209 protein-coding genes, 4 tRNA genes, 5 pseudogenes and 1 riboswitch (1 of these 219 running past the window's edge) are annotated in these 224,564 nt (G+C 72.8%); of the genes and pseudogenes, 94 read left to right on the top strand and 124 right to left on the bottom strand.

Going from position 1 to position 224,564, the window contains the following annotated elements; translation table 11 throughout:
• Positions 1–353: the 5' end (the start) of a PspC domain-containing protein gene (locus CITRI_RS0103525; protein ID WP_010143224.1), read on the bottom strand. The gene continues 883 nt to the left of window position 1, outside the view; 353 of the gene's 1,236 nt are visible here — the first part of the coding sequence; it begins with the start codon at positions 351–353; the stop codon falls past the left edge of the window.
• Between the two features lie 115 nt (positions 354–468).
• Between CITRI_RS0103525 and CITRI_RS0103520 the strand changes: the two genes are divergently transcribed.
• Genes CITRI_RS0103520 through CITRI_RS0103500 form a run of 5 tightly spaced genes read left to right on the top strand, consistent with a single transcriptional unit; the run spans position 469 to position 4,287 of the window.
• On the top strand, positions 469–1,809 hold the full coding sequence (locus tag CITRI_RS0103520) for a PspC domain-containing protein (RefSeq protein ID WP_010143221.1): 1,341 nt from the start codon (positions 469–471) through the stop codon (positions 1,807–1,809).
• A gap of 5 nt (positions 1,810–1,814) precedes the next feature.
• Positions 1,815–2,186 carry a hypothetical protein gene (locus CITRI_RS0103515; protein ID WP_010143220.1) on the top strand — a complete coding sequence of 124 codons (372 nt, stop codon included), beginning with the start codon at positions 1,815–1,817 and terminating at the stop codon, positions 2,184–2,186.
• 2 nt (positions 2,187–2,188) lie between these two features.
• Positions 2,189–2,440, top strand: coding sequence for a PspC domain-containing protein (locus CITRI_RS0103510; protein WP_010143219.1), 252 nt, complete (start codon positions 2,189–2,191; stop codon positions 2,438–2,440).
• 47 nt (positions 2,441–2,487) lie between these two features.
• Positions 2,488–3,519 (top strand): 6-phosphofructokinase, encoded by a 1,032-nt coding sequence (locus CITRI_RS0103505; protein ID WP_010143218.1) that lies wholly within the window; start codon positions 2,488–2,490, stop codon positions 3,517–3,519.
• Positions 3,520–3,528: 9 nt separating this feature from the next.
• A complete protein-coding gene (locus CITRI_RS0103500) occupies positions 3,529–4,287 on the top strand; it encodes a GNAT family N-acetyltransferase (RefSeq protein ID WP_010143217.1) in 759 nt (252 codons plus the stop codon).
• Positions 4,288–4,320: 33 nt separating this feature from the next.
• Here the strand turns inward: CITRI_RS0103500 and CITRI_RS0103495 are convergent, their stop codons facing one another.
• The 4 genes from CITRI_RS0103495 to CITRI_RS0103475 all read right to left on the bottom strand — a co-directional run bounded on the left by CITRI_RS0103495 (position 4,321) and on the right by CITRI_RS0103475 (position 7,375).
• Positions 4,321–5,478, bottom strand: a complete 1,158-nt coding sequence (locus CITRI_RS0103495; RefSeq protein WP_010143216.1) for a folate-binding protein YgfZ — start codon at positions 5,476–5,478, stop codon at positions 4,321–4,323.
• The gene (locus CITRI_RS0103490; RefSeq protein WP_010143215.1) at positions 5,475–6,098 is read right to left on the bottom strand and encodes an FABP family protein; all 624 of its coding nucleotides are present in this window, start codon (positions 6,096–6,098) and stop codon (positions 5,475–5,477) included. The genes CITRI_RS0103495 and CITRI_RS0103490 overlap by 4 nt, the downstream gene beginning before the upstream one ends.
• Positions 6,099–6,230: 132 nt before the next feature.
• Entirely contained in the window at positions 6,231–6,587 is a 357-nt protein-coding gene (locus CITRI_RS0103480) for a hypothetical protein (RefSeq protein ID WP_010143214.1), read from the bottom strand.
• 20 nt (positions 6,588–6,607) lie between these two features.
• Positions 6,608–7,375, bottom strand: coding sequence for a hypothetical protein (locus CITRI_RS0103475; protein ID WP_010143213.1), 768 nt, complete (start codon positions 7,373–7,375; stop codon positions 6,608–6,610).
• A 98-nt stretch (positions 7,376–7,473) separates the two neighbouring features.
• Here CITRI_RS0103475 and CITRI_RS16155 point away from each other — a divergent pair.
• The 10 genes and pseudogenes from CITRI_RS16155 (at position 7,474) to asd (ending at position 15,355) form a co-directional block, all read left to right on the top strand.
• A pseudogene (locus CITRI_RS16155) lies at positions 7,474–8,174 on the top strand (DNA-binding response regulator).
• A gap of 9 nt (positions 8,175–8,183) precedes the next feature.
• Positions 8,184–9,161 carry a mycothiol synthase gene (gene mshD / locus CITRI_RS0103465; protein ID WP_010143210.1) on the top strand — a complete coding sequence of 326 codons (978 nt, stop codon included), beginning with the start codon at positions 8,184–8,186 and terminating at the stop codon, positions 9,159–9,161.
• A gap of 48 nt (positions 9,162–9,209) precedes the next feature.
• Positions 9,210–10,196: an NUDIX hydrolase gene (locus tag CITRI_RS0103460; protein ID WP_010143209.1), complete on the top strand. Its 987-nt coding sequence runs from the start codon at positions 9,210–9,212 to the stop codon at positions 10,194–10,196.
• A gap of 14 nt (positions 10,197–10,210) precedes the next feature.
• On the top strand, positions 10,211–10,552 hold the full coding sequence (locus CITRI_RS0103455) for a GNAT family N-acetyltransferase (protein ID WP_010143208.1): 342 nt from the start codon (positions 10,211–10,213) through the stop codon (positions 10,550–10,552).
• A gap of 44 nt (positions 10,553–10,596) precedes the next feature.
• Complete coding sequence (locus CITRI_RS0103450) at positions 10,597–12,207, top strand: hypothetical protein (protein ID WP_010143207.1); 1,611 nt, start codon at positions 10,597–10,599, stop codon at positions 12,205–12,207.
• Positions 12,204–12,593: a GntR family transcriptional regulator gene (locus tag CITRI_RS0103445; RefSeq protein ID WP_010143206.1), complete on the top strand. Its 390-nt coding sequence runs from the start codon at positions 12,204–12,206 to the stop codon at positions 12,591–12,593. The genes CITRI_RS0103450 and CITRI_RS0103445 overlap by 4 nt, the downstream gene beginning before the upstream one ends.
• Positions 12,590–13,393 carry a thymidylate synthase gene (locus tag CITRI_RS0103440; RefSeq protein WP_010143204.1) on the top strand — a complete coding sequence of 268 codons (804 nt, stop codon included), beginning with the start codon at positions 12,590–12,592 and terminating at the stop codon, positions 13,391–13,393. The genes CITRI_RS0103445 and CITRI_RS0103440 overlap by 4 nt, the downstream gene beginning before the upstream one ends.
• The gene (locus tag CITRI_RS0103435) at positions 13,383–13,946 is read left to right on the top strand and encodes a dihydrofolate reductase (RefSeq protein WP_010143202.1); all 564 of its coding nucleotides are present in this window, start codon (positions 13,383–13,385) and stop codon (positions 13,944–13,946) included. The genes CITRI_RS0103440 and CITRI_RS0103435 overlap by 11 nt, the downstream gene beginning before the upstream one ends.
• Positions 13,943–14,164 (top strand): NF038396 family protein, encoded by a 222-nt coding sequence (locus CITRI_RS0103430; protein ID WP_010143201.1) that lies wholly within the window; start codon positions 13,943–13,945, stop codon positions 14,162–14,164. Before CITRI_RS0103435 ends, CITRI_RS0103430 begins: the two co-directional genes overlap by 4 nt.
• Before the next feature lie 9 nt (positions 14,165–14,173).
• The gene (asd, locus tag CITRI_RS0103425) at positions 14,174–15,355 is read left to right on the top strand and encodes an aspartate-semialdehyde dehydrogenase (RefSeq protein WP_010143200.1); all 1,182 of its coding nucleotides are present in this window, start codon (positions 14,174–14,176) and stop codon (positions 15,353–15,355) included.
• Positions 15,356–15,456: 101 nt separating this feature from the next.
• On the opposite strand, the gene CITRI_RS0103420 is transcribed toward asd, so the two are convergent.
• From CITRI_RS0103420 to nirD, 7 genes are read right to left on the bottom strand one after another with little or no spacing between them, the layout of a single operon-like run.
• On the bottom strand, positions 15,457–16,497 hold the full coding sequence (locus tag CITRI_RS0103420; RefSeq protein WP_010143199.1) for an aldo/keto reductase: 1,041 nt from the start codon (positions 16,495–16,497) through the stop codon (positions 15,457–15,459).
• Positions 16,494–17,552: a UDP-N-acetylmuramate dehydrogenase gene (locus CITRI_RS0103415; protein ID WP_010143198.1), complete on the bottom strand. Its 1,059-nt coding sequence runs from the start codon at positions 17,550–17,552 to the stop codon at positions 16,494–16,496. Before CITRI_RS0103415 ends, CITRI_RS0103420 begins: the two co-directional genes overlap by 4 nt.
• Positions 17,549–17,965: a MaoC/PaaZ C-terminal domain-containing protein gene (locus tag CITRI_RS0103410; protein WP_010143197.1), complete on the bottom strand. Its 417-nt coding sequence runs from the start codon at positions 17,963–17,965 to the stop codon at positions 17,549–17,551. The genes CITRI_RS0103415 and CITRI_RS0103410 overlap by 4 nt, the downstream gene beginning before the upstream one ends.
• Positions 17,966–17,967: 2 nt before the next feature.
• The gene (locus tag CITRI_RS0103405) at positions 17,968–18,414 is read right to left on the bottom strand and encodes a MaoC family dehydratase N-terminal domain-containing protein (RefSeq protein ID WP_010143196.1); all 447 of its coding nucleotides are present in this window, start codon (positions 18,412–18,414) and stop codon (positions 17,968–17,970) included.
• 40 nt (positions 18,415–18,454) lie between these two features.
• Positions 18,455–18,676, bottom strand: coding sequence for a hypothetical protein (locus CITRI_RS16150; RefSeq protein WP_010143194.1), 222 nt, complete (start codon positions 18,674–18,676; stop codon positions 18,455–18,457).
• Positions 18,625–19,380 carry a sirohydrochlorin chelatase gene (locus CITRI_RS16145; protein WP_010143192.1) on the bottom strand — a complete coding sequence of 252 codons (756 nt, stop codon included), beginning with the start codon at positions 19,378–19,380 and terminating at the stop codon, positions 18,625–18,627. Before CITRI_RS16145 ends, CITRI_RS16150 begins: the two co-directional genes overlap by 52 nt.
• On the bottom strand, positions 19,377–19,775 hold the full coding sequence (gene nirD, locus CITRI_RS0103390; protein ID WP_010143191.1) for a nitrite reductase small subunit NirD: 399 nt from the start codon (positions 19,773–19,775) through the stop codon (positions 19,377–19,379). Before nirD ends, CITRI_RS16145 begins: the two co-directional genes overlap by 4 nt.
• A gap of 185 nt (positions 19,776–19,960) precedes the next feature.
• Here nirD and nirB point away from each other — a divergent pair, with 185 nt between their 5' ends.
• Genes nirB through CITRI_RS0103375 form a run of 3 tightly spaced genes read left to right on the top strand, consistent with a single transcriptional unit; the run spans position 19,961 to position 24,386 of the window.
• Positions 19,961–22,489, top strand: a complete 2,529-nt coding sequence (gene nirB, locus CITRI_RS0103385; protein WP_040385442.1) for a nitrite reductase large subunit NirB — start codon at positions 19,961–19,963, stop codon at positions 22,487–22,489.
• Positions 22,486–23,265, top strand: coding sequence for a uroporphyrinogen-III C-methyltransferase (cobA, locus tag CITRI_RS0103380; protein ID WP_010143189.1), 780 nt, complete (start codon positions 22,486–22,488; stop codon positions 23,263–23,265). The genes nirB and cobA overlap by 4 nt, the downstream gene beginning before the upstream one ends.
• Positions 23,262–24,386, top strand: a complete 1,125-nt coding sequence (locus CITRI_RS0103375; protein WP_010143188.1) for a uroporphyrinogen-III synthase — start codon at positions 23,262–23,264, stop codon at positions 24,384–24,386. Before cobA ends, CITRI_RS0103375 begins: the two co-directional genes overlap by 4 nt.
• Here CITRI_RS0103375 and CITRI_RS0103370 read toward each other — a convergent pair.
• The 6 genes from CITRI_RS0103370 to CITRI_RS16140 form a co-directional block, all read right to left on the bottom strand.
• On the bottom strand, positions 24,358–25,929 hold the full coding sequence (locus CITRI_RS0103370; RefSeq protein ID WP_029139012.1) for an FAD-dependent oxidoreductase: 1,572 nt from the start codon (positions 25,927–25,929) through the stop codon (positions 24,358–24,360). The two genes, CITRI_RS0103375 and CITRI_RS0103370, sit on opposite strands and share 29 nt — an antisense overlap.
• The gene (locus CITRI_RS0103365; RefSeq protein WP_029139011.1) at positions 25,922–28,111 is read right to left on the bottom strand and encodes a molybdopterin oxidoreductase family protein; all 2,190 of its coding nucleotides are present in this window, start codon (positions 28,109–28,111) and stop codon (positions 25,922–25,924) included. The genes CITRI_RS0103370 and CITRI_RS0103365 overlap by 8 nt, the downstream gene beginning before the upstream one ends.
• Positions 28,104–29,516, bottom strand: a complete 1,413-nt coding sequence (locus CITRI_RS0103360; protein ID WP_010143184.1) for an MFS transporter — start codon at positions 29,514–29,516, stop codon at positions 28,104–28,106. Before CITRI_RS0103360 ends, CITRI_RS0103365 begins: the two co-directional genes overlap by 8 nt.
• A 176-nt stretch (positions 29,517–29,692) precedes the next feature.
• Positions 29,693–29,766: transfer RNA gene (locus tag CITRI_RS0103355), tRNA-Met, on the bottom strand.
• 56 nt (positions 29,767–29,822) lie between these two features.
• A tRNA-Thr gene (locus CITRI_RS0103350) sits at positions 29,823–29,894 on the bottom strand.
• 70 nt (positions 29,895–29,964) lie between these two features.
• Positions 29,965–31,860 carry a DEAD/DEAH box helicase gene (locus CITRI_RS16140; protein WP_010143183.1) on the bottom strand — a complete coding sequence of 632 codons (1,896 nt, stop codon included), beginning with the start codon at positions 31,858–31,860 and terminating at the stop codon, positions 29,965–29,967.
• Positions 31,861–32,211: 351 nt separating this feature from the next.
• Between CITRI_RS16140 and CITRI_RS0103340 the strand changes: the two genes are divergently transcribed.
• A complete protein-coding gene (locus tag CITRI_RS0103340; RefSeq protein WP_010143182.1) occupies positions 32,212–32,775 on the top strand; it encodes a hypothetical protein in 564 nt (187 codons plus the stop codon).
• Here CITRI_RS0103340 and CITRI_RS0103335 read toward each other — a convergent pair.
• Positions 32,762–34,006 carry a cystathionine gamma-synthase gene (locus CITRI_RS0103335; RefSeq protein ID WP_010143181.1) on the bottom strand — a complete coding sequence of 415 codons (1,245 nt, stop codon included), beginning with the start codon at positions 34,004–34,006 and terminating at the stop codon, positions 32,762–32,764. The genes CITRI_RS0103340 and CITRI_RS0103335 overlap by 14 nt on opposite strands.
• Before the next feature lie 43 nt (positions 34,007–34,049).
• Positions 34,050–35,543, bottom strand: a complete 1,494-nt coding sequence (locus CITRI_RS0103330; RefSeq protein ID WP_010143180.1) for a pyridoxal-phosphate dependent enzyme — start codon at positions 35,541–35,543, stop codon at positions 34,050–34,052.
• A 94-nt stretch (positions 35,544–35,637) separates the two neighbouring features.
• Here CITRI_RS0103330 and CITRI_RS0103325 point away from each other — a divergent pair, with 94 nt between their 5' ends.
• On the top strand, positions 35,638–36,639 hold the full coding sequence (locus CITRI_RS0103325) for a DNA-3-methyladenine glycosylase (protein ID WP_010143179.1): 1,002 nt from the start codon (positions 35,638–35,640) through the stop codon (positions 36,637–36,639).
• Positions 36,640–36,642: 3 nt separating this feature from the next.
• On the opposite strand, the gene trxA is transcribed toward CITRI_RS0103325, so the two are convergent.
• Positions 36,643–37,014, bottom strand: a complete 372-nt coding sequence (gene trxA, locus CITRI_RS0103320; protein WP_010143178.1) for a thioredoxin — start codon at positions 37,012–37,014, stop codon at positions 36,643–36,645.
• Positions 37,015–37,220: 206 nt separating this feature from the next.
• Here trxA and CITRI_RS0103315 point away from each other — a divergent pair, with 206 nt between their 5' ends.
• Positions 37,221–37,670: a hypothetical protein gene (locus tag CITRI_RS0103315; RefSeq protein WP_010143177.1), complete on the top strand. Its 450-nt coding sequence runs from the start codon at positions 37,221–37,223 to the stop codon at positions 37,668–37,670.
• Positions 37,671–37,690: 20 nt separating this feature from the next.
• On the opposite strand, the gene CITRI_RS0103310 is transcribed toward CITRI_RS0103315, so the two are convergent.
• On the bottom strand, positions 37,691–38,857 hold the full coding sequence (locus CITRI_RS0103310) for an RtcB family protein (protein ID WP_010143176.1): 1,167 nt from the start codon (positions 38,855–38,857) through the stop codon (positions 37,691–37,693).
• An 80-nt stretch (positions 38,858–38,937) separates the two neighbouring features.
• Positions 38,938–39,022: transfer RNA gene (locus tag CITRI_RS0103305), tRNA-Tyr, on the bottom strand.
• Positions 39,023–39,154: 132 nt separating this feature from the next.
• Here CITRI_RS0103305 and CITRI_RS0103300 point away from each other — a divergent pair.
• Together CITRI_RS0103300 and CITRI_RS0103295 are read left to right on the top strand one after the other, a co-directional pair.
• Positions 39,155–39,643, top strand: coding sequence for a YajQ family cyclic di-GMP-binding protein (locus tag CITRI_RS0103300; protein ID WP_010143175.1), 489 nt, complete (start codon positions 39,155–39,157; stop codon positions 39,641–39,643).
• 8 nt (positions 39,644–39,651) lie between these two features.
• Entirely contained in the window at positions 39,652–40,134 is a 483-nt protein-coding gene (locus tag CITRI_RS0103295; protein ID WP_010143174.1) for a hypothetical protein, read from the top strand.
• 1 nt (position 40,135) lies between these two features.
• Here the strand turns inward: CITRI_RS0103295 and htpX are convergent, their stop codons facing one another.
• The 4 genes from htpX to CITRI_RS0103275 all read right to left on the bottom strand — a co-directional run bounded on the left by htpX (position 40,136) and on the right by CITRI_RS0103275 (position 43,293).
• The gene (htpX, locus tag CITRI_RS0103290; RefSeq protein ID WP_010143172.1) at positions 40,136–40,999 is read right to left on the bottom strand and encodes a zinc metalloprotease HtpX; all 864 of its coding nucleotides are present in this window, start codon (positions 40,997–40,999) and stop codon (positions 40,136–40,138) included.
• 91 nt (positions 41,000–41,090) lie between these two features.
• The gene (locus CITRI_RS0103285) at positions 41,091–42,479 is read right to left on the bottom strand and encodes an FAD-dependent oxidoreductase (RefSeq protein ID WP_010143171.1); all 1,389 of its coding nucleotides are present in this window, start codon (positions 42,477–42,479) and stop codon (positions 41,091–41,093) included.
• Positions 42,480–42,605: 126 nt separating this feature from the next.
• Positions 42,606–42,908, bottom strand: coding sequence for a hypothetical protein (locus tag CITRI_RS20390; protein WP_010143170.1), 303 nt, complete (start codon positions 42,906–42,908; stop codon positions 42,606–42,608).
• Positions 42,909–42,963: 55 nt separating this feature from the next.
• The gene (locus CITRI_RS0103275; RefSeq protein ID WP_010143169.1) at positions 42,964–43,293 is read right to left on the bottom strand and encodes a hypothetical protein; all 330 of its coding nucleotides are present in this window, start codon (positions 43,291–43,293) and stop codon (positions 42,964–42,966) included.
• Positions 43,294–43,486: 193 nt separating this feature from the next.
• Here CITRI_RS0103275 and CITRI_RS16135 point away from each other — a divergent pair, with 193 nt between their 5' ends.
• Genes CITRI_RS16135 through rarD form a run of 5 tightly spaced genes read left to right on the top strand, consistent with a single transcriptional unit; the run spans position 43,487 to position 51,182 of the window.
• Entirely contained in the window at positions 43,487–43,777 is a 291-nt protein-coding gene (locus CITRI_RS16135; RefSeq protein ID WP_010143168.1) for a hypothetical protein, read from the top strand.
• A 1-nt stretch (position 43,778) separates the two neighbouring features.
• Positions 43,779–45,137: a type VII secretion integral membrane protein EccD gene (eccD, locus tag CITRI_RS0103265; RefSeq protein ID WP_010143167.1), complete on the top strand. Its 1,359-nt coding sequence runs from the start codon at positions 43,779–43,781 to the stop codon at positions 45,135–45,137.
• Entirely contained in the window at positions 45,137–46,210 is a 1,074-nt protein-coding gene (locus tag CITRI_RS18300; protein WP_010143166.1) for a hypothetical protein, read from the top strand. Before eccD ends, CITRI_RS18300 begins: the two co-directional genes overlap by 1 nt.
• Complete coding sequence (locus CITRI_RS0103255; RefSeq protein ID WP_010143165.1) at positions 46,207–50,271, top strand: type VII secretion protein EccC; 4,065 nt, start codon at positions 46,207–46,209, stop codon at positions 50,269–50,271. Before CITRI_RS18300 ends, CITRI_RS0103255 begins: the two co-directional genes overlap by 4 nt.
• Positions 50,268–51,182 (top strand): EamA family transporter RarD, encoded by a 915-nt coding sequence (rarD, locus tag CITRI_RS0103250; protein WP_010143164.1) that lies wholly within the window; start codon positions 50,268–50,270, stop codon positions 51,180–51,182. The genes CITRI_RS0103255 and rarD overlap by 4 nt, the downstream gene beginning before the upstream one ends.
• A 28-nt stretch (positions 51,183–51,210) precedes the next feature.
• Here rarD and gabT read toward each other — a convergent pair whose 3' ends face one another.
• Positions 51,211–52,566, bottom strand: coding sequence for a 4-aminobutyrate--2-oxoglutarate transaminase (gabT, locus tag CITRI_RS0103245; RefSeq protein ID WP_010143163.1), 1,356 nt, complete (start codon positions 52,564–52,566; stop codon positions 51,211–51,213).
• A 103-nt stretch (positions 52,567–52,669) separates the two neighbouring features.
• Here gabT and CITRI_RS0103240 point away from each other — a divergent pair, with 103 nt between their 5' ends.
• Together CITRI_RS0103240 and CITRI_RS0103235 are read left to right on the top strand one after the other, a co-directional pair.
• A complete protein-coding gene (locus CITRI_RS0103240; protein ID WP_010143162.1) occupies positions 52,670–53,149 on the top strand; it encodes a hypothetical protein in 480 nt (159 codons plus the stop codon).
• Entirely contained in the window at positions 53,146–53,643 is a 498-nt protein-coding gene (locus CITRI_RS0103235; protein WP_010143161.1) for an HIT family protein, read from the top strand. Before CITRI_RS0103240 ends, CITRI_RS0103235 begins: the two co-directional genes overlap by 4 nt.
• On the opposite strand, the gene CITRI_RS0103230 is transcribed toward CITRI_RS0103235, so the two are convergent.
• Complete coding sequence (locus tag CITRI_RS0103230) at positions 53,619–54,689, bottom strand: polyprenyl synthetase family protein (protein ID WP_010143160.1); 1,071 nt, start codon at positions 54,687–54,689, stop codon at positions 53,619–53,621. The genes CITRI_RS0103235 and CITRI_RS0103230 overlap by 25 nt on opposite strands.
• A gap of 9 nt (positions 54,690–54,698) precedes the next feature.
• On the bottom strand, positions 54,699–56,018 hold the full coding sequence (locus tag CITRI_RS0103225; RefSeq protein WP_010143159.1) for a geranylgeranyl reductase family protein: 1,320 nt from the start codon (positions 56,016–56,018) through the stop codon (positions 54,699–54,701).
• 55 nt (positions 56,019–56,073) lie between these two features.
• On the opposite strand from CITRI_RS0103225, the gene CITRI_RS16125 reads away from it, so the two are divergent.
• On the top strand, positions 56,074–57,513 hold the full coding sequence (locus tag CITRI_RS16125; protein ID WP_010143157.1) for an isochorismate synthase MenF: 1,440 nt from the start codon (positions 56,074–56,076) through the stop codon (positions 57,511–57,513).
• Here the strand turns inward: CITRI_RS16125 and CITRI_RS16120 are convergent.
• A complete protein-coding gene (locus CITRI_RS16120) occupies positions 57,476–57,925 on the bottom strand; it encodes an Lrp/AsnC family transcriptional regulator (protein ID WP_010143156.1) in 450 nt (149 codons plus the stop codon). The genes CITRI_RS16125 and CITRI_RS16120 overlap by 38 nt on opposite strands.
• Before the next feature lie 86 nt (positions 57,926–58,011).
• Between CITRI_RS16120 and CITRI_RS0103210 the strand changes: the two genes are divergently transcribed.
• Entirely contained in the window at positions 58,012–59,238 is a 1,227-nt protein-coding gene (locus CITRI_RS0103210) for an FAD-binding oxidoreductase (protein ID WP_029139006.1), read from the top strand.
• Here the strand turns inward: CITRI_RS0103210 and menD are convergent.
• The 4 genes from menD to CITRI_RS0103190 form a co-directional block, all read right to left on the bottom strand.
• On the bottom strand, positions 59,235–61,142 hold the full coding sequence (gene menD / locus CITRI_RS0103205) for a 2-succinyl-5-enolpyruvyl-6-hydroxy-3-cyclohexene-1-carboxylate synthase (protein WP_010143154.1): 1,908 nt from the start codon (positions 61,140–61,142) through the stop codon (positions 59,235–59,237). The two genes, CITRI_RS0103210 and menD, sit on opposite strands and share 4 nt — an antisense overlap.
• Before the next feature lie 93 nt (positions 61,143–61,235).
• Positions 61,236–63,425, bottom strand: coding sequence for a PhoX family phosphatase (locus tag CITRI_RS16115; protein WP_010143153.1), 2,190 nt, complete (start codon positions 63,423–63,425; stop codon positions 61,236–61,238).
• Positions 63,426–63,561: 136 nt separating this feature from the next.
• On the bottom strand, positions 63,562–64,569 hold the full coding sequence (locus CITRI_RS0103195; protein ID WP_010143152.1) for an o-succinylbenzoate synthase: 1,008 nt from the start codon (positions 64,567–64,569) through the stop codon (positions 63,562–63,564).
• Positions 64,570–64,582: 13 nt separating this feature from the next.
• Positions 64,583–65,185 (bottom strand): hypothetical protein, encoded by a 603-nt coding sequence (locus tag CITRI_RS0103190; RefSeq protein ID WP_010143151.1) that lies wholly within the window; start codon positions 65,183–65,185, stop codon positions 64,583–64,585.
• A gap of 108 nt (positions 65,186–65,293) precedes the next feature.
• Here CITRI_RS0103190 and CITRI_RS16110 point away from each other — a divergent pair, with 108 nt between their 5' ends.
• Positions 65,294–66,217: a phosphatase PAP2 family protein gene (locus CITRI_RS16110; RefSeq protein ID WP_157998896.1), complete on the top strand. Its 924-nt coding sequence runs from the start codon at positions 65,294–65,296 to the stop codon at positions 66,215–66,217.
• 1 nt (position 66,218) lies between these two features.
• Here CITRI_RS16110 and CITRI_RS0103180 read toward each other — a convergent pair whose 3' ends face one another.
• Both CITRI_RS0103180 and CITRI_RS0103175 read right to left on the bottom strand, forming a co-directional pair.
• Complete coding sequence (locus CITRI_RS0103180) at positions 66,219–67,442, bottom strand: MFS transporter (protein ID WP_010143149.1); 1,224 nt, start codon at positions 67,440–67,442, stop codon at positions 66,219–66,221.
• Complete coding sequence (locus CITRI_RS0103175; protein ID WP_010143148.1) at positions 67,439–68,203, bottom strand: MBL fold metallo-hydrolase; 765 nt, start codon at positions 68,201–68,203, stop codon at positions 67,439–67,441. Before CITRI_RS0103175 ends, CITRI_RS0103180 begins: the two co-directional genes overlap by 4 nt.
• A gap of 52 nt (positions 68,204–68,255) precedes the next feature.
• Between CITRI_RS0103175 and CITRI_RS0103170 the strand changes: the two genes are divergently transcribed.
• From CITRI_RS0103170 to CITRI_RS0103160, 3 genes are all read left to right on the top strand, one after another.
• A complete protein-coding gene (locus tag CITRI_RS0103170) occupies positions 68,256–68,810 on the top strand; it encodes a TspO/MBR family protein (protein ID WP_010143147.1) in 555 nt (184 codons plus the stop codon).
• Positions 68,811–68,941: 131 nt separating this feature from the next.
• On the top strand, positions 68,942–70,348 hold the full coding sequence (locus tag CITRI_RS0103165) for an NCS2 family permease (protein ID WP_050813572.1): 1,407 nt from the start codon (positions 68,942–68,944) through the stop codon (positions 70,346–70,348).
• A gap of 33 nt (positions 70,349–70,381) precedes the next feature.
• Positions 70,382–72,622, top strand: a complete 2,241-nt coding sequence (locus tag CITRI_RS0103160) for a S9 family peptidase (RefSeq protein ID WP_010143145.1) — start codon at positions 70,382–70,384, stop codon at positions 72,620–72,622.
• Here CITRI_RS0103160 and CITRI_RS0103155 read toward each other — a convergent pair.
• A complete protein-coding gene (locus tag CITRI_RS0103155; RefSeq protein ID WP_010143144.1) occupies positions 72,591–73,529 on the bottom strand; it encodes a DMT family transporter in 939 nt (312 codons plus the stop codon). The genes CITRI_RS0103160 and CITRI_RS0103155 overlap by 32 nt on opposite strands.
• An 87-nt stretch (positions 73,530–73,616) precedes the next feature.
• Here CITRI_RS0103155 and CITRI_RS0103150 point away from each other — a divergent pair, with 87 nt between their 5' ends.
• The gene (locus CITRI_RS0103150) at positions 73,617–75,263 is read left to right on the top strand and encodes an alkaline phosphatase (RefSeq protein ID WP_010143142.1); all 1,647 of its coding nucleotides are present in this window, start codon (positions 73,617–73,619) and stop codon (positions 75,261–75,263) included.
• A 16-nt stretch (positions 75,264–75,279) separates the two neighbouring features.
• Here the strand turns inward: CITRI_RS0103150 and CITRI_RS0103145 are convergent, their stop codons facing one another.
• Positions 75,280–75,999, bottom strand: coding sequence for a tyrosine-protein phosphatase (locus tag CITRI_RS0103145; protein WP_010143141.1), 720 nt, complete (start codon positions 75,997–75,999; stop codon positions 75,280–75,282).
• A gap of 216 nt (positions 76,000–76,215) precedes the next feature.
• Between CITRI_RS0103145 and CITRI_RS0103140 the strand changes: the two genes are divergently transcribed.
• The 4 genes from CITRI_RS0103140 to CITRI_RS0103125 all read left to right on the top strand — a co-directional run bounded on the left by CITRI_RS0103140 (position 76,216) and on the right by CITRI_RS0103125 (position 81,019).
• Positions 76,216–77,790, top strand: a complete 1,575-nt coding sequence (locus CITRI_RS0103140; protein WP_010143140.1) for an MFS transporter — start codon at positions 76,216–76,218, stop codon at positions 77,788–77,790.
• Between the two features lie 84 nt (positions 77,791–77,874).
• Positions 77,875–78,837, top strand: coding sequence for a 1,4-dihydroxy-2-naphthoyl-CoA synthase (locus CITRI_RS0103135; protein WP_029139003.1), 963 nt, complete (start codon positions 77,875–77,877; stop codon positions 78,835–78,837).
• Positions 78,837–80,024: an AMP-binding protein gene (locus CITRI_RS0103130; RefSeq protein ID WP_010143138.1), complete on the top strand. Its 1,188-nt coding sequence runs from the start codon at positions 78,837–78,839 to the stop codon at positions 80,022–80,024. Before CITRI_RS0103135 ends, CITRI_RS0103130 begins: the two co-directional genes overlap by 1 nt.
• Before the next feature lie 125 nt (positions 80,025–80,149).
• On the top strand, positions 80,150–81,019 hold the full coding sequence (locus tag CITRI_RS0103125) for a 1,4-dihydroxy-2-naphthoate polyprenyltransferase (RefSeq protein ID WP_010143137.1): 870 nt from the start codon (positions 80,150–80,152) through the stop codon (positions 81,017–81,019).
• On the opposite strand, the gene CITRI_RS0103120 is transcribed toward CITRI_RS0103125, so the two are convergent.
• Positions 81,020–81,328, bottom strand: a complete 309-nt coding sequence (locus CITRI_RS0103120) for a DUF4229 domain-containing protein (protein WP_010143136.1) — start codon at positions 81,326–81,328, stop codon at positions 81,020–81,022.
• A 34-nt stretch (positions 81,329–81,362) separates the two neighbouring features.
• Between CITRI_RS0103120 and CITRI_RS0103115 the strand changes: the two genes are divergently transcribed.
• The 4 genes from CITRI_RS0103115 to CITRI_RS0103100 are packed head-to-tail and all read left to right on the top strand — an operon-like array spanning position 81,363 to position 84,772.
• Positions 81,363–81,767 (top strand): PLD nuclease N-terminal domain-containing protein, encoded by a 405-nt coding sequence (locus tag CITRI_RS0103115; RefSeq protein WP_010143135.1) that lies wholly within the window; start codon positions 81,363–81,365, stop codon positions 81,765–81,767.
• A gap of 54 nt (positions 81,768–81,821) precedes the next feature.
• Entirely contained in the window at positions 81,822–82,133 is a 312-nt protein-coding gene (locus CITRI_RS0103110; protein ID WP_010143134.1) for a hypothetical protein, read from the top strand.
• Positions 82,130–84,151 carry an alpha/beta hydrolase gene (locus CITRI_RS20470; RefSeq protein ID WP_010143133.1) on the top strand — a complete coding sequence of 674 codons (2,022 nt, stop codon included), beginning with the start codon at positions 82,130–82,132 and terminating at the stop codon, positions 84,149–84,151. Before CITRI_RS0103110 ends, CITRI_RS20470 begins: the two co-directional genes overlap by 4 nt.
• Complete coding sequence (locus CITRI_RS0103100; RefSeq protein WP_141565922.1) at positions 84,152–84,772, top strand: hypothetical protein; 621 nt, start codon at positions 84,152–84,154, stop codon at positions 84,770–84,772.
• A gap of 3 nt (positions 84,773–84,775) precedes the next feature.
• Here the strand turns inward: CITRI_RS0103100 and ccsB are convergent, their stop codons facing one another.
• From ccsB to CITRI_RS0103075, 5 genes are all read right to left on the bottom strand, one after another.
• Positions 84,776–85,834 carry a c-type cytochrome biogenesis protein CcsB gene (gene ccsB / locus CITRI_RS0103095; protein WP_010143130.1) on the bottom strand — a complete coding sequence of 353 codons (1,059 nt, stop codon included), beginning with the start codon at positions 85,832–85,834 and terminating at the stop codon, positions 84,776–84,778.
• A gap of 3 nt (positions 85,835–85,837) precedes the next feature.
• Positions 85,838–87,385, bottom strand: coding sequence for a cytochrome c biogenesis protein ResB (locus tag CITRI_RS16105; RefSeq protein WP_141565932.1), 1,548 nt, complete (start codon positions 87,383–87,385; stop codon positions 85,838–85,840).
• A gap of 110 nt (positions 87,386–87,495) precedes the next feature.
• Entirely contained in the window at positions 87,496–88,263 is a 768-nt protein-coding gene (locus tag CITRI_RS0103085) for a cytochrome c biogenesis CcdA family protein (protein WP_010143128.1), read from the bottom strand.
• Between the two features lie 8 nt (positions 88,264–88,271).
• Complete coding sequence (locus CITRI_RS0103080; RefSeq protein ID WP_040385437.1) at positions 88,272–88,910, bottom strand: TlpA disulfide reductase family protein; 639 nt, start codon at positions 88,908–88,910, stop codon at positions 88,272–88,274.
• Positions 88,911–89,007: 97 nt separating this feature from the next.
• Positions 89,008–89,676 (bottom strand): histidine phosphatase family protein, encoded by a 669-nt coding sequence (locus tag CITRI_RS0103075; RefSeq protein ID WP_010143126.1) that lies wholly within the window; start codon positions 89,674–89,676, stop codon positions 89,008–89,010.
• A gap of 112 nt (positions 89,677–89,788) precedes the next feature.
• On the opposite strand from CITRI_RS0103075, the gene CITRI_RS16100 reads away from it, so the two are divergent.
• A complete protein-coding gene (locus tag CITRI_RS16100) occupies positions 89,789–90,652 on the top strand; it encodes a hypothetical protein (protein WP_050813563.1) in 864 nt (287 codons plus the stop codon).
• Positions 90,653–90,849: 197 nt separating this feature from the next.
• Here CITRI_RS16100 and CITRI_RS19890 read toward each other — a convergent pair whose 3' ends face one another.
• On the bottom strand, positions 90,850–91,083 hold the full coding sequence (locus tag CITRI_RS19890; protein WP_202798424.1) for a hypothetical protein: 234 nt from the start codon (positions 91,081–91,083) through the stop codon (positions 90,850–90,852).
• Between CITRI_RS19890 and CITRI_RS20570 the strand changes: the two are divergent.
• Positions 91,052–92,134 (top strand): annotated as a pseudogene (locus CITRI_RS20570) (DUF222 domain-containing protein); the annotation flags it as partial. The gene CITRI_RS19890 and the pseudogene CITRI_RS20570 sit on opposite strands and share 32 nt — an antisense overlap.
• Positions 92,135–92,357: 223 nt before the next feature.
• On the opposite strand, the gene CITRI_RS0103055 reads toward CITRI_RS20570, so the two are convergent.
• From CITRI_RS0103055 to CITRI_RS0103040, 5 genes are all read right to left on the bottom strand, one after another.
• Positions 92,358–93,035, bottom strand: a complete 678-nt coding sequence (locus tag CITRI_RS0103055) for a redox-sensing transcriptional repressor Rex (protein ID WP_010143124.1) — start codon at positions 93,033–93,035, stop codon at positions 92,358–92,360.
• Entirely contained in the window at positions 93,032–93,286 is a 255-nt protein-coding gene (locus CITRI_RS0103050; RefSeq protein ID WP_040385435.1) for a glutaredoxin family protein, read from the bottom strand. The genes CITRI_RS0103055 and CITRI_RS0103050 overlap by 4 nt, the downstream gene beginning before the upstream one ends.
• 77 nt (positions 93,287–93,363) lie before the next feature.
• A complete protein-coding gene (locus tag CITRI_RS18810; protein WP_005504750.1) occupies positions 93,364–93,462 on the bottom strand; it encodes a 30S ribosomal protein bS22 in 99 nt (32 codons plus the stop codon).
• A 137-nt stretch (positions 93,463–93,599) separates the two neighbouring features.
• Entirely contained in the window at positions 93,600–93,791 is a 192-nt protein-coding gene (locus tag CITRI_RS0103045) for a helix-turn-helix domain-containing protein (RefSeq protein ID WP_050813571.1), read from the bottom strand.
• A gap of 165 nt (positions 93,792–93,956) precedes the next feature.
• Positions 93,957–95,186, bottom strand: a complete 1,230-nt coding sequence (locus CITRI_RS0103040) for an acetoin utilization protein AcuC (RefSeq protein ID WP_010143121.1) — start codon at positions 95,184–95,186, stop codon at positions 93,957–93,959.
• Between the two features lie 172 nt (positions 95,187–95,358).
• On the opposite strand from CITRI_RS0103040, the gene CITRI_RS0103035 reads away from it, so the two are divergent.
• Positions 95,359–96,783, top strand: a complete 1,425-nt coding sequence (locus CITRI_RS0103035; protein ID WP_192807886.1) for a TrkH family potassium uptake protein — start codon at positions 95,359–95,361, stop codon at positions 96,781–96,783.
• Complete coding sequence (locus CITRI_RS0103030) at positions 96,776–97,447, top strand: TrkA family potassium uptake protein (protein WP_010143119.1); 672 nt, start codon at positions 96,776–96,778, stop codon at positions 97,445–97,447. Before CITRI_RS0103035 ends, CITRI_RS0103030 begins: the two co-directional genes overlap by 8 nt.
• Here CITRI_RS0103030 and proC read toward each other — a convergent pair.
• The 7 genes from proC to CITRI_RS0102995 all read right to left on the bottom strand — a co-directional run bounded on the left by proC (position 97,444) and on the right by CITRI_RS0102995 (position 106,360).
• Positions 97,444–98,253, bottom strand: a complete 810-nt coding sequence (gene proC / locus CITRI_RS0103025; protein ID WP_040385522.1) for a pyrroline-5-carboxylate reductase — start codon at positions 98,251–98,253, stop codon at positions 97,444–97,446. The two genes, CITRI_RS0103030 and proC, sit on opposite strands and share 4 nt — an antisense overlap.
• 8 nt (positions 98,254–98,261) lie before the next feature.
• On the bottom strand, positions 98,262–99,125 hold the full coding sequence (locus CITRI_RS0103020) for a sugar phosphate isomerase/epimerase (protein ID WP_040385520.1): 864 nt from the start codon (positions 99,123–99,125) through the stop codon (positions 98,262–98,264).
• A 208-nt stretch (positions 99,126–99,333) separates the two neighbouring features.
• Positions 99,334–100,362 carry an exopolyphosphatase gene (locus tag CITRI_RS0103015; protein ID WP_010143116.1) on the bottom strand — a complete coding sequence of 343 codons (1,029 nt, stop codon included), beginning with the start codon at positions 100,360–100,362 and terminating at the stop codon, positions 99,334–99,336.
• Positions 100,363–100,364: 2 nt separating this feature from the next.
• Positions 100,365–103,112 (bottom strand): type I DNA topoisomerase, encoded by a 2,748-nt coding sequence (gene topA, locus CITRI_RS0103010; protein ID WP_010143115.1) that lies wholly within the window; start codon positions 103,110–103,112, stop codon positions 100,365–100,367.
• A gap of 75 nt (positions 103,113–103,187) precedes the next feature.
• Complete coding sequence (locus CITRI_RS0103005; protein WP_010143114.1) at positions 103,188–103,835, bottom strand: MarR family transcriptional regulator; 648 nt, start codon at positions 103,833–103,835, stop codon at positions 103,188–103,190.
• Between the two features lie 45 nt (positions 103,836–103,880).
• Entirely contained in the window at positions 103,881–105,458 is a 1,578-nt protein-coding gene (locus tag CITRI_RS0103000) for a methyltransferase (protein WP_010143113.1), read from the bottom strand.
• Between the two features lie 5 nt (positions 105,459–105,463).
• Positions 105,464–106,360, bottom strand: coding sequence for a rhodanese-related sulfurtransferase (locus tag CITRI_RS0102995; RefSeq protein WP_010143112.1), 897 nt, complete (start codon positions 106,358–106,360; stop codon positions 105,464–105,466).
• A gap of 136 nt (positions 106,361–106,496) precedes the next feature.
• Here CITRI_RS0102995 and CITRI_RS16095 point away from each other — a divergent pair, with 136 nt between their 5' ends.
• Positions 106,497–107,210 carry a GNAT family N-acetyltransferase gene (locus CITRI_RS16095; protein ID WP_010143111.1) on the top strand — a complete coding sequence of 238 codons (714 nt, stop codon included), beginning with the start codon at positions 106,497–106,499 and terminating at the stop codon, positions 107,208–107,210.
• An 83-nt stretch (positions 107,211–107,293) separates the two neighbouring features.
• Positions 107,294–109,657, top strand: coding sequence for a Zn-binding domain-containing protein (locus tag CITRI_RS0102985; protein ID WP_010143109.1), 2,364 nt, complete (start codon positions 107,294–107,296; stop codon positions 109,655–109,657).
• Between the two features lie 8 nt (positions 109,658–109,665).
• Here CITRI_RS0102985 and CITRI_RS20075 read toward each other — a convergent pair.
• From CITRI_RS20075 to CITRI_RS19285, 10 genes and pseudogenes are all read right to left on the bottom strand, one after another.
• Positions 109,666–109,890 (bottom strand): annotated as a pseudogene (locus CITRI_RS20075) (Rv3654c family TadE-like protein); the annotation flags it as partial.
• Between the two features lie 44 nt (positions 109,891–109,934).
• Positions 109,935–110,306 (bottom strand): TadE family type IV pilus minor pilin, encoded by a 372-nt coding sequence (locus CITRI_RS0102975; protein ID WP_050813570.1) that lies wholly within the window; start codon positions 110,304–110,306, stop codon positions 109,935–109,937.
• Between the two features lie 75 nt (positions 110,307–110,381).
• A complete protein-coding gene (locus tag CITRI_RS0102970; RefSeq protein ID WP_010143107.1) occupies positions 110,382–110,651 on the bottom strand; it encodes a DUF4244 domain-containing protein in 270 nt (89 codons plus the stop codon).
• A gap of 194 nt (positions 110,652–110,845) precedes the next feature.
• Positions 110,846–111,250 carry a type II secretion system F family protein gene (locus CITRI_RS19575; protein ID WP_010143106.1) on the bottom strand — a complete coding sequence of 135 codons (405 nt, stop codon included), beginning with the start codon at positions 111,248–111,250 and terminating at the stop codon, positions 110,846–110,848.
• Position 111,251: 1 nt separating this feature from the next.
• Entirely contained in the window at positions 111,252–111,863 is a 612-nt protein-coding gene (locus CITRI_RS19570) for a type II secretion system F family protein (RefSeq protein ID WP_010143105.1), read from the bottom strand.
• Positions 111,847–113,088, bottom strand: a complete 1,242-nt coding sequence (locus CITRI_RS16085; protein ID WP_141565921.1) for a TadA family conjugal transfer-associated ATPase — start codon at positions 113,086–113,088, stop codon at positions 111,847–111,849. The genes CITRI_RS19570 and CITRI_RS16085 overlap by 17 nt, the downstream gene beginning before the upstream one ends.
• A complete protein-coding gene (locus CITRI_RS18295) occupies positions 113,085–114,062 on the bottom strand; it encodes a hypothetical protein (RefSeq protein ID WP_141565920.1) in 978 nt (325 codons plus the stop codon). Before CITRI_RS18295 ends, CITRI_RS16085 begins: the two co-directional genes overlap by 4 nt.
• 102 nt (positions 114,063–114,164) lie before the next feature.
• Positions 114,165–114,947: a CoA pyrophosphatase gene (locus tag CITRI_RS16070; protein WP_010143102.1), complete on the bottom strand. Its 783-nt coding sequence runs from the start codon at positions 114,945–114,947 to the stop codon at positions 114,165–114,167.
• Positions 114,944–115,723 (bottom strand): endonuclease III, encoded by a 780-nt coding sequence (gene nth, locus CITRI_RS0102940; protein WP_010143101.1) that lies wholly within the window; start codon positions 115,721–115,723, stop codon positions 114,944–114,946. The genes CITRI_RS16070 and nth overlap by 4 nt, the downstream gene beginning before the upstream one ends.
• The gene (locus CITRI_RS19285; protein WP_010143100.1) at positions 115,720–116,766 is read right to left on the bottom strand and encodes a hypothetical protein; all 1,047 of its coding nucleotides are present in this window, start codon (positions 116,764–116,766) and stop codon (positions 115,720–115,722) included. Before CITRI_RS19285 ends, nth begins: the two co-directional genes overlap by 4 nt.
• 197 nt (positions 116,767–116,963) lie before the next feature.
• Here CITRI_RS19285 and CITRI_RS0102925 point away from each other — a divergent pair, with 197 nt between their 5' ends.
• Positions 116,964–119,000, top strand: coding sequence for an acetate--CoA ligase (locus tag CITRI_RS0102925; RefSeq protein WP_010143099.1), 2,037 nt, complete (start codon positions 116,964–116,966; stop codon positions 118,998–119,000).
• Positions 119,001–119,061: 61 nt separating this feature from the next.
• Here the strand turns inward: CITRI_RS0102925 and CITRI_RS18790 are convergent, their stop codons facing one another.
• From CITRI_RS18790 to CITRI_RS0102910, 3 genes are all read right to left on the bottom strand, one after another.
• Positions 119,062–119,202, bottom strand: a complete 141-nt coding sequence (locus tag CITRI_RS18790; protein ID WP_083843252.1) for a methionine/alanine import family NSS transporter small subunit — start codon at positions 119,200–119,202, stop codon at positions 119,062–119,064.
• Position 119,203: 1 nt separating this feature from the next.
• On the bottom strand, positions 119,204–120,847 hold the full coding sequence (locus CITRI_RS0102915; RefSeq protein ID WP_010143097.1) for a sodium-dependent transporter: 1,644 nt from the start codon (positions 120,845–120,847) through the stop codon (positions 119,204–119,206).
• Positions 120,848–121,018: 171 nt separating this feature from the next.
• Positions 121,019–122,209, bottom strand: coding sequence for a MarP family serine protease (locus CITRI_RS0102910; RefSeq protein ID WP_029138991.1), 1,191 nt, complete (start codon positions 122,207–122,209; stop codon positions 121,019–121,021).
• A 160-nt stretch (positions 122,210–122,369) separates the two neighbouring features.
• On the opposite strand from CITRI_RS0102910, the gene CITRI_RS0102905 reads away from it, so the two are divergent.
• Positions 122,370–123,047 carry a Crp/Fnr family transcriptional regulator gene (locus tag CITRI_RS0102905; protein ID WP_010143094.1) on the top strand — a complete coding sequence of 226 codons (678 nt, stop codon included), beginning with the start codon at positions 122,370–122,372 and terminating at the stop codon, positions 123,045–123,047.
• A gap of 4 nt (positions 123,048–123,051) precedes the next feature.
• On the opposite strand, the gene CITRI_RS0102900 is transcribed toward CITRI_RS0102905, so the two are convergent.
• The 3 genes from CITRI_RS0102900 to CITRI_RS19765 are packed head-to-tail and all read right to left on the bottom strand — an operon-like array spanning position 123,052 to position 124,653.
• Positions 123,052–124,011 carry a hypothetical protein gene (locus CITRI_RS0102900; protein ID WP_010143093.1) on the bottom strand — a complete coding sequence of 320 codons (960 nt, stop codon included), beginning with the start codon at positions 124,009–124,011 and terminating at the stop codon, positions 123,052–123,054.
• A gap of 19 nt (positions 124,012–124,030) precedes the next feature.
• Positions 124,031–124,504 (bottom strand): RidA family protein, encoded by a 474-nt coding sequence (locus CITRI_RS0102895; RefSeq protein ID WP_010143092.1) that lies wholly within the window; start codon positions 124,502–124,504, stop codon positions 124,031–124,033.
• Entirely contained in the window at positions 124,501–124,653 is a 153-nt protein-coding gene (locus CITRI_RS19765) for a hypothetical protein (RefSeq protein ID WP_010143091.1), read from the bottom strand. Before CITRI_RS19765 ends, CITRI_RS0102895 begins: the two co-directional genes overlap by 4 nt.
• Before the next feature lie 64 nt (positions 124,654–124,717).
• Between CITRI_RS19765 and CITRI_RS0102885 the strand changes: the two genes are divergently transcribed.
• The 4 genes from CITRI_RS0102885 to CITRI_RS0102870 all read left to right on the top strand — a co-directional run bounded on the left by CITRI_RS0102885 (position 124,718) and on the right by CITRI_RS0102870 (position 131,689).
• A complete protein-coding gene (locus tag CITRI_RS0102885; RefSeq protein ID WP_010143090.1) occupies positions 124,718–126,931 on the top strand; it encodes a transglycosylase domain-containing protein in 2,214 nt (737 codons plus the stop codon).
• Positions 126,932–126,942: 11 nt separating this feature from the next.
• A complete protein-coding gene (locus CITRI_RS0102880) occupies positions 126,943–127,878 on the top strand; it encodes a metallophosphoesterase (protein ID WP_010143089.1) in 936 nt (311 codons plus the stop codon).
• Between the two features lie 83 nt (positions 127,879–127,961).
• A complete protein-coding gene (locus CITRI_RS0102875) occupies positions 127,962–129,851 on the top strand; it encodes an ABC transporter transmembrane domain-containing protein (protein WP_010143088.1) in 1,890 nt (629 codons plus the stop codon).
• Positions 129,848–131,689, top strand: a complete 1,842-nt coding sequence (locus tag CITRI_RS0102870) for an ABC transporter ATP-binding protein (RefSeq protein ID WP_010143086.1) — start codon at positions 129,848–129,850, stop codon at positions 131,687–131,689. The genes CITRI_RS0102875 and CITRI_RS0102870 overlap by 4 nt, the downstream gene beginning before the upstream one ends.
• Positions 131,690–131,737: 48 nt before the next feature.
• On the opposite strand, the gene CITRI_RS0102865 is transcribed toward CITRI_RS0102870, so the two are convergent.
• Positions 131,738–132,514 (bottom strand): alpha/beta fold hydrolase, encoded by a 777-nt coding sequence (locus CITRI_RS0102865; RefSeq protein ID WP_010143085.1) that lies wholly within the window; start codon positions 132,512–132,514, stop codon positions 131,738–131,740.
• Between the two features lie 54 nt (positions 132,515–132,568).
• Between CITRI_RS0102865 and CITRI_RS19885 the strand changes: the two genes are divergently transcribed.
• Together CITRI_RS19885 and CITRI_RS19880 are read left to right on the top strand one after the other, a co-directional pair.
• Positions 132,569–133,306 carry a hypothetical protein gene (locus tag CITRI_RS19885; protein WP_010143084.1) on the top strand — a complete coding sequence of 246 codons (738 nt, stop codon included), beginning with the start codon at positions 132,569–132,571 and terminating at the stop codon, positions 133,304–133,306.
• Positions 133,228–133,878 carry a hypothetical protein gene (locus CITRI_RS19880; protein WP_010143083.1) on the top strand — a complete coding sequence of 217 codons (651 nt, stop codon included), beginning with the start codon at positions 133,228–133,230 and terminating at the stop codon, positions 133,876–133,878. The genes CITRI_RS19885 and CITRI_RS19880 overlap by 79 nt, the downstream gene beginning before the upstream one ends.
• On the opposite strand, the gene CITRI_RS0102855 is transcribed toward CITRI_RS19880, so the two are convergent.
• Complete coding sequence (locus CITRI_RS0102855) at positions 133,842–134,753, bottom strand: phosphoribosylaminoimidazolesuccinocarboxamide synthase (RefSeq protein ID WP_010143082.1); 912 nt, start codon at positions 134,751–134,753, stop codon at positions 133,842–133,844. The two genes, CITRI_RS19880 and CITRI_RS0102855, sit on opposite strands and share 37 nt — an antisense overlap.
• Positions 134,753–136,042 (bottom strand): phosphoribosylamine--glycine ligase, encoded by a 1,290-nt coding sequence (purD, locus tag CITRI_RS0102850; protein ID WP_029138987.1) that lies wholly within the window; start codon positions 136,040–136,042, stop codon positions 134,753–134,755. The genes CITRI_RS0102855 and purD overlap by 1 nt, the downstream gene beginning before the upstream one ends.
• Positions 136,043–136,078: 36 nt before the next feature.
• Between purD and CITRI_RS0102845 the strand changes: the two genes are divergently transcribed.
• The 6 genes from CITRI_RS0102845 to purM all read left to right on the top strand — a co-directional run bounded on the left by CITRI_RS0102845 (position 136,079) and on the right by purM (position 141,132).
• Entirely contained in the window at positions 136,079–136,351 is a 273-nt protein-coding gene (locus tag CITRI_RS0102845) for a hypothetical protein (RefSeq protein ID WP_010143080.1), read from the top strand.
• A 74-nt stretch (positions 136,352–136,425) separates the two neighbouring features.
• On the top strand, positions 136,426–137,478 hold the full coding sequence (locus CITRI_RS0102840) for an asparaginase (RefSeq protein ID WP_010143079.1): 1,053 nt from the start codon (positions 136,426–136,428) through the stop codon (positions 137,476–137,478).
• A gap of 4 nt (positions 137,479–137,482) precedes the next feature.
• A complete protein-coding gene (locus CITRI_RS0102835; RefSeq protein WP_010143078.1) occupies positions 137,483–137,869 on the top strand; it encodes a sterol carrier family protein in 387 nt (128 codons plus the stop codon).
• Positions 137,870–137,943: 74 nt separating this feature from the next.
• A complete protein-coding gene (locus tag CITRI_RS18280; protein ID WP_010143076.1) occupies positions 137,944–138,369 on the top strand; it encodes a hypothetical protein in 426 nt (141 codons plus the stop codon).
• Positions 138,359–139,936 (top strand): amidophosphoribosyltransferase, encoded by a 1,578-nt coding sequence (gene purF, locus CITRI_RS0102825; protein ID WP_010143074.1) that lies wholly within the window; start codon positions 138,359–138,361, stop codon positions 139,934–139,936. The genes CITRI_RS18280 and purF overlap by 11 nt, the downstream gene beginning before the upstream one ends.
• A complete protein-coding gene (gene purM, locus CITRI_RS0102820) occupies positions 139,933–141,132 on the top strand; it encodes a phosphoribosylformylglycinamidine cyclo-ligase (protein ID WP_010143072.1) in 1,200 nt (399 codons plus the stop codon). The genes purF and purM overlap by 4 nt, the downstream gene beginning before the upstream one ends.
• A 60-nt stretch (positions 141,133–141,192) precedes the next feature.
• On the opposite strand, the gene CITRI_RS0102815 is transcribed toward purM, so the two are convergent.
• The gene (locus CITRI_RS0102815) at positions 141,193–142,116 is read right to left on the bottom strand and encodes a Sir2 family NAD-dependent protein deacetylase (RefSeq protein WP_010143071.1); all 924 of its coding nucleotides are present in this window, start codon (positions 142,114–142,116) and stop codon (positions 141,193–141,195) included.
• A 77-nt stretch (positions 142,117–142,193) separates the two neighbouring features.
• Positions 142,194–142,403 carry a DUF3073 domain-containing protein gene (locus tag CITRI_RS0102810; RefSeq protein ID WP_029138985.1) on the bottom strand — a complete coding sequence of 70 codons (210 nt, stop codon included), beginning with the start codon at positions 142,401–142,403 and terminating at the stop codon, positions 142,194–142,196.
• A gap of 234 nt (positions 142,404–142,637) precedes the next feature.
• Between CITRI_RS0102810 and CITRI_RS0102805 the strand changes: the two genes are divergently transcribed.
• On the top strand, positions 142,638–143,282 hold the full coding sequence (locus tag CITRI_RS0102805; protein ID WP_010143069.1) for a hypothetical protein: 645 nt from the start codon (positions 142,638–142,640) through the stop codon (positions 143,280–143,282).
• Positions 143,283–143,285: 3 nt separating this feature from the next.
• On the opposite strand, the gene clpB is transcribed toward CITRI_RS0102805, so the two are convergent.
• Positions 143,286–145,889, bottom strand: coding sequence for an ATP-dependent chaperone ClpB (clpB, locus tag CITRI_RS0102800; RefSeq protein ID WP_010143068.1), 2,604 nt, complete (start codon positions 145,887–145,889; stop codon positions 143,286–143,288).
• A gap of 490 nt (positions 145,890–146,379) precedes the next feature.
• On the opposite strand from clpB, the gene CITRI_RS16055 reads away from it, so the two are divergent.
• From CITRI_RS16055 to CITRI_RS0102780, 4 genes are all read left to right on the top strand, one after another.
• Positions 146,380–146,955 (top strand): ABC transporter substrate-binding protein, encoded by a 576-nt coding sequence (locus CITRI_RS16055; protein WP_010143066.1) that lies wholly within the window; start codon positions 146,380–146,382, stop codon positions 146,953–146,955.
• Positions 146,956–147,074: 119 nt separating this feature from the next.
• A complete protein-coding gene (locus CITRI_RS0102790) occupies positions 147,075–147,839 on the top strand; it encodes an amino acid ABC transporter permease (protein ID WP_029138984.1) in 765 nt (254 codons plus the stop codon).
• Between the two features lie 43 nt (positions 147,840–147,882).
• A complete protein-coding gene (locus tag CITRI_RS0102785; RefSeq protein ID WP_010143062.1) occupies positions 147,883–148,677 on the top strand; it encodes an amino acid ABC transporter ATP-binding protein in 795 nt (264 codons plus the stop codon).
• Positions 148,678–148,704: 27 nt separating this feature from the next.
• Positions 148,705–149,844: a YihY/virulence factor BrkB family protein gene (locus CITRI_RS0102780; protein WP_010143061.1), complete on the top strand. Its 1,140-nt coding sequence runs from the start codon at positions 148,705–148,707 to the stop codon at positions 149,842–149,844.
• On the opposite strand, the gene CITRI_RS0102775 is transcribed toward CITRI_RS0102780, so the two are convergent.
• Positions 149,841–150,443, bottom strand: coding sequence for a DNA-binding response regulator (locus CITRI_RS0102775; protein ID WP_010143060.1), 603 nt, complete (start codon positions 150,441–150,443; stop codon positions 149,841–149,843). The two genes, CITRI_RS0102780 and CITRI_RS0102775, sit on opposite strands and share 4 nt — an antisense overlap.
• Complete coding sequence (locus CITRI_RS18275; RefSeq protein ID WP_010143059.1) at positions 150,440–151,777, bottom strand: sensor histidine kinase; 1,338 nt, start codon at positions 151,775–151,777, stop codon at positions 150,440–150,442. The genes CITRI_RS0102775 and CITRI_RS18275 overlap by 4 nt, the downstream gene beginning before the upstream one ends.
• Positions 151,778–151,922: 145 nt before the next feature.
• Here CITRI_RS18275 and CITRI_RS0102765 point away from each other — a divergent pair, with 145 nt between their 5' ends.
• Both CITRI_RS0102765 and CITRI_RS0102760 read left to right on the top strand, forming a co-directional pair.
• Entirely contained in the window at positions 151,923–152,417 is a 495-nt protein-coding gene (locus CITRI_RS0102765) for a small multi-drug export protein (protein ID WP_010143058.1), read from the top strand.
• 23 nt (positions 152,418–152,440) lie between these two features.
• Entirely contained in the window at positions 152,441–152,800 is a 360-nt protein-coding gene (locus tag CITRI_RS0102760; RefSeq protein ID WP_010143057.1) for a cupin, read from the top strand.
• A gap of 12 nt (positions 152,801–152,812) precedes the next feature.
• On the opposite strand, the gene CITRI_RS0102755 is transcribed toward CITRI_RS0102760, so the two are convergent.
• The gene (locus tag CITRI_RS0102755; RefSeq protein WP_010143056.1) at positions 152,813–153,514 is read right to left on the bottom strand and encodes a Crp/Fnr family transcriptional regulator; all 702 of its coding nucleotides are present in this window, start codon (positions 153,512–153,514) and stop codon (positions 152,813–152,815) included.
• Entirely contained in the window at positions 153,511–154,065 is a 555-nt protein-coding gene (locus CITRI_RS16045; RefSeq protein WP_010143054.1) for an SRPBCC family protein, read from the bottom strand. Before CITRI_RS16045 ends, CITRI_RS0102755 begins: the two co-directional genes overlap by 4 nt.
• 25 nt (positions 154,066–154,090) lie before the next feature.
• Here CITRI_RS16045 and CITRI_RS0102745 point away from each other — a divergent pair, with 25 nt between their 5' ends.
• A complete protein-coding gene (locus CITRI_RS0102745; RefSeq protein WP_237708970.1) occupies positions 154,091–154,741 on the top strand; it encodes a sugar O-acetyltransferase in 651 nt (216 codons plus the stop codon).
• A 1-nt stretch (position 154,742) separates the two neighbouring features.
• Here CITRI_RS0102745 and CITRI_RS0102740 read toward each other — a convergent pair whose 3' ends face one another.
• Positions 154,743–156,224 (bottom strand): glucose-6-phosphate dehydrogenase, encoded by a 1,482-nt coding sequence (locus tag CITRI_RS0102740; protein ID WP_141565916.1) that lies wholly within the window; start codon positions 156,222–156,224, stop codon positions 154,743–154,745.
• 153 nt (positions 156,225–156,377) lie between these two features.
• Positions 156,378–156,971, bottom strand: coding sequence for a hypothetical protein (locus CITRI_RS0102735; protein WP_010143051.1), 594 nt, complete (start codon positions 156,969–156,971; stop codon positions 156,378–156,380).
• 97 nt (positions 156,972–157,068) lie between these two features.
• Here CITRI_RS0102735 and CITRI_RS0102730 point away from each other — a divergent pair, with 97 nt between their 5' ends.
• Positions 157,069–157,677, top strand: coding sequence for a bifunctional 2-polyprenyl-6-hydroxyphenol methylase/3-demethylubiquinol 3-O-methyltransferase UbiG (locus CITRI_RS0102730; RefSeq protein WP_010143050.1), 609 nt, complete (start codon positions 157,069–157,071; stop codon positions 157,675–157,677).
• 10 nt (positions 157,678–157,687) lie between these two features.
• On the opposite strand, the gene CITRI_RS0102725 is transcribed toward CITRI_RS0102730, so the two are convergent.
• The 3 genes from CITRI_RS0102725 to CITRI_RS16040 form a co-directional block, all read right to left on the bottom strand.
• A complete protein-coding gene (locus tag CITRI_RS0102725) occupies positions 157,688–158,236 on the bottom strand; it encodes a VOC family protein (RefSeq protein WP_010143049.1) in 549 nt (182 codons plus the stop codon).
• A gap of 38 nt (positions 158,237–158,274) precedes the next feature.
• Positions 158,275–161,190 carry a cation-translocating P-type ATPase gene (locus tag CITRI_RS0102720; protein ID WP_010143048.1) on the bottom strand — a complete coding sequence of 972 codons (2,916 nt, stop codon included), beginning with the start codon at positions 161,188–161,190 and terminating at the stop codon, positions 158,275–158,277.
• A 90-nt stretch (positions 161,191–161,280) separates the two neighbouring features.
• Complete coding sequence (locus CITRI_RS16040; RefSeq protein ID WP_157998895.1) at positions 161,281–162,942, bottom strand: alpha/beta-hydrolase family protein; 1,662 nt, start codon at positions 162,940–162,942, stop codon at positions 161,281–161,283.
• Positions 162,943–163,043: 101 nt separating this feature from the next.
• Between CITRI_RS16040 and CITRI_RS0102710 the strand changes: the two genes are divergently transcribed.
• The gene (locus CITRI_RS0102710) at positions 163,044–163,835 is read left to right on the top strand and encodes a DedA family protein (RefSeq protein WP_010143046.1); all 792 of its coding nucleotides are present in this window, start codon (positions 163,044–163,046) and stop codon (positions 163,833–163,835) included.
• A 27-nt stretch (positions 163,836–163,862) separates the two neighbouring features.
• On the opposite strand, the gene CITRI_RS0102705 is transcribed toward CITRI_RS0102710, so the two are convergent.
• Entirely contained in the window at positions 163,863–164,303 is a 441-nt protein-coding gene (locus tag CITRI_RS0102705; protein WP_010143045.1) for a YccF domain-containing protein, read from the bottom strand.
• A 64-nt stretch (positions 164,304–164,367) separates the two neighbouring features.
• Here CITRI_RS0102705 and CITRI_RS0102700 point away from each other — a divergent pair, with 64 nt between their 5' ends.
• The 3 genes from CITRI_RS0102700 to CITRI_RS0102690 all read left to right on the top strand — a co-directional run bounded on the left by CITRI_RS0102700 (position 164,368) and on the right by CITRI_RS0102690 (position 169,606).
• Complete coding sequence (locus tag CITRI_RS0102700) at positions 164,368–166,455, top strand: penicillin-binding transpeptidase domain-containing protein (protein ID WP_010143044.1); 2,088 nt, start codon at positions 164,368–164,370, stop codon at positions 166,453–166,455.
• A 33-nt stretch (positions 166,456–166,488) separates the two neighbouring features.
• Entirely contained in the window at positions 166,489–167,433 is a 945-nt protein-coding gene (trmB, locus tag CITRI_RS0102695) for a tRNA (guanosine(46)-N7)-methyltransferase TrmB (protein ID WP_010143043.1), read from the top strand.
• Between the two features lie 154 nt (positions 167,434–167,587).
• Positions 167,588–169,606, top strand: coding sequence for a BCCT family transporter (locus tag CITRI_RS0102690; RefSeq protein ID WP_010143042.1), 2,019 nt, complete (start codon positions 167,588–167,590; stop codon positions 169,604–169,606).
• 28 nt (positions 169,607–169,634) lie between these two features.
• Here CITRI_RS0102690 and CITRI_RS0102685 read toward each other — a convergent pair whose 3' ends face one another.
• From CITRI_RS0102685 to dnaK, 5 genes and pseudogenes are all read right to left on the bottom strand, one after another.
• Positions 169,635–170,645, bottom strand: coding sequence for an alpha/beta hydrolase (locus tag CITRI_RS0102685; RefSeq protein WP_010143041.1), 1,011 nt, complete (start codon positions 170,643–170,645; stop codon positions 169,635–169,637).
• Positions 170,646–170,934: 289 nt separating this feature from the next.
• Positions 170,935–171,118 (bottom strand): annotated as a pseudogene (locus CITRI_RS20565) (MerR family transcriptional regulator); the annotation flags it as partial.
• A 56-nt stretch (positions 171,119–171,174) separates the two neighbouring features.
• Positions 171,175–172,191, bottom strand: a complete 1,017-nt coding sequence (locus CITRI_RS0102675; RefSeq protein ID WP_010143038.1) for a DnaJ C-terminal domain-containing protein — start codon at positions 172,189–172,191, stop codon at positions 171,175–171,177.
• A gap of 69 nt (positions 172,192–172,260) precedes the next feature.
• Complete coding sequence (locus tag CITRI_RS0102670) at positions 172,261–172,965, bottom strand: nucleotide exchange factor GrpE (RefSeq protein WP_010143037.1); 705 nt, start codon at positions 172,963–172,965, stop codon at positions 172,261–172,263.
• Between the two features lie 122 nt (positions 172,966–173,087).
• Positions 173,088–174,971 (bottom strand): molecular chaperone DnaK, encoded by a 1,884-nt coding sequence (gene dnaK / locus CITRI_RS0102665; RefSeq protein ID WP_010143036.1) that lies wholly within the window; start codon positions 174,969–174,971, stop codon positions 173,088–173,090.
• Between the two features lie 476 nt (positions 174,972–175,447).
• On the opposite strand from dnaK, the gene CITRI_RS0102660 reads away from it, so the two are divergent.
• Positions 175,448–176,017, top strand: coding sequence for a Dps family protein (locus CITRI_RS0102660; RefSeq protein WP_010143035.1), 570 nt, complete (start codon positions 175,448–175,450; stop codon positions 176,015–176,017).
• Positions 176,018–176,118: 101 nt separating this feature from the next.
• Here CITRI_RS0102660 and CITRI_RS16030 read toward each other — a convergent pair whose 3' ends face one another.
• Positions 176,119–178,599 (bottom strand): MMPL family transporter, encoded by a 2,481-nt coding sequence (locus CITRI_RS16030; RefSeq protein ID WP_083843238.1) that lies wholly within the window; start codon positions 178,597–178,599, stop codon positions 176,119–176,121.
• 126 nt (positions 178,600–178,725) lie between these two features.
• On the opposite strand from CITRI_RS16030, the gene CITRI_RS16025 reads away from it, so the two are divergent.
• The 3 genes and pseudogenes from CITRI_RS16025 to CITRI_RS0102635 all read left to right on the top strand — a co-directional run bounded on the left by CITRI_RS16025 (position 178,726) and on the right by CITRI_RS0102635 (position 183,076).
• Positions 178,726–179,223 carry a MarR family winged helix-turn-helix transcriptional regulator gene (locus CITRI_RS16025; RefSeq protein ID WP_010143033.1) on the top strand — a complete coding sequence of 166 codons (498 nt, stop codon included), beginning with the start codon at positions 178,726–178,728 and terminating at the stop codon, positions 179,221–179,223.
• A 793-nt stretch (positions 179,224–180,016) separates the two neighbouring features.
• Positions 180,017–181,599 (top strand): annotated as a pseudogene (locus tag CITRI_RS16020) (anthranilate synthase component I family protein).
• Positions 181,600–181,633: 34 nt separating this feature from the next.
• Positions 181,634–183,076: an FAD-dependent oxidoreductase gene (locus CITRI_RS0102635; protein ID WP_010143030.1), complete on the top strand. Its 1,443-nt coding sequence runs from the start codon at positions 181,634–181,636 to the stop codon at positions 183,074–183,076.
• Positions 183,077–183,099: 23 nt separating this feature from the next.
• Here CITRI_RS0102635 and cls read toward each other — a convergent pair whose 3' ends face one another.
• Entirely contained in the window at positions 183,100–184,599 is a 1,500-nt protein-coding gene (gene cls / locus CITRI_RS0102630; RefSeq protein ID WP_010143029.1) for a cardiolipin synthase, read from the bottom strand.
• A 9-nt stretch (positions 184,600–184,608) separates the two neighbouring features.
• Positions 184,609–185,211: a TetR/AcrR family transcriptional regulator gene (locus tag CITRI_RS16015; RefSeq protein ID WP_141565915.1), complete on the bottom strand. Its 603-nt coding sequence runs from the start codon at positions 185,209–185,211 to the stop codon at positions 184,609–184,611.
• A gap of 198 nt (positions 185,212–185,409) precedes the next feature.
• Between CITRI_RS16015 and CITRI_RS0102620 the strand changes: the two genes are divergently transcribed.
• Both CITRI_RS0102620 and CITRI_RS0102615 read left to right on the top strand, forming a co-directional pair.
• Positions 185,410–188,127 carry an MMPL family transporter gene (locus tag CITRI_RS0102620; protein ID WP_010143026.1) on the top strand — a complete coding sequence of 906 codons (2,718 nt, stop codon included), beginning with the start codon at positions 185,410–185,412 and terminating at the stop codon, positions 188,125–188,127.
• A 115-nt stretch (positions 188,128–188,242) separates the two neighbouring features.
• A complete protein-coding gene (locus CITRI_RS0102615; RefSeq protein ID WP_010143025.1) occupies positions 188,243–189,313 on the top strand; it encodes an aminotransferase class IV in 1,071 nt (356 codons plus the stop codon).
• A gap of 34 nt (positions 189,314–189,347) precedes the next feature.
• On the opposite strand, the gene CITRI_RS0102610 is transcribed toward CITRI_RS0102615, so the two are convergent.
• The 4 genes from CITRI_RS0102610 to CITRI_RS0102595 all read right to left on the bottom strand — a co-directional run bounded on the left by CITRI_RS0102610 (position 189,348) and on the right by CITRI_RS0102595 (position 194,276).
• On the bottom strand, positions 189,348–190,157 hold the full coding sequence (locus CITRI_RS0102610) for an energy-coupling factor transporter transmembrane protein EcfT (RefSeq protein ID WP_010143023.1): 810 nt from the start codon (positions 190,155–190,157) through the stop codon (positions 189,348–189,350).
• Positions 190,154–191,767 (bottom strand): ABC transporter ATP-binding protein, encoded by a 1,614-nt coding sequence (locus CITRI_RS0102605; RefSeq protein ID WP_010143022.1) that lies wholly within the window; start codon positions 191,765–191,767, stop codon positions 190,154–190,156. Before CITRI_RS0102605 ends, CITRI_RS0102610 begins: the two co-directional genes overlap by 4 nt.
• A complete protein-coding gene (locus tag CITRI_RS0102600) occupies positions 191,764–192,492 on the bottom strand; it encodes an ECF transporter S component (RefSeq protein ID WP_010143021.1) in 729 nt (242 codons plus the stop codon). Before CITRI_RS0102600 ends, CITRI_RS0102605 begins: the two co-directional genes overlap by 4 nt.
• Positions 192,493–192,585: 93 nt before the next feature.
• A riboswitch (TPP riboswitch) is annotated at positions 192,586–192,689 on the bottom strand.
• Between the two features lie 69 nt (positions 192,690–192,758).
• Complete coding sequence (locus CITRI_RS0102595; RefSeq protein ID WP_010143020.1) at positions 192,759–194,276, bottom strand: FAD-dependent oxidoreductase; 1,518 nt, start codon at positions 194,274–194,276, stop codon at positions 192,759–192,761.
• A gap of 166 nt (positions 194,277–194,442) precedes the next feature.
• On the opposite strand from CITRI_RS0102595, the gene CITRI_RS0102590 reads away from it, so the two are divergent.
• Entirely contained in the window at positions 194,443–195,816 is a 1,374-nt protein-coding gene (locus CITRI_RS0102590; protein ID WP_010143019.1) for an APC family permease, read from the top strand.
• A gap of 54 nt (positions 195,817–195,870) precedes the next feature.
• A complete protein-coding gene (locus tag CITRI_RS0102585; protein WP_010143018.1) occupies positions 195,871–196,446 on the top strand; it encodes a pyrimidine dimer DNA glycosylase/endonuclease V in 576 nt (191 codons plus the stop codon).
• Here CITRI_RS0102585 and CITRI_RS0102580 read toward each other — a convergent pair.
• From CITRI_RS0102580 to idi, 9 genes are read right to left on the bottom strand one after another with little or no spacing between them, the layout of a single operon-like run.
• Complete coding sequence (locus tag CITRI_RS0102580) at positions 196,421–197,173, bottom strand: glycosyltransferase family 2 protein (protein WP_010143017.1); 753 nt, start codon at positions 197,171–197,173, stop codon at positions 196,421–196,423. The genes CITRI_RS0102585 and CITRI_RS0102580 overlap by 26 nt on opposite strands.
• Positions 197,170–197,781: a hypothetical protein gene (locus tag CITRI_RS19280; RefSeq protein WP_010143016.1), complete on the bottom strand. Its 612-nt coding sequence runs from the start codon at positions 197,779–197,781 to the stop codon at positions 197,170–197,172. Before CITRI_RS19280 ends, CITRI_RS0102580 begins: the two co-directional genes overlap by 4 nt.
• Positions 197,774–198,652, bottom strand: coding sequence for a prenyltransferase (locus CITRI_RS0102570; RefSeq protein WP_010143014.1), 879 nt, complete (start codon positions 198,650–198,652; stop codon positions 197,774–197,776). The genes CITRI_RS19280 and CITRI_RS0102570 overlap by 8 nt, the downstream gene beginning before the upstream one ends.
• Positions 198,649–199,005, bottom strand: a complete 357-nt coding sequence (locus CITRI_RS0102565; RefSeq protein WP_010143012.1) for a lycopene cyclase domain-containing protein — start codon at positions 199,003–199,005, stop codon at positions 198,649–198,651. The genes CITRI_RS0102570 and CITRI_RS0102565 overlap by 4 nt, the downstream gene beginning before the upstream one ends.
• Entirely contained in the window at positions 199,002–199,376 is a 375-nt protein-coding gene (locus CITRI_RS16005; RefSeq protein WP_010143010.1) for a lycopene cyclase domain-containing protein, read from the bottom strand. Before CITRI_RS16005 ends, CITRI_RS0102565 begins: the two co-directional genes overlap by 4 nt.
• Entirely contained in the window at positions 199,367–201,052 is a 1,686-nt protein-coding gene (gene crtI / locus CITRI_RS0102555) for a phytoene desaturase family protein (protein ID WP_010143009.1), read from the bottom strand. The genes CITRI_RS16005 and crtI overlap by 10 nt, the downstream gene beginning before the upstream one ends.
• Entirely contained in the window at positions 201,049–201,897 is an 849-nt protein-coding gene (locus CITRI_RS19565) for a squalene/phytoene synthase family protein (RefSeq protein ID WP_010143008.1), read from the bottom strand. The genes crtI and CITRI_RS19565 overlap by 4 nt, the downstream gene beginning before the upstream one ends.
• On the bottom strand, positions 201,894–203,066 hold the full coding sequence (locus tag CITRI_RS16000; protein ID WP_010143007.1) for a polyprenyl synthetase family protein: 1,173 nt from the start codon (positions 203,064–203,066) through the stop codon (positions 201,894–201,896). Before CITRI_RS16000 ends, CITRI_RS19565 begins: the two co-directional genes overlap by 4 nt.
• Positions 203,063–203,629, bottom strand: coding sequence for an isopentenyl-diphosphate Delta-isomerase (gene idi / locus CITRI_RS0102540; RefSeq protein ID WP_010143006.1), 567 nt, complete (start codon positions 203,627–203,629; stop codon positions 203,063–203,065). The genes CITRI_RS16000 and idi overlap by 4 nt, the downstream gene beginning before the upstream one ends.
• Positions 203,630–203,751: 122 nt before the next feature.
• Here idi and CITRI_RS0102535 point away from each other — a divergent pair, with 122 nt between their 5' ends.
• Positions 203,752–204,312, top strand: a complete 561-nt coding sequence (locus CITRI_RS0102535; RefSeq protein ID WP_237708969.1) for a MarR family winged helix-turn-helix transcriptional regulator — start codon at positions 203,752–203,754, stop codon at positions 204,310–204,312.
• 37 nt (positions 204,313–204,349) lie between these two features.
• A complete protein-coding gene (locus tag CITRI_RS0102530) occupies positions 204,350–204,637 on the top strand; it encodes a DUF4235 domain-containing protein (protein WP_010143004.1) in 288 nt (95 codons plus the stop codon).
• Positions 204,638–204,747: 110 nt separating this feature from the next.
• Here the strand turns inward: CITRI_RS0102530 and mnhG are convergent, their stop codons facing one another.
• The 8 genes from mnhG to dcd all read right to left on the bottom strand — a co-directional run bounded on the left by mnhG (position 204,748) and on the right by dcd (position 214,150).
• The gene (gene mnhG, locus CITRI_RS15995) at positions 204,748–205,182 is read right to left on the bottom strand and encodes a monovalent cation/H(+) antiporter subunit G (RefSeq protein ID WP_010143002.1); all 435 of its coding nucleotides are present in this window, start codon (positions 205,180–205,182) and stop codon (positions 204,748–204,750) included.
• Entirely contained in the window at positions 205,175–205,462 is a 288-nt protein-coding gene (locus CITRI_RS0102520) for a monovalent cation/H+ antiporter complex subunit F (RefSeq protein ID WP_010143001.1), read from the bottom strand. Before CITRI_RS0102520 ends, mnhG begins: the two co-directional genes overlap by 8 nt.
• Positions 205,459–206,046, bottom strand: a complete 588-nt coding sequence (locus CITRI_RS0102515; protein ID WP_141565913.1) for a Na+/H+ antiporter subunit E — start codon at positions 206,044–206,046, stop codon at positions 205,459–205,461. Before CITRI_RS0102515 ends, CITRI_RS0102520 begins: the two co-directional genes overlap by 4 nt.
• Positions 206,047–206,048: 2 nt before the next feature.
• On the bottom strand, positions 206,049–207,878 hold the full coding sequence (locus tag CITRI_RS0102510; RefSeq protein ID WP_010142999.1) for a Na+/H+ antiporter subunit D: 1,830 nt from the start codon (positions 207,876–207,878) through the stop codon (positions 206,049–206,051).
• Positions 207,878–208,615, bottom strand: coding sequence for a Na(+)/H(+) antiporter subunit C (locus CITRI_RS20560; protein ID WP_010142998.1), 738 nt, complete (start codon positions 208,613–208,615; stop codon positions 207,878–207,880). The genes CITRI_RS0102510 and CITRI_RS20560 overlap by 1 nt, the downstream gene beginning before the upstream one ends.
• Positions 208,612–211,812: a Na+/H+ antiporter subunit A gene (locus tag CITRI_RS0102500; RefSeq protein WP_010142997.1), complete on the bottom strand. Its 3,201-nt coding sequence runs from the start codon at positions 211,810–211,812 to the stop codon at positions 208,612–208,614. The genes CITRI_RS20560 and CITRI_RS0102500 overlap by 4 nt, the downstream gene beginning before the upstream one ends.
• A gap of 204 nt (positions 211,813–212,016) precedes the next feature.
• Positions 212,017–213,384, bottom strand: coding sequence for an MFS transporter (locus CITRI_RS0102495; protein WP_010142996.1), 1,368 nt, complete (start codon positions 213,382–213,384; stop codon positions 212,017–212,019).
• 184 nt (positions 213,385–213,568) lie between these two features.
• Entirely contained in the window at positions 213,569–214,150 is a 582-nt protein-coding gene (gene dcd, locus CITRI_RS0102490) for a dCTP deaminase (protein ID WP_010142995.1), read from the bottom strand.
• Positions 214,151–214,209: 59 nt separating this feature from the next.
• Here dcd and CITRI_RS0102485 point away from each other — a divergent pair, with 59 nt between their 5' ends.
• From CITRI_RS0102485 to CITRI_RS0102470, 4 genes are all read left to right on the top strand, one after another.
• A complete protein-coding gene (locus tag CITRI_RS0102485) occupies positions 214,210–214,689 on the top strand; it encodes a cation:proton antiporter regulatory subunit (protein ID WP_010142994.1) in 480 nt (159 codons plus the stop codon).
• A 12-nt stretch (positions 214,690–214,701) separates the two neighbouring features.
• Entirely contained in the window at positions 214,702–216,003 is a 1,302-nt protein-coding gene (locus CITRI_RS0102480; RefSeq protein WP_010142993.1) for a cation:proton antiporter, read from the top strand.
• Positions 216,004–216,140: 137 nt separating this feature from the next.
• Positions 216,141–216,211 (top strand) — tRNA-Gly (locus tag CITRI_RS0102475).
• A 59-nt stretch (positions 216,212–216,270) separates the two neighbouring features.
• Entirely contained in the window at positions 216,271–217,278 is a 1,008-nt protein-coding gene (locus tag CITRI_RS0102470) for an AEC family transporter (protein WP_010142992.1), read from the top strand.
• 7 nt (positions 217,279–217,285) lie between these two features.
• Here CITRI_RS0102470 and CITRI_RS15985 read toward each other — a convergent pair whose 3' ends face one another.
• Positions 217,286–217,522 carry a hypothetical protein gene (locus tag CITRI_RS15985; RefSeq protein WP_010142991.1) on the bottom strand — a complete coding sequence of 79 codons (237 nt, stop codon included), beginning with the start codon at positions 217,520–217,522 and terminating at the stop codon, positions 217,286–217,288.
• 118 nt (positions 217,523–217,640) lie between these two features.
• On the opposite strand from CITRI_RS15985, the gene CITRI_RS0102460 reads away from it, so the two are divergent.
• Both CITRI_RS0102460 and CITRI_RS0102455 read left to right on the top strand, forming a co-directional pair.
• A complete protein-coding gene (locus tag CITRI_RS0102460; RefSeq protein WP_010142990.1) occupies positions 217,641–219,428 on the top strand; it encodes a helicase HerA-like domain-containing protein in 1,788 nt (595 codons plus the stop codon).
• 4 nt (positions 219,429–219,432) lie between these two features.
• On the top strand, positions 219,433–220,590 hold the full coding sequence (locus CITRI_RS0102455; protein WP_010142989.1) for a hypothetical protein: 1,158 nt from the start codon (positions 219,433–219,435) through the stop codon (positions 220,588–220,590).
• Positions 220,591–220,608: 18 nt separating this feature from the next.
• Here the strand turns inward: CITRI_RS0102455 and CITRI_RS0102450 are convergent, their stop codons facing one another.
• The 4 genes from CITRI_RS0102450 to CITRI_RS19560 all read right to left on the bottom strand — a co-directional run.
• Entirely contained in the window at positions 220,609–221,085 is a 477-nt protein-coding gene (locus tag CITRI_RS0102450) for a flavodoxin domain-containing protein (RefSeq protein WP_010142988.1), read from the bottom strand.
• Between the two features lie 43 nt (positions 221,086–221,128).
• Positions 221,129–223,255, bottom strand: coding sequence for an NHL domain-containing thioredoxin family protein (locus CITRI_RS0102445; RefSeq protein WP_010142987.1), 2,127 nt, complete (start codon positions 223,253–223,255; stop codon positions 221,129–221,131).
• Positions 223,256–223,339: 84 nt separating this feature from the next.
• Entirely contained in the window at positions 223,340–223,573 is a 234-nt protein-coding gene (locus CITRI_RS20555) for a DUF6480 family protein (RefSeq protein ID WP_029138978.1), read from the bottom strand.
• Positions 223,574–223,876: 303 nt separating this feature from the next.
• Positions 223,877–224,564, bottom strand: a 688-nt coding sequence (locus tag CITRI_RS19560; RefSeq protein ID WP_010142985.1) for a hypothetical protein, incomplete at its 5' end; no start/stop codon positions are given.

The following is a 224,564-nucleotide window of genomic DNA, read 5'->3' as shown; positions in this document are numbered from 1 at the left end:
ATCCGGATGCCGGCCCCCAGCTGCAGGGCCAGGACCGCGGCCACGCCCAGCAGCACGACCCCGAAGATCACCTGCCAGCCCTGGCCCAGGACGCCGCCCAGGCGGACGGGGGCCTCCCGGACCTGCTCCGCGGCGCCGCGGACCGGGTCACCGGCGGTGAGCACGGCCTCGTGCTCGTCCGGGACGAAGATCCACAGCCAGGCGTAGAAGACCACTCCGACCCCGCTGAGCAGGGTCAGGGCCACGACGCCGGCCCGCACCCACCCGGTGGGCAGGCCGAGGTACCGGGCCAGCCCGGTGCAGACGCCGGCGACGACCCGGCCCTCGGCCGGACGGGTGAGGACACTGTGCATGGCCTCCATCCTGCCCCAGTACGGGGTGTCCGCGGACCGTCCTCCGGGGGTTCTCCGGGTCGGATCAGGGGCTTTCCGGATACCGGGCCGGGGTTCGCACGGCGACGATGGAACCATGAACGAGAACCCCGCCTCCGGCTTCTACGCCTGGATCCACTCCCTGCGCACCGTCCGCAGTCCCCAGCGCTGGCTGGGCGGCGTGGTCGCCGGCATCGCCGACCGCATCGGCCTGGACCACACGCTGGCCCGGGCCCTGTTCGTGGTGCTGACCCTGCTGACCGCGGGGCTGACCGTGCTGGCCTACGGACTGGCGTGGATGGTCCTGCCGGAACCGGACGGGCGGATCCACGCCCGGGAGGCCGGCCAGGGACGGTGGACCTCCGGCATGACCGGGGGCCTGGTCCTGGGGATCCTCGGCGCGGTGGGCCTGTTCACCCCGCCCTACGGACCCGACGGCGGCTGGTGGGACGTCGGCGGGCTCCTCGGCCTGGCGGTGATCGGCCTGTTCGTCTGGCTCGTCGCCTCCCGGTCCGGCCCCCGCGCGCTGCCCCCGGGCCCCGCAGGCGCTGCGTCCGGGGCCCCGTCCGCGGCCGTGAACGAGCCCGTCTTCCTCGCCCCCTCCGACACGGGGTGGTACGCCAGCGGGCCCCGGCCCCCCTCACCCGGCCCCTCCTCCCCCACCTCCTCCCCCGCCGACCGCGCCCCCGAAGGACGTGACCCCATGACCGCTCCCTCTGCCCACTACCAGGCTCCCTACCCACCTCCGGCTCCGGCCGCGCCGCAACCGGCCACGGTCGACCGCACCCCACCGTCGCTGTCCGGCTCCACCCAGCTGCTGGTCATCGGGGTCGCCGTCCTGGCCGGGGCCGCCGTCGCCGCCCTGAAGTACCTCGGCGTCTTCACCGCCGGCTGGGGCGTGATCTGGGCCGCCAGCCTGGCCACGGCCCTGGGCGTGATGGCCGTCGGCCTCATCGTCGGGGCCATCCTCGGCCGCGGCGGTGGCGGGCTGACCGTCACCACGGCCCTCCTGGTCATCCCCGTCCTGCTGGCCACCGGCGGCACGTTCGTCCGCGGCGACTGGGACGGGGCGTGGGACTCCACGTGGGACGGCACCGTCCGGGGTGACAGCCGCACCGGGTACGACCTGAGCTTCGGCTCCGGCTTGATCGACCTGACCGGCGAGCCCGGCAGCATCGATCCGGGCGCAGACCCGGTCCGCCTGGACGTGTCCTTCTCCGAGGCCGAGCTGATCGTGCCGCACGACGTGGACGTCTACCTCACCGTGGACAACGCCTTCAGCTCCGTGAACTCGGAGCCCGCCGTGGCCGGCGATGGCCGCGTCCAGGTCGTGGACGCCCCCACCGACCGCCGACTGGAGATCGACGCCGACCTGGCCTTCTCCACGCTGACCGTCCGGGTGGATGATCCGACCACCACGCCCACCGAGCAGGAGTGAACACCATGACGACCCACGACCCGTACCCCCACGACCCCTACCCCCACGCCTCGCAGGCCCACGACCCGGAGGCCCAGGCCCTCGAGGACGAGATCACCCGCGGCACCCTCCACGACCGCCACCGGGACCACGAGTTCGACGGGACCTCCGGACGCGGCTCGACGGCCACCGTCGGGACCCGTACAGCACCCGAGGGCATCCGCACCGGCACCCTGGTGTGGGGCATCATCGCCCTGCTGGTGGCCCTGTGGTCCCTGTCCGCGACCGTGCTGGACTGGGACGTCGACCCTGCCCTGGTCCTGATCTGCCTCGCCGCGCTCGGCGGCCTGGTGCTCGTGGCCGGCGGCATCGCCGGCGCCACGCGGAAGGGGCGCTGACCGTGGACGCCTTCTACCGCGCCCTGCGCTCCATCCCCTACCGCCGCGGCCCGCGCCGCTGGGTCGCCGGCATCTGCGGGGGCCTGTCCGCGAAGTTCGGCTGGGACCCCACGCTGGTGCGGATCCTGGTCCTGCTGAGCTTCCTGCTGCCGTTCATCGGCGTCGGCACCTACCTGCTGGCGTGGCTCCTGCTGCCCTGGCAGGACGGGTCCATCCCGCTGGAGCGGGTCCTGCCCGGTCCCCACTCGCGATAGCCTTCGGTCAGGACCATCCGATCCAGCCTGTCGAAAGGACCTCCAGCATGCGCGTCGGCCTCCTGACCAGCGGCGGGGACTGCCCCGGCCTCAACGCGGTCATCCGCTCCGCCGTCCTGCACGGCATCAAGACCTACGACTACGAGCTCGTGGGCATCCGGGACGGCTGGCGCGGACTGATCGAGGGCGACGTGGAGGACCTGCCACGCCAGCGGGTCCGCGGCCTGGCCCGCACCGGCGGGACCATCCTGGGCACCTCCCGGACGCACCCCTACAACCACCCGCGCGGCGGCCCGGAGAACATCAAGGCCCAGATGGCCCGGCTGGGGCTGGACGCCGTGGTGGCGATCGGCGGCGAGGGGACCCTGGCCGGGGCGAAGCGGCTGTCCGACGACGGCATCCCGCTGGTCGGGGTGCCCAAGACCATCGACAACGACCTCAAGGCCACCGACTACACCTTCGGCTTCGACACCGCCGTCTCGATCGCCACCGACGCCATGGACCGGCTGCGCACCACCGGTGAGTCCCACCACCGGTGCATGGTGGCCGAGGTGATGGGCCGGCACGTGGGCTGGATCGCCCTGCACTCGGGCATGTCCGCCGGCGCGCACGCGATCCTGATCCCGGAGCAGCGCACCTCCATGGAGCAGGTGTGCGACTGGGTCCGCCAGGTGCACGAGCGGGGGCGTTCACCGCTCGTGGTCGTCGCCGAGGGCTTCGTCCCCGAGGGGCACGACGACCCGCTGGCCGAGGCCGGTGCGGACGCCTCCGGCCGGCCGCGACTGGGCGGGATCGGCGAGTGGGTGACGCACCGGATCGAGGACATGACCGGGATCGAGACCCGCAACACCGTGCTGGGCCACATCCAGCGCGGCGGTGCGCCCACCGGCTTCGACCGCGTGCTGGCCACCCGCTTCGGCATGGGGGCCATCGACCTCGTCGCCGACGGCGAGTACGGGAAGATGGTCGCCCTCGACGGCACCGAGGTCGTCCGGGTGGAGCTCGCCGCCGCCCTGGACGGGCTCAAGGAGGTCCCGCAGCACCGCTACGACGAGGCGAAGGTGCTGTTCGGGCGATAGCCTTCAAGGATGCCCGTCAACAGCCACACCCGCCAGATCATCGAGCTGGCCTGGTCCCGGATCCTGGGACTGCCCGACGGCTCGATCACCGAGGCCGCCGGGTCTCCCCCGGGCTCCCGGCGGATCGAGGTGGCCACGGACTCCGGCGCGCAGGACGGCGCGGACGAGCAGATCGCCACCTTCGTTCGCCTCTACCAGACCTCCGTGCTCTACGGTCCCCGCTGGCTGCTCGACGCCGCCCGGGACGTGGACGACGAGGTCCTGGCCCTGGAGTCCACGATGATCCGCCTCGGCGCCGGACACGCCGCCCGCTCCCTGGGCGAGTCGGCGCTCTACTACGCGGAGGACGTCCCGGAGATCGAGCGCTCCGGTTCCGTGGCCGTGTCCTACGAGGTGGCCGACGCCGCCACGCTCGAGGCGCTGTGCCCCGCGGACGACGTCACCGAGGTGGGGCTGTCCGGCCTGGACGCCACCTTCACCCTGGTTCCCGACGACGGCTCGGGCACCCCGACCGGCGACCCGGTCGCGGGGGCCGGGTACGAGGAATGGCAGGGGCTGATCGGCCACCTGGGCGTGCTGGTGCGCCCCGACGTGCGCCGGATGGGCCTGGGAGCCTACGCCGCGGCGATCGCCATGGAGGAGGCCTTCACCGAGGGGCTCGTGCCGCAGTGGCGGGCCGCGCTGGGCAACACCGCCTCGCAGCACCTGGCCGACACCCTCGGCTTCGAGCTGGCCGGGTCACAGACGACGGTGCTGTTCACCCAGTGACGGGACTGTTCACCCGGTGATGGGGCCGGCCGCCTACCGGGTGCCGCGGCGCACGAAGCCGGTGGCCCGGCCGACGGCCTTGCCGGCCTGGGGCGAGACGACGACCTCCTGGGCGGCCGCCGTGAAGGACCAGCCGTCCTCGGCGTTGCCCTCCCGCACGAGCAGCTCTGCCTCGGGGTCGGTGTTGCGCTTGAGGATGGCCAGCGCGATCGGGCCCATCTCGTGGTGCTGGGCGGCCGAGGTGAGCGTGCCCACGGACCGGGCGGTGCCGGCCTCGGCGGTCCCGGACTCCGGGCGCACGATCACGTCCGCACCGGGTTCCGGCAGGGTGTGGCCCGAGCCGTCGAGCTGCAGGAACGCCAGGCGGCGCGGCGGGTGGCCGAGGTTGTGGACCCGGGCGATCGTCTCCTGGCCCTTGTAGCAGCCCTTGTTCAGGTGCACCGCCGTGCGCACGAGGTCCACCTCGTGCGGGATGGTGCGGTCATCGGTGTCCACCCCGTGGCGGGGCCGCAGCGCCGCGATCCGCAACCCCTCGGCGGCGAGCACGCCGGCCAGGGTGAAGCCCTCGGGCAGGGCACCGAGCTCGGAGACGGGCACCAGGTACTCGGACCAGGACCAGTCGGCGGCCGGGTGCCGAGCCGGGTCGGGGTCGACGGTGTACGGGAAGCCGCCCTCGCCGATGGCCGGCCAGGGATCGCGCCACCGGACGACGTCGTCCCGCTCGTCCCACGCCGGCACGTCACCGGTGGTGCCGATCACCGCGATCTCGCCGGTCCGGTCCGCGATCTCCACGCGGGAGGCGAACTTCATCCTCGTCAGCCAGTCGGCCAGCCCAACGTTCTCGCCCGGTTCCACGGTGAGCCAGGTGGTGGCGCCGTCGTCCACGAGGTGGCAGTCGAACTCGATGCGGCCCTGGACGTCCAGGAACAGCGTCTCCGTGGAGGTCCCGGGCTCCACCCCCCGGTCCAGTCGCTGGCTGGTCAGCACGTGCAGCCAGCTCAGCCGCTCCGGGCCGGAGACCGTGACCACGCCGCGGTGGGACAGGTCCACCACCGCGGTGCCGGCGGCCAGGGCGCGCTGCTCGGCCACCGGCTGGCCGTAGTGCGCGGCCACCGGGGCGTCGGGACCGGTGCCGGCCACCGCTCCGTGGACGGCGTCCGGGCCGGACAGCAGGGGCGAGGTGTAGGTCATCGGGGCAGTCTTCCCTGGGTGCGGTCGGGCATCCGGTCGAGGATGGCCGAGGCGTGCGGGTGCTCCTCGCCGCCGGCCGTGGCGTCCCAGCGCCAGAACAGCTGGCCGTTGACGAGCCCGAGGATCCGCGAACCGCCCTCGTAGGGCCCGGCGGCGGAGCCGCGCAGCACGGAGTCCGTGCGCAACTGGACCTGGGGGCCCTTGATGACGCCGTAGTACAGCTCCGTCAGGGACCCGGGGTGGGTGATCTGCGCCGTGATGGGGAAGCTGTCGTCCTGGCGCCGGTACGTCTCGACGTCCTCGGCGGACCGCAGGGTCGGCACCACGTCGCCCGGGGACATCCCGGGTCCGGGATCACCGTCGCGGCGTTCCCGGTCGAGTGCCCAGAACCCCGACTCCACGGTCAGCGGGCGCAGCAGCGTGCCGTCCTCCTCGCAGAGCCACGACTCGGCGCGGTACTCCAGGAAGGGCAGCTGGTGGTCCGTGAAGTCGACCCGCTGGTAGAAGATCTCGCTGTCGCTGTCCCCGGCTCCCAGCCGGCCCTGTCCCTCCCAGGAGCCGATGAGCCAGGACAGCGGAGCGAGCTCCGGCGTCAGGTCGAAGGGCAGTTCAGTGGGCACGGGGAAGGATCAGCGCTGGCCCTTGTACAGGCCCGAGACCACGAGGACGGCGAACGCCGCCATGGCCAGGCCCGCGATGACGAGCAGGACGGTGAAGAAGACCTCAAGTGCAAGAATCGACATGCGGCCATCCTACTCCAGCCGGGTTCCCTCGGCGTCCCGGCCTGCAACGTGACGACCATGTCGGACCTTGTCCAGCCAGTCCGCCACGAACTCGTCGGCCGGGTAGGTGTCCAGGTCCCCCTGCAGGGCCTGCAGCACCTGGTCCCCGGACTCGGCGTCCGGCACGTCGATGCGCAGCATCTCCTCGCCGTCGTGCTTGCGGCGCACCACCACGGAGGCCCCGACCACCCCGGCCCCGTAGCCGCCGAGGACCTGGGTCAGCACCCCGCCGACGAAGCGGAAGACCCGCTCCACCGGGTCGTCGCCGCCCTCCTCGAGGTCCACCGAGTACAGCTCGTTCGCCATCGGTCCGGTCTCGTTCGTCATCACGTGCCTCCTTCCGCCGGTCAGCCCGGCATGATCCTGATCACAAAGTACGCGAGCAGCCCGGCCAGGGCCACGGGCGCCACTCCCAGCGCGACGGCGGCCCGGTTGCCCACGGGACGGCCCCGTCCGCCGTCCGGCGCGGTGCGCCCGGCGAGCACCGCGCCCAGCGCACCGAGCACGCCGGCCGTCACGGCCGCCGGCGGGTACAGCCCGGGCAGCACGAGCGCGAGCGCGAGGGGGGCGAGGCCGGCCAGCAGCACCGCGAGCACCGCGTCCCAGGGCCCGGACAGCCGGGCCATCCCGGCCAGGGCGGCGAGCGCGAGCGAGACGGCCAGGGAGAGGGTGAGCGCGCCGGCGTCGTGCCGGGCGACCGCGGTCCAGCCGGCGACGGCGCACACGACGACGACGCCGGCCACCGTCCCGGCGGTGGACTCCAGCCGCTGGGGGCGGCCGTGGCCGCGGAACAGCTGGACCAGGAAGGCGGCCACCGTGCCCAGGGCCAGGCAGATGGCGACCGGCTCGACCAGCGATCCGCCGAACGACCGGCGGGGGTCACCGGCCTCGGGGACCGGCCAGAGGGCCACGGCCCAGGTGGCGGCCAGCCCGGAGGCCAGCAGCACGACGGTCAGGGAGCGGCGGGCCGGGGCGCCGAGCAGTTGGGGCCAGCCGAGTGCCACGGCGGCCACCAGCACGGACCCGGTGACGGCCGCAGCCCATGGGCCCAGCGCGCCGACGCCCACGAGCAGGGCGGCGACCACGGCGGTGACCGCCAGCAGGGGATGCTTCACCCTTCCATCCTGCCATCGCCGCGCCCGCCCGCGCCGCTGCCTGCCCCGCGCTTCCCTATACTGACGTGCGAACCTGCTTCAGACGTCGAGGAGGCCAGATGGCCCGGTTGCTCCTGCTGAGCGGTTCGACCGCGCCGGTCCTGGAGGCCCTGGCGTTCCTCGACCACCGCGTCACGGTGGCTCCGCCGCGGGCCGAGTCGCTGCTGCGCTCCCCGGAGACCGACGTCGTGCTGGTGGACGCCCGCCGTGACCTGGCCGGGGCCCGCGGGCTGTGCCAGGTGATCCGCACGTCCTCCCCACCCTGCCGGTGGTGCCGATCCTGACCGAAGGCGGGCTGGCCGCCCTCTCTCCCGGGTGGGGCACGACCGACTTCCTGCTGGACACGGCCGGTCCCGCCGAGGTGTCGGCGCGGTTGCGGCTGTCCGTCGCCCGGGCCGCCGAGGACGCCGGGGCCACCGGCCCGGGTGCCGAGGCGCCCATCCGCGCCTCGGGCGTCAGCGTGGACGCGGCCAGTTACACCGCGAAGGTCCACGGCGAGCCGTTGAACCTCACGTTCAAGGAGTTCGAGCTCCTCAAGCACCTCGTCCAGCACCCGGGCCGGGTCTTCACCCGCGAGCAGCTGCTGCACGAGGTGTGGGGCTACGACTACTTCGGGGGTACCCGCACCGTGGACGTGCACGTGCGGCGGCTGCGGGCCAAGCTGGGCCCCGACCAGGAGCAGCTGATCGGCACCGTCCGCAATGTCGGTTACCGGTTCGTGCCCCGTGAGAGCGAGCCCGGTCAGGGCCCCAACGGCTAGTGTTGGGCCATGAACCGCACTGACCCGACCCCCGAAGCCCCCGAGGCCCCGGCACTGACCGTCAGTGCCGGCCGCCTGGATCCCCGAGCCCTGCACGACCTGCGTGCCCTGGCCGACGCGGCCGAGGCCGCGGACGGCAATCCCCCCTTCTCGGACCAGACCTGGGTGGAACTGCGTACCACCGATGACCCGGAGCGGGTCCGCACCGTGACGGCCTGGCTGGACCACGCCCCCGGGCGGGAGGGGGAACTGGCCGGTGCCGCCGTCGCGATCTCGGCCGACCAGGGCCCGGGGGTGCTGGAACTGGTGGTGCACCCGAACTGCCGCGGACAGGGGGTGGCCACCGCGATGGCCACCGAGCTCTCCGGCCTGCTGGACCGCGAACCGCTGCAGGCCTGGGCGCACGGCAACCACGCCGCCGCCGCCCGGCTGGCCGAGCAGTTCGGCTATACCCCGGTGCGCGAGCTGCTGCGCCTGCGCCTGACCCACCAGTCGGACGCCGACGGTGCGGCGTGGAACGAGGACCTCCCCGAGGGCGTGACCGTCCGGTCCTTCGTGCCCGGTGACGACGATGCCGCCTGGCTCGCGGCGAACGCCGCGGCCTTCGCCGACCACGCCGAACAGGGCTCGATGGACCAGACGGACCTCGACGCCCGGAAGGCCGAGGCCTGGTTCGACCCCGAGGGGTTCCTGCTCGCCGTGGACGCCGACGGGTCCCTGCTCGGCTATCACTGGACGAAGATCCACCCCGGCGCCGACGGGCACCCGCCGCTCGGGGAGGTCTACGTGATCGGCGTGGTCCCGGCCGCGCAGGGACGCGGCCTGGGGCGGTTGCTGACCGTGCTCGGCATCCGGTACCTGCAGCGTCAGGGCGTGGACGCGGTGATGCTGTACGTGGACGCGGACAACGCCTCGGCCGTGCAGCTGTACCGCAAGCTCGGCTTCACCCGCTGGGACACCGACGTGATGTACGCCCGGTCATCCTGACGTCGGCCGGCGGTCACCCGATGTACACCTCCCGGTAGGATCACGAGAATGCCCAGCACCGCTGCCCGCTCCACCGCCTCGTTCCACGATCCCGAGCCCACCGCGGAGATCCTGGCCGCGGGGGTGCTGCCGTGGCGGGTCAACGGCCGGGGCCTCGAGGTGCTGCTGATCCACCGGCCGGACTACGACGACTGGTCCTGGCCCAAGGGCAAGCTCGACGACGGCGAGACCCTGCCGGAGTGCGCCGTGCGCGAGGTGCGCGAGGAGATCGGCCTGGAGGTGGAGCTGGGCCTGCCGCTGCCGTCCACCCACTACACGGTCAACGGGGGCACGCCCAAGGAGGTCTGGTACTGGGCCGTCGAGGTCGCCCGCCAGAGCCCCGAGGTGGACGGCAAGGAGGTGGACCGCGTCGAGTGGGTGACCGCCGAGCAGGCCCTCGAGCAGCTCACCAACGCCTCCGACGTCGAGCCCCTCACGGTGCTGATCGCCGCGCACCGGGAGCGCACGCTGCGCACCGTCCCGTTCATCGTGCTGCGGCACGCGAAGGCCAAGCCCCGCTCCTCGTGGTCCCGCGCCGAGGGGGCCCGGCCGCTGGCTCCCACCGGCCAGCGCCAGGCGCTGGCCGTGCGCCGGCTGCTGGGCGTGTGGGCTCCCCGCAAGATCATCACCTCCCCGTGGCGGCGCTGCGTGGAGACGGTGACCCCGTACGTCAAGGACACCGGCCGGGGACTGAAGGAGAACGGCGCGTTCACCGAGAAGGCCGTGAAGTCCAAGCCCAAGCGGACCGGCAAGGAGGTCGACTCGCTGCTGGCCAAGGTGCGCGCGAGCGTGTTGTGCACGCACCGGCCCGTGCTGCCCGTGGTCCTGGACGCGCTCACCGGCCGGGCCGCCCGGGAGGGCCGGGACGCCGTGCTGGCCGCCCTGCCCCGCAAGGACCCCTACCTCAAGCCCGGCGGCATGATCGTGGCCCAGCGGGCCGTGGACGCCGGCGGGCGGATCGTCTCGCTGGAGGTCTACGACGTCTGGGACGACTGACGTAGGGTCATCCCATGAGCAGCCAGGACACCCCCAAGATCGTCCATGACGACCTGCGCGTCGTGCGCGACCCGGACCGGGGCCGGATCGAGTTGTGGCAGAGGGAACAGTTCATCGGCTTCCTCGGCTACACCGAGCAGACCGTTGACGACCAGACCGTGGTCGTCCTGCAGCACACGATCATCGACGAGGCCTTCGGCCGCCGCGGGTACGCCCGTGCCCTGGTGACGATCGTGCTGGAGCGGCTCAAGGCGGAGGGCTTCCTGATCGTGCCGGAGTGCAGCTACGTGCAGGACTACCTGCGGCGGTACCCGGAATACCAGCCGATGGTCTACGAGGGCCAGCTGCAGGACTGATTCCACCCTTCTCAATGTGTCAATGACCCGATACATTGACACATATGCTCGTCCTCCTGGCCCTGGGCCTGGCCGTCCCCTACCTCATCCTGCGCGGCACCGCATGGCGCCCCGGTGGCGGTGACCCCGTCCGGGCCGTCCGTGTCCACGCGATGATCACCGCACTGATCGCCCTGTTCGCCTCGGGCACGTCGGGGTACTACCGGTTGTCCCAGCCGGAGACGGGGGAACCGCTGCCGTGGGCCGAGGCCCTGGTCACCGTCTGCGGCCCCGTGGTCGGCCTGGCCCTGGTCTACGTGGTGGCGCAGTACACCTGGCCGCGCCAGACCGGTCCTGTCCGCACCGCCCGCCTGGCCGACCGCCGGACGACCCAGTACCTGCCCCGGGCACTGTGCCTGGTGGCGGGGATCGTCATGCTGCTGGCCGGGGCCGCCGTCGCGCTGGCGTGGACGACGCCCCAGGTGGAGGTGGCCCCGGGCAGCCGCGCCGGCGCGGTGTTCGCCCCCTGGCTGCTGGGAGCCCTGGGCCTGATCGTGCTCGGGTTCGCCGCGGTGCTCCGGGTGGTGGCCCGCCGGCCGCCCCTGGGCGGGCTGCATCCCCACGACGACCACCTGGTCCGGCAGATCACCGTCAACCGGGCACTGCGCACGGTCATCATGATGCTCTGGGGCGTCGCGAACGCCGCGGTCCAGGCCTGGGCCCAGGCCCACCGGGCCCTGGCCCTCGACGCCTTCGATCCGCTGTCGGAGGCCGCACCCCCGGTTCCCGCCCTGGTCGAGCTCGTGGAGTCGGCCGTCGGCATCACCGGCGCCGCCCTGTTGCTGGCCATGCTGCCCTGGCGCTCGCCCGCCCTGCGGCAGCTCGGTGAGCACACCGTCACGGAGCGTATGCCTGTCCCGCCCCGGCCGCCGGCGGACCGTCCCGGCACCGTGGGGGCCGCCGGACGGTTGCGGCGGGAGTCGATCACCCTGGCCTCGCTGGCCGGCGTCATCGCCGCCCTGGTCACCGCCGGCCCGATGCTCGGCGGCACGGTGACAGGGTTCCCCGCGTGGGCCGCCGTCCCGTTCGCGGCCGTCCTGATGAGTCTCGGCCTGTATGAGTTCGCGATCCGGCGCGGCCACTGCCCGTCGCCGCGGGTCTCCCCCTCCGTCTCGGGGACCGCGCCGCGCTGGGCATGGCGGGCCCTGGGGGCAGCCCTCGTCCTGGCCGCGGCCTGGTGCGTCCTCAGCCTGACCACGGCCGTGCCGCAGACGGGCCCGGCGACCGTTCTCGGCGCCAGCACCGGGGTGATGGCCCTCGGCAGCATCGTCCTGACGCGCCTGGCCCTGCGCCGGCCACCGCTGGGCCGGGCCGCCGCCGCGGACGACCAGGCCATCCGGTCCGCCGGCGCCGAACGGATCCTGGCCGTCGGGGCGGCAGGCATCACCGCGGCCACGGCGATGGCCTGCTTCGTCACCGTCCAGGTCTGGCACGGCTTCTTGAGCGACACCCAATTGGCGCTGGGGGTCAACGAGCTGCCCGACTCCCTGCTGACGGTCCGGCTGGTCGTGGTGTTCGCGCTGGCCGGCCTCGCGGTGGTCTTCCTCCTCGGCCCCGGCGCGTGGGCGACGAGCGCCGAGACCGCGGAACCCGTCCAGTTCCCGGTGCACCGATGAGTCCCGGGCCGACCCCACCGGAGATCAGCCTCGACCTGTCGTCCCCGGTCCCACCGTTCGAGCAGATCCGGTCCCGCGTGGCCGCCCTGATCGACGCCGGCACGCTCGCCCCGGGCGCCCGCCTGCCCTCGGTGCGGTCGCTGGCCGCGGACCTGGGCATCGCCGTCGGGACCGTGGCGCGCGCCTACCGGGAACTGGAGGGCACCGGTCACGTGCAGTCCCGACGGCGGCACGGCACCACGGTGGCCGGCTCGCCACCGGCACCCCCGGCGCCCAGCCAGGCCGAGCTCGACGGTGCCGCGGACCAGTTCATCGCCCGCGCCACCGCAGCCGGGCTCGGCCCGGATCAGGTACTGTCACTGGTTCGCCGTAGACTGGACCGGTGAGCATTCCCACCCCCTACGAGGACCTCCTGGCCGATGTCCTGGCTAACGGGACCGTCAAGGAGGACCGCACCGGCACGGGCACGTACAGCGTGTTCGGCCGCCAGATCCGCTACGACCTGTCCGAGTCCTTCCCGCTGATCACCACCAAGCGGGTGCACTTCCGGTCCGTGGCCCTGGAACTGCTGTGGTTCCTGCGCGGAGAGTCGAACGTGCGCTGGCTGCAGGAGCGCGGCGTGAGCATCTGGGACGAGTGGGCGGACGCGGACGGCGAGCTCGGGCCGGTCTACGGGGTGCAGTGGCGCTCCTGGCCGACCCCGGACGGCGGGCAGATCGACCAGATCGCCCGCGTCGTGGAGTCCCTGCGCACCCACCCGGACTCACGCCGGCACATCGTCACCGCGTGGAACCCGGCCGAGGTGGAGAGGATGGCCCTGCCGCCGTGCCACGCCCTGTTCCAGTTCTACGTGGCGGACGGCCGGCTCTCCTGCCAGCTGTACCAGCGCTCGGCCGACCTGTTCCTCGGCGTGCCCTTCAACATCGCCTCCTACGCGCTGCTGACTGTCATGATGGCCCGGCAGACGGGCCTGGAGCCCGGCGAGTTCGTCTGGACCGGTGGGGACTGCCACATCTACTCCAACCACGTGGACCAGGTGCGCGAGCAGCTGGCCCGCACCCCCTACCCGTACCCGCGGCTGCGCCTGAACCGGCAGCCGGAGGACATCTTCTCCTACGCGTACGAGGACTTCGAGCTGGTCGACTACCAGCACCACCCGACGATCAAGGCCCCCATTGCCGTCTGACGAACACCCCGGCCAGCACACCCCGTCCCGGATCGGCATGATCTGGGCCCAGACCCCCGACCGGGTGATCGGAGCCGACGGCGACATGCCGTGGCACGTGCCCGAGGACCTGAACCGCTTCAAGGAGCTCACCCACGGCCACCCCGTGATCATGGGCCGGAAGACCTGGGACTCCTTCCCCGCGAAGTACCGGCCGTTGCCGGGACGGACCAACATCGTGGTCTCCCGGCGCCAGGCCACCGCGAGCCGGATGCGGGACGCCGGCGCCGTCGTCGTGCCCGGCTTCCAGGAGGCCCTCGAGGCCGCGCACGAGGCCGACGGGCTGGACCTCATCTGGGTGATCGGCGGGGCCACGCTCTTCGAGCAGGCCCTGGACGTGGCCACCCTGGCCGAGATCACCCTGATCGACACCGATGCCGAGGGTGACACCTTCGCCCCCGAGCTGGACGCCCGGTGGACCCGGACCGCCGTGGACCCGGCCACCGGGGCGCACCGGTCCCGTACCGGGCCGGCCTACCGCTACGAACGATGGGAACGACAGGACCGACCATGAGCCTGCTGCTGAACAAGACCGCCCTGACGTTCATCGCCTTCGTCGCCTGCCCCGTGCTCGGCCTCGTCACCGCGGTGATGGGACTGATCATGATCCTCTCCGGCGACGTGATCCCCGGCGTCGTCTTCCTGGTGGTGCTCACCCAGGTGTTCGTCGTCGGCGGGATCTGGGCGACGAGGAAACGTAGCTCACTGCTGAAGGACGGGTCCGGCCAGTAGACTGCGGGCATGGTATCCCCCGAGTCGACCGAAACGGCCCCCTCTGTCCTGACCTCCGACACCGCCGGCACCCCCACCGTGGGGCTGATCGGCTGGCGCGGCATGGTCGGTTCCGTCCTCATGCAGCGCATGGAGGAGGAGGGTGACTTCGGCCGTGTCAACCCCGTGTTCTTCTCCACGTCCTCGGCCGGGCGCCCCGCGCCGGTGTACCAGGGCATGGACGGTGACGCCGGCGTCCTGCAGGACGCCTATGACATCGACCTGCTCGCCACGCTGCCCGTCATCCTGACCACCCAGGGCGGGGACTACACCTCCGAGGTCTACCCGAGGCTGCGGGCCGCCGGCTGGGACGGGATCTGGATCGACGCCGCCTCCACCCTGCGCATGCAGGACTCCTCCATCATCGTGCTGGACCCGGTCAACCGCGGCGTGATCGACGCCGGCCTGTCCAGCGGCATCAAGGAGTTCGTGGGCGGCAACTGCACCGTCTCCTGCATGCTCATGGGCCTGGGCGGGCTCTTCAAGGCCGGCCTCGTCGAGTGGGGCACCGCCATGACCTACCAGGCGGCCTCCGGAGGCGGCGCCCGCCACATGCGCGAGCTGCTGACCCAGTTCGGCACCCTGAACTCGGTGGTCTCCGAGGAACTGGCCGACCCGGCCTCGGCGATCCTGGAGATCGACCGCAAGATCCTGGCCGCCCAGCGCGACGGCACCCTGGAAGCCTCCCAGTTCGGCGTCCCGCTGGCCGGGTCCCTCATCCCGTGGATCGACAAGGACCTGGGCAACGGCATGTCCAAGGAGGAGTGGAAGGCCGGGGCCGAGACCAACAAGATCCTGGGGACCCAGACCCGGATCCCCTTCGACTCCCTCTGCGTGCGCATCGGCACCCTGCGCTCCCACTCCCAGGCCCTCACCCTGAAGCTGACCCAGGACGTGCCGCTCGAGGAGATCGAGCAGATCATCGCCGGTGACAACGAGTGGGTCTCCGTGGTGCCGAACACCAAGGACGCCTCCGTGGAACAGCTGACCCCGATCGCCGCCTCCGGGTCCATGGACATCCCCGTGGGCCGGTTGCGCAAGCTGGACATGGGCCCGGAGTACCTCTCCGCGTTCACCGTGGGCGACCAGCTGCTGTGGGGCGCCGCCGAGCCGGTGCGCCGCATGCTGATGATCGCCACCGGGAACCTCTAGGGGACGGCCCCCTCCCCCACCGACCGACGGCGGCGGGCACCCCCACGGGTGCCCGCCGCCGTCGTCGTCCCGGGCCGCAGCGGGCCTGAGCGGGGCCCGGACTAGATCGAGGAGGACACGTCCCAGAGATTGACGGTGGACTCCCGTCCGGCCACCCGGTCGATGCGGTCCAGTTCGGCGTCCGTGAAGACGGTGTTCGCCAGCGCGCCGAGGTTCTCGTCCAGCTGGGCCGTGGAGGAGGCCCCGAGCAGCACCGAGCTCACCCCGCCCTCGCGGAGCAGCCAGGCGATGGCCAGCTGGGCCAGGGTCTGGCCCCGCTCGGCGGCCAGACCGGCCAGGGCGCGCACCGTGGCCAGGTTCTCCTCGGTGACGTGCCCGGCCAGGGAACCGCGGCCGCCGCTGGGCACGGCACCGGCGTCGTCCAGGTACTTGTCCGTCAGCAGTCCCTGGGCGAGCGGGGTGAAGGCGATCGAGCCCATCCCCTCCTGGGCCAGGGTGTCCAGCAGCGCGTCCTCCACCCAGCGGTTCAGCAGCGAGTAGGCGGGCTGGTGGATGACCAGCGGGGTGCCGAGCTGCCGGGCGACGGCCGCGGCCTGGCGGGTGCGCTCCGCCGAGTACGAGGAGATGCCCACGTAGAGGGCCTTGCCCTGCCGCACGAGGGTGTCCAGGGCGCCGACGGTCTCCTCCACCGGGGTGTGCGGGTCCGCGCGGTGCGAGTAGAAGATGTCCACGTACTCCAGGCCCATGCGCTCCAGCGACTCCTCCGCCGAGGCGATGAGGTACTTGCGCGAGCCCAGGTTCCCGTACGGCCCGGGCCACATGTCCCAGCCGGCCTTGGACGAGACGATGATCTCGTGCCGGTACGGGGCGAGGTCGCGGCGCATCATCCGCCCGAAGTTCTCCTCCGCGGCGCCGTATGGGGGACCGTAGTTGTTCGCCAGGTCGAAGTGCGTGATGCCGTGGTCGAAGGCGTGGCGCAGGATCTGCCGCTGGACGTCGAAGGGCCGGTTGTCCCCGAAGTTCCACCACAGTCCAAGGCTGATCGGGGGCAGGTGCAGGCCGCTGGTGCCCACACGGCGGTACTCGGTGGCGGAGTACCGCTCCGCGGCCGCCGCGTAGGGACGGTGACTGTCCGGGATCACAGCGCGCACCCCACCAGCACCGGCTCGGGGTGCAGCCGCACGCCCCAGGACCGTTCGACACCGTCCCGCACCGTACGCGCGACCGCCAGCAGGTCCTCGGTGGAGGCCTCTCCCCGGTTCGTCACGGCCAGCGTGTGCTTGGTGGACAACGACGCGCGGCCCTGCGCCAGGTGCCGCTCCGCCTCGCCCAGTCCGTAGCCCTTGCCGAAGCCGGCGTGCTCGATCAGCCAGGCGGCCGAGAGCTTGACCTGGCCCTGCCCCGCGCCGAACGCCGGGGCGCTCTCCGGCAGCCGGGCCCGGACGGCGTCCGGGACCACGGGGTTGGTGAAGAACGACCCGGTGGACCAGGTGTCGTGGTCGGCCGGGTCCAGGACCATGCCCTTGCCGGCACGCAGGGACAGCACCTCGTTGCGCACGAGGGTCAGGGGCGCCGTCTCGCCCTCCTGCACACCCAGGGCCCGGGCCAGCTGGGCGTAGCGGACCGGGGCGGCGGTTCCCGTGCTCCGGAGCCTGAAGTCCACGGAGAGCACGATCCAGCGCGGTGTGGTCGCCTCCGGATCCTCCAGCAGGGACCTCTTGATCACCGAGTCCCGGTAGCCGAAGCCGAGGTCGGCGTTGGTGAGTTCGACGACCCGGCCGGCCTGCCGGTCCCAGGCGCGGATCGAGACCAGGGCCTGGGAGACGTCCGCCCCGTAGGCGCCCACGTTCTGCACGGGCGTGGCCCCGGCGGACCCGGGGATGCCGGAGAGCGCCTCGAGCCCGGACAGGCCGTGCTCCACGGTCCAGGCCACCGCCCTGTCCCAGTCCTGTCCGGCGGCCATCCGCACGGTGTCGGCCGAGCGCTGCTCGATGCCGGCGAACGCGAGCTGGACCACGGTGCCGGGGAAGCCGGCGTCGGCCATCAGGGTGTTGGACCCGCCGCCGAGCACGAGCAGCGGGGTCCCGGACTCGTCGGCCAGGCGGATCGCCGAGATGGCGGCGGCCTCGGAGGTGGCGGTGACCCAGTGGTCGGCGGGTCCGCCCACGCGGCTGGTGGTGTGGTCCGCCAGCCTCACTGCCGGTCCCACCGGACCACGGCCTGCGCCTTGGTCAGCACCCGCGCGCCGTCGTTGCCGGGGTCGGTGACGGTCAGGTCGATCCGGGCCGTGCCGGCCTCCGCGTCCACGGCCCCGACCTTGCCGGTGACCTCCAGGGTGGCCCCGCCGTCCTCGGGGACGGGGACCATCTGGGTGAAGCGCGTCTGGTAGTCGAGGATCCGGCCGGGGTCCCCGCACCAGTCGGTGACGAGCTGCACCGCCGCCCCCATGGTCAGCATGCCGTGGGCGATCACGCCGGGCAACTCCACGGAGCGGGCGGTCGACTCGGACCAGTGGATCGGGTTGAAGTCCCCGGAGGCACCGGCGTAGCGGACCAGGTCCGCGCGGTCGAGGCGGATGGTGGTCGAGCCGATCGAGTCGCCCTTCTGCATGCTCATTCCTCTCCGCGGACCAGCAGCGTGGACCGCACGGTGCTGACCGGCTCCCCGGCCGTGGTGGCGATGTCCGCGCGCGTGGTGACCATCGAGTGCCCGCCCAGGGACTTGACCGTCTCCACGGTGGCGGTGGCGACCAGCTCGTCCCCGGCCACGATCGGCCGCTGGTGGGTGAAGCGCTCGTCCGCGTGGACCACCCGGGAGAAGTCGATGCCGGAGTCCGGGTCCTGGACGACGGCCTGCTCGGCGCGCTGGGCCAGGACGACCGCGAAGGTGGGCGGGGCCACCAGGTCCGCGTGGCCGAGCGCGCGGGCCGCCTCGAGGTCGGAGTGGGCCGGGTGACCGGCCTTCACGGCCGCGGCGAACTCGCGGATCTTCTCCCGCCCCACGGCGTAGGGCTGGGTCGGCGGATAGCTCCGCCCCTGCAGGTCCGGGTTGACGCCCACGGTGCTCCTTCCTGGTCACGGTTCGCTGGCCGTGACCAGACTACCGTCCGTGGCGGCGGCGGGCGTCCCGGATCCGCAGGACCTGGGCGGCCAGGTGCGTGATGAGGCCGGCGCCGATCAACCCGATCGCGCCCCACTGCAGGGGCGTGAGGGTGAGGGCTCCCCCGAGGACGGAGAGCAGGATGCCGGACAGGATGAGCCCGGTGCCGGTCAGCAGCGTGATGCGGTAGGCCCTCGAGCCGTTCTCCCAGGGATTGAACACCCCTCCACGGTAGCGCGGTAGCGGCTGACCACGAGGTCCGCGAGCTCCACCGGCACCGGTCCCGACTCCCCGAGCAACGGGGCCGTGGTGGCCACCGCTCCGGCCGCGGTGGCCTCGGCGACCAGCCGGGACTGGAAGTATCCCGGCGCCAGCAGGTAGCTCAGCACCAGCACCGGCCGGGCAGGGTCCTGGCGGCAGGCGGTCCCGACGGCGGTGGCGACCCCCGGCCGCGCGGCCGAGAGGTAGGCGTCGGTCACCTCGGTGCCCAGCCGGGCGGCCACCCGCGCGGCGACGGCACGGCAGTCGGCGACCGCGCCGGCGTCGGTGGATCCGGCCGCGGCCAGCACCACCCGGTGGTGACCGCGCACGAACCCGGAGCCCAGCGCCCGCCGCGCCAGCACCTCCACCAGCCGCTCGTCCGGGCCCAGCGCGCCGGCCACCGGGAGCCCGCCGGCGGCCTCGCGCAGGTCCACCTTCACGTGGTACCCCGCGGAGAGCAGCACCGGTACGACGACGGCGGCCCGGCCCGGCGGAAGGGCCGCCACCACCTCCCCGACCGGCGGTGACTGCACGTCCACGTGGGTCAGCAGGACCTCCGCCGCGGTCCGCGTCCGCACGGCCCGGGCCAGCGCGGTGATCCGTTCCTGCCCGGTGGGGTCGGCCGTGCCGTGGGAGACGGCGATGAGGGCCGGCCGGTCCCTCACGCGGCGCGCACCTCGACGATCCGGTCACGGACCCGCACCGGGAAGGTGACGAGCCGCAGGGCCGGGTCGGTGAGGCACTGGCCCGTGGCGAGGTCGTACACCTGCTTGTGCAGGGGCGAGGTCAGGGTGGGCCGGCCCTGCCGGGAGCCGACGATCCCACGGGCCATGACGGGGGCGTTCGCGTACGGGTCCCAGTGCGAGACGGCGACGACCTCGTCGGAGGGCAGCCGCACGACGGCGAGCTGCTCCCCCGCCACGAGGGCGGCCTCGGCCCACAGCGGCTCGAGCCGGTCGAGGGGACACACCGGGTGCCAGGCGGCGGGCGGCTCGGATGCCGTGGCGGTGCCGGTGACGGCGTGCGGGGCGGACGCTGGGTGGGTCGCGGTGAGGGTCATGGATCCACCGTAGGAAACGCGTGTTTCCAGGGGGTCACCCGTGATGTTTCGCCCGTGCAACGGTGTCCTCTCCTCCGCGGCCGCCGCCTGGTGAGGGTGGCGTCACCCAGCCGTTACACCGGGGACACGGTGGGGAAACGGCCCCCTCATAGCGTGGTGATCCTTCGATGCGAGGGGATGGACCCATGACTGTGCGACCGATCCGACCGACGAACCGGACCGTGGCGGTGGTCGGTGGCGGCCCCGCCGCCCACCGGCTGGTGGAGGCCCTGCTGGCCCGCGGTGATGACCTGCGGGTGTCCCTGTTCACCGAGGAGCCGCGGGCCCCCTATGACCGCGTGGCCCTCTCCCGGCGCTTCCTGGATGCCACCGACGACCTGCCCCTGGGCTCCGGCTCCGGCCCCTGGGACGACCCGAGGGTGAGCCTGCGCACCGGATGCCGGGTCACCGCCATCGATCCCGCTGCGCGGTCGCTGACGACGGCGGACGGGAGCACCCTGGGCTGGGACGACCTGGTCCTGGCCACCGGCAGCGACGCCGCACGCCCGGCGATCCCCGGGGCCGGGGACCTGGAGGTCTACCGGACCATCGACGACGTCGACCGGTTGCGCGGCCGGGTGGCGGAGCTCGCCACCCGGCTGGGGCGCCCGCCGCAGACCGCCGTGATCGGCGGCGGCCTGCTGGGCCTGGAGGCCGCCGGCGGGCTGAGGGCCCTGGGCGCGGACGTCACCGTGGTCCATTCCCGCCCCTGGGTCATGAACGCGCAGCTGGACGAGTTCGGCGGCCGCACCCTCAACCGCCTGCTGCGCGACCAGGGGTACGTCCTGCGGCTCGGCGAGCGTCCCAGCGCACTGGAGGGTGGCTGGCTGCGCTTCCCCTCCGGCGAGGGCCTTCCGGTGGACCTGGTGGTCGCGGCCACGGGCATCACCGCCCGCGATGAGCTCGGTGCCGGCGTGCTGCAGATCGGTCCCCGCGGCGGGTTCGTCATCGACGAGACCTGTGCGACGTCGGCCCCGCATGTCTGGGCGATCGGCGAGGCCGCCAGCTTCGGGGGCGAGTGCATGGGCCTGGTGGCTCCGGCCAACACGATGGCCGAGGTGGTCGCCGACCGGCTGTGCGGCGGTTCCGGGACCTTCCCCGGTTTCGACACCGCCGCCAAGCTCAAGCTCGCCGGGCTGGACGTGGCCAGCTTCGGGGACGGCCTCGCCTCGGCCCGCGGCGCCCTGGAGGTCGTGTACGCCGATCCCACCGGCGGGGTCTACCAGAAGCTCGTCGTCTCCGAGGACGCGCGCACCCTGCTCGGCGGGGTCTTCGTGGGCGATGCGGGCCCCTACGCGGCGCTGCGCCCCATGCTCGGACGTGAGCTGCCCGGGGAGGCCGGGGCGTTCCTCTCCGCGGCCGGCAACGGCGCCCCGCCGGACCTGGCGCTGCCGGACGAGGCCCAGGTCTGCTCCTGCCGTGACGTCAGCGCCGGGGACCTGCGCCGGGCCGTGTGCGGTGGCTGTCCGGACCTCGCCGGGCTCAAGGCCTGCACCGGGGTGGGGACCCAGTGCGGCTCCTGCCTGCCGGCGGCCCAGAAGGTCATGGAGCGGCAACTGGTCGAGCTGGGGGTGGAGGTCTCCACCGCGCTGTGCGAGCACTTCGCCCTGTCCCGGTCCGGACTGTTCGAGGCCGTGCGGTCCACCCGGCTGACCACCTTCGGCGAGATCGTCACCCGCTTCGGCACGCCCGCGGACTCGGCCGTGAACCTCGGTTGCGACATCTGCAAGCCCGTGGCGGCCTCCGTGCTGGCCACCCTGCACGGCGAGTACATCCTCGACGGGGACCGCGGCGGACTGCAGGACACCAACGACCGTGCGCTGGCGAACCTGCAGAAGGACGGCACCTACTCGGTGGTCCCCCGCATCCCGGCCGGCGAGATCACCCCGGAGAAGCTCGCGGTGATCGCGGAGGTGGCCCGGGACTACGGGCTGTACACCAAGATCACCGGTGCTCAGCGGATCGACCTGTTCGGGGCGACCCTGGAGCAGCTGCCCCCGATCTGGCGGCGTCTCGTGGACGCCGGATTCGAGTCCGGCCAGGCCTACGGCAAGGCCCTGCGCAACGTGAAGTCCTGCGCGGGCTCCACGTGGTGCCGCTACGGGGTGCAGGACTCCGTGGCCATGGCCGTCCGGCTCGAGGAGCGCTACCGCGGGCTGCGCAGCCCCCACAAGATGAAGTTCGGCGTCTCCGGGTGCGCCCGGGAGTGCGCCGAGGCCCGCGGCAAGGACGTCGGCGTGATCGCCACCTCCGAGGGCTGGAACCTCTACGTGGGCGGCAACGGAGGAGCCACCCCGGCCCACGCGGTACTGCTCGCCAAGGACCTCGACGATGAGACGCTGCTGCGGTACATCGACCGGTACGTCGTCTACTACATCCGCACCGCCGAGCGCCTGCAGCGCACGGCCCGGTGGATGGAGGAGCTGCCCGGCGGGATCGACCACGTGCAGGACGTGGTGGTGCAGGACTCCCTCGGGATCGCCGCGGACCTGGAACGGGTGGTCGCCGACCACCTGCAGACCTACCGGGACGAGTGGGCCGCGACCCTCGAGGACCCCGAACGGTTACGCCGGTTCCGGACGTTCGTCAATGCCCCGGCCAGGTCGGCAGAGCCGGCCGGGGCGGACTCCGTGGTCCTGTCGGGACCGCGCATCCCCGTGCGGGGTGAACGGTGACCGGGGCGGTGCCGGCACCGGGCTCGGTCGCGCTCATCGGTGCCGGCCCCGGGGCGGGCGACCTGCTGACGGTGCGCGCGCTGCGCGTGCTGTCCCACGCCGACGTCGTGTACTTCGACCGGCTCGCCCCCACGGACGACCTGGCCGCGTGGGCGCCGCACGCCCACCTGGTCGACGTCGGCAAGCAGCCCGGGCACCACAGGGTCACCCAGGCGGAGATCAACCGGCTGATCGTGGCCTCGGCCCTGGCCGGGCTGCGCGTGGCCCGGCTCAAGGGCGGGGACCCGTTCGTCTTCGGCCGCGGCAGTGAGGAGGTGGCCGCCTGCGAGGAGGCCGGGGTCCCGGTGACCGTGGTCCCGGGCATCACCTCCGCGGTGGCGGCCCCGGCCGCGGCGGGGATCCCCGTGACCGCGCGCGGGCTGAGCAAGGCGTTCACCGTGATCTCCGGCCACGACCCGCTCTCCGAGCTGGAACTGTCCGGACTGGCGCGACTGGGCGGTACCGCCGTCGTCCTCATGGGCATGGCCACTCTCGGCCACACCGCCACCGGGCTGATGCGCCACGGCGTGGACCCCCGGATGCCGGTGGGGATCGTGGAGCGCGGGTGCACCGAGCGGCAGCGGGTCTGCGTCGCCCCGCTCGCGGAGATCCTCACCGCCTCCGCCGTCCAGGGCATGCGCTCCCCCGCGGTCCTCGTGATCGGGGAGGTCGTGCGGCTGGCGCCCGGGGCCGAGGAACGGTTGCGGGAGCTGGCCGGGGTGGCAGGGACCGCATGAGCGACCTGCCCCCGGCGCTGCCCCAGACCCTGGCCGGGTTCCGCATCGGCGTGACCTCGGACCGGCGCAGCGACGAGCTCATCTGCGCCTTCCAGCGCCGCGGCGCCGAGGTGATGCACGCCCCGGCGCTGCGCATCGCCCCCCTGACGGAGTCAGTCACCCTGCACCGGGACACGCGCCGGGTCATCGACGCCCTGCCGGACTACGCCGTCATCACCACGGCCTACGGGATGCGCCGCTGGACGGAGGCCGCCGACGCCTACGGGCTCGGCCCCGAGCTCCACCGCGCCCTGGAGGCCGCCTCGATCCTCGTCCGCGGGCCCAAGGCCCGCGGTGCCGTCCGGGCCGCCGGACTGGAGGACGTCGGCGCACCGGAGGACGAGCGCACGGCCTCGCTCGTGGACCTGCTGCTCACCCGGAACCTCCGGGGACGGACCGTGGCCTTCCAGCTGCACGGCATGCTCGACCACCAGCAGGTCTCCCGCCTCGAGAAGGCCGGGGCCCGGGTGCTGACCGTGATGCCGTACACGTGGGCGCGTCCGGCCCAGGACTCGGACCTGCTGCGGATGATCGACGCCGCCATCGACCGCCAGCTCGACGTGCTCACCTTCACGGCCGCCCCCGCGGTCGAGGCCTTCCTCGCCGTCGCCCAGCAGTACGGGCGCCTGGAGCCCCTCCTGGAGGCGCTGCGCGCGGACGTGGCGACGGCCGTCGTCGGGACCGTGACCGCCGGGCCGCTGCACGAGGCCGGGCTGCGTCCGCTGGTCCCCTCCCGCTGGCGCCTGGGGGCCATGATCCGGCTGGTGTGCGAACACCTGGAACACCAGGGGGTCCTCCGCGTGGACACCCGCGTGGGCCCCCTGGAGATCCGCGGTGACCAGGTGCACTTCACCGAGCGGCCGGCCGGCCCCGTGCGGCTTCCGCCCGGCCCGCTCGCGCTGCTGCGCGAACTCGCGGACGCGCGGGGCGCCGTGCTGACCCGCGCCCACCTCGTCGCGACCCTGCGCCAGTGCGAGTCCGAGCACGCCCTGGAGATGCTCGTCTGGCGCCTGCGCCGGCAGCTGCCGGTCGCGGGCGTCGTCAGCACCGTCGTCAAACGAGGCTATCGGCTGGCGGTCTAGCCAGCATCTCCTCGATCCGCCCGCGGCAGGTCCCGCAACCGGTCCCGGCCCCGCAGCGGTTCCCGACCTCGTCCACGGTCGTGCAGCCGGCCACGGCGTCGCCGACCTGGCCGGCGGTGGCGCCCGAGCACCGGCAGAGCACGTCCTCCGGTCCCAGGGCGCGGTCCCCCGCGGCGTGTTCCAGGGCCAGCAGCGCGGACCGGTCCGCCGCGGGCAGGACACCGGTCAGGGCATGACGGGACAGCTCCGCCGCGGACCGGGGCAGTCCGATCGCCACGAACCCGAGCATCCGCTCCCCGTCGGTGACGATGCGCAGGTACTGCCCGGCCCCCGGGTCCGCCCACGTGGAGACGCTCGGCCCGTCCGGGTCCCAGGGGTCCGCGTCCGGGTCCCCGGCGCAGGCCACGGACAACGAGTGCGACTTCACGACGAGCGGATCCAGCCGGTGTGGGGACGCCTCGGGGCCGTGCACCGGCCGTCCGGCGGCATCGAGCTCGACGGCGGCCGGGCAGCCCAGGTCCTCGCGCAGGGCGAGGGCGGTGGCCCGGGCCTGGTCCCAGCCGGGGCCGATGAGCCCGCTCGGCCGGGCACCCGACGGCGCGGCGCAGTCACCGATGGCGAAGACGGCCGGGTCGTCGGGGCACCGCCCGTCACCGTCCACGACCACCCCGCCGCGGGGCAGGGTGCGCAGTCCGGCGTCGGCGGCGAGCCGGTCCCGGGCCCGGACGCCCGTGCAGGCCACGAGCAGCGCCGCGGGGATCCGCCGCCCCTGGGTGGTGCGGAGGCCCACGAGGTGGGGGACGCCGTCCGCGGCGGTGGCCCGGTCCTCGGCGCGGGCGCTGACCTCGAGCTCCTGGACCCCGCAGTCCGGCCGGACCTGCACCCCGGCCCCGGTGAGCTGGCGCAACAGCAGGCGGCCGGCATCGGGGTCCAATTGGCGCCCCAGGGGCAGGTGTCCGCGGTGCAGCAGGGTGACGGGGGCGCCCACCTCGGCGAGCGCCAGGGCCGCCTCCACGCCCAGGACCCCGCCACCGAGCACCACGACGGGCCTGCCGGCGCGCACGGCGCGGACCAGCTGCTCGGCCTCGGACATCTCGCGCAGCGCCATGACGCCGACCGGCCGCCGACCCGCCGAGGCCGCGACCGAGATGCCCCGGCCCACGGCGCCGGACACCGGGAAGTCCGGGATGACCGCCTCGGCGCCCGTGGCCAGGACCAGGCGGTCGTAGGCGAGCGTGGCCGCGGCCCGGTCGCCCCGGCCGAGGCGCACCGTCCGCCGGGCGCGGTCGAGGCCCGTCACGGTGGTCCCGGTCCGGATCTCGACGCCGATCGCCGCGAGCTCTCCCGGGTCCAGCATGGACAGGTCTCCGCCCCGGATGCGCCCGCTGGCCACGTCCCCCAGGCGGATCCGCTGGTAGGCCGGGACCGGTTCTGCCCCCAGGACGGTCATGCGCACGGCGCCGGACTCCAGTGCCGGGCGCAGTTCCTGGACCAGCCGGGCCGCCACGGGCCCGCACCCCACGACCACCACGTGACTACTCATGGCATGACCCCTCAGCGGGCTGGCGGACCGGGTGGAGGGTCACCGGGGTGTTCTTGAACTCCGGCATCTGGCTGTGCGGGTCCAGCAGTCCGGCCGTCAGCCGGTTGGCCGTGCCCTGACCGGTGAAGTGGAAGGGGACGAACACGGTGTCCGTGCGCAGGCCGGCGTCGAGCACCACGCGGGCCCGGAGGGTCCCGGCGGCACTGCGCAGCTCGGCCGGGGCGCCGTCCTCGAGGGCCAGCCGGCCGGCCGTGGCCGGGTGCACGCTGACGGTTGCCTCGGGGTGGACGGCCAGCAGGGCCGGTACCCGCCGGGTCTGGGTGCCGGACTGGTAGTGCTCCATGAGCCGTCCGGTGGTGAGCGTCAGTCCCTGGGCGGAGGCCGGTTGCGGCGCACGGACGTGGATCGCCCCGAGACGGGCCCTGCCGTCGGCATGGCCGAAGCGCTCGGTGAATACCCGGGGCGTTCCGACCACCGGTTCCCCGCTGACGGTCACCTCCTGGGGGCCGGTGCCGGTGAGGGGTTCGGTGAGGGGCCAGTACGGGGCCACCTCGCCGATCCGTTCCCACGCCAGCGCCGAGTAGTCGGCCCGACTCCCGGCCGTCGCGCGGCGGATCTCGGCGTAGGCCTCGGCGGGTTCGTCGGGCAGCGGGACCTCACTGCCGAGGCGGCGGGCGATCTCGGCCAGGATCCAGAGCTCCGAACGGGCCCCGGGCGGACCATCGACGGCCTTGCGGCGGCGCAGGACCCGGCCCTCGAGGTTGGTCATGGTCCCGTCCTCCTCGGCCCACTGGAGGACCGGCAGGACCACGTCGGCCAGCCCGGCGGTCTCGGAGAGGAAGAAGTCGCAGACCACGAGCAGCTCCAGCGCCCGCAGGCCGGCCTCCACGCGAGTGGCGTCCGGGGCGGAGACGACGACGTTGGCACCGTGCACGAGCAGCCCCCGGACGCCCCGGGGCGTTCCGAGGGTGTGCAGCAGCTGGGTCGCCGGCAGGCCGGGACCGGGCAGCGACGCGGCGGTGGTCCCCCACTGACGTGCCACGGCCTCGCGGTCGGCCGGGTCCGTGATGGACCGCAGGCCGGGCAGCTGGTCCGCCTTCTGGCCCATCTCCCGGCCCCCCTGGCCGTTGCCCTGGCCGGTGAGGGTGCCGTAACCGCCACCTCGCGTCCCCGGCAGGCCGAGGAGCAGCGCCAGGCTGATGGCCGCGCGCGCGGTGTCCGTTCCGTCGCGGTGCTGCTCCACGCCCCGCCCGGTGAGGATGAAGACCGGATCCCCGCCGGCCCTGGCGGCCCGGGCCGCGGCGGCCAGGTGCCGCGCCAGCCACCGGATGCGCCCGGCCGACACCCCGGTCACCGTCTGGGCGCGCTCCGGCCACCAGTCCCCCACGGACCGGCGGAAGGCGGCCAGTCCCGTGGTCCGGTGATGGAGGTAGTCTCCGTCCTCCAGGCCCTCGGCGAGGATCACGTGGGCCACCGACAGCAGCAGGGGCAGGTCACCGCCCGGGGCCGGGGCGATGTGGTGCCCGCAGCCCTCCGCCGTCAGCTGCGCGGTGCTGGAGCGTCGCGGGTCCACGACGATCAGCCCGCCCCGGTCGCGGGCACTCTCCAGGTGCTGGACGAACGGCGGCATGGTGTCCGCCACGTTGGAGCCCAGCAGCAGCACGGTGCAGGCGTCGTCCAGGTCGGTCAGGGGGAAGGGCAGTCCGCGGTCGAGCCCCAGGACCTCGGTGGAGGCCTTGGCGGCGGAGGCCATGCAGAACCGGCCGTTGTAGTCGATCCGCGAGGTGCGCAGGGCGGTCCGGGCGAACTTGCCCAGGGTGTAGGCCTTCTCGTTCGTCAGCGAGCCGGACCCGAAGACCCCGACGGCATCCGGGCCGTGGGTGCCCTGCATCGCGGCGATGCGGGTGGCCACCCGGCCGAGGGCCTCGTCCCAGGAGGCCTCCCGGAGGGGGCCACCCTTGGTGTCCCGGAGCAGCGGGGTGCTCAGGCGGTCGGGGCGGTCCCCCAGCAGCGCGGCGGCGGTGGCCCCCTTGCGGCAGAGCCGGCCGCGGTTGGTGGGGAACTCCGCACCCGCCACCGCCACGGACGGAGCCCCGGGACCGGCCTCCTCGACCGTGAGGGTCATCGAGCACTGCAGGGCGCAGTAGGGGCAGTGCGTGGTGGTCCGGACCGGTTCAGACATGGGCTCGGGCCAGCATCGAGCCGGGGCGGCGGTAGACGAGGTAGGTGAAGGCCGCCAGGACGAGGTAGGCGGCCGCGAGGGCCCAGAAGGCGGCGTCGAAGGACCCGTGGGCGCTGTGGGAGGCCCGCAGGGCCTGGGGGATCATGAATCCGCCGAAGCCCCCGACGGCACCGATCAGGCCCAGGGCCGCGGAGGACTTGCGCTCATGACCGACCGGGTCGTCCGCCCGGACGGTCAGGCGGAAGACGAGTGGGATCATCCGGTAGCTGGAGCCGTTGGCGATCCCCGTGAGGGTGAACAGGGCCAGGAACAGTCCGAGGTAGAGCCAGAAGTTCTGCCAGGGCAGCGTGAGCACCACGCCGGCGGTGACCGCGGCCATCGCGAGGAAGCAGGCCAGGGTGACGGTGGCCCCGCCCCGCCGATCGGCCAGCCTGCCGCCGAAGGGGCGGGCGAGCGAGCCCACGAGGGGACCGAGGAACGCCATCGAGATCACCGCGCCCCACAACTCGAGGCCCGAGAAGGCCGGGAACATGATCGAGATCAGGGTGGGGAAGACCGAGCCGAATCCCATGAACGAGCCGAAGGTGCCGATGTAGATCAGGGCGATCAGCCACAGGTGCGGTTCCCGCAACGCCGAGAGGGAGCCCTTGAGGTCGTTGCGGGCGTGGGACAGGTTGTGCATGTAGCGGTGCGCGCCCCAGGCGGCGATCAGGATCAGCGGGATCCAGACCAGACCGGCCATCGGCAGGGCGGGGCCGAAGGTACCGATGGCGAGCACGGTCACGGCGAGCGGGACCGCGAACTGCGCGACGGCCACGCCGATGTTGCCGCCGGCCGCGTTGAGGCCCAGGGCCGCCCCCTTCTCCTGGGCCGGGAAGAAGAAGGTGATGTTGGCCATCGAGCTGGCGAAGTTGCCTCCGCCGAAACCGGCCGTGGCGGCGACGGCGAACAGGACCCAGACCGGCGTGTCCGGGCTCGACAGCGCGACGGCCAGCGCGACCGTGGGGACCAGCAGCAACAGGGCGGAGATGACCGTCCAGTTGCGCCCGCCGAACAGGGCCACCGTGAAGCTGTACGGCACCCGCAGCACGGCGCCGACGAGCGGTGGCAGGGACACGAGCCAGAACTGCTGTGAGGTGCTCAGGTCGAAGCCGGCGGCCGGCAGGAACACGACCGTGACGGACCACAGTTGCCAGACGGCGAAACCGAGGAACTCGCAGAACACGGACCAGTACAGGTTCTGCCGGGCGGCGGGCCGCCCGGGACCGTTCCAGAACCGCGGCTCCTCCGGCTGCCAGTTGGACACCCAGCGGCCGGGACCCACGACGAGCCGGTCCGTGGGCGGTGCTCCCGGGACGGCCTCGGGGGCGGGGGCGGTGAAGGTGCGGTCCTCGGTCAGGGCCATGGCGGGTTCCTCTCGGCTCGCGGTTGACCGCCACGTTGCCAGGAGGGTGTTTCCGCGGGCGTCGCGGAATGGTTTCGGGGAGGGAAAACGTGTCTCACCGGTCCCCGGCCGGTCTGTGAGATGACCGGCCCCACGAAAAAGGACCCGGACCCCACCGGGGTCCAGGTCCTCGTCCGTAGCGGCGGGGGGACTCGATCCCCCGACCTCACGATTATGAGTCGTGCGCTCTAACCAGCTGAGCTACGCCGCCATGAAATGAGAGCGCCCGTGCCGCGGATACATACTGCGCACGGGCTCTCATTCCAGAGCCCCGACCGGGAATCGATCCCGGGACCTCCATCTTACCAAGATGGCGCTCTACCACTGAGCTATCGGGGCAACGACGTGAAACTCTACCAGCGATTTCCGCGGATGCGAAATCGGGGTGGAGTGCCACGTCCGTCACCGGTCAGTACCGGTCGCGCGAGGGCTTGTCGAAGGACTTCCGACCGCCCTTGAAGCCACCCTTGAAACCGCCCTTGTGCCCGCCCTTGTGGGCACCGCCGGAGCGGAACGGCTTGCCCTCGCGCTCGGAGCGCGTGGGGCGGCCGGTGTCCAGCTGCAGGCCGATGGGGCGGCCGTTGATGGTGGTGTTGCCCAGGGCGTCCCACTGCTGGCCCGTCAGGTTCTCCGGCAGTTCCACGAGGGAGTGGTTCGAACGGATGTCGATGTGCCCGATCTGGCTCGAGCGCAGCCCGGCCTCGTTGGCGAGGGCACCCACGATGTTGCCCGGCTGCACCCGGTCCTGGCGGCCCAGGGCGATCCGGTACGTGGCGTTGCCCTCCGCGGGGCCGCGCTGCGGGCCACGGGAGCCCCGGCCGTCCCGCGCGCCGCGGTCATTGCCGTCGAAGTCCCGGTCGCGGCGGGCCATCTTCGCCGGCGGCAGGTCCGGCTCCTCGGCCAGCAGCGGCCGCCCGCCCTGGGCCATCTTCGCCAGGGCCGCGGCGACGTCCTCGGGGGCCACGTCGTTCTCCTCCACGTAGGAGTCCACCAGGTCCCGGAAGACCTCCAGCTCGCCCTCGGCCAGGGTCTGGGTGATCTGGGAGCTGAACTTGTCCAGGCGGGAGGAGTTCACGTCCGCCACCGACGGCATGGGCATCTGCTCCACGGTCTGGCGCGTGGCCTTCTCGATGGAACGCAGCAGGTACTTCTCCCGCGGTGTCATGAACAGCACGGCGTCCCCGGAGCGGCCGGCGCGGCCGGTGCGGCCGATGCGGTGGACGTAGGACTCCGTGTCGTGCGGGATGTCGTAGTTGATGACGTGGCTGATGCGCTCCACGTCGAGGCCGCGGGCCGCGACGTCGGTGGCCACCAGGATGTCGATGCGGCCGGCGCGCAGGTTCTCCACGGTCTTCTCGCGCTGGTTCTGCGCCACGTCACCGGAGATGGCGGCGGCGCGGAAGCCACGGGCGTTGAGCTTGGTGGTGAGCTCCTCGGTGGCGTTACGGGTCCGCACGAAGGCGATCACGCCGTCGTGCTCCTCGGTCTCGAGGATGCGGGTCATGGCCTCCAGCTTCCACTGGTGGGTGACCTGGAGGAAGCGCTGGCGGATGTTGCCGGCGGTGGTGTTCTTCGCGGCGACGGTGACCTCGACCGGGTCGTTGAGGTACTTGCCGGAGATGCGCTGGATGGCGCGCGGCATGGTGGCCGAGAACAGGGCGGTCTGCTTCTGGTCCGGGGTGGCGGACAGGATCTGGTCCACCTCCTCGGCGAAGCCCATGCGCAGCATCTCGTCCGCCTCGTCCAGCACCATGTACTGCAGGTCGGACAGGTCCAGGGACCCCTTCTGGAGGTGGTCGATCACGCGCCCCGGGGTGCCCACGACGACCTGGGCGCCGCGGCGGAGCCCGGACAGCTGCGGCCCGTAGGGCGCACCGCCGTAGACGGGCAGCACGGTGACGCCCTTGATGTGCTTGGCGTAGGTGGTGAAGGCCTCGGCGACCTGCAGGGCCAGTTCGCGGGTCGGGGCCAGCACGAGGATCTGCGGGGTGTTCGCGGGGCCGTTGACGTCGGCGAGCTCGGCGAGCCGGGACAGCGCCGGGACGGCGAAGGCGGCGGTCTTGCCGGTACCGGTCTGGGCCAGCCCGACGACGTCGCGGCCCTCCAGCAGCAGCGGGATGGTCTCGGCCTGGATCGGCGAGGGCGTCTCGTAGCCGAGGTCCTCGATGGCGGCCAGGACCCGGCTGTCGATGCCGAGGGTGGAGAAGGCCGGGCCCGCCGGGGTCTCGGTCAGGGCGTCGGTCTCGGTCGGGGTGTCGGTCTCGGCCTGGGCCTGGGCGTGGTCATTCTGGGCGTGTTCGGACACGGGTGTTCCTTTTCAGGGTCGGGTGTGCGGCCGGTTGGGCGCCGCAACGCAACGGATTGCTTCTCTCCGGTGCTCCCCGAGGCGCGGTCCAACATCACGCCCGTTCCATACTCACCTGGCGGTCCGCGCCCGGCCGGTTCCGTCAGGGGATGGTCACCGCACGGGCGGGCCACGACCTCGACGGAGGAACGGCTGGGGTGTGAAGGACCGGCCGCCCGCTGCTCCGACACGGTGTCGGGAGGGGCCACACAACTCGACGCCCTTCGCGAGGGCGTACACAGGGGTTCTGACCGGAATGGTGGATCCAGTCTAACGCATCCCGGGCCCCGGCCCTGCCGTTAGGCTCGAGACGTGCCTCACGAGAACCCCGACCACCGCTTCGCCCGCGCCGCCGGCAAGGCCACGCGCTCGTTCCTCGACGGACAGCGTCAGGACGCCGAGCGGGCCCGCGCCGCCCGTCAGGAGCGGGCGGAGGCCGAGGCCCGGCTCGAGCGCGAGGAGCGGCGACGTCGCCAGGCGCGCGCCGACGTCGGGGGCTCCGTGCTGCTGCGGACCGCCCGCTGGTGGTGGGGTGTGGTGACGGTGCTGTTCCTCCTGCTGGCCACCGCGTTCCTGGTGGCCGGCCTCACGGGACGCACCGACGCCGTCCCGGAGGCACCGCTCGACGGTGCGGCCGGCCAGTACGTCCTGGCCGGCCTCACCGGCGTGCTCACCGTGGCCACCGGGATCGGCGCCGTCCAGCTGATGCGCTGCCGGCGCAGCGCGGCCGGCCTGCTGACCGGGGTCGCGGTGATCGTGGGCATCCCCCTGGTCCTGCGCGGGAACCCCGCCCTGATCGCCATCGCCGCGGTCCTGCTGGCGGGGGCCGCCCTGCTGTGGCTGCCCCCGGTGCGCCGCCGGCTCAGAGCGAGCTGATCGCCCGGTCCAGGTCGTCGATCAGGTCGGCCACGTCCTCGATGCCCACGGACAGGCGCACCAGGTTGTCCGGCACGGCCAGCTCGGTGCCGGCCACGGAGGCGTGGGTCATCTCGGCCGGGTAGTTCATCAGCGACTCGATGCCGCCCAGGGACTCGGCGAGCTGGAACAGCCGTGTGGACTCGGCCACCTTCTTCGCGGCCGCGGCCCCGCCCGTGAACTGCACGGAGACCATGCCGCCGAAGCCGCGCATCTGCCGCGCGGCCAGCTCGTGGCCGGGGTGGTCCGGCAGCCCCGGGTAGAGGACGCGCTCCACGCCGGGACGGTCCTGCAGCCAGGTGGCGATCGTGGAGGCGTTGGCCACGTGCCGGTCCATCCGCACGCCCAGGGTCTTGAGCCCGCGGGTGGTCAGGTAGGCGTCCAGGGGGCCGTTGACCGCACCGGCGGCGAACTGCTGGAACTGGACCTTGTCCGCGATCTCCGGGTCGTTGACCACCACGGCGCCGCCGATCACGTCCGAGTGCCCGCCGATGTACTTCGTGGTGGAGTGCACCACGACGTCAGCGCCCAGCTCGAGCGGAAGCTGGAGGTAGGGCGTGGCGAAGGTGTTGTCCACCACGAGCAGCGCGCCACCGGAGTGGGCGACGTCCGCGAGGGCGGCGATGTCGGAGACCTTCATCAGCGGGTTGGAGGGGGTCTCCAGCCACAGGATGGAGGCCTTCGAGGCGGCCATGGCCTGCTCGACGGCGTTCACGTCACCCATGTCCACCACCGTGTGGCCGATGCCCCACGGGCCCAGGATCCTGTCGATGAGGCGGTAGGTGCCGCCGTAGACGTCGTTGCCCATGACGATGTGGGCCCCGGGGGCGGCCACCGCGTGGATCAGCGCGTTCTCGGCGGCCAGCCCCGAGCCGAAGGTGAAGGCCCGCGCCGCGCCGTCCACGCCACCCTCGAGCGCGGCGAGCTGCTCCTGCAGGGCGTCACGGGTGGGGTTGGTGCCGCGGCCGTAGTCATAGCCCCGGCGCAGGGTGCCGATGGACTCGGGGGCGTAGGTGGTGGAGAGGTGCACCGGCGGCACGACCGCGCCGGTGATCGGCTCGAAGGCCTGGCCGGCGTGGATCGCGCGGGTGTTGAAGCCGGACGTGGGGTGGAGGGTGTAGTCGTAGTCCTCCGCCCCGGCGGGCCGGTCGGTCTGGACGTTCTCGGCGGGCTCGGCAGCACGTTCGGTCATGACGGATCCTTTCAGCGGGACAACGGGAGAGCGGGAGATCAGGTCAGCGGGCCACGCGGGCCAGCAGGTCATGCAGGGTGACGATGCCGGTCACCACGCCGTGATGGGTGGCCATCAGGGCGGGGGCGGTGCGCAGTGCCTCGCGGGCCTGGGCCAGGGTCGCGTGGACGTTGACCTTCGGCAGGGCCGGGCCGGCGTGGTCGAGGACCGCGTCCGTCGGACGGGCCCGGCCGGAGGCCAGCAGGTCGGTCAGCGCCCCCACGTCCACCGCGCCGAGCACCTCGCCCACGCGCAGGTCGTCGCGCGGGGCGCTGACCACCGGCAGGGCGTCCACGCCGAAGCGGTTCATGGTGAAGATCGCGTCGGCCAGGGTGGCGTCCTTCGGGGCCGTCACGACGTCCGGCAGGGAACCGGGCAGCACCGAGGACTTCGCGGCGAGCAGGTCCTTCACGGTGCCCTCCCAGTGGCCTGCGGGGGCACCGCCCGCGGCACCCGGTGCGGTGGCGGCGGCACCGACGTCGGGCACTCCCCCGGGCACCCCGCCGGCCGGCAGCACGGACTCGACCGGCGCCGTCTCGAAGCCCTGCTCGTCCATCCAGCCGTCGTTGAAGATCTTGCCCAGGTAGCCGCGGCCGGAGTCCGGCAGGATGATCACCATGACGTCGTCCTCGCCGAGGTCCCGGGCAGCCTGCAGCCCGGCCACGACGGCCATCCCGGAGGACCCGCCCACGAGCAGCCCCTCCTCGGCCGCCAGGCGGCGGGTCATCTCGAAGGAGGCGGCGTCGTCCACCGCGATCACCTCGTCCGGCACGGACGGGTCGTAGTTCCCGGGCATCATGTCCTCGCCGACGCCTTCCACGAAGTACGGGCGACCGGTGCCGCCGGAGTAGATGGAACCGTCCGGGTCCGCGACGACCACCTTGACCGGGCCCGACGCGCGGCCGGCCGAGACCTCCTTGAGGTACCGGCCGGTGCCGGTGACGGTCCCGCCGGTGCCGGCGCCGATGACGACGTGGGTCAGGCGCCCGGCGGTGTCCCGCCAGATCTCCGGGCCGGTCGTCTGGTAGTGGGACTGCGGGGCGGAGGGGTTGAAGAACTGGTTCGGCTGGTAGGCGCCCGGGATGTCCCGCTCGAGGCGGTTGGCCACGCCGTAGTAGGACTCCTCGGACTCCGGGGCCACGGAGGTCTTGGTCACGACGACCTCGGCGCCGTAGGCGCGCAGCACGTCCCGCTTCTCCTGGCCGACCTTGTCCGGGGTGACGAAGACGGAGTGGTAGCCCTTGAGCTGGGCCACCAGCGCCAGGCCGACGCCGGTGTTGCCGGAGGTCGGCTCGACCACGGTGCCGCCGGCGGCCAGCTTCCCCTCGGCCTCGGCGTTCTCGATCATCGCCAGGGCGATGCGGTCCTTCACCGATCCGCCCGGGTTGAGGTACTCGGGCTTGACCAGCACGGTGGCGCTGATGCCCTCGGTGACCCGGTTGAGCTTCACCAGCGGGGTGTTGCCGATGAGCCCGAGAACGTTCTCGGCATAGTGCATCTGCTCTGTCATGGGCTCCACGCTACCGCCGGGCCGGTCCGGGGCGGCAATAGCGTGAATCCGCGTGACCGCCGGCGTGCGGGAGAATGGAGGGATGCACACGACCACCCCCTCCGGCACCCTGCCGGCCCCGGATGCGGGGGTGGTCCTGGAGCCGGGGATCCCGGTGGACGTGCGGCTGACGCTGGGGGTGCTGCAGCGCGGTCACGCCGATCCCACGGTGCAGTCCCGCCCCGAGGGCGTCTGGCTGTGCTTCCGCCAGCCCGGTGCCGGGGATCCCGTCACGCTGCTGGTCCGCCCGGCGCCGTCCCCGCTGGTGCCCGGCCGGATCCCGGTGCTGGCCTGGGGGCCGGGCGCCCAGGCGGCGGTGGCCGCCGCGCCGGCCCTGCTGGGGCTCGACGACGACTGGTCCGGTTTCGACGCGCTGCTCGCCTCGGGTGCCTCGGGGCTGCCGCCGGCGGTGGTGCGGGCCCGGCGCGCGCATCCGGGGCTGCGACTACCGGCGACGGGCCGGGTGGTGGACCAGTTGCTGATGGTGGTGCTGGAACAGAAGGTCACGCACGACCAGGCGCGCTCGGGCTGGCGCTGGCTGGTGCGCGGCTACGGCGAGAGGCCCCCGGCGCCGGCGCCGGAGGGGATGCTGCTGGCGCCCACGGCGGCGGCGGTGCGCCGGGTGCCGAGCTGGGGCTGGCACGCCGGCTGGGTCCAGCCGGCGCAGTCGCGGGCGATGCTGCGGGTGGCAGAGCGGGCCTCCGCGCTGGACCGGCTCGGGGCCGACCCGCTGGGAGCCGATGACGACCCGGCGTCCGTGGTGGGGCGGCTGTGCACCGTGCCGGGGATCGGGCCGTGGACCGCGGCCGAGACGGTCCAGCGCACCCACGGGGCGCCGGACACGGTGGCGGTGGGGGACTTCCACCTGGCCCACCACGTGGGCGAGGCCCTCACGGGCCGTCGCACGGACGATGCCGGGATGCTGCGGCTGCTGGCCCCCTATGCCGGGCACCGCCAGCGCGTGGTCCGGCTGATCGGCCTGTCCGGCTACCGGTTCAGCCGCTTCGGGCCGCGGCTGACGCCGGCGGACCACCGCCGGCGGTGAGCGCTACTGCTGCTGGCCCTGCTGTTCGGCGACCTGCTTGTGCACCTCGTCCATGTCCAGGCCCTTGACGGCGGAGACGAGTTCCTCGAGCTGGGTGGCGTTGATCGCCCCGGGCTGGGCGTAGACCAGAACCTTGTCCCGGAAGGCCATCAGGGTGGGGATGGAGGTGATGTTCGCGGCGGCGGCCAGGTTGCGCTCGGCCTCGGTGTCCACCTTGGCGAAGACGACGTCCCCGTGCCGTGCGGAGACCTGCTCGTAGACGGGAGCGAACTGCTTGCAGGGGCCGCACCAGTCGGCCCAGAAGTCCACCAGGACGATGTCGTTCTCGGTGAGGGTCGTCTCGAAGTCGGCTTCGGTGATCTCGGTGGTTGCCATCCCCCCACCCTAACCGTGCGGTGCCCGGGTGGCTCCGCGGTATCCCCAGGTTGCCAGTGAATGCACAGGCGCGTTCCTCCACAGGGGACCGCCTCCCGCCGGTCCCCCACGGTCGAGCGGACGCCCCCGGCAGGCTGCGGGCGCCCGTTCCTAGCGTGGTTCTCACCGGCCCCGGCGATCGGGACCACGACCCCCTGGAGGACGAGATGACGATGACACCGATCCCCCCGAGTCATGGCAAGCGCGGCCCGGCGGGCGCCGGGCCGTTGCTGCCCGGGCGCCGCTCGACGGTGATGGTGGTGGTGGAGCGCCCGGATCCGGAGGAGGCGTTGCGGGAGTCGATGGACTGGGTCGAGGCGTTCGGGCGGGACTGCGGCCTGGTGCTGGACCCGGAGGCCACGGAGCTCTACGGGGTGGCGAAGGCCTCCGACCTCAAGGACAACCTCAGGCCGCCCCGTGACGGGGCGATCGCCGGGTACCTGGACTTCATCTGCGTGGACGGCGCCTGGCTGCATCCCGGGGACTGCCCGGCGGCCCCGCCGGACTCCAACGGCGCCCCGGCGTGGGCGTGGGCGTACTACCAGGCCGTGATGGGGCTCGACGACGACGCCTTCTGCACGATCTGGGACGTCACGCCCCTGCCCATGGCCGCGTGAGGTGCGCGCCGTCGTCCGGCTCAGTCTCCCTTGACGTTGACGATCTGGCGCAGGGTGTGCCGGACGGAGACCAGGTCCGCGGAGTCGGCCATGACCTGGTCGATCGGCTTGTAGGCGGCCGGGATCTCGTCCAGGAACGCCTCCGTGTCCCGGTACTCGATGCCGGCCATCGCCTCGCGCAACTGGGCGAGGGTGAAGGTCCGGCGGGCGGCCCTGCGGGAGTAGGAGCGTCCGGCCCCGTGCGGGGAGGAGTTCAGCGAGAGCGCGTTGCCCTTGCCGGCCACCACGTAGGAGGCGGTGCCCATGGACCCGGGGATCAGCCCCGGCTCCCCCGCCGTGGCCCGGATGGCACCCTTGCGCGAGACCCAGACCTGCCGGCCGAGGTGATGCTCGGACTCGGTGAAGTTGTGGTGGCAGTTGATCCGCTCCCGCTCCTGCACCGGGGCCCTCATCCAGTCCGAGACCTGGCGCAGGACGCGGTCCATCATCTCCTCGCGGTTGAGCAGGGCGAAGTGCTGGGCCCAGCGCAGCTCGCGGATGTACCGGTCGAACTCCTCGGTGCCCTCGTCCAGGTAGGCCAGGTCCGGGTGCGGCAGGCTGACCCCCGAGCGGCGCGCCCGGGCCGTGGCCACCTGGATGTGGTGCTGGGCGATCCGGTTGCCCACCCCGCGGGAGCCGGAGTGCAGGAACGTCCAGACCCGGTCCTGCTCGTCCACGCAGATCTCGATGAAGTGGTTGCCCGAGCCCAGTGATCCCAGTTGCAGTTCCCAGTTCCCGGCGTAGGCGGCCGGGTCGAAGCCGGCCGCCGCGGCGGCGTCGGCCAGCTCGGCCAGTCGCGGGGCCGCCGTCGGGCTGATCGTCTTGTTGTAGTGGCCGGCGCTCAGGGGCACGGCCCGCTCGATGGCACACCGCACCGCGGCGCGATCCTGCGGGAGCTCGGACGCGGAGAACTGGGTGCGCACGGCGATCATGCCGCAGCCGATGTCCACGCCCACGGCGGCCGGGATGATGGTCCCCAGCGTGGGGATGACCGAGCCCACCGTGGCACCCTTGCCCAGGTGGGCGTCGGGCATCAGGGCCACGTGGGGGTGGATGAACGGCAACCGGGAGGTGGCGACGGCCTGCTCGCGGGTCTGCTCGTCCAGCAGGGAGGCCCAGCTGACGAGCCGGCCGGTGATGTGCTCCATGGTCACCATGGTGCCGTGCGGGCCCGGGAAGGCCGAAGGCCCCGGGACCGTGATGGTCCCGGGGCCTTCGCACCGTTCACTGGTGGCAGATGAGGGATTCGAACCCCCGTAGGCAATGCCAGCTGATTTACAGTCAGCCCCCTTTGGCCGCTCGGGTAATCTGCCGCGGGCCCTCCCCCCGGACGCATCCGTGGAGCAGGCGAGAACTCACTTTACCGGAGCCCTGCCCTGATTCTGAAATCCGTGACGGGTAGGCTGGCCACGACACCGGAAACCACCCACCACGGAAGAGGAGACATGGCCAGCGATTCGACGTTCGACGTGGTCAGCAAGGTCGACAAGCAGGAGGTCAGCAACGCGCTGAACCAGGCCCAGAAGGAGATCGCGCAGCGGTACGACTTCAAGGGCGTCGGCGCGGAGCTCGACTTCAGCGGGGAGTCCATCCTGATGAAGGCGAACTCCGAGGAGCGCGTCAAGGCGGTCCTGGACGTGTTCCAGTCCAAGCTCGTCAAGCGCAACATCTCCCTGAAGTCCCTGGACGCCGGCGAGCCCTACGCCTCCGGCAAGGAGTATCGCCTGGAGGCCTCCATCAAGGAGGGCATCGACCAGCCCACCGCGAAGAAGATCACCAAGCTGATCCGCGACGAGGGACCGAAGTCGGTCAAGGCCACCATCCAGGGTGACGAGCTGAGGGTCTCCTCCAAGTCACGGGACGACCTGCAGTCGACCATCGCCCTGCTCAAGGACTTCGAGGACGCCGACCTGCAGTTCATCAACTTCCGCTAGGAGACGCCGTGCTCTACCTGATCACCCCGGACAGCACCGTCTACACCGCCGACATCGAGCTCGGCCTCGCCCTGGCCGACGAGAAGGCCGGCCGACGCCGCCTGGCCGACCTGGACTGGCGGCCGGACCCGGGCACGGTGGAACCGGCACGGCTGCTGGCCCTGGCCCTGCGGCACGGCATCGACGCCCGCCGGGGCCTGGTGGTGCACGGCGGGTTCGTGGAGCAGGCGCTGGAACCGGTCCGGCTCAGGGCCGTGCAGCAGAACCACCGGCTGGTGACCCAGCAGCTGGAGTCGATCGCGGACGAGCCCCGGTTCGAGGACCGGGCCTGGTTCCGGCACGAGCGGGCGGTGGCGGAGGACGCCCGGCAGGCCGCCAACGGCGCCCTGCGCGAGGCCGAGAAGAGGGCGGAGGAGCTGGCCGCGGACCCCGTGCAGGACCACCTGGTCCGGGCCTGGCAGCGCGCCGGAGGACTGGCCCCGGCAGAGTGACTCAGCCGAGTTGGCGGGCCATGCCCTCCAGCCGCCGGACGCGGTCGCCCATCGGGGGGTGCGTGGAGAACAGCTTCCTCACGTCCCGGAACGGGTTGGCGATCATCAGGTGCGCGGTCGTCTCGAGCCGGGGCTCCTGCGGCAACGGCGCGGCCTGGATCCCGTGCTCCAGCTTGTACAGGGCCGAGGCCAGTGCCAGCGGGTCACCGGTCAGCTTCGACCCGTCCTCGTCGGCGTCATACTCCCGGGTCCGCGAGATGGACATCTGGATCAGCGACGCCGCGATCGGGGCGAGCAGTGACAGGGCGATCAGGGCCAGCGGGTTGACGTTGCGGTTGTCCCGGCCGGCCCCGAAGAACATCAGGAACTGCGCCACCGAGGTGATGACGCCGGCCATGGCCGCGGCCACGGAGGACGTCAGGATGTCCCGGTTGTACACGTGCATCAGCTCGTGTCCGAGCACCCCGCGCAGTTCCCGGGCGTTGAGCATCCGCAGGATCCCCTCGGTACAGCACACCGCGGCGTGCTGCGGGTTCCGTCCGGTCGCGAAGGCGTTCGGGGACGGCGTGGGCGCCACGTAGAGCCGCGGCATCGGCTGGCCGGCCCGGTCGGAGAGCTCGCGGACGATCCGGTACATCTCCGGCTGCTCGGCCTCGGTGACCGGGTAGGCGTGCATGGACCGGATGGCGATCTTGTCGCTGTTCCAGTAGCTGTAGGCGGTCGAGGCCACGCCGATCAGGGCGAAGACCCAGATCCACGCCGCCCGTCCGGTGCCGGCGGCGATCGCGCCGCCGATGGCCAGCAGCACGACGAACATGCCCGCGAACAGCAGGGTCGTCTTCAGTCCGTTGTTGTGGCGGTGCACGCCCACGTCCTCTCGTGTCTCGTGTCCGCTACAACGCAGCCCGGCCCTCGCGGATTCCCCGCGGGGGCCGGGCTGCGGAGGCCGGCGGCGATCACTGCGCGCGGCTGATGCCCACCATCTCCTCGCGCGCGACGACCTTGACGCGTTCGCGCTCGACCGGGCCGGTCTCGGTGGCCGCGGCGCCCAGGGAGAGCTCGTGGGCGTCCAGCTTCAGCCAGCCCTCCCACGTGGTGTACTGGACCCCGCGCTCGGTGAGCAGGTCCAGGATCGACTGCTCGTCCGGGACCTCGGCGGTCCACAGCTCGGGCTGGTCCTCCAGCAGGCAGCCGATCGTCTCCAGGGCATCGCCCTTGGTGTGGCCGATCAGGCCCACGGGGCCGCGCTTGATCCAGCCCGAGGTGTAGACACCGGGCACCGGGGTGCCGTCCTCGTCCAGGACGCGGCCGGCGTCGTTGGGGATGACGCCCCGGCGCTCGTCGAAGGCGAGCCCGGGCACCGGGGACCCGTGGTAGCCGACGGCGCGGTAGACGGCCTGGACCGGGTAGTCGGTGTACTCCCCCGTGCCCTTCACGTTGCCGGTGCCGTCCAGCTCCATGCGCTCCATGCGCAGCCCGGTGACCGCACCGTCCTCGCCGAGGACCTCCACCGGCTGCTGCAGGAAGTGCAGGTGCAGCCGGCGCGAGGCCCCGGTGTCCTGTTCCTCCACCAGCCAGTTGGTCAGCGTGCCGACCATGGTCTTGACCTGGTTGTTGGAGGCGGCCGCCTCCTCGGAGGCGGCGTCGAACTCGAAGTCCTCCGGGTAGAGCACGATGTCCACGTCCTTCGAGTGCGCCAGCTCGCGCAGCTCCAGCGGGGTGAACTTCACCTGGGCGGGGCCGCGGCGGCCGAAGACGTGCACGTCCGTCACCGGGGAGGCCTTCAGGCCGGCGTACACGTTCTCCGGGATCTCGGTCACCAGCAGGTCATCGGCGTGCTTGGACAGCATCCGCGCCACGTCCAGGGCCACGTTGCCGTTGCCGATCACCGCGACCTCCCTGGCGGTCAGCGGCCACTCGCGGTCCACGTCCGGGTGGCCGTCGTACCAGGACACGAAGTCGGCGGCGCCGAAGGAGCCCTCGAGCCCGATGCCCGGGATGTCCAGGTCGGCATCCCGGATGGCACCGGTGGAGAAGACGACCGCGTCGTAGTGGCGGCGCAGGTCCTCCAGGGTCAGGTCGGTGCCGAAGTCCACGTCCCCCAGGAAGCGGATGTCACCACGGTCCATCACCTTGTGCAGGGCCTTGACGATGCCCTTGATCCGCGGGTGGTCCGGGGCCACGCCGTAGCGGATCAGCCCGTACGGGGCGGGGTAGCGGTCGAACAGGTCGATGCTGAGCTCGAAGTCCCGTTCGGCCTTGGTCAGCAGGTCTGCCGTATACACGCCAGCCGGCCCGGCTCCGACGATCGCGAGGCGAAGGGTGCGGTCGGGGGCAGAGGTCACGAAGTGTCCTTCCGTAAGACGAGAGAGCAGACAGCACTCCAGTCTATCCTCCGGGCGACGACGAGGGGCGGTGACGTGCACCTCCGTGGTGCAGGTCACCGACCCTGGGGGGTGAGAACCGGTGGATCAGGCGCGCATGCCGGCGATGGCGCCGGAGGCACGGGAGTGCGCGGTGGCCGCGGTGTCGTCGTTCTTCTCCATCAGTTCACGGGCCTGCACGACCAGGGCCCGCACGGCGTCGGCGGCCTCGAGCCACTTCTGCTCGACCATGTCGTAGTCGGCGTCGTTGTCCGTGGCCTGGTAGTTGGAGGCGACGTAGTTCTTCTGGGACTCGCGGTCACCGATGATGCCCTCGATGCGGCCGGTGATGGCGGCGACCTCGGCCTCGTAGGAGGCGGCTGCGCCGGAGTCGTAGGAGATGGTGCTCATGGGTCATGGTCCTTTCGGGGGTCGGGTGGGAGGGACGAGGGGTGAGCCGGGCGGCTCAGCGGCCCATCGGGAAGTCGACCGGCTGGGCCTCGGCGTCCGAGGTCATCGTCTCCTCCTGGTCGACGTAGGACTTGTACATCTCGCCCTGGCCGACGTTGATCAGGCCCAGGGCCTCGTACAGCTTCTTCTCGCAGGCGTCGACCTCGACCATGAAGTTGTTGTAGGCCACGGCGCCGGAGCCCTTGAAGGTGTGCTTGAGCTGCTCCACGGCGTTCTCGAGGTTCACGACCTCGGCGAGCAGCTGCTCCCCGGAGTCCCCGGAGTCCTGCATGGACTTGTGGAAGACGTCGATGTCCGTCATCTCGAGCTTCATCAGCTGGTTCATCCCCTTGGGTGTCATAGGCCCGGTGGCCCCGTGGCGTGTGGTCCCATCCTCCGAGCCCGGCGCGGGCAGAGTCAACCGGCCCGGATGGGGAGAACTACCCATGTCCGGCCGGTATGGGGTGTCTGCCCGGGGCCGCCGGGACTGGAATGATAGGCAGGGTCGGTGACGGGACACGAGAGGGGGATCGCAGCCCATGGCGATGGACTTCGACGCGCAGCTGATCGAATCGGTGGAGGTGCGCCGGAACCGGTTGACGGCCGCCTTCCTCTTCGGCGCCAACCCCACCGAGCGGCGCTGGCGTGAACGGACCCGGGTCCTCGTCTACGGCGTGGTCACCGCCGCCCTGGCCTGCGCCCTGTGCGTGGCGATCTCCTTCGTGGTCATGGTCATCACCAACTGGCAGGACGAACGCGCCGAGCGCGAGCAGCGCCAGAGCCAGTCCCTGAACGCCGCCCCCTCCTCCCCGTTGCCCGGAAGGTCCTGACGTGCCCCACCCCTACACGCGCATCTCCCTGTCCGGCGAGCGCCGCAACGCGGACCTGCTGCTGCCCTCGGACACCCCCGTCGGGGCGCTGATGCCGCAGATCCTCGACGTCCTGGACGACCGGCCCCGGGAGTCCCTCGGCGCGAAGGTGCTGGTGCGCTCCGACGGGGGCACCGTGCCCGCCGTGCAGACCTTCGCGGAGGCCGGGGTGCTCGACGGCGAGCGCCTCGCGCTGGTCTCGCAGACCGAGGCCCCGCCGGCCCCGATCATCTACGACCTCAACGACACCGTCTCCGACGCCACCGACGCGGTGCCCGGACGCTGGTCGGACACCTACCGGTCCCTCGTCTGCGGGGTGCTCGCCGCTCTCGGTGCCTGGCTGGCCGTCGTCGGGCTGCTGGACCGCCTCCTGGCCGAGGACGCCTGGACCGGGTGGGCCTGCTTCGGCGTGGCCGCCGTGCTGCTCGTCACCGGCGCGTCCCTCGCCGCCCCGGGACGGATGCGGGCGGTCGCCGGGACCCTGGCCGGCACCGGGGCGCTGTTCGCGGCCACCGGGCTCGTGCGCCTGGGACTGGACGCCCCGTGGTTGGCGGTGGGGCTGGGGGCGCTGGCCGCGCTCGTGCTCGGGTTCCTCGGGTTCGTGGTCCGCCGGCCCCTGGCCATGTTCATCGCCGCCGCCGTGACCGGGGGGCTCACCCTGACCTGGGCGGCGGCCCCCGCGGTCGCCGCGTGGGCCATCGGCGGCAGGGACGCGGAGGTGACCGTCGGCGCGGCGGGCATCGCCGGGGTCGTCACGCTGCTGGTGCTGGGCCTGCTGCCGACGATCGCCCTGGGCGCCTCCGGGCTGGCCGGGCTGGACGACGGCCAGGCCGCCGGCCGGCCGGTGCTGCGCACGGACGCCCGGCGGGCCATCGACTCGGCCCACGGCGGGTTGATCGCCAGCGCCATCGCGTGCGCGGTGTCCCTGGCACTGGCCGTGTGGCTGGTGGGCACCGACACCCGCATGCACGCCTTCTCGTTGCCACTGCTGGCGTTCCTGACCCTGGCCGTCGGGCTGCGGGCGCGGTCCTTCCCGCTGGCGGCCCAGCGCATCCCGCTGTACCTGGCCGCCGCGACCGGGGCGCTGGCCCTGGTCCGGTTGGCCGTCGACTTCCTGCCCGAGGCCGATGCCGTGTTCCTGGTGGTCCTGCTCGGCCTCGCCCTGCTGACCGGTTCCGGTCTCTCGGTGACCCTCCCGGAACACGCGCAGGCCCGGGTGCGCCGCACCGGGGACACCCTCGAGGGCCTGGCCCTGTTCGCCGTCATCCCGCTGCTCATCGGCTACTTCGGGATCTACGCCTCACTGTTGGAGACCTTCTGATGACCCGCCTGACCGATCCCTGGACCGACGCCGGCCCCCTGCCGGACCGCCCCCTCCCCGGTTCCGCAGACGCCCGGTGGTCCACCCCGGCGGACCTGCGGTCCGAGGTGGCCCGCGGCCAGGACGACCCGCTGGCCGGCTTCGAGCCGGTCGCCGACCGGGCGGCCCGGCAGTACGCCCGCCGGCCCGCCCTGTCCCTGTGGGCCCGCTCGGCCCGCGCGCTGGGCGCCCTGTTCCGGCACGACCCCACGCCGGAGCGGATGGCCGCCCACGCCCGGGCGATCCAGGCCCCGGTCACCACCGGACGCCGGATCGCGGTGGTGTCCCTGCGCGGCGGCGCCGGCAAGACCACCGTGAGCGCCATGATGGCCCGGACCTTCGCGGCGCTGCGCCCCGAGCCGGTGGCCGCCGTGGACCTGGATCCCGCCCTGGGCTCCCTCGGGCTGCGCCTGGGCAGCACGACCCTGTCCGTGCCCGCCCCCGGCGCGGACCAGCTCGCGGCCGAGCTGTCCGCGATGCCCTCGGCCACCCTCGAGGAGGTGAGCTCCCGGATGGCGGTGTCCGGGGAGGACCTGTTCCACACCGGGCCCCGGGTGGCTGGCCGCCCACTGGGTGACGCGGCGACCACCGCACTGTTCTCCGGCCTCTCCCGGTACTTCCCCGTCACCGTGCTGGACTGCCCCACCGGGCCGCAGTCCCCGGACGCGGCCGCCGCGCTGGCCCGCAGCCACGCCGCCGTGTTCGTCACGCCGGCCACCCCCGCGGGCATCGACGAGGCCGCCGGGTACCTGCGGCACTGGCGGGAGGATTCGTTCCTGTCCTCGGTGCCGGTGGCTGCCGCCGTCGTCGCCACCGACGCGGCCGGGGTCCTGGACCCGCTCGCCCAGGCCGCGGCCCTGAGCCGCGTGGGCGTGCTGTCCGTGGCCCTGCGCCACGACCGGCACCTGGCCACCGGGGTGGGGGTGTCCCTGCCGCTGACGCGTCCGGAGAACCGGATGGCCGTGGCCGAGCTGTCCGGCCGTGTCCTGAGCCTGGCGAACGGGGCCGGTCCGGCGCGGGGAGGACACCGGTGAGCCAGAAGCTCGTCCACCGCCCGGCGCGGACGTCCGCGCCGGCACGCCGGTTCCGGCCGTTCTCGATCGAGGGCCCGCAGCCGGTGGACCCCGCGGCCGCCGAGGCCGGGGGCGGCAGCATCATGACGATCCTGCCGATGCTCGCCGCCGGTGGTTCGATGATGGTGATGATGACGTTCCGGCAGAGCCCCTTCGCCGCGGTGGGTGCCATCGCCATGATGGTCTCGGTGGTGGTGGGCGTGGCCATGTTCGTCTCCACCCGGGGCAAGGCCACCCGGCAGCGCACCCTCCTGCGGGACACCTACACCCGGTACCTGGAGCGCACCCGCGCGAGGCTGCGGGACGAGGAGATCGAGGCGCAGCAGGCCGCCCGCGCCGCCAGCCCGCCACCGGCCGCCCTGTTCGACATCGTCCGGGACCCGGCCCGGCTCTGGGAGCGGCGCCGCTACCACGAGGACTTCCTGCGCTGCCGCATCGGTTCGGGGCGCCTGCCCACCCGGGACATCGGCGTGAACCTGCTGGAGACCGCCACGGCCATCCAGGACGAGTTCATGGTGCGCGAGGCCGAGGTGCTCCAGCGCCGCTTCGAGGCCGCCCCGCACATGCCGGTCACCGTGCCGCTGGACTCCGCTGGGAACATCTCCGTGGTGGGCCCGCGCGAGTTCGTCCTGCAGGTGACCCGGTCCCTGCTGACCGGTGCCGCGGCCCTGCAGTCCCCGGAGGACCTGCGGATCGCGGTCATCACGCCGCGCGACCGGCGCCCGGACTGGGACTGGCTGGAACTGCTCCCCCACCTGGACGACACCTCCGCCCAGCACTTCACCGGCGCGGTCAAGCTCATCGCCCCGGACGCGGGCTCCCTGATGGAACTGCTCGACGCCGACCTGCAGTACCGCTCCAAGGCCGCCGGGGAGAACACCCGGTTCGGCACCGAGCTCACCTCCGGACCGCCCACCCTGTCCCGGCTCGTGGTGGTGGTGGACGGCTACGGCGCGGACGCCCAGGACCTGGACTTCGGCGACTCCCACTTCAGCCTCCAGGCCCGGGGCATCACCGCCCTGCACCTGTGCGCCGACCGGTTGCAGGAACCCTCCGAGGTCTCCCTGCGCCTCACCGACCAGGGCCCGCGCCCGGACGGCCGGACCGGTTTCCTGCTGGAGGACCGGACCCGGGACCAGGGCAGCCCCGAGCGCACCGAGGGCGGGCTGGACCCGCTGGACGAGCACACCGCGGCCGGGATCGTCTCCGAGCTGGCGCCCCTGCGGCTCTCCCTGGACTCGCTCGAGCACACCGGGGCGGAGACCGCCGCCTCACGGTCCTTCCTGCAGATGCTGGAGCTGTCCCCGCAGCTGGACCGGGCCGACGTCGAGCGGCTGTGGCAGCCGCGCCCCCACGCGGACTTCCTGCGCGTGCCCCTGGGACCGGACGAGAAGGGCAAGCCGGTGCTGCTGGACCTGAAGGAGGCCGCGCAACTGGGCATGGGCCCGCACGGGCTCTGCGTGGGCGCCACCGGCTCCGGCAAGTCCGAGATGCTGCGCTCGCTGGTCTTCGGCCTGCTGGCCACCCACTCCCCCGAGGTGCTGGCCATGGTGCTGGTCGACTTCAAGGGCGGGGCCACCTTCGCCCCGTTCGAGGGTGCCCCGCAGGTCACCGGCATCATCACGAACCTCTCGGACGACCTGACCCTGATCGAGCGCGTCTACGCCTCCCTGAACGGGGAGATCCTGCGCCGGCAGGAGGTGCTGAGGTCCGCGGGGAACATCGCCAACATCACCGACTACCAGATCCACCGCGAGGAGCAACTGGCCTCGGGCCGGCAGGACAGGCCGCTGCCGCCGCTGCCCCACCTGGTCGTCATCATCGATGAGTTCGGCGAACTGCTCACGGCCCGCCCGGACTTCATCGACCTGTTCCTGTCCATCGGGCGCATCGGCCGGTCGATCGGCGTGCACCTTCTGCTGAGCTCCCAGCGCATCGAGGCCGGCAAGCTGCGCGGGCTGGAGACCTACCTGTCCTACCGGATCGGGTTGCGCACCCTCTCGGAGTCCGAGTCCCGCACGGTGCTGGACACCCCGGACGCCTTCCACCTGCCCCCGCTGCCCGGGTACGGCTACCTCAAGGTGGACACCACCGTGTACTCCCGGTTCAAGGCCGGCTACGTCTCCGGCCCGATGGAGGACGAGGTGTTCGAGGACGAGGCCGAGGTCCCCGACCCGGCGGACGAGGTCCCGCCCGTGCTGCGGGCCCCGGACTACGCCCTCGTGCTCGAGGAGGCCCGCACCGCCGCGGGGACCGGTGGGACCGCCCCGGCGGGGCCCGTGACGAAGGACGGCCCGGCCCGCCGCACCACCGGACCCACGGTGATGTCCACCATGATGGACACGCTGCGCACCTTCCCCCGTTCGGTGCAGCCGATCTGGCTTCCGCCGCTGCCGCCGGCCATCACCCTGGAACAGGCCGTGGGCGAGCCGAGGAACACCGGTGACGGGCTGCGGCTGCCTGCCGGCGGTGACCTCACCGTGCCCATCGGCCTGCTCGACGACCCCGCCCGCCAGTGGCAGGGGTTGTGGGAGATCGACTTCACCGCCGGCTCCGGCAACCTGCTGGTCCACGGCGGCCCGCAGTCCGGCAAGTCGACCACGCTGCGCACCCTGGTCGGCTCGCTGGCGCTGACCCACTCCCCGCGGCAGGTGGGCATCTACTGCATCGACCTGCTCGGGGCCGGGATGCTGCCCCTGCAGCAGCTGCCGCACGTGGGCGGGGTGGCCATCCGCACCAACCGGGAGGTCATCACCCGCACGGTGGACGAGGTGGCGGGCATGCTCGCCCACCGTGAGCGCATCTTCGAGCAGTACGCCATCGACTCGCTGCCGACCATGCGCAGGATGCACGCCGAGGGCCGCCTGCCCGAGCTGCCCAGCGCGGACATCTTCCTGGTGGTCGACGGCCACGGCCAGTTCGCCGAGGAGTTCGAGGAGCTCGTGCCCAAGGTCACCGCGATCATGACCCGCGGCGGCGGCTACGGCATCCACGTGGTCACCACGGTGAGCCGGAACAACGAGGTCCGCTCCACCCACCAGTCCTTCTTCACGCACCGGCTGGAACTGCGCCTGACCGATGCCGGCGAGTCCACGATCGACCGCAGGCTGGCGGACAACGTCAATCCGGAGGCCCCCGGGCGCGCCCTGACCCCGGCCGGGCTGCAGGCCCACGTGGCCCTGCCGCGGATCGACGGCCGGGCCGAAGCCGGTTCCGTCACCGACGGGCTCAGGGAGCTGGTCGGCCAGGTCGGGTCCTTCACCACCGGATCGGCCATGAAGGTCCGGGTGCTGCCGGGCGTCGTCGAGGCCGCGACCTGCCCCACGCCCGAACGGCAGGGCCTGCTCCCGCTGGGACTGCGCGAACTGGACCTGGGCACCGAGTGCCTCGACCTGGAGCACAAGGACCGCAACCTCATCGTCATGGGCGACGAGGAGACGGGCAAGACGAACCTGCTGCGCAACGTCATCCGCCGCTTCACCGCCACCCACACCGACGAGGAGCTGTTCTTCGTGGTCTGGGACCCGCGGCGGGTGCTCGGCGACGAGGTCCCCGAGGACTACCTGGGCGGTTACGCCACCAACGCGGCCGTGGGCGCCCAGCTGACCAACGCCGTGCTGCAGGAGATCAAGAAGCGCCAGGACCCCGGCCAGGACCAGTCGGTCCCCCAGCGCCGCGCCCGCATGGTCGCCCTGATCGACGACTACGACATCCTCACCGTCGGCGGGGGCCAGTCCCCGCTGGCACCGCTGGTCCCGTTCATCCCGATGGCCGCCGACCTGCGGATGAACTACGTGCTGACCCGGCGCGTGCGCGGGTCCTCCCGCGGCATGTACGAGACTTTCTTCTCCACCCTGCGGGACAACGGGACCTCCGCGCTGATCCTGTCCGGGGACAAGACCGAGGGCAGCCTGATCAACGGCGTCAAGGCGCGCAGGCTGCCCCCGGGGCGCGGCCAGCTGCTCGTCACGGGCAAGCCCGTCATGACGGTCCAGACCTTCCTCGACAGCGCCTCGCGGTGACCGCGACCACGGCCCAGCGTCCCGTCACCCCGGGCGGACTGGCCTACGGGGCGGGGGCCTACCTGTTCTGGGGCGGGCTGCCGCTGTACGTGGCCGCCACGGCCCCGGCCACCGCGCTGGAAGTGGTCCTGGTCCGCATCGGCTTCACCCTGGTCACCTGCGCCGTGCTGCTGTTCGCCCTGCGTCGCTGGCACGAGGTCGGCCGGCTCCTGGGCAGCCCGGGCCGCCTGGGAGCCACCACCCTCGCCTCGGTGCTCATCGGCGCGAACTGGGCCATCTACACCTACGCGGTGGTCTCCGGGCAGACCCTGGAGGCGGCGATGGGCTACTTCATCCTGCCTCTCGTCTCCGTCCTGGCCGGCGTCGTGATGTTCGGCGAACGGCTGCGCCCGGCCCAGTGGGTGTCCGTGGGCCTGTCCGTGGCCGCGGTAGCGGTCATGGTGGTCGGTCACGGGTCCTTCCCCTGGCTCGCGGTGGGCCTGGCCCTGAGCTTCGGCGGCTACGGGATCGCCAAGAACCGACTCGGGGTCTCCGTGAACCCGGTGTCCTCGCTCGCCGCCGAGACCGTGGTCCTGGTCCCGGTGATGGCGGCCGGTGTCTGGTGGCTGTCCGCATCGGGCCGGCTCACCCTGCTCTCCGAAGGTGCCGGTCATTTCTGGATCCTGGCCGCCTCCGGACTGGTCACGGCCATCCCGCTGATCCTCTTCGGTGCCGCCGCCGGGCGCCTGCCGCTGTCCGTGATGGGCATGCTTCAATACCTGACCCCGGTGATCCAGTTCCTCGTGGCGCTCCTGGTCTTCGGTGAGGAGATGACCGCCGGCCGGTGGGCCGGGTTCATCCTCGTCTGGTGTGCCCTGCTGGTCCTCAGCTGGGACTCGCTGCGGGCCGCACGGCGGCAGCCGCGGGGGTGATCCCGGGCCCGGACAGCCCGGGCGGGGATCACCCCGCGGCGTCGCGGACGACCGCCTCGACCACGTCCATCGCCTCGAGCAGCAGGTCCTCGCCGATCACCAGCGGCGGCAGCAGCCGGACGACGTTGCCGTAGGTCCCGGCGCTGAGGATCACCACGCCCTGGGACCGGCAGCCGGCGATGATCCCCTGCACGATCTCCGCGTCCGGCTCGCGGGTGCCGGGCCGCACGAACTCCAGGGCGAGCATGGCGCCGCGGCCGCGGACGTCCCCGATGACGCCCGTCTGGGCGGCCAGGGCCTCCAGGCGGGGACGGACGATCTGCTCGATCCGCCGGGCCCGGCCGCTCAGGTCCTCCTGGCGCATGGTGGCGATCGCGCCGAGGGCGGCCGCGCAGGCCACCGGGTTGCCGCCGTAGGTGCCGCCCAGGCCACCGCCGTGGACGGCGTCCAGCAGTTCGGCCCGGCCCACCACGCCGGCCAGCGGCAGGCCTCCGGCCATGCCCTTGGCCACGGTGATGAGGTCCGGGACGATCCCCTCGTGCTCCGCGGCGAACCACGCCCCGGTGCGGCAGAACCCCGTCTGGACCTCGTCGGCGATCAACACGATGCCCTGTTCGCGGGCGTACTCGGCCAGTCGCGGCAGGAAACCGGGGGCCGGGACGATGAACCCGCCCTCGCCCTGGACCGGTTCGATGACGATCGCCGCGATGTTCCGGCCGCCGACCTGGCTCTGCATCATCCGGATCGCGCGCTCCGCGGCCTCGCGGCCGGTGGTCTGCGGATTCTCCTCGCGGAACGGATAGCTCATCGGGGCCCGGTAGACCTCCGGGGCGAAGGGGCCGAACGTCGTCCCGTCCCCGCCCTTGTAGGGTGTGTTCTTGGCGGTGAGGGCCATCGTGAGGTTGGTCCGGCCGTGGTAGCCGTGGTCGAAGGCCACGACGGCGGAGCGGCCGGTGGCGATGCGGGCGATCTTGACGGCGTTCTCCACGGCCTCCGCACCCGAGTTGAACAGCACGGCCTTCTTGGCGTGGTCCCCCGGGCTCAACTCGACCAGGGCCTCGCAGACGGCCACGTACCCCTCGTAGGGCGAGACCATGAAGCAGGTGTGGGTGAAGTGCCCGACCTGCTCCCGCACGCCCTCGACCACGGCGGGGGCCGAGGCGCCGACGCTCGTCACGGCGATGCCGGACCCGAGGTCGATGAACGCGTTGCCGTCCACGTCCACGAGGATCCCGCCGTCGGCGTCCTGGACGTAGAACGGCTGTCCGGAGGACACCCCGGCGGCCACCACCCGCTCGCGACGGGCGGCCAGGGCCGCGGAGCGCGGGCCCGGCAGGTCGGTGGTCAGGGTGCGCTGCTGGTCCAGGCGGTACTCGATGGTCATGACGACGAGCGTAGTGGCGCCTCCCACGGCAGAGATAGGGCGGGGCTCCACGGCATCCCGGCCCGGGACCGGCCGATCGGGGCCGGAGCCTAGACTGAGGACCATGTCTGCCGAACCCCTCTTCCTCGCCCGCTTCAAGGACCTCGTCCCCGCCCACCTGGACACCCCGTGGTCACCCGAGGACGGCCTGGAGGCCGGTGAACTGGACGCCCTGCTGTCCGCCTCGCCCGCCGGGCAGGCCGCGCAGGCCGCCGGCGGCACCTTCCGCGTCCCGCTGGCGCTCTACGAGTTCCACCAGGCCCTGGGCAACTGCCCGGACCTGCTGGAGACGGGGCACTTCTTCTGGGACGCCGACGAACTGGACGTGCGGGACGGGTACCTGATGTTCCTGGAGGATGCCGAGGAGAGCACCGTCTGGGGGCTGCCGGTCGCGGACGTCTCCCTGCCGGACCCGCTGGTCTGGCGCCGCACCACCGGGGCGGACGAGGAGCACGGCGAGTGGAGCTGCGAGGGCGGCACCTTCAGCGAGTTCACCCTGGACCTGCTGGAGTGGACCTTCGAGGAGGAGGGCGAGGACGCGTGATCCCGTCCCACGCCCCCGAAGGGTATGTCTGCCCGTTCTGCGGCCTGGTCAACGGCGACGTGTCCGACCCGGACAACCGCTGCGAGCTCGAGGACCTCGTCTACCAGGACGAGGACGTGATCGTGTTCATCGCCGTGGACGGCTTCGGACCGTACGAGGGGCACGCGATGATCTCCCCGGCCCGGCACTACGAGACGCTCTACGAGCTCCCGGACCACGTGCTGCAGAGGATCGCGCTGATGGCCCGCCACGTCGCCCTGGCCATGAAGCGGGCCTGGGGGCCGGAGGGCATCTCCACCCGCCAGCACAACGAGCCGGCCGGGAACCAGCACGTGTGGCACTACCACCTGCACGTGTTCCCGCGCTGGAGTGACGACATGCTCTACCGCCAGATGCGGCACGCCGTCGAGCCGGAGGTCCGGGCCCTGAAGGCCCGGGAGCTCGCCATCACCCTGGAGGACGTCCTGGCTCAGGCGTCGCGGCGGACCACGTAGTCGGCGAAGGCCTCGAGGGCGTCCTTGACGGGCGAGTCCGGCAGGGGGGCCAGGGCGGCACGGGCGTCGTCGGCCCAGCCGCGGGTGATCTCCCACGCGGACTCGATCACCGGGTGCGCGGACACGGCGGCGACGGCGGCGACCAGCTGGTCGTCCGTGTCCAGCGGCCCGTCCACCAGCTCCAGTGCGGACCGGGCCGCGGCGTCCCCGCGGGCGGCCTCCTGGCGCAGCAGCAGCACCGGCAGGGTGGGCACCCGCTCCTTGAGGTCGGTGCCGGGGACCTTGCCCGAGGTGTCCGAGGCGCTGGTCAGGTCGATCACGTCGTCGGCCAGCTGGAAGGCCATGCCGACCTTCTCGCCGTAGTCCTCCAGCGTGTCCACGGTGGCCTCGTCGGCGCCGCCGAAGAAGGCGCCCAGGCGGCCGGCCGCGGCGATGAGCGACCCGGTCTTGCCGGAGATCACGCGGAGGTAGTGCTCGAGGGGGTCCTGGTCCTGTTGCGGGCCCACGGTCTCCCACAGCTGGCCCATCACGAGCCGCTCGAAGGTGCGGGCCTGGATGGCCACGGCCTCGGGCCCGAGCGAGGCCATCAGCTGCGAGGCGCGGGCGAAGATCAGGTCCCCGGCCAGGATGGCCACGGAGTTGCCCCACAGCTCGTGGGCGGCCGGTGCCCCGCGGCGCACGGGCGCCTCGTCCATGACGTCGTCGTGGTACAGGGTGGCCAGGTGCGTCAGTTCCATCACGACGGCGGCCGAGCGGACCGCCGCGGACACCTCGCCGACCTGCCCGGTGCCGACGCCGGGGTCGCCCAGCAGGGAGGACAGGACGGTCAGCAGGGGACGGACGCGCTTGCCACCGGCCTCCAGCAGGTGGCGGCTGGTCAGGTCGGCCAGCTGGTCGGCGTTCGCCACGGCCTCGGCGAGCTCCTGCTCGACCCGGTCCAGGGCGGTCGCCACCGTGGCCAGCAGCTCGCCGTTCTCGGCCAGGCGCTCGAAGCCGGGTGGCAGCGCGAGGCTGCCCACGGAGACGTCGGGTTCAGGAGAGGTCACCGGGACAGCCTATCCAACCTTCACCTCGCGGGAGGCATCGGGCCCCAGCGTGGTGGCCGCCGGGACCGCGGACTCCAGCAGCCGCACCAGCCGGTCCACCGGCGCGGTGCCGTCCGCGTCCACCAGGTTCGCCATCACCTGCACCACCCGGCGCAGCATCGCCGGTGTCCGCATGCCCGCGGCCAGGGCGGCCCTGAGCACGGCGGGGTGGCCGATGAGCCGGGCGAACGAGGACCCCAGGGCGAAGTGCCCGCCCCACGTCTCGTGGGTGAGCAGCGGGTACCGGGCGAGCTCGGCCTCCCGGCCGGCCGGCCTGGCGCGCCGCAGGGCGCTCACCGTGACGTCCGCGGCCAGCCGCGCGGCCTCCATGGCGAAGGAGATGCCCTCCCCGTTGAAGGGGGAGACCATGCCGGCCGAGTCCCCCACCAGCAGCATCCCGGGCACGTGCTGCGGGGTGCGGTTGAAGCCCATCGGCAGGGCCGCGCCCAGGATCCTCGACTCACGGGTCTGTTCGCTCAGCCCCCACGTCTCGGTCAGGGCCCCGCTCCAGTCCTTGAGGATGGCGCGGTAGTCGAGCTTGCCGAACTGCGGGGAGGTGTCCAGGATGCCGAGCCCCACGTTGACGGTGCCGTCCCCCAGGGGGAACAGCCAGCCGTAACCGGGCAGCAGGTTGCCGTCCGCGTCCGGGAGCTGCAGCCAGGACTCCATCCACTCGTCGTCGTGGCGCGGGGAGGAGTAGTAGGCGCGCACGGCCACGCCCATGGGCCGGTCGTCCCGCTTGGACAGCCCGGCCGAGACGGCGGTTCGGGTCGAGTTGCCGTCCGCGGCGATCACCACGTCGGCGTGGAAGTCGCGGGACTCGCCGGTCTTCCGGCCCCGTCCGTCCAGCAGGTCGGCGCGCAGCCCGGTCACGGTGCCGGCCCCGTCCCGCAGCACCGAGCTCACCGAGTGGCGCTCCAGGATGGTGGCGCCTGCGGCGCGCGCGTGGGCGGCGAGCAGTTCGTCGAAGTCGTTGCGGGTGCGCACCAGGGCGTAGTCCGGCCAGGTGTCGGTCTGGGGCCAGGGCACCTCCACGGCGCGGCCCCCGGCCACCAGCCGCAGGCCCCGGATGTGCTGCCAGCCGTCCTCGGGGGCGTGGGCGAGGCCCATCAGGTTCATCTCGCGCACCGCCTGCGGCGTCAGCCCGTCCCCGCAGACCTTCTCCCGCGGGTAGGCGGTCTTCTCCAGGACGATGACCTCGACGCCGGCCCTCGCCAGGTGCCAGGCCGCCGTCGCCCCGGCCGGGCCGCCCCCGGCGATCAGTACCCGGGTTCTCGTTGCAGATTCCACCCGGCCATTCTCCCAGACCGCCCGGCCCCTGCCGGGCCGGTAGGCTTGACGGGTCATGAACACCCCCGGTATTGGGGCGCCCGCACCGCGACTGGCGTCCGTCACCTCCGCCCGCCCCGTCCCCGGGGGCGCGGCCCTGGCGGACCTGCTGGTCTCCGGCGACGAGTGCGCCTGGATCCGCTTCGGGGAGGGGATGGTCGGACTCGGCACCGCCGCCCGGTTCACCACCACCGGGCCCGGCCGCTTCGACGCCGCCCGGCGCTGGTGGATGGCCGCCACGGCCGCGGAGGCCGCGGACACGTCCCGGACCTCCCTGCCCGACGCCGGCCTGCCCCGCCGTGCCCCCCTCGCCTTCGCCGCGTTCGCCTTCGCCGACGACAGCCCCGTCGACTCGGTCCTCGTGGTCCCCGAGTTCGTCGTCGGGTCCACGGGAGGCCGGACCAGGCTGTCCTGGCAGGTGGACCTCAACTCCCCCGAGTACGCGGCGCGTGCGGCCGCCGGCTGGCGCCCCGACGCCCGGGAGGCCGAGGAGCGGCTGGCCGCCCTGCTCGCGGTCCCGGTCCTCCCCCGGCCGGCCGGCGCCGCCCTCGAGCTCACCGAGGGCGTCATCTCCGCGGACGGGTACCGCGAGGCCGTCGCCCGCGGGGTGCGGGAGATCGAGGCGGGGGCGCTGACGAAGCTCGTCCTGGCCCGGGACGCCGTGGTCACCGGCGCCGTCGACGTCCCGCAGGTGCTGCGCACCCTGACGGAGCAGTACCGGGACTGCTGGACCTACGCGGTGGGCGGGCTCATCGGGTCCACGCCGGAGATGCTCGTCAAGGTGGACGGCGACACGGCCCGGGCCCGCGTGCTGGCCGGCACCCTGGACCGCGACGGCGCGCCGTCCGGCGCGGACGGCGCCGACCACGCCCGCCAGCACCTCGTCGAGGACCGCAAGCAGCGTCACGAGCACCGCCTGGCCGTCGACTCCCTGACGGAACGGCTGCGGCCCTTCACCACGGCGCTCGAGGCCCCGGAGGTGCCGTTCGTCCTGGAACTGCCCAACGTGTGGCACCTCGCCACGGACGTCACGGCCCGGCTGGTGGGTGCCGACGGCGCACGGCGCACCGGGCCCGGTGCCCTGGCGCTGACCGAGGTGCTGCACCCCACCGCGGCCGTGTGCGGCACCCCGCGGGACACCGCCGCCGCGCTCATCCACCGGCTCGAGGCCGAGGACCACGGCCTGGACCGGGGCCTCTACGCCGGCCCCGTGGGCTGGCTGGACGGCAACGGCAACGGCGAGTTCGGCATCGCGCTGCGGGGGGCGGTCGTCGAGGACGAGCACACGGTGCGCCTCTACGCCGGCTGCGGGATCGTGGCCGCCTCGGACCCGGCGGCCGAGCTGGCCGAGACCGGCGCGAAGATGCGGCCCATGCTCCAGGCCCTGGGCCTGCGCGCCGGGGCCGTCCCGTCCGAGCTCAGTCCGCCAGCCGGCCCGGGGCGTGCTCGAAGATGACCGAGGTGTTCGTGGCCGCCACCTCCTCGCGCACGCTCAGGGTCTCGGACACCAGCGCGCGCAGGGCGGCGGCGTCCTTCACGGCCACGTGCAGCAGGAAGTCCCGGTCCCCGGAGACGAAGTACACGCGCTGCGTGGCCGGCAACCGCTCCAGGTAGTCCTGGAACCGCTTGAGCCCGGCCCGGGCGTGGGAGTGCAGGCGGATCGAGATCAGCGCCTCGAGCCCCAGGCCCAGCACCACCGGGTCCACGGTGGCGTGGAAGCCCGAGATGGCGCCGGAGGCCACGAGTGCCCGGACCCGCTTGTGGCAGGTCGACTCCGCGATCCCCACCCGCGTGGCCAGCTCGCTGAAGGGCATCCGCCCGCTGCGCTGCAGGACCCGCAGCAGGGCCAGGTCGATCTCGTCGGGCACGGTGGAATCCTTCGATTTCTGGGCGGAACGCGAGGATTCCGCCGTTGTCACCCCCAGACTAGGTGAGATCTGTCACGCTGGTCTGCATGAACACTGCACTCGTCATCGGCGCTGGAATCGTGGGCCTCAGCACGGCCTGGCATCTGCAGGAACGGGGCGTGGACGTCACGGTCCTGGACCGGGAGGGCGTGGCCGCCGGGTCCTCGTGGGGCAATGCCGGCTGGCTCTCCCCCGGCAAGACCATCCCCCTCGCCGAGCCGGGGCTGTGGACCTACGGCCCCACCGCGCTGCTGGACCCGGACGCCGCCCTGCACGTCCCGGCCCGCTGGGACCCGGCGACGTGGTCCTTCTTCGCCCGGTTCATGGCCCACGCCAGCCACCGGACCTGGGACCGGACCATGGCGGCCCTGACCCCGATCGACCGGATGGCCCTGGAGGCCTTCGACGAGCTGACCGGCTCGGGGGTGGACTCGTGGACGCGCGAGGGGCCGTTCATCGTCGGGTTCACCGAGGAGCGCCACGCCACCGGCTTCCTGCGCGAGGTGGAGGGCGTCGTCCGGCACGGGCAGGACGTGCCGCTCGAGCGGGTGGAGCACCCCCGCGAGCTGGCCCCCCAGCTCTCCGACGCGGTCGGCGTGGTCTACCGCATGGACGGCCAGCGGTTCATCGAGCCCGGGCCCTTCGTCCAGGCCCTGGCCGACTCCGTGGTGGCCCGGGGCGGGACCCTGCGCACCGACGCCGAGGTCACCTCGATCACGACCGGCGGGGCCCATCCGGGCGTCGTGCTCTCCACGGGCGAGGCGCTGGGCGCGGACGCGGTGGTCGTGGCCACCGGCGCCTGGCTGCCGAGGCTGGTGCGTGACCTCGGCGTGAAGGTGCGCGTCCAGGCCGGCCGCGGCTACTCGTTCACGGTGGCCACCGAGCAGCCGGCGCGGCACTCCGTGTACCTGCCGTTCCAGCGCATCGCCTGCACCCCGTACCAGGGGCGGTTCCGGATCGCCGGCACCATGGAATTCCGCGGGCCCGACGAGCCGCTGCAGCCCCGCCGGATCCAGGCGATCGTCAACCAGGCCCGGAACCTGATGACCGGGGTGGACCTGGACCACCGCCAGGACGAGTGGGTCGGCTCGCGCCCGGTGACCCCGGACGGACTGCCGATCGTGGGCGCCACCCGCGCCCCCGGCGTGTTCGTGGCCGGCGGTCACGGCATGTGGGGCGTCGTGCTGGGCCCGGCCACCGGCAAGCTGCTCGCCCAGCAGATCCTCACCGGCCGGACCGACCCGGCGATCGCCCCGTTCGACCCGCTGCGCTAGAAGCTGTCCCGCACCGCCTGCTCCACGAGCCGGCGCACCTCCGGCCGGGCGGCCCGGTCCGACCGCAACTCCAGCACGCGGCGTCCCCGGACCGGGTTGCCCAGGCCGAGGGCGGCGATCAGGTCCCGCTCGCTGGTGACCGGCGCCCACGCCACGCCGTAGGCCGCGCACAGCTCCCGCACGTCCACCGCGTGGGGCGTGCCGAAGAACCGTTCCACCACCGGGCCCATGCCCGGGCGCCCGGCCACCTCCCCGTGCTCCAGGCCGGCGAAGATCGCCCCGCCGCCATCGTTGACCACCACGATGTCCAGGTCCGGTTCGGCCTCCCCGGGCCCGATCAGCAGCCCGCCCGCATCGTGCAGCAGCGTCAGGTCCCCGCACAGCAGCACGGTGCGCCGGCCGGTGGCCAGGGCGATGCCGCTGGCGGTGGAGACCGTGCCGTCGATCCCGGACAGCCCGCGGTTGGCGTAGACCACCGAGGCCGGTGCCGTGGGCGGTCGCCAGGACAGGTTCACGTCCCGGATCACGGACGAGGACCCCAGCACCAGGGGGCCGGCCACCGTGGTGGCCACCAGCTGGCCGGTGCGCAGCGCTCCCGGGTGGCCGACGTCGTCGTGCCGGGTGGCCAGCGCGTCGTCCAGCGCGGACTGGGCGCGGTGGCCGGCCCGCTGCCAGTCCGTCAGCCAGCCGGTGGGGCCCCGGCCGGCCACGACGGCCAGCTCCTCGAGGTCCTCCACCGGGCGCTCGCGCCGGCTGCCCGGCACGAACCAGGCCACCGGCTCGGGCTGGTGGAACGCCGTGTGCAGGTCCTCCCTGCCCAGCAGGGCGGTGACCTGGCGGGTCAGGGTGGGCCGGCCGAACAGGATGACCTGCTCGATGCGCCCGGCCAGCGGGTGCGAGTCCTCGCCCAGCCCCCCGGCGGACCCGATCAGCAAGGGGTAGGCGCCGATCGCGTTGGGGCCGAACCGGGCGTTGGACCCCGGCTCGGCGAACAGCGGCAGCCCGAGCGCCGAGGCGAACGCGGCGGGCAGCGGTCCGGAGCCGTGCCCGGCCACCACCACGGTGCGGGCCTCGTGCAGCCGGGAGACCTCCAGGTCCAGTTGCTCGCTCAGGTCCACGGGGCTGATGACCAGGTCCCCGTCCGGTCCGGTGAGCAGTTCCTCGCCGGCGCCGGCGTCCCAGCCGGGCTCGGGAACGTCCGAGGCGTCCGGCACCAGCGGGTCCCGGAGGCGCAGGTTCAGGTGCACGGGGCCCGGGGCGGACTCGCGGACGGCCACCCCGGGGACCCCGCCGAAGCCCTCCACGTCCTCGGTGTCGAAGCCGTTGGCCGCCAGCAGCGCGCGCGAGACCGTGCTGGCCAGGTGCTCGCGGTGCTCCCGCAGTGCGGCGGCCACCGGGTCCGCGTCCGGACCGGAGACCTGGGCGGCCTCCGCGGCCAGCCAGGCGGGGATCTCGTCGGACCCCTCGGGCACCGGCACGTCCCCGGAGAGCGTCTCGGAGAAGCGCACGTGCAGGGGAAAGATCCCGTCCTGGGCCGTGGTCTGGTTGGCCCCGGTGCCCTGCAGCTCCACCGGGCGGTCCGCGGTCAGCGCGATGAGCTGCACGCCCGCGTGGTCGGCCTCCATCAGGGCCGGCAGCAGGTTGCCCACCGCGGTCCCCGACGTGGTCACGACGCCGACCGGCCGGCCCGAGGCCAGCGACAGTCCCAGTGCGGTGAAGGCGGCCACGCGTTCGTCGATGCGCACGTGCAGGCGCACCCGGCCGGCCTTCTCGGCCTCGGCCAGGGCGTAGACCAGGGGTGCGGAGCGGGAGCCGGGGGCGATGACGGCCTCGCGCAGACCGCCGTCGAGCAGTGCCTCGGTGACCGTGCGGGCGACCTGCAGGGAGTCCAGGGAGGGGTCCATGGGCACATCCTACGGACCGCGCCTGATCAGTGGGTTAACGGCGGACGGTGCACGGAGGACTCCGTGCACCGTCCGGGTTCTGCTCAGTACAGGTCAGCGGCCGTGACCGTGGCCCCGGCCTTCGTTCCAGCCGTGGCTGCGCTTGTGGTCCTCGGCCCAGCGGCCCTTGCCGCGGTTCTTCGCGTCGCGGCGCCCGCGGCCCTTGTCCTTGTCCCGGCCACCACCGTTGTTGCCGGAGACGGAGAAGACCTGCACCACGGACGGGCGCGGCACGGCGACCAGGTCGCCGGCGAGTCCGCCGCCGGGGACGAAGTCCGGGAAGTAAGAGGTGTGCTCGCCCCAGTCACCGCCCTCGCCGGGGTGCTGCACGGCCACGAACACCGAGTTGTCGCGGTCGTGGATGACCGGGCCGCAGGTCTCGGCGTCGGCCGGCACGGCCAGGAACTGCTCGACGCGGCCGCGGTTGCGGCCCTCGAGGGTGACCTTGTGCAGGGCGTCGGAGTAGCCGATCTTGCCGGGCTGGCCATCGGTGGAGATCCAGAGGTTGCCCTCGGAGTCGAAGGCCAGGTTGTCCGGGCAGGAGATCGGGGAGACCTTGTCGGCCGGGAACCCGGAGAAGTACACCGAGTCGGAGACCGCCGGGTCGCCGGCGAGCAGCAGGATGTTCCAGGAGAACCGCTCGGCGGCGTGGTCGCCGCGGCGCTCGGTCATCTCGATGACGTGGCCGTCGCGGTTGCCGCCGTCGGCCTTGGCCACCGGGTTGGCCTCGTCGACCTCCTCCACGGTCCGGCCGGAGTTGTTCGTCAGGGCCATGTAGACCTTGCCGGTGACCGGGTTGGTCTCCACGTCCTCCGGTCGGTCCATCTTGGTGGCGCCGACGGTGTCCGCGGCCAGGCGGGTGTTGACCAGGACCTCCTCCACGGTGAAGCCGTCGACCAGGGAACGGTCGTTCTTCACCAGCGGGATCCAGCGGCCCGAGCCGTCGAAGGCACCGTCCGAGGGCAGCTCGCCGCTGCCGTCGATCTCCGACTCAGGGGAGTCGCCGTCAAAACGGGCCACGTACAGGGTGCCCTCGGACAGCAGCGTCATGTTGTGGCGCTTGTCCCCCTTGCGGTACTTCTTCCGCGAGACGAACTTGTACAGGTAGTCGTCGGCCTGGTCGTCGCCGGAGTAGACGACGGCGTGGCCGTCCTTGGAGATGACCGTGGTGCCGGCCTCGTGCTTGAAGCGGCCCAGTGCCGTGTGCTTGACCGGGGTGGAGGTGGGGTCCTCCGGGTCGACCTCCACGATCCAACCGAAGCGGTTGGCCTCGTTCGCGTAGCCCTCGTTGTTCAGGTTGAAGCGGGCGTGGACGGTCTCCCACTTGCGCTCCGTCGGGCCCGGCTTGATGCCGATGCGGCGCTCCTCGTCGGCACCGGTGCCGACGAAGTACTGGTCGATGTTCTCCTCGCCGGAGAGCACGGTGCCCCACGGGGTGGTGCCGCCGGCGCAGTTGTTCAGGGTGCCCAGCACGGTGGTGCCCTCGGGGTCTTCCACGGTCTTGAGCAGGTCCGAGCCGGCGGCCGGGCCGTCCACGGTGAAGGGGGTGAAGCCGGTGATGCGGCGGTTGCGGCGGCCACCGCGGACGTACTCCCAGGGCTCGCCCTTGCCGTCGCGCTTCAGGTCCACGATGGACAGGCCGTGCGCGGCGATGCCGGCGTCGACGACGTCCTCGTGGTTCGAGGCGCGGTACTCCGGGGAGAACATGATGTTCTCGTTGGTGTACTCGTGGTTGTTCACCAGGTAGCCGCGGCGGTCGTTGCCGCCGTCGGAGATGACGTTGAGGTAGTCGCAGTTGTAGCCGAACTGCATCGACTGGGTCTGCCCGGTCTGGCGGTTGAGGTCGAACTCCGGGGAGTCGTCGAACAGCGGGTCGCCCCAGCGGATGATGGGCTCCCAGTCGTAGCCGCGCGGGACGGTCATGTCGTCCACGGTGCGCGGGACCGGGTCGATGGCGTCGAAGCGCAGCTTGCCGCCGCCCTTCGGGTGGCGGCCGTTGTCCGCGGCGGCCTCGGGAGCGCCAGCCACGGTGGTGGCGCCGACGACGACGGCGGCAGCCAGCCCGCCGCCGAGGCCCAGGGCGGCGCGGCGGGAGATCGCGGCGTTGGCGATGTCCCGGAAGTGGGGGTTGCCCGAGGTGTTCGGCACGGGGTGCGAGCAGGCGCTGCCGCACTTGAGCTCGCAGGTGATGGGGAGGCGGTTGCCACGGGTGTGGCCGGCCATGGGCAGCTGGCGCTTCAGCAAGGAGATCTCCTCAAGATGGTGGATGAGCGCTTCCACCCTTCACCCCGAAGGATGCGTTCCGGGCGCGAAACGGTTACGTCCCGGTGAACACTGCGTGAGCGGCATGTCGGTCACGTCGATGGGACCGCAAAGGCCCCTAACCTGCCAGGACGTCGTAGGCGGCGCGCAGGCGTGAGCCCCACCATCGCTGCCGGTCCTCGCCGGCGCGCAGTGCCCCCCGGGCCACCGGGACGGGGGCCGGGCCGGGACGGAGCCGGCCGGCGTCGGGGACCCAGGGCGGGTCCGCGACGTCCTGGGCGAACAGCGCCACGGTGCCCAGCCCGCAGGCGTGGGGCAGTCGCGGCAGGCTGGCGGCGAGCGCCACCCCGGCGGCGATCCCCACCGAGGTGTCCAGCGCCGAGGACACGACGGCATCCAGCCCGGCGGCCTCCACGATCCCGAGTGCGCGGCGCACCCCGCCCAGCGGCTGGACCTTGACCACGACCAGGTCCGCGGCCCCGGCCCGGGCGACGGCCACGGGGTCGGTCTCCTTGCGGACGGACTCGTCGGCGGCCAGCCGTACCTCGATCCCGGCGCGGTCGAGGGCCTCGCGCAGCCGGGCGAGGCCCTCGATGCCCGCCACCGGCTGTTCGGCGTACTCGAGCCCGTACCCGGCCAGCCGGCCGAGTGCCACCAGGGCGGTGGCGTGGTCCCAGCCCTGGTTGGCGTCGATGCGCAGGGCGGCCTCCGGCAGCAGGCGGCGCACCTCGGCCACCCGGGCCACGTCGTCGTCGACGTCCTGGCCCGCTTCGGCCACCTTCACCTTGACGGCCGGGACCGCGCCGAAGGACTCCAGGACGCGCCCGACGTCCGCCGGCCGGACCGCCGGGACGGTCGCGTTGACGGGGACGGTCTCCCGCACGGGGGCCGGCCAGCCGTGCCAGCCGGCCTCGATCGCCGCGGCGAGCCAGCGGGCGGACTCCCCCGCGTCGTACTCGCGGAACGGGGAGAACTCGGCCCAGCCGGCCGGCCCGTGCAGCAGCATCGCCTCGCGCACGGTGGTACCGCGGAAGCGGGTGTGCAGGGGCTGGGCGACGACGACGGCGCCGTCCAGCAGTTCGTCGACACCGGGCAGCGACAGCCCGGCCAGCAGGGGCGGGATCATGCCCCCAGCCTATTCAGCGTGCGTGGTGGTACCCGAACTTGCGGGCGACGGCCACGGCGCGGGCGTGGTCACCCAGGACGGTCTCCAGCGCCTGGACCACGGCGGCGGTGGTCTCCGGCCGCAGGGTCCAGTCCTCGGTGAACGGGTCGTCCCACCGGGCCCAGGCGCTGCCGGTGGCGGCCAGGGCCAGCGCCATCTGCTCGAGGGAGTCGAAGGTCGGCTCCGGGTCGTCCAGCCGGTCCTCCCAGCCGTCGTCCCCGGGCGCGGTGAGGACCTGGCCGGTGTTCGCGTCGAGGATGAACGGGTCGGCGCCCTGCTTGGCCACCACCGTCCACTCCTCGTTCCAGTCCACGAGCCGGGCCGCGGTGCTCCGGTTCCAGCGGTATCCGGCCTGCTCGTCCCAGAGCCGTTCGAGCGGGAAGAACAGGAAGGGCAGCCCGGCGGTGTCGATCTCGATCCACTCGGGTCCCACCTCGCGGTAGAACCGGGCCAGTTGCGGGGCCAGGGGTGTCTCCCCCGCCCACTCGATGGGTTCCTGGCGGCTGACGGGACCGAAGAGGGCGAGTGCCTGGCGTGCCGCGGCATGCTCGGGAGTGGTCCCCGCGATGTTGGACATGGGGCCGAGGATAGACCGCCCGTCCGTCGCCCGCGTGACGGTCCGGCGACGAATGGTCAACGGACCGGTGACGGGATCCTCCCAGCCGGCTGGACCACAATGGAGCCCATGCCCCCTGCCGTTCCCGACACGCTGCCCGTCCGGTCCGCCCGTCGGCCGGCCCGTGACCCCTGGGCCTGGCTGCTGGTGCTGGCCGGCTGCATCGCGCTGCTCCTGGTGGTCTTCACCTCGTTCGTGGGCACCTCCACCGGCCAGCTGGCGGAGTACATGGCCCTGGAGGCCGCCACCCACCGGCTCGCCTCGCTGCACGGCTCGGTGACCGTGGTGCTGGTCCGGTTGCCGCAGATCGTCGGGGTGGTCGGGGTTGCCGTGTTCGTGGTGCTCACGGTCTGGCGCCGGCGCTGGTTCGCCTCGCTGGTGGCGGCGGCGGGGTTCGCCGGGGCCAACCTCACCACCCAGGTGCTCAAGAACGTGCTGTTCGTCCGGCCGGTGCTGGACAACGGGGTGCCCTACTACACGGGCAACTCGTTGCCCTCGGGGCACACCACCTTCGCCGCGGCCGCGGCCCTGGCAGTGTTCCTCGTGGTGGCCCCGCGGTGGCGTCCGGCGACGGCCGCGATCGGTGCGCTGTTCGCCACCGCGGTGGGGGCGGGCACGTTCATCGAGGCCTGGCACCGTCCGGCGGACATGGCGGCGGCCTACCTGGTCGCCGCCGCCTGGGCGCTGGCGGCCGGCTGGGTCATCCTGCGCACGGGACCCGGGTGGAACACGGTGGGCCGGCCCAGCGCCCGTCATCCGCGGCCGGCCGGCCACCCCGGCTGGGACGTGGCCCTCTGGCTCGGCGGCCTGCTGGCCACGGCCGGGGCCTGGCTGGCCTTCCAGGCCGCAGGGGGCGTGGCCGCCCTGACCCCGGTTCCGGACTGGCACTCCGGCTGGCACTTCCTGGCCGGGCTGCTGCTCTCCGTGGGCCCGGGGCTGCTGGTCTTCGGGTTCCTCTCGACCTTCTTCCGCTGGCAGGCCGGGCGCCGCTGAGTCAGGCCACCGGCCCGGGCCCGCGTGGCAGGGCCCGGGCGAACACCACCGCCCCGGCGCCGGCGATCACCGCGATCACCCAGATCCCGGTGGCGAGCCCCGCCAGGGCCGTGACCGCGGAGAGGATGGCCGGCCCCGCCAGGATGCCGGCGTCCGCCTGCAGCCGCCACAGGGCCAGGAATTGGGGCCTGGCCTGCCGCGGGGAGTAGTCGGCGCCCAGGGTCATGACGATCCCGGAACCGAAGCCGTTGCCCAGCCCCACCACCAGCGCCACCGCGGTGAACCACCCCGGCGCGCCCGTGAGCGGGATCAGGGCCATGCCCAGGCCCAACCCGCTCAGGCAGGACACCGCCACGATGCGCCGGCCGCGGCGGTCCATGAGCAGCCCCGAGGGGTAGAACATCAGCAGGTCCGCCAGACCGGTGATCCCGTAGATGACGGACGCCGCGGCGGGCGATAACCCCAGGTGGGTGGCCCACAGGGGGATGACGGCGGAACGGCAGGCCCGGGTGGCGGACAGGCAGATCACGGCCACGCCCACGGTGGTCAGCACCCGGCGGTGCTCCCGGGCCAGCGAGCGGAGGGTGGGCCGGGCCCGCGGAACCGGAGGGGTCCCCGCGCGCACCGGGCCCGGCACGGGCAGCTCCCGGATGGCGAAGCTGCCCGCCGCGGCCAGGGCCATGGTCAGCGCACCGGCCGCGAACGCCCCGTGCAGGCCGAGGAGGGCCTGCAGCCCCGCGCCCAGGAACGGCCCGAGGAACAGGCCGATGCGGATGGTGCCACCGAGGGTGGACATCGCCCGCGCCCGGTGGCTGACCGGGACGGCGACCGCCAGGTAGGACTGCCGGGCCAGGTTGAACCCCGCTCCGGCCATGCCCACGACGAACAGCCCGGCGAAGAACAGGGCGAGCCCGGCGGCGTCGGGCACGGACAGCCAACCGGCGACGGCGGCCCAGGCCACCAGCGCGCCCACCGCACCGGTCCAGGCGGAGACGATGATGGTCCTGCGCTCCCCCGCCCGGGAGGCCAGGTGCGCGGCGGGCGCGTTGGCCAGCAGCGAGCCGATCCCGACGAGGGTGACGGAGGCCGCGGCCACGGCCACCGAGGCCCCGAACGCGGTCGCCGCGGGGGCCATGGCCGGGGTGATGGCGCCGACGCCCACGGAGTAGACGGCCGAGGGCGCGTAGACCTGGAACGCCGCGGCGAGCGGGTGGGGCCTGGTCATGACAACCGCCGGGCCAGGTGCCCCGTCTGCTCCGCGCCGTACACCGCACCGTCCCCGCCGACGGCCCGCTCCATGGCGTGCAGCATGTCCCGGACGTGGTCCATCCCCACGACGGCGCCGTGCCCGGGGACGACGACCCGGTAGCGGTCCGCCAGCGCGAGGATCCGGGCCAGGGCGGTCAGCCAGTCCCGGGGCCAGGCGTCCTCGAAGGCCGGGTCGGCGCCCTCCTCGACGAGGTCCCCGGCGAACAGGACCTCACCGGCCCCGACCAGCAGGTCGCCGTCGGTATGGCCGCGGCCCACGTGGAACAGCGTGGCGCCGATACCGCCGAGGTCGAGCGTCCGCGGTGCGTCCCCCACGGTGTGCGTGGGCGGCAGTATCCGCGCGTGGGGTCCCTCACCGGCGGCGAAGGCCGGTTCGAGGGCACGCACCTCGACCCGCTGGTCCTCGCCGTGCTCGCGCAGCGCGGCCGCGGCGTGCTCGTGGCCCCAGACCTGTTCCGCGCCGGCGGCCCCCGAGTCCGCCAGGTAGGCGTTGCCGAACACGTGGTCGAAGTGGGCGTGGGTGTTCACCGCCACCAGGGGCAGGGCGGTCAGCTCGCGCACCCGGTCCAGCAGCCAGGCGGCCTGGACCGGCCCGGCGCCGGTGTCCACCAGCAGGGCCCGGTCCGTCCCGACGACGAGGCCCACGTTGGCCTGCCAGCCCGGCAGGGCCAGGGCGTGGGCGTGCGCGGAGAGCTGGACCCACCCCGTGCCTGGCATCGGGCCAGACTACCCCTGCCCGGACGGGGCCCGGCGTGACATAGTCGGGACCATGGCACGCACGAACGCCTCCACGACCCTCTTCGGGGTGAGCCCCGGGCAGGCCGAACGCCGGCGCCGGGCCCGGCGCCGGCGGACCGCAGTACGGGTGGGCGCCGCGGTGGGCGCCTGCGCCGTCGTCGGGTCACTGCTGACCGACCCGACGAGCCGCTGGTACCGGTCCCTCCGGAAGCCGTCCTGGCAACCGCCACCGGCAGCCTTCCCCCTCGTGTGGACGGCGCTGTACGCAGACATCGCCTGGGTGAGCTCGCGGACGATCTCCGCGGCCCAGGAGGACGGCCGGTCCGCGGAGGCCCGGTCCTACGCCCGGGCCCTGGGCGTGAACCTGGCGCTCAACGCCGCGTGGTCCGGCCTGTTCTTCCGCGCACGGCAGCCGGCGCTGTCCGCCGTGGGCGCCGGGGCCCTGGCCCTGAGCGCGGCGGACCTGGCCCGCCGCGCCGGACGGTCCCGCGCCCTGCGGGGCTGGGCCCTGGTCCCGTACGTGGCCTGGACCACACTGGCCACTGCACTGTGCGTTGAGATCGCGCGGCTGAACCCCCAGAAGTAGGCGGCGCGGCGCCCGCCGCCGCTAACATGGCCCCCATGCCCAGGCCCGATACCGCAGCACCGACATCCGATCCCAGGACCCTGAACACCGTGGACGCGGCCCATCCACGCAACGGGTTCGACCGGTTCTTCATGATCTCCCGGCGCGGTTCCTCCGTCGCCCAGGAGATCCGCGGCGGGCTGGCGACCTTCCTGGCGATGAGCTACATCATCGTGCTCAACCCGCTCGTGCTCTCCGGGGCGGACGCGAACGGGGACACCCTGGGCATCGGCCGGGTGGCCGCCGTGACGGCGCTCGTGGCCGGCGTCGCGACGATCGTCATGGGCGTGTGGGCCCGGCATCCCTTCGCCCTGGCCGCCGGGCTCGGCGTCAACGCGCTCGTGGCCATCACCGTCGCCACGACCCAGGGACTGACCTGGCCGGCCGTGATGGGACTCGTGGTGATCGCGGGACTGGTCATGGCCGTGCTGGTGGCCACCGGCTTCCGGCAGGCGGTGTTCAACGCCGTGCCGGACGCCCTGAAGACGGGGATCGTGGTGGGCATCGGCCTGTTCATCGCCATGATCGGCTTCGTCAACGCCGGGTTCGTCCGCCGCGTGCCGGACGCCGCCGGCACCACCGTCCCGGTCGGGCTGGGCACCGGCGGTGACCTGGAGGGCTGGCCGGTGCTCGTGTTCATCGTCGGGCTGCTGGTCACCTCCGTGCTCGTGATCCGCAAGACCCGCGGGGCCATCCTCATCGGGATCGTGGTGGCCACCGTGCTGGCGAACATCCTCGAGGCGGTGTTCCACATCGGCCCCTCGGTGGACGCCGAGGGCAACGTCAACCCGACCGGCTGGTCCCTGGTGGCCCCGTCCTTCCCGGACTGGAGCGCCCCGGACGTGTCCCTCGTGGGACAGGCGGACCTGTTCGCGGCCTTCAGCCAGGTCGGCCCCCTGATGGCCCTGCTGCTGGTGTTCGTCATCCTGCTGTCCGTGTTCTTCGACGCCATGGGCACGTCCGTGGGCCTGGCCCGCGAGGCCGGCAACGTCACCCGGGACGGTCAGATCCCGCACCTGAACCGGGTCCTGATGGTGGACGCCCTGGCCGTCTCGGCCGGCGGCGGCGCCTCCGGCTCTGCCAACCAGATCTTCGTGGAGTCCGGCACCGGCATCGGCGAGGGCGCGCGCACCGGCCTGGCCTCCGTGGTGACCGGCGTGCTGTTCCTGCTGGCCATGTTCCTGACCCCGCTGATCCACCTGGTGCCCTTCGAGGCGGTCGCCCCGGCCCTCGTGGTGGTCGGCTTCATGATGGCCACGCAGGTGCTGCACATCGACTGGACCGACCTGGGTGCCGCCTTCCCGGCGTTCCTGACCTTCATCCTCATGCCGTTCACGTATTCGATCGCCAACGGCATCGGCGCCGGCATGATCGCCTACGCGGTGATCCGCACCGCGCAGGGCCGGGCCCGCGAGGTGCACCCGCTGCTGTGGGTGGTGGCGGCGGCCTTCGTCCTCTACTTCGGCATGGGTGTCTTCCGGGGTCTGCTGGGGCTGTGATCCACGCCCCCGGCGTGCGGTTGAATGGTGGCCATGAGTTCTTCGGACACCACCACCTCGGCCCCCACCTCGCACCCGCCGGTCGCCGAGCGGCGCCCCGTGCCGCGCGAGCACCACGGCCAGGCCTTCACGGACGACTACGACTGGCTGCGGGACAAGGAGTCCCCCCAGGTCATCGCGCACCTGGAGGCGGAGAACGCCTACACGGCGGCGGTCACTGAGGACCAGGAGCCGCTGCGCACGGCCATCTTCGGCGAGATCAAGGCCCACACGGTGGAGACGGACCTGTCCGTCCCGGCCCGCAAGGACGACTGGTGGTACTTCTCCCGCACCGAGGAGGGCAAGCAGTACGGCGTGCAGTGCCGCGTGCGGGCACGGGACACCGGTGACGCCGCCTCGGACTGGACCCCGCCGGTCATCGAGCCGGGCGTCGCGGTCGAGGGCGAGCAGGTCATCCTGGACGGCAACGCCGAGGCCGAGGGCAAGCCCTTCTTCTCCCTCGGCGGGCTGGCCGTGTCCCGGGACGGGAACCTGATGGCCTACGCCGTGGACCATGCCGGCGACGAGCGCTTCACCCTGCGCGTCCGTGACCTGCGCACCGGCGAGGACCTGCCCGACGAGATCCCCAACGTGTCCTACGGGGTGGTCTTCGACCGCACCGGCACGCGCGTGTTCTACACCGTCCCGGACGAGTCCTGGCGTCCCTACCGCATCCTCGCCCACACCCTCGGCACGCCGAACGAGCAGGACCAGCTGCTGTTCCAGGAGGACGACCCGGGGATGTGGTCCGGTTTCGGGCTCTCCGCCGACCGCACCGAGCTGATCGTGTCCATCGGCAACTCCGAGCTCGCCGAGACCCGGGCCCTGGACCTGCCCGAGGGCGCCGGGGAGCCGCTGGGCGGGCTGCGCGTGCTCGTGGACCGCTCCCTCGGCCTGCTGCACGGCGTGGACCCCGTCACCCTGGACGGCCGGCGGCACTACGTGATCGTCCATGACAAGGACCTGGCCACGGGGGCCGACGCCCCGAACAACATGGTCTCCCTGGCCGCCCGTGAGACGGTGACGGATCCGCGGTCCTGGCGCACCGTCGTGGAGCACTCGGCCACCACCAAGGTGGACGGCGCCGCCGTCACCGCCACGCACCTGGCCCTGAGCGTGCGCCGCCAGACGACCCCGCGCACCCTCGTGATGCCGCTGGCCGGCCTGGGCACGGACCGGCAGGGCCGGCCCGTGGAACCGGACTTCGGCGAGGAACTGTACTCGTGCGAGCTGGCCGGGGCCCCCTACGAGTCGCCCTACCTGCGGTTGTCCTACACCTCCTGGGTGACCCCCTCCCAGGTGCTGGACTGGGAGGTGGGCGCCGGCGAGGCCGGCACCCTGCACCTGCGCCGCCAGGTCGAGGTGCCGGGCTACGACCCCGAGCAGTACCTCGTGGAGCGCTGGTGGGCGCCGGCGGAGTCCACGGACCGGCGGGTCACGATCCCGCTGACGGTCATCCGGCGCAAGGACACCGAGTGGGACGGCTCCAACCCCTGCGTCGTCTACGGCTACGGCAGCTACGAGGTCTCGATGGACCCGGGGCTGTCCGTGGCGCGGTTGTCCCTGCTGGACCGCGGCGTGGTCTACGTGGTGGCGCACGTGCGCGGTGGGGGCGAGCTGGGCCGGGCCTGGTACGACCACGGCAAGAAACTGCACAAGAAGAACACCTTCACCGACTTCGTGGACGCCACCCGGTTCGTGGCGCAGTCCGGCTGGGTGGACCCGGACCGGATCGCCTGCATGGGCGGCTCGGCGGGCGGGCTGCTGATGGGCGCGGTGCTGAACCTGGCCCCCGAGCTGTACCGGGCGTGCGTGGCGCAGGTGCCGTTCGTGGACGCGCTGACCTCCATCCTGGACCCGGACCTGCCGTTGTCCGCCCTGGAGTGGGAGGAGTGGGGCAACCCGATCACCGACCCGGAGGTGTACCGGTACATGGCCGAGTACACCCCGTACGAGAACGTGCGGGCGGTGGACTATCCCGCGGTCGCGGCCGTGACCTCGCTGAACGACACCCGGGTGCTGTACGTGGAGCCGGCCAAGTGGGTCCAGCTGCTGCGCCGCACGGTCACCTCGGACCAGTCCACGCCGCTGGCCGCGGGGGGCTCGCCGATCGTGCTGAAGACGGAGATGGACGGCGGCCACGGGGGCGCCTCGGGACGCTACCGGGCCTGGGAGGACCGGGCCTGGGACTACGCCTTCCTGCTCACCGCCCTCGGCGCGACCCAGCGGGTGTGAGCCGTCTCGCGGTCAGCGTCACCCCGGCGCTGGCCGCGACGACCAGCACGACCGCCAGGGTGCGCAGCAGCCCGGACTCCTGGCCCAGCAGCAGCCACCCGAACAGGGCCGCGAAGGCCGGTTCCAGGCTCAGCAGGATGCTGAACACCGCCGGTGGCAACCGGCGCAGCGCGTTGAGCTCCAGCGAGTAGGGCACCACCGAGGACAGCAGCGCGACCAGGAGCCCCAGCCCCAGCAGCGCCGGGTCCGCGAACGCGCCGGCTGCCCCCGGCACGCCCAGCGGCGCGACGACGGCGGTGGCCACCACGAGCGCCACGGCCAGTCCCCCGCTGCCCGGCACGAGCGCACCCACCCGCTTGCTGGTGAGGATGTAGGCCATCCAGAACGCCCCGGCGACCAGGGCGAAGAACACGCCGACCGGGTCCAGCGCCGAGTCCCCGGAGGCGCTGTCCAGCGCGAGCAGGGCCATGCCCGCCAGGGCCACGGCCACCCAGAGCCCGTCCACCCAGCGCCGGGCGAGGAGGGCGGCCAGCACCAGCGGTCCCAGGAACTCGATGGACACCGCGACCCCCAGCGGGATCCGGTCGATCGCGGCGTAGAAGACCCCGTTCATCGCGCCCATGGAGATCCCGAACAGGACCACCGCCGTCCACTGCGAGCGCGTCCACGCGCGGACCCGCGGCCGCACCAGGCCCAGCAGCACCACCGCGGCCAGGCCCAGCCGCAGCGTGGTGACGCCCCAGGGACCCAGGACCGGGAACAACTGCACCGCCACGGCCGCACCGAACTGCAGCGAGACACAGGCCCCGATGACCAGCACGACCCCGGTGGCCAGTGCGCGGGGCTGGACGCCGACCGCTCGGGGCGTGGGTGCGATGATCGGCAGCGGGTTGGTCGAGGGGGTCACGTCCCCATTGTCCCCGGCCTCCTGGTGGCCCGCCGGAGTTCATCCGCAGGCCACCGGGGTTTCACGGCGCGCGGCTTCACTGTGTGCATGGACACGCACCCCACGCCGGACCGCCGCACCCTGCTCAAGGGAGCCGCCGCGGCCGCCCTCGCCAGCACCCTGCCCGCCGCGCTCGGCACCGGACCGGCGGCCGCGTCCCCGGTGGTGTCCGCACGTCGTCCCGCGGCCCGCCTGACCCTGCCCTCCGGGATCCAGACCGGTGACGTCACGTCCCACTCCGCCGTCCTGTGGTCCCGCTCCTCGGGTGAGGGCCGCCTCCAGGCGGTCCTGCACGCGCTCGACGCCGACGGCGACCGCGTGCGGTCCCGGGGCCGGCGTCGTGGTCATGGAGCGGGCCGGGACGGTGAACCGATCCGCCTGCGCGGCCCGTGGGCCACCGCGGACACCGACTTCACCGCGCGCATCCAGGCCCGCGGCCTGCCGTCCGGCACCGCGTTCGACCTGGAACTGTCCTTCGAGGACGCGCACGGCCGCCGCAGCGAGCTCGGCACCGGCCGGTTCAGCACCGCACCGGGACACCGGTCGGACGGCGCGCAGAGCTTCGTCTGGACGGCCGACACCGCCGGCCAGGGCTACGGCATCAACCCCGACGTCGGGGGCATGTTCGGCTACGAGACGATGCGCTCGTTCAACCCCGACTTCTTCCTGCACGCCGGTGACACCGTCTACGCGGACGGTCCCATCGCCGAGACCATGACCGAGCCCGACGGGACGCTCTGGCGCAACGTGGTCACAGACGAGGTGGCCAAGGTGGCCGAGACCCTGCGGGAGTTCCGCGGCCGCCACAGCTACAACCTGATGGACGCCAACGTGCGGGCCATGTACGCGCAGGTGCCGGTCATCGCCACGTGGGACGACCACGAGACCACCAACAACTGGTGGGCCGGCGAGGTGCTGACCGATGAGCGCTACACGGTCCGGGACGTCGACACCCTCGCCGCGCGCGGTCGCCGCGCCTGGCAGGAGTACCAGCCGATCGCCGATCGCCGGGCGATGTCCCGCGGCAGCGGCCTCGAGCCGGCCCGCATCTACCGCAGGATAGAGCGCGGTCCCCAGCTGGACGTGTTCGTCCTGGACATGCGCACGCACAAGGGCGAGAACACCGACGGCATGGAACCGCACGCGACCGCCCTCCTCGGCGAGGAGCAGCTCGAGTGGCTGCTGCGCGGGCTCAGGACCTCGAAGGCCACGTGGAAGGTCATCCTGGCGGACCTGCCGCTGGGCATCATCGTCCCGGACGGGAAGGGCCAGGAGTCCATCTCCAACGCCGACCACGGCAGACCGCTGGGCCGCGAACTCGAACTGGCCCGGCTGCTGTCCGGCATCAAGCGTCAGGGCAGCCGCAACGTCGTGTTCCTGACCGGGGACGTGCACTACTGCGCCGCCCACCACTACTCACCCGAACGGGCCCGGTTCACGGACTTCCATCCGTTCTGGGAGTTCGTGGCCGGTCCCATCAACGCCGGGTCCTTCGGACCGAACGAGATGGACCACACCTTCGGTCCCCACGTGGACTTCCAGAAGGCCGGCCCGGCGATGGGATCACCCCGCGACGGCGCGGGGCAGTTCTTCGGGCGCGTGCAGGTGGCCCCGGGGGGCGAGGAGTTCACGGTCGAGCTGATCGACGCGAACGGCCAGGTGCAGTACACCCGGACGCTGACCCCGGAGCGCTGAGCGCCGGCGCCCCGGGTCAGGCGGGCCGGTCGGCGGTGGGGCCCAGCTTGCGCAGGACCGCCTGCAGTTCGTCCTCGCCCAGGCCGTGCCGCCGGAGCAGCGCCGCCACCGATCCCTCGTCCGGCAGGGAGTCCGCGAACTCCTCCAGGGCCTGCAGCCGACCGCTGAGGAACTCCTCCAGTTCCTCACCGGCCATATGCCGCTCGTGGGGGTGGGGCACGGGGCTGATGCGGTGCCAGTCGTTGATGCCCCGGGCGCCGGCGTCGTACTGCGGCAGGACCAGATCACGCCGACCGGCCAGCATCAGCAGCAGGGTGACCACGAGCCCGGTCCGGTCCCGGCCCGCCGAGCAGTGCAGCACCACCGCCCCCGGTGCCGCCGCGATCGCGCCGAACACCCGGGCCAGCCGGTCCGGGAAGTAGCGCAGGGTGGACGGGTAGTACCGCGGGTGGTTCGGGTAGGGCGCACCGGCGGCGAGCGCCGGTTCCATGTACTCCGCCACGTCCTGGTCCTCCACCGGGCAGTGCACGACGTCGATCCCGGCCCGAGCGGCATCGCCCACCGCGGGGTCGGTGGGCCGGCGGGCGCGTTCGGGCTCGTTGCGCAGGTCGATCACCGTGGTGACGCCGTCCTGGCGCAGGTGCCGCCAGCCGTCCTCGGTCAGCCATTCCTGGCGCCCCATCCGGTAGATGAGCCCCAGCACGTGGTGCGCGTTGACCGCTCCGTCCCAGTCCATGACACCACTGTGCACCGTCCAGCCCGATTTGTCCGACTCCCCCGGCCCCCGTTAGGGTCAACCGTCTACCTCCCAGGTGGGCGGCCGATGCACGATCCCGGCCGCCGTCCTCCCCGGCCCCGACCCTGCGCCCCCGGCTGCCCCGTGCGCCAGGCCTACCGCCTGGTCGGCCCTGGAACACCCCTGACGGGGTGAATCGCACAGGAAGCGGCACTCGTGTCCAGCTCTGCACCACAGTCCTCCGTCCGCAATCGCTTCTCCAGGCCGAGCCGTCCACCCCGGAAGAAGACCCCCGCGGCGGCCATCCGCAAGGCCACCGCGGCCTCCGCGCTCGGCAACGCCACCGAGTGGTACGACTACGGCGTCTACGCGGTGGCCACGGCCTACATCACCCAGCACTTCTTCCCCGGCGAGGGCGGCATGCTGCTGACGCTGGCCACCTTCGCGATCTCCTTCCTGGTGCGGCCGCTGGGCGGACTGGTCTGGGGACCCCTCGGCGACCGGATCGGGCGCAAGGGCATCCTGGCGCTGACCATCCTGCTGATGTCCGGTGCCACGTTCATGATCGGCGTGCTGCCGACCTTCGACCAGGTCGGCTGGCTGGCCCCGGTGCTGCTGATCGTGCTGCGCATGGTCCAGGGCTTCTCCACCGGCGGCGAGTACGGGGGCGCGGCCACCTACATGTCCGAGTACGCCCCGGACCGCCGCCGCGGTTTCCTGGGCTCCTTCCTGGAGTTCGGCACCCTGGGCGGTTTCGCCCTGGGCACGGCCGTCATGCTGCTCCTGGAACTGCTGCTGTCCCCCGAGCAGATGAGCTCCTGGGGCTGGCGACTGCCGTTCCTGCTGGCCGCCCCGATGGGCCTGATCGGGTTCTACCTGCGCTCCAAGCTGGACGACACCCCGGTGTACGAGGAGATGAACGACGACGCACCGGCCGCCGCCGAGTCGGTCGACACCCCCTCGCTGCCGCAGCTGTTCCGCACCCACTGGAAGCCGATGCTGGTGATGACCGGGCTGGTCATCTCGGTGAACGTGGTCAACTACACGCTGCTGTCCTACATGCCCACCTACCTGGAGCAGCAGATCGGCCTGCCCGCCTCGGCCGGTCTCGCCATCATCCTCATCGGCGAGGTCGCCATGATGGCGCTGATGCCGTGGTCCGGCGGCCTCTCGGACAAGTTCGGCCGCAAGCCGTCCTGGTACTTCTCCCTGGGCGGGATCATCCTGCTGGCCATCCCCATGTTCATGCTCATGGGCATGGACTTCGGGCTGGCGCTCGTCGGCTTCGCCGTGCTGGGCCTGCTGTACATCCCGCAGCTGTCCACGATCACCGCCACCTTCCCGGCGATGTTCCCCACCCAGGCGCGGTTCTCCGGCTTCGCGATCACCTACAACATCGCCACCTCGATCTTCGGGGGCACCGCCGCGCTGGTGAACGAGTGGGCCATCGGGGTGACGGGGGACGTCAAGTTCCCGGCCTACTACATGATGGCCGCCTGCGCGGTGGGCCTGGTCAGCGTGTGGTTCATGCGGGAGACCGCGGGGGCCTCCCTGCGCGGTTCGGAGATCCCCGGCGCCGTCGGCTCGGCCGTGGTCCCCGGCTCCCCCGCCGAGACCGCGCTGGAGCAGGGCCGGCAGCCCGAGCAGCGGACCATGGCGGAGCACGAGATGCTCGCCGCGGCCGCAGAGGCCCGGGAGGCGGCCGCCAGCGGCAAGGGCGGCGTGGCCCTCCACCACGACGACCACCACGAGCACGACGACGACGTGCCGGCGGGCGCCCCGGCCCGCTGACACCGAGCCCTGTGCCCCTGGCCCGGCGGATCCCCAGGATCCGCCGGGTCAGTGCTCTCGGTGGGGCTGGCTAGACTCGGCCGGGTGAGCACTGCAGAACACACAGACCTCCCGGCCCGCGTCTCCGACGTCTTCGACCCCACCCGCTGGCGCGTGGTCGAGGGATTCGACTTCGAGGACATCACCTACCACCGGCAGGTCGAGCGCGACGCCTCGGGTGCCGTGGTGAGGGACCTGGGCACCGTGCGGATCGCCTTCGACCGCCCGGAGGTGCGCAACGCCTTCCGCCCCGGCACCGTGGACGAGCTCTACCGCGCCCTGGACCACGCCCGGATGACCCCGGACGTCGGCTGCATCCTGCTCACCGGCAACGGCCCCTCCGCCAAGGACGGCGGGCACTCCTTCTGCTCCGGCGGGGACCAGCGCATCCGCGGGCGGGACGGCTACCGCTACGCCGAGGGCGCCTCCGCCGAAACGATCGACCCCGCGCGCGCCGGCCGGCTGCACATCCTCGAGGTCCAGCGGCTGATGCGCACCACGCCCAAGCCGGTCATCGCCGTCGTGAACGGCTGGGCCGCCGGCGGCGGGCACTCGCTGCACGTGGTCGCGGACCTCACGATCGCCTCGCGCCAGCACGGCAGGTTCAAGCAGACCGATGCCACCGTCGGCTCCTTCGACGCCGGCTACGGCTCCGCGCTGCTGGCCCGGCAGATCGGCCAGAAGAACGCCCGCGCCATCTTCTTCCTGGCCCGCGAGTACTCGGCCGAGGACATGGTGCAGATGGGCGCCGTCAACGAGGCCGTCGACCACGAACGCCTCGAGGAGGTGGCCCTGGAGTACGCCGCGGACATCAACCGCCAGTCCCCGCAGGCCATCCGGATGCTGAAGTTCGCCTTCAACCTCGCCGACGACGGGCTCTCCGGCCAGCAGGTCTTCGCCGGCGAGGCGACCCGCCTGGCCTACATGACGGACGAGGCCGTGGAGGGACGGGACGCGTTCCTGCAGAAGCGCGATCCCGACTGGTCGTCCTTCCCGTACTACTTCTGATGCTGTTGACCGACGCCCGGCTCGCGGACGCCCGGCGCGCGCTGGCCGCCGCGCTGGACGGGTCCGGGCCACCGGTCGAGTTCACCGCGGACGGGCGGGCGCTCCCCCGCCCCGAGGCCACCGAACCGTCACGCGGGGGCCGTGCCGACGTCGTCGCGGTGGTCCGGACCTCCGGGTCCACCGGAGCCCCCAAGCAGACCCTGCTCACCCGGCAGGCCCTGGCCGCCTCCGCCGCCGCCACCGCCGCGCGCATCGGCGGCGAGGGGCAGTGGCTGCTGGCCGTGGGGCTGCAGTTCGTGGCCGGCCTGGCCGTGCTCTCCCGGTCCCTGCAGGCCGGTACCACGCCCGTGCCCACCGCCCCCGGTCCGTTCACCGCCCGCGGTTTCGCCGAGGCCGTGGACCGGCTCGAACGCGGCACCGGCTTCCGCGCGGTCTCCCTGGTCCCCACCCAGCTCGCCCGCCTGCTCTCCCCCGAGGCCGGCCCCGACCGGCTGGCGCTCGATGCGCTGCGCACCTTCGATGCCGTGCTGGTCGGCGGCGCCCGGGTGCCCGACGCCGTGCGTTCCGCCGCCGCGGACGCACGCATTCGGCTGCACCTGACCTACGGGATGAGCGAGACCTGCGGCGGCTGCGTCTACGACGGCGTACCGCTCGAGGGCGTCACCGCCGAGGTCGTCCCGGGCGCCGAGGGCCAGACGCCCCGGTTGCGGCTCTCCGGGCCCATGGTCGCCGCCGGCTACCTCGACGACCCCGGCCGTACGGCTGAGCATTTCGGCACGGGCACGGCCAGCGACCCGGCCGGGCGCTGGTACCTCACCGAGGACACCGGCACCGTCCAGGGCGCACCCGGCCACCAGCGCCTCACCGTCACCGGCCGCGTGGACGACGTCGTCATCACCGGTGGGGTGAAGGTCTCCGCCGCCCGGGTCCAGGGGGTGCTGGAGTCCCTGCCCGGCGTCCGCGCCGCCTTCGTGGGCGGGATTCCCGACGACGAGTGGGGCCAGCGCCTCTGCGCGGCCGTCGCGACGGATGCGTCCTGGGACGAGTCCGCCGCCCGCGACGCGGTGCGGCAGGCCCTGGGCCCGGCCGCGGCGCCGAAGGACTGGCTGGTGCTGGACACGCTGCCCCTGCTGCCCAACGGCAAGACCGACCGGCAGTCCCTCCTGGAGCGCTTCCGGACGTCGTGAAGCCCGGGGAGCCGCGCTGGTCACCGACCTCCCGCGGGCATCCGCCGCCTGTCACGCATCCCGCGCGGCCGCGAGGTGGGAGAATAGGCCGCTGGACTCACCGCCCCGATGGAAGGACCCAACCTATGGCCACCGCCGCCCAGTGGATCGAGGGCGCGCGACTGCGCACCCTGCCGATGGCGATCGCCCCGGTCATGATCGGCTCCGCCGCGGCGGCCGAGCCCGGGGGGTTCCACCTCGGCCGGGCCGCGCTGGCCCTCGTCGTGGCCCTGGCCCTGCAGGTCGGCGTGAACTACGCCAACGACTACTCGGACGGCATCCGCGGCACCGACGACGTCCGCGTGGGTCCGCTGCGCCTGACCGGCTCGGGGGCCGCACCGGCCGCCACGGTCAAGGCCGCCGCCTTCGCCTGCTTCGGGGTGGCCTGCCTCGCCGGCCTGGCGCTCGTGGCGTGGGCGGGCACCTGGTGGATGATCGCCGTCGGGGTGCTGGCCGTGGCCGCCGCCTGGTACTACACGGGCGGTAGGAAGCCCTACGGATACCTCGGCCTGGGCGAGGTGTTCGTGTTCATCTTCTTCGGGCTGGTGGCCGTGCTGGGCACCACCTACACGCAGGCGCTCGAGCTCTCCGGTCCGGCCTGGGCCGGCGCCGTGGGCTGCGGACTGCTCTCCACCGCCCTGCTGATGGCCAACAACGTCCGGGACATCCCCACGGACCGCGAGACCGGCAAGATGACGCTGGCGGTCCGCCTGGGCGACACCGCGGCGCGCTGGTCCTACGTGGTGATGGTGGCGGTGGCCGTGCTCCTGCCGCTGCTGTTCACGGGCGAGCACCCGTGGCTGTGGCTGGTCCTGCTGGCCGGCGCGGTGGCCGTGCGTCCCTCGCTGACCATGCTGCACGCCACCGAGCGGCGGGACCTGATCCCGGTGCTGAAGCTCACCGGCATCCTGGGCCTGGTCTACGCCGTGCTGTTCAGCGTGGGACTGCTGCTGTGATCAGCGCTGGTCGTCCCGCGGCTGCTCCGGGTCGAAGTACCGGCCCTCGGTGTAGGCGTCCTCGACGTCCATGTCCGCCTGCTCGGTCCTGCCCCGGTCCGCCCGGCCGCGGCTGCGTCCCGTCCACGCGTTCGCCACGTCCTGGGACGCGCCGGTGCGCAGGTCGTTGAAGAACAGGTAGCCGGCGGCCAGGGCGATGACGGCCGCGGCGATGGTGGAGAACACCCAGCCGAGGTTGAGCAGCATGCAGGCACCCCAGACCACGAAGAAGATGGCCAGGCGGATCAGAGCATACTTGAGCAGACGCACCCCGGTAGTCTACCGGGGTCCGTAGAATGGATGCATGCCCCGCTTCCTGATCCCCCTCGGCATCGTCGCAGTCGGCGTCATCATCTACGCGTTCATCGAGTGCCTGATGACCCCGAAGCACCAGGTGCGGGCTTTTTCGAAGACCGCCTGGGTGCTGATCATCATCCTCGTCCCGCTGATCGGCGCGTTGCTGTGGCTGTTCCTCGGCCGGGCCCGGTCCCGTCGCAACGGCGGCGCCCCGGGCGGCCGTCCCGCCGTGCCGCGCCGGCCCTCCTCCCCCGACGACGACGCGGCCTTCCTGCGCCAGCTCGACGTCCAGCGCCAGCAGCAGGCCCGCAAGGCCGAGCTGGACCGCCGCGAGGCGGAGCTCAGGGCCCGGGAACAGCAGGCCGACGGGCACGCGGAACAACCCGAGGACGGCGGGCCCGCCTCGTCCTGAGATGGGGAGTCCTCCCCATCGCCGCCCCGTGCCGACCCGTGGCACGCTGACCGCGTGGCACATGAGATCAGACCCGGGATCGTCCATTCCTCGCTCGTCCGCGTCGCCGGGGACGGGCAGGTCCTGGACACTGCGGCCCTGGCGGCCCGATCGGCCGGGGACGCGCTGAAGGACGCCTTCGGCACCGCCGCGGACGCGGCAGCGGCGTTCGCAGGGTTCTGGTCCGCCCGGTCCGGCACGGGTGAGCGGATCTCTGCACTGGTGCTGCACCAGGCCTCCTGCGTGGCCGAGGCCGCGGATGCCTTCATCGACGCCGACGGCGTGATGACCGACGATGCCCGTTCGGCGATGGGGTCACTGCAGTGAGCCTGCCTGCCCTGAGCCCCGTCCCTGACATCCAGGCCGACTGGAGCACGCTCGCGGACTCCGCGGTGGACCTGAGGACCGAGTCGAGGAAGGTCCGTGACGCGCTGCTGGACGCGAAGTCCTCGTGGACCGGGCTGCGCACCGGCTACCGGCACGACGGGACCTCGGAGCGGGTCTGGGCCGGCCTGGACTCCCTCGAGCAGCCCGCCGAGGACTGGGCGATCGCCCTGTCCTCCGCCGGGAACGCGATCGACGACTTCGTGACCACCGGCGAACCCCTGCAACGCCGGTGCGAGGTCCTGGAGGACGAGCGCGTCCGGCTCGCCGGTGACCGGCCCAGTGCCCTCGCCTCGGATGACGAGGCCGAGATCGGCCGGGCCCGCAGGGACATCATCACGTTCAATGGGCAGGTGGCGGACCTGACGAGGGACTGGGACTCAGCCCAGGACACCCTCGTCTCCGCGCTCGGGGCCATCAGCGGTGGCACCACGGAGGGCCTGGCGATCGTCAGCGCACCCCGCGCCGTGGACACCGGGGCCCTCGACTGGGCCGCGATGACCAGTGAGCTGGACACGAGGTTCGGCGAACTCGATCCCAGGACCGTCTGGCGGGACCTGAAGGGCCTGTCCGGGGAGGAATTGCGGGACTGGCTCGAGGCCAACCCGGAGGCGGCCCGGGCGCTGGCGGAGAACGAACTCCCTGAGCACCCGGTCCGCGGCTCTGCCGAGGAGATCATGGCCGATGCCATCGCCGCGTCCTTCACCGGGGGTCACCAGACCGAGGGCGGCGTCACCGGGATCCGTCAGGCCTGGCTGGACCTGGCGGACCACGAGCGGGAACGGTTGGTGCTGCTCTTCCCGGGGGTGATCGGCAACCTCAACGGCGTCCCCCTGGCCACCCGCGGCAGGACCAACCTGGTCACGGTGGCCGGCCTCCGGGAGCAAACGGCCCAGAGGCTGGACGGGCTCGGCCAGAGGCCGTCCCTGCAGGACTACCTGGACGAGGTCAACACCGGCTCGGACTCCGAGGTCCAGGGCGCCGTGCGCGACTGGCAGGCCTCCCTCAATGCCTGGCAGGCCGAGCATGACCGCCTGTCCACGGTCCAGTCCGGACTGGACCAGGCGTGGTTCGCCGACGAACGGGACCAGTTCCCGGGCGACCACGGCACCACGCCGGGATACGCCACCGTCTTCGTGTCCACCGAGGGCAACGGCCAGATCGCCACCATGCGCGGCACGCCCTCGGCGTCCACGGAGGTGATGGCCACCTTCATCCCGGGGACGAACACCACCATCGCCAGCGTGGACGGGTACAACCGGGACCTGAACGCCATGGACGGTGACGAGGCGGACACCGTCTCCGTCTACTGGCAGGGCACGGACCTGCCCCAGCGGCTCATCCGCGACAACGCGACGGCCCACTACAACGAGCAGGGCGCCCCCTTGCTGGCCGCCCACGACCACGCCGTGGACCTGGAGATCCCGGGCGGGGCCCGGACCACCTACATCGGGCACAGCGCCGGCGGATCGCTCATGGGCACGGGCGAGCGAGAGGGCCTGGACTCCACGAACATCGTCTACGTGGCCCCCGCCGGCAACGGCCACGAGGTCTCCTCGCCCACCGACACGCGGAACCCGCACGCGCACCGCTACCTGGTCCAGACGAACGACGACCCGATCTCGTGGGCCCAGGCCTTCGGCGGAGGAGCCCAGTCCGGCTCGTTCTGGGAGGGCTCGAACCCGGTCCACCAGATGGGATCCGTCCGGCTGGCGACGGGGTTCACGGCCCGGGGCGAACTGGTCTCCGGCCACACCGACTACTTCCACCCGGACTCCGTCTCCGCCCTGAACATCGAAGGCGTGGTGCTCGGCACCGAGGTCATGCCCTACGTCGAACCGGAGGTCCACGTCATCCCGGGGTCCCCGTATCCTGTCTTCGAGTACCCCCTGGAGCCGGAGGGCCAGCCGTATCCGTTCACAGGACTTGACAGGGTGCCCGTGGACGAGGTGGAAGGCTAGATGACACGAGGAACCCGCGGACCGACGATGGCGCTCGCCGCCCTGGCCGCCGTGACACTGGGAGGATGCATGAACCCGCAGGGCACTGACGAGGCGGACAACCCGTCCCGGTCCGCAGCCCACGGTGAACTGATCGAGGCCGAGCTGCCCGCCGCTGTCCGGCGGGCCGGCTGGGACCACATCGGCAGCCTCATGGAGACGAGCTGCACCAGCGACCCGGACCCGGAGACGGCGTCCCGCCGGACCATGTGGGAGGGCGGAGCGCGCGAGCTGGACGTGAGCGAGGACTCCGCCCGGCATATCGCGGAGCAGGTCAGGGACTATGCGGAGTCGCACGGCTGGACCGCCGCGGACGACTCCGACCCGGCCGGCCACCGCCTCTACGGGGCCACCAAGGACGAGGTCGCGCTCCAGGTCACGTTCCGCGAGACCGGGACGCGGACCGCCCTGTCCATCGTGATGAGCTCGCCGTGCCTGGACATGCCCGCCGGGCACACCATGGCCCGCTCCGAACTGGACCCCATGTACGGCTCCCCTGATCCGATGTACCCGAACGACGACCGCTCGAAGTTCACCAACGGCACCCCGAAGCCACTGCCCTCGCCCTCGCCCTCGGAGTGAGGCCTACTCCGGGATGCCGGCGTAGGAGTGCAGGCCGGGGAAGTAGGTGTTGACGATGGTGAAGTTGAACACCAGGGCGGCGAAGCCGATGATCGACAGCCACGCGGCGCGTTCCCCGGTCCAGCCGCGGGTGGCCCGGGCGTGCAGGTAGCCGGCGTAGATCACCCAGATCACGAAGGTCCAGACCTCCTTGGTGTCCCAGCCCCAGTACCGGCCCCAGGCCTGCTCGGCCCAGATGGCCCCGGCGATCAGGGTGAAGGTCCACATCACGAAGCCCACCGCGTTGATCCGGTAGGACCAGTTCTCCAGGCTCAGCGCCGAGGGCACCAGGCGCAGGAACGCCGGCCGCGCCGGGCCCCCGGTGCGGATCCGGGCCTCGCGGCGGTGCTGGAGCAGCTGCAGCACGCTCATCGAGAAGGTCAGGGTGAACAGGGCCGAGGCCAGCACGGCGATCGAGACGTGGATGACGATCCACGGGGACTGCAGGGCCGGTTGCAGGTGCGCCAGCGGGGTGGGGAAGCCGATCGTGGCCGCGCACATCATGATCACCACGAGCCCGGCGACGAAGGTGCCCAGGAAGCGGATGTCCTTGCGGATCAGGAACAGCAGGTAGACCGCGGCCACCAGCAGGGCCCCGGTGGTGCAGAACTCGTACATGTTGCCCCACGGCACCCGGTGCGCGGCCAGCCCGCGGGCGATGACCGCGAAGGCGTGCAGCGCGACGCCGATGACCATCAGCGCCACCGCGACGTTGGCCACCGGGCGCCGGGTGGTGCCCAGGTAGTCCATGTCCTCGTCCACCAGCTCCGGCCCGGACCCCGCGCCCGCGGTGTCCACCACCGGGCCCGGCCCATGAGAGGTGGTCCCGGCGCCGGCGCCGACCAGCTGGGCCTGGGGCTCGAGGGCGGTGTCCGCGGCCAGTTCGGCCTCGAGGGCCCGGATGGTCTTGGAGGAGTTCGCCATGTCCAGGGCGAACAGGATGAAGGCGGCGGCGTAGACGAGCGCGGCGATCAGCATGAACAGATCGCTGTAACTGGCCAGCTGCAGGTTGATGGGCTGCATCGATTACTCCGGTCGGTTCTGGGGGTCCTCGGGTGCGACCACGGGCCACATCCGTTCGAATTGGCGGCGCAGCGCGAGGTTCTCCTCGCGCAGGCCGAAGTCCTCGCCGCGGGCCAGCAGCCCGTACTCCACCATGGTGGACCCGTCGGGGCCGGTGGTGCCACGGACCCAGGCGCGGCGGCGGCGCACGAACAGGCTCACGATCAGGGCCACGAGGGCGAGGACCGCGAAGAAGCCGACGCCCCACTTGCCCGGGTCGTGGTGGATGTCCAGGCCCACGTAGCGCTTCACGCCGTCGAAGCTGATGGAGCCCTTGCCCTCGGGCAGGTCGTAGGACTCGCCCGGGGTCAGCGTGATGCCGCCGGCGTCCACGCTCCGGGAGTTCAGCTCGGTGAGGTCGTCCGTGTCCAGCACGTAGACGTTCTGCGGCACGCCCTCGTCCAGGCCGAGGTCCCCGTAGTACGAGTTCAGGTTCAGCTCGGGCTTGTACAGGTCCGGGTCGATCGAGACCGCCACCCCGTCCTCGCCCGTGTACGCGGTGGGCAGGAAGAAGCCGACGAATCCGAGCTGCTCGGGTTGCGCGTCGGGGGCCTTGATCACCAGCAGGGAGGTGTAGACCTGGTCCTGGACCTGCGCCACCACCGGCCCCTGGTAGGCGACGTCCCCGTTGCCGTCCCGCACGGTGATCTCCGGGGCGTAGCCGTTGCCGACCAGGTAGACGCGGGTGTTGTGGATGTCCAGGGGGTGGTTGACCTTCAGGACCTGCTCCTGGGGCTCCCCGTCGGTACCGTCCTGGACCTCCATCACCGCGGTGAAGTCCAGCGGCTGGCCGTAGTGCGTCTGCGACTCGCGGTCGAAGACGGCGTCGAAGCTCTTCAGCGACATCGAGAACGGCACCAGCCGGTCCTCGGAGAACGCGCTGCCCGGGGTGAACGAGTCGTAGGCGACCAGCGTGTTGGCGAAACCCTCCCCCTCGACGAGGATCTTCTGCCCGCTGTAGCTCAGCAGCGAGCCGACGGCCATGAATGCCAGCACCCCGATCAGTGACAGGTGGAAGACGATGTTGCCGATCTCCCGCACGTAGCCGCGCTCGGCGCCCACGGAGGCGCCGCCGTCGGGCTCCTCGCGCACCTCCACGCGGTAGCCGCGCTTGCGCAGGTACGTCGCCGCCTGGTCCACGGCCGCGGCCGGGGACGGGCCCGCCGGCTCCAGCTTCACGGTGCCGTACTCGGGCAGCCGGGAGAGTCGGCGCGGGGTGCGCGGCGGGGCCGAGCGGAGCGCCTTGGCGTGCTTGACGGCGCGCGGGAACACGCAGCCGATGAGCGAGACGAACAGCAGCAGGTAGATCGCCGAGAACCAGACCGAGGAGTAGACGTCGAACATCTGGAACCGGTCCAGCCACTCCCCCAGCACCGGGTTCTGCTCGAGGTAGTCCTGGACGATCTCGGGACCGGCCGGTCGCTGCGGGAACAGGGAACCGGGCACCGCGGCGACCGCGAGGATCAGCAGCAGCATCAGCGCGGTGCGCATCGAGGTCAGCTGGGTCCACATGAACCGCAGCGTGCCGGTGAAGCCCAGCGAGGGCAGCTCGACCTCGGGCTTCTGGGGGGTGTCCTCGCGGGTCCGTTCGTCCCGGACGACCCTCACGTTGTCCTGCTGGCTCAAATCGGCAGCCTCACTTCGTTGGCGAACCAGGTCTGCAGCTGCACGACCCAGTCATTCCACAGCCCGCTCACCATGAGTGCGCCGAGCACGATCAGCAGTCCCCCGCCGATGCGCATCACGGTCACGCGATGGGTGCGGAAGAACGCGAGCGCACCCATGCCGCGGCGCAGCCCGAGGGCGATCAGCAGGAACGGCACCCCCAGGCCCAGGCAGTACACGAACGCCAGGAAGGCGCCCTTGCCGGGGTTGGTGGACCCGGCGGTGGACATCGCCAGCACGGCGGCCATGGTCGGGCCGATGCAGGGTGCCCAGCCCAGGCCGAACGTCATCCCGAGCACGGGCGCGCCCCACAGCCCCGCCTTCGGCTGGGCGTGGATGCGGCGGTCCTGCTGAAAGACGGCGAGCCCGCCCATGAACACCACGCCGAGGACCATCACGACGACGCCCAGCACCCGGGTGAGCCACTCACCGTCCCCCTGGAGCCAGATGGTGACCTGGGAGAACACGATGCCCACCAGGACGAAGACGACCGAGAACCCGAGCACGAACAGCCCGATCCCGGCCAGCATCCGCCCCCGCCGCTGGTCCTGCAGGTCGGCGCCGGTCAGGCCGGTGACGTACCCGAGGTACCCGGGGACCAGGGGCAGGACGCAGGGTGAGAGGAAGGAGACGAGCCCGGCCAGCAGGGCGACGGGCACGGCCAGCAGCAGCGAGCCGTCCATGACGATCTCGGCGAAGGGGTTGACGGTGGCGGCCTGCAGCATGGAAGGGATCAGGCCTGCTCGTCCACCACGGTGGTGATCAGGCTCTTGAGCGTGGAGGGCTCGGCCACGCCGAGGATCCGGGAGGAGACCCGGCCCTGGCGGTCCAGCACGATCGTCGTCGGCACGGCCTGCGGGGGGACGTAGTCCGTCATCGCCAGCAGCACCTGACCGCCGCGGTCCTCCAGGGAGGGGTAGGTGATCCCGAAGTTGCGCTCGAACGCCTCCGCGGTGCCGGCGGTGTCCCGCACGTTGACGCCCACGAACCGCACGCCGGCGGGCTCGAACTGCTCGTGCAGGGCCTGCAGGTCCGGGGCCTCGATGCGGCACGGGGCGCAGGCGGCGTACCAGAAGTTCAGCACGGCCGGTTGCCCGACCAGGTCGGCCGCGTCGACGGTCTCCCCCGAGAAGAGGGTGGAGGTGAACCGCACGGGCTCGCCACGTTCCGCGGCGGCGATCTCCAGCACGGATCCGTCCCCGGCGATGTAGTTCTTGCCGTCCGCGTTGCCGGCCTGCGCGGCCAGCGGGTCATCCGCGCCGGAGCAGGCCGCCAGCACCGGCAGGGCTGCGAGACCGGCCAGTCCGGCCAGCACGTTCCGTCGGCTCAGTGCGGGTCCGCGGGAATCACGGGGCTGGGGCAGGACTGTCATGGGTGCTCAGGGAACTTCCATCGGGGGCGGGGGCGTCCCATGGATTCTACCGGTCGTAGTAGAAGCTGGTGGAATCCTGTGAGCTGGCCGACGCCGGTCAGGCGCCGGGCAGGTTGCTGGCCTGGGAGAGCAGGGCCGCGTTCGGTTCCCGGTACTCGACGCGCGGGACGGGCTGACCGGCGTCGAAGTGCAGTGAGGTGACCGAGGTCAGGGTGCATTCGCGCTGGCGGGGATCGTGCCACAGCGGCCTGCCCTCGACCGAGAGCCGGGTGACCCAGATCGGCAGCTGGTGGGAGACGATGATCGCCTCGGCACCGGGGCCGTCCTGTTCCACGGCACGGTCCCGCAGGTCCTGGATCGCCGCGGCCATCCGCGCCACCTGGGCCCGGTAGGGCTCACCCCAGGACGGACGCAAGGGGTTGACCAGCAGCGGCCAGTAGCGCGGGTTCCGCAACCGGCTGCCCACGCCCGAGAGCCCCTCGAACCGGTTGGTGGCCTCCAGGACCCGGTCGTCGGTGTCGATGTCCAGGCCCAGGGCCGCACCGATCGGGGCGGCGGTCTCCTGGGCCCGCTGCAGCGGCGAGGCGACGAGCACCGCCGGGGCGCGGCCGGTGTGCTCGGCCTGCTGCGTGAACCAGTCGGCCACGTCGGAGGCCATGCGCCGGCCGAGCTCGGAGAGGCCGTAGCCCGGGATCCGTCCGTAGAGGACCCGGTCCGGGTTGTGGACTTCTCCGTGGCGGACGAGGTGGACGGTCGCGACTGGCATGCGTCCAGTCTGGCAGACGCCGGCGGCCCGTCCGGCCAGCCGACCCCCAGCCAGTGGCAGTACCGTTGGGGTCAGACTCCCGCGACCGCGCCCCGCCCAGGAAGGCACCCCCATGACCGAGCAGAACCGCCCCGACCAGCCCGATTCCGGACAGCCGCAGCAGGGCCAGCCCCACCCGGGTCAGCCGCAGCCGGGACAGCCGCTCGAGGATGCCGCCGGCCAGCCGCGCTACGGGGTGCGGTTGACCCCGGAGCAACTGGCCCAGCACCAGGCCCAGCAGCCGTCACCGAGTGCTCAGCCGGGCCAGCCCGATCAGCCGGGCCAGCCGGGGCACCCGGCGCCCGCCTACGGCCAGCCGGGCCAGTCCCCGTACGGCCAGTCCCCGTACGGCCAGCCGGGCCAGCAGGGGGCCTCCCCCTACGGCCAGCCGGGCCAGTCCCCGTACGGCCAGTCCCCGTACGGCCAGCCGGGCCAGCCCGCCTACCCCCAGCAGCCCTACGGCTACCCGGTCCAGGGACACCAGCCGATGGCTCCGGTCCAGCGGCCGAAGGAGATCGACCGCTCGTACTGGCTGATCCTCGCGGCCGGCCTCGCCTTCCTCGTCATCGAGCTGTTCGCGGCGTTCTCGCCGTCCATGGGCCTGACGCCCGAGATGATCGAGGAGCTCGAGTCCCAGTTCCGGGCCGCCGGCATGACGGTGGACGTCAACGAGCTCATGGACTCCGTGCGCGTGATGGCGATCGTGTTCACGGTGCTCATCGCGGGCCTGTACTGGCTGATCGCCGCGGGCATCCGCAAGGGGTCCAACGTCGCCCGGATCTTCGGCACCATCTTCGCCGCGATGTCGTTGCTGTCGGCCTTCGGCCTGGGCATCGTCTACGTGGCGCTCGGCGTGGCGGGCATCGTGTTCGCCTACCTGCGCCCCTCGAACGAGTACTTCCGCGGCAAGGCCTGGGAGAAGGCCCTGCGCCGCTGACACCAGCGCTCCCGGCGACGGTGCCGTCCGGCCCCAGCGCGAAGCTCGCAAGGGGCGGTCCGCAGACGATGAGTGTGGGCCCCATGGCCGTGTTGGCCCCGAACTCCACACGCGACCCGTGGAACCGGCTCATCCCCGGTCCTGACGTGGGCGCTTATCGTGTCCTCGAGATTCCCTACATTAGTACACATGTTCGATCACAGCGGTGCGAATGACGGGACGCCACGGACCGGCGACCCGCCCAGCGGCCCGACCAGTGACCGGAGGGTCGCCGTGGTGGGGTCCCCGGAGTGGGCGGCGGACCTGGCGGCCTGCGGGGCGCCGCTGGGCACCGTGGTCGCCGGTCCGGTCACCCCGGCCCCGGTACCGGACTCGGCCCGGGACCTGCTCGCGGTGCGGATGACCGTGGCGCTGATGGTCCCGGCTGACACCGAGGCAGAGGCCGTGGACCGCATCCGTGTGCTGGAGCAGCTCAAGGCCGCCTGCGCGGCCGCCCAGGCGCGTGAGGCGGCCGCCCTTCACACCCTGCGCCGCACCGCCGAGGCCGCCCGCGGGGTGCCGGCCGAGCGGCAGGGACGAGGCCTGGGCGGGGAGTTGGGCCTGGCCCGCGGTGAGTCCCCGCACCGCGGCTCTCGACAACTGGCCCTGGCGCGCGCCTTGTCCGAGGACCTGCCGCACACCTTGACGGCGTTGTCCGAGGGATCGATCTCGGAGGAACGGGCCGGGGTGGTGCACCGGGAGACCGCCTGGCTGCCCACGAGCACCGCCCGGCGCCGGGTGGACACCGCCCTGGTCGACTGGCTGCCCGTGCTCGGCACCCAGCAGTTGGCGATGGCGGCCCGGGAGCTGGCCGTGGAACAGGACCCGGCAGCCGCCGCGGAGCATTTCGACACCGCGGTGGCCGAACGCCGGGTCACCGTCCGGGCGGCGGATCACGGGATGGCCACCCTCACCGCAACCCTGCCGCTGGCCCAGGCCGCAGCCTGCCACCGTGCCCTGACCGAGTCCGCCACCCGCCTCGTGGCCCTCGGCGAGGCCGAGGGACGCACCCCGGCCCAGGTTCTGGCCGACACCCTGGTCGAACGCCTCACCGGCCAGGCCACCGCCAGTGCCACCCCGGTCGAGGTGCACCTGGTGATGACCGACCGGGCCTTGCTCGGCGGCGAGGAGACACCGGCCCGCGTCCCCGGGTACGGCTCCCTGCCCGCCCCGGTGGCCCGGCGGATCGTCGTCGACACCGACGCGGACGTGTTCCTGCGCCGGCTCTACACCGCACCGGAGTCGGGCCAACTGGTGGCCATGGATTCCCGAAGACGCACTTTCCCGGCCCTGCTGCGCCGCATGATCGTGCTGCGCGACGAGCTGTGCCGCACCCCGTACTGCAACGCCCGGATCAAGCACCTCGACCATGCCACCGCGCACGCCGCCGGCGGCCAGACGAGCTGGGACAACGCTTCCGGGCTCTGTGCACGCTGCAACTACGCCAAGGAGAACCCCGGCTGGACCCACAGCGCCGGCCCCGGCCAACTCACGGTCACCACCCCCACCGGTCACCGCTACCGACACGCCACACCGCCGCTCGTCCACGCCGGTCAGTCACCGCCCCGTCCCCGCGCGGCCGGTTCCCCGGCTTCACCCCACTGCACTTCACGACCCGGCAGATCACCGCCCTGCTCGACGCCACCTGAAACCGGTGCGAACGGGTCTAGTCGGCATGGAGTGCCGCCTGGTGGAACGCCAGGATCTGCAACTCGGTGGACAGGTCCACGGCCCGGACGGACACGCCCTGCGGGACGGTCAACTCGACCGGGGCGAAGTTCAGCACCCCCTGGATCCCGGCAGCGACCAGGCGGTCCGCCAGGGACTGGGCGGCACTCGCGGGCACCGCCAGGATCGCCAGCCGGGCCCGGGTCTCGGACACCACGTCCTCGAGGTCGTCCATCGAGCGGACCACGCTGGGACCGCGGGCCTGGCCGATCACCCGGGGATCGGCGTCGAGCACGGCACAGATGCGCAGTCCCCGCTCGCCGAAGCCGTCATACCCGGCCAGCGCCGAACCGAGGTGGCCGGCGCCGACGAGGACGACGGGCTGGTCCTCGGCCAATCCGAGGACCTGGCTGATCGCCCGCTGGAGGGCCCCCACCGGGTAACCGACCCCCGGGCGCCCCAGGTGTCCGAGCCCGGCCAGGTCCCGCCGGACCAGCGGCGAACCCACGCCGGTCCGCTCGGCCAGCACGACGGAGGACACCCGGGTGGCCCCCTCGGCGGCCAGGGCGGCCAGGGCACGGAGGTAGACGGGCAACCGTCCCACGGTCCGCCGGGACAGCGAGGGTCCCGCGGTGCGTGTCTCGGGACCGGACCCGGTGGGAGGACCCCCCGTCACGGGCGGTCCGCCCCCAGCAGACGTTCGAGGCGGACCGGGTCGATGCGCCAGAAGTCGCGCTGGACACCGTCCACCATCAGGACCGGGATCTCCTCGGCGTGGCGCGCGGCCAGGTCCGGGCGCCCGGCGATGTCCACCTCCCGCCAGGGAACGCCCAGCCGGCGGCAGACCTCCTCGACCACGGCGACGGCGTCGGCGCACAGGTGGCAACCGTCCTTGACCAGCAGGACCACATCAGGAGAACTCTTCACCCCGTCATCGTAGGCAGACGCAACGGGGCCGTCCTGCCTTGCGGCGGGACGGCCCCGGAAACGAGCGGAGACTCAGCTCACTTCTTGTTGCGGCGCTGGTGACGGGTCTTGCGAAGCAGCTTGCGGTGCTTCTTCTTGGACATACGCTTACGGCGCTTCTTGATCACAGAACCCATAGGGAAACCTCTTGCTTGGTTGGTGAACCGCCAGCAGACGACTGCTGACGATCCGGCGTCATAGGTCAAAACGTTCCCTAACACCTTACCCTGACACGGGCTCGGGGAACGAACCGGGTACGTGGGGGCGGCGGCGATCAGCCGCGGTGGTCCTCCGTGCCCGTGACACGGACCTCCGTGGTCCCGGTCTGGAGGATCTCCTCCACGGCGGCCTGGGGCACCCGGTAGGAGCGCCCGAAGCGGACGGCGGGGAGTTCACCGGCGTGGATCATGCGGTAGACGGTCATACGAGACACCCGCATCATCTCCGCCACCTCCGTGACGGTCATGAAGCGCGCTTCGGCGAAGGTACCGGCATCACCCACGGCGTGTTCCTCTTTTCCACTGGTGTCGACCGACGCCCGCCCCCCGGACGGGACATCCTCGGGCGTCCTGTCGAATACTCGCCACACTCTAGTCACGGCGTGCACAGGATCAGAGTGTTCATCGACGGGTCAGTCGAACCAGGGATCCAGTCCGTGGAACGGGAAGACCGCCTTGCGGGTCGCCATGATCGTCTGGTCGATCGCGTCCGAGGGGTCGTAACCGACCTCCCAGGAGCGCCACCACACGTCCACGCCGTCCGACATCAGGTGCGGGATCCCGCCCTGGTCCCGGGGCTGGGAGAGCTCCAGCCCCGCGGCCCGGGCCGCGTACCGACGCCACGCCTCGGGGATCTCCGCGTCCGTGCGCACCGGCCGGCCGGTCGCCACCGCCAGCAGGTGGCTCCAGGTCCTGGGCACCACGGAGAACGGGTTGTACCCCCCGCCGCCGGTGGCCAGCCACCGGTCGTGGGCGAAGTCGGCGGCCCAGTCCGCGGCGTCCAGGGCGAGCTGGCGCTGGCCCTCCACGGACATCGTCAGGTTCGTCAGGGGATCCTCACGGTGACCGTCACACCCGTGCTGGGTCACCAGGGCGTCCGGGGCGAACACCCGCAGCAGTTGGGGCACCACCGCGTGCACGGCGCGCAGGAACCCGGAGTCCCCGGTCCCGGGGGGCACGGCCACGTTCACGGCGGTGCCCTGCGCGTTCGGGCCGCCGACGTCGTTGGCGAAGCCGGTGCCCGGGAACAGGGAGATCCCCGTCTCGTGCACGGAGATCGTCAGCACCCGCGGGTCGTGCCAGAACATCGACTCCACGCCGTCCCCGTGGTGGGCGTCCAGGTCCACGTAGGCCACCCGCTCGGCGCCCAGGTCCAGCAACCGCTGGATGGCCGCCGCGCAGTCGTTGTAGACGCAGAATCCGCTGGCCTGTCCACGCGCCGCATGGTGCAGGCCGCCGGCGATGTTGACCGCGTGCCTCACCTCGCCGGCCCAGATCGCCTCGGCCGCGGCCACGGAGCCGCCGAGGATGCGGGCTGCCGCCTCGTGCATGTGAGGGAAGACCGGGTTGTCATCGCTGCCCAGCCCCACGTCCCGCCGGTGCTCCACCTCGCCCGAGCTCACGGAGCGCACCGCGCGGACGTACTCGGGATCGTGGACGGAGGCCAGGAGCTCGTCGGAGGCCACCTCGGGACGGATGATCCGCAGGCCCTCGCGGTCCATCAGCCCCAGCGCCTCGGCCAGCCGGTGCGTCAGGTCCAGGCGGACCGGCGCCATCGGGTGGGCCCTGCTGAACTCATACTTCAGCAGCGCCTCGTCCCAGACGACGGCGGCGGGAACGCGATCAGGGGATGTGCTGGTCATCACTGACAGACTAGGCCTCCCGGCCCGGGAAACGCTCGTCATGACGTTCACCCCGCCTTCCGGTGACATCCGCGACCGATGGAGGATGATGGTGGACGTGACCCGGCAGATACCCGTTCCCAGGCCTCGGCGCCGTGCCGCGGGACGGATCCCGACGCCGTCGTCCGGCCCCATGGTCCGTCCCGCCTCCGTGCCCCGCGGCCCGCTGGCCCCCGTGGACGTCCCCGCCGGGCTGCGCGGTGCCGCGACGCGGTTGCGCAGGCTGGTCTCCACCGTCGCCGGCGCCTCGCCCGCGCGCGCCGCGCTGTCGGCGTTCGCCCTCGTCACCGTGCTGTTCACGGCGCTGCTCTCGCTGCCGGCCGCCACCCAGAGCGGACGGGTCACCCCGTTCCACGACGCGCTGTTCGTGGCCACCTCGGCGGTCTCGGTGACGGGACTGACCACCGTCAACACCGCCGAGCACTGGAGCCTGCTCGGCCAGGCCATCATCCTCATCGCCATCCAGGTCGGCGGCCTGGGCATCCTGTCCATGGCGGCACTGCTCTCCCTGGCGGTGTCCAAGCGGCTGGGCGTGCGCTCCAAGCTCATCACCCAGGAGGGCATGACCACCGGCCGGATCGGCGAGGTCGGTTCGCTGCTGCGGGTGGTCGTGCTGACCTCCCTGACGCTCGAGGGCCTCCTGGCCCTCGTGCTGGTCCCGCGCTTCATGATGCACACCGGCTCGTTGTGGGAAGGCCTGTGGAACGGCGTCTTCTACGCCGTGTCCTCGTTCAACAACGCCGGTTTCGTGCTGCACGTGGACGGCCTGGAGTCCTTCGTGGGCGACCCGTGGATCATCTGGACCATCATGGTCGGGGTCTTCGCCGGGGCCCTGGGCTTCCCGGTGGTCATGGTCCTGATGCAGCAGCGGTGGCACTACTCCCGATGGAACCTGCACACCAAGCTCACCGTCAACACCACCCTGGCCCTGCTGGTGGGCGGGGCCGTGCTGATCGGGATCTTCGAGTGGAACAACGCCCAGACCCTGGGCCAGTTCGGGCCGGCCGGCCGCGTCCAGTACGCCCTGTTCACCTCCGTCATGCCCCGGTCCGGCGGCTTCTCGGTGTTCGACATGAACGCCCAGTCCCCCGAGACGCTGCTGCTGACCGATGCGCTGATGTTCGCCGGCGGCGGCTCGGCGTCCACCGCCGGCGGCATCAAGGTCACCACCCTGGCGGTCATGTTCCTGGCGATCGTGGCCGAGGCCCGTGGCGACCGGGAGGTGACGGCCCACGGCCGGACCATCGCCCCCGAGTCCCTGCGCGTGGCCATCGCCGTGCTGGCCCTGGGCGCCACCCTCGTGCTCGCCAGCACCATGGCCCTCGTGGCGATCAGCAACGAGTCGCTGCAGCGGCCCCTGTTCGAGGCGCTGTCCGCGTTCGGCACGTGCGGCCTGACCACCGGCCTCAGCGAGGAGCTGCCGCCCTCGGGCAAGTACGTGCTGACGGCGCTGATGTTCTCCGGCCGCGTTGGTACGATCACCTTCGCGTCCGCGCTGGCCCTGCGCCAGCGGCGCAACCTGTTCCGGTATCCCGAGGAAAGGCCGATCATTGGCTGAGAACCGTCCGGACCCCCATGCTCCGGTGCTGCTGATCGGCCTGGGCCGCTTCGGCGCGGCCGTGGGCGAGCAGCTCGTGGCCCAGGGACGCGAGGTGATGGCGATCGAGCGCGACCCCGCCCTCGTGCAGAAGTGGGCCGGGTCCCTGACCCACGTGGTCGAGGCCGACGCCACGGACATCGAGACCCTGCGCCAGCTCGGCGCCCAGGAGTTCGCCACGGCCGTGGTGGGCGTGGGCACCTCGATCGAGTCCTCCGTGCTGATCACCGTCAACCTCGTGGACCTGGGCGTGGACCACATCTGGGTCAAGGCCATCACCCCGGCCCACGGCAAGATCCTGCGCCGGATCGGCGCCCACCACGTGATCTTCCCCGAGCACGACGCCGGCGTGCGCGCCGCCCACCTGGTCGGGGGACGGATGCTGGACTTCATCGAGTTCGACGACGACTTCGCGATCGTCAAGATGTACCCGCCCACCGAGGCCGTGGGCTTCACCCTGGCCGAGTCCAACATCCGCGCCAAGTACGGGGTGACGATCGTGGGCGTGAAGACCCCGGGCGAGGACTTCACCTATGCCCAGCCGGACACCAAAGTCGGCCCCCGGGACACCCTGATCGTCTCCGGCCACACCGACCTGCTGGAGCGGTTCGCGGCCCGGCCCTAGTTCTCCTGGCTGATCTGCCGTCCGCGCTCCGCGGAGGCGCGCATGCCGTCCGCGATCAGCCGGGCCAGTCCGGAGTCCAGGAACGACTCGATGGCCGCCTCGGTGGTGCCGTTCGGGCTGGTCACGGCCCGCCGCAGCGCGGCCGGGTCCACGTCCGGATCGGCCAGCATCCGCCCGGCGCCGGCCACGGTGGAGCGGGCCAGCTCCTTCGCCAGTGGCTCGTCCAGGCCCAGTTCCACGCCCCCGGCTGCCATCAGCTCGGCGAGCAGGAACGCGTAGGCCGGTCCGGAGCCGGAGACGGCGGCCACCGCGTCGATCTGGTCCTCGGCCACCCGGTGGACGGACCCGGAGCCGGCGAACAGCCGTTCGGCCATCTCCAGGTGCTCCTCCGTCGCGGTCCGGCCGCCGGCCAGCCCGACGGCCCCCATCCCCACGGTCAGCGGCGTGTTCGGCATCGTGCGCACCACCGGCTGGCCCCCGGGCAGGTTCTCCTCCATCGCCGCGGTGGTGATCCCCGCGGCCACGGAGACCACCACGGTCTCCGGTGCCAGCGCGGTCGAGATCTCCCGGCACAGGGCCCGGATGTACCTGGGCTTCACGCCCAGCACCACGACGTCGGCCCCCGAGGCGGCGTTGCGGTTCGCCTCGGGGTCCCGTTCGGTGCAGCTCACGGCGATCCCGTGGCGCTCCTCCGCGGCCCGCGCGCTGTCCTCCGAGTGGACGGTGGCGCAGACGCCGGCCGGGTCCGTCCCGGCGGCCAGCATGCCGGCCAGGATGGCCCCGTTCATGTTGCCGAGTCCGAGCATCGCGATCTTCACTGGGCACTCCTTGCGGCCGCGCGCTCGATGCCGACGGCCAGGTGGTTGCGGGCGTATTCGAGGCAGTAGCCGAGCATCTCCTCGCGCTGGCCGGCGTACTTGGCCTTGCGGGTGCCGACCTCCACGCAGATGGCGCCGTCCCAGCCGGTCTCGCCGAGGAACTCGAGGGCGGCGGCCACCGGCTGGTCGCCGTCACCGGGCAGCAGGTGCTCGTCCTTGCCGTTGGCGGTGCCGTCGGTGAGGTGGACGTGGCGCAGCCGCTCCCCCAGGACCTGGAAGGCCTCGAGGGAGTCCTCCTGGGCGATCGCCGCGTGGGAGAAGTCCCACGTGACGTGCTCGTAGGCCTGCGAGACGGGGTCCCAGTGCGGCAGGTACATCTTGGCCTCGCGGGCGCCGGCGCGCCACGGGTACATGTTCTCCACGCAGATCTTCACGCCGGTGGCGTCCATGATCTCCTCGATCCCGGCCGCGAAGCCGGAGGCGTAGTTGCCCTGCCAGCGGAACGGCGGGTGCGCCACCACGATCTCGGCCCCGACCTCCCGGGCCAGGTCCGCGCTCTTGGCCAGCTTGTTCCACGCCGAGCCCCACACCTGCTGGGTGAACAGCAGCGTGGGGGCGTGGATCGAGTGGATCGGCATCCGGTGCTTCTGGGCCAGCCGGTTCAGCAGCAGCCCGTCCTGGGACCACGAGTTGTGGGTGACCATGACCTCCACGCCGTCGTAGCCGAGGTCCTCGGCCGTGGCGAAGACGTCCTGGGTGCCCAGCGGGAACACGGAGGACGAGGACAGTGTGACGGGGATGTCCCGCGGCACCTGGGGCCCGACGTCGGGCGGGCCGGGCGGCTGGCGCGTGGACTCCAGGGCGGCGGCCAGCCGGCCGGGACCGAGGGCGGGCCGGGCGGCTCCGCCCAGCGTGGCGGTGGCGCCCTCACGCACCCGGGCCGGGCGGGATTCGCGTTCGGCGACGGCCCCGCCCCAGGGACCGGTGTGCCGCTCGGCGTCGGACTCCCGCTCGGCGGCCGCGGCCTCGGCGGCCTGCTCCGCGCGTGCGGCGATCTCTTCAGCGCTCTCAGTCAACGGTCACCCCCACGGAGAAGCCCGGCAGCATCGGGTCCGGGTTGAGCCGGACGTTGCCGACGCCCCGGACCGCCTCCTGGCCCAGGATGCCCTCCTGGACCAAGGCATCCAGCCTACGCATGATCAGTCCCTCGCGCAGTGCCCACGGGCAGATCTCCAGCATCGGGACGCCGAACCGCTCCATGGCCGCCTCCGCGGCCAGCCCGCCCGCGAGCATCTGGGCCGCCCGGACCTCGGAGACCCCGGGCAGCCCGGCACGCTCCTTGGCGCTCATGGCCCCCATCCGGTGCACCCACAGCTTGAGGTCCTCGATCCGCAGGTGCCGCTTGACGAAGACCCCGGCCGCGAGCGGTGCCGCGCCGGTGATCCGGGCCAGGGAGCGGAAGGTCTTGGACGTACCGGTCACCAGCACCGGGGCCGTCATGGGCGGGAACCCGGCGGCGGTCTCGTCCATGGTGGAGCGGATGTGCTTGCGCAGCTTCTTGATGGACTTCGGGGTCGGCGGGTCCGCGGGCAGCCAGTCCCGGGTCAGCCGGCCGGCGCCGAGCGGGATGGACACCGCGTGGCTGGGCAGCTCGTCCGTGCCGTAGGCGATCTCGAACGACCCGCCGCCGATGTCGAAGTTCAGGATGGACCCCACGTCCCAGCCCTGCCAGCGGCGGACCGCGAAGTAGGTCATGGCCGCCTCCTGGTCCCCCGAGAGCTCGGTCAGGTGCACGGAGGTCTCCCGGGTCACCCGGTCCAGGACCTCGGCACCGTTGGCGGACTCGCGGATGGCCGAGGTGCAGAAGGCGATCATGTCCTCGGCACCGTTGGCCACCGCGAACTTGACCGCCTCCTGGATGAAGGTGACCAGGGCGTCCTGGCCGGAGGTCTCGATCCGCCCCTGCTCGTCCTGGTGCTGCAGCAGGGACAGTGAGCGCTTGTGGTCCGCGTAGGCGGACGGGCGCGCGCCCGGGTGGGCGTCCACCAGCAGCAGGTGGACGGTGTTCGAGCCGATGTCCAGCACACCCAGGCGCATGGCTACTTCTTCGCCGCGCTCTTTGACCGCGCCGCCGGCTTGCGCGCCGGCTTCTTCGCCGGGCCCTTGGCCCGCTTGTCCGCCAGCAGTTCGTAGGCCTGCTGGGCGGTCAGCGACTCCGGGTCCATTGACCGCGGCACGGTGATGTTGGTCTCACCGTCCGTCACGTAGGGTCCGAAGCGGCCCTCCTTGACGACCACCTTCTTCCCCGAGACGGGGTCCTCGCCGAACTCCGCCAGCGGCGGCTTGGCCGCCCCGCGGCCGCGCTGCTTGGGCTGGGCGTAGATGTCCAGCGCCTGCTGGAGCGTGATGGTGAAGATCTGGTCCTCGGACTCCAGCGAGCGGGAGTCCGTGCCCTTCTTCAGGTAGGGCCCGAAGCGCCCGTTCTGCACGGTGATCTCGGTGCCCTCGGCGTCCTGGCCCACCACGCGCGGCAGGCTCATCAGCTTCAGGGCGTCCTCGAGGGTGATCGTCTCCAGGGACATGGACTTGAACAGCGAGCCGGTGCGCGGCTTGACCTTGGCCGGCTTCTTCTTCGGCTTCGGCTTGCCGTTCTTGTAGTACTCGGTGGGCTGGGCCTCCATCCAGGCCGCTAGCTGCTCCTCGGTCATCTCCTCGATGACCTCGGTGACGTACGGGCCGTAGCGGCCGTCCTTGGCCACGATCGTCCGCCCGCTCTCCGGGTCCACCCCGAGCACGCGCTCCGAGGGCCCCGCGGTGGCGAAGAGCTCCTCGGCCTTGGCCGGGGTCAGCTCGTCCGGGGCCAGGTCCTCGGGGACGTTGGCGCGCTCCGGGTCGGTGCCCTCGGGGGCGTCCGCCGGCAGGTCCTTCTCCAGGTAGGGGCCGAACTTGCCCACCCGCAGGGTGATGCCCTCGGCCACGGGGATGGAGTTCACGGCCCGGGCGTCGATGTCGCCCAGGTTGTCCACCACGGCCTTGAGCCCCTCGGTGCCGGACTCGGCACCGAAGTAGAAGGCCTGCAGCCAGGCCTCCCGCTGGAGCTCGCCGGCGGCGATCCGGTCCAGGTCGTCCTCCATCCGGGCGGTGAAGTCGTAGTCGACGTACCGGCCGAAGTGCTCCTCGAGCAGGCGGATGACGCTGAAGGCCGTCCAGGACGGGACCAGGGCGTTGCCGCGCTTGGTCACGTAACCGCGGTCCATGATCGTCGAGATGGTCGGCGCGTAGGTGGACGGCCGGCCGATCTCGCGCTTCTCCAGCTCGGCGACGATGGACGCCTCGGTGTACCGCGGCGGCGGGCTCGTCTCGTGGCCGGAGGCGATGACGTCCCGGCCCGTGAGGGACTGGCCGGCGGCCAGGTCCGGCAGGCGCTTGTCCTTGCCCTCCGGCTTCTCCGACTCGGTGTCCCGGCCCTCCTCATAGGCGGCCAGGAAGCCGGGGAAGGTGATGACCGTGCCCGAGGCCGTGAACCCGGCGACCTCGCCACCGGTGGCGGTCCCGGAGAGCTTCACGGTGGCCGTGTAGCCCTTGGCGTCGGCCATCTGGGAGGCGATGGTGCGCTTCCAGATCAGCTCGTAGAGGCGGAACTCGTCCCCGCGCAGCGCGCCGGAGACCTGCCCGGGGGTGCGGAAGGAGTCGCCGGCGGGGCGGATGGCCTCGTGGGCCTCCTGCGCCGAGTCGTTCTTCGCCTTGTACACGCGCTTGGCCTGCGGGATGGACTCCGGGCCGTAGAGCTCGGTGGCCTGCCGGCGGGCGGCGGTGATCGCCTCGTCGGAGAGCATCACCGAGTCCGTACGCATGTAGGTGATGTAACCGTTCTCGTACAGCCGCTGCGCCACCTGCATGGTGACCCGCGAGGAGAACCGCAGCTTGCGCGAGGCCTCCTGCTGCAACGTGGAGGTGGTGAACGGGGCCGCCGGGCGGCGGGTGTAGGGCTTGTCCTCCACCGAGTCCACGGTGAACGCCGCGCCCTGCAGGCCCTCGGCCAGGGCGGTCGCGGTGGCCTCGGTCAGCGTGGCGACCTTGCCCTCGGCGGAGTCCTTGAGCACCCCGCGGTCCGTGAAGTCCCGGCCGCTGGCGATCCGCCGGCCGTCCACGGTGGCCAGCCGGGCGGTGAAGGACTCCCCCGCGCCGGAACCCTCCTGCGCGGTGAACGTGCCGTCCAGGTCCCAGTACGAGGCCGGCACGAACGCCATGCGCTCGCGCTCGCGCTCGACGACGAGCCGGGTGGCCACGGACTGCACGCGACCGGCCGACAGGCCACGGGCCACCTTGCGCCACAGCACCGGGGAGATCTCGTAGCCGAAGAGCCGGTCCAGGATGCGGCGCGTCTCCTGGGCGTCCACGAGATCGGCGTCGATCTCGCGGATGTTCTCCAGGCCGCGGGCGATGCCCTCCTTGGTGATCTCCGTGAAGGTCATCCGGTAGACGGGGACCTTGGGCTTGAGCTCCTGCAGCAGGTGCCACGCGATGGCCTCGCCCTCGCGGTCGGCGTCCGTGGCGAGGTAGAGGGCGGAGGCGTCCTTGAGCTCGCGCTTGAGCTCGGTGACCCGCTTCTTCTTGTCCGGGTACACCACGTAGTAGGGCTCGAAGCCGTTGGTGGTGTCCACGGCGAACTTGCCGTACGGACCCTTCTTCATGTCCGCCGGCAGGTCCGAGGGCTGCGGGAGGTCCCGGATGTGACCGGCCGAGGCATCCACCACCCATCCCTCGCCCAGGTACTTGGCGATGGACTTGCTCTTGGCGGGGGACTCCACGATGACGAGTTTGGTCCCGTCGACCTTCTCTGACACTCAGGCTCCTTCTCGGTCGCCGGGCGGACCGCCCGGTGCCCCTCTAATGTAACGGCACCGGCGACCGGTGCCGGATCAGGCCGTGTCGGCGGGGCCGGGCGCCGCGTCGGCGAGGACGGAGACCAGGTAGTAGACGCGCTCGGCGTCCACCGAGCGCTCCGAGGCGGGATTGAGCTCCTCGAACTCGTCGATCAGGGCCGCCAGGCGGGACTGGAACTCCGCCCGCTGCTGCGAGTCGACGAAGATCATCCCGGTGGACAGCACCGGCGGACGGCGGACCTCGGCGGACCGTTCGGCCTCCTTGTCCTCCGCCTCGCGGCGGGCGACCTCCTTCATGATCCGGTCGCGGAAGGTGTTGAGCTGGACGTCGATGAACGCCAGCTTGGAGGTCGGGGTGTGGTTCAGCGAGTCCACCAGCAGGGAGTACCCGGCGGCCTTCCACCGCCGCTCCCGGCCGTCCCCCTCCGAGGGCGAGCGCTCGACGAAGCCGTATTTCTCCAGGGCACGCAGGTGGTAGCTCATGGCCGAGGGCGAGAGACCGCAGCGGGAGGCCAGCTCGGTGGCCGTGCGGGTGGACTGGGACGCGTACAGCTCCTCGAGCGCCTCCAGCCGGGCCTCGTGGGCCAGCGCCCGGATGGCCTGCGGGTCGGAGATGACGACGGGCCGGCGCCCGCCCTGGTCCGACTCGCTCCCGGGGGCCGGAGCGGTCTCAAGTTCGGTCATGGACAGACATTCTAGGCAGGTGTTTCACATTTCGCGTGAGGTGCTTCACACTGCCTCGAGGAATCCCTCCAGGAGCAGGTGCCGCACGGCCTCCGTCAGGGCTCCCTCGGCCTCCGCGTCCAGTTCCAGCAGCCCCGCGACGGCCCCGGTCAGCTGGCCGACGGTGAACTCGCCGTCCGCCGCCGAGAGGAACCCGGCGGTGGCGGTGTCCAGGTGGGCCACCCGACGGAACCCACCGCCCTGACGGGCCAGGATGACCTCGGGGTGCTCGGCGCCGAACCGCTGGTGCCTCTCCTCCGTGACGTCCGCCGGGACCCGCACGTGCAGGGCGGGCAGGGACTGTCCCTCCACGAGGTCCCACCGCTCCACCGCCGCGCCCCAGGCCGGACCCAGGGGCTGCTGCAGCTCGCCCTGGAGGTCCTCGACCCGGACCCGCCCGGCCCGCCGGGCCTCCGGGCGGCGCAGCCACAGGTAGCCGAACCCGACGGCGGCCACGCCCCGGGCGTCGAAGTCCTCCAGGTAACGCCGGTAGCCGGCCGCGTAGCCGGCCGGGTCGTACTGCTCGGAGGAGTCCTGCAGCCACGTCTCGGCGTAGCGGGCCGGATCGGCCACGTCGCGCTGGATGAGCCAGGCGTCGGTGCCGGCCGGGATCCAGTCGCGCAGCCGGGCGTCCCAGCCGCCGTCCGCGGCGTGGAGTTCCCAGTTGCCCAGCAATTGCGCCGTCCCGCCCGGTTCGAGGTGCCCCGGCAGCCGGCGCACGAGGTCGGCGAGCAGCCGGTCTCCCTCCCGGCCGCCGTCGCGGTAGGTGTTGATGCCGTCCGCGTCGCCCGCCGTGCGCGGCGTGATGACGAACGGCGGGTTGGAGACCACCAGGTCGAACCGCTCCCCGGCCACCGGGTCGAGCAGGTCCCCGGCCCGGAGGGTGACCCGCCCGCCCGGGGCGAAGGGGTCCTCGTCCGGGTCCAGGCCCAGCGCCTCGGCGTTGAGCACCAGGTTGAAGGCGGTGAAGTCCAGGGCGCGCCCGGACAGGTCCGTGGCCGTGACGTGCCCGGCGTGCGCGAGCAGGTGCAGGGTCTGGATGCCGCAGCCGACCCCGAGGTCCAGGGCCCGGGCGACCGGCCGGCGGATGACGTTCCCGGCCAGGGTCAACGAGGCCCGGCCGATGCCCAGGACGTGCCAGGGCGGCAGCACGCCGCGGCTCTGCAGCGCGGTCCGGTCGCTGGCGATCCACGCCTCGCCGAGGTCATCCGCGGAGTAGGGCGACAGGTCCACGACGGGGTGGAAGTGCTCCTCGTCGATCCGGCCGAGGTTCAGTCCCGCCGCCCCGCCGGCCCCCAGCGAGGGCAGCGCGGCATCCAGCGCCCCGACCGGCACCGCGTCGCCGAGCATCCAGCAGGACACGACGGCGGCGAGCGCGCGCTGGGAGGCGGGGGCGCCGTCGTCGTGCAGCACCTGGGCCACGCGCCGTCGGGCCGGCTCGGCCTGCTCGCGGTCCAGCGCGGCCCCGGCCGTCTCCCCGAGTAGGTCCCCGACCGCGTCCGTGGTGTAGGGCAGGGCGCGCAGGCCGGCCGCGAGGCGGGTGATCGCGTCCCGGTCCCGGCCGGGCGGCGGGGGTTCGTGCATCTGGCTCATGCGTCCATTGTGCATACCGCGCAGACCCGGTCCGGGGTGGCCTCGGCACAACCGTCGCAGACGGTGTCCAGCGTCTTGCAGGAGGCATCGGCGCAATTGCGCAGTTCGGCGGTCGGCGTCCCGCACACGCTGCAGCGGCCGACCACGGCGGCCTGGTCGGAGAACTCCACGCGCATCCGGCGGTCGAAGACGGCCAGCGAGCCCTCCCACAGCCCGGCGTCCCCGAAGGCCTCGCCGTAGCGGACGATCCCGCCGTCCAGTTGGTAGACCTCGCCGAAGCCGCGGTGGTGCATCAGGGCCGTCAGCACCTCGCAACGGATGCCGCCGGTGCAGTAGGTGACCACCGGCTGGTCCTTGAGGTGGTCGTACTTGCCGGAGTCCAGTTCGGCCACGAAGTCGCGCGTGGTCGTGGTGTCCGGCACGACGGCGTCGCGGAACCGGCCGATCTTGGCCTCCACCGCGTTGCGCCCGTCGAAGAACACCACGGGCGTGCCGGCGTCGCGCTTCTCGGCGACGAGGCGGTGCAGGGCCTCCGGGTCCAGGTGGGTGCCCGTGTCCCGCACCCCGTCGGCGGTGACCGTGACCTCCCCGGGGACGTCGAAGGCGACCAGTTCGGGCCGGACCTTCACGGAGAGCCGGGGGAAGTCCTCGGCGGACCCGTCCGACCACTTGACCTCCAGGCCTGCGAACGGCGGATAGGTCCGGGTGGTCTTGACGTACTGCTTGACCGCGTCGATCGGCCCGCCGACCGTGCCGTTGATGCCGTGGGGGGCCACGATGATCCGGCCGGTCAGTCCCCAGCGTTCGGCAAGGGCGTGTTGCCAGAGCCGCACGGCCTCGGGGTCGGCCACGGGGGCGAAGCGGTAGTAGAGGGCGATCTTGGACTGGCTCACCGCTCCAAGGGTAGTGGGACGCGGCCGGGTGGTTGCCAGGGTCGACGGTGGACTGCAGACTACCCCCAGGTGACGTTTTGGACAGGGAGTTGGTATGCCCGTGCGGTCCCCCGACGTCACGGGCTAGTCTCTTGCCATGACTTCTGCCCTGAACGACGCTCTGGTCAGCACGTGGGTCACCGGGTGGTCCCGGTGCCGCGACTACGAGGTACGCCACGACGGCCCCGTCCACGCCTCGCTGCGCACCGGGCACCAGTCCACGGCCGGCCAGGACTGGGAGTACGTACTCGCCAATCCCGACGAGGACGCCCTGACGGCCGCCTCGGTCGAGGTCCAGCAGCACCCGGGCCGGCTGCTCACCGTCGTGGGCACCGCCCCGGCCATCCCGGAGGGCGTGCCGCTGAAGCGGGTCTCCACGGGCGAGAAGCTCATGGTGGTGGACATGACCGGCCAGGACGTCGAGGCACCGATCGTGCCGGAGGAGTTCGAGGCCGCGATCGAGCGCAACGAACCGGACTGGTTCCTGCTGACCATCACCTCCACGGACCAGCACGCCGCCGGGGCCGGCGCCGTGGCCGCCCGGGGCCGGGTGGCCGCCGTGGACGGCTACGCGGTGTTCGACCGGATCTGGACCTCCCCCGAGTTCCGCCGTCAGGGCCTGGGCTCGCTCGTCATGCGCTACCTGGCCTCCCTCGCCCTCGAGCACGACGTGCAGGAGGGCCTGCTGGTGGCCGGCGCCGAGGGGCAGGCCCTGTACGGGCACCTGGGCTGGACCGAGCTGGCGGACGTCACGGTCTTCGGGGCCCTCGAGGACCACACCGAGAACCCCTCCCACTCGGACCTCAGCTGAACCCTCCGGTCCGGACCGACGATCCCCGGGACGCCGAGGCCCTGGCCCGGGCCCTGGGGAGGCCGTCCGTCCCCGGCCAGCTGGTGCACGTGCGCTACCTTCCGGAGCGTCCGGCGCGGACCGAGCCATGGCCCGAGGGCACCCCGGAGGGCCTGGTGCAGGCCTTCGGGGGCTCGGGCGTGCTCGAGCCGTGGCACCACCAGGTCGAGGCCGCCCGGCTCGCCGCCTCCGGTCGGCACGTGGTGCTGGCCACCGGCACCGCCTCCGGCAAGTCCCTGGGCTACCAGCTCGCGGCCGGCACCGCCCTGGCCGAGGACCCTGCCGGGACCGTGCTGTACCTCTCCCCCACCAAGGCCCTCGGCGCGGACCAGCTCGTCGCCTGGCGCGCCCTGGCCCGGGACGGAGCCGGCTGGCTGCGTCCGTCCCCCTATGACGGGGACACCGCCCCGGCCGACCGCACCTGGGCCCGGGACCACGCGAACGTGCTGCTGACTAATCCGGATATGCTGCACATCGGGATCCTGCCCCACCACGAGCGCTGGGGCCGGTTCTTCCGCCGGCTGCGGTACGTCATCGTGGACGAGGCGCACGTGTACCGGGGGGTGTTCGGTTCCCACGTGGCGGTGCTGCTGCGCCGGCTGTCGCGGGTCTGCGCGCACTACGGTGCGGGGCCGGTGTTCATCGGCGCCTCCGCCACCAGCGCGGACCCCGCCGGATCGTTCACCCGGCTGATCGGGGCGGACGCCGTGGCCGTCACCGAGGACGCCTCGCCCCACGGTGCGGTGACGGTCGGCTTCTGGGAACCCGAGCTGACGGACGCGCGCGGGGAGAACGGTGCCCCGGTGCGCCGTTCGGCCACCGCGGAATCGGCCGGGATGATGGCGGACCTCGCCGCGGCCGGGACCCGCACCATCGCCTTCATCCGCTCCCGGCGCGGTGCGGAAGCCATGGCCTCCGCCGCCAAGCGGGAGCTCGCGGAGGTGGACCCGTCCCTGCCCCCGCGGGTGGCGGCCTACCGCGCCGGCTACCTGCCGGAGGAGCGTCGCGAGGTGGAGACCGCCCTGCGCACGGGGCGGCTGCTGGGGGTGGCCTCCACCCCGGCCCTGGAGCTGGGGATCGACATCGCCGGGCTCGACGCGGTGCTGGTGGCCGGCTGGCCCGGGACGCGGGCCTCGTTCTTCCAGCAGGTGGGGCGGGCGGGCCGGGCCGGCCAGGAGTCCCTGGCCGTGTACGTGGCCGGCGACGACCCCCTGGACACCTTCGTGGTGCACCATCCGGAGGCGGTGTTCGAGCTCGCCGTGGAGGACTCGGTGACGGACCCGTCCAACCCGCACATCCTTGCCCCCCACCTGTGCGCCGCGGCTGCCGAGCTGCCCCTGGTCCCGGACGGCCTGGCGGCCTTCGGGGAGCCCGGCCACGTGCGCGGCCTCGTGGACCGGCTCGTGACGGAGGGTTACCTGCGACGCCGGCCGGCCGGCTGGTTCTGGACCCATCCCGAACACGCGGCCGCCCTGGTCTCCCTGCGGGACGACGGTGGGGGCCCGGTGGACATCATCGACGCGGACACCGGGGCGGTGCTGGGCACCATGGGGTCTCCGCAGACCCACTACCAGGCGCACCCCGGGGCGGTGTACGTGCACCAGGACCGGACCTACCTGGTGGAGGACCTCGACGAGGACGCGCACGCGGTCCTGGTGACGCGGGCCTGGCCGGAGTACTACACGCAGGCCCGGGACATCACCGAGATCGAGGTCCTGGACACGGTCCGCCGTCGCGACGGCGGTGACCTGCAGTGGTGCACGGGGCCCGTGAAGGTCACCACGCAGGTGGTCTCCTTCCAGCGCAAGGCGCTGGTCTCGGGCGAGGTGCTGGGCGAGGAGCCGCTGGAGCTGTCGGCCCGGGAGCTGTTCACCACCGCGGTCTGGTTCCACTGCCCGTCGGAGCACCTGGTGGCCGCCGGGTTGACGATGGACCGGCTGCCCGGCGCCCTGCACGCCGCCGAGCACGCGATGATCGGCCTGTTGCCGTTGGTGGCCTCCAACGACCGCTGGGACATCGGCGGGGTCTCCATGGCACTGCACCCGGACACCGGCGAGCCCTCGGTGTTCGTCTACGACGGCCACCCCGGGGGTGCCGGCTTCGCGGAGCGGGGGTTCGACCAGGCGGAGGTCTGGCTCCGGGCGACCCTGGACACGGTCCGCTCCTGCGCCTGTGCCGACGGCTGCCCGTCCTGCGTGCAGTCCCCCAAGTGCGGCAACCGCAACAATCCCCTGGACAAGGACGGGGCGGGCACGCTCCTGGCCTTCGTCCTGGACCGGTTGCGCGGTCATCCGGTCGAGGACGTCGACGCGGCAGGAGGCGTCGAGGAGACCGAGGACCCCCACGCGGCCGGTGGCGGACCGGCCCGGGAGACGCCCTCGGCGGGCCAGGGCAGCGGCGAGGCGTAGCGGACCCGCACCAGGACGGTGCCGCCGTCGGCCGTCGAGCACTCGCTGAGCCGGCCGCCGTGACGCCCGGTGACCTCCCCCGCGAGCGCGCAGGGGTCCGCCGCGACCAGCCCTCGCGCAGCGTCTGCGGCGGCGAGTGCGGCGAGGTCCGCGGCGGCCGAGGCCCGAGCCGCGGCCACGCCGGCCGTGCCCAGCGCGGTCGCCGCGGCCAGCAGGACCAGGGTGGTGAACACGGTGAGCAGCACCGTCACCGCGCCGGAGCCCCGGTCGCCGGTGATCACGGCGCTCCAGCGGGAGGCACGACCCACTGGTCCGGAGCGTGGGCGGTCGCCTCGAGCTGCCAGCCGTCCCACCAGCCCAGCGGGCCGGGTGGGGTGTGGGCGAGTGTCACGGTGACCCAGCCGGGGGTGCGGGAACTGCTCAGCCGGGCGTCGTCGCCGGCCATGCGCCGGGCGGTGCCGAGGACCTGGGCGTCCGTCTCCCCGCGGGCCAGTTCGCGCACGGTGGCCGCGGCGGCCTCCTCCAGGCGGATCTGCTGCAGCGTGGCGGCCCCGGCGAGCAGGGCCCCGGCCAGGACCACGGCGGCACCCGGCAGCAGCACGGCGTACTCGGCGGTGACCGATCCTCGCTCGGACGGTGATGGGTGCACGATGGCCTCCTGGGCTGGGCTCCCGCGGCCCTCCGGCGCGGACCGGAGGGCCACGGCAGCTGTGGCAGTAGTCCGTCAGCCGAAGCTGAGGGCGTTCTTGACGATGTCCAGCAGCAGGCCCTGGACGTCGGTGCCGGCCAGGACGACGGCGAGGACCCCGGCGAAGCCCACGGCGGCCAGCGTGACGATGCCGTACTCGGCGGTCTGGGCCCCGGTCTCGCCGGACCAGTCGAGCGCCGGGACGGTGGCCTGCGCGCGGGTCTGGGTGGCGATGTCGGCGGTGATGTGGGCGGCGCCCGGGGCCGTGCCCGGAGCCGTGTCCGAGGTGGCGGGTGAGGGGTTCATGATGTCTCCTTGGGTTCTTCGGGTTCTTCTTCGGTGTATCGCGGTGGGTGGGACGGGTGGATTCGACCACCCGCCTCCAGCCTGCTGGCGGGTGCTCCGGCGTGGGGTCCTCAGGGGCGCCGGTTCTGGACGGGTGGCGGGCACCGGTGCGGTGTGGAGGAGCGGGCAGTCCCCAGACAGTCGCCAGACCGCCCCTAGGGCAGCAGCGCCAGCACCAGGGGGACGATCCCCAGGCACAGGAACGAGGGCAACTGGCAGAGCCCGAGGGGCAGCACCAGGCGCGTGGCCAGTTCGGCGGCGCGCTGCTCGGCCCTGCGCCGCCGGTCGCGCCGGAGGGAGGTGGCCGTGGACCGCAGCAGGGCCGCGGTCGGGGCCCCGCTCTGGTGGGCGAAGCGCAGTTCCCGGGCGAGTTCCCGCAGGTCCGCATCCTGCGTCTGCCAGGCCTCGTCCCAGTCCACGCCGACGCGCAGCAGGGCGGCGACGCGGCACAGCGGTGCCGCCCCGGGCAGGTGCGCCCCCAGCAGGTCCAGGGCGGGAACGAGCCCCTGCCCGCTCTCCAGGAGCCCGGCCAGCAGGTCCAGGGCCAACGCGGCGTCCACGTCAGGCCCCGTCCTCGGCCCGGCGGGCCAGGGCACGGGTCCAGAGGTGCCCGATGACCGCGAGCGCCACCCCGGTGCCCACCACGAGCCAGCCCAGCGGGCCGGCCAACAGCTCCGTGGGCGGGGCCCCGACGAGCGCGGACAGCCCCAGGCCCGCCACGGGCAGCAGCCCGAGCAACCGGGCCGTGGACCTCGGACCGGCCGAGGCCGCCTCACGGGCCTGATGGGCGTCCTGACCGTCCTCCAGGGCGTCGGCGAGCCGCTCCAGCAGCCCGGCCAGGGGGACTCCTGCCTCCCGGGAGACCGCCAGGCACCCGGTGAGCTGTTCCCAGTGCCGTCCGGTCTCCTCGTGCCCGGGCGGCCGGCCGAGCAGGACAGCGGTGTCCGCGTCCACCAGGGCATGGTGCAGGCAGCACCCGGGGCGCCGGGTCCCCGGCCGGCAGGGATCGTGGAGTCCGGCCAATTCGGCCCAGACGCCCTCGGTCCTCCGGCCCGCCTGCAACAGGGCCGCGGCCTGGCGCAGCAGGGTGATGAACTCCTCGGCCTGGTGCTCGCGCCGCCGTCGGGCCGCGCCGGGGAGCAGGCGACGCAGCGGCTCACCGGTCCAGCGCATGGCGTCCTCCGCTCCGGGTGGACCCGGTCAGGGCCTCCAGCGCATCCAGTCCCGGACCGAGGCACAGTCCCTCCGCGGTGGCGGTGATCGCCGGCACGACGCGCAGGGTGCGGGTCTCCGCGCCCTCCGGGCGGTCCAGGACGGCCAGTTCCACGGGCCGGCGGCCGGCGGCGGTGCGCTCCACGTGCAGGACGGCGTCGACCGCGCTGGCGGCCTGCAGGGCCGTCGCCTCGGGCCCGAGCCCGGCCAGGGCGCCCATGGCCTGGAGCCGGGCCGGGACGTCCCGGGCGGAGTTGGCGTGCACGGTGCCGGCCGCACCGCGGTGTCCGGTGTTCATGGCCGCCAGGAAGTCGGCCACCTCGCCACCGCGGCACTCCCCCACCACGAGCCGGTCCGGCCGCATCCGCAGCGCCTGGCGGACGAGGTCGGCCAGGCTGACGGCACCGGCCCCCTCGGCGTTGCCGGGACGGGCCTGCAGGGAGACCACGTGGCCGTGGACCGGCCGCAGCTCCCGGGTGTCCTCCACGGTGATGATCCGCTCGTCCGCGGGGACCTCGGCGAGCAGGGCGCCGAGCAGGGTGGTCTTGCCCGACCCCGTGGCCCCGCTGATGAGCAGGTTGGCCCGGACCGCCAGCACGTGGCGCAGCACGGACAGCCACCGCTCCCCGTGGGGCCACCGCCCGGCCAGCCGGTCCAGCGCCGGCGGCTCGGCCGCGGCGAGTCGCACGCTGATCTGGGGCCCGCCGGTAGCGATCGGGGGCAGGACCGCATGCACCCGGGCGCCGGCGACCTGGGCGTCCCCGTAGGGCTGTCCCTCGTCCAGGCGGCGCCCGTCCTGGGCCAGCAGTCGCACCGCCAACTGCCGGGCCTCGGAGGGGGCAAGCCTCTGCCCGGTGCGCCGCAGACCCTCGACCCCGTCCGTCCACACGGCCCCGTCCGCGTCGACCAGGACGTCCGTGACTCCGGGACCGCGTGCCGGTTCCGCCAACGGGCCGAGGCCGGTGAGCCCGTCGGCCAGGGCCGTCATCTGCCGGGCAGCCTCCTCGGGCGAGTGGACGGGCAGGTGACGCCGGACGGCCTCGCCGAGCAGTTCCGGGGGCAGGTCCACGCCCCCGGAGCCGGACTGGCGGGTCCCGGACGCGGCCACGCGCGCGGCCAGCCAGCGTCGTGCCCTCTCCTGCCGGGACGGCGACGGCGGCCGCGACGGCGCCCAGCCGCGGGTCACCGCCGGACCTCGGCGGGATCACGGGACAGCACGGAGGTCAGCCGCGCGGCCACGTCGAGGGAGACCCGGCGACGGGCGGACCGGGCCCAGGACGCGGGGGTGGGTCCGCCCCACCGGGAGCGGTCCAGGACCAGCCGCTCCGGGGGCCGGCCCGGGACCTCGAGACGGCAGGTCCCTCCCTGGCCGGTCACGGACAGCAGGGGAAGCCCCTCGGCGACCAGCGTCGACGCCAGGTGCGCGTCGCGGCCCACGTCGAGCACGGTCCAGCGGAAGGTGTCGACGGTGGCACCGATCACGGGCAGCAGTTGCGCGGGAGGCCCCGTCATGCTCCCCCAACGCACCCCGCCGGCCACCGGGAGCCGACGGGCCAGGGCAGGGCCGGGCGTCGGGCCCAGGACCTCCGGCCGGGCGGAGGCCTCGGAGTTCGCCCGGAGGCGGGCGTCCAGCCCGCTCCCGGTGCCCCGCAGGTCCACGAGCACCCCGCGGCCGGGCCCGCCCAGCAGCAGGGCGAGTCCCCACGGCAGGCCGGGCCAGCCGTCGTCACCACCGGAGCCGTCGCCCTGGTGGACCAGGACGACCGCCCGGCCCGGGAGGTGGGGGTCGGCGCTACGGGCCAGCAGGCGGCACAGCGACCGTGACCGGGTGGGCAGTGTCAGGGTGGACGGATCCGGGTCCGTCGATGCCGTGCCGTCCAGCGTCACGCCGGCCACGCCGACGGTGTCAGTGCGCGGTCCAGCCGCGGGCCCGCCCGCCAGGCGGCCGCTGAGGACCATGATGGGTTCCCGTCCGTGGGCGGCCGAGAAATGGGTGAGGGCCTCGGGGACGGTCCCCGGCGGCCGGGGGTGCACGTGCAACCGGTGCCCGACGGCCGCCACGCAGGCCGCGACCTCGTGGAGCAGCCGGGTCGCGAGCGTCCCGGGTTCGGGAGGCGGCAGATACAGCACGGGGAGCGGGACCGCAGCGGTACTGGTCATGGTCCGAGCGTGCCCGTCCGGGACGGTACGGCGCAGGCCGGGCCGCTCGCTTCGGGGACGGCGCCCCGGGGGCGGGCCCCTGTGCAGGAGCGGGCGGGCTGCTCAGTGCCGGTGCACGGGCACCGGCTGGGAGGCGTCCCAGCCGCTGATGTCGATCACCCGTTCCCGATCCCAGTCCTGCGCCCAGCCGAGCAGCTCGAGGATCCTGTCGATGACGATGGCGGTGAAGCCCCAGACGAGGGTGTCCGAGACGAGGAACCCGGGGCTGCGGAAGCGGCGGGCGCCCACGGAGGGCTCGGCGCTGCGACTGGTGGTGATCCGGTTGGCCGGGTCCACCAGGTCGGCCACGGGCACCCGGAACACCCGGGTGGCCTCCCCCTCATCGACCACGAACACGTCGGAGGGCCGGTCCCACCAACCGACCACGGGGGTGACCCGGAAGTTCGTCACCGTCAACGGTGCCGGCGGCAGACTGCCCAGCACCCGGACCCCGTCCGGGTCCAGTCCCGTCTCCTCCTGGGCCTCCCGCAGGGCGGTGGCCACGTGGTCGGCGTCCTCGGGGTCCTTCCGGCCGCCGGGGAAGGCGACCTGCCCCGGGTGCTTTCGCAGGTGCAGGGCCCGCTGGGTGAGCAGCAGGTCCAGGTCCTCGGGCACGGCGTCGGTGTGGAAGTGCGAGGGCCGCCGGTCCAGGGCCCCGAAGAGCACCAGGACCGCCGATTCGGCCGGCACCCCCGCCCCCGGCTCCAGGTCCACGCCGAAGTCCCAGCCGCGACCGTCGTCGGGAAGCCGGTGCGGCCGGTCACCGCGGGTCATGCCGGGCCCCAGGGCCCCGTACCGGGCCACCAGCGCTCGCAGGTCCGCCAGCGCGCCGTCGATCTCCATCATGCTCCCAGACTGTATCCCTCGGCCCGCAGCTGTGCTCGCGTGGCCCCCGCCAGCATCCGCTCGTGCAGTTCCTCGCGTCCCGGGGCCAGTTCGTACTTCAGCAGTCCCGCGGCCGTCTCCGGATCCGTCTCCCCGATCCCGTAGGAGGGACACCACCGCGCCACGGGGCAGGCGCCGCACGCCGGACGCTTGGCGTGGCAGACCCGGCGGCCGTGGAAGATGAGCCGGTGGGAGAGCATGGTCCAGTCCCGCCGCTCGAACAGGGCGGCGACCTCCTGCTCCACCTTCACCGGGTCCTGCTGCGCGGTGAACCCCAGGCGCCGGGCCAGCCGGCCGAAGTGGGTGTCCACGGTGAGCCCGGGGACACCGAAGGCGTTGCCGAGCACCACGAAGGCGGTCTTGCGGCCCACCCCGGGCAGCGCCACGAGGTCGTCCAGCCGGCCGGGGACCTCTCCGCCGTGGCGTTCGACGAGGGCCCGGGACAACCCCTGGATGGCGGCCGCCTTGTTCCGGTAGAACCCGAGTGGCCGGACGAGCTCCTGGAGCTCGCGCTCGTCCGCGTGGGCCATCACCTCGGCGTCGGGGAACCGGGCGAACAGCGCCGGGGTGGTCGCGTTGACGCGCACGTCCGTGGTCTGGGCGGACAGCACCGTGGCCACGAGCAGTTCGAAGGGCGTGGTGAAGTCCAGTTCGGCGACCGCGTAGGGGTAGGCCTCCGCCAGGACCCGGTTGATCCTGCGGGCCCGGCGGGTGAGGCCGAGCCGGGTCTCGCTCACGCCCGCTCGATGTCGGACAGGTCCCTCAGCACCCCGGTCCGCCCGTCGGTGTTCTGCACCAGGAACTCGTGGCCGCGGTCCTCGAGCGCGAGGATCCAGCCGCCGGGCTCCAGGCCGAACGCGGGGCTGCCGTCCTCGGGGTTCACGGTCCACCGCGGGGTCCCGACGGCGAACCAGAACGCCTCGTAGCCCGCCGGCTCGGTCCCGCGGGGCGCGGCCGGCTCCCCGAGGGCTTCCTCCGTCTCCTCGACGGGCGCCGGCACCTCGGTGCCGGGAGCACCGAAGGCGGCGGTCGCGGAGGCCTCGGCCTCCTCCGTGGTCCGCGGGCGCAGTCGGGTCGCGCCCAGGTCCTCGTCGATCTCGGCCCCGGAGGGCTGTTCCGGCCCCGCCCCGGGCTGGGGGGTCTCCTGCGCGTGGGCGACCGCGGCGGGGGTGGGCCACGGCCCGGCGGCCGTCGCACCCGGCTGCGGGGCCGGCGTCGTGCCCTCGGCGGCCTCAGGCGCCTCGGGGGCCTCACGGCGCTCCCGGGTCTCACCGCCCTCCGGGGTCTCACGGCTCTGCGGGGTCTCGGGGGCCGCGACGGCGGCCGGCCGGGGACGGCGCGCCGCGGACGAGGCGAGCACGCGGGTCATCAGGCCGCGGAGCGGCGAGGTGAGCACCATGCCGAGCGCGCCGAGCAGCCCGATCAGGAAGACCGGGTGCAGCGTGGTGACGACGCTGCTGAAGAAGAAGGCCAGTGCGAGCCAGGAGGCCACGTGGCAGAACTGCTCGGTGGACAGGGATCCCACGCGGGGCCCGTCCAGGCCGCTGACGCCCCGGGACAGCACCAGTCCGGCGGCCACGAGGGGCACCACGACGCCGACGCCCAGGAAGAACACGCCGGGGGTGTTCCACAGGTTCTGCCGCAGGGTGCCCAGCGGCACGACGGACCCCACGAGGATCACCAGGACGGCGAGGAAGAAGCCCAGGTCCCAGCGGTCCAGCCGCAATCCTCCGCCGGTGCGCGCAGGCGCCTTCCGGCCACGGTGCGATGCGATGCTCATGTGCGTCCTCCTGGTGTCCCCTTCGGGCCCCCTCAGGCCCGTGTTCTTCTCGGGAACCATTCAATCAGTCTTCGCGCGCAATGCTCTGCACGCGATGGCCTCGGACGTTAGGCTGTCCCTGCGGGCCCTGTGATGGGCGTTACACCAACGACTCAGGCGTGGCCCGGCACGAGATCTTCCGCACCGAAGGAGTACGCATGTCGACGTCCACTTCCGGCGAATCCGCCTCCGGCTCCATGGACCCCCTCCTGGAGGAGAGGCGCACCTTCCCGCCCTCCGAGCAGTTCGCCGCGCAGGCGGTGGCCACCGCCGACCGCTATGAGCAGGCCGCGGCCGACCGGTTGGGCTACTGGGCCGACCAGGCCCGTGAGGTGCTGCACTGGGAGCAGGACTTCACCGAGGTCCTGGACTGGTCGGACGCCCCGTTCGCGAAGTGGTTCGTGGGCGGCACCACCAACGCCGCGTACAACGCCCTGGACCGCCACGTGGAGGCCGGCCACGGTGACCGCGTGGCCATCCACTTCGAGGGTGAGCCCGGGGACACCCGGACCTGGACCTACGCCGAGCTGGCCGCCGAGGTGCGTCGCGCCGCCAACGCCTTCGAGTCCCTCGGCGTGACCAAGGGTGACCGCGTGGCCGTCTACCTGCCCATGATCCCCGAGGCCGTCATCACCATGCTCGCCTGCGCGCGCATCGGCGCGGTGCACTCCGTAGTGTTCGGCGGCTTCTCCGCCGACGCCCTGCGCTCGCGCATCGACGACGCCGAGGCCAAGCTCGTGGTGACCGCCGACGGCTCCTGGCGCCGCGGCAAGCCCTCGATGCTCAAGCCCGCCGTGGACGCGGCCCTGTCCGAACCCGGCCACGCCGTGTCCAACGTCCTGGTGGTCCGCCGCAACGAGCAGGACGTGGAGTGGACCGACGGCCGGGACCTGTGGTGGCACGACGCGCTCGGGGCCGCCTCCGACGAGCACGAACTGGTCTGGCACGACTCCGAGCACCCCCTGTTCATCCTCTACACCTCCGGCACCACCGGCAAGCCCAAGGGCATCCTGCACACCACCGGCGGATACCTGGTCCAGGGCGCCGTGACCCACCGCGACACCTTCGACCTGCACCCCGAGACGGACGTGTACTGGTGCACCGCCGACGTCGGCTGGGTCACCGGGCACTCCTACGTCGCCTACGCCCCCCTGGTGAACGGTGCCACGCAGGTGCTCTATGAGGGCACCCCGGACTTCCCGCACAACGGCCGCTGGTGGGAGCTGGTGCAGAAGTACGGGATCACCATCGTCTACACCGCGCCCACGGCGATCCGCACCATGATGAAGTGGGGCCGGTCCATCCCGGACTCCTTCGACCTGTCCTCCGTGCGCGTCCTGGGCTCGGTGGGCGAGCCCATCAACCCCGAGGCGTGGCTGTGGTACCGGGACGTCATCGGCGCCAACGCCGGTGCCGGGACGAAGAACGACGACGGCTCCGTCACCCCGGGTCCGCGCAAGCAGGACCCTGCCCCGATCGTGGACACCTGGTGGCAGACGGAGACCGGCGCGCACATGATCGCCCCGCTGCCCGGTGTCACCGCCGCCAAGCCCGGTTCCGCCCAGGTCCCCGTCCCCGGCATCACCGTGGACGTGGTGGACGAGGCGGGCAATTCCCTGCCCAACGACTCCGCCGGATTCCTCGTGATCAGGGATCCGTGGCCGGCCATGCTCCGTGGCATCTGGGGTGACCCCGAGCGCTACAAGGACACCTACTGGTCCCGGTTCGAGGACATGTACTTCGCCGGGGACGGGGCCCGCCGGGACGAGGACGGGGACGTCTGGGTCACCGGCCGCGTGGACGACGTCATGAACGTCTCCGGCCACCGGCTGTCCACCTCGGAGATCGAGTCCGCCCTGGTCTCCCATCCGATCGTGGCCGAGTCCGCCGTGGTGGGCGCCACCGACGCCACCACCGGCCAGGCCGTCGTCGCGTTCGTGATCGTCACCGAGGAGGCCGGTCAGGTCGACCAGGCCGAGACGGAGCAGATGCTGCGCAACCACGTGGCACGGGAGATCGGCGCGATCGCCAAGCCCAAGCACATCCTGGTGGTGCCCGAGCTGCCCAAGACCCGCTCCGGCAAGATCATGCGCCGCCTGCTCAAGGACGTCGCCGAGGGCCGGGACCCGGGCGATGCCTCGACCCTGTCCGACCCGACGATCATGCAGCAGATCGCCCAGTCGCTGCGCACCTGACCGCGGTGACACGAAGGCCCCGGACCGCGAGGTCCGGGGCCTTCGTCGTTGCCGGGGCCGGTCAGGTCGTCGGGCCGGGCGCGATGCCCTCCTCGCCCGAGAGGTGGTCCGGATTCTTCAGCAGGTGGATGAGCGAGGCGACCATGCCGCCCCACACCACCACGATGGCGACGACCAAGAACAGGATGGCGATCGGGTCCATGTCAGTGCCCCTTTCCCGGGTGCTCGGTGTGATGGTGCTGGCCGACGGTGTCCCACTGGACGCCGGGGCCGGTGCCCTCGTGTTCCGGGTACTCCGGCAGGTCGTCGGACTCGAGGTTGTCGTTCAGTTCGCTGTGCAGGGCCGACCTCTGGGTCCACGGCAACAGGGACAGCAGGACGGCGACCACGATCAGCGCGATCGACATGCCCCAGCCGAAGGTGCCCACGAACCAGGACGGCAGGTCCCCATAGCCCTCGGTGGCCTTCAGCACCACGTCGGAGACCCACATGTAGGCCAGCACGATGGGCAGGATCACGGCCACGAGGACCTTGTAGACCCGGCCGACGCGGAAGGAGGACACCGCGTTGAGGTGGTTCACCATGTTGTCCAGTCGCCGCAGGAGCCAGGACACCGCCACGACGGCCACGAGGGCGGCACCCACGATGCCGAAGTTGTTGGCGAAGGCGTCCGTGACGTCCAGGACGTTGATGCCGGAGGTGGTGCTGAACAGCAGCAGGGAGATCAGGCCGGAGATCCCGACCACCACGATCACCGTGGTCCAGCGGCTCCAGCCCAGCTTGTCCTTCACCGCGGAGACGACCACCTCGAGGATCGAGATCAGGGAGGTGAAGCCCGCCACGACCAGGGAGCCGAAGAACAGCACCCCGATCAGGGCCCCGGCCGGGGCCTCGGAGATGATGGTCGGGAAGGCGATGAAGGCCAGGCCGATGCCGTTGGCGACCACCTCGGCCACCTCGACGCCGTTGGCCTGGGCCATGAAGCCCAGCGCCGCGAAGACGCCGATGCCGGCGAGGATCTCGAAGCTCGAGTTGGAGAAGCCCACCATCAGGCCCGAGCCCGTCAGGTTGGTCCGGCGCTTGAGGTACGAGGCGTAGGTGATCATGATGCCGAAGCCCACGGACAGGGAGAAGAAGATCTGGCCGTAGGCCGCGATCCACACCTGGGGATTCGTGAGCACCTCCCAGTTCGGGGTGAACAGGGCGTTGAGTCCCTCGGGGGCGCCCGGCAGGAACAGGGCCACGACCACCAGGATGACGAACATGACCACCAGCACCGGGATCCCGATGAGCGAGGCCATCGCGATGCCCTTCTTGACGCCGACCCCCAGGATCACCAGCAGGATGAGCCAGACCGCGAGCATGGGCCAGAACACCGTGGGGACGAACTCCAGGTTCGGCGCCACGTCGTCCGCCACCTGCAGGTACTCGCCGAAGAAGAACGCCTCCGGGTCATCACCCCAGCGCTCGTCGAAGGAGAACCAGGTGTACATCGCCGCGTAGGCGATGATGGCCGCGTAGTAGACGCCGATGACGAAGCAGATCAGCACCTGCCACCAGCCGATCGACTCCGTCCACTTGCTGAGCCGCCGGAACGCCAGCGGGGGTGAGCCCTTGAAGCGGTGCCCGATCGCGTAGTCGAAGAACAGCAGCGGGATGCCGGCCGTCAGCAGGGCGACCAGGTACGGGACGATGAAGGCGCCGCCGCCGTTCTCGTAAGCGACATAGGGGAAGCGCCAGATGTTGCCGAGTCCGACGGCGGACCCGATGGCGGCGAAGATGAACGCCCAGCGGCCCGCGAATTGCTCGCGGTTCGCCTTCTGGGGTGATGCGGTGGTGGACGACACGGTCCCTCCCGGTCAGTACCTCGGCCGCGCAGGGTCACTGGCCGCCCCTTGAGGATGGAGGGGCGGTGCGGTCCTGCGCTGCGGTGCGGAAAGTGGTGGCGACCACACTAATGCAGTCCTGATGCGCGCGTACACTTCCCGCCCCCAGACCCGCACGTCAGGTCCGGGTGCTCAGCCGCCCTGGATGCACTGGCCGGTGGAGACGGTCTCCTCCATCTGCCCGGCACCGGTGAGCACCGCCTCGGCCTCCTCGCCGGTGATGGCGTAGCCGACCTTGACGTCCCCCGCGGCCCGGGCGAAGACGACGCCGGCCACGTCACCGGCATCGTCCAGCAGCGGGCCACCGGAGCTGCCCAGCTGGACGTCGGCGTTGAGCTGGTAGATGTCCAGCGGTCCGGGGTCCCCTCCGTAGATGTTGTTCACGGTGACCTCCCCGCGCGCCTGGACCTCGGCCGGGCCCATCCAGAACGGTCCCCCGGCGGGGTACCCCATGATGTAGCCGCTGTCACCGTCGGTCATCTGGGCCCCGGTGTCCAGCGTGGGCAGGTCGGCGTCGTCCACCGCGACCACGGCCAGGTCCCGCGCGGCGTCGAAGTGCACGACCCGGCCGGCGTAGACGGTGCCCTCGGCGTCCTCCACGGCCGGTTCCGTCAGGCCCGAGACCACGTGGGCGTTGGTCACCACGCGGTCGCCCGTGACGGCGAAGCCGGAACCTGTCTGGTTCTGCCCGCACACGAACGCGGTGCCGCTGATCCGCACCACCGAGGCCCGGGCCAGGTCGATCGCGTTGTCCGGTTCCGGGGCCGTGGGGTCGGCGGTCGGCGTGGCACGGACGATCGGCTCCTCCAGCTCGGGGACCACATCCGAGCCGGCGACGGTGGCCCGCACCTGGGCGATGATCGTCTTGGCCGATTCCGGGACCCCGGCGTTGATGACCGTGATGACGCGGGACTGCGAGATGGCGCTGGTCACCGGCGGCAGCCCCATGGAGGACGCGGAGAAGGCGACGAAGGCGATGAGGCCCGCCGCCACGGCGGTGTTGACCACGGCCCCGGCCAGGCGGTCGGCGGTGCGCAGGGCCGGCAGGGCCACGCGCAACCGGATGGCGCGGCCGATCCCGGCGCCGACGGCCTGTCCGATGAGCACCAGCACGAGGGCGGCGACGATGATCGCGATCAGGCGCCACGACGGATCCGGCACCCAGTCCGAGACCAGCGGGATGGAGAAGAACGCGGCGGCCGCACCGGCGACCAGCCCGACGATGGTGCCGAGCGTCACCCAGAAACCCCGGCGGTACCCCGCCAGGAGGAAGACCAGCAGGACGACGAGCAGCACCCAGTCCAGCCAGGTCAGTCCGAGCACCAAGCACCCCTCCATCCTGCGTCCCGCCACCGGCGCACGCGTGAGAACCCATTTTACCGTCACGATGGCCGGGCATGGGGCAGAATGGTCCGTGAGTCATTGCATGTCGTTTCCGGCGGCATGCCCGTACACGCCTGTCAACAGTGAGGACGAAGGACACATGGATCTCGAGGTACTGCGCAAGGCCCCGCTGTTCACCAACCTGGATGACGAGGTCTTCTCGGCCCTGACCTCGGAGCTGACGGAGGTCGAGCTCTCCCGGGGCGCCTCCGCCTTCCACGAGGGTGACCAGGGCGACCAGCTCTACGTCATCATGTCCGGCAAGATCAAGCTCGGCCGCACGGCCCCGGACGGCCGCGAGAACCTGCTGGCCGTCCTCGGTCCGGGTGAGATCTTCGGCGAGATGGCGCTGTTCAACCCGGCGCCGCGCACCGCCTCGGCCACCGCGGTCTCCGCCACCCGGCTGGCCGGGCTGCGCCACGACAACCTGCGCAAGGTCATCCAGTCCACCCCCGAGGTCTCGATGCAGCTGCTGCGGGCCCTGGCCCAGCGGCTGTCCAAGACCAACGAGTCCCTGGCGGACCTGGTCTTCTCGGACGTGCCGGGCCGCGTGGCCAAGGCCCTCCTGGACCTGGCCGACCGCTTCGGCCGGCCGGCCGCCGACGGCCTGCTGGTGGCCCACGACCTCACCCAGGAGGAACTGGCCCAGCTGGTCGGCGCCTCCCGCGAGACCGTGAACAAGGCCCTGGCCGAGTTCGTGCAGCGCGGCTGGATCCGCCTGGAGAACCGCGCCGTCGTCGTCCTGGACCTGCAGCGCCTGCGCCAGCGCTCCCGCTGAGGGCCTAGCGTCCCCACCGCCCGCCCGGCAGGGTGACCTCCAGTTCAAGGGAGTCCAGCAGTTCCGGGGTGTACTCGGGGACACTGCCGCGGATGGTCAGGCCCATCAGGAACTCCACGGTCGATCCCGCGGTGGCCATCCGCTCCAGCAGCAGTTCCACGGCGGGGACGGTCAGTGCCCCGAGCCGGCGGCCGAGGGTCTCCGGCCGGCCGATCCCGTCCCCCAGCCGCGTGTCCTGCCGGCCGGCGAGCACCAGGCCGGCCGGCATCCATTCGGCCCACAGTCCCTTGTCCGCCAGCAGGGTGGCGTCCTGGCCGTGCGGCACGGCCACGGCGAAGTACTGGGTGTCGAAGCGGCGGTGCGCGAAGTGCGGGCTGTGCCAGCGCCCCACTGCCCGCAGCAGGTCCGTCCGCAGCCCGTGCCCACGCCGGTTCAGCAGCGCCGGGAGGGTGGTCTGCTGCTCGTCGAGCGCCCGGCGGGCCTCCATCCACTCCCCTCCCCCGGGGTTCTCCACCACCGAGTGCGGGTCCGTGCCGGCCAGCAGGATGCCGGTCTCCTCGAAGAGCTCACGGATCGCGCCGGCCACGTGCCGGCGGGCGAGCCGGTGGTCCTCCAGCCCCAGCACCCGGGCCCACTGGGCCGGCGTCGGGCCGTACCAGTCGCACTCGTCCTCGTCGGACGGCTCCAGCGAGCCGCCGGGGAACGCCACGGCACCCAGCGGCGTGGCCCCGGCCCGATAGCGCAGCAGGGTCTCGACGCCGTTGAGCCCGTCCCGGACGATCGCCACCGAGGAGGCCCGCCGGGCCGCGCGCGGCCGCCGTTCCCCGTGGACCAGCCAGCTGCGGGCCGCGGCCTGCTGGTCCTCGGGCAGCTCGAACCTGCGGCCGCGCGGCGGCCGGACCGGGCGGTGGACCGGACCGTGCCCCACCGCCATGCCGGTGCGCGGGGCATACGGTTCGGTCATCTGCGCGCTCCGATGCGGTTCAGCGGATGCGGACGGAGATCTCGACCTCGACCGGCGCGTCGAGCGGCAGCACGGCCACCCCGACGGCGGAGCGGGCGTGGGCGCCGGCGTCGCCGAAGACCTGGCCCAGCAGTTCGGAGGCACCGTTGATGACCTGCGGCTGACCGGTGAACGAGGGGTCGGAGGCGACGAACCCGACCACCTTCACGACCTGCTCCACGCGGTCCAGGTCACCGATCACGGACTTCACGGCGGCCAGCGCGTTGACCGCGCAGACGGCGGCCAGCTCGGCGGCCCGCGCCGGGTCGACCTCCGCGCCGACCTTGCCGGTGGCGCCCAGCTGTCCGCCCTCGAAGGGCAGCTGACCGGAGGTGTGCACCCGGTCCCCGTCGAGGATCGCGGGCACGTAGGCGGCCACGGGAGCGGTCACCGGCGGCAGGGTCAGACCGAGCTCGGCGAGGCGGGTCTCCACCGCCGACTGTGCGCCGGTCACTGCTTCGGCCGCTTCAGGTAGGCCACCGCGCCGCCCTCGGGGCCGGTCATCACGGTGACCAGCTCCCAGCCCTCGGAGCCGTGCAGGTCCAGGACCTGCTTGGGGGTGTGCAGGGGCAGCGGGGTGATCAGGTATTCCCAGGTTGTCATGGGCTCCACCCTAGCCGGACCGCCCTCGCGCGCGGGGGAAAATGCTGCCGGTAGAATCGCCCCCATGGTCAACCGCACGTCCCCCTTCTTCGACACTGCCACCACGCTGGGCAAGATCGTCGCCTTCCTCGGCGTCAGCGCCCTGTGCGGCGTGCTCGCGGCGGGGCTGCTGCTGCCCGCCGCCGCGATGGGCGGGGCCACGGCCACGGCCGGCGGGGACATGCTGGACCAGTTGCCGGCAGAGCTGAAGGAGGAGCCGCTCTCGGTGCCCTCCCGCGTCCTGGACAAGGACGGCAACGTCCTGGCCACCTTCTACGCGGAGAACCGGGTCCCCGTCGAGCTGGACCAGATCTCGGACAACATGAAGGACGCGATCGTCGCGATCGAGGACGAGCGCTTCTACGAGCACGGCGGCGTGGACCCCCGCGGACTGACGCGCGCCCTCGTCAACAACGCCACCACGGACACCACGCAGGGCGCCTCCACCCTCACGCAGCAGTACGTGAACAACGTCCTGGTCAACGCGCAGTACCTCAACAACGAGCGCACCACCATCTCCGGCACCAAGAACGTGGCGGACAAGCTGCGCGAGATGAAGCTGGCCGTGGCCATCGAGAAGGAGATGACCAAGGACGAGATCCTCGAGGGCTACCTCAACATCGTGCTGTTCTCCGGCCGCGTCTACGGCGTGGAGGCCGCCTCCCGCTACTTCTTCAACAAGAACGCGAAGGACCTCACCATCCCGGAGGCGGCGCTGCTCGCCGGCATGGTGCAGTCCCCCAACGGCTACAACCCGGTGAACAACCCGGACGGCGCCCTGGAGCGCCGCAACACCGTGCTGGCCGCCATGCTGCGCACCGGCAAGATCGACCAGGCCACCCACGACCAGGCCGTGGCCACGGAGATCACGCTGGACGTCACCCCGCTGTCCTCCGGGTGCATGTCCGCCGACTTCGGCAACTACTTCTGCGACTACGTCAAGCGCACCGTGGAGTCCTCCGAGGCGTTCGGCCCGGACGTCGAGTCCCGCCAGCGCCTGCTGGACCGCGGCGGCCTGCAGATCACCACCACCCTGGACTCCACCCTCCAGAAGGAGGCGGAGAAGAACGCCCGGGAGAACGCCCCGTACACCACCTTCGAGAGCGATAGCGGCACGGTCGGCGAGCTGGGAGCCTCCCTCGTCACGGTCGAGCCGGGCACCGGCAACGTCCGCGCCATGGCACAGAACACGACCTATGACCCCGGTGAGACCGAGGGTGGCACCACCATCAACTTCAACGTGAACAAGCCCATGGGCGGCGGCACCGGGTTCCAGGCCGGTTCGACCCTGAAGCCGTTCGTGTTCCTCTCCTTCATCGAGTCCGGGTACTCGATGACGGACACCCTCGACGCGCGGATCAACGAGTACCCCACGTACACGCGGTTCAAGGGCTCCTGCGGAGAGGGCGGGACCATCCCGCTCCTGGTCGACGGCAGCGGCTGGACCGTCCGCAACGCGATCGCCGACATGAACAAGCCGATGCGCGCCGACTACGGGCTGTACTGGTCCATCAACACCGCCACCGTCGCCGCGGCCCACACGCTGGACCTGTGCGCCATCACGAGCCTCCTGGACCGGGTGGGCGTCCAGAACGCAGGCACGGGCGAGTCCATCAACCCGCGGAACCCGTCCTTCGTCCTGGGCTCGGAGGAGGTGTCACCGTTGATGATGGCCGCCGCCTACGCCACCCTCGCGGACGACGGCAACTACTGCGCGCCCCGCGTCATCTCCGAGGTGACCGACACCCGGGGCAACACCTACCAGGTGCCCCCGGTGGAGTGCGAGAAGGTCGCCGACACCCAGCAGGTGGCCGAGCTGAACAACACCCTCAAGGCCATCGCCTCCGAGCGCATCGCCACGGACATGCCGTTCGAGACCGCCGGCAAGACCGGTACGAACAACGCGTCCTCCTCCACGTGGTTCATCGGCTCCACCACCGGCCTGACCACGGCCTCCTGGGTGGGCAACTTCCGTAACCAGGTCTCCCTGGAGGGCAAGCGGATCGCCGGCATCACCTATGACGACGTCTGGGGCTCCATCATCGCCGGGCCCATGTGGGCCGACTACATGCGCGACGTGGCCGGGAACTACCCAACCGACGACTTCACCGCGTTCGACGGCCCGAGTTCGGATCCGCGCACCGAGGGGTCGCGCGAGGGTGGACAGCGGATCCCGGTCGGCAACTACGGTGGACCCCGTCCGTACTACGATCCCAACACCGTCGTCTCGACGGAGTGAGGAGGCCCGCCGTGGGGGCTGAGAAGGTGACCGGTCCGCGCAGGACGTGGGCGATCCCGGCCGCGGTGGCCGGGGCCGGTGCGCTGTCCGCCGCGGCGGCCGTGGCCTGGGGCACCCTGGTGGAGGCCCGGAACTTCGCGGTCCGCACCGAGCGGCTGCCGATCCTGCCCCCCGGGGGCCGGCCGTTCCGGATCCTGCACCTGTCCGACATCCACCTGATGCCGACCCACGCGGACACGCTGCGGTGGCTGTCCACGCTGCACGCGCTCCAGCCGGACCTGGTGGTGAACACCGGGGACAACATCGCCTCCCCCGCCTCGATCCGCCCGCTGCTGCAGGCCCTGGGCCCGCTGCTGGACGTGCCGGGGGTCTTCGTCCCCGGTTCCAACGACTACTACGCGCCCACGCCGGCCAACCCGCTGCGCTACCTCGCCGGACCGTCCCGCCAGGACCCGGACCGGGTCCGGCTGCCCGCGGACCAGCTGTTCAGCGCCTTCGAGGCCCGCGGCTGGACCGGCCTGGCCAACCGGAGCACGTCCGTGGTGCTGCAGGGGATCCGGCTGGACCTGGCCGGCACCGACGACCCGCACCTGGACCGCGACGCCTGGCCCGGTTTCCGCGGTTCCAGTGCGACGCCGGCCCGGTCGCTGCGGATCGGCGTCACCCACGCCCCCTACCGGCGGGTGCTGGACGCCATGGTCGCGGACGGAGCCGACGTCATCTTCGCCGGGCACACGCACGGTGGCCAGGTCTGCGTGCCGGGGTACGGTGCCCTCGTCACCAACTGCGACCTGCCCACGTGGCAGGCCTCGGGCCTGACGCAGTGGAGCCTCGACGGCCGCACCGTCCCCCTCGAGGTCTCCGCGGGCATCGGCACCTCCCCCAAGGCACCCTTCCGGTTCGCCTGCCGGCCCGAGGCCGTGGTGCTGGACGTCGTCGCGCGCTGACCTGCGTCAAAGGAGTCTTTCAGAACGTCCCGGGCGCCCGTAGGATGGTGGATCGCCCACCCCCTCGACCCGGAGGTCCCGCCGTGTCCACGCCCGCCCGTCCATCCCCGCGGCGCGTGCGGGGCGAGGAGCGCAGCCTCGCCGAGGCCCTCCGGCGGCTCTCGCCCTACCTGGAGGGCATCCGCTGGCGCTGGGGCGCCGGGCTGGCGTCCGCCATGCTGGCCGGGCTCGTGGCGCTGGCCATTCCGCAGGTGATCCAGCAACTGGTCAACTCCGTGCTGCGCCCCGGCGGGGACGCCTCGGACGTGTGGACCGCGGTGGCCATCATGGCCGTGCTCGGCGTGGCCGAGGGGGCGCTGGTCTACCTGCGCCGTGTCTTCATCCTGCCCCCCGCCGCGGGGGTGGAGAACCGCGCCCGGGTCGCCCTGTTCCGGCGGCTGCAGCGGCTGCCGGTGTCCTTCCACGACTCCTGGCCCTCGGGCCAGCTGCTCTCCCGGTCCGTGGGTGACCTGTCCCTGCTGCGGCGGTGGATCGCGTTCGGCACCGTGATGTTCGTGGTCTCCATCGTGACGATCGTGGTGGGCCTGGGGCTGCTGTTCGCCACCTCCTGGATCCTGGCGCTGATCTACCTGGCCGGGGCCGTGCCGATCATGTGGCGCTCCTTCCACTTCCGCAACGACTTCCGGGCCGCCTCCCGGCTCTCCCAGGACCAGGCCGGGGACCTGGCGACCACCGTCGAGGAGTCCGTGCACGGCATCCGGGTGCTCAAGGCCTTCGGCCGCGGCGGGGAGGCGCTGGAGGGCTTCCGCGGCCAGGCCGACACCCTGCGCGGCACCGAGGTCCACAAGGCCGCCGTGCTCTCCAAGTTCATCTCCCTGATCGTGGCCCTGCCGGAGACGGTCATCGGGCTGTCCCTGGCCGTCGGCATCTACCTCGTGGCCACCGGGGACCTCACGGTGGGCGCTGTGGCCGGGTTCTTCGCCACCACCGCGGTACTGGCCGGGCCGGTGGAGTCCGTCGGGCAGCTGATGGGCATGTCCCTGTCCGCCAAGACCGCCATCGACCGGCACGCCGAGGTCATGGACACCCCGGTCGACATCGCGGATCCGGAGGCACCCCCTGCCGGCGGCACCGCAGTCGACACCCCCGGGGCCCTCGCCTTCCGCGGCGTCCGGTTCCGCTACCCCGATGTCGCCGAGGGCGCCGAGCCGCTGTTGCGGGACATCACCCTGGACCTGCGCCCCGGGGAGACGATGGCCCTGGTGGGGCTGACCGGTTCCGGCAAGTCGACCCTGGTCCAGCTGGTCCCCCGGCTCTACGACGTCACCGCCGGGCAGGTGCTGGTGGGCGGCCGGGACGTGCGGGAGTACGAGCTGGTGGAGCTGCGGCGCCGGGTCTCGATCGCGTTCGAGGACTCCACCCTGTTCTCGGACTCCATCCGGAACAACGTGCTGCTCGGCGCTCCCGAGCGGGTGCTCGCGGACCCGGCGGCGGCCCAGGACCTGCTGGACCTGGCCCTGGACACCGCCCAGGCCCAGTTCGCCCACCGGCTGCCGGAGGGGCTCGACACCGAGATCGGCGAGGAGGGGCTGAGCCTGTCCGGTGGCCAGCGCCAGCGCATCGCCCTCGCCCGGGCCATCGCCGCGCGGCCCGAGGTCCTCGTGCTGGACGACCCGCTCTCCGCCCTGGACGTGCGCACCGAGGAGGCGGTCACCCGCCGGCTGCGGAGCGTGCTGGCCGGGACCACCACGCTGATCGTGGCCCACCGGCCCTCCACGGTGGCGCTGGCCGACCGGGTGGCCGTGCTGCAGGACGGGCGGATCCTGGACGTGGGCACCCACGCCGAGCTGCTGGCCCGCTCGGCCGACTACCGCTTCATCATCTCCAGCTTCGAGGCCGACCGTTCCATCGAGTCGGTCATGGACTCCGGGGCGATCACCGCGATGACCGGCACCGAGGGAGACCGGGCATGAGCCGCCGGGACGCCACCCTCCTGGGCACCCGGGGCGAGGAGCGCCTGGACCTGGACGCCACCGAGCGACGCTACGTGCGTGCCCGGTCCTGGATGCTGCTCAGGGACCTGGCCCGGCCGGTCCGGTGGAAACTCCTCCTGACCGCGGTGCTCGTGGTGGTCTCCAACGCCGCCCGCGCGTCGTTCCCGCTGATCATCGCCTGGGGCATCGACTGGGGGTTGCCGCAGGTCGTCTCCACGCTCCGGGACGGGGGCTCCCCCGCCCCCGTGCTGGCCGCCGTCGGGGGGACCTACGTGGCGGCCGCGCTGACGGCCGGGCTGCTGCTGGGCACCTACACGTGGCTGACCGCCCGGGTGAGCCAGTCGATGCTGCTGGACCTGCGCGTCTGGGTCTTCCGGCACACGCAGCGGCTCAGCCTGGAGTTCCACGAGCGCTACACCTCCGGCCGGGTGATCTCGCGGCAGACCTCGGACCTGGACTCGCTGCGGGAACTGCTGGACCAGGGCGTGTCCTCGCTGGTGTCCGGGCTGATGTTCATGCTGTTCACCACCGTCTCGGTCTTCGTGCTGGACTGGCGCTCCGGGCTGGTGCTGCTCGGGGCCTTCGTGCCCGTGGCGATCGCCGTGCGCTGGTACCAGGTGCGCTCGGAGGCCGTGTACCGCCGGTCCCGGGTGTCCTCCGCGCGGATGATCGTGCACTTCGTGGAGACCATGACCGGCATCCGCGCGGTGCAGGCGTTCCGCAAGGAGCGGACGAACGACGAGACCTACGACCGGCTGGCCTCGAGGTACCGCGACGACATGGTGCACTCGCTGAACCTGTTCGGCGTGCTGCAGCCGACCCTGCTAGTCACCGGCAACCTGACCGTGGTGGCGCTGCTGGTCCTCGGCGGGTTCCGCGTGCTGGACGGGACCCTGGCCGTGGGCGTGCTGGTGGCCCTGCTGCTGGCCGGCAAGCGCGTGTTCCAGCCGATGGAGCAGGTGGCGATGTTCTACTCCTCCTTCCAGTCCGCCACGGCCGCCCTGGAGAAGGTCTCCGGGCTGCTCGAGGAGGCGCCCACCGTGCGGGAGTCCCCCACCCCGGTGCCGCTGCCCCGGGCCCAGGGGCGCCTGGAGTTCCGCGACGCCGAGTTCGGCTACGGCCAGGGCGAGGTGATCCTGCCCGCGTTCGACCTGACGATCCCGGCCGGTCAGACCGTGGCCGTGGTGGGCCAGACCGGCGCCGGCAAGTCCACCCTGGTCAAGCTCATCGCGCGCTTCTACGACCTGAGCTCCGGCTCGCTGACCCTGGACGGGGTGGAGCTGGACCAGCTCTCCGCCACCGACCTGCGGCACAACGTGGTGATGGTGACGCAGGAGGCGTTCCTGTTCTCCGGCTCGGTGGCCGAGAACATCGCGCTGGGCCGGCCCGATGCCTCGGACGAGGAGATCCAGGCGGCGGCGCGGGCCGTGGGGGCCCACGAGTTCATCCTGTCCCTGCCCGAGGGCTATGACACGGACGTGACCAAGCGCGGCGGGCGGTTGTCCGCCGGGCAGCGGCAGCTCGTGTCCTTCGCCCGCGCGTTCCTCGCCGACCCCGCGGTCCTGATCCTGGACGAGGCGACCTCGTCCCTGGACCTGCCCAGCGAGCGCCTGGTGCAGTCCGGCCTGGAGCGGTTGCTCGGCGACCGGACGGCGCTGATCATCGCGCACCGGCTCTCCACCGTGGAGATCGCCGACCGCGTGCTCGTGGTCCACGACGGGCGGATCGTCGAGGACGGGACCCCCGAGGACCTGATCGCCGCCGGAGGCCGCTTCGCCGAACTCCACGCCGCCTGGAAGGACTCCCTGGTCGGGTGATCCCCCGTCCCGCCGGCACCCCCGGGGCGGGGCCTCGCGGCCTGGCGGTCAGGAGCGGGGGACGTCCTCGGCCAGCACGGCCGGCCAGCGGGACACGTCCTGCGGAGTGGATGCGACCTGCAGCGTGGCCCGGGGCATGAGCTCGACCAGCGCCCGGGCGGTGGAGAGGGGATGGGCGGGATCGTCCGCCCAGGCCAGCACCGTCGTGGGCACCCCGATCCCCGCCACCTGCTCCCGGGTGGGCAGGTCGCTCATCGCCGCCCCCCGGTAGACGGACGGCAACAGGTCACCGCTGACGTGGGGCACCGTGTCCGGCGTGCCCACCGTGGCCGGGGGCCGCGGCATGGACCGGCTGGCCGCGACGAACCGCTCCACCCCGTGGTCCTCGATGAACCGCGCCAGGCGCCGGTAGTCACCGGCCTGCGCGGTGCGGGTGTCCCAGGCGGTCGGGGGCAGCAGCAGTGTGAACCCGCTGAACCGGTCGGGGTCCCGGACGGCGGCGTGCAGCAGGGTTGCGGCCCCCATCGAGGGGCCCACCCCGTGCACGGCCTCTCCCGGGAACCAGTAATCGAGCAGGCGCAGAAGGTCCTCGGCGAGCGCGGGCCAGCGGTAGTCCTCCGGCTCGCGCCGGCCGGTGGAGTGGCCGTGCCCCCGGGCGTCGTAGCGCAGCAACCGGGTGCCGGACAGTCCGCGACCCAGGTCCAGGTCCAGGACCCGGTCCCGCGAGCGGCTCGAGGTCAGACCGTGCAGCTGTACGACCGGATGGCCGGACTCATCGCTGAACGACCAGGCGATCTCGGCACCCGGCACCGTGAACCTGTGCATGTCAGCTCCGTTCTCCCGTGCCGTCCTGAGAGGACAGCAGGCTACAGTACTGCCATGCGCCTCACGCATGTCGCGTCCCTGCGCCTGCCGTTCGGTCCGCTGCTCTCCTACGACCTGGCGGTGTCCCCCGCGGAGGACACCCTCCCCGTGTCCTTCGACCAGGCCCGGCACGTGGGCGGCGGCGACCGGACCGGTTCCTGGATGGCGCTGGCCTTCAGCCTGCCGGCCCCGGTGCCGCGGGATCACCTCGCGGCGGCCTGGCGCGCCGTCGTCACCGCGCACGGCACCCTGCGCACGGTCTTCGTCCGGGGCGACGACGGTGCCCCCACCCTGCACGAGGCCGGCATCGGCCCGGGCACGTGGGTCCGGCACGAGGTGGCCCCGGGCCAGGCGATGCAGGACGCCCTGCGCGCCGTCCTGGACGCCGGGTGCACGCCCTTCGCCCGGCCCTCGCACCGGTTCTGCGTCATCGAGACCGCCGACGGGCCGGCCATCGTGGTCGGCGCCGACCACGCCCACGTGGACATGTGGTCCCTGCTGGTCATCGCCCGGGACCTGCTCGCCGCCCTGGACCGGCTGCGCGAGGGCCTGGACCCCGGGCTGGCGGGCGTCCCGGCCTTCGCCGAGCACAGCCGGTGCCTGCTGGAACGGCCCGGGGCCCCGCCGAGGTCCACCGCCGCTGGGCGGAGGTCATCGAGGCCGGGGGCGGGGCCATGCCCCGGTTCCCGCTGCCCCTGGGCGATCCGGCCCCGCAGCCGGAACGCGTGGAGGTCCGGGACGTGCTGGACGTGACGGCCATGACCGCCTTCGCCACCCGGGCGCGGGAGGCCGGCGTGTCCACGCTGGCGATGACCGTGTCCGTCCTGACCGCCACCACCCGCGAGGTGGCCGGCGCGGACCTGCGCGCGGTGTTCCCCGTGCACAGCCGCTACGAGGAGCGGTGGCACGATGCGGTGGGCTGGTTCATCACCAACTCGGTGCTCGAGTCCGCCGATCCCGATCCCGGCGCATGTGCGGGGGCCGTGCGGGAGGCCATCCGGCTGGGATCCTGGCCCCTGGCCGGGATCATGGCCCCGTGGGGCGGCATGCCGGAGGCGCCCGGGATGCTGGCGGTCTCCTGGCTGGACCTGCGGCGCCTGCCGGTGCAGGTCGACTCACACGCGCTGAACGCCCAGTACGTGAGCGCCGCCATCCGGACCACGGGGGTGATGCTGTGGTTCATCATCGACGGGGCCGGCGTGCACCTGCGCTGCCGCTACCCGGACACGCACGAGGCCCGGCGCAACGTGGGGACCTGGCTGGATGACCTGGTGGCCCGGATGCGGGATCAGGCGGTGAACGCCCGTCCCGTCAGCCGCTCGTAGGCCTCCACGTACCGCGCGCGGGTCCTGGCCACGACGTCGGCCGGCAGCGCCGGGGGCGCCTCACCGGAGTGCCGGTCCCAGCCGGATGCGGCCGAGGTCAGCCAGTCGCGGACGAACTGCTTGTCGAAGGACGGCTGGGCGCGGCCGGGCTCGTAGTCCTCGACGTCCCAGAAGCGGGAGGAGTCCGGGGTCAGCACCTCGTCGCCCAGCACGATCCGGCCGTCGGCGTCCAGCCCGTACTCGACCTTGGTGTCGGCCAGGATGATGCCGCGCTCCCGGGCGATCCGCTCGGCCCGCGTGTACACGTCCAGCGTCAGCTCCCGCAGTCGCTGCGCCGGGGTCTCCCCGATCAGCCGGGACATCTGCGCGAAGGTGATGTTCTCGTCGTGCTCGCCCACGTCCGCCTTCGCCGAGGGGGTGAAGATGGGCTCGGCCAGCCGCGAGCCGTCCACGAGCCCCGCGGGCAGCCGGATCCCGGTCACCGTCCCGGACTCGCGGTACTCGGCGAGCCCGGAACCGGTGAGGTAGCCGCGCGCGATGCACTCGACCTCGAACATGTCCAGCCGCTTGACGACCATCGCCCGGCCGGCCACGGCCGCGGGGACGTCCACGGAGACCACGTGGTGCGGCACGTCCAGCTGCTCGAACCACCACAGGGACAGCTGGGTCAGGACCGCGCCCTTGTCCGGGATCTCGGTCTCCAGCACGAAGTCGTAGGCGCTGATCCGGTCCGAGGCCACCACGAGCAGCGTCGCGGACTGCCCCGGTGCGGCGTCAGCCGGCTCGTACAGGTCCCGGACCTTGCCCGAGTAGACGTGCCGCCAGCCGGGCAGCTCCAGCACCGGCGCGCCGAGCCCCTTGGAGTAGTCGGCCATCAGAGCGCCTCCCCCGCGGGAACGGTGATCTCCCCGCGTTCGGCCTTCAGGCCGATGTCCGTGCGGTGCCGGGAGCCCGGCAGCGTGATCCGTTCCACGCCCGCGTAGGCGCGCTCGCGCGCCGCGGCCAGGGTCTGTCCCAGCCCGACGACGGCCAGGACGCGTCCGCCGGCGGCGACCAGTCCGCCGTCGGGCCCGGGGCCGGTGCCCGCGTGCAGGACGGACACCCCCTGCAGGGCCTCGGCGTCCTCGACGCCGGTCACGGCGCCGCCCTGGACGGGGGCCTCGGGGTAGCCCTCGGCCGCGACGACCACGTCCACGGCGTACTCGTCCGACCACTCCAGTCTCCGCACCCCGGCCAGGCAGCCGGTGGCGGCGTCCATGAGCAGCCGGCCGAGCGGGGTGCGCAACCGGGCCAGCACGGCCTGGGTCTCGGGGTCGCCGAAGCGCACGTTGAACTCGATGACGCGGATCCCGCGGGAGGTCAGGGCCAGTCCGCAGTAGAGGACGCCCGCGAACGTGGTGCCGCGATCGGCCATGGTGGCGATGACGGGGCGGGCCACCTGGTCCATGACCTCGTCCACGAACCCCTCGGGCAGCCAGTCCAGCGGGGTGTAGGCGCCCATGCCGCCGGTGTTGGGACCGGTGTCGGCATCACCGATCCGCTTGAAGTCCTGTGCGGGGGCCAGCGGGACGGCGTTCGTGCCGTCCGAGAGCACGAACAGGGAGACCTCGGGGCCGTCCAGGTACTCCTCGATGACCACGGTGCCGTGGGCGGCGAAACAGGCCTGGGCGTGGGCCAGGGCCTCGTCGCGGTCGGACGTGACCACCACGCCCTTGCCGGCGGCCAGCCCGTCGTCCTTGACCACGTAGGGGGCGCCGAACTCGTCCAGCGCCGCGGCGGCCTCCTCGGCGGTGGCGCAGGAGTGCGCGGCCGCGGTGGGGACGCCGGCCTGGGCCATGACGTCCTTGGCGAACGACTTCGAGGCCTCCAGCTCGGCCGCGGCCCGCGAGGGGCCGAAGACGGTGAACCCGGCCTCGCGCAGGGCGTCGGAGACGCCGGCGGCCAGCGGGGCCTCGGGCCCGACGACGACGAGGTCGGCCGCCAGCTCGCCGGCCAGCTCGGTGACGGTCGTGGCGTCCGTGGCGTCCACCGGGTGGACGGGGACGTCGAGCGCGATGCCGGCGTTGCCGGGTGCCGCGTGGACCTCGCGGACGGAGGGGTCGCGCAGCAGGGCGCGGACGATGGCATGCTCACGGCCGCCGGAGCCGAGGACGAGGATCTTCACGGTGCCCAAGCCTAGACGGTCCCGTAGCCTGAACCCATGAGCACCCCGTCCCGCGGCCCGGATGACGACGACTTCTCCTACGGCCGGCTCTACGGCCGGGCGCCGCGCACCGGTGGCGCCGGGGCCAGCACCCTGTCCACGGTCTACACGTTCGTGCTGGTGTGGATGACGACGGCCCTGATCATGTGGTTCGGCAGCCGGTTCTTCGGCTTCGAGCGCGGTGACGTGGGCGTCGCGGTGGTGTCCCTGGCGTGCTCGCTGGCCGCCGCGATCGCGATCACCGCCTGGGTCCGTCGCCGCCGGCGCTGACGGGGCTGACGGGAACGACTCTGACCGGCCGGTCCGGGAGGCCCTGCGCCGGGCGCGCGCCTACAGTGGTGACCATGCCCCAGAAGTCCGCCGCGCCCCAGTCGCCGTCCGCCACCTTCTCCCCCGCCGAGGCCGTGGAGCTGGTCCACGTGGTCCGCAACGGGTTCATCGAGTCCCGCACCACCGGGTCCGCCGTGGTCACCGCCCCGGACGGGGCCGTGCTGGCCTCCCTGGGGGCGCCGGAGGCGCTCATCTACCCGCGCTCCACGCTCAAGCCGCTGCAGGCCATCGCCTCGCTGCGCCAGGGCGCCCGGCTGGTGGACGAGCAGATCGCCCTGGCCTGCGGTTCCCATCGCGGCACCGCCCGGCACCGCCAGGCCGCGGCGACCATCCTGTCCTACGCGGGCATGGACGAGTCGTTCCTGCAGTGCCCGCCGGCCTGGCCCGCGGACCCGGCCGGCATCATCCAGCTGGCCCGCGACGCCGGCCCCGAGGGCCCGGTGCAGACCCCCCTGGCCTACAACTGCTCCGGCAAGCACGCCGGTTTCCTCTCCGCCTGCAAGCACGGCGGGCACGACCCGGCCACCTACCTGGACCTGGACCATCCCGTCCAGGGCGAGGTCGCCGCCGTGCTGGAGCAGTACTGCGGCGAGCCCGTGACCCGCTGGGGCGTGGACGGGTGCGGGGCCCCGGCCCCGGTGTTGTCCCTGGCCGGCCTCGCGCGCGGCTTCGGCGCGGTCGCGGCCGCCCCGGACCGCCGGGACGCGGAGGTGCACGCCGCCGCGGTGGCCACCGCCATGCTCGAGCACCCCTGGGCCGTCCACGGGGAGACCAACAGCAACACCGTGGTGATCCGGGAGCTGGGCCTGCTCGCCAAGCTCGGCGCCGACGGCGTCATGGCGATGGCCGCCCCGGACGGCACCTCGGTGGCGGTCAAGGCGCTCGACGGCGGCACGCGCGCCGGCAATCTCGTGGCCCTGGTGCTGCTCGCCCAGTTCGCCCCGGAGCAGGTGGACCTCGAGGCCCTGCCGGGCGTGCTGGAGACGGTGGCCCCGAGGATCCTGGGCCGCGGCGCACCGGTCGGCCGGGTGCAGCTGGCCCGCCCCGTGCTGGACCTGCTGGACTGAGGCCGTGTCCGTCAAGCGCCGCATCGCCACCGACGCCGGCCGCGCCGCCGTCGGTGCATGGTCCGCCGCCCGCCGGGACGGGCCCGAGGAGGCCGCCGCCCTGCCCCGCTCCACCCGGGCCACGGCCGTGCGGTACCTGCTGGAGGAACTGGCGGAACGGGCCCCCGGCAACTCCGTGGAGGTGCGCGTCCCGCCGTTCGGGGTGTGCCAGTGCATCGAGGGTCCGCGGCACACCCGCGGCACCCCGCCGAACGTGATCGAGACGGACCCCGCCACCTGGCTGGACCTGGCCACGGGCCTGATCGGCTGGGACACCGCCGTCGCCGACGGGCGGGTGCTGGCCTCCGGGTCCCGGGCCGACCTGTCCGCCTGGTTGCCGTTGGCCCGGTAGCGCGCCGCGGGACCCCCGCCGCGGACGGCGACGCACGGCCCGGTGCCCGCCCGCACCCCAGTACCATGGACGGCATGACTTCTGCCCCCGACGGCCCCGCGGACGATCCCGCCGCCACCCCGATGCGGCCGGACCCGGACGCCCTGGAACACCGCGACCTGGTGGTCCGGCGTGCCCCGAAGGTGCACGTCTTCCTGCTGGGCGGCGCCGCGCTCGGGGTCCTCGCGGCCCTGGCCGTCTCCCTGACCGGACGGCAGAACCCGGAGTTCACCTTCGGGTCCGTCTTCGGGTACTTCGTGGTGGTCTTCGGGATCATCGGCGTCGGCGTGGCCGGACTCGTCTGGCTGGTCCTGGACCGGCGGTCCCGCGCGCGTGCCCGCACGGTGCACGCCCGGGCCGTGACGGACCCGGCACAGGCCGACTACGCCGTGGACCCCTCCGACCTGCAGCAGTGGCGGGAGAAGTGGGACAATGAGGGACGTGACGACGATGCGCGGTGACGGCAGGTTGACCCACGACCTCGATCCCCAGGAGAAGGGGCCCCAGGACGAGTGCGGCGTCTTCGGCGTCTGGGCACCCGGGGAGGACGTCTCCAAGCTGGCCTACTACGGCCTCTACGCCCTGCAGCACCGCGGCCAGGAGTCCGCGGGCATCGCGACCTCGGACGGCAAGCGCATCTCCGTCTACAAGGACCTCGGGCTGGTCTCGCAGGTGTTCGACGAGGCGACCCTGAACACCCTGACCGGGCACATCGCCGTCGGGCACTGCCGGTACTCGACCACCGGCGGGAACAACTGGGCCAACGCCCAGCCCACGCTGGGGGCGACCTCGGCCGGCACCGTCGCGCTGGCGCACAACGGCAACCTGGTGAACTCCGCCGAGCTGTTCCGGATGGTGGAGGCGCGCTACGGCAAGCAGACCCGCGGCGAGCTGGCCCAGGGCAACACCACGGACACGGCCCTGGTCACCGCGCTGCTGCAGGGCGAGGAGGGTTCCACCCTCGAGGAGACCGCCGTGGCGCTGCTGCCGCAGATCCGCGGCGCGTTCAGCTTCGTGTTCATGGACGAGCACACCCTCTACGCCGCGCGCGACCCGCACGGGGTGCGCCCGCTGGTGCTGGGCCGGCTGGAGCGCGGCTGGGTGGTCGCCTCCGAGCAGTCCGCCCTGGCCACCGTGGGCGCCGGGTTCATCCGCGAGGTCTCCCCCGGCGAGATGATCGCGATCGACGAGGAGGGCATCCGCTCCACCCGCTTCGCCGAGCCCACCCCCGCGCACTGCGTCTTCGAGTACGTCTACCTCGCCCGCCCGGACGCCGCCATCAACGGCCGCTCCGTGTACGAGTCCCGCGGGGAGATGGGCCGGGCGCTGGCCCGGGAGAACCCGGTGGACGCCGACGTCGTCATCCCGGTCCCCGAGTCCGGCACCCCCGCGGCCGTCGGCTACGCCAAGGAGTCCGGCATCCCCTTCGGCCAGGGCTTCGTCAAGAACTCCTACGTGGGACGCACCTTCATCCAGCCCTCCCAGACCCTGCGGCAGCTGGGCATCCGGCTCAAGCTCAACGTGCAGCCCGCCGTGGTGGCCGGCAAGCGCGTGGTGGTCGTGGACGACTCGATCGTGCGCGGCAACACCCAGCGGGCCATCGTGCGGATGCTCAAGGAGGCCGGCGCCCGCGAGGTGCACGTGCGCATCTCCTCCCCACCGGTGAAGTGGCCCTGCTTCTACGGCATCGACTTCGCCTCCCGGGCCGAACTGATCGCCAACGGCGCCGGGGTGGAGGAGATCGCCGCCTCCATCGGCGCCGACTCGCTGAAGTACATCTCCGAGGAGGGGATGATCCAGGCCACCGAGCAGCCCCGCGAGCGGCTGTGCACCGCCTGCTTCACCGGTGACTACCCCATCGCGCTGCCCGTCGAGGACGAGCGCGGCAAGCACCTGCTGGAGAGGGCCTCCGCCGATCCGGCGCCCTCGGTGGACCCGGCCGAGCGGCCGGGTGCCGACGGTGAGGACCCGGGCCCCGGAGCCTCCCTGGAACCCCTGCTGACCGAGACCGACAGGACCCCGTTGTGACCGATGCCGTGAACCCCGCCGAGTCCGCCAGCCACGCTGGCATCACCTACGCCGCCGCCGGCGTGGACGTGGAGGCCGGTGACCGCGCCGTGGACCTGATGAAGGAGGCCGTCAAGGCCACCCACGGTCCTGACGTGGTCGGCGGGTTCGGCGGCTTCGCCGGCCTGTACGACGTCTCCGCCCTGCTGAAGTACTCGAAGCCGCTGCTGGCCACGTCCACGGACGGCGTGGGCACGAAGGTCGCCATCGCCCAGGCCCTGGACAAGCACGACACCATCGGCCTCGACCTGGTCGGCATGGTGGTGGACGACATCGTGGTGGTCGGCGCCGAGCCGCTGTTCATGACCGACTACATCGCCTGCGGCAAGGTCGTCCCGGAGCGCATCGCGGACATCGTGCGGGGCATCGCCGAGGGCTGCTCCATCGCCGGCGCCGCCCTGGTGGGCGGCGAGACCGCCGAGCACCCGGGACTGCTGGGCGTGGACGAGTACGACGTGGCCGGTGCGGTCACGGGCGTGGTCGAGGCCTCGGCCCTGCTCGGCCCGGAGCGGGTGCGCGAGGGGGACGTGGTGATCGCGATGGCCTCCTCCGGCATCCACTCCAACGGCTACTCGCTGGTGCGCCGTGTCATCAACTCCGCCGGCTGGTCCCTGGACCGGGAGGTCACCGACTTCGGCCGCACGCTCGGTGAGGAACTGCTCGAGCCGACCCGCATCTACGCCGGCGACTGCCTCGACCTGGTGCGCCACCTCAACGGCGATCCCGTGACCGGTTCGGCCGGTTCCGTGACGACGGCCTCCGGGGAGCCGGCCCTGCGCGGTTTCTCCCACGTCACCGGCGGCGGGCTGGCCGCCAACCTGGCGCGCGTGCTGCCCCAGGGCCTGATGGCCACCGTGGACCGCGGCACGTGGGCCATCCCGGCCGTCTTCGAGCTCATCACCCAGCTGGGCCGGGTGCCGCTGGCGGACCTGGAGCGCACCCTGAACCTGGGCGTGGGCATGGTGGCCGTGGTGGCCCCCGAGGCCGCCGACGAGGCCGTGGCCCGGCTGCACTCCCGCGGCCTGACGTCCTGGGTGGCCGGCACCGTGGGCGCGCTGACCGACGAGGCCGCCGGTGCGGGCGAGGACTTCATGCAGGGCGCCAAGGGCGTGGACGGCGGCGCCGTCCTGCTCACGGGGGCCTACGCCCAGTCCTGATCGGGCGTGGGCGGGCCAGACCGGGCCACGTCCGCCCTGAGCAGGTCCCGGCGCCCCTGATCAGCGCCGGGCGTCGAGCCAGGCCAGGGCCGGGGCCACGCGGGTGCGCCAGCGGAACGCGGCCCGGGTGTCCCCCCGGGTGGGGCCGCCGTTGATCACGGCCACCGGCTTGCCGGCCCGTTCCGCGTCCAGCACGAACCGGAAACCGCTCATCACCGCCAGCGAGGTGCCGATCGCCAGCACCGCGCCGGCGCGCTCGAAGGCCTCGCGGGCCGCGGCCTTGCGCTCGGCCGGCACGCTCTCCCCGAAGTACACGACGTCCGGCTTCAGCTCCACGGAGCCGCACTCCCGGCAGCCGGCCATGATGAACCGGTCCACCCACTCCTGGCCCAGGGTCACGTCCCCGTCCGGGTTCACCAGCTCCGGGTCCACCCGCACGGCCTCGAGGTAACCGGGGTTGGCGGCCACCAGCCGCGCGTCGAAGTCACGCCGGTCCTCCACGGCGCCGCAGTGCAGGCAGACGACCCGGTCCAGGTCCCCGTGCAGGGCCACCAGTCCCGGGGTCCCCACGGCGGTGTGCAGCCCGTCCACGTTCTGGGTCACGATCCCGGCCAGCAGGCCCTCCCGCTGCCAGCCGGCGAGGATGTGGTGCGACTCGTTCGGCTCCGCGGTGTCCATCTGCCGCCACCCCACGAAGGACCGCGCCCAGTAGCGGTGCCGGGCGCCGTCGTCGTGCCGGAACTCCTGGTAGGTCATCGGGCGGTGCCGGTGCAGCGAGCCGCCGGGCCCGCGGTAGTCCGGGATCCCGGAGTCGGTGGACACCCCGGCACCCGTGATGACCAGGGGCGCGGCACCGGCCAGCAGCTCCCGGATCCCGTCCCGGGCCACCTCGGGGTCCTGCAGCGGGGCGGAGTCCTCCACCACGCGGGCGATCGAGCGCAGGGCGGCGCGATGGCCGTCGGCCGCGGGATGCCCGGGGCGCAAGGAGGACCCTGACCTCACGGCGCCGGTCGGCGTCGTGAGGTCAGGGTCCTGGGGTCCTTCAGCAGTCATGACGACCATCAACCCGCATAACGGGGATCGTCGTCCTCCTCGGTATTCTCGACGTCCGTGTACTTGTCCGCGTAGGCGATGTACTGGTCATCGTCACGGCTGGAACCACGGCTGCCGGCGAGCTCACGTTCGAGCGCCGACAGGTCTGTGGCCGGGGAGAAGTACTTCATGTCCCTGGCCTGCTTGGTTGCTTTAGCCTTTTGACGGCCGCGCCCCATGAGCGTGACCCCCTTTGTTCTCCGTCTCCGGGTGGTCAGCTTCTAGGCAGGGCTGGACCGGAGTATGCGCTGTCATGATGGTTCGTGCTCACTAGGTTAACATGTTTCAGCACCCCTTGGCGCCGCCCGGAACGTGACGTCCGCCCCCTCACCCCGGTGACCACGCGACGCCGGCCGCGCGGGCCCGCCGGCCGGGCCGGCAGGGGTGTCCCACCGGTACGGAAGGACCCCTTGATGGACACGAACGAGGACCGCCCCAGCGAGCAGGGGTCCAGCTCCGTCCCCTACCTGCCGCCGAAGCCGTCCGAGGACGTTCCCCCGCAGCGGCCACGCCGCGGCTGGTGGGTGGCGATCGGCGCGGTGGTGGTCCTGGCGCTGGCCCTGTTCGTCGTGTGGCCGCTCGTCTCCTCCCAGCTGGATCCGCGCACCGGGGACGCCGGCACCCCCGAGCCCTCCGTGTCCCGCAACGCGGACCCCGGCCTGGACGGCATCATCGCCCGCGACGTGCCCCCGGGCCAGGTCCAGCCGGGTGACTGCCTGACGGACTTCACCGCCGTGCCGGAGCCGGCCACGGTGGTCGAGTGCAGCCGCGAGCACGAGGCCGAGCTGGTGGGACGCAAGCTGTGGCCCGCCGACGGCCAGTTCCCCGGGGACCGGATGCGGCCGGAGGCCGAGGAGTTCTGCGGGACCATCCAGCTGGGACAGACCGGTGACGCCCAGGTCGTCGTCGAGATCTCCCACCCGACCGAGGGCACCTGGGCCACCGGCGACCGCCGCGTGGACTGCGTGGCGGTGGCCCATGACGGCACCCTCACCGGTTCCCTCGTGGACGAGCCCGCGTTCCAGGACTGGAGCACCCCGGGCGCCGCGGGGTCCTGACGCTCAGCCCCTGCGGGCCACGCTCAGGCCGTCCTGCTCCGAGCCCTGCTCCCCGGTCCGGTCCACCGTCACCGTGTCCCCGTCCGCGATCTCTCCGGACAACAGGGCGCGGGCCAGCTGGTCGCCGATCTCCCGCTGCACGAGCCGGCGCAGCGGGCGGGCACCGTAGGCCGGGTCGAAGCCGGTCAGCGCCAGCCACTCGCGGGCCGCGTCCGAGACCTCCAGGCTCAGCCGGCGCGAGGCCAGCCGCCGCGCGAGCGAGGCGACCTGCAGGTCCACGATCCGGGTCAGGTCCTCGATGGACAGCGCGTCGAACATGATGATGTCGTCCAGCCGGTTGAGGAACTCCGGCTTGAAGGAGGCGTTCACCACCTTCATCACCGCCGCACGCTTGGCCGCGTCGTCCAGTGCCGGGTCCACCAGGAACTGGGACCCCAGGTTCGAGGTGAGGATGAGGATCACGTTCCGGAAGTCCACGGTGCGGCCCTGGCCGTCGGTGAGGCGGCCGTCGTCGAGCACCTGCAGCAGGATGTCGAAGACCTCGGGGTGGGCCTTCTCCACCTCGTCCAGCAGGATGACCGAGTACGGACGGCGCCGCACGGCCTCGGTCAGCTGGCCGCCCTCCTCGTGGCCGATGTACCCCGGAGGGGCACCCACGAGCCGGGACACGGTGTGCTTCTCCGAGTACTCGGACATGTCGATGCGCACCATGGCGTGGTCGTCGTCGAACAGGAACTCCGCCAGCGCCTTGGCGAGCTCGGTCTTGCCCACGCCCGTGGGGCCGAGGAACAGGAACGAGCCGGTGGGCCGGTCGGGGTCGGAGATCCCGGCCCGGGAGCGGCGCACGGCGTCGGACACCGAGCTCACCGCCTGGCGCTGGCCGATCAGCCGTTCGCCGATGTGCTCCTCCATGGTCAGCAGCTTGTCCTGCTCGGACTGGAGCATGCGGCCGGCCGGGATGCCGGTCCAGGCGGAGATGACCTCGGCGATGTCATCGGCGGTGACCTCCTCGGAGACCATCGCCTGCTCGCCGCTCGGCGCACCGGACTCGGCCTCCACGGCGGCCTGCAGTTCCTTCTCCAGCGCCGGGATCTCGCCGTAGAGGATGCGGGAGGCCTCGGCCAGGTCACCGTCGCGCTGCGCCTTGTCCGCGGCCGAGCGCAGTTCGTCCAGCCGCACGCGCAGGTCACCGGCCTGGTTGAGGGAGGCCTTCTCGGACTCCCACTGGGCGTTGAGCGCGGCGAGCTGCTCCTTCTGGTTGGCCATCTCCTCGCGCAGCGCGGCCAGGCGCTCGACCGAGGCGGGGTCGGTCTCGTCCTGCAGGGCCAGCTCCTCCATGGTCAGGCGGTCCACCGAGCGGCGCAACTGGTCGATCTCCTCCGGGGCGGAGTCGATCTCCATGCGCAGCCGGGAGGCGGACTCGTCGACAAGGTCGATCGCCTTGTCCGGCAGCTGCCGGCCGGAGATGTACCGGTCGGACAGGTTCGCCGCGGCCACGAGGGCCGAGTCGGCGATGGCCACCTTGTGGTGCGCCTCGTAACGCTCCTTGAGGCCGCGCAGGATGGCGATCGTGTCGTCCACGGAGGGCTCGCCCACGTAGACCTGCTGGAAGCGGCGCTCCAGGGCCGGGTCCTTCTCGATGTTCTCCCGGTACTCGTCCAGGGTGGTGGCGCCGATCAGGCGCAGCTCGCCGCGGGCCAGCATGGGCTTGAGCATGTTGCCCGCGTCCATGGCGCCCTCCGAGGCCCCGGCGCCGACGACGGTATGGATCTCGTCGATGAACGTGACGATCTGCCCGTCCGAGGCCTTGATCTCCTCCAGCACGGCCTTGAGCCGCTCCTCGAACTCACCGCGGTACTTGGCCCCGGCGATCATGGACCCCAGGTCCAGGCTGATCAGCGACTTGCCGCGCAGCGACTCCGGGACGTCCCCGGCCACCATCCGCTGGGCCAGGCCCTCCACGACGGCCGTCTTGCCGACGCCCGGCTCACCGATGAGCACCGGGTTGTTCTTGGTCCGGCGGGAGAGCACCTGGACCACGCGGCGGATCTCGGCGTCACGGCCGATGACGGGGTCCAGCTTGCCGCCCCGGGCGATCTCCGTGAGGTCGGTCCCGTACTTCTCCAGCGCCTGGAAGGTGTTCTCCGGGTCCGGAGTGGTCACGCGCGTGTCCCCCCGGACCTCCTTGACCGCGGCGGACAGGGCCTCGAGGCTCGCCCCGGCGTCCCGCAGGGCGGCGCCGGCCCGGCCGGCGTCCGCGGCCAGGCCCAGGAGCAGGTGCTCGGTGGAGACGTAGTCGTCCCCGAGGGCCTCGGCCTGCTGTTGGGCGGCCTGCACCGCGAGCAGCCCCTGGCGGGAGAGCTGCGCCTGGGCCACGGAGGTGCCGGAGGTGGCGGGCATCTGCTTGATGGCGGTGGACGCGGCGGTGGACACCACGTCCGGATCGACGCCGGCGGCCTTGAGGACCGCCACGGCGACGGAGCCGCGCTGGTCCATGAGCGCCTTCAGCAGGTGAGCCGGCTCGATCTGCGGATTGCCGGCCGTCGAGGCGTGCATGGCCGCGGCGGACAGCACCTCCTGGCTCTTCGTGGTGAACTTCGCGTCCATGGCGTGCTCCTCCCTCCCGGTCCCCCGGGCGGTCACTGGCGGAAAGTGGGTCCTACTCGAACTTGAGTGTACTTGACTCAACCCTGCCGCGCACCGCGCTATTCCCCGGTTCAGGCGGCCATCGGCACCACCGTACGCGCGCGGTACCGGGCTGTCCCGGGGTCCCCGACGGCGGTGCGCGTCGACGGCGGACCCACTGGGCACTATCCTGACTGCCTTGGACCATCCCCGTTCCACGGAAGGCCGATCATGCCCCCTCACGCGTCCGGCGGCTCGCCGCGACCGCCCTCTGCGCCGGCACCCTGGCCCTGTCCGGGTGCGCGGTGCTCGGCCCGGCCGACTCCGGCGGCGCCGGCAACGGCGGCGAGGTCGCCCTGAACGAGTCCGTCCCGCTGCTGAACCCCGGCCAGCTCACCGTCTGCTCGGACATCCCCTACCCCCGTTCGAGTTCCAGCAGGACGGCAAGACCGTCGGCTACGACATCGACATCGTGCAGCGCATCGCCGACGACCTCGGCGCGGAGCTGAGCATCGTGGACTCCTCCTTCGAGGCCATCCAGTCCGGCGCCTCGCTGACCGGCTGCGACGTGAACATCTCCTCGATCACCATCACGGACGAGCGCCGGCAGACGATGGCCTTCTCGATCCCCTACCTGGACGACGACCTCGTGCTCGTGGCCCCGGTCGGCTCCGGCATCACGGACCTGGAGTCCGCGCAGGGCAAGCGCATCGGCGTCCAGCAGGCGACCACCGGCGAGGCCTTCGCCGAGGAGAACGGCCTGGACATCGTGCAGTTCGAGGACGGCGGCGTGCAGGTCGAGGGCCTGCGCTCCGGCGGCGCGGACGCGGTGCTCGGCAACGGCTCGGTGCTGCTCTACCAGCTCAAGGACGACCCGGCCTACGAGGTCGTGGAGACCTTCGCGACCGGTGAGCAGCTGGGCATGGGCATCTCCCCGGACAACGCGCTGCTGCTGAGCTTCGTCAACCAGACGCTGCTCGACATGGAAGAGGACGGCACCCTGGACGAGTCCCGGGTCCGTTGGTTCGGCGAGGAGGCCGCGCAGTGAGTGAGAACCAGCCCGGGGGCGCCCCGGTCCCGCAGCCGGGTCCCGACGCCGGCCCCGCCCAGGCGACGCCCCGGGGCCCGGACGCCGTCCGGCCGGGGGGCGCGCGCCGCCGTCGCCGGATCTCCCTGGGCATCCAGGCGGCGGTCTTCGTGGCGGCGATCATCGCCGTCCTGCTGGCCGTGGACTGGCAGACCGTGGGCGAATCGGTGTTCAACTTCGCCGCGGTGGCCCCGATGTTCCCGGACATCATCCTCATCGGGTTCGGCAACACGCTGCTCTACACCGCGACCTCGTTCGCCGTGGGCCTGGTGGGCGGCATCGTGCTGGCCCTGATGCGGATGTCCGCGTTCCCGCCCTACCGCTGGCTGGCCACCGTCTACACCGAGTTCTTCCGCGGCGTGCCCGCGCTGCTGGTGTTCCTGGCGTTCGGCTACGGCGTCCCGTTCGCCTTCGGGGTGCAGTGGCCGATCCCGGTCGTCGTCATGGCCTCGCTGGGCCTGGTGTCCGCCGCCTACATCTCGGAGACCCTGCGAGCCGGCCTGCAGGCCGTGCCCAAGGGCCAGTACGAGGCCGCCCGGTCGCTGGGCATGCCGGGCTGGCGGGCCATGGTCACGATCGTCATCCCGCAGGCCTTCCGGCTGGTGCTGCCGCCGCTGACCAACGAGGTCATCCTGCTCACCAAGGACTCCTCCCTGGTCTACGTCCTGGGCCTGGCCGCCCACGAGTTCGAGCTGACCAAGTTCGGCCGAGACGGGATCACCGCCCTGGGCGCCGGGCTGACCCCCGTGCTGGTGGCCGGACTGATGTACCTCATCATCACGGTGCCGCTGTCCCTGCTCGCCCGCCGCTTCGAGTCCCGCGGCGCCGGCCGCTCCCGGTCCTGACGGTCCTGACGGTCCAGACGACGATCCCGAGAAAGTCGATCCCATGACGAATCCCTCCCCCGCCTCTCCGGCCGCTCCCTCCGTCCAGGCCTCCGGGGTCTCCATCACCGGACTGAACAAGTCCTTCGGCTCCAACCACGTGCTGAAGGGGATCGACCTGACGGTCGCCCCCGGCGAGGTGGTCTGCCTGATCGGCCCCTCCGGTTCCGGCAAGTCCACCCTGCTGCGCTGCGTGAACCTGCTGGAGGTCCCCGACTCCGGGACCGTCACCGTGGGCGGGTTCGAGGCCACCGACGAGGACGTGGACCTCAACGCCATGCGCCGGCACGTGGGCATGGTCTTCCAGCACTTCAACCTCTTCCCGCACCTGACCGTCCTGGAGAACTGCACGGTCGCCCAGGTCAAGGTGCTGCACCGGGGCAAGGCCGAGTCGGCCGACGTCGCGAAGGCCAACCTCGAGCGCGTGGGGTTGGCCGGGATGGAGGGACGCTACCCGGACCAGCTCTCCGGCGGCCAGCAGCAGCGCGTGGCGATCGCCCGCGCACTGTCCATGGACCCACAGCTGATGCTCTTCGACGAGCCGACCTCGGCGCTGGACCCCGAGACCGTCGGCGAGGTGCTGGCGGTGATGCGCCGGCTGGCCGGCGTGGGAATGACGATGCTCGTGGTCACCCACGAGATGAGCTTCGCCCGTGAGGTGGCCGACCGCGTGGTGTTCATGGACGGCGGCGTGGTGGTCGAGCAGGGCCCGGCCGCCCAGGTCATCGGGAACCCGCAGCAGCCGCGCACCCAGGACTTCCTGGCCCGCGTGCTGAATCCCACCGACGTCGAGTTCTGACCGGGCCGGGCGGACTACGCTCGTCCCATGCCCAGTCACCTGTTCCGCCGCCCGGCGCCGGAGCGCACCTACCGGCGCCCGCGGGTGACGCTGCTCCACGTCATTCGGCGCACCGTCATGAAGCTCGTGGACATGCAGGTCTGGGACGTGGCCGGGTCCATGGCCTTCTACTCGCTGCTCTCCGTGGTGCCGGCCGCGATCGCCGTGGTGTCCATCGTCTCCCTGCTGGGCCTGGAGGACGAGACGGTGCACACCGGTGCCGAGCTGCTGCACGAGCTGCTGCCCGGGTTGAACCCGGACGTCGTCACGGCGGCGCTGCTGGCACTGGCCAACACCGACGGCGGCGTGCCGGGGGTGGTGCTGGGCCTGATCGGCTCGATCATCGCCGCCTCCAACGTGCTCGCCTCCTTCCACCGGGCCATGCACCGCATCCACGACACCCGCGAGGGCCGCAGGTTCCTGTGGTTCCGGACCGTGATCTTCGTCGAGACACTGGCGCTGATGATCGCGGTGATCGCCGTGCTGCTGCTGGTGCTGATCGGCGGTGGGCTCTCGGAGCGCCTCGGCGACCTGTTGGGGCTGCCCGCCACCACCGTGGCCGCCTGGAACCTGCTGAAGTGGCCGGTGATCCTGGCGGTGATCGTGTTCGTGGTCACCGTGGCCTACCACTGGGGGCCCAACGTGGTGCAGCCGCCCTTCCGCTGGATGTCCTGGGGCGGGCTCACCGCCGTGCTGGCCCTGTTCGCCATGACCGTGCTGCTGGGCTGGCTGGCGGAGCGCTTCGGCACGTTCGACCGGATCATCGGCACCCTGAACGGCCTCGTGGTGATCATGGTGATCGCGTGGATCAGCTACATCGTGCTGGTGGCCGGGGCCGCCTTCGACGCCGAGCTGCTGCGCGGGCGCCAGCTGGCCGCCGGGCTGCCCGCCGGGGACGTGCTGCAGCTTCGCACCCGCCACACCGGGGTGCTGGAGTTCCTCGACGAGGACACCGCCAGGGCGCGGACCACGGCCCGAGCGGTGGCGCGGTCGGTGCGCACCGGCGAGCCCGTGACGCTGCCGGCCAGCCCGTGGCTCGCCGAGGCGGACACGTTCTGGTCGATCGACGCCCTGGACCGGGAGGTCTCGACCGGGCAGCCGTATGAGGCCCGGGACCGCGCCGGTTAGATCCAGCCCTGTTCCCAGGCCACCTGCGAGGCCTCCCGCCGGGTGCCCACGCCCAGCTTGCCCATGGCCGAGGACAGGTAGTTCCGCACGGTGCCGGGGGCCAGGTGCAGCCGGTCGGCGATCTGCTGCACCGTGGCCGCGTCCCGGCCCGCGCGCAGCACGTCCAGCTCGCGGTCGGTCAGGGGGCTGCGCTCCCCGCCCAGGGCGGTGGCCGCGATGTCCGGGTCCACGTAGCGGCGGCCGGCGGCCACGTCCCGGATCACCCGGGCCAGGTCCTCGGCCGGCGTGGACTTCGGCACGAACCCGGAGACCCTCGCCCCCAGGGCACGGCGCAGCACGCCGGGGCGGGCGTGGCGGGTGACGATGATGACCCGGGTGGCCACCTGCCGCAGGATCTGCTCGGCCGCCTCCACGCCGTCCAGTCCCGGCATCTCCAGGTCCAGCAGGCACACGTCCGGCGCGTGCTCGCGGGCCGCCGCCACCGCCTGGTGACCGTCGTCGACTCCGGCGGCCACCTCGATGTCCTCCTCCAGTCCCAGCAGGCTCTCCAGGGCGCTGCGGATCATCACCTCGTCATCGGCGATCAGGACGCGGATCATCTGGGGTCTCCCTCGCTCTCTTCGGTCGTCTCAGGCATCTCGGTCGTCGTTCCCGCCGCAACGGTCCGGGGCAGGCGGGCCCGCAGCACGTGCTCACCGTCCGCCAGGGCGCCGGTCACCGTGCCGCCGTACGTCGCGAAGCGCCGGTGCAGCCCGGTCAGTCCGGTTCCCGGGACCGCCGTGGTGGAGCCCGTGGTCGAGGCCGTGGTCACCGGATCGGTGACCACGGCGCCGTCGTTGCGGACCGTCAGCACCGTCTCCTCCGCCCGGTGCTCCAGGGTGATCGTCACGGTGGCGGCCTCGGAGTGGCGCAGGACGTTGGTGGCGGCCTCTCGCACGGCCAGGCCGAACAGGGTGCGCGCCGCCGCGTCTTCCACCTCGACGGCCCGCAGGGAGGTGGCGGCGCCGGCGGCCCGGAGCACGTCCTGGGCGTTGGCGAGTTCCTCCTCGAGGGACACCTGGCGCAGGTCCCGCACGAGGGCGCGGGTCTCCTCGAGGGCCGTGCGGGCCAGGCTGCGCACCTCGTGGACGTGCTCGCGGGCCGCCACCGGGTCGCGGTCCAGCAGGCGCTCGGCGAGTTCGGCCTTGAGGGCGATGACCTGCAGGTGGTGGCCCTGGATGTCGTGCAGGTCCGAGGCGAAGCGCAACCGCTCCCGGGCCACGGCGAGCTGGCCGGCGTCGCGGCGAGCGCCATCGAGCCGGACCACGACGTCCCACCACCAGGCGGAGAGCAGGAAGACCGCCGGGCACAGCACGGTGAAGACCACCAGGGAGACCAGGTAGCGGTTCTCCGGGCCTGGACCGGCCAGTTCCCCGCCCAGCCACCAGTGCACGCCGTAGAGCGCCGCCGCGGCCGTCAGGACCACCCGACGGTGGATCCGCGGCAACACCGGCACCAGGACGTTCAGGCCCAGCCACACGGGGAACGCGCCGGTCATCGCGGCTCCCGGCAGCCAGAGGGTGAGCACCCACGCCACCGCCGGCGGGACCAGCACGAGCGCCACATCGCGCGGCCCCGGCCAGCCGCTGCCCAGGCCGGCCCGCTGCAGGTGGCACCCGTAGACCGCGCCGACGGCGCTGACCAGGAACAGCACGTCCACGGCACCCACCAGGGCCTCGGGTGCGGGGCCCGCGTCGGCCACCAGTCCCCGTTGCACGCCGAGGAAGGTCACCGGCAGGAACAGGGCGAAGAACGCCATGGAGACGAAGGTGTACCACCACGTCGCCGTGACGCCGTGGCCGGGCACCACCGCGGCCGGGTCCGCAGCGGTGCCGGGCGCCGCCGTCGGGAACTGCCCGGAGGGCCGGGGAACGGGGTCGTGGGGTTCGGTCACGGCATCCACAGTAGGCCGATGACAACTGTCACGGCCCGGTGGTGACAGGCGCCCGCGAACCGGTGACACGGCGGCACTGCCGCGGGCACCGGTACCGCAGGAGGCTGGAGACACCCGACCGGCACCGACGACGAAAGGCCCCGCCATGGACCTGGTCCAGGACCTCCAGCAGTTCACCGACTCCCTCCCCACCGCCCTGCAATTCCTCGGGGTCGCCGTGTCCGCCCTCATCCCGTTCGTGGAGGGCGAGGGTGCGGCGATCATCGGCGCGGTCGCCGGGATCAGCCCATGGCTGTCGATCCCGGTGGCCATCCTGGCCAACCTCGCCATCGTCACCGTCATCGTGCTGTCCTTCGACCGGGCCCGTACCGCGGTGCTGAACCGCCGGATCGCCCAGGGACGGGCGCCGGCACCGTTGAGCCCACGGCAGCGCAGGACCCGCCGTGCCTTCGAGAGGTACGGGGTGCCCGGGGTCTCACTGCTCGGTCCCTTCCTGCTGCCCACCCACTTCACCTCCGCCGCACTGGTCTCCTTCGGCGCCGCCAAGGGCTACGTGATCGCCTGGCAGGCCGTCGCCATCACCCTCTACGCCGGAGTGTTCGGCGGGCTGTCCTACACGCTCATGGGTGCCCTCGGCTGAGGCCCACCGGCTACGGTGATCCCATGACCTACTCGCCCGGACCCCATGACCTGACGGCCCTGATCGGCAGCACCCTGGATGCCGCCCGGGCCAACCCGCACGGCCGGCACGGAGACCTGCTGCTGCGCGACGGCCACTTGCGACAGTCGATCATCGCGCTGACCGACGGCGCCCGGCTGGCCGACCACAACGCCCCACCGGCGGCCACCCTCCAGGTGCTCCAGGGATCCCTGGAGGTCACCGCCGGCATCGGGGGCGACCAGCGGCTGGGCGTGGGTCAGCTGGTGCAGCTGACCAAGGAACGCCACGGCGTGCTCGCCCTCGAGGACAGCGTGTTCCTGCTGACCACCGTCACGGGGGTCGAGGAGGAGAGCCACGGCTGACCGGCCCGCGGTTCAGAGCAGCAGCAACCCGGGCTCGTCCAGCACGGTGACCCGGTTGCCGCGGCCGAGACGGACCAGGCCCTGGTCCGCGAGCGCGTGCAGGCGCCGGGACAGGGTCTCCGGGGTGGTGCCGAGGTAGGAGGCCAGGTCCTTCTTGGGCATCGGCAGCCTGTACTCGGAGCCCGGTGCCGCGCCGGCCTCGGCGGCGGCGGCCACGAGGTACTCCCCCAGCCGGGACTCCACGGAGCGGCCGGTGATCTCCGCGACCTGGTGCTCGGTCGCCTCCAGCCGGCGGGCCACGGTCCGCAGCATGGTCATGGCCACCCGGGGGTAGGCCGCCAGGAACCGGTCCATGTCCGCGCGCGCCAGGGAGCAGACCTGGGCGTCCGTGGCCGCCACGGCCAGGGAGGTGACCGGTTCGTCGCTCAGCAGCGCGTGCTCCCCGGTGAAGTCCCCGGGTGAGAGCACCCGCAGCAGCTGCTCGTTGCCGTTCTCCAGCACCCGGGACTGCCTGACCCGTCCGGAGTGCACGATCTGCAGGCCGGGGCTGTCCCCGATCGAGTAGACCACCTCGCCGCGCCGGTAGGGCCGGGTGATGACGCGTTCGGCGATCCGGTGCCGGTCCTCCTCCTCCACCCCGCTGAACAGCGGGACGCTGGACACGCAGGCGAAGCGGTGCTCGTGGTCGAGCAGGTCTGCGCTGTCCGGCCTCACGCCCGGCTGTCCCCCTCCGGGCCGCTCGGGGTGGGCTCCACGGGCGTGTAGTGCTCCCGCAGGTGCGGGTGGAAGTCGGCGAAGTCCACGGCCTCCACGTCGCCGCCCTCCAGCGCCGCCTCCAGCCGGTCCAGGTAGTACTCCCAGCCGGGGCCGACGTCGGGGGCCATCTGCTCGAAGCCGGCGATCGGCTGGGTGAAGACCAGTGCGGTGCCCCTCCCGGTGTCGGCGGAGTCCAGGGTGAGGCGCAGGCGCCAGGCCGCCCCGGCCGGGTCCTGCAGGACCACGTGGAGGCGGTGGGGCCGATCGCAGGCCTCGATGGTGCACTGCCCCGGCTGGTCCGGGGCCTCGACCATGGCCAGCTGCACGCTGCCGGTGGCCGGGTCCCCGGTGTAGGTGCCGTACCACCTCGCCAGCAGCGCCGGGTCCGCCAGGTGGTTCCACACGTCCTCGACGGCGTGCGGGAGGGTCCTGGTGATCTGGATGGCCGGTCCCTCTGGGCCGTCGATGATCCGGCCGGTGGGCTCGCGCGTGGTGTCCGGGGTGCTCATGCGGTCATTCTGGCACGCTGGGACCATGACGGATCCAGCCCCCACCTCCCCGTACTCCCCGTACTTCCCGGATGAGCGCTCCATGCACGAACGGATGATCGCCGGGGAGCCGTACCTCGCCGACGACCACACGCTGGAGGCGCTGAACACGCGTGCCGAACTGCTCTCCGAGCGGTACAACGCCACCTCGGTCACCGAGCTCGCCGAGCGCCGGGACCTGCTGGGCGAGCTGCTCGGCACCTGCGGGGAGGGCGTCGTCATCCGTCCGCCGCTGCGCGTGGACTACGGGGTCAACCTGCACGTGGGGGACCGCACCTTCGCCAACTTCAACCTCGTCGCCCTGGACTGCGCGCCGATCCACATCGGGGCGGACGCGCAGATCGGGCCGAACGTGCAACTGCTCACGGCCACCCATCCCCTGGAACCGGGTCCCCGCCGGGACAAGTGGGAGGGCGCCGAGGCGATCACCATCGGGGACAACGTGTGGCTCGGCGGCGGCGTGATCGTGGGCCCGGGCGTCACCATCGGGGAGAACACCGTGGTCGGCGCCGGTGCGGTGGTCACCTCGGACCTGCCGGCGAACGTGGTGGCCGTGGGCGTGCCCGCACGCGTGATCCGCGAGCTGCCCGCGGATCCCGACGGCGGCTGGTCCCGGATGGCGGTCGAGGGCGCCTAGCCTAGCCCCCGGCCCGGGGGCCGGAGGACCCGGCGGCGTAGTCCAGCAGCGGGGCGGCCCCGGAGCCGTAGGCGGCGGTGATGCCCTCGGTGATGCGCCAGCCCTGTTCGGCTCCCTCGCCGCTGACGGTGAAGGCCCCGCTGCCCTCGAGCACCCAGTGCAGCAGGGAGCCGTAGGCCGTGAGGCCGGGTTCGGGCAGTTCGGAGCTCAGCACGGTGCGGGTCATCCCGCGGGAGTCGAACGGTCCGCCGGCGTTGAGCTCCAGCGCGATCCGCTCGTCCTCGAAGCCGATCCGGAGCACGTCGGCCGGCGGCGGCCCGCCCGCCGGGACGTGCCCGGCGTCCAGCGGCGGGCGGCGGAACACCACCGAGATCTCCTGGCGCGGGGAGCCGATGGCCTTGCCGGAGCGCAGCACCACGGGCACCCCGCTCCATCGCCGGGAGTCCACCTCCACGATCACCTGCGCGAACGTCTCGGTCTGCCGCGAGGCGTCCACGCCGACCTCGTCCACGTAGGCGGGCAGCGCGCGCCCGTCCACGGTGCCGGCGGTGTACCGGCCACGGACCACCACGGGGACGTCCGCGCCGTGGTCAGGCCCGTCCGGCCACAAGCGGGTGGCCCGCAGCACCTGTTCGGTGCCGGCCGGGACCGCCACGCCGTCGAACCGGTCCGGCGGGTCCATCATCGTCAGGGCCATGACCTGGAGCAGGTGGGACTGGATCATGTCCCGGGCCGCCCCCGTCCCGTCGTAGAACCCGGCGCGGCCCTCCAGCCCCAGGGTCTCGTCGTAGGTGATCTCGATCCGTTCCACGTGGTCCCGGTTCCACACCGGTTCCAGGATGCGGTTGGCGAAGCGCAGCCCCACCAGTCCGAGCACCCCGGGCGTGGCCAGGAAGTGGTCCACCCGGAACACCCGCTCCTCGGGCAGGAACCCGGCCAGCAGCTCGTTCAGGCGCCGTGCGGACTCCTGCCCGGACCCGAAGGGCTTCTCCAGCACCAGGACGGTGTCCGGGGGCAGCCGTCCCTCCGCGTGCAGTCCCGCCAGCTCCCGGCAGGCGTCCTCCGTGACGCCCGGGGGCAGCGCGAAGTACAGCCCGGTGGGACCCTCCGCCTCCGCCAGCAGGGCGGCCAGGTCCCCGGCGTCGGCGGCGTCCCCGGTGACCCAGCGGACGGAGGCGAGAGTGGCCCGCACCGCGGGGAGACCGAGCTGGACGTCGTCCAGCACCTCGGCGAAGGCCTCGCGCACGGTGGCGGCGAAGTCCACGTCCTCGGTCCGGCCGACGCCGATCACGGTGATCCCGTGCTGGGGCACCCCGGCGGCCAGGCAGGTGGCCAGTCCCGGCAGCAGCAACCGGCGGGTCAGGTCCCCGCCGGCGCCCAGGATGGCGAGGGTGCCCAGCTCCGGTGCCCCGGGCCGGGGGCCGGGGGCGTCTCGGCCGGCAGGGACGTCGGCAGGGAGGTCGGCGGGATCGGCATGGCTCATGGTGCCACCGTAGCGCCGGACGCTGCCCATCAGGCCCGGGTCGTGCCGGCCAGGGTCATGCGGGTCCGGGTCGTGCGCGTCCAGTTCGCCGGACGCGCCAGGGGCCCGCCCCGGCAGAACCGGGACGGGCCCCTCACGGCGACCTTCAGGGCATCAGATGCTCTTGCGGGTCTCCTGCAGCTTCTTGCGGGCCGCGCGCAGCGCCTGCGTCTGCTCCTCACGGGCCTTGTTGATGGCCTCGGCCTTGGCGTCCGCGGCGGAGCGGATGGCGTCGGCCTTGACCTCGGCCGCGGCGGTGAGCTTCTTGGCCCGGCGGGCGGCGGCGGCGTTCTTGCGGCCGACCCGGTTCACGGCGCCGTCCACCATCAGGGCGGTGCCGATGCCGAAGAGGAACACGTCCTTGGCCACGGCGGTGCCCTGCTCGGTCGGCCGGATGCCGTCGGGCTCCGTCATGCCCTCGGTGTTCTTGTACATCGACAGCAGCCCCGTGGAGAAGGCGGTCAGCGCGGCGCCGGCGAGCCAGCCCGGCACGAACGGCAGCAGCAGCGCGGCACCGACCCCGAGCTCCCCGGCGGTGAGGAACTGCTTGAACTGCTTCGGGGTCATGTCCTTCAGGAACGGCACGCCGTTGGCGGCCAGGTCCCGCATCTGCTCGGCCTGTTCCTCCGAGATCTTGGTCTTGTTGATCCCCGAGTTGAGGATGAAGGCGCCGGCGGTCAGCCGGAGCGGGATCTGCGCGATGCTCATGGGGTGGTCCTTCCGGTATTCGGGCTCGTTCCTGTCTCACCTTATAGCCACCCGGGGGCAGAAGTGCACGTGCCGGCGCACGCGCGATACTGGGGGCATGACCGAGAACCTCTGGGCCCGGATGGTGGCCAACGATCCCGAGCACTCCCGCCGCTACGCAGAGCGCTGGCGGTCCCTGGCCGCCGAGGGCATGGACCTGCACGGCGAGGCCCGGCTGGTGGACGCCCTGTGCCCCCGGGGCGCGCGCGTCCTGGACGCCGGTTGCGGCACCGGCCGGGTGGGTGGGTACCTGGCCCGCGCGGGGCACCGCGTCACCGGCGTGGACCTGGACGAGCACCTGATCGACGTGGCCCGCGAGGACCACCCGGACGCCGACTGGTACGTGGCCGACCTGGAGACCCTGGACGCGGCCACCCTCGCCGAGCTGGGCGAGGAGGAGCCCTTCGACCTGATCCTCTCGGCGGGCAACGTCTTCGGCTTCCTCTCCCCCGGGTCCCGGCAGGACGTGCTGCGCCACCTGCACGCCGCCCTGCGGGACGGCGGTCGCGCGGTGGTCGGCTTCGGCGCGGGGCGCGGCTATGACTTCGAGGAGTTCGTGGACGACGCCGGCCAGGCCGGGTTCCGGCTGCAGGGCCGGTTCGCCACGTGGCAGCTCGACGAGTTCACCCCGGAGGCGGACTTCCTGGTCGCCCTGCTGGTGCGCTGAGGGCCCGGGGTCACTGCTCCTCGGCGCCGAAGGCGTCCTGTGCGGCGTCCATGAGCCCCTCGATGCTGAGCCGCACCATGCCCATCATCGCCCGCTGCACCCGGGCGGCGGCGTCGCGGTCCTCCCCGGCCAGCAGCTCCAGCAGCACGGTGGGGACCACCTGCCAGCGCATCCCGAAGCGGTCCTGGAGCCAGCCGCAGGCGACCCCCGTCCCGCCCCCTGCCGTGAGCGCGGACCAGAAGTGGTCCACCTCCTCCTGGTTCCCGCACAGCACCTGCAGGGAGACGGCGTCGGTGTACGGCACCGGCCGGGCGGGGTCGTTGAGCGCGACGAAGCGCTGGCCGTCCAGGGTGAAGGACACCGTGAGCACGTCACCGGCGCGCAGGTGCACCTGGTCCCCGCCGGGGACCACGTCGATCGCGCTGCGCCTTACCTCGTCCAGGTGGGTGTCGGGCCGGTAGGCGGAGAAGGCGTCCACGTAGAACCGCGCGGCCTCCTCCGCCTGCCCGTTGGACCACAGGCAGGTGACCAGCTGGGGCCGGGATCCTGACTCGGTCATGACGGTTACCCTTCGTCGGCGTTGTCCGTGATCCATTGTCACGCCGCCCGCGCCCTGAGCACCACCTTGCGCAGCTCGCCGGACCACAGCACCCCGGAGGCCAGCGCCAGGCACGCCAGCCACTGGTCCCAGCCCAGGGCCGCCGTGCCGAAGGCTCCCTGCAGCAACGGCAGGTGCACCACGAGGACCTGGGTGACCGCGCCGAAGGCGATGGCCGCCCACAGCCAGCCGTTGGTGAACAGCCGGTGGAAGGCGGAGACGGTCTCGGACCGGGAGTTCAGGGCATTGAACAGCTGGGCGAACACGAGCGTGGTGAACGCGGCGGTGCGCGCCACCTCCACCGTCTCCGCGCCCTCCACCAGTCCGCCGGGCAGGTGGAGGTCGATCGCGAACAGGGTGACCACGGCCATGACCAGACCGGTCCAGAGGATCCCGGCCCACATCCGCCCGTCGACCACCCGGTCCCGCACCCCGCGCGGCGGCCCGGCCATGACGTCCTCCGCCTCGGGGTCCACGCCCATCGCCAGGGCCGGGCCGGAGTCGGTGATGAGGTTGATCCACAGGATCTGGGTGGCCAGCAGGGGTACCACGATCCCGTCGTCGTGCCCGGCCAGGCCCAGGAACCCCGCCAGGACCACGCCGAGGAACATGGTCAGGACCTCGCCGGTGTTGGAGGACAGCAGGTAGCGCAGGAACTTCCGGACGTTCCCGAAGATCACCCGGCCCTGGCGCACCGCGGCGACGATGGTGGTGAAGTCGTCGTCCGTGAGGATCATGGCGGCGGCCTCCTTGGAGACCTCCGTGCCCGTGATGCCCATGGCCACCCCGATGTCCGCCTTCTTCAGGGCCGGGGCGTCGTTCACGCCGTCGCCGGTCATGGCCACCACGTGGCCCTCCGCCTGCAGGGCCTCGACGATGCGCAGCTTGTGCTCGGGGGCGACCCGCGCGAACACCGTGGCCCGCCGTGCCGCCGCCCGCAGTTGCGCCGCGTCCATCGCGTCCAGTTCGGGACCGGTGACCGCCCCCTGCCCGGTGTGCGCGATCCCCAGGTCCTGGGCGATCCGCAGCGCCGTGGCCGGATGGTCGCCGGTGATCATCACCACGCGGATCCCGGCCCGGCGGGCCTGCGCCACCGCCTCGGCGACCTCCGAGCGCGGCGGGTCGATGATCCCCACCGTGCCGACGAAGATCAGGTCCTGCTCCAGCGCCAGGCCCGCCCCGGCGTCGAAGGCACCGTCCGGGCCCACCGCGCCCGCGTACTCGTGGACGGTCAGCGGCCGGTACGCCACGGCCAGCGTGCGCAGGGCCTCGCGGGACATCGACTCCACGTCGGCGGCGACGGCGGCCCGGTCGGCCTCGGTCAGCGGGGCCACCTCCAGCCCGGTGCGGACGCGGGTGCAGTGGCGCAGCAGCACGTCCGGAGCCCCCTTGGCCACCAGGACCGGCCGGCCGGCTCCGGGCCAGCCGGCATCCGCCGGAGCGCCCGGGCCCGTGTCCGTGTGGTCCCGGTCGTCCACGATGACCGACATCATCTTGCGCTCGGAGGTGAAGGGCACCTCCGCCACGCGCTGGAACCGCGCCTCGCGCATCCCGGACAGCCCGGCCTTGCGCTCGGCCACGACGAACGCCGCCTCGGTGGGATCCCCGACCACGACCCAGTGCCCGTCCTCGTCCTGGCGGACCTCGGCGTCGGAGGCCAGGGTGCCGCCGGCGAGGACCACGATGTCCTCCTCGCGCAGGTCCAGCTCGGGGTCGTTCTCCAGCAGCGGGGTGCCCTCCAGCAGCACCTCCCCGTCCGGGGCGTAGCCCACCCCGGTGACGTGCGACTCCCCGGAGGAGGACCGGACCTTGAGCATCGTCATCTCGTTGCGGGTCAGGGTCCCGGTCTTGTCCGAGCAGATGACGGAGGCCGAGCCGAGGGTCTCCACGGAGGCCAGGTCCTTGACGATCGCATGGCGACGGCTCATCGCCTGCACGCCGAGCGAGAGCACCACCGAGAGGACGGCCGGCAGCCCCTCGGGCACGGCCGCCACCGCCAGGGAGACGCCGACCAGCAGCACGTCCACCGCGTCCTGCAGCGAGGAGACCCCGCTCGTGAACGCGATGGCCGCCATCACCACCACGGCGATCACGACGACCGCGATCCCCAGGGTCCTGCCGATCCCGTCGAGCTCCCGCGTCAACGGGGTCGGCTCCCGCTCCGTGCCGGCCAGCAGCGCGGCGATGTGCCCCATCTCGGTGTCCATGCCGGTGGCCGTCACCACGGCCCGGCCGATCCCCTGGGTCACGGCGGTGCCCTTGAAGACCATGTTGACCCGGTCGCCCAGGGGCACGGCCGCCTCCAGGACGGCCGTGGACTTGGTGACCGGGACGGACTCACCGGTCAGGGCGGCCTCGGCGACCTGCAGCGAGGAGGCGCTCAGCAGCCGGGCGTCCGCGCCCACCGAGTCCCCCTCGGCCAGGACGAGCAGGTCCCCGGGCACCAGGTCCGTGGCGGGGACCCGTTCGGTGCGCCCGTCCCGGACGACCGAGACGGTCACGGCGGTGAGGTCCTGCAGTGCCGCCACCGCATCCGCCGCCCGGGCCTCCTGGACGTGACCGAGGACGGCGTTGAAGACCACGATGACGGAGATGACCGCGGCGTCGACCGGCACCCCCGCGGCACCCTCCACCGCCCAGACGAGCAGGGAGACCGCCACGGCGGCCAGCAGCAGGTAGATCAGCGGGTCCGTGAACTGGCGCAGGAACCGCCTCCAACCGGGCTCGGGCGGGGCCGTGGCCAGCTCGTTCGGCCCGTACGCCCCGAGCCGCACGGCTGCCTCCGCGGCGGACAGCCCGCGGTCCGGGTCCGTGGCGACGTGCCGGACGAGGTCCTCCGCCGCGGCCTGCGTCCAGTCCCGTCCGGCGGCCGGGGTCTCGGCGTCCACGTACTGCGGGTCGGCGTCCTGCGCCATGGGCCCTCCTGGACTGGGCTCGTCGGGGCTTCTGGGGCGCAGGATACTCCCCCGGCATGGCGGGTGCGTGACGGGCGGGCGTCGGCCGGTTCAGGCGTAGGTGGGGACGATGGTGCGGCGGATGGCCTGGGCGATGCGCGAGTAGTCGGCCAGCGGGTCCTTGCCCAGCACGGCCGCCCAGTAGTGCAGCATGTCCTCCATGTACCGGTGCCCGTGGCCCCCGGGCACCGCCACGGACTGCGGCATGTCCGAGGCGACCTGCCAGAACGTCACCCACGGCATCCAGCGCAGGTGCCGGGACACGTCCAGCCCGGCCCTCTCCTTCGCCCAGTCGGGTTTGCGCCACAGCAGCTCCGGGCTCCACCACACCACGGGGTCGGAGGCGTGCTGGGCCACCACGATCCGCGTGCTGTCCCACTCACCGAACGGGACTCCGTTGTAGTCGGTGACCAGGTCCTCGGGGCGCGTGGCGAACCGGACGTGCCGGCCGTCGTCGACCACGGGCGCGATCTCAGGGGTGCCGCGCCTGCGGAACGGGGCGAGGGACTGCCAGAAGGTGGTGAACCGCGGCAGCCCGGACCAGACGGCCCCGTCCACGCGGGCGATCATGTCCTCCAGGTCCTCGAAGGCCTCGGTGCCGCCGAGGGCCCCGAGGGACTCCCCGCCGACCAGCAGCTTCGGCCGGTGACCCGCCGGCATCCTGTCCAGTTCGGCCTCGATGGCGGTCAGCAGGGTGTCCGCGGCGAGCACGGGCGTGGCGCGGTCGGCGACGAACGCCACCCCCGAGGGCAGGTACGTGTACTGCATCGAGGCCAGGGCGCAGTTGCCGCCGGTGAGGAACTCCACCGAGGACGCGGACCACTCCTGCAGCCAGCCGGTGCCCGTGGTGGTCAGGACCAGCAGCACCTCCCGCTCGAAGGCGCCGGTGCGCCGCAGCTCGGCGACGACGGCCGCCGCCGTGCCCTGCAGGTCCCGACCCTCCTGCCAGCCGGCATAGGCCCGGATCGGGGTCATCGCGGGCTCGCCGGTGGCCTCGGCGATGTCCACGGCCCGCGGGCCGTCCGAGACCACGGCCTGGCCCTTGGCCCCGAGCGAGGCCCAGGACTCGTGGGACGCCTCGGAACCGGAGCGTTCCGGCTCGATCGGCGGCACCCGGCCCGGCAGCAGCCTCGCGTTCGTCTCCTGGGCCGCCTTGGACAACCGTTCCAGCAACCGGCGGTAGACCACCTTGTCCAGCACGAAGGCCGTGCCGGCGGCGGTGGCCCCGGCTCCGACGGCGGTCGCGACCGGGGCGGGCAGGACCGGTGTGAGGGCCCGGGCGGCAGTGCCGGCCACGCCGTGGACACCGCGTCCGATACCGACCAGGCCGGCCGTCAGTGCGAGCCCACCGGCGACGCCGAGGACGTGTTCCCGGGTCCGGACGGGACGGGTCTCCATCAGCCCGGCGATCTCCGCCTGGGCCTTGAGGCTGCGCAGCCAGGACAGTCCGCTCACCCCGAACATGAACCACGGGGCGGCCCGCTGCAGCGGCCTGATCCGTTCCGGGTCCACCGTGACCGAGACGCCGAGGGCGCGGCCAGCACCGCGCACCGCCGCGCGGCCGGTGGCACCGACCGCGTAGCCGAAGGTCTGGGAGACTGCGGTGGCGATGGACGTCATCCACCAGGTCCGTGGGATGAAGCTGGGCGACGACGACACCCAGCTCATGACGTGGGCACCGGCGATGCCTGCCCCGTCAGGTCTGAACCGCATGGTCCCCATTATGCCCATCCGATCAGGTCCGATGTCCCCGCCCTCCGGCGGCCTGCCTGCCGGTTCGGCGATCGGAGGGCATCCCGGGGACAATGGGATCCATGACCTCACCTCTATACGCCGGCCTGTCCTCCGTGTCCTCCGCGCCGACCGTGCTCGCGAGCGCGGCCGGCACCGGATCGGGCGGCGGGGAGTCCTACGGCTGGCTCGGGGACATCGTGGTGACGATCATGGAGGCCATCGGCCCCATCGGCGTGGCCCTGGCCGTCTTCGCCGAGAACCTGTTCCCCCCGATCCCGTCCGAGCTGATCCTGCCCCTGGCCGGGTTCACCGCGGCCGGCGGGGCGTTCGGCCCGTGGGAGGCCACCATCTGGGCGACGGTCGGTTCCGTGGTGGGTGCCCTGATGCTCTACGGCATCGGCGCCTGGCTGGGCCGCCGCCGCATGTACCGGATCGTGGACTGGCTGCCCCTGGTGGACATCGAGGACGTGGAGAAGACCGAGCGCTGGTTCAACAAGTACGGCTACTGGACCGTGTTCCTGGGCCGCATGGTGCCGATCTTCCGCTCGCTGATCTCCATCCCGGCCGGGATCGAGCGGATGAACCTGGGGCTGTTCACCCTGTACAGCCTGCTGGGCTCGGCGATCTGGAACACGATCTTCGTCTGGGGCGGATTCCTGCTCGGGGACAACTGGCACCTGGTCTCGGACTACGCGGACGTCTTCTCCAACATCGTGATGATCGCCGTGGTCGTGTTCCTGGCCTGGTGGATCATCGCCCGCGTGCTGCGCAACCGCCGCCGCGCCCGGGACCCGCACTTCGTGGCGCCCTCGGCCGAGGCCGCCGCCGCCCGCATGGACGAGCTGCTCGGGGAGCCGGGCCGGCGCCGCTGACCCGGCCGGAGACCGGGGCCCGCCGGTTCAGCGGTAGCCGACCGGTGCCGCGGGAACGTACCTCGGCAGTGACCGCGCCTGGCCGGAACTGACGATGCGCTTGCCCAGCGGCAGCAGGGAGACCGGGATCATCCGCAGGTTCGCGATCCCCAGGGGGATGCCGATGATGGACAGGAACATCGGGATGGACGTCAGGACGTGCCCGATCGCGATCCACAGTCCGGCCACGACCAGCCAGATGATGTTGCCCAGGCCGGACCAGAAGTCCCCGCCGGGCCGGTCGTCCACGACCACGCGCCCGAAGGGCCACAGGGCGTAGCCGGCGATCCGGAACGAGGCGATGCCGAACGGGATGGTGACGATGAGGACGCAGCACACGATCCCGGCCAGCGCATAGCCCAGGGCCAGCCAGAACCCGCCGAAGACCAGCCAGATGATGTTGAGCACGAGGTTCAGGGCACGGTTCATGTCCCCATCGTCCCAGCCTGGCGCTACGCTGACGAGTGCCAGGCCGTCGACCCGAAAGAACCTCATGTCAGAGCGCAGTCCGCGACGTCCGCAGCTCGACTCCGGGGCTGGGCGCCCCCTCGCCCGTCCCGCCGGCTCGTCCCGGCTGGCCCGCGGCGTGACCCTGGGCGTGACGGTCGCCCTGCTGCTGTCCACCACCGGTTGCCTGGGCCCCTCCCGCCCTTCCCCCGAGGACGCCGCGACCGCCCTCGGCGCGGCGATCGGCTCCGGTGACGTCGGGGTCCCCCTGACGGAGGCGGGCCGTTCCGTCCCCTCGGCCGTCCTCGAGGCGCTCCCCGCGGCGCTGCGCCCCGGGGAGGCCACCGTCACCGTGACCACGGACGCCGTCACCGTGCGCGAGGACGACCCGGACCGGGCCACCGCGCAGTACACTGTCCGGCGCGACCTCGGCGCCCTGGGCCTGGAGGGCCGGGAGTGGACCTACCGCACGGACGCCGAACTCGTCTGGGACGAGGACGGCCGGCAGTGGCGCGCGGACCTGCGGCCCGATGACCTCGTTGCCGGCCTGGCCCCGGGGGGCACCGTGACGGTCCGGCGCACGGAGGCGGACCGCGGGGACATCCTGGATGCTGCCGGGAAACCGCTCGTGACGGAACGGGACGTGGCCGTGCTGGGCCTGGACAAGGCCCGCATCGAGGCGGACCAGGTCGCCGGCTCCGCCCGGCAGGTGGCCGAACTGGCCGAGGTGGACGCGGAGGCCTTCGTGACCCGCGCCGAGGCCGCCGGGGACCAGGCGTTCGTGGAGGCCATCACCCTGCGAGCCGACGGGACCACCGACATCCCCGTGGACGCGCTCGCGAGGGTCCCGGGCGGGCGGGTCATCGAGGACACCGCCGTCCTGGCGCCCAGCCGCACCTTCGCCCGGGACGTGCTGGGCACCTACGGGGAGCCCTCCGCCGAGCAGGTGGAGGACTCGGACGGGAGACTGGAGGCCGGCGTCGCCGTCGGGCTCTCCGGCCTGCAGTCCACATGGCAGGACCGCCTGGCCGGCACCCCCGGGATCACCATCACGGTCGACAACCCCCAGGACCCCGACGACCCCGATGACACCGGGGCCGCGCCGTCCGCCACGCCGTCCGCCGGCGGGACGGACACCGGGGCCGCGGCGTCAAGCCCGGACGTGACCGCCTTCGAGGCCGGGCCCGTGGCCGGCACGGCCCTGTCCTCCACGCTGGACCGGAGGATCCAGGCGGAGGCCGAGAAGGTGGTGGGCGCCTCCGAGGTCCCCGCCGGACTCGTGGCGATCCGCCCCTCCGACGGGCACGTGCTGGCCGCCGCGTCCGGGCCGGAGGGCTGGCCGGTGGCGGTGTCCGGGGCCTACGCGCCGGGTTCGACGTTCAAGGTCGTCACCGCCCTGGCGCTGCTGAGGTCCGGCCTCGCCCCCCAGGACCCGGTGCAGTGCCCGGCCACCCTCAACGTGGGCGGCATGGTCGTGGGCAACTACGACGGCTACCCGGACGCCTCGGTGGGCACCATCCCGTTCGCCGAGGCCTTCGCAGAGTCCTGCAACACCGTCTTCGTCGGCGCGCACGAGGAGGTCTCGGCTGCGCAGGAGGCGGAGGCGGCACAGGCCCTGGGGTTGGACCCGGACCCGGTGACCGGGCTCGACACCGCCTTCCTCGGGTCCGTCCCGGACGACTCCACCGGCACCGAGCACGCGGCCAACCTCTTCGGCCAGGGCGTGGTGGAGGCCTCGCCGCTGGGCATGGCCACGGTGGCGGCCTCGGTGGCCGCCGGGCGGACCGTGCGTCCCGTGTTCGTGTCCGATCCGGCCGTGGACAGCGCGGCACCCCCGGCCACGGGGGTCACCGAGGCGGAGGCGGGGCAGTTGCGGTCCCTGATGTCCGGCGTGGTGGAGACGGGCACCGCGGAGATGCTGCAGGACGTCCCCGGCGCCCCCGTGCTGGCCAAGACCGGCACGGCCCAGTTCGTGGCCGATGGCGAGGACCTCGCCCACACCTGGCTCATCGCGATCCACGGGGACCTGGCCGTCGCGCTGTTCTTCAACGAGGGGCTCGGCGGCGGGCACGACAACGGGCCGGTCGTGCGGGACTTCCTGACCGCGGTGGAGCAGATCGTCCCCTCGGAGTGAGCGTCTCCCGGCGGCGGTAGCCTTGAAGGCCTGATGAGCAGCGACCAGACTCCCCCCGAGCACCCCGCCCCGGCGCAGCACGCCCACGGCCACAACCCCCACCCGGACCCGGACCTGTACCGCACCGAGCCGGTCTCCTTCGTGCGCCGCGGGGAGCGGTTGAACCCGCGGCGGCAGAAGACGTGGGACCGCGCCCGCGGCACCTACATCGTGGAGGTCCCCCGGCACCACGCCACCACCTCCGTGGCGGCCGGCACCGAGGTGGACTGGTCCGCGGTCTTCGGCCGCAGCGCCCCGCTCGTGGTGGACATCGGCTGCGGCCTCGGGGAGTCGACCGTCCAGGGCGCCGTGGACCGTCCCGAGGCGGACTTCGTGGCGTTGGAGGTCTACACCCCGGGCCTGGCCGCGCTGCTGATGGAGATCGAGGACCGCGGGCTCACCAACGTCCGCGGCGTGCAGGCCAACGCCCCGGAGGTGCTGGACCACCTCCTGGCCCCCGGCTCCGTGCAGGAGGTCTGGGTGTTCTTCCCGGACCCGTGGCACAAGACGCGCCACCACAAGCGCCGGCTGGTCTCTCCCGCCTTCGCCGACCGGGTGGCCCGCGTCCTGGCGCCCGGCGGCGTGCTGCGGCTGGCCACCGACTGGTCCAGCTATGCCGTCCACATGCGCCGGGTCATGGAGGGCCACCCCGGGTTCGCCAACCTGCACCCGGGGCGCGCCGCCGGCCAGGATTCCCCGCTGACCCGGGTGCGGGTCGAGGGCCGGGAACTGCAGGTCGGCGCGCAGCCGATCACCCCGGACTCGCAGGGCTCGCGCGCGGGGCTGAGCGAGGCGGCCGCGGGGGCCGGCGTCGAGGACCCGGTGGACCACGACGGCGGCTGGGCACCGCGCTTCGACGGCCGCCCGTTGACCAGCTTCGAGGCCAAGGCCCTGCGGGCCGGCCGACTCGTGTTCGACCTCGCCTACCGCCGCCGCTGACGCTGCGCCGACGCCGTCACCTTTGCCCCGGGGGCGTGTCAGCGGGGATACTGGTACGCCGACACCGACCACCGACCGTTCGCCCCGGGCCGGACCCGCGCCCGCCGGGCACGGAGCGCCGTGGCCCGACGCGGTCACGACGAAGGGACCCCCGGTGCCAGACGAACCGGACACACCCACTGCCCAGGACCGCACCCCAGGCTCCACCGGCGCCCCACCGGAGGGGCGTGCCCAGGACCGCGGTGGCAGCTCCGGTGCCGTGGGCCTCTACCCGCATGACATCCATCCCGGCCTGGTCCCGGGCATCAGCGTGGACGAGCAGCGCCACCGCTTCGGCGTCGACTGGGTGGTCTTCGGCGTCACGGCGGCCCTGATCGTCGCGTTCGTGGCCTGGGGCGTGACCTCCCCGGAGTCCGTCAGCGAGGTCTCGGCCGCCGCCTTCGGGTGGGCCATGACGAACACCGGCTGGCTGCTGAACCTGACGTTGATGGTGTGCGTGGTGGTGATGGTCGTGCTGGCCTTCGGCCGCTACGGTCGCATCCGGCTGGGCAAGGACGAGGAGGAGCCCGAATTCTCCCGGTTCTCCTGGGTCGCCATGATGTTCTCCGCGGGCATCGGCGTGGGCATCTTCTTCTTCGGACCCTCCGAGCCGCTGGCCTTCTACACCGCTCCCCCGCCGCACACCGTGGAGGCCGGGACCGTCGAGGCCCTGCACCAGGCAACGGCACAGTCGCACTACCACTGGGGGCTGCACGCCTGGGCCCTGTACGCGCTGGTCGGCGGTGCCATCGCCTACTCCTCCTACCGGCGTGGCCGGGTGTCCCTGATCAGCTCGGTGTTCCGCTCCCTGTTCGGCGAGCGGCACACCGAGGGCGTGGCCGGCAAGATCGTGGACATGTTCGCGATCATCGCGACCCTGTTCGGCACGGCGGCGACGCTGGGCATCGCGGCCCTGCAGATCGGTGAGGGCGTCACGATCATCGGTGGCATGGGACCGCTGGGCAACAACGTGCTGCTCGTGATCGTCGCCGTGCTGACCCTGGCCTTCATCGTCAGCGCCGTCTCCGGAGTCGCCCGCGGCATCCGCTACCTGTCCAACATCAACATCACGCTGACCCTGGGCGCGGTGCTCTTCGTGTTCTTCGCCGGGCCCACGCTGTTCCTGCTCAACCTGGTGCCCTCCAGCGCCATGCAGTACCTCAACGAGATGTTCTCGATGATGGGCAAGTCGCTGTCCTGGGGCCCGGAGACGGTGGAGTTCCAGGCCTCCTGGACGGCGTTCTACTGGGCCTGGTGGATCGCCTGGACCCCGTTCGTGGGCATGTTCATCGCCCGGATCTCCCGCGGCCGCACGCTGCGCGAGTTCGTCCTGGTGTCCATGCTGGTCCCCACGGGCATCCTGATGATCGCGTTCTCCATCTTCGGGGGCACCGCCATCTGGATGAACACCCAGGGGGTGCCCGGCTTCGACGGCAGCGCCACCCCGGAACAGGTGCTGTTCAACATGTTCGCCCAGTTCCCGTTGAGCGAATTCACCCCGTTCGTGCTGATCACCATCCTCTCCATCTTCTTCGTCACCTCGGCCGACTCGGCCTCCGTGGTCATGGGCACCATGTCCTCGCGGGGCACCCCGACGCCGAAGACCTGGGTGGTGGTGTTCTGGGGCCTGTGCATGATGGGCATCGCCGTGGTCATGCTGCTGGCCGGGGGCGAGACGGCGCTGACGGGCCTGCAGAACCTGACGATCCTCATCGCCCTGCCGTTCTCACTAGTCCTGTTGCTGATGATCGTGGCCTTCATCCGGGACCTGACCACGGACCCGGCGGCGATCCGGCGTGATTTCGCCAGGACCGCGCTGTCCAATGCGGTCCGCCGGGGCATCGAGGACCACGGGGACGACTTCGAGCTCTCCGTCAGCCGCGCCCCCGAGGGCCGCGGTGCCGGTGCGGACTTCGACTCCACCGCCGGGCACGTCACCGAGTGGTACCAGCGCACGGACGAGGAAGGAAACCCGGTCGAGTACGACTACGGGACCGGTACCTACGCCGACGAACAGGACGCCGGGGACCAGGACACCGGAACCACGGGGATGCGGGACGCCGACGTGGAGACCCCGGGCATGGTGGACACGGGCGAGACGGACCGGTCCGCCGCCGACGGCGCCCGCGCCTGACCCCGCGGGGTCAGGCGAGCGGGGGGATTCAGTCGAGGGGCAGGCCCGCGGTGGCGCGGGCGATGCGGTACAGGGAGGCCGTGCCCGCGTCCCGGTAACCGTGGCCGCGGCGGAGGGGGCCGGCGTCCGGACGGAACCGGGAGGTGTTGTGCCCGACGGCGGCCGCCAGGTCCAGCGCCTCGTCCGCCGCGATCTTCAGCCGGGTCATCTTCGTCCACGGCCGGCGGCCGGAGAGCCGGAACCCGAGCCAGGACAGGTAGTCCGAGTCCGTCAGCGCGAAGTAGACCTGGTCCCGCGTCAGTCCGAGCAGGTGCGGGTTCCCGGCCAGGTCCCGGGGCAGGCCCACGGCCCCGGACACCACGAGCGCGTCCACGGACCGCGGTGGCCGGCGGCGCTGCAGCATCTGCAGGGCCCGGGCGGCCACGATGCTGCCGTAGGAGTGTGCCTCCACGGCGGTGTGCGGGAACGGGTCCGTGGCTCCGGAGCCCCGGCGCTCCGCGGGGCCGTCCGCGGCGATCCGCTCGCGGTAGTCGTACCAGCCGGCCATGTGCAGGGCGAGCCGGGCGCCACCGCGCAGGGCATGTCGGCCGGAGAGCACTCCCCACGGCCCCGGCGGCTGGTAGCCCAGCCAGCTCACCACGCAGGGACTGGCCGCCCCGGCCTCTCGCTGGGCGGCCCACAGCTGACCGGCCTCCCGCGCGCTGCCCCACATGGCCGAGTGCACGAAGATCCCCATCCCGGAGACCTGCCAGGTCAGGTGGGTGGCGTCGGCCGGCTCCCCGACGGCGACGACCCCGGCCGCCGGGCGCAGGGCGTTGCCGAGGTCGTAGGTGAGCAGGACGCGGTCGGGGAAGGAGGGGTCCATGGCATCGGGCTTGAGCGCGTGGACGATCCCGTCGAGGGCGGCCCGCTGCTTGGGTCCGAGCAGGTGGCGGCGGCGCATGTCCGCCCGCAGCCGCTCGCGGGTGGCCCGCCGCTCGACGGGGTCCCAGATGTCCCGCCGGGCGACCTGCGCCGTGCTCAGTCCCTCGGCTTCCACACCAGGACCCCGGACACGGTCCGGACCGAGGGGGTGAGCGCCGACGACGACGACGACGGGCCGGCGGTGAGGGCGGCGGCCGGGCGCCGTCGGGGCCAGCCGCGCTGGCCGGTCCCCCGCCGCCGGGCGGCCGCGTACCCCTGCTCGGCGGCCTCACGGTCCGGGCCGGCGTCGAAGGTGGTGGTCACGTCTCCCTGCGCGCCGGCCGCGAACACGCGCGGGTACCGGGCGTAGGCCTGGAAGGCCTGGATCTGGCCCGCCAGGTCGGCGACCGTCTGCTGGAGCCGTTCGACCTCGTCCTCCAGGGCCACGATCCGCCGGATGCCCTCGAGGGACACGCCCTCGCGGGACAGCTGCTGGATGGTGCGGAGCCGGTCCACGTCCTGCCGGGAGTAGCGGCGCTGCCGCCCGCCCTGGCGCTGCGGGACCACCAGGCCCATGCGATCGTACTGGCGCAGGGTCTGCGGGTGCATGCCCGCCAGCTCGGCGGCCACCGAGATCACGTACAGCGGGTCCTCCCAGGCGGTGGTCACAGCCGCGCCTTGTCCGCCAGTGCGGCCCGCGGGTCGTGGCCGGCCGCGGCCCGGGCATAGGACTCGACGGCGGCGCGGGCCTCCTCGGACAGGGAGGTCGGCACCGCCACCTGCAGCTCGACCAGCAGGTCACCGCTGGCCTTGGAGGTCTTCACGCCGCGGCCCTTGACACGCAGCACCCGCCCCGAGGAGGTCCCGGCCGGGACCCTCACCTTCACGGAGCCGTCCAGAGTGGGCACCTGGATGGTGGCGCCCAGGGCGGCCTCGTCGAAGGTGATCGGCACGTGGATGCGCAGGTTGTCGCCCTCGCGGTGGAAGAACGGGTGCTCGCGCACCTTGACGGTCACCAGCAGGTCCCCGGCGCCGGCCGCGCCGGGGGCACCCTTGCCGCGGGCCCGGACCTTCTGCCCGTCCTTGATGCCGGCGGGGATGCGCACGTCGATGACGTCCCCGTCGGGTTCCCGCAGCGAGATGGTGGTCCCGCGCATGGCGCCGGCGAAGGAGATCGTGGTGGTGGCGGTGCGGTCCGCGCCCTTGGTCGGCGTCCCGTAGCCGCCGAACCCGCCGCGGCCTCCGGAGGGCCCGCCGTATCCCCCGCCCCCGCCGCTGAAGCCGCCGAACAGGTCGGCGAACTCCGGCGGGATGTCCCCGGACGTGGAATAGGACCGGCGGCCCCCGGAGCCGCTGGTGAACAACCCCCCGAAGAGGTCCTCGAAGCCCCCGCCGCCGGCGCCGGGGCCACCGGCCCCCGCGCCGGGGGCGCTGAACCGGGCACCGGAGCCCATCGCCCGGATGGCGTCGTACTGCTGGCGCTCCTCCGGGTCCGAGAGCACGGCGTTGGCCTCGGTGATCTCCTTGAACCTCTTCTCGGCCGCGTCGTCACCGGGGTTCTGGTCCGGGTGGTACTTCCGGGCCAGCTTCCGGTAGGCCTTCTTGATGTCGGCTTCCGAGGCGTCCTTGGAGACACCGAGGATGGCGTAGAAGTCCTTGTCCACCCAATCCTGTGAGGCCATGGTGCCTCCTTTCGGGTCAGTTCGGTTCGGGTCGGTTCGGTTCGGCGAGAGGGCCCGGAGCGGTGATGACTAGCCCTCCGCGCCGGCGGAGACCATCACCTGGGCGGCACGCAGCACGCGGCCCTCGCGCACGTAGCCGTTGCGGAAGACCTGCACGATGTGCTCCTCCGGCACGTCGGCGCTGGGCTGGCGCAGCATCGCCTCGTGCTGGGCCGGGTCGAACGGCTGTCCGGCCAGGTGCTCCTGGTCCTGACGCTCCAGCCCGAACCCGGAGAGCACCGTGTCGAACTTGGTGGCGATCGCGGCGAACGGTCCCTCCGTCAGGTCGCCCGCGGCCCGGGCGGCGTCCAGGTCGTCGAGCACCGGCAGCAGGGCGCTCAGCACGGACTGGATGGCGTTGTCCTTGGCCACGTTCCGGTCCCGCTCCACGCGGCGCTTGTAGTTCACGAATTCCGCCTGCACGCGCAGCAGGTCGGTGCGCAGTTCCTCCTCGCGGACGGAGGCGCCGGCCGTGTCCGGGTCCTGGGCGCCGGTGATCCCCGCGTCCGCGGCATCACCCTCGGCGTCCGCCGCGGCCTCGTTGAGGATCCGCTCGGCCTGGGACAGTGCGTCGCCGTCCTCACCGGCACCCGCAGCGGCCGCGCCGTCGGCAGCCTGCGGCCCACCGGCGGGCTGGCGCACCTGTCCGGTCTCGGGGTCGATCCGGCGCTTGTCCTGGAAGCTCACCGGCTCCTCGCGCTCTTCGTGCTCTTCGTCGTGTCCGTGATGGGGCATGGTCTCTCGTCCTTTCCTCCGGTGCCCTGCGGGCCGGCCGTCCCGCCGTGTGGCAGGGCGGCCGGCCCGGGTCCGGTGGTCCGCTCACGCGGACCGGGTGTCAGGGGTGCTGGGGGCGGGGATCACTTGGAGCCCGCGTCCTTCGGCTCGTCCTCGTCCACGACCTCGGCGTCGACGATGTCCTCGTCGGCGGAGGTCCCGGCGCCCTCGCCACCGGCGGCCCCGGCGGCGGCGCCGGCTGCGCCGGCCTCCGCGGACTGGGAGGCGTACAGGGCCTCACCGATCTTCGTCTGGGACGCCTGCAGCTTCTCGTAGGCGGCCTTGATCTCGGTGTCGTTGTCCTGCTTCTCGAGGGCCGCCTTGAGGGCGTCGACGTCGGCCTGGACCTCGGTCTTGATCTCCTCGGGCAGCTTGTCGCCGTTGTCCTTGAGGAGCTTGTCCACCGAGTAGGCGGTCTGCTCGGCCTGGTTGCGGCGGTCGGCGGCCTCGCGGCGCTCCTTGTCCTCGGCGGCGTGGGCCTCGGCGTCCTTCACCATGCGGTCGATGTCCTCATCGGACAGCGAGGTGCCGCCGGTGATGGTCATGGACTGCTCGGTGCCGGTGCCCTTGTCCTTGGCGGAGACGTGGACGATGCCGTTGGCGTCGATGTCGAAGGTGACCTCGACCTGGGGCATGCCGCGCGGGGCCGGCGCGATGCCGGTCAGCTCGAAGGTGCCCAGCGGCTTGTTGTCCCGCGTGAACTCGCGCTCACCCTGGAAGACCTGGATGGACACGGAGGGCTGGTTGTCCTCGGCGGTGGTGAACGTCTCCGAGCGCTTGGTCGGGATGGCCGTGTTGCGCTCGATGAGCTTGGTCATCACGCCGCCCTTGGTCTCGATGCCCAGGGAGAGCGGGGTGACGTCGATCAGCAGCACGTCCTTGCGCTCGCCCTTGAGCACGCCGGCCTGCAGGGCGGCGCCCACGGCCACGACCTCGTCCGGGTTCACGCCCTTGTTGGGCTCCTTGCCGGCCAGCTCCTTGACCAGGTCGGCCACGGCCGGCATGCGGGTGGAACCACCCACGAGCACGACGTGGTCGATGTCCGAGACCGAGACGCCGGCCTCCTTGATGACGTCCTTGAACGGCTGGCGGGTGCGCTCCAGCAGGTCCGAGGTCATCTCCTGGAACTTGGCGCGGGACAGGTGCTCGTCAAGGTGCACCGGGCCCTCCGGGGTGACGGACAGGTACTGCAGCGAGATGTTCGTGGAGGTGGCCGAGGACAGCTCCTTCTTGGCCTGCTCGGCGGCCTCCTTCAGGCGCTGCAGGGCGATCTTGTCCTTGGACAGGTCGGCGCCCTTGGACTTGGCCTGGGCCAGCAGCCAGTCGACGACCCGCTGGTCCCAGTCGTCGCCGCCGAGCCGGTTGTCACCGGCGGTGGAGCGGACCTGGATGGTGGAGAAGTCGTCCTCGTCCTTGCCCACCTCGAGCAGGGAGACGTCGAAGGTGCCGCCACCGAGGTCGAAGACCAGGATGAGCTCGTCCTCCTTGCCCTTCTCCAGGCCGTAGGCCAGGGCGGCCGCGGTCGGCTCGTTGATGATGCGCATCACGTTCATGCCGGCGATCTCACCGGCCTCCTTGGTCGCCTGGCGCTCGGCGTCGTTGAAGTACGCCGGCACGGTGATCACCGCGTCGGTGACCTTCTCACCCAGGTAGTCCTCGGCGTCGTGCTTGAGCTTCATCAGGGTGCGCGCGGAGATCTCCTGCGGCGTGTACTTCTTGCCGTCCATCTCGGTGGACCAGTCGGTGCCCATGTGGCGCTTGACGGAGGCGATGGTGCGCTCCGGGTTGTTCACGGCCTGGCGCTTGGCGATCTCGCCGACCAGCACCTCCCCGGACTTGGAGAAGGCCACGACGGACGGGGTGGTCCGGGAGCCTTCGGCGTTCGCGATGACGACGGGGTCGCCGCCCTCGAGGACGGAGACGACGGAGTTGGTGGTACCGAGGTCGATTCCCACTGCACGGGACATGGCGGTTCCTTTCCCTGACGATTGGAGGTGATGCGGTTCAGACGCCCGGTGACGAGGTGACGCGAGCCGATGTCGACCCGCTGCCATCCAGCCACCTGAGCGTTCAGGACTCAAGGTTTCATGGCCGGGAGTTCCGTGTCAATCTGCCTTGAGTCGAGGTGACTCAACTTTGTGTCGCCGGGTACAACCGGGGCGGTCCGGGATTCATTCCCGGCCCGGGACGGAGTCCACCACCGCCCAGCCGGCGCCCACCGGCGGGGCGGCCTGGCACCGAGGGGAGGGCGCGCACCCGGCCCAGGCGGCAGAGGGCGGACGCCTCCCCACCAGCGCCGATGGCGATCATGTGAATGTGCTGGGAGTTTCCTGACGTCGAGCTGGGCGCTTCTTGCACGGGGGCGTTCCGGGTGTTTGAGTGAGGACATCACCCACCGCGGCGCCCGCAGCACGTCTGTGGCGCCGCCCGGAAAGGAGTCATCATGGCAGCCAAGGACACCCCTGCGACGTACACCGTTCCCGGACTCGACCTCGAGGACGGCCACCGTGTCGGCGAGATCCTCCAGCTGCGCCTGCACGCACTGAACGACCTGCAGCTGACCCTGAAGCACGCCCACTGGAACGTGGTCGGCCAGAACTTCATCGGCGTGCACGAGATGCTCGATCCCCAGATCGAGGAGGTCCGCGCCGCCGTGGACGTGCTGGCCGAGCGCATGGCGACCCTGGGCGTCTCCCCCACGGGCACCCCGGGCGCCCTGGTGAAGGAGCGGACCTGGGACGACTACGACCTGGGCCGCGCGGACACCATCGAGCACATCGCCGCCCTGGACCAGGTGTACGACGGCGTCATCGCCGATCACCGCAACGCCATCGAGGAGGCCGGCAAGCTGGACCCGGTCACCGAGGACATCCTCATCGGCCAGACCGGCGGCCTCGAGCAGTTCCAGTGGTTCCTGCGCTCGTTCCTGACCAACGCCGCGGGCGAGCTGAGCACCGCCGGAGAGCACACGGAGAAGGGCGCGGCCCGGAAGGGCGCCGCCAAGAAGTCCTGATCCTCCCCGCAGGATCGGCCGGCCGGACCACCGGCACGGCGCAGGGCCCCGGCATCGTGACGATGCCGGGGCCCTGCGCCGTGGTGGAAGGGATCCGGGGATCAGCCGGCCACGTGCCGGCCCCCGCCGCCACCCGCGGCCCGGGAGAGCCTCGAGGGCCACCAGACCTTCGGACCGATGTCGTAGGTCAGGGCCGGCACCAGCAGCGAGCGCACCAGGAAGGTGTCCAGCAGCACGCCGAACGCCACGATGAAGGCCAGCTGCACCATGAACATCAGCGGGATGACCACCAGCGCCGCGAACGTGGCCGCCAGGACGATGCCCGCCGAGGTGATGACCCCGCCCGTGACGGTCAGTGCCTTGAGCACGCCGGGCCGGGTGCCCTGGATCACCGCCTCCTCCCGCGCACGGGTCATCAGGAAGATGGTGTAGTCCACGCCCAGGGCGACCAGGAACACGAATCCGTACAGCGGCACGGAGGGGTCTGCGCCCGGGAAGCCGAGCACCTCGTTGAACACCAGCGCGGAGACGCCGATGGCGGTGCCGAAGCTCAGCACGGTGGCCAGGACCAGCAGCACCGGGGCCACGATCGAGCGCAGCAGGATCATCAGGATGACGAGCACCACGAGCAGCACCAGCGGGATGATCGTGCGCAGGTCCTGCTGGGCCGTGGTGTTGGAATCCAGGGCGGTGGCGGAGGTGCCGCCGACCAGGATCTCGGAGTCGATCGCGTGGAGCGTCTCGCGCAGCTCGATGATCGTCTGCTCGGCCTCCTTCGAGTCGGCCGGGTCCTGCAGGGTCGCCTGGAGGTACACGCGGCCGTCGACCTCCTGCGGCTGGAGCGTGGGCACCTCCGCCGGAATGCCCGACTGCGGCCCGGCGGCCTCCGGGGCCCCGTCACCGGCCCCTCCGGTCACCCCGGCGGGGGGTCCGGAGGGGGGCCCGGCGGCACCCTCGGGTGCCTGGCCCTGCCCCCGGCCGGCGGCCGCGGCCTGTTCCTGGAGCTCGGCCAGCGCCTCCGGGTCCGGGGTCCCGGCCGGCGCGCCGCCCTCGGCGGTCAGGTAGGCCGAGCCGACACCGTCGGCGCCCTCCACGGCCGCGAGCACCTCGTCGGCCCGGTCGGCGGGGGCGATGACGGTCGCCGGCGAGCCGGTGCCGGCGTCGAAGTGCTCCTCCAGGACGACCTGCCCGGCCTTGGCGTCGGACTCCCCCAGGATCACGTCGGTCTGGGCCACGCCGCTGGCCTGCAGCTGGGTGGCGCCGACGGCTCCGAGGGCCAGCACTGCGGCGGTGACCATCCACACGGCGCGCGGCCTGCGCGCCACCAGTGCGCCGATCCGGGTCCACACGCCGTGGTTCTCCTCGAGTCCGGCGATGGGCCGGCCGGTGGCGTCCTCCGGCTGGGTGAAGGCCTTCCTCGTCGTGAGGGGGACGCCCGCGCGCGGGATCGACGGCCAGAAGGCGGCCCGTCCCGTCAGGTACAGGATCGCGGGCAGGAAGGTCAGCGTGGCGGCCCAGGCCAGGACGATGCCGGAGGCCGCGATGGGCCCCAGTGAGCTGTTGGAGTTCAGGTCCGAGACCAGCAGGCAGAGCAGGGCGATGGCCACCGTGGCCGCCGAGGCGGTGATGGCCCCGAACGAGCCCTTCCAGGCGGCCCTGAGGGCGTCGAAGGCCTGCGGCCGCACGCGCAGCTCCTCGCGGTAGCGGGCCACCATCAGCAGGGAGTAGTCCGTGGCCGCGCCGATCACGAGGATGGACAGGATGCCCTGGGACTGGCCGTTCAGGCTGATCCAGTCGGCCCTGGCCATCCAGTAGATCGCCAGGATGGCCACGCTGAGGGCGGCCACCGAGTTCAGCAGGACCAGGATCGGCAGCAGCACGGAGCGGTACACCAGCACGAGGATGACGAACACGACGCCCAGCGCCACGGCCAGCAGCAGGCCGTCGATGCCGGCGAAGGCGCCCGCCAGGTCCGTGGCCAGGCCGGCGGGGCCGGCCACGTGCAGCTCGACCCCGGACAGGGCGCCGTCCCCGGCGGCCTCCAGGTCGCCGGAGGCGTCCTGGACGAGCCCGCGCAGCTCCTCGACCACCACGTCCGGCTCGGCGGCGGCGGTGTCGATGATCGCGATGTACTGCACCGCCTCGCGGTCCTCGGAGACGTTGGGCCCCACGACCTGGTCCACTCCCTCGGCCGCACCGAGGTCCTCACCGAGGGTGGCCAGCGCGTCCAGCTCACCCCGGGCGTCCTCCGGGATGGCCTGGCCGTCCGGCAGCCCGGCCACGATGAGGGCCGGGATCTGGTCCGTCCCGCTGAACTCACCCACCCATTCCCCGGCGCGGGTGGACTCGGCGGACGCGGGCAGGAACGTGGACTGGTCGTTCGAGGACACCTCCGAGAGCTTGCCGAAGGTGGGGCCGCCGATACCCGTCCCGGCCAGCCAGGCCAGGACGAGGACGATGGCCACGCCCACGCGCAGGCCGATGGACTTCACGGACGAGGACCCGCGCGGGGAGCCGGGCGAGGACTGGGACGAGGATCCGGTGGCGCTCGGGGCCCGTTCAGGGGTGAGTGTTGGCTGCATGGGCCCAGCGTAGCGTACATATCTTGATCTTCAAGATACTTTCTAGGCTAGGAAGGTAGGGTGGTGCAGGCGACCGGGACGTAGAATGGACGGCCCGCCATCCACCGCCGCACGAAGGAGAAGCGCATGCCGGATGCCCCCCAGGCCCCCCATGACTCCGAGCAGATGCGTCTCCTCATCCACGCCCTGCGGCGCTACGCCGAGGCCTCGGACCGCATGGTCGAGGCCGCCGGGAACCAGCACGGGATGTACCGGACGGACCTGCGCGCCCTGACCCTGCTGATGCAGCGGCAGGCAGAGGGGCTGCAGACCACCCCCAAGGACCTGGGCCAGCTGCTCAACCTCACCTCCGCCTCCACCACGGCACTCGTGGACCGCCTCGTGGCCAACGGGCATGCCGAGCGCAGCCGCTCCACCACGGACCGGCGCAGCGTGTTCGTCCAGCACACGCCCTCCGCACAGGCCGAGGGCCGGGCCATCTTCTCCCCCATGAGCCGGCTCATGATGGAGCACCTGGCCCAGTTCACGCCGCAGCAGATGGACACGGCCGCGCAGGTCGTCGCGGCCGCGACCGCCGCACTGGAGGAGCTGGACGCCACCGGGCCCCTCACCGACGGGCCGTGACCCCACCTCGGTAGACTGTTCCGGGTGCTCGCGGCACCGACGCACCGCACCCACACCGCAAGCCCGCACCACACCCGGTACCACCGCCCTCGACCCTCCGGAGACCACCGTGGCCCGTCGTCCCCTGCTGCTGGCCGTGGACGGCCGATCCGGTGCGGGCAAGACCTCCCTGGCGCTGGAGCTCGCGGCCCTGCTGCGCCCCCACCTGGACGTCGAGGTCTTCCACCTGGACTCCATCTACCCCGGCTGGGACGGGCTCGCCGCCGCCCGGGAGACCTACGCCGCCGAGGTCGTCACCCCCCTGTCCGCCGGCCGCGCCGCCCACTGGAGCTGGTGGGACTGGGAGGGTGGCCGGCCGGGCCGGGCGGGCAGCACGCGGCCGGCCGACGTCGTGATCCTGGAGGGCGTGGGCGCCGGGACCGGTGCCGCCCGCGCCGCACTGGACGCCCTGGTATGGGTCGAGCTGCCGGCCGCCGACCGCAAGGACCGGGCCCTGGGCCGTGACGGGAGGACGTTCGCCCCGCACTGGGACCGGTGGGCCGCCCAGGAGGACGCCTACCTGGCCCTCGAGGACCCCGCGTCCCAGGCGGGGATCACCGTGGACAGCACCACCGGGACGGCCGGCGCCGCACCGCTGCTGGTCCAGGCCCTGCGCACCCTGCCGGGCTGGGAGACCCCCCTGGCGCTGGTGCCCGCCCCGGCCCGGCCGCCCCTGCACCACCGCACGGTGGCCGGCGCCGGTGACCCGCAGTCCCTGTTCGAGGCCGCCGGGGGCCCGGCGGCACCGGTGGCGATGCTGCTGGAGAGCTCGGACCACGCCACCACGCCCTCCCCCGGCCGCAGCCGGCACGCCATCCTCGGCCTGGCGACCGGTGACGACCCGGTCGCCGAGCACGCCGACGGGGTCACGGTGGTGCGCCAGGGCCCGGTCACCGTCCGGCAGGAGGGCCCGTGGTTCCGCTGGCTGGCCGGGGTCTGGCCGGCCGGGGCACCTGCCGCTGAACCGACCGCCGCACCGACCCCGGCGCCCGCTCCGGAGGCGCCCTTCCGGTCCGGCTGGATGGGCTGGCTCGGGTACGGCCTCAAGCGCGAGGCCGGCTCCCCGGACGGGGCCGCCACCCAGCGCGGATCGGGCGAGGGACCGGCGGACGCGCTGCTGTTCCGCCCCTCGCGGGTGGCCACGGTGGACCACCGGGCCGGCACCACCACGCTGTGGTGGCCCGCGGACGACGACACCGGCGCGGCCTGGGCGGACCGGGTCGCCGCGGCGGTGGGCACCGGGGGCACGGGTGGCGAGGGCATGCGGACCGAGGGTGCGGGAGCCGGGACCTCGGATGCCCCGGGTCTGGGGACCGCGGGAGCCGTGGGCCCCGGGGTCGTGGCAGCGAGCGCCGGGGCGGTCCCGGTGTTCACCCTCCGCGACTGCCGCGCGGGCTACCTGGAGAAGGTCCGCGCCGCCCAGCACGAGATCCACGAGGGCAACACCTACGAGGTCTGCCTGACGACCATGCTGGAGGCGCTCCCCGAGACGTCCGTCCGGGGCCGGCCCGGCACCGCGCCCTTCGACGGCTGGCTGACCTACCGCCGGCTGGTGGCGGCCAACCGGGCGCCGTTCACGCTGTACCTGCGGGCGACGGCCCCGGCGACGAACCCGGTGGTGGACCCGGCGGCGACATCCGGACCCGGCCGGCCGGCCGTCGTCGAACTGCTCTCGACCAGTCCCGAGCGGTTCCTGGCCATCTCCGCCGCCGGCCGCATGGTGACCGAACCGATCAAGGGCACCCGCCCGCGCGGTCAGACCCCGGAGCAGGACGCGGCGCTGGCCGGGGAACTGGCGTCCTCGGTCAAGGACCGGGCGGAGAACATCATGATCACGGACCTGGCCCGCAACGACCTGTCCCGGGTGGCCGTGCCCGGCACGCTGGCCACCGAGCGGGTGTGCGCGATCGAGTCCTACCCCACCGTCCACCAGATGGTGTCCACGGTGACCGCGCAGCTCGAACCCGGCGTCGCCCGGGCGGAGGCGGTGGCGGCGGCCTTCCCCCGGGGTCGATGACCGGTGCCCCGAAGATCTCCACCATGGAGATCCTGGAACGGCTGGAGTCCGGGCCGCGCGGGGTCTACTCGGGCGTGGCCGGGTACCTGTCCGACGACGGCGCGGCCGACCTCAGCGTGCTGATCCGCACCCTGGTCGCCACCGGCCCGGCGGGGCCCGGGAGCGGCGGGACCCGGCTGTCCCTCGGCGTCGGCGGGGCCATCACCGCGGACTCGGTCCCGGAGGAGGAGTGGGACGAGGTGCGCACCAAGGCCCACGGCGTCCTCCGGGTGCTCGGGGCGGTGTTCCCCGACGACGCCGCCGAGGCACCGCGGTACTGACAGGACGGCTGCGTGCGGGACTACGGTGAGGACCATGACCGATCCCGCCCGAACACCCCGGACCACCCCTGACGCGACCGCCCGGGCCGGCGGCACGCCGCGCCACCTCGAGGTGGACGTGTTGGTCATCGGCTGGGGCAAGGGGGGCAAGACCTTCGCCGCGGCGGCCGCCGGGACCGGCAGGACCGTGGCCCTCGTGGAACAGTCTGCGGCCATGTACGGGGGCGCCTGCATCAACATCGCCTGCGTGCCCACCAAGGCCCTGATCCACTCGGCCTCCACCCGCCGCGACCAGGACGACGTGCAGCAGTTCTTCGAGGCCGCCGTCAGGCGCCGGGACGCGCTGACCGGCAGGCTCAACGACACCAGCTTCCACCTGCTCTTCGACCGGGACACCGTGACGGTGGTGGACGGCCGGGCCCGCTTCGTCGGGGAGCGCCAGGTCGAGGTGACGCCCTCTGCCGGCGGGTCCGGGCGGGCCGAGCGGATGCGCATCACCGGACGCACCGTCGTGGTGAACACCGGTTCCGTCCCGGTGGTCCCGGACCTGCCGGGCGCCGACGGGCCCCGCGTGCACGACTCGGCCTCCCTGCAGCACGTGACGCCCTTCCCGCGGCGGCTGGCCATCGTCGGCGGTGGGCCGGTGGGGCTGGAGTTCGCCTCGATGTTCTCCGGCTTCGGTGCCGAGGTGACCGTGCTGGGCCGCGGCCGGCGGATCCTGCCGCACGAGGACGAGGACGTCGCGGACGCCGTCGCCGAGGTGCTCATCGGTGAGGGCATCACCGTGCGCACCGGCGCCTCCGTCACGGGACTGCAGGACGGGCCCGACGGCGTGGCGGTCCAGCTCGAGGAGGGCACCGGGCCCACGGTGGACGCGGTGCTGTTCGCCACCGGACGACGCCCGGCCACCGCGGGGCTCGGGCTGGACGCCGCGGGGATCGAGGTGGACGACCGGGGCGCGATCGTGGTGGACGACCAGTTGCGCACCTCCGCCGACCGGGTCTTCGCGATGGGAGACGTGCACGGAGGGCGGCAGCAGACCTACCTGTCCCTGGACGACCACCGGGTGGTGCTCAGCGCACTGGACGGGGACGGTTCACGCCGGGTCGGCGACCGGGTGGGGGTGCCGGCCACCCTCTTCCTCACGCCGCCGTTCTCCTCCGTGGGCCTGACCGAGGGCGCCGCCCGGGAGGCGGGCCGGGACGTGCGGGTGGCCTTCGCGAAGGTGGCCGGGATCAAGGCGATGCCGCGGCCGAAGGCTGTCGACGACCCGCGCGGGGTCATCAAGGTGGTGGTGGACGCGCACACCGACCAGGTGCTCGGTGCCCGGTTGTTCCACGTGGACTCCCAGGAGGTCGTCAACCTCGTGGCCCTGGCGATGCGGGCGCAGGTCACCGCCTCCGCGCTGCGGGACGGCATCTGGACCCACCCCTCCTCGACGGAGGCGCTCAACGAGGTGCTCGGCCAGCTGGCCTGACCCGGCCCGGGAGCGTCACCGGCTCACTGCAGGGCCGAGGTGAGGCGGAAGACGTTGTCCACCCAGCGCTCGGCCCGCGGACGGGCGTCCCACTCCTCCTTGGTCAGCTCCTCGGAGACCTCCCGGTACTGCTCGATCACCTCGGTGAGGGCCTCGACCATCTCCGCACCCACCGTGAGCACGGAGACCTCCATGTTCAGCGAGAACGAGCGCATGTCCATGTTGGAGGAGCCGAAGACGGCCACGTCGTCGTCCACGGTGAACAGCTTGGCGTGCAGGACGTTCGGGTCCGGGTAGCGCCAGATGCGGATGCCGGCGGCCAGGAGGGCGTCGTAGTAGGACTGCTGGGCGTGGTGGACCATGAACTGGTCGGCCTTGCGGCACACGAACAGTTCCACGTGGACGCCCTTCTGGGCGGCGGTGGTCAGGGCGTAGAGCATCGAGTCGTCCGGCACCAGGTACGGCGAGACCACCACGAGCCGGCGCTTGGCGGCGTAGAAGAGGTGGTTGAACAGGCGCAGGTTGTTCTCGTTGGAGAACCCGGGACCGGAGGGCACCACCTGGGCGATCGAACCGTTCTGTTCGTTCAGCTCCTCCTCGGTGGGGTCCCGCAGCTGGCCCTCGAGGGTGTCACCCGTCTCCGAGTACCAGTCGGTGGCGAAGACCAGGTCCAGTGAGGCCACGGTGGGACCGGTGATCCGGGCCATCAGGTCCACCCACTGCCGGTTCATGCGGTGGGCCGAGCGCCGCTTGTACCCGGGCTCGATGAGGTTCTGCGACCCGGTGTAGCCGATCAGCCCGTCCACCACGAGGATCTTGCGGTGGTTGCGCAGGTCGGGGCGCTGGTACTTGCCGCGCAGCGGCATCACGGGCATGGCCGGGTGGTACTCCAGCCCGGCCGCGTCCAGCCGGCGGACCAGCTTCCGGTATCCCGGCACGCGCAGCGAGGCGATGTGGTCGAACAGGATCCGCACCCGCACCCCGCGGGCCCTCGCCCGTTCCAGGGCGTCCAGCACCTCGTTGGTGTAGCCCTCGCGGCCCTCGGGGTCCAGCGCCGCGATGTAGAAGACCAGGTTGACGTAGTCCGTCGCGCGGTCGATGTCCTGGGCCATCCGCTGCATCGAGGCGCGGTAGTCGGTGATGAACTCGAAGTGGTTGCCGTCGAGCATGGGGAAACTGGTCAGGTTCCGCGTCAGCTGCGCGGCCGAGGCCACGTACAGGGGCGCGTGTCCGGCCTCGTTGGGCAGGGTCAGGTGCGAGGTGGCACGGCCCAGGGCCTCGTTGACCGAGCGTTGCCGGGACCGGCGCTGGCCACCGAGCCGGAAGGAGCCCAGTAGCAGGAACAGCACGAGGCCGGGCAGCGGCAGGAAGAAGATGACCAGCAGCCAGGCCATCGCCACGGCGGGCCGGCGGCCGCCCGGCACGATGCCGAGCAGCAGCACGCGGATACCGACGTCGATGATCCAGGACAGGATCGTCAGCCATTGGGGATAGTTGCCGAACTCGGCGAGCGGCCAGAGCATCCCCTCAGCCTACGGTGCGGCCGGGGCCACCAGGTCCAGCAACCGCCCGATCCGCTCCTCGTCCAGCGGTCGGCCGAACATCACGTGCAGCAGCAGGGTCGCGCCCACGGTCTCGGCCAGGAACGACGGCGGCGCCGGCAGGGAGCGCGGGTGGGTGCGGTCGTGCGCGTGGAACCGGGCGTCGAGGCCGGTCATGATCGGCTGGATGAGGGCCTCGTCGATCGCCTCGGCCGTCTCTCCCGCCGCGGCCAGGGCGGACATGATGGCCTGGACCAGCCGGGAGGTGTCCCCCTCCTCGACCCGGTCACGGATCTCCAGCAGCCACGCCCGCAGGTCCGCCCGCAGGTCCCCGGTGTCCACCGGCCCGCCGATCGGCACGTCCAGGTACTTCTCGGCGATGGCCTCCACGACCACCTCGGCCTTGGATCCCCACCAGCGGTAGACCGTCTGCTTGCCGACGCCCGCTGCCGCGGCGATGCCCTCGACGGTGAGGTGCTCGAATCCGCCGGCCAGCATGAGGTCGGCGGCCGCGGTCAGGACGGCGACGCGGGCCCTCTCACTGCGCGGACGCCCCCGCTGTTCTGTGGAAGCAGGCTCTGATGCTGCGTTCACCGATGACCTCCTGTGCCGGCCGGTCCCCCGCCCCTGGTGTCCCGCACCCTCTCGGGCGCCGGGGGGCCGGCGGGGACCCTGTTTCAATACGAGACGGTCCGTCTACTATAGTGGTCGCCGGACCCGCCGGCGGACTCTGCCCATGATGCGCCGCCCCGGTCTCCGCTGCAGCCTTTCCCTCCCGAAGGAGCGCCCCTCATGGCCGAACTGCTCTACCGCCTCGGTTTCGCCTCGTCCCGCCGGCCCTGGGTCGCCATCGTCGCCTGGCTGGCGGCGCTGGCCCTGTCCGTGGGCGGGTTCCTGGCCTTCGGCGGCACCCTCACCACGTCCATCACGATCCCCGGCACCCCGACGTCCCAGGTCACGGACCGGCTGCAGGAGGAGTTCCCCGAGGCGGCCAACGGCACCGGCTCGGTGGTGTTCCGCACCACCGACGGCACGGAGCTCACCGAGGACCAGCGCCAGGGCATCGGCGAGGTGCTCTCCGAGGTCGAGGGCCTCGAGGGCGTGGATTCCGTGGTGGACCCCTTCGCCACCGAGGCCGAGCTGTCCGACCAGCGGGCCCGGATCGCGGACGGTCGCGCCCAGCTGGCCGAGGGGCAGGAGCAGGTCGAGTCCGGGCGGGAACAGGTCGCCCGGGCCGAGGAGCAGCTGGACGCCTCCGAGCGGCAGCTGGACGCGGGACAGGCCGAACTCGACGCCGGCCGGGCTCAGGCGGAGGCGGCCGGCGCCCCGCCGGCGGTGATCGCCCAGCTGGACGCGCAGCAGGCCCAGCTGGACGCCGGCCGCGCCCAGCTCGAGGACGGTCGCGCCCAGCTCGAGCAGCAGCGGACGCAGCTGGAGGAGGGCGCCGCGGAGGCCGAGGCCGGCAGTGCCGACCTCGACCGCGGGGAGAACCTGCTGGCCCTGGCCGGGGACTACCGCACCGTCTCCGAGGACGGGAGCACCGCCGTCGGGAACGTGGTGTTCGACCGGCCCACCCTGGACGTCACCGAGGACATCCAGGGCGCCGTGGTCTCCGCCCTGGAGGACGCGGACATCGAGGGGGTCGAGGTGCTGCCGACCACCTCGCTGTCCCAGACCATCCCCAACATCGTGGGCCCGGCCGAGGTCATCGGCCTGGTCGTGGCGGCCATCGTGCTGGTCATCATGCTCGGCACCCTCATCGGCGCGGGCCTGCCGATCCTCACCGCGCTGATCGGCGTGGGCATCGGGGCCGCCGGGTCCCTGGCGTTCTCCGGCATGATCGAGATGCTCTCGGTCACCCCCGTGCTGGGCCTCATGCTCGGCCTGGCCGTGGGCATCGACTACGCGCTGTTCATCGTCAACCGGCACCGCCGCCAGCTCAAGGACGGCGCCCCGCTGCACGAGTCGATCGGCCTGGCCAACGGCACCTCCGGCAACGCCGTGGTGTTCGCGGGCCTGACCGTGATCATCGCACTGGCCGCGCTGAACGTCACCGGCATCCCGTTCCTGGGCCTGATGGGCACCGTGGGTGCCTTCTGCGTGCTGATCGCCGTGCTCATCGCCGTCTCCCTCACCCCCGCGCTGCTCGGACTGATCGGCCAGCGCGCGCTGAGCCGCACGGAACGCGGGCGGCTGCAGCGGGAGCAGGAGGTCCGCGCGGTGGAGGCGGGACTGAACCGCCAAGAGGAGCGGGGCCGCGAGTCGGCCTCCGCCGGTCACCTCGAGGCCCGCCGGTCCCACGGTGCCGGCCCGCGGCGCGCGGCCATGCCCACCGGCCGGGCCGTGCTGATCTCCCTGGGTTCCGTGCTCGCCCTGGCGATCGTGGCCATCCCGTTCTTCTCCATGCGCCTGGGCCTGCCGGACGGCGGCGCCGAACCGCCGGAGTCGGCCGCGTACCAGTCCTACACGGCCCTCGGTGAGGCCTTCGGGGAGGGGTACAACGGCCCGCTCGTGGTCACCGCCGACCTGCCCGCCGGCCTGGACGAGGGCGAGGTCATCGACCAGCAGGTCGCCGTCGGCGAGCAGCTGGCCTCCCTGGACCACGTGGAGGTGGTGGTCCCGGCCGCTGTCAACGAGGACTCCACCATGATGATGTTCCAGGTCATCCCGGCCGAGGGCCCCAACGCGGTCTCGACCGAGGAACTGGTGCACGGCCTCCGGTCCACCACGCCGGCCGGAGAGGCCTCCGGCCTGGCCGTGGCCGGCATGACCAGTGGGTTCATCGACGTCGCGGACAAGCTCTCCGGCGCGCTGCCGCTCTACCTGGGCGTCGTCGTCGGGCTGTCCCTGCTCCTCATGATCCTGGTGTTCCGCTCGCTGGTGGTCCCGCTGATCGCGACCGGCGGGTTCATCCTGTCCGTCTTCGCGGCCATGGGCGGCGTGGTGGCCATCTACCAGTGGGGCTGGCTCTCCGCGGTGTTCGGGGTGCACAGCCCGGGACCGATCCTGGCCTTCCTGCCGACCATCATGGTGGGCGTGCTGTTCGGCCTGGCCATGGACTACCAGCTGTTCATCTCCTCCGGCATGCGCGAGTCCTACGCCCACGGGGCCCCGTCCCGGGTGGCCGTGATGGACGGCCTGCACGCGGGCCGGGCCGTGGTCGCCGCCGCGGCGATCATCATGATCTCCGTGTTCGGCGGGTTCGTCTTCGCCGAGTCCGCCATGATCCGGCCCATCGGCTTCGGCCTGGCCTTCGGGGTGCTGCTGGACGCCTTCCTGGTGCGGCTGCTGCTGATGCCCGCCCTGATGCACCTGGTCGGTGACGCCGCCTGGTGGCTGCCGCGGTGGCTGGACAGGATCCTGCCGAACGTGGACGTGGAGGGCGCCGCCCTGGAACGCGACCACCCCTCCGCGCAGCCCGTCCGGCCGGCGGATGACGCGGCCGGGCAGGACGCCCCGGGTGACGGCGCCGGTGAGGCCGCCCCCGAACCGGAACCGGCCCGGGTCTGACGGGACCGCGCGGTCCGCTGCTCGCCCGGCCGAGGCCCCGGGGGGTGTGCACCGGTGTTGGCGCGCACCCGCCGGTGTGCTCGGAACGCGGGGACGGATGCGTAGTCTGGGGTCCATGACGCACCACTCCGCATCGTTCATCCCGGAGCCCGGCGGCTCCGTGGTCGTGTTCCTCGACCCGTCCGCGGACGGGGTAGGCGCCCGGGTCGCCGACCCGCGGCAGCCTGCCGTGCTGGTCACGGACCAGGGCCTGACCCGCGGGGACGGGATCTTCGAGACGATGACCGCCCTCGCCGGGGACACCGGGCACCGGATCCGCAAGGAGGACTCCCACCTGGAGCGGCTGATCTCCTCGGCCGCCTCCCTCGACCTGCCGGTCCCGGACGCCCAGGCCTGGCGCCAGGCGGCGGTCACCGGGCTGACGGCCTACGCGGCCGGGAACCCGGGCAGGGACGCCGTGGTCAAGCTCGTGGCCACGCGGGGCCCCGAGGGCGCCCCCGGCGGCGGGCACTACGTGCGGGGCACCGCGGACACCGGTTCCGACGGCGAGCTGAAGGACATGACCGCGGGGACCGCCCCGGACGCACCCGCACTGACCGGTACGTACTGGGTGCTGGTCTCCCCCGTCTCCCCCGGGCTCGCGTCCGGGCGCGAGCGCGGCCTGTCCGTCCTGCTGCTGGACCGCGGCTTCGACTCCTCCGTCTCCGAGCGCGCCCCGTGGCTGCTGATGGGGGCGAAGACCCTCAGCTACGCCGTGAACATGGCGGCCATGCGGTTCGCCGCGGCCCAGGGGGCCGACGACGTCATCTTCGTCTCCTCCGACGGCAAGGTGCTCGAGGGCCCCACCTCGACCGTGCTGCTGGCCCGCCGGATCCCGGCCGCCGACGGCCCTGACGCCGTGGAGCTGGTCACGCCGCTGCGCAGCTCCGGGATCCTGCCGGGCACCAGTCAGGGCACCATCTTCGCCGCCGCCCAGGCGGCCGGCTGGGACCTCGGCTACGGTCCGCTGGAACCGTCGGACCTGTTCGACGCGGACGGCGTGTGGCTCGTGTCCTCGGTGCGCGGAGTGGCCCCGGTGACCTCCCTGGACGGGGTCACGCTGGACGTGGACCGGGACCTGACCGACCGGCTCGCGGCCTTCCTGGACGAGGACCGGTCCCCCGGGCGGCACGGCCCGCTGCACTGAGTCCCGCCCCGGCAGGTTCAGGCCCGGGGCAGGTTCAGGCCCAGACGAGGTTCCATGCCCCCGTCCGCAGGGCCAGGCCGGCGGCCAGGGCGGCCAGGGCGCACCCACCGAGGACGAGCCGGACGTCCCCCGCGGTGAAGACCGAGGTCCGGGCCCACGTCCGGGCGCCGGCCCCGAAGCCGCGGGCCTCCATGGTGACGGCCAGGCGGCTGGCACGGCGGATGGCCTGCACGAACAGCCCGAACACCTGTCCCAGCCACGATGTCGTGCGGCGGACCGGGCCCCCGCCGGCGCCCACGCCCCGCGCACGCCGGGCGTGGCCCAGCACGCGCCACTCCTCGGTCAGCACGGCGAGCAGCCGGAAGGCGGCCAGCGCGCCGAGCACGAACCTCGCGGGCAGGCGCAGCCGCTGGGCCAGAGCGTCGGCCAGGTCGGTGGGATCCGTGGTCGCGAAGACGATCACGCCCGGCAGGGCGACCGCCAGGATGCGCAGGCCCGTCGCGGCTCCGGCCAGCGCCGACCCCACCGAGACGGACACCGGTCCGGCCTCCAGCAGCATCCGCCCCGTGTCCTGGCCGACCAGCGCGGTGCCCCACGCCGAGGCCAGGGCCGCGACCACGAGCAGCCAGGCCCTGCGCAGGAACTGCCCGGCACTGATGCCCGAGAGCGGCAGCAGGACCACCGCCACCAACAGCACCAGGCCCGAGGACACCCAGTCCATGGACGCCACCAGCACGGCGGTGACCGGCAAGAGGGCGGCCAGTTTCGCCAGCGGGTGGGCCCGCTCCATCGGGGAGCCGGCCACGGGGCGGGAGGGGGCCGGGGCGGTCAGGACGGCGCTCATGCCAGCTCCACCACCCGGGCGTCGAGGGCCGCGGCGAAGTCCTGGTCATGGGTCACCGCCACGACGGAGCTGCCCTCGGTGACGAGCCGGCGCAGCATCCCGGTCAGCACCGCCCAGGTGTTGGCGTCCTGCCCGAAGGTCGGCTCGTCGAGGAACACCACGTCCGGCCCGGTGGCCAGCACGGTGGCCACGGACAACCGGCGCTTCTCCCCACCGGAGAGCGTGAAGGGGTTGACCTCGGCCAGTCCGGTCAGCCCCGTGGCCTCGAGCAACTCGTCGGCGCGGGCCCGGGCCTGTGCGTCAGACCACCGCCGCGTGCCCGTCCGGTGGTCCCGGGCGTGACGCGGCCCGAAGGCCAATTCCTCGCGCACCGTGGCCGCGACGAACTGGTGTTCGGGCTCCTGGAACACCGTCCCGACCCGGCTCACCAGGTCCCGGGCGGGCCAGCGGTGGGGGTCGTCCGGCAACCGGACCCCGGGTCCCTTCAGGGCGGCGGTGGCGGTCAGCGTCCCGGCGTGGGCCGGGATGAGCCCGGCCAGGGTCAGCAGCAGCGTGGACTTGCCCACCCCGTTCGGCCCGGTCACGACGACGGCCTCCCCGGCCTCCACGGTCACGTCCAGTCCGTGTTGCACCGGGGCCGGCGGTGGCCCGAGGCGGCGGCGCCAGCCGGGCCTCACCGCCTGCCGGGACACCGCCAGGTCCCGGGCGGACAACAGCACGGTCCCCGCAGGGTCCCGGTGACCGGCCGGGCCCCGGTGACCAGCGGGGTCCCGTCGCGGGCTCCGTGCCGGACCGGAGGGTTCCACTGCCGGCCGCGGGCCTCCGGGGGCGGGGGTGACGGGTTCGGGCACCACCCCGGGCACCCACACCCCGGCCGCGGCCAGGTCCTCCCGGACGGGGTCCGGGGCGAGCAGCGCGGCGGGGGTGCCGTCGTGGCTGATGCCCCCGCCCGGTTCCAGGACGAGCAACCGGTCCACGTGCCGGGCCCACGTCCCGAGCCGGTGCTCCACGACCACGAGCGTGGCACCGATGGCCTCGACCACCGCCAGGACGGCGTCGCGGACCTCCAGCACGCCGACGGGGTCGAGGTTGGCGGTCGGTTCGTCGAGCAGGACCAGCGGCGGGCGCATGGCCAGGACCCCGGCCAGGGCCATCCGCTGCTTCTGCCCGCCGGACAGTCGCGACGTGTCCCGCCACAGGTCGATGCCCTCGTCCTCCCCCAGCCCGACCGCGGCCAGGGCGTGGCGGACCCGGTCCCAGATCTCGTCCGGCGGGACACGGAGGTTCTCCGCGCCGAAGGCCACGTCGTCCCCCACGCGCGAGAGGATCACCTGTGTCTCGGGATCCTGCTGCACCAGTCCGGCGTGTCCGCGCAGCTCGCGGGTGGGCACGCCGTCCAGCAGCAGCCGGCCGGTCTCCTCCGAGTCGTCCGCCGGATCCAGCACGCCGGCCAGTCCGTGCAGCAGGGTGGACTTCCCGGCCCCGGAGGGCCCGGCGAGCAGGACCCGCTGCCCCGGGGGGATGGTCAGGTCCAGGCCGGCGACGGCGGCCCGGTCGCGTCCGGCGTGCCGCCAGCCCCAGCCCTGCGCGGTGACGGTGGCCGCGGTCACCCCCGGCCCGCCCGTTCCCGGTGGGCGCCGCGGGACGGGAGGGCGGCCAGCGCGCCCGTGGCCGCCAGGGCGCGGGTGGCCAGCCAGCTCAGCAGGCCGGCGATGACGACCCCGGAGATGCCGGTGAACCCCACGTAGAGCCACTTCCAGGCCAGCGTGTACTCGGGGAACCAGGCGAACAGGAAGGCCTCGTTGAGGCCGCAGGCCACTCCCGCGGCGGCCCCGGCCACCAGGGCCATGGGAAGGGTGAAGCGACGGTAGAGGAACAGCAGGAAGACCAGCTCGGCCCCGATGCCCTGGACGAGTCCGGAGGCCAGCACGGTCAGGCCGAACTGGGACCCCAGCAACGCGGAGACGGCGGCGGCCACCAGTTCCGTGAACAGCGCGGCACCCGGCCTGCGGATCAGCAGTGCACCCAGGACCGCCGGGAACAGCCACATGCCGGCCACCAGGCCCGACGACGGCGGGAACGCCAGGAACACCCCGCCCAGTCCCGCATAGGCCAGGTTCCAGGCCCAGAAGACCACGCCGCTGGCCACGGCGACGACGGCGGCCACGACGATGTCCACCACCCGCCAGGTGTGGCGGGAGGAGGTGCGGTGGGCGGAGGTGCGGTGGGCGGGGCCGCGCGGGTCGTGGTGTGGGCGGGAGCGCCCGGGACGGTCCGGTGTACCGACCGGCGGGGTGGCCTGGTGATCACTGCCGCGGGTCTGCGTCGAGACCATGTGATGTCCTCCTCATGGATCCAAGGAGGGGAATGGAACGCACGCCGCCCGAACCCTCGGGATCCGGGCGCGTCGGGCACCGGGCCCCACGCTCCATCGGAGAACTCGACTTCCTTCGCCGGTACTAACCGGAGCAGGTTCGAGGGTCTGCGCTGGGCGCACTCTCAGCGCCGGGCGGCGCTCCCCTGTCGTTCACGATGTGGCACCAGCATAGGGCACCCCCCCCGATCCCTCGGCCACGGTCCTCCCGTTGCGGGGAGTGCGCCTCAGTCCGCCCGTCCCCCGGCGGCCGACGGTGCCCGCAGGCCGGTGACCGCCGGCCCCTCGAGCAGGGTGCCGTCCGCGGTGAAGCGTGATCCGTGCAGCGGGCAGTCCCAGGAGCGTTCGGCGTCGTTCCAGGAGACGATGCCGCCCAGGTGCGGGCAGACCGCCGACATCCGGCAGGTCACCCCGTCCACCGTGGAGACCGCCACGGGCCGGCCGTGGTCCCGGCCTACCGTGCCCTGGCCCTCGGCCGGAGGCTCCTGGGGCAGTGGTCTCCGTGCGGCGGACGCCCAGCCGCCGGCCAGCCGTGCACCGACGGCGGCGTTGTCCCTCAGGCCGGTCAGCAGGTCGGCCGGCGAGGTGAGGCGACGATCCATCGGCCTGGCCCAGTCCGTGGCACCGCCGAGGATCTGTGCGGAGATCCGCAGGGCGGCCGAGACGCCGTTGGTCAGGCCCCACTTGTTGAAGCCGGTGGCCAGGTAGACGTGCCCACCGCCGCGGGGCAGTGTCCCCACGAAGGGGACGAGGTTGGCCGAGCGGTAGTCCTGCGCGGACCAGGCGTGCGTGCGCTCCGCTCCGGGGAAGTGCTCCCGGGTCCACGCCTCGAGGGCGTCCACGGCGGCCTGCGGCGAGGCCGATCGCCCCACCACGTGGCCGTTGCCGCCCACGAGCAGCAGTTCGCCGTCGTCGATGGGGGCCGTGCGCAGGCTGCGGGACGGACTGTCCGCCGAGAGGTACATCGCCTGGGGAACGGGTCCCGGAACCCGGTATGACTGGGCGTAGGAACGGTGTGGGCTGAGCTTGGCGAAGTAACCGCCGCGGTCCAGGACCGGGGCCCCCGTGGCCAGGACCAGGTGCCCGGCCCTGACCTCCCCCGCGGAGGTGTGCACGGCCAGCGGGGACCGGTAGCCCGCGCCCGTGAGCCGCACCCCCTCCACCAGCGTCCCGCCGAGCTGGCGGAACTCGGTGGCCAGGACGTCGAGCACCTGCATCGGGTGCACCTGCGCCTGGTCCTCCAGCCGGATCGCCCCGGCCACGGGGTAGGGCAGGTCCGTCTCCCGTGTCCAGGTCACGCCCAGTCCCGCGGCACGGTCGGCCTCCAGCTCGGAGTGCAGCCGGGACAGGCCCTCGTGGGTGGTGGCGTAGGTGTAGGCGGGCCTGCGCTGGTAGTCGATCCCGTTCTCGTCCAGGTAGCCCAGCAGCCAGGACTGTCCCCGGCGGTTGCCCTCCACGTAGGAGCGCAGCACCTGGTCCGACTGGTGACGACTGATCTCCGCCAGGGTGGTGCCCTGGAGCAGCGAGACCTTCGCGGTGGTGTTCCCGGTGGCCACGGCCCCCACCGATCGGGCCTCGACCACGGTCACGCGCTGGCCCGCGCGCGCCAGCAGGACGGCGGTGGCCAGCCCGGTCAACCCCGCCCCGGCGACCACGGTGTCGAACCGGTCCCCCGGGGAGAGGCGACCGGTGCCGGTGGCGGGGACCGGGTGGGTGTCATGCCAGAGGGACGTCCTGGGGTCCATGCTGCATCCGTCCTGTTCCGTCCTGCGGGGTCCGATGGCGGACGCGTCCCGCGCGGGGAGGCGAACACCGTCATCGTAGAGGGGCACCGTGCGCATCGCACCCTCTCAGACCCCGGATGCGCACGGGGACTCGGCACCCCGCCCCGGTGCCGTCTACTGTGATCCCATGGCCTCCACCACCGCCTCCCGAGAGACCCGATCCCTGCGCCGCACGGTCACCACCACGGGCCTGTTCCTGTTCATCCTCGGTGACGTCCTCGGGGCCGGGGTGTACGTCCTGGTCGGCGAGATCGCCGGCCTCTCCGGCGGGGCCGTCTGGGTCCCCCTGGTGGCGGCCCTGGTGCTGGCCCTGTTGACCGCGGGGTCCTATGCCGAACTGGCGACCAAGTACCCGCGGGCCGGGGGCTCCTCGCACTACGCCACGCGTGCCTTCGGGCCGTTCACCGGATTCCTCGTCGGGTTCTGCATGCTGTCCGCCGGGATCGTCTCCGTGGGCGCCCTGGCCCTCGGCTTCGCCGGTGACTACCTGACCGAGTTCATCACCCTGCCCGCGGCCCTGGTGGTCATCGTGTTCCTGGGACTGCTGGCCGCGCTGAACGCCCGCGGCATCACGGAGTCGATGGGCGCCAACCGGGTGGCCACGATCATCGAGGTCTCCGGCCTGCTGCTGGTGATCGCCCTGGGTGTGGTCGTCCTCGCCCGCGGCGAGGGGGACCTGGGCCGGTTGGTCGAGCTGGGCACGCCGGAGCACGGTCCGGTCTCCGCCGTGCTGGCCGGTGCCGTCCTGGGTTTCTACTCCTACGTGGGCTTCGAGACCAGCGTGAACGTCGCCGAGGAGACCAAGGACCCCTCACGGTCCTACCCGCGGGCCCTGTTCGGGGCGCTGGCCGTGGCCGGGGTCGTCTACGCCCTGGTGGGCATGGCCGCCTCGGCGGCGATCCCCACCGAGGAGCTGGCCGCCAGCACCGCCCCGTTGCTGCAGGTGGTCGAGGCCGCCGGCATCATCCCGCCCGTGATCTTCAGCGCCATCGCCCTGGTGGCGGTGGCCAACGGCGCCCTGCTCACCGGCATCATGTCCTCCCGCCTGGCCTACGGGATGGCCCGGGACGGGCTGCTGCCGCCGGTGCTGGCCGCGCTGCTGCCCCGGCGCCGCACCCCGTGGGTGGCCATCCTGGTCACCACCGCCCTGTCCCTGGTCCTGGCCCTCACCGGCACCCTGGACATCCTGGCCAGCACGATGGTCCTGCTGCTGCTGGTGGTGTTCGCGGCCGTCAACACCGCCGTGCTCGTGCTGCGCCGCGACGCGGTGGAGCACCGCCACTTCCGGGTGCCCGCGTTCCTGCCGGTCGCCGGGCTGGTGTCCTGCATCGCGCTGGCCACGCAGGTGGAGTGGGAGGTGTGGCGGCTGGGCCTGCCGTTCCTGGCCGGCGCGGCGGTCCTCGCCGGGATCGCCGCCTGGCGCCACCGGCGGGCCCGGTCCGGGGCGACCGCTGAACCGGCCGTCGAGACGCCCGACGCCGGACAGAGCCGGTCCCGCTGACCCGCCGGGAGCGCACTGGGAACCGGTGGGCGGCATCCGCGAGAGGATGGGTGCATGCGCCTGTGGACCCTGCACCCCCGGTACCTCGACCGACCCGGCCTGACCGGTGGCTGGCGGGAGGCCCTGCTGGCCCAGGCGGTCCTGGCGGGGCGCACGCGCGGCTACCGCTCCCATCCGCAGCTGGTCCGGTTCCGGCGGCACGCGGACACCCCTGCGGCGATGGGTGCGTACCTGGCCGCCCTGGCCGACGAGGCCGAGCGGCGCGGCTACCGCTTCGACCGATCCCGGATCGACTGTCCGCCGGCGGCGTCCGGGACGGGGACGGGCACGGAGGACGGTGCTCCCGGGGCACCCGGGGCACCCGGGGCACCCGGGGCTGAGGACACCCCGTCGGTGACGCCCCCGGGCATCCCACCCGTACCGCCCGTGCCACCCGTGTCACCGACGACGCCGGTGCGGCCCATCCCGGTCACGGAGGGCCAGGTGGCCTTCGAGTGGCAGCACCTGCTGGCCAAGCTCGCCGAGCGCAGCCCGGAACGTCACGCCGCACTCCGCGCGGTGACCGATCCGGAGGTCCATCCGCTGTTCCAGGTGGTGCCGGGTCCTATCGAGGACTGGGAGCGGCCCTGAGCCGTTCCGCCCACCGTTCCCACGGCTGGGCCTCGCGGAAGTTCAGCTCCAGGGTGCGCCGGGCACGGCGCACCCGCCGCACGAGCTGGGAGGCCCCCTTGAGCGACCGAGCGGAGACGCCGACCACGAGCCGGGGATCGAAGCTCACCGACTGGCGGGGGCCGAGGGCCAGGGCGAGGTCCATGTCGTCGTGCACCTCCCGCTCCCAGCGGTGCACGCGATCCCTGACCTCGTGCCAGGCCGTGCGGCGCAGGGCCATGTTCGACCCCCACAGCACGGGGCCCGCGGCCGCCGCGTGGCCCAGGACGTAGTAGGCGCCGAGGTAGAGGGCCGCCACCGGCGCCCCCACGGGCCTGGGCAGGTCCTCGAAGACCCCCCAGCCCGTGAGCGCCACGGCGGACGGCCGGCGCTGCAGCCCGGCCGCCACTTTCTGGACCCAGTCCGCGGGCGGCACGGAGTCCGCGTCCAGCCGGGCGATGACCGGGCTGGACGCGGCGTCATAACCGGCCGCCGCGGCGGCCCAGATCCCGATCCGTTCCTCCTCGACCACGGTGGCCCCGTGGGCCCGTGCGACCTCGCCCGTGGCGTCGGTGGAGGCGTTGTCCACCACGATCACCTCGGCCGGCTCCCGGGTCTGGCGGGCCAGGGCGCGCAGGCACCGGTCCAGCAGGACCGCGTCGTTGCGCGCGGGGATCACCACGGTGACGTCGTGGTCGCCCGCGGTCATGGCGTCCTCCCCTCCGTGGTCAGCCGGCGGTACAGCACGCCCGCGGTCAGGGAACCGGCGAGGCCGGCGGCCAGGTCCCCGATGGTGTCGTCGTACCCGACCTGGATGGCCGGATCCAGATGGGTGTGCCCCACCCATTCCCCGAACTCCCAGGCCACGGCGAGCAGCACCCCCAGGGCGGTGGCGAGCAGGACGGTCCCGGCGGCGGCCCCGCCCGGACGGAGCCAGCCCGCCCGGTACACCCCGGCCGCGACCAGGACGGCGAGCAGCCCGGTCACGGCGAAGTGCGCGGCGATGTCCAGCCAGGAGACCCGCTGGTAGGCGTCGGCCATGGCCGCCCAGGCGGCGGCCGGCAGGGCCACGGCGGTCGCGGCCTGCACGGCGGGCCGCAGGGGGGCGAGCCGGATCACGACGTGGCCCAGCAGCACCAGGGCGAACAGTGCGACGGCCACGGCGCCGTCCAGCAGGCCGGCCAGCAGGCTGACCACGGTGAGCACGGCGGCGGCGTCCGCCACGAGTCCGGTCCACCGTCCCTCGACCCTCAGGACCCGCCAGGCCTCCGACCGCAGGGGCCGTGCCCGGCTCGGGGTGCGGGTCCGCTCAGCCACGCAGGCCGATCCAGAGGAAGAGCATCGTGAGCGCGAAACCGGTGAGCATGTTCAGCCACAGGAACCGCCGCCAGCCGGCGTTGGCCTCCTCGCAGCGATCATCGGGCAGGGACCGGAACGGAAGGATGCTCAGGATGTACGGGATCGCCAGGAGTCCCGCCAGCGCCCCGGGCCAGCCGGCCAGCACCATCACGACGCCGGCCGCCGCGTAGAGCCCGATGGCCACGCGCACGGTGGTCGCGGTCCCCAGGACCGTGGCGATCGAACCGATGCCCGCCTCGCGGTCCGCGGTGACGTCCTGCACGGCGCCGAAGGCCTGCGAGGCCATGCCCCACAGGAAGAACGCCACGAGGGAGGCGGCCGCCGTCACCGTCCAGGCGCCGTCGGCCAGGGCCAGGCCTAACGCGGCCGGGCCCACGAAGTGCGTGGACGAGGTCATCGAGTCCAGCACCGGCCGTTCCTTGAGCCGGATCCGCGGGGCCGAGTAACCGACCACCGCGGCCAGCGTCACGGCCAGCACGAGGGTCGAGACCAGGTCCCCGAACGCCACGAGGGCCACCACGAAGGGCAGGGCCAGCAGGCCGGAGGCCCACAGGGTCACCCCGTGCCACCGGTCGGACAGCACGATGCCCTCGATGCCGCCCTTGCGCGGATTGCGCAGGTCGGACTCATAGTCGAAGACGTCGTTGATCCCGTACATCAACAGGTTGTAGGGGATCAGGAAGAACAGGGTCCCGATCACCAGCTCCGCGGTCAGCCCGCCGCCCGAGAGCAGGTAGGCCGCCGCGAACGGATAGGCGGTGTTGACCCAGCTCACCGGCCGGGAGGAGCCCAGCAGCTGGCGCGTCGCCTCACCCAGCACCATCGTCATGACCGCTCCCGGGGGTGGTCCTGGGCGTCGGTCCGGGGACCGGCCGGGGAGGCCGGCGCGGGGTGCAGCAGCTCCCACAGCGAGGGCAGCAGCAGTCCGGCCGCAAGCGGCCAGGCGAAGTCCTCCACGGGCGCGAGGCCCAGATACCAGCCCACCAGCAGCTCCTCGTTGTACCGGAACAGGTCCGCGGCGATCATGAGGTTGTCGAACACGGCGGTCAGGACCGTCAGTGCGAGGATCGTCAGGCCGGTGACGGCCCACCACCTCGGCCCGAGCCGCCGTCGCCGGGTGGCGACCACGGCCACCGCCGCGGCGAGCGCCAGGAAGGCCAGGGCCAGGACCGGGTAGCTCATGACCGCTCCCCCGTCGCCAGCGTCCGGCGTGTCGGCCGGCCCGTCCTGTCCGTCCGTGTCCGTCCACCCAGGGCCAGCACGAGCAGCCCGCGCAGCACCAGGGTCAGGTAGGACAGGAAGAGGATGAAGAGGATCTCCTCCAGCGGCAGCTCGGGAGCCAGCATGATGCCGGTCATGGCCTCGCTCGTGCCCGCCGCATAGTGCTGGGAGGCGATGGCGGCCAGGTCCCAGGCCAGGAAGAAGACCAGCCCCACGGCCAGGACCACGGCACCGGCCCGCGGCGCGCGCCACAGCACCAGGCGGAACCGGCGGTCGAGCAGCACCATGCAGCCGAGGCTGGCCAGCAGTGAGGCGAGGTAGATCACCGCCATGAGTCCCCCGTCCCCACCGGGGCCGGACCGGCCGCCGGGACCGGGCCGGCCGGCGTCGGGCCACCGATCGTGGGAAGGAGCGGTGCGGCCAGTGGACTGGCGGAGTGGTCCCCGCGGAGCCTCTTGAGCAGGATCTCCGCGCTGATCAGGCACATCGGCAGGCCGATTCCCGGGATGGTGCTGGAGCCGGCGTAGTAGAGGGACCTCACGCGGCGGGAGACGTTGCCGGTGCGGAACATGGCGCTCTGGGCCAGGGTGTGCGCGGGGCCGAGCATGCCCCCCCGCCAGGCACCGAGGTCACGGGCGAAGTCGGCCGGTCCCAGGGTGCGCCGCACCACCACCCGCTCGGCCAGGTCCGGCACGTCCGCCCACCGGCCGACCTGGTCGATGGCCGCGTCGGCGATGGCCTCCACGGTCGGGTCCCCGCCACCGTCCGGGCCTCCGCTGCCCAGGCCGGGATCGGCGGGCATCGGGACCAGGACGAACAGGTTCTCGTGGCCGGCCGGCGCCACGTGCGGATCCGTGGCCGAGGGCCGGCACACGTAGACCGAGGCCGGGTCCGGGACGTCACCGGCGCGGATGGCCCCGAAGTTGGCGTCCCAGTCCCGGGTGAAGAACAGGGAGTGGTGGGGCAGCTGCGGCAGGCCCCCGCGCACCCCGAGCATCACCAGCACCGCACCGGGGCCGGAGGTGCGCTTGCGCCAGTACGCCTCCGGGTAGGTCTGCATGCCGTCCGGGAGCAGGGTGGTCTCGGTGTGGTGCAGGTCGGCGGCGGAGACCACGACGTCGGCCGGCAGCACGCGCTCGGCCCCGTCCCGTCCGCGCACGCGCACACCCGTGGCCCGGGCCCGGGCTCCCGAGACCAGGTCTCGCACCCCGCGGCTCCCGCGGCGACCGGTGCCGGCCGGTTCCGTGACGATGGCCGTGGCCGGGGTCGCCGCGTGCAACCGGACGCCGGACTCGCGGGCCAGGCGCACCATCACGTCGATCAGCCCGGTGAACCCGCCCTGCGGGTACAGCACCCCGCCGGTCAGGTCGAGGGCACTCATCAGGTGGTACATGCTCGGGGTCCGGTCCGGGGAGGAGCCGAGGAACACCGCCGGGTAGCCGAGCACCTGCCGCAAGCGGTGGTCGGTGAAGTGCCGGCCGGTGAACCGCTCCAGGGACTCCAGCAGCAGCGGACCCAGTCGATGGAGCTGGGCCAGGAGGTCGCGGGCGAGGAACGGGCGGTAGGAGGTGAAGGAGGTGTACAGGAACCGGCTGATGGCCATGTCGTAGGTTCGTTGCGCGGAGTCGAGGTAGCGTTCCAGGGCACGGCCGGCTCCGGGCTCGACCTGCTCGAAGAGCGCCACGTTGGCCTGCCGGTCCGCCGCGATGTCCAGCGGCCGGGACTCCGCCTCGAAGAACACCCGGTAGCCGGGGTCCAGCTGCTGCAGGTCCAGCTCGGCGGCGGCGGAGGTGCCCAGCAGGCGGAAGAAGTGGTCGAAGACCTCGGGCATCAGGTACCAGGACGGTCCGGTGTCGAACCGGAAGCCGTCCCGCTCCCAGCTCCCCGCCCGGCCGCCGAAGTCCTCGCGGGCCTCCACGAGGTCCACGCTGTACCCGTCCCGCGCCAGCAGGGCCGCGGAGGCCAGTCCGGAGATCCCTCCGCCGATGACCACGACTCGCTCGCTCATGCTGTCCTTCCTGCCAGGGCCTTCACCAGGATCACGGCCTTCTGTCCGTCCGGGACCCGGATGCGGGCCTCGCGGATCCGGGCCGCCGGCGTGGACCGCAGGCGCCGGGACAGCGCCGAGTACAGCGCGTGGGCCGCCCGCACCGCCCGCCGGCTCGAGTCGGGCAGCAGCCGGATGGCCTCCGCGGCGGCCGCGAGGTCGGCGTCGATGTCGTCCAGGAGTTCGTCCCGGTGGGCGTCGCTGAACGCGGCCGGGTCCAGGCCGGGGAAATAGGTCCGGCCCAGCTGGTCGTGGTCGTCGGCGAGGTCACGGAGGAAGTTGACCTTCTGGAAGGCCGCACCCAGTCGTTCGGCCCCCGGCCGGAGCCGCTCGTAGGCCGTCACGTCACCACCGGTGAACACGCGCAGGCACATCAGGCCCACCACCTCGGCGGACCCGTGCACGTAGTCGGACAGGCTCTGGGCGTCATGCCGGGAGCGGACCAGGTCGGCGCGCATGGAGGCGAAGAACGGCCCCACGAGCTCGGGTCCGATCCCGAACCGGCGGGCCGTCAGCGCGAAGGCGTGCACCACGAGGTTGGAGCTGCGGGTGCTGTCCAGGGCGCGGTAGGTCTCGGCCTCGAGCTCGTCCAGCTGTTCCCGGCGCCATGCCGGCGTCAGGGCCGGGTCCGGATCGTCGACGATCTCATCGGCCACCCGCACCAGGGCGTAGATGTTCCGCACGTGGGTCCGCACCGGTCGGGCCAGCAAGCGGGTCGCCCACCCGAAGGACGTCGAGTAGCCGGCGATGACCTGGGCGGCGCTGGCCTGGGCGACGTCGTCGTAGCGATGGTCCTGGGCGCTCATGACCGCCCCGCCATCGACTGGGCCCCCTCGCGGCGCGACAACCCCGCGTGGGCGGCGCCGGGCACCGCACCGGGCACCGTGTCCGGCGCCGGGGCGGTCGTCCGCCCGCGGTCCGGGGCCGCGAGCAGGGCCGACGTCGCCGCCTGCCGGATCTCCTCGGCCATCCCGGCCAGCACCGCGTGCAGCGCCGGGGTCAGGGGTGGCCGACCGGCGGCCGCCAGGGCGTCGTCCAGGAACTCGTTGGCCAGGGCGGTGACCCTCTGGCGGGCACCGCAGTCCGTCAGCAGCGCGCGGGCACGGTCGGCGCCGCGGTCATCGAGGGCGGGGTTCCCCACCAGCGCGCACAACTCGGTCCAGGCGCCGGTGGACCGGGCGTGCGCGATCAGCGCGGTGGGCTTGCCCTCGCGCAGGTCGGACAGGGTGCCCTTGCCCGAGCGCTCCGGGTCGCCGAACACGCCGAGCAGGTCGTCGAGCAGCTGGAAGCCGATGCCGAGGTGGCGGCCGACCGGGGCCAGTGCCGCCACCGCCGCCGCCGGGGCGCCCGCCAGCACGGCACCGGCCTGCAGGGGCAGTACGAAGGAGTAGACGGCCGTCTTCAGCTCGGCCACGCGCACGGCGTCCGCCACGCTCGCGGTCCGCCCGTCCACCGGCAGGGCGAGCCCGACGTCGGCCAGCTCACCCGCCGCGGAGGCGTGCACCGCGTCCTCGAGCAGGTCCAGCAGGTCCTCGGTCACCTCCGGGGACGCGCCGCAGCGGGCGATCATCCGGGTGGCGGTGATGAGGGCCAGGTCACCGGCCAGCAGTCCTGCGGCCGCCCCGTAGTGGTGGGCGACCGGCTCAGCCGCGCCCCGTCGTCGGGCCTCCGCGGCGAAGGTGCCGGACACGTTCAGCCGGCCCCGCCGCACCTCGTCACCGTCGATGACGTCGTCGTGCACCACGAAGGAGGTGTGCAGGATCTCCAGGGCCGCACCGACGCGGTCCACGAGTCCGGGCTCGGTACCACCCAGCGCGGCATGGGTCTCGGTGAGCAGGTGCGGACGGAAGCGCTTGCCGCCCTCGACCGCCGCGGCCAGGGCGGCCCAGAGGTCCCGGTGCCCGGTGCCGAACCGCTCGGACCGGGCCGCGCCCCCGTCCAGGACGTCCTGGATCTCGCGCTCGACGCCGCTCATGACCCGCTCCCCCCGCGCTGCGGGACACCATCGGCCAGGACCGGCAGGACGCCGGGGAGCTGTTCGACCAGCCAGGGGCTCACGGACCACGGGGCCGCGCCCACCCACCGTTCCAGCTCCTGCGGGCTCACCCACCGGTGTTCCATCGCCTCATCGGGGTTGGGCTGCACGGCACCGGCGGCCCGGGCCACGTAGACCGGGCAGAGCTCGTTCTCCACGATCCCGGAGGCGTCCACGGCGCGGTACCGGAAGTCCGGCAGGACGCAGCGCACGTCCTCGACCACCAGGCCCAGCTCGTGGCGCGCATAGCGGTTCACCGTGTCGAGGTCGTCCTCGTCCTGCCGGGGATGCCCACAGAAGGAGTTCGTCCAGACGCCCGGCCACGCCCGCTTGGACAGGGCCCTCCGGGTGACCAGCACGTGGCCGTCGTCGCGGTAGACGTAGCAGGAGAACGCGCGGTGCAGCGGGGTGGACTCGTCGTGGACGGTGGCTCGGGGGGCCAGCCCCACGGTGCGGCCCTCGTCGTCCACGAGGATCACGTGGTCGTCGGTCGTCTGCTCCATGGCGGGTTCCCCTTCCGGTCGGTGCCGGCGTCGTCGCTCATAGCCTAAGCGTCCCGGATGCGATGTATCACGATCGTGGTGTTTCTAGCCTGGCTAGTGAAATTGAGCGTACCATCAGGGGCGTGGTCGATCTACCGGGTGATGAACGGGCTCGCGGGTACTGGTTCGAGGAGCCGGACAGTTCCGTGAGGATCCTGCGTGCCCTGCGGCGGTTCCGGGTCGCCGACCGGGACATGCGCCGGCGGATGAGCGAGGGCATGGACATGAACGCGACCGACGTGGACGCCCTGCGCTTCGTCATCGCCCGCCAGGGGGCCGGCGAGACCGTCACGCCCCGCGCGCTGGCCACCCACCTGGGCATCTCCACCGCCTCCACCACGAAGCTGCTGGACCGGCTGGGCCGGTCCGGCCACCTGCGCCGGGAACCCCATCCTCGGGACCGGCGTTCCGTGGTCGTCGTGGCCACCGACCACGCCCACGCCGAGGTCCGGGCGCGGCTGTCGCGCATGCACCGGCGCATGATGGAGGTGGCCCAGGCCGTCCCGGAGGCGTCGCGACCTGACGTGGCCCGGTTCCTGGAGGAGATGGCGGAGTGCCTCAGCGCCGAGGACACCCTGGAGGACGCGGGCCCGCTGACGGCGGCGCCCCCGCCGCCTGACGGGTCCGACGAGCCGATAGGCTGAACCCGGAAAACGCCCATCGTCTTCGGAGGTACCCCGCATGAACACCCTCGTGAGCAAGCTCATCACCACCGGCGTCACGATCGCCGGCGGCCTCATCGGCACCAAGGTCGTCGAGTTCGGCTGGAAGAAGGTCACCGGCCACGATGCCCCCAAGGACCTCGAGGACACGGACAACAACATGTGGGAGGCCATCGCCTTCGCCACGATCGCCGCGGGCATCGCCGCCCTGATCCGGGTCACCTCCCAGCGCGGGGCCAACGAGGCCATGGAGCGGATGCAGGCCCGGTCCGCGAAGTCCGTGAAGGCCGGCCGCGCGGAGGTCTGATCCGGTCGACCAGGCCGGCCGGGACGGCGGGTCCTGCGCCTCGCGCAGCCGCGCTCCCGGCCGGCCTGGTCCCAGTCCCTCAGGCCCCAGTCCCTCAGACCGCTCGGCGCTCAGTCGCGGCCGTGATGGTCCGTGGGATCGGGCTGAGGGACGGTGCGCCGGTCCGCGGAGGCCGCCGGCCGGCCCTGGTCGTCGTGGCTGGCCACGACGTCGGCCAGCTCGTCCGTGAAGAGCATCTCCCGCTTCAGGTGCTTGGTCCGGTACCCGGCCCGGCCCACCAGGTGGGCGGAGACCGGTGCGGTCAGCATCTGCAGCACCCAGGCCAGGATCAGCACGGGGACCCAGACCCACGCCCGCCACGCGAAGGCCAGGGCCACCAGGACCAGCAGCAGGCCCAGCACCTGGGGCTTGGTCCCGGCGTGCATCCGGGAGAGCTGGTCCGGGAAGCGCAGCAGGCCGATGCCGGCCACGGTGGACAGGGAGGCCCCCAGGATCAGCAGGACGGCCGCGATCCCGTCGGCGATCTCGGGCCATGACTCAAGCATGCTCGACCGGCTCCTTCTTGCGCTCGGCGACGAACCGGGACAGCGTCACCGATCCGACGAACCCGATCACGGAGGCCACCACCACGAACACGATGTTGTCCGTGTGGTGGTTCAGGGCCATCTCCACGCACAGCGCCGAGGAGATGACGATCAGCAGCACGTCGGTGGCGATGGCGCGGTCCAGGATGGACGGCCCCACCACGATCCGGTAGATGGCCGCGATGCCGCCCCCGGCCAGCAGGGCCAGGCTGATGTACCCGGCGATGTCCAGAAGGCTCATGAGCTCTTCCTCCCCGCACCCATGGTGGCGCGTCGGGCCTCGTCGTCCTTGACCAGGGCCAGGTCGGCCTTCGTGCCGATGGCGCGGATGATGGCGGCCTCGGTGGCCAGTGCCTCGTTCCGGAATCCCTCGACCGCCTCGGCGTTCCCCGCGTCCAGCACGTGCAGGAACAGGGTGGAGCTGGGCCGGTCCACGTCGATGACCAGCGAGCCGGGGACCAGGGCGAGGGCATGGCCGGTGAGGGTGACGATGAGGTCGTCATGGCTGCGCAACTGCACGGCCACCACCGAGTTCACGATGCTCGGGCCCTTGGTGATGGCGTCCCAGGCCACGCTGACCGAGGCCGTCACCACGTGGCCGAGGAACCGCACGGTGAAGACCAGGAAGTACCAGAGGTTGAACCGGTCCGAGAACTGCACCCGGGGCAACCGGTAGAACCACAGGATCAGCACCGAGAACAGGACGCCGGCGAGCAGCACGCCCGGGGAGAAGTCCTGCCACAACGCGCCCCAGGTCAGCGTCAGCCCGAGCAGGATGGGCCACTGCGTCCAGAACGGAGGACCGTCCTGCTGGTCATCGCTCACGCTCACGGGGTGCCCCCTTCCGTACCCGGGCTCGTGTCCTCGTCCTGCGATGGCGGCGCGCCACCCGGGTCACCCGGGACCTCGCCGCCCGGGCGGGTGCCGGCGTCCTCGCCCTCACTGTCCGCACCCTCGATCGGCTGGAAGGTCCCCGGCCCGGAGTTCTCCTCTTCTTGGGGCGTCACGATGCCCCGGTCCTCGAGCTGGCCGACGTCCAGGGCGGCCTGCGCGGCGGCCTCCTCCCCCAGCACTGCCTCGATGTAGGGGGTGCGGGCCAGCATGTCCGTGGCCGAGCGGTCCGCGAAGGCGTACAGCGGCCCGGCCAGCACGGTGAAGGACAACCCCAGGGCCACCAGTCCGATGGTCGGGGCGACGAGGCCGACCGTCGGGCCGCGGACCGTACGGCCCCTCCCGTCTCTGGCCTCCCGGGTGGCCGTCGAGGACGCCAGCGCGGCCTCGTGGGAGTCCATGGCCAGCACGAGCTTGGCGGGCGGGTGCTCGACGTCCTCCACGCGGCGCCAGAACGCACGGGTCCACACCCGGACCATGACGAGCAGGGTGAGCAGGGAGGTGACCACCGAGCCGACGACCAGGGCCCAGGCCATCATGCTGTCCGCCCCCACACCGGCCTGGACGAGTCCCACCTTGCCGAGGAAACCCGAGAACGGAGGGATGCCCGCGAGGTTCATGGCCGGCAGGAAGAACAGGATGGCGATGAGCGGGGAGATCCGGGCCAGTCCACCCAGCCGGTCCACGTTCGCCGTGCCGGCACGCTGCTCGATCAGTCCGGTGACCAGGAACAGGGAGGTCTGCACCGTGATGTGGTGGACCACGTAGAAGATGGTGGCGCCCAGGCCGAGCACGTTGGACATCCCCAGCCCGAAGATCATGTAGCCGATGTGCGAGACCAGGGTGAAGGAGAGCACGCGCTTGATGTCGTTCTGCGCGAGGGCCCCGAGGATACCCACGATCATCGTCAGGAGGGCGATCCAGAGCAGGACGGCGTTCACCCGGTCACCGGGGAACAACAGGGTCTCGGTCCGCACGATCGCGTAGACGCCGACCTTGGTGAGCAGCCCCGCGAACACCGCGGTCACCGGCGCGGGGGCGGTGGGATAGGAGTCCGGCAGCCAGAAGGACAACGGGAACACCGCCGCCTTGATGCCGAAGCCCACGAGCAGCATCACGTGCAGCACCATCTGCACGTCCGGGTCGAGCTGGGCGAGCTTGCCGGCCAGGTCCGCCATGTTCACGGTCCCGGTTGCACCGTAGATCATGGCGATGGCCGCCAGGAAGACCACCGAGGAGATGACCGAGACCACCACGTAGGTCACGCCGGCCCGCACCCGCGGCCCGGTACCGCCGAGGGTGAGCAGCACGTAGGACGCGGTCAGCAGCATCTCGAAGCCGACGTACAGGTTGAACAGGTCCCCCGCGAGGAACGCGTTGGACACCCCGGCCACCAGGATGAGGAAGGTGGGGTGGAAGATCGAGACCGGCCCGCCCTGGTCCTGGTCCGTGACGCCCTGGGCGGAGGCGTAGACGAGGACGGCGAGCACGACGGCCGAGGAGATCACCAGCATCAGCGCCGAGAACCGGTCCACCACCATGGTGATGCCCCACGGGGCCTCCCACCCCCCGAGGAAGACAGCGACCGCGCCGGTGTCCCAGGTGGCTGCCAGCAGCAGGCATTCCAGCATGAGGGTGATGGTGATGGTCGTGACCGTGACCGCGATCTGGGCCCGCGGGCGCCGGACCAGCACGAAGGCCAGTGCGGCCCCGAGGATCGGCAGTAGCACCGCCAGGGGGGCGAGGGAGACGAGGCCCTGGTCCATCAGCCATCTCCCTTCCGTCGGCGGCCCCGGGGGGCCCGACCGTCACCGTCTCGCGTGTCCTGCCGGTTGTCCTGCTGGTGCTCCGTGGACCGCGGCGGGCGGGAGCGCGGGCTGCCCGCCCGCTCGTCCTCATCGGGGAGGTGATCGTCGTGCCCGCTGGACCCGACGGGGCGTTCGCCCTCCTCCATCTCCTGCACTCGGCGGCGGCCGACCGTCGGCCGGACCCGGACCGTGCCGTCCCGCTGGGGCTTGACCGGCAGCGGCCCCGTGGACGGGTTGATGGCCGTCGCGTGCTCGTAGTCGGCGTTCGGGTCCTCGTCCTCGTCGAGGAACTCGGAGGTCTCCTCCAGCAGTTCGGCGTCGTCCTCGGCGTCGAAGGACGGCTGCTCGGCCACCTTGACGTCCTCGGTGTCCACGAGGACCTCGTCCCTCCGGCCCAGTTTCCAGGACCGGTAGATCATCCCCAGCATGAACGCCGTGATGGCGAAGGAGATCACGATCGCGGTCAGGGTCAGGGCCTGCGGCAGTGGGTCCGTGTACGCCCCGGGATCCAGGCCGTCCTCGACGAGCGGCGCCTCCCCCGGGGCACCGGACATGATGAGGATCAGCATATTGGTGGCGTTGGTCATCAGCAGGATGCCCAGCAGCACCCGGGTCAGGGTGCGCTCCAGCAGCAGGTAGACACCGCCGGCGTACATGACGCCCATGACGAGGAGCAGGACGATGTTCACGCTCACGAGATCACCCTCCCCGCATCCGGTGAGACGGGGCGCTCGGGGCGGGTCGGGGCCCGGCCGTCCCCGGAGGTGCTGCCGCCGGCCGAGACCGCGGAGGATGCCTCGGCCGAGGCCCGGGCCTCCCGGCGGCGCTGCTGGGCCTCGGCCTGGGCGGTCCCCTCGGCCTCCGAGCGGCGGTCCACCTCGGAGCCGAGCGACCGCAGGACGTCGATGACGAGGCCGACGACCACGAGGTACACGCCAATGTCGAAGACGGTGGAACTGACGAACTTGACGTCGCCGATCACGGGAAGGGCGAATTCGACGATCGCGGACTGGAAGACCTGCCCGCCGAACAGCAGGGGCACGGCTCCGGTCAGGGCCGCGATGGCCAGCCCGGATCCCAGCAGCACTCCCGCGGGGATGGGCATGGCCTGTTCCAGTTCGTACCGGCCACCGGCCAGGTAGCGGATGGTCAGCGCCAGTCCGGCGATCAGCCCCCCGGCGAAGCCACCGCCCGGGGTGTTGTGCCCGGCCAGGAGCAGGTAGATGGACAACAGGATGATGACGTGGAAGATCAGGCGGGTGACCACCTCGAAGATGATGGAGCGCCGCTCGGGCGCCACGGTTCGCCCGGCCACCAGCCACTGGTCCTGGTCCACGATGGCGAACTTGCGGACCGCCGCCAGTTCCTGCCGTTCCCGCGCGTCCTGCGCCCGGTAGCGGCCGACCGAACCCGACGCGACGTCCTGCAGGTTCCCCGGCTGGCGGTCCCGGTGCTGGATGAACACCAGCGAGGCCACACCGGTGGCGGCGGCCGCGAGCACGGCGATCTCACCGAAGGTGTCCCAGGCGCGGATGTCCACCAGCAGGACGTTGACGATGTTCGCGCCACCACCCTGCTCGTACGCCAGCCGTGGCATCTCCAGGGAGATCCGGTCGGCCGTGCGGGAGGCCAGGGCAGTGACGGCCACCGCGACCATCACCGCGCCGAAGGCGATGCCGAGGATGGCCCGGGGCACCTTGAAGTCCGAGCGGCGACGGGTGTACCAGCCCGGCGGCAGCATGCGCAGCCCCAGCACCATGGCCACCAGGACGATCGACTCCACCAGCAACTGCGTCAGCGCCAGGTCCGGGGCGCCCTGCAGCGCGAAGATCGCGGCGAGCCCGTATCCGGTCACGGAAATCAGCAGCACGGCCATGAAACGCTTCCGGGCCCGGATGGCGGCGAACGTGGCCACGATCATGGCGGCCCCGACCAGCACCTGGGCGATCGTGTCCGCCCAGGTCCATTGCGCCGAACCGAGGATGGACTCGGCAAGCCCCGTGCCGCCGTCGTTCTCCTGGGGGAAGAGCAGCGCCAGGAGCGGTGCGAGCAGCGCCACCGAGAGGATGATGAACAGGTAGTAGCTCAGCGAACCGCGCTGGGTGCGGCCGGTGACCCAGATGGCCACGTCGTCCAGCGCGGCCAGCGAGGCCCGGTAGAGGCGCTGGGCGTCCACCCAGGACGGCACCGCGGCCTGGAACCGGGCCACCGGGTCCTTCACCGCGTACAGGACGAGGCCCGTCACGATCACGGCCACCGAGAGCCCGAGCACCGGGGTGAGGCCGTGCCACAGCGCGAGGTAGGCCGGTTCGGATCCCGGTTCCAGGGGCGCCATCGACGCGCCGAACGCGGCCGGCAGGGCCTCCATCGCGCCGGGGATGAAGGCACCGGCCACGCAGGCCAGCGCCAGCAGGGCGGAGGGGCCGAGGGCACCCGCCGTGACCGGACCGTGGAAGCGGGTGTCCTCCACCTGGACGATCCCCTCGTCCGTGGGCAGGGACTTGGTGGCGAAGGCACCCCACAGGAAGCGGGCGGAGTACGCGACGGTCAGCACCGTGCCCACGGCCACGAGGACCAGCGGCGTCCAGGCCCAGGCGGAGGCCCACAGGCCGGCGCCGGCCGCGCCGTGCTCACCCCAGTGCGTCAGAGATTCCAGGACCGATTCCTTGGCCACGAAGCCGAACAGCGGCGGGATGCCCGCCATCGAGGCGGCGCAGACCACGGCCGTGCCGAACAACCACGGATGGTTGCGGCCGATGCCCGAGAGCCGGGCCAGGTCACGGGTTCCCGCCTCGTGGTCGATGATGCCGACGACCATGAACAAGGGGGCCTTGAACAGGGCGTGGGCCGCGAGCATCGCCAGCCCGGCCATGGCGGCGTCACGGTCACCCAGGCCGTTGGCCACCATGAGGAAACCGAGCTGGGACACCGTGCCGTAGGCCAGGATGAGCTTGATGTCCGTCTGGCGCAGGGCCCGCCAGCCGCCGACCAGCATGGTCCAGAGCCCGACGCCGATCACGAGCGCCTGCCACCAGCCGGACTCCGCGAAGGCCGGCGCCAGCCGCGCCACGAGGTAGACGCCGGCCTTGACCATGGCGGCCGCGTGCAGGTAGGCCGAGACCGGGGTGGGGGCGGCCATGGCGGCGGGCAGCCAGAAGTGGAAGGGCACCTGCGCGGACTTGGAGAGGGCGCCGACGAGGACCAGCACGATCGCCCACTCCATGAACGCCCCGGCGTAGGGGCCGGAGAGCAGCTCCGGGCCGGCGGCCACGATCTCGGAGAGCCGGTAGGTCCCGGCGGCCTGGCCCAGCATGACGAGGCCGACCAGCATGGACAGTCCGCCCAGGGTGGTGACCACGAGAGCCTGGATGGCGGAACGGCGGGCGAAGATGCGGTGGGCCGAGTAACCGATCAGCAGGAATGACAGGACGGAAGTCAGTTCCCAGAAGGTGTAGAGGACGATCAGGTCATCCGTGGTGACCAGCCCGAACATGGAGCCCGCGAAGGCCACCAGCTGGGCTCCGAAGGAGGCGTTCCGCGCCTCGTGGCGCTGGAAGTAGCGGGCGCAGTAGGCCAGGACGAGGGCGCCGACGCCCAGGATGATCAGGCCCATGAACGCGGCCAGGGCGTCCATCCGGAAGGACAGCTCGATGCCCAGGTCGGGGATCCACGCGTAGGTCTGGACCAGTCCGGTGCCGGCCGCGGAGGGCGGGGAGGCCCCGGAGTTGACGCTGTCCTGCAGCGCGAGGACCTCGGGGAGCTGGAACAGGAGCCAGACGAAGCCGAGGGCCGGTACGGCGGCCAGGACGTAGAAGCCGTTGCGGTCCGCGAACCGGAAGATGATCGGCGCCACCAATGCCACTGCGAAGAGTGCAATGAGCACGGTGAGCATGCGGCGGCCTCCAGCATCTCGATCGGGGAGTCCTGACCCATACTACCGGGCGCGCCCGACCGCGTTGACCGGGCGGCCGTTCCGGACAGGCCTGCAGCGGTGCCTCCCGGGGCGACACCTCACCGGATCAGGGCGCGTCGCCCCTGGTCATCACCGTTCCGCGCCACGCGGTCGAGGGCCTGCGGGCCCCGTCCCGGGGATGCGTCAGCGGGCGCCCAGCCGTTCATCGGCCCTCGGGTCGCGGACCCGCAGGAGCAGGACCATTCCGAGGACGAGCACCAGCAGGATGGCCGGCACCATGGCGCGGGAGTCCCCGGTCAGGGCGATCGCCACGGAGATCAGGGCCGGGGCCATGAAGGACACCGCCCGTCCGGTGGTGGCGTACAGCCCGTAGATCTCCCCGGCCCGCTCCTCCGCGGTCAGCCGGCCGAGGAAGGAGCGCGAGGCCGACTGCACGGGACCGACGAAGAAGCACAGGGCCAGGCCGAAGATCCAGAATGCGGTGGTGCCGTCGAGGAAGAAGACGATGGTGGCGGAGACGATCAGCCCGACCAGGGACCCCAGGATGACGCGCTTGGGACCCACCCGGTCGTCGATCCAGCCGCCGAGGAAGGACCCCGCCGCGGCCACGATGTTGGCGGCGATGCCGAAGATCAGGATGTCCGCCGGGTCCACCCCGTAGACCGTGACACCCAGGATCGCGCCGTAGGCGAACACCGCGCCCACGCCGTCGCGGAACACCGCCGAGGAGACGAGGAACCAGAAGGTGTTGCGGTCCCGGCGCCACAGCCCGGTGACGGTGCGCAGCAGGATCCGGTAGGACTCCAGGACGCTGACCTTTCCGCCCCGCCCGCCCGTCCGGTTCTCGGGGACGCCGAACAGCAGGGGCAGGGCGAACACCAGGAACCAGAGGGCGGAGAACAGGGCGACCACGCGGACGTTCATCGCGTCGTCGTCCGTGATCCCGAACCAGTGGGTGTCCCCTGCGATGAAGCCGACGTAGAGGACCAGCAGCAGGAAGATCCCGCCCACGTAACCGGCGCCCCAGCCGATCCCGGACACCTTGCCGATGGTCCCGGGCGTGGCCACCTGCAGCAGCATGGCGTTGTAGTTCACCCCGGCGAACTCGAAGGCCACGTTGGCGGCGGCGATGAGGACGACGCCGAGCACCAGGTAGGACTCCTCCGGGCGCACGAGGAAGCACAGCGCCGTCAGGATGATGACCACGGCGGTGTTGAGGCCGAGCCAGAGCTTGCGCCTCCCGCCGCGGTCGGAGCGCTGGCCGATCACGGGTGCGGTCAGCGCGATGACCAGCCCGCCGATGGCATTGGCCGAGGTCAGCCACTGGGTGCCCCGGTCATCCGGGCCGAAGGCGTCCGAGGCCAGGTAGGTGGCGAACACGAAGGTCACCATCACGGCGTTGAACGATGCCGAGCCCCAGTCCCACAGCGCCCAGGCGGTCACGTGCTTGCGGTTCAGGCGGCGCGCGAGCGGGCCGGCGTCGTCGGCGGCGGCTGCCTGGGGACCGGGCGCTGACGTGGGCTCGGACGCCGGCGGAGTGGAGTGGCTCATGCGGGGCATCGTACTGGCCGCGGGCAGCACGGGAGTGAACGCCCGCTCCCGGGTCACGAGCGGCTCAGATGACCAAGAGCTGGGATCGTCGGTATCCCGCCGCCCCGGAAGGCGACGAATCCAGCACATGATGCCTGGAACCGCCCGCCGGGCCGCGCGAACGCCTGGCGGGAGGTCTCCCTGCTCAGCGCTCGATGATCGTGCGGTGGTAGTTCAGGTGGGACCGCGAGGCCGTGGGGCCGCGCTGGCCCTGGTAGCGGTTGAGGTAGGGGCCGGAGCCGTAGGCGTGTTCGGCGGGCGAGGACAACCGGAAGAAGCACAGCTGGCCGATCTTCGACCCCGGCCAGAGCTTGATCGGCAGGGTGGCCATGTTCGACAGTTCCAGGGTCACGTGGCCGGAGAATCCGGGGTCGATGAACCCGGCGGTCGAGTGCGTCAGCAGTCCGAGCCGGCCCAGGGAGCTCTTGCCCTCGAGCCGGGCGGCGATGTCCTCGGGCAGGGTGACCTGCTCGTAGGTTGAGCCCAGCACGAATTCCCCCGGGTGCAGGATGAAGGCCTCCTCCGGGTCCACCTCCACCAGCCGCGTCAGGTCCTCCTGGGGCTGGGAGGGATCGATGTGTGCGTACTTGTGGTTGTCGAACAGCCGGAAGAACCGGTCCAGGCGCACGTCGATGCTCGAGGGCTGCACCATCTCCGGGGCGGAGGGGTCCAGCTGGATGCGCCCGGAGTCGAGTTCGGCCCGGATGTCGCGGTCGGAGAGCAGCACGGGGCAACGATAGCGCACCGGCCGTGCGTCAGGGCCTGGACGGGGAATACCCTCTTCCCATGACGGTGTATGAGACCCCGCTGCCGGGGATCGGATCACGCAAGGAGATCGAGCTGCGGGACGGCCGACGGATCGGCATCGTCTCGCACCGGGACGGCCACACGGAGCTCATCGTGTCCTCCCTCGAGGACCCCGACGCCTGCGTGGCCTCGGTGCCCCTGTCCCACGAGGAGGCCGCCTCGCTCGGGGCCCTGCTGTCCGCTCCCCGGCTCGTGGCCCAGCTCGAGGACGAGCACGCCGAGGTGCCCGGCATCTCCACCCGGCAGATGGTGCTCGCCTCGGACTCCCCGTTCGTCGGGGAACCCCTGGGGGTCACCCGCATGCGCACCCGTACCGCGGCCTCGATCGTGGCGGTGATCCGCGCCGGGACCACCCATCCCTCACCGGGCCCGGAGTTCCTCCTGGAGGAGGGTGACGTGCTGATCATCGTGGGCACCAACGAGGGCCTGCGCCGGGCCGCCGAGATCCTGTCCCTGTGACGCCGTGACCCCGTGAACACCACCACCCTGGCCCTCATCGAGCTCGGCGCCATCCTGCTGCTGCTCGGAGGGCTGGGCCGGTTCGCCGCCAGGATCGGGATGTCGCCGGTGCCGCTGTACCTGCTGGGCGGGCTGGCGATCGGCTACGGCGGCATCCTCTTCGGCCGCGACCTGAACCCCATGACGCACGACTCCGAACTGGTCCCCTTCCAGGACATCAGCGAGTTCACCCACCTGGCCAGCGAGATCGGCGTGGTCCTGCTGCTGCTGATGCTGGGGCTGGAGTACTCGGCCCGGGAACTGGTCACCGGGATGCGGGCGTCCTGGCGGGCGGGTCTGGTCGACCTGGTCCTGAACTTCCTGCCCGGCGCCGTGGCCGGCTGGCTGCTGGGCTGGGGCGCGGCGGGTGCCGTCGTCCTCGGCGGGATCACCTACATCTCGTCCTCCGGCATCATCGCCAAGGTGCTGGGCGACCTCGGCCGGCTGGGCAACCGGGAGACGCCGGTCGTCCTGTCCATCCTGGTCTTCGAGGACCTCGCCATGGCGGTCTACCTGCCCGTGCTGACCGCCCTGCTCGGCGGGCTCACCGTGGCCGCCGGGGCCCAGGCACTCGGGGTGGCGCTGCTGGTGGTCGCGATCGTCCTGGTGGTGGGGCTCCGGTTCGGACCGCAGATCTCGCGCTTCGTGGCCTCCCCGGAGCAGGAGACCTTCCTGCTCAAGGTGCTCGGCCTGGCGTTGCTGGTCGCGGGACTGGCCGGCGCCCTGCAGGTCTCGGCCGGCGTCGGGGCCTTCCTGCTGGGGATCGCGATCTCGGGGGCCACCGCGCACTCGGCCCGGGACCTCCTGGAACCCCTGCGGGACCTGTTCGCCGCCCTGTTCTTCGTGCTGTTCGGCATGAACACGGATCCGCGCACCCTGCCCCCGGTGCTCGGCTGGGCGCTGCTGCTGGCGTTGGTCACGGCGCTGACCAAGATCGCCACGGGCTACTGGGCGGCGCGCCGGGCCGGGATCGGCACCGCCGGCCGATGGCGCGCCGGGGCCGCCCTGACCATCCGCGGTGAGTTCTCGATCGTCATCGCCGGCCTGGCCGTGACCTCCGGGGCCATGGCCACCGACGTGTCCGCACTGGCCACCGCCTACGTCATGTCCCTGGCGGTCATCGGACCGGTGCTCACCCGCTACGCGGACGGCATCGGCCGGGCCGCGGCCCGTCGGCAGTCCCGTCCCGCCGGTGCGCAGACGGCGAGCGGGCGGGCACCGGACGGGCGGGCGGCGGACGGGCGGGCGACGGACGGCGAACTGAGCCTGGACTGACGGCGGGCCACGGGGACCATGCCCCCCCGAAGCACCCTGGACGGCCCGCGATCGCCACGCCGAGCGCACGTGGCACGCCACGCGGCCCAGAGCGTGTAAGCTGAAAAGCACGTGACGGGCGCGTAAGCTCCTGTCCTGCGGGCGTAGCTCAATGGTAGAGCGCTTGCTTCCCAAGCAAGATACGCGGGTTCGATTCCCGTCGCCCGCTCTCTTCATGTCCAGAGCGGCCACTGGGCCTCCTCCGGTCAGGCATTGAGGGGGCGCCCGATGGTCGAGGTACTGTCCGGGTTCACCGTGGTCTGGGTGATCATCCTGGTCGGATACCTCACCGGCCGCACCGGTGTCCTGGGCACCCATGGCCAGCAGGTCCTCTCCCGCACCGCCTTCTTCGTGGCCAGCCCGGCCCTGCTCTTCGACACCCTCGCCGCCGCCGACGTGCAGTCGGTCCTGGGCCCCCAGCTGATCGTCGCCAGTGCCTCCGCGCTGGCCGCCGGGGGCATGTACCTGCTGGTGGCCCGCCTGCTGCTCCCCCGCCGGAGCGGCTCCGAGACCGTCATCGGCGCGCTGAGCGCCTCCATGGTCAACTCGGCGAACCTCGGCATCCCGATCGCCGCCTACGTGCTCGGGGACGCCGCACTCGCCGCCCCCGTGCTCATCTTCCAGCTCGCGCTCTACACGCCCATCTACGTCGCGTCCCTGGACGCCACCACCGCGGCGGAGGCCCGGGCCCGCGGCCGGAGCGCCGGGGCGGGCCACGACGCCGGCCGCCGGGCCGGTCCGATCCGCCCGGTCGGCCGGTGGGCCAGGTTCTGGCGACAGGTCGGGCACATCGCCCTGAACCCGATGATCATCGGTTCGGCGCTGGGCCTGGTCTTCTCGGCCACCGGTTGGCAGTTGCCGGGCCCGGTCGCTGAATCCGTCAGCCTGATCGCGGGCGCGTCGATCCCCGCCATGCTCCTGGCGTTCGGGATGTCCCTGGTCGGCTCGCGCCCGCTGGAGAAGGCCGCGGGGCGCCGCGCCGACGTCGCCGTGGCCTCCGTCATCAAGCTCATCGTCCACCCGGCCCTGGCCTGGTTGCTGGCGGGTCCGGTCATGGGCCTCGAGGGCGACGCGCTGCTCATCGCGGTGGTCCTCGGTTCCCTGCCCACGGCCCAGAACGTCTTCGTGGCCGCCTCGCGCTACGAGACCGGCATGGTCATGGCGAAGGACACCGTGCTGGTGACGACCATCGTGGCGATCCCGGCGATGATCGCCGTCGCCCTGCTCCTGGCCTGACCCGGGGTCAGCCCTCCCGGGCGACCCGCAGGAGCGCCTCTGACGGCTCCTGCCCCTGGCCCCGGTACGCGGCGATCAGGCGTGCCGCCCGTTCCTTGCGCAGTTCGCGTTTCGGATCCAGGCTGGCCTGCCGGTCCGCGGAACCGTAGATGGACGAGGCGATGTACGCCAGTCGCCACCGGAGCCGGAACCAGAAGCCCAGCCCGGTGCTGTCACTGGTGACCTGGTACGGCTTGTCGGCCATGGCGCTCGCTTCCCTCGGTGCCCCGCGCTTCCGCCGGACACGGTCCTGCCGCTCGACGTCGAGGCGGCCTGATCAATCTATCGAGGCCCACCCCCTGCATCCGCCCTAGGATGCTTTCATGACAGACCAGCAGTCATCTCCGCCGGCGACGTCCTCGCAGCAGACGCCGTCCGGGCCCGCCTCCGGCGCCTCGTCCACGCTCCTGGAGACCATCCGGGCCGGGTACCGGACCGAGGGCGACGCGATCACCCTGGGGGCCGCCGTCGTGGACGACGTGGTCCATGCCGATGCCCCGGTCCGCCTGCCGCTGGCGATGATGAACCGGCACGGGCTGGTGGCCGGCGCCACCGGCACCGGCAAGACGGTGACCCTGCAGGTTATGGCCGAGCAGCTCTCCGCCGCCGGCGTCCCGGTGTTCCTGGCGGACGTCAAGGGTGACCTGTCCGGGCTGGCCACCGCGGCCACCCCGAGCGACAGGCTCGCCGAACGGACCGCCGCCACCGGGATGCCCTGGCAGCCGGCGGCGTTCCCGGTCGAGTTCCTGGCCCTGGGCGGGGACGGCCCGGGCATCCCGGTCCGCGCCACGGTGGACTCCTTCGGCCCCCTGCTGCTGGCCCGGATCATGGACCTCAACGAGACCCAGGAGTCCTGCCTGCAGCTGATGTTCCACTGGGCCGACGAGCGTGAGCTGCCGCTGGACGACCTCAAGGACTTGCGTGCGGTCGTCATGCACCTGACCAGCAAGGAGGGCAAGGAGGACCTGCGGGGGCTGGGCGGGGTGGCCACGTCCACCGCCAATGTCATCCTGCGCGAGGTCACGGCGCTGGCGGCCGGCGGGATGGACGCCTTCTTCGGCGTCCCCGAGTTCGAGACCGCCGAGCTGTTGCGCCGGGCCCCCGACAGCCGCGGCGTCATCTCCTGCCTGGAACTGCCCAGCCTTCAGCAGCGGCCCCGGGTGTTCTCCACCTTCATGGTCTGGCTGCTCGCGGACCTCTTCGCGGAACTGCCGGAGGTCGGGGACACCGACCGGCCGAAGCTGGTGTTCTTCCTCGACGAGGCCCACCTGGTCTTCGACGACGCCTCGGACGCCTTCCTCGACGCGATCACGACGACCGTCCGGCTGATCCGGTCCAAGGGCGTGGGCATCTTCTTCGTGACCCAGTCCCCGCAGGACGTCCCCGAGGAGGTGCTCGGCCAGCTCGCCAACCGGGTCCAGCACGCGCTGCGCGCCTTCACCCCGAAGGACGCCAGGGCCCTGCGGCAGGCCGTGCAGACGTTCCCGCACACCGAGTACGACCTCGAGGAGGTCCTCACCTCCGCCGGCACCGGTGAGGCCGTGGTCACCGTGATGGACGAGGACGGCGCACCGACCCCGGTCGCCCTGACCCGGATGTGGTCCCCCACCTCGGTCATCGGCCCCTCCACGCCGGAGGTCCTCGACGCGGCGGTGGCCGCCTCCGCCCTGCTCGAGGCCTACGGCCAGGACCAGGACCGGGTCTCGGCGTTCGAGCGCCTCACCGGGTCCGCGACCGCGGAGCCCGACGCCGACGCGGCCCGCCCCGTGCCGACGGGCGGGTCCGTGGGCTCGCACACCCCCGGTGCGGGCCAGTCACAGGCGGACATCGACGCCGAGGCGCGGCGCATCGAGGCCGAGATCCTCGGCCACCCGGTGCCCTCGTCCGGTCCGGTCGAGGCCCCGCGGGATGAGCCGGCCCCGCGGCGCGCACCGACCCCGCCCCCGCGACGCGAGCCGGCCCCGGCCCGGTCCCGCCGGGAGGAGAACCCGATGGCCGAGGTCGTCGAGGACATCGCGCGCACCGCCGCCACCGCCTTCGGCCGCTCCGTGGTGCGCTCGGTCTTCGGCACCAAGCGGCGCGGCCGCCGCCGTGGGGGCCTGTTTGGCTGAGCGGGTGGACGCACGCGGACAGCAACACGGCACCGGCCGGCCCGGCCGCACCCTGGCCCTGTGGGGCGGGGCCGCCGCCCTGGCCCTGGTGGCCGGGGGCGTGGCGATCGGGACGGTCAACGCGACGGTCTACTCCCCCGAGGCCCAGGTCGAGCGCTACCTCGAGGCGCTGGCCGCTGGGGACGGTGCCGCGGCGCTCGGATTGGCCGGCGGCACGGGCACCGGCGCGGAGGGCTCCGGCACCGGGGATTCCGGCACTGCGGATTCCGGCACCGGTGATTCCGATACCCCCGGCCCACCCCCGGGGACGGCCACCACGCTGCTGGACGGTGGGCCGCTGGCCGCCGGCTTCGCCGCGCTGGAGGACGTCACCGTCTCCCGGGGCGCGGAGACCGGGAACGGCGTCGAGGTGGAGGTCGGCTACCGCGTGGACGGCGAGGACCACGCCACCACGTTCGCCGTGGAGCACGAGGGGCGCGACTGGCTGTTCTTCGACCGCTGGCGGATGGCACCAGTGGCCCTGTCCACGGTCCGGGTGGCCCCGGGGGTGTGGCCCGCAGAGGCCGCCGGGCAGCACCTGGCGGGGACGGTGAACGGCGAGGAGGTCACCCTGACGGGTGAGTCGTCCCCGGTCCAGGACTTCGCGGTCCTGCCGCCGGCGGCGGTGAGCGGCGCAGCCACGAGCACCTACCTGGAGGCGGGCCCGGTGCGGACGGTCGTGGACGGGGCCGATCCGTCGGCACCGCTCCCCCTGACCCTGACCCTGCGATACACGGAGGCGGTGGCCGCGGAGGCGAACCGGCAGGTCGACGAGTACCTGTCCGAGTGCACGGAACAGCAGGTCCTCCACCCGGCGGGCTGCCCCATGGGCTACGACACGCTGAACCGGATCCCGCCGGACACCATCAGCTGGTCCGTCTCCCCGGACCCGACAGTGGAGATCGAGCCCCTGCCCGCCGACGACGAGGGCGGCGAAGGCGCACCCGGGGAAGCCGACGTGACGGTGGCCGCCCCGGTCCGCACCGAGGCGCGGCTGACCCTCGAGGAGATCGACCTGGTCACCGGCGAGCGTCGCCGCGTGGAGCACGCGGAGCCGGTCGTGCTCGAGGCCGACCTGCAGGTCGGCCCGGAGTCGGTGCGCTACGCGCCCCAGGCTCCCTGAGCCCGCCCGGCCGCAGGCTCAGCTGGCGCCGCGGGTGGCCAGGGACTTGCCCCAGGCCTCGATCCCCTGCCAGTCCCGGAAGTCGCCGTACTGGCCCTTGGCGAGCCTGATCATCAGCTTCTCGAACCAGCTGAGTTTCTCCTCGTAGAGCGCCCCGCGGAAGTACCCGACCTCCTTCGGGCCGTAGGCCTCCAGGGTGGTGCGCAGACCGTCGTCGAACTCGGGGCCGGCACCCGAGGCCAGGATGAACAGCGGCTTGTTCGCCAGCTCGGCCCGGTGGGTGTCCAGGAAGGCCTTGCCCGCCTTCTCCAGGGACCCGGCATAGATCGGCAGCGCGACCACCACGGCGTTCACGGAGGCCAGCCACTGCGGCGCGCCCTGCGGGTCCTCGACGACCGTGGTCACGCCCTTGTTGGCATGCAGGACCGCGGCGATGCGTTCACCGATCTCTCGGGTCGAACCGTGCTTGGACGAGGCAACAACCAGGGTGGTCATGGGATACGGCCGCCTTCGGGTCTCTCGGGTGCGGTGGGCGTTGTCAGTGTATCCCGCGCAGGTCCAGGTCCAGCCGGGTCTCCGGGACGACGTCCCCGTCACCGGCCGGGTCCGCGTGCACCGTGACCGGGATCCCCCAGTCCTGCTGGTACAGGTGGCAGGCGGCGTGGTCCGGGATCGGCTGGCCCTTCTCGCCGTCGCAGGACGCGGCCCGGGCGGTGATGTGCAGGACGCCCTCGGCGATGTCCGGGTTGATGCGCAGCGTGCGGACCAGCCCGGTCGAGGTGCCCTCGCCGTCCAGCAGCAGTTCCTCCGGGGAGGAGGAGATCTTCAGCTGCGTGGGGTCGCCCCAGCGGTCGTCGAGCTTCTGCCCGGTCGGAGCCTCGAAGGCCACGGTCAGCTCCAGCTCACCGGCGGCCACCGCGGTGCGGGGGCGATGGGTCTGCAGCGCGCCCTCGTCGACCTGCAGGTACTCCTCCGGCACGGACAGCCGGACCAGCTGGTGCGCGTTGGTCTCCACCACCACGATGGAGGCGGCGTTCCCCTCGGCGTCCGGCTCCACCAGGATGTCCGAGGGCTCCTTCAGCCCGCGGGCCAGGGTGGACACGCTCGCCTCGGTCGGGCGTCCGTCCGGAGCGACGCCGGCCGGCGCGTACCGGCGGATCGCGCCGTTGTAGGTGTCGGCCACGAGCACGGAGCCGTCCGGCAGGGCGGCCACGCCCAGCGGGTGCTGGAAACGGGCCTGGTCGGCCGCGCCGTCGCGGAAGCCGAAGTCGAACAGTCCGGTCCCGACGGCGGAGCTCACCCGACGGCTCAGCGCACCGTCCGCCGCGGCGGGGTCGGCCGGGCTGATCCGGCGCAGGGCGGAGGACTCGGAGTCGGCCACCCAGATCGTGCCGTCCGCGGACTCGGCGAGCCCGGAGGACTGGGCGAACCAGGCCACGGTGGGATCCCCGTCCTCCAGTCCCTCCAGCCCGGTGCCGGCGTAGACGGCCAGGTCCCCGGTGCGCGGGTCGAAGCTGAACAGCTGGTGGGTGCCGGCCATCGCCACCACGAGGGTGTCCTCCGCCGTGGACCACAGCACGTCCCAGGGGCTGGACAGCGAGGTGCGCAGCGGGTCGGTGCCGAAGGGTGCCAGGGAGAGGGTCGCCTCCGTGTCGGGGTCGGCCGCCTCGCGGGCCCGTTCGGGGTCGATCAGCCGCTGCACGCCGTTGCCGGCCACGGTCCGCACGGTCCCGTCGGCCAGGCGCACGCCGCGCAACCGGTGGTTCACGGAGTCGGCGACGACGACGTCGTAGCCGACCGCGTCCGCCACGTCCTGGGGCAGCAGGGTCAGGCCCTGCGGCTCGTTGAACAGGGCGGCGTCCGGGCCGCCGTCGGCCAGGCCCTTGGCGCCGGGCACGGTGGCCGGGTCGGCGCCGCCGTCCGCGCCCGGTTCGCCGATGCCGCCGATGGTGCGCACCACGGTCGTCAGGTCGTCGGCCAGTTCCACCAACCGGTGGTGGCCGGTGTCCGCCACCAGGAAGGTGCCCGCCTGCGCGCCACGGGCGCCCAGGGCGATGGCCTTGCCGGGGAACTTGAGGTCCCGGGCCACGGGCTCCGGCGGGACGTAGGGGCCGTTGCCGCGGTGCAGGGTTCCCTTGGCCTCGTGCTCGGCGACGAGTTCCTCGACGAGCGAGGTCAGTCCCGCGACGTGACCCTCACCGGACAGGTGGGCGGCGATGTATCCCTCCGGGTCCACCACGACGAGCGTCGGCCAGGCACGCGCGGAGTAGGCCTGCCACGTGGTCAGGGCCGGGTCGTCCAGGACGGGGTGCTGGACGTCGTAGCGCTCCACGGCGGCGGCGAGCGCCTCCGGGTCCGCCTCGTGGTCGAACTTGGGCGAGTGGACGCCCACGGTGACGAGCACGTCCCGGTACTCGGCCTCGAGCGGACGCAGTTCGTCCAGCACGTGCAGGCAGTTGATGCAGCAGAAGGACCAGAAGTCCAGGATGACGATCTTGCCCCGCAGGGCCGCCAGGTCGAGCGGGTTCCCGCCGGTGTTCAGCCAGCTGCGCCCGTGCAGCTCGGAGGCCCGCACGCGCGAGGTCGCACGCGGTGCGGGGGCCGTGGCCGTCGCGGCGGTGGCGGTGGCTGGAGTGCTGACCGGCTGGTCTTCAGGGCTGCTCATGGGCTCCATTGTCGCCGAGAGCCGACGGGCGGTTCCAGCCGGTGAAGTCACACAACGCCACGGGCGTAATCGACCCGGCTCCGTTTACTCCTCGTGGCCCTGGTCGCGGCTCATCTGGTCGTCGGCGGGCGGGGTCTCACCGGCCGGGACGCCGCCGCCGGGCTCCAGCCCGGTGACATTGCCCTCCGCCGGGTCGGGGTTCGTCGAGCGGGACTGCTCCTCCGACGTCGGCTCCCAGTCCTGTTCGTCACCGGTGCCGGGCTGGTTGCCGGCGTCGGTGACGCCCCGCTCCGGCTGGTGGGTTCCGTGCCGGTCCAGTTCGCTCGTCTCGGTGTCCCGGAAGCTGTCGTCGGGCTGGGGCTGTCCACCGTGGGCCATCGTCGTCTCCTCGCGTGCGTCGGGTCGTCCGGTCATGCCGATGCCCTGTCCGGCACACCACCCTCCGGGTCTCAGCCCGTCAGGACCTGCGTGCGGTGGGACGTCCGGACGTCGGTCCCGCCATCCTGTCAGCAACCCGGCCGCCCGTGAACCCCCACCCGGCCGGGACGGTCCGGCCGGGCGGTCCGGCGCACCGCCGTGACTCGCCTCGTCGGATCCCGTGCCTGACGGTGCCGGAACGCGTCACAGCGATCCGACGGCGGCGGCCAGGACCTGTTCGCCGATGGTGGTGAACTCCTCGCCGGCCACCTCGGGCTGCCCGATGAAGGAGACCATGACCACGTGGTCCCCGGCCCGGCCGATCAGCACCTGGGCGGTGGTCTCCGCTCCCCCGCCGGCCGGGGTCCGGGTCCACACCAGCCCCGAGTCGACGTCCGCGCCGTCGGACCGGGAGGCCCGGGCCGTGACGTCGAAGGTGCTCTTCTGCAGGTTCTCGTCCGTCACGGTCATCGTCAGGTCGGGGCAGTCCGCCACGAGCCGCTCGACGTTGGCCAGGTGCCGCTCCAGCACCTCCGGGTCCTCGAGTGAGGCGACCTCCACGCTGCCGGTGCCGGTGAAGCCCTCCGAGCCGAAGTCCAGGCGGGCGGCGTCCGCACCGGGCAGCAGGATCGGCGACCAGTCGACCGCCGTGAGCGGTGCCTTGCACCCGGCCGGTTCCACCGTGGTCCCCGAGGTGTTCGTCTGGCGCAACCGGGACTCCTCGCGGGTCCGCTGGATCTCGGCGTCGGTGGCGGAGACCTGTTGGGTGAACCCGAAGCTGGCCGCGCGCTCGGCCGCCGCGCCCACGGCCCGCTGGTCGGCCCGCGCGTCGGAGGCCTGCGCGGTGGCCTCCGCGTCCGTGGGGGCGGCGGAGGCCGTGCCCGACGACGGC

Origin of the sequence: Citricoccus sp. CH26A (genome assembly GCF_000224415.1) — a bacterium.
In the GTDB taxonomy this organism is placed as follows: domain Bacteria; phylum Actinomycetota; class Actinomycetes; order Actinomycetales; family Micrococcaceae; genus Citricoccus.
The sequence above is the reverse complement of the archived record's forward strand: the minus strand, read 5'-3'. Positions and strand labels throughout refer to the sequence as shown.

Excerpts from the sequence above, each read along its gene's own strand:
- CITRI_RS18295 (WP_141565920.1), bottom strand. The coding sequence starts at position 114,062 with ATGACCAGTACCGCTGCGGTCCCGCTCCCCGTGCTGTATCTGCCGCCT.
- proC (WP_040385522.1), bottom strand. The coding sequence starts at position 98,253 with ATGCTCGGACTCGGCAACATGAACGGGGCCATCCTGGCCGGCATGCTG.
- CITRI_RS0103125 (WP_010143137.1), top strand. The coding sequence starts at position 80,150 with ATGGCCACCGCCGCCCAGTGGATCGAGGGCGCGCGACTGCGCACCCTG.
- CITRI_RS0102805 (WP_010143069.1), top strand. The coding sequence starts at position 142,638 with ATGGACACGAACGAGGACCGCCCCAGCGAGCAGGGGTCCAGCTCCGTC.
- CITRI_RS16135 (WP_010143168.1), top strand. The coding sequence starts at position 43,487 with ATGGCGATGGACTTCGACGCGCAGCTGATCGAATCGGTGGAGGTGCGC.
- CITRI_RS16070 (WP_010143102.1), bottom strand. The coding sequence starts at position 114,947 with ATGATGGAGATCGACGGCGCGCTGGCGGACCTGCGAGCGCTGGTGGCC.
- nirD (WP_010143191.1), bottom strand. The coding sequence starts at position 19,775 with ATGACCCTCACCGCGACCCACCCAGCGTCCGCCCCGCACGCCGTCACC.
- CITRI_RS0102705 (WP_010143045.1), bottom strand. The coding sequence starts at position 164,303 with ATGAACCGTGCCCTGAACCTCGTGCTCAACATCATCTGGCTGGTCTTC.
- CITRI_RS0102925 (WP_010143099.1), top strand. The coding sequence starts at position 116,964 with ATGTCGACGTCCACTTCCGGCGAATCCGCCTCCGGCTCCATGGACCCC.
- CITRI_RS0103450 (WP_010143207.1), top strand. The coding sequence starts at position 10,597 with ATGCTCGTCCTCCTGGCCCTGGGCCTGGCCGTCCCCTACCTCATCCTG.
- CITRI_RS0103310 (WP_010143176.1), bottom strand. The coding sequence starts at position 38,857 with ATGGAGCACATCACCGGCCGGCTCGTCAGCTGGGCCTCCCTGCTGGAC.
- CITRI_RS0103190 (WP_010143151.1), bottom strand. The coding sequence starts at position 65,185 with ATGTCCAACATCGCGGGGACCACTCCCGAGCATGCCGCGGCACGCCAG.
- CITRI_RS0102670 (WP_010143037.1), bottom strand. The coding sequence starts at position 172,965 with ATGCCCCATCACGGACACGACGAAGAGCACGAAGAGCGCGAGGAGCCG.
- CITRI_RS0103330 (WP_010143180.1), bottom strand. The coding sequence starts at position 35,543 with ATGCACTATGCCGAGAACGTTCTCGGGCTCATCGGCAACACCCCGCTG.
- crtI (WP_010143009.1), bottom strand. The coding sequence starts at position 201,052 with ATGAGCGAGCGAGTCGTGGTCATCGGCGGAGGGATCTCCGGACTGGCC.
- CITRI_RS0103045 (WP_050813571.1), bottom strand. The coding sequence starts at position 93,791 with ATGACCGTCACGGAGGTGGCGGAGATGATGCGGGTGTCTCGTATGACC.
- CITRI_RS0103165 (WP_050813572.1), top strand. The coding sequence starts at position 68,942 with ATGATCTCCCGGCGCGGTTCCTCCGTCGCCCAGGAGATCCGCGGCGGG.
- CITRI_RS0102520 (WP_010143001.1), bottom strand. The coding sequence starts at position 205,462 with ATGAGCCTTCTGGACATCGCCGGGTACATCAGCCTGGCCCTGCTGGCC.
- CITRI_RS0103515 (WP_010143220.1), top strand. The coding sequence starts at position 1,815 with ATGACGACCCACGACCCGTACCCCCACGACCCCTACCCCCACGCCTCG.
- mshD (WP_010143210.1), top strand. The coding sequence starts at position 8,184 with ATGAACCGCACTGACCCGACCCCCGAAGCCCCCGAGGCCCCGGCACTG.
- gabT (WP_010143163.1), bottom strand. The coding sequence starts at position 52,566 with ATGACCATCGAGTACCGCCTGGACCAGCAGCGCACCCTGACCACCGAC.
- CITRI_RS0102660 (WP_010143035.1), top strand. The coding sequence starts at position 175,448 with ATGGCAGCCAAGGACACCCCTGCGACGTACACCGTTCCCGGACTCGAC.
- CITRI_RS0102865 (WP_010143085.1), bottom strand. The coding sequence starts at position 132,514 with ATGCACAGGTTCACGGTGCCGGGTGCCGAGATCGCCTGGTCGTTCAGC.
- CITRI_RS0103145 (WP_010143141.1), bottom strand. The coding sequence starts at position 75,999 with ATGGACTGGGACGGAGCGGTCAACGCGCACCACGTGCTGGGGCTCATC.
- menD (WP_010143154.1), bottom strand. The coding sequence starts at position 61,142 with ATGGACCCCTCCCTGGACTCCCTGCAGGTCGCCCGCACGGTCACCGAG.
- purF (WP_010143074.1), top strand. The coding sequence starts at position 138,359 with ATGCGCGGTGACGGCAGGTTGACCCACGACCTCGATCCCCAGGAGAAG.
- CITRI_RS0102445 (WP_010142987.1), bottom strand. The coding sequence starts at position 223,255 with ATGAGCAGCCCTGAAGACCAGCCGGTCAGCACTCCAGCCACCGCCACC.
- CITRI_RS0102780 (WP_010143061.1), top strand. The coding sequence starts at position 148,705 with ATGCCCAGTCACCTGTTCCGCCGCCCGGCGCCGGAGCGCACCTACCGG.
- CITRI_RS16025 (WP_010143033.1), top strand. The coding sequence starts at position 178,726 with ATGCCGGATGCCCCCCAGGCCCCCCATGACTCCGAGCAGATGCGTCTC.
- CITRI_RS15985 (WP_010142991.1), bottom strand. The coding sequence starts at position 217,522 with ATGGCCGACAAGCCGTACCAGGTCACCAGTGACAGCACCGGGCTGGGC.
- CITRI_RS16000 (WP_010143007.1), bottom strand. The coding sequence starts at position 203,066 with ATGAGCGGCGTCGAGCGCGAGATCCAGGACGTCCTGGACGGGGGCGCG.
- asd (WP_010143200.1), top strand. The coding sequence starts at position 14,174 with ATGGTATCCCCCGAGTCGACCGAAACGGCCCCCTCTGTCCTGACCTCC.
- CITRI_RS0102885 (WP_010143090.1), top strand. The coding sequence starts at position 124,718 with ATGGTCAACCGCACGTCCCCCTTCTTCGACACTGCCACCACGCTGGGC.
- CITRI_RS0102765 (WP_010143058.1), top strand. The coding sequence starts at position 151,923 with ATGGACCTGGTCCAGGACCTCCAGCAGTTCACCGACTCCCTCCCCACC.
- CITRI_RS0102840 (WP_010143079.1), top strand. The coding sequence starts at position 136,426 with ATGCCCCAGAAGTCCGCCGCGCCCCAGTCGCCGTCCGCCACCTTCTCC.
- CITRI_RS18790 (WP_083843252.1), bottom strand. The coding sequence starts at position 119,202 with ATGGACCCGATCGCCATCCTGTTCTTGGTCGTCGCCATCGTGGTGGTG.
- CITRI_RS0102720 (WP_010143048.1), bottom strand. The coding sequence starts at position 161,190 with ATGGCGCAGGACGCCGACCCGCAGTACGTGGACGCCGAGACCCCGGCC.
- CITRI_RS0103035 (WP_192807886.1), top strand. The coding sequence starts at position 95,359 with ATGGTCCGTCCCGCCTCCGTGCCCCGCGGCCCGCTGGCCCCCGTGGAC.
- CITRI_RS16095 (WP_010143111.1), top strand. The coding sequence starts at position 106,497 with ATGACTTCTGCCCTGAACGACGCTCTGGTCAGCACGTGGGTCACCGGG.
- CITRI_RS16100 (WP_050813563.1), top strand. The coding sequence starts at position 89,789 with ATGACCGAGCAGAACCGCCCCGACCAGCCCGATTCCGGACAGCCGCAG.
- CITRI_RS0103520 (WP_010143221.1), top strand. The coding sequence starts at position 469 with ATGAACGAGAACCCCGCCTCCGGCTTCTACGCCTGGATCCACTCCCTG.
- CITRI_RS0102775 (WP_010143060.1), bottom strand. The coding sequence starts at position 150,443 with ATGATCCGCGTCCTGATCGCCGATGACGAGGTGATGATCCGCAGCGCC.
- CITRI_RS0102905 (WP_010143094.1), top strand. The coding sequence starts at position 122,370 with ATGGATCTCGAGGTACTGCGCAAGGCCCCGCTGTTCACCAACCTGGAT.
- mnhG (WP_010143002.1), bottom strand. The coding sequence starts at position 205,182 with ATGCTTGAGTCATGGCCCGAGATCGCCGACGGGATCGCGGCCGTCCTG.
- CITRI_RS0102580 (WP_010143017.1), bottom strand. The coding sequence starts at position 197,173 with ATGACCGCGGGCGACCACGACGTCACCGTGGTGATCCCCGCGCGCAAC.
- CITRI_RS0103015 (WP_010143116.1), bottom strand. The coding sequence starts at position 100,362 with ATGCGCCTGGGTGTGCTGGACATCGGCTCGAACACCGTCCACCTGCTG.
- CITRI_RS18280 (WP_010143076.1), top strand. The coding sequence starts at position 137,944 with ATGACTTCTGCCCCCGACGGCCCCGCGGACGATCCCGCCGCCACCCCG.
- CITRI_RS0102810 (WP_029138985.1), bottom strand. The coding sequence starts at position 142,403 with ATGGGGCGCGGCCGTCAAAAGGCTAAAGCAACCAAGCAGGCCAGGGAC.
- CITRI_RS0102740 (WP_141565916.1), bottom strand. The coding sequence starts at position 156,224 with ATGAGCCATGCCGATCCCGCCGACCTCCCTGCCGACGTCCCTGCCGGC.
- CITRI_RS0103150 (WP_010143142.1), top strand. The coding sequence starts at position 73,617 with ATGGACACGCACCCCACGCCGGACCGCCGCACCCTGCTCAAGGGAGCC.
- CITRI_RS0102700 (WP_010143044.1), top strand. The coding sequence starts at position 164,368 with ATGTCAGAGCGCAGTCCGCGACGTCCGCAGCTCGACTCCGGGGCTGGG.
- CITRI_RS0103100 (WP_141565922.1), top strand. The coding sequence starts at position 84,152 with ATGACACGAGGAACCCGCGGACCGACGATGGCGCTCGCCGCCCTGGCC.
- CITRI_RS0102570 (WP_010143014.1), bottom strand. The coding sequence starts at position 198,652 with ATGACGATGGTGCTGGGTGAGGCGACGCGCCAGCTGCTGGGCTCCTCC.
- CITRI_RS0102735 (WP_010143051.1), bottom strand. The coding sequence starts at position 156,971 with ATGAGCATCGCGCAGATCCCGCTCCGGCTGACCGCCGGCGCCTTCATC.
- CITRI_RS0102900 (WP_010143093.1), bottom strand. The coding sequence starts at position 124,011 with ATGACCGAACCGTATGCCCCGCGCACCGGCATGGCGGTGGGGCACGGT.
- CITRI_RS16105 (WP_141565932.1), bottom strand. The coding sequence starts at position 87,385 with ATGTGGACCCAGCTGACCTCGATGCGCACCGCGCTGATGCTGCTGCTG.
- CITRI_RS0103360 (WP_010143184.1), bottom strand. The coding sequence starts at position 29,516 with ATGGCCCTGACCGAGGACCGCACCTTCACCGCCCCCGCCCCCGAGGCC.
- CITRI_RS0103370 (WP_029139012.1), bottom strand. The coding sequence starts at position 25,929 with ATGAGTAGTCACGTGGTGGTCGTGGGGTGCGGGCCCGTGGCGGCCCGG.
- CITRI_RS0103195 (WP_010143152.1), bottom strand. The coding sequence starts at position 64,569 with ATGATCCCGCCCCTGCTGGCCGGGCTGTCGCTGCCCGGTGTCGACGAA.
- CITRI_RS19565 (WP_010143008.1), bottom strand. The coding sequence starts at position 201,897 with ATGAGCGCCCAGGACCATCGCTACGACGACGTCGCCCAGGCCAGCGCC.
- dnaK (WP_010143036.1), bottom strand. The coding sequence starts at position 174,971 with ATGTCCCGTGCAGTGGGAATCGACCTCGGTACCACCAACTCCGTCGTC.
- CITRI_RS0103210 (WP_029139006.1), top strand. The coding sequence starts at position 58,012 with ATGAACACTGCACTCGTCATCGGCGCTGGAATCGTGGGCCTCAGCACG.
- CITRI_RS0102485 (WP_010142994.1), top strand. The coding sequence starts at position 214,210 with ATGACGGTGTATGAGACCCCGCTGCCGGGGATCGGATCACGCAAGGAG.
- CITRI_RS16125 (WP_010143157.1), top strand. The coding sequence starts at position 56,074 with ATGAACACCCCCGGTATTGGGGCGCCCGCACCGCGACTGGCGTCCGTC.
- CITRI_RS19885 (WP_010143084.1), top strand. The coding sequence starts at position 132,569 with ATGCGCCTCACGCATGTCGCGTCCCTGCGCCTGCCGTTCGGTCCGCTG.
- CITRI_RS0102500 (WP_010142997.1), bottom strand. The coding sequence starts at position 211,812 with ATGCTCACCGTGCTCATTGCACTCTTCGCAGTGGCATTGGTGGCGCCG.
- CITRI_RS0102855 (WP_010143082.1), bottom strand. The coding sequence starts at position 134,753 with ATGGCCGACTACTCCAAGGGGCTCGGCGCGCCGGTGCTGGAGCTGCCC.
- ccsB (WP_010143130.1), bottom strand. The coding sequence starts at position 85,834 with ATGCAGCCCATCAACCTGCAGCTGGCCAGTTACAGCGATCTGTTCATG.
- cls (WP_010143029.1), bottom strand. The coding sequence starts at position 184,599 with ATGCTCTGGCCGCTCGCCGAGTTCGGCAACTATCCCCAATGGCTGACG.
- CITRI_RS0102745 (WP_237708970.1), top strand. The coding sequence starts at position 154,091 with ATGACGGATCCAGCCCCCACCTCCCCGTACTCCCCGTACTTCCCGGAT.
- CITRI_RS0103040 (WP_010143121.1), bottom strand. The coding sequence starts at position 95,186 with ATGACCAGCACATCCCCTGATCGCGTTCCCGCCGCCGTCGTCTGGGAC.
- CITRI_RS16045 (WP_010143054.1), bottom strand. The coding sequence starts at position 154,065 with ATGAGCACCCCGGACACCACGCGCGAGCCCACCGGCCGGATCATCGAC.
- CITRI_RS0103085 (WP_010143128.1), bottom strand. The coding sequence starts at position 88,263 with ATGCTGCAGGCCGCCACCGTCAACCCCTTCGCCGAGATCGTCATGGAC.
- CITRI_RS0103005 (WP_010143114.1), bottom strand. The coding sequence starts at position 103,835 with ATGACCGAACTTGAGACCGCTCCGGCCCCCGGGAGCGAGTCGGACCAG.
- CITRI_RS0103175 (WP_010143148.1), bottom strand. The coding sequence starts at position 68,203 with ATGCCAGGCACGGGGTGGGTCCAGCTCTCCGCGCACGCCCACGCCCTG.
- CITRI_RS0103180 (WP_010143149.1), bottom strand. The coding sequence starts at position 67,442 with ATGACCAGGCCCCACCCGCTCGCCGCGGCGTTCCAGGTCTACGCGCCC.
- CITRI_RS0103505 (WP_010143218.1), top strand. The coding sequence starts at position 2,488 with ATGCGCGTCGGCCTCCTGACCAGCGGCGGGGACTGCCCCGGCCTCAAC.
- CITRI_RS0103170 (WP_010143147.1), top strand. The coding sequence starts at position 68,256 with ATGGCACGCACGAACGCCTCCACGACCCTCTTCGGGGTGAGCCCCGGG.
- CITRI_RS0102510 (WP_010142999.1), bottom strand. The coding sequence starts at position 207,878 with ATGGACCAGGGCCTCGTCTCCCTCGCCCCCCTGGCGGTGCTACTGCCG.
- CITRI_RS0102620 (WP_010143026.1), top strand. The coding sequence starts at position 185,410 with ATGGCCGAACTGCTCTACCGCCTCGGTTTCGCCTCGTCCCGCCGGCCC.
- CITRI_RS0103130 (WP_010143138.1), top strand. The coding sequence starts at position 78,837 with ATGCTGTTGACCGACGCCCGGCTCGCGGACGCCCGGCGCGCGCTGGCC.
- CITRI_RS0102970 (WP_010143107.1), bottom strand. The coding sequence starts at position 110,651 with ATGAACCCCTCACCCGCCACCTCGGACACGGCTCCGGGCACGGCCCCG.
- CITRI_RS0102675 (WP_010143038.1), bottom strand. The coding sequence starts at position 172,191 with ATGGCCTCACAGGATTGGGTGGACAAGGACTTCTACGCCATCCTCGGT.
- CITRI_RS0102595 (WP_010143020.1), bottom strand. The coding sequence starts at position 194,276 with ATGGACCCCAGGACGTCCCTCTGGCATGACACCCACCCGGTCCCCGCC.
- CITRI_RS0103375 (WP_010143188.1), top strand. The coding sequence starts at position 23,262 with ATGAGCGACCTGCCCCCGGCGCTGCCCCAGACCCTGGCCGGGTTCCGC.
- CITRI_RS0102460 (WP_010142990.1), top strand. The coding sequence starts at position 217,641 with ATGACAGACCAGCAGTCATCTCCGCCGGCGACGTCCTCGCAGCAGACG.
- CITRI_RS0102590 (WP_010143019.1), top strand. The coding sequence starts at position 194,443 with ATGGCCTCCACCACCGCCTCCCGAGAGACCCGATCCCTGCGCCGCACG.
- CITRI_RS0102610 (WP_010143023.1), bottom strand. The coding sequence starts at position 190,157 with ATGAGCGCCGTCCTGACCGCCCCGGCCCCCTCCCGCCCCGTGGCCGGC.
- CITRI_RS0103500 (WP_010143217.1), top strand. The coding sequence starts at position 3,529 with ATGCCCGTCAACAGCCACACCCGCCAGATCATCGAGCTGGCCTGGTCC.
- CITRI_RS20390 (WP_010143170.1), bottom strand. The coding sequence starts at position 42,908 with ATGAGCACCATCTCCTACGACTCCGGCGCAGCCGCCTCCTACGAGGCC.
- CITRI_RS0102635 (WP_010143030.1), top strand. The coding sequence starts at position 181,634 with ATGACCGATCCCGCCCGAACACCCCGGACCACCCCTGACGCGACCGCC.
- CITRI_RS0102710 (WP_010143046.1), top strand. The coding sequence starts at position 163,044 with ATGACCTCACCTCTATACGCCGGCCTGTCCTCCGTGTCCTCCGCGCCG.
- CITRI_RS0102615 (WP_010143025.1), top strand. The coding sequence starts at position 188,243 with ATGACGCACCACTCCGCATCGTTCATCCCGGAGCCCGGCGGCTCCGTG.
- CITRI_RS0103495 (WP_010143216.1), bottom strand. The coding sequence starts at position 5,478 with ATGACCTACACCTCGCCCCTGCTGTCCGGCCCGGACGCCGTCCACGGA.
- clpB (WP_010143068.1), bottom strand. The coding sequence starts at position 145,889 with ATGGACGCGAAGTTCACCACGAAGAGCCAGGAGGTGCTGTCCGCCGCG.
- trmB (WP_010143043.1), top strand. The coding sequence starts at position 166,489 with ATGAGCAGCGACCAGACTCCCCCCGAGCACCCCGCCCCGGCGCAGCAC.
- CITRI_RS0102730 (WP_010143050.1), top strand. The coding sequence starts at position 157,069 with ATGACCGAGAACCTCTGGGCCCGGATGGTGGCCAACGATCCCGAGCAC.
- CITRI_RS0103445 (WP_010143206.1), top strand. The coding sequence starts at position 12,204 with ATGAGTCCCGGGCCGACCCCACCGGAGATCAGCCTCGACCTGTCGTCC.
- CITRI_RS0103300 (WP_010143175.1), top strand. The coding sequence starts at position 39,155 with ATGGCCAGCGATTCGACGTTCGACGTGGTCAGCAAGGTCGACAAGCAG.
- idi (WP_010143006.1), bottom strand. The coding sequence starts at position 203,629 with ATGGAGCAGACGACCGACGACCACGTGATCCTCGTGGACGACGAGGGC.
- CITRI_RS19880 (WP_010143083.1), top strand. The coding sequence starts at position 133,228 with ATGCCCCGGTTCCCGCTGCCCCTGGGCGATCCGGCCCCGCAGCCGGAA.
- CITRI_RS0103315 (WP_010143177.1), top strand. The coding sequence starts at position 37,221 with ATGACGATGACACCGATCCCCCCGAGTCATGGCAAGCGCGGCCCGGCG.
- CITRI_RS0102600 (WP_010143021.1), bottom strand. The coding sequence starts at position 192,492 with ATGGTCTCGACGCAGACCCGCGGCAGTGATCACCAGGCCACCCCGCCG.
- CITRI_RS0102565 (WP_010143012.1), bottom strand. The coding sequence starts at position 199,005 with ATGAGCTACCCGGTCCTGGCCCTGGCCTTCCTGGCGCTCGCCGCGGCG.
- CITRI_RS0103000 (WP_010143113.1), bottom strand. The coding sequence starts at position 105,458 with ATGCACGAACCCCCGCCGCCCGGCCGGGACCGGGACGCGATCACCCGC.
- CITRI_RS0102785 (WP_010143062.1), top strand. The coding sequence starts at position 147,883 with ATGACGAATCCCTCCCCCGCCTCTCCGGCCGCTCCCTCCGTCCAGGCC.
- CITRI_RS0103325 (WP_010143179.1), top strand. The coding sequence starts at position 35,638 with ATGCACACGACCACCCCCTCCGGCACCCTGCCGGCCCCGGATGCGGGG.
- CITRI_RS0103410 (WP_010143197.1), bottom strand. The coding sequence starts at position 17,965 with ATGCAGAAGGGCGACTCGATCGGCTCGACCACCATCCGCCTCGACCGC.
- CITRI_RS0103080 (WP_040385437.1), bottom strand. The coding sequence starts at position 88,910 with ATGACAGTCCTGCCCCAGCCCCGTGATTCCCGCGGACCCGCACTGAGC.
- CITRI_RS18300 (WP_010143166.1), top strand. The coding sequence starts at position 45,137 with ATGACCCGCCTGACCGATCCCTGGACCGACGCCGGCCCCCTGCCGGAC.
- CITRI_RS16030 (WP_083843238.1), bottom strand. The coding sequence starts at position 178,599 with ATGCAGCCAACACTCACCCCTGAACGGGCCCCGAGCGCCACCGGATCC.
- CITRI_RS0103335 (WP_010143181.1), bottom strand. The coding sequence starts at position 34,006 with ATGACCGAACGTGCTGCCGAGCCCGCCGAGAACGTCCAGACCGACCGG.
- CITRI_RS0103480 (WP_010143214.1), bottom strand. The coding sequence starts at position 6,587 with ATGACGAACGAGACCGGACCGATGGCGAACGAGCTGTACTCGGTGGAC.
- CITRI_RS0102845 (WP_010143080.1), top strand. The coding sequence starts at position 136,079 with ATGAGCACCCCGTCCCGCGGCCCGGATGACGACGACTTCTCCTACGGC.
- CITRI_RS19570 (WP_010143105.1), bottom strand. The coding sequence starts at position 111,863 with ATGCGCTGGACCGGTGAGCCGCTGCGTCGCCTGCTCCCCGGCGCGGCC.
- CITRI_RS0102530 (WP_010143004.1), top strand. The coding sequence starts at position 204,350 with ATGAACACCCTCGTGAGCAAGCTCATCACCACCGGCGTCACGATCGCC.
- CITRI_RS16110 (WP_157998896.1), top strand. The coding sequence starts at position 65,294 with ATGCCCCCTGCCGTTCCCGACACGCTGCCCGTCCGGTCCGCCCGTCGG.
- CITRI_RS16040 (WP_157998895.1), bottom strand. The coding sequence starts at position 162,942 with ATGCGGTTCAGACCTGACGGGGCAGGCATCGCCGGTGCCCACGTCATG.
- CITRI_RS0103115 (WP_010143135.1), top strand. The coding sequence starts at position 81,363 with ATGCCCCGCTTCCTGATCCCCCTCGGCATCGTCGCAGTCGGCGTCATC.
- CITRI_RS0103430 (WP_010143201.1), top strand. The coding sequence starts at position 13,943 with ATGAGCCTGCTGCTGAACAAGACCGCCCTGACGTTCATCGCCTTCGTC.
- CITRI_RS0103240 (WP_010143162.1), top strand. The coding sequence starts at position 52,670 with ATGTCTGCCGAACCCCTCTTCCTCGCCCGCTTCAAGGACCTCGTCCCC.
- CITRI_RS0103460 (WP_010143209.1), top strand. The coding sequence starts at position 9,210 with ATGCCCAGCACCGCTGCCCGCTCCACCGCCTCGTTCCACGATCCCGAG.
- CITRI_RS19765 (WP_010143091.1), bottom strand. The coding sequence starts at position 124,653 with ATGACAACCTGGGAATACCTGATCACCCCGCTGCCCCTGCACACCCCC.
- CITRI_RS0102760 (WP_010143057.1), top strand. The coding sequence starts at position 152,441 with ATGACCTACTCGCCCGGACCCCATGACCTGACGGCCCTGATCGGCAGC.
- trxA (WP_010143178.1), bottom strand. The coding sequence starts at position 37,014 with ATGGCAACCACCGAGATCACCGAAGCCGACTTCGAGACGACCCTCACC.
- nirB (WP_040385442.1), top strand. The coding sequence starts at position 19,961 with ATGACTGTGCGACCGATCCGACCGACGAACCGGACCGTGGCGGTGGTC.
- CITRI_RS0102585 (WP_010143018.1), top strand. The coding sequence starts at position 195,871 with ATGCGCCTGTGGACCCTGCACCCCCGGTACCTCGACCGACCCGGCCTG.
- CITRI_RS19285 (WP_010143100.1), bottom strand. The coding sequence starts at position 116,766 with ATGAGCATCGCATCGCACCGTGGCCGGAAGGCGCCTGCGCGCACCGGC.
- CITRI_RS0103075 (WP_010143126.1), bottom strand. The coding sequence starts at position 89,676 with ATGCCAGTCGCGACCGTCCACCTCGTCCGCCACGGAGAAGTCCACAAC.
- CITRI_RS0103160 (WP_010143145.1), top strand. The coding sequence starts at position 70,382 with ATGAGTTCTTCGGACACCACCACCTCGGCCCCCACCTCGCACCCGCCG.
- CITRI_RS0102495 (WP_010142996.1), bottom strand. The coding sequence starts at position 213,384 with ATGAGCCACTCCACTCCGCCGGCGTCCGAGCCCACGTCAGCGCCCGGT.
- CITRI_RS18810 (WP_005504750.1), bottom strand. The coding sequence starts at position 93,462 with ATGGGTTCTGTGATCAAGAAGCGCCGTAAGCGTATGTCCAAGAAGAAG.
- CITRI_RS16005 (WP_010143010.1), bottom strand. The coding sequence starts at position 199,376 with ATGGCGGTGATCTACCTCGCCTCACTGCTGGCCAGCCTCGGCTGCATG.
- CITRI_RS0103365 (WP_029139011.1), bottom strand. The coding sequence starts at position 28,111 with ATGTCTGAACCGGTCCGGACCACCACGCACTGCCCCTACTGCGCCCTG.
- CITRI_RS0103275 (WP_010143169.1), bottom strand. The coding sequence starts at position 43,293 with ATGAACCAGCTGATGAAGCTCGAGATGACGGACATCGACGTCTTCCAC.
- CITRI_RS0102725 (WP_010143049.1), bottom strand. The coding sequence starts at position 158,236 with ATGACCGAGTCAGGATCCCGGCCCCAGCTGGTCACCTGCCTGTGGTCC.
- CITRI_RS0102450 (WP_010142988.1), bottom strand. The coding sequence starts at position 221,085 with ATGACCACCCTGGTTGTTGCCTCGTCCAAGCACGGTTCGACCCGAGAG.
- CITRI_RS0102470 (WP_010142992.1), top strand. The coding sequence starts at position 216,271 with ATGGTCGAGGTACTGTCCGGGTTCACCGTGGTCTGGGTGATCATCCTG.
- CITRI_RS0102870 (WP_010143086.1), top strand. The coding sequence starts at position 129,848 with ATGAGCCGCCGGGACGCCACCCTCCTGGGCACCCGGGGCGAGGAGCGC.
- CITRI_RS0103455 (WP_010143208.1), top strand. The coding sequence starts at position 10,211 with ATGAGCAGCCAGGACACCCCCAAGATCGTCCATGACGACCTGCGCGTC.